At 30.6% G+C, this 230,686-nt stretch carries 205 protein-coding genes, 3 tRNA genes and 1 riboswitch (2 of these 209 cut by a window edge); of the genes, 123 read left to right on the top strand and 85 right to left on the bottom strand.

The features are described 5' to 3' along the window. The 12 genes from secY to BTO06_RS11235 all read left to right on the top strand — a co-directional run. Positions 1 to 1,033: the 3' portion of a preprotein translocase subunit SecY gene (gene secY / locus BTO06_RS11290; RefSeq protein ID WP_100925407.1), read on the top strand. The gene continues 290 nt to the left of window position 1, outside the view; 1,033 of the gene's 1,323 nt are visible here — the last part of the coding sequence; its start codon lies off the left edge, out of view; the stop codon is at positions 1,031 to 1,033. A gap of 1 nt (position 1,034) precedes the next feature. Next, positions 1,035 to 1,250, top strand: coding sequence for a translation initiation factor IF-1 (infA, locus tag BTO06_RS11285; protein WP_068206835.1), 216 nt, complete (start codon positions 1,035 to 1,037; stop codon positions 1,248 to 1,250). Between the two features lie 11 nt (positions 1,251 to 1,261). Then, a complete protein-coding gene (gene ykgO, locus BTO06_RS11280; protein ID WP_010181906.1) occupies positions 1,262 to 1,378 on the top strand; it encodes a type B 50S ribosomal protein L36 in 117 nt (38 codons plus the stop codon). A gap of 2 nt (positions 1,379 to 1,380) precedes the next feature. Next, positions 1,381 to 1,746, top strand: coding sequence for a 30S ribosomal protein S13 (gene rpsM, locus BTO06_RS11275; RefSeq protein WP_100925406.1), 366 nt, complete (start codon positions 1,381 to 1,383; stop codon positions 1,744 to 1,746). Between the two features lie 33 nt (positions 1,747 to 1,779). Continuing rightward, positions 1,780 to 2,166, top strand: coding sequence for a 30S ribosomal protein S11 (rpsK, locus tag BTO06_RS11270; RefSeq protein WP_100925405.1), 387 nt, complete (start codon positions 1,780 to 1,782; stop codon positions 2,164 to 2,166). 81 nt (positions 2,167 to 2,247) lie between these two features. Next, complete coding sequence (gene rpsD, locus BTO06_RS11265) at positions 2,248 to 2,853, top strand: 30S ribosomal protein S4 (RefSeq protein ID WP_100925404.1); 606 nt, start codon at positions 2,248 to 2,250, stop codon at positions 2,851 to 2,853. A gap of 101 nt (positions 2,854 to 2,954) precedes the next feature. Next, complete coding sequence (locus BTO06_RS11260) at positions 2,955 to 3,947, top strand: DNA-directed RNA polymerase subunit alpha (RefSeq protein WP_100925403.1); 993 nt, start codon at positions 2,955 to 2,957, stop codon at positions 3,945 to 3,947. Positions 3,948 to 4,022: 75 nt separating this feature from the next. After that, the gene (gene rplQ, locus BTO06_RS11255) at positions 4,023 to 4,520 is read left to right on the top strand and encodes a 50S ribosomal protein L17 (RefSeq protein WP_100925402.1); all 498 of its coding nucleotides are present in this window, start codon (positions 4,023 to 4,025) and stop codon (positions 4,518 to 4,520) included. A gap of 174 nt (positions 4,521 to 4,694) precedes the next feature. After that, positions 4,695 to 5,801 (top strand): glutamine-hydrolyzing carbamoyl-phosphate synthase small subunit, encoded by a 1,107-nt coding sequence (carA, locus tag BTO06_RS11250; protein ID WP_100925401.1) that lies wholly within the window; start codon positions 4,695 to 4,697, stop codon positions 5,799 to 5,801. Positions 5,802 to 5,901: 100 nt separating this feature from the next. Continuing rightward, a complete protein-coding gene (eno, locus tag BTO06_RS11245) occupies positions 5,902 to 7,191 on the top strand; it encodes a phosphopyruvate hydratase (protein WP_100925400.1) in 1,290 nt (429 codons plus the stop codon). 198 nt (positions 7,192 to 7,389) lie between these two features. Next, positions 7,390 to 8,676: a citrate synthase gene (locus BTO06_RS11240; RefSeq protein WP_100925399.1), complete on the top strand. Its 1,287-nt coding sequence runs from the start codon at positions 7,390 to 7,392 to the stop codon at positions 8,674 to 8,676. A 63-nt stretch (positions 8,677 to 8,739) separates the two neighbouring features. Then, positions 8,740 to 9,654: a dimethylarginine dimethylaminohydrolase family protein gene (locus tag BTO06_RS11235; RefSeq protein ID WP_100925398.1), complete on the top strand. Its 915-nt coding sequence runs from the start codon at positions 8,740 to 8,742 to the stop codon at positions 9,652 to 9,654. 80 nt (positions 9,655 to 9,734) lie between these two features. Here BTO06_RS11235 and BTO06_RS11230 read toward each other — a convergent pair whose 3' ends face one another. Then, the gene (locus tag BTO06_RS11230; RefSeq protein ID WP_100925397.1) at positions 9,735 to 10,028 is read right to left on the bottom strand and encodes a hypothetical protein; all 294 of its coding nucleotides are present in this window, start codon (positions 10,026 to 10,028) and stop codon (positions 9,735 to 9,737) included. A gap of 96 nt (positions 10,029 to 10,124) precedes the next feature. Further along, positions 10,125 to 10,451, bottom strand: a complete 327-nt coding sequence (locus tag BTO06_RS11225; protein WP_198517071.1) for a hypothetical protein — start codon at positions 10,449 to 10,451, stop codon at positions 10,125 to 10,127. Between the two features lie 303 nt (positions 10,452 to 10,754). On the opposite strand from BTO06_RS11225, the gene BTO06_RS11220 reads away from it, so the two are divergent. The 10 genes from BTO06_RS11220 (at position 10,755) to moeB (ending at position 23,400) form a co-directional block, all read left to right on the top strand. After that, a complete protein-coding gene (locus tag BTO06_RS11220; RefSeq protein ID WP_100925396.1) occupies positions 10,755 to 14,654 on the top strand; it encodes a T9SS type A sorting domain-containing protein in 3,900 nt (1,299 codons plus the stop codon). Between the two features lie 45 nt (positions 14,655 to 14,699). Then, positions 14,700 to 14,794, top strand: a riboswitch (TPP riboswitch). Positions 14,795 to 14,862: 68 nt separating this feature from the next. Further along, positions 14,863 to 15,066, top strand: coding sequence for a sulfur carrier protein ThiS (thiS, locus tag BTO06_RS11215; protein ID WP_100925395.1), 204 nt, complete (start codon positions 14,863 to 14,865; stop codon positions 15,064 to 15,066). Between the two features lie 101 nt (positions 15,067 to 15,167). Next, the gene (gene thiC / locus BTO06_RS11210; RefSeq protein ID WP_100925394.1) at positions 15,168 to 17,027 is read left to right on the top strand and encodes a phosphomethylpyrimidine synthase ThiC; all 1,860 of its coding nucleotides are present in this window, start codon (positions 15,168 to 15,170) and stop codon (positions 17,025 to 17,027) included. A 36-nt stretch (positions 17,028 to 17,063) separates the two neighbouring features. Next, the gene (locus tag BTO06_RS18955; protein WP_100925393.1) at positions 17,064 to 18,107 is read left to right on the top strand and encodes a thiamine phosphate synthase; all 1,044 of its coding nucleotides are present in this window, start codon (positions 17,064 to 17,066) and stop codon (positions 18,105 to 18,107) included. After that, positions 18,097 to 18,846, top strand: coding sequence for a hydroxymethylpyrimidine/phosphomethylpyrimidine kinase (locus tag BTO06_RS11200; RefSeq protein WP_100925392.1), 750 nt, complete (start codon positions 18,097 to 18,099; stop codon positions 18,844 to 18,846). The genes BTO06_RS18955 and BTO06_RS11200 overlap by 11 nt, the downstream gene beginning before the upstream one ends. After that, on the top strand, positions 18,839 to 19,447 hold the full coding sequence (locus tag BTO06_RS11195) for a thiamine phosphate synthase (protein WP_100925391.1): 609 nt from the start codon (positions 18,839 to 18,841) through the stop codon (positions 19,445 to 19,447). The genes BTO06_RS11200 and BTO06_RS11195 overlap by 8 nt, the downstream gene beginning before the upstream one ends. A 10-nt stretch (positions 19,448 to 19,457) precedes the next feature. Next, positions 19,458 to 20,222, top strand: coding sequence for a thiazole synthase (locus BTO06_RS11190; RefSeq protein ID WP_100925390.1), 765 nt, complete (start codon positions 19,458 to 19,460; stop codon positions 20,220 to 20,222). A gap of 114 nt (positions 20,223 to 20,336) precedes the next feature. Beyond that, positions 20,337 to 21,455, top strand: coding sequence for a 2-iminoacetate synthase ThiH (thiH, locus tag BTO06_RS11185; RefSeq protein ID WP_100925389.1), 1,119 nt, complete (start codon positions 20,337 to 20,339; stop codon positions 21,453 to 21,455). A gap of 11 nt (positions 21,456 to 21,466) precedes the next feature. Then, a complete protein-coding gene (locus BTO06_RS11180) occupies positions 21,467 to 22,348 on the top strand; it encodes an alpha/beta hydrolase fold domain-containing protein (protein ID WP_100925388.1) in 882 nt (293 codons plus the stop codon). Beyond that, entirely contained in the window at positions 22,345 to 23,400 is a 1,056-nt protein-coding gene (gene moeB / locus BTO06_RS11175) for a molybdopterin-synthase adenylyltransferase MoeB (RefSeq protein ID WP_100925387.1), read from the top strand. The genes BTO06_RS11180 and moeB overlap by 4 nt, the downstream gene beginning before the upstream one ends. A 1-nt stretch (position 23,401) precedes the next feature. Here the strand turns inward: moeB and BTO06_RS11170 are convergent, their stop codons facing one another. After that, positions 23,402 to 23,761, bottom strand: a complete 360-nt coding sequence (locus BTO06_RS11170; RefSeq protein WP_100925386.1) for a hypothetical protein — start codon at positions 23,759 to 23,761, stop codon at positions 23,402 to 23,404. Positions 23,762 to 23,964: 203 nt separating this feature from the next. Between BTO06_RS11170 and ctlX the strand changes: the two genes are divergently transcribed. Together ctlX and BTO06_RS11160 are read left to right on the top strand one after the other, a co-directional pair. Next, the gene (gene ctlX, locus BTO06_RS11165) at positions 23,965 to 24,903 is read left to right on the top strand and encodes a citrulline utilization hydrolase CtlX (RefSeq protein WP_100925385.1); all 939 of its coding nucleotides are present in this window, start codon (positions 23,965 to 23,967) and stop codon (positions 24,901 to 24,903) included. A gap of 667 nt (positions 24,904 to 25,570) precedes the next feature. Then, positions 25,571 to 25,933, top strand: coding sequence for a hypothetical protein (locus BTO06_RS11160; protein WP_100925384.1), 363 nt, complete (start codon positions 25,571 to 25,573; stop codon positions 25,931 to 25,933). Positions 25,934 to 26,449: 516 nt separating this feature from the next. On the opposite strand, the gene pafA is transcribed toward BTO06_RS11160, so the two are convergent. After that, on the bottom strand, positions 26,450 to 28,102 hold the full coding sequence (pafA, locus tag BTO06_RS11155) for an alkaline phosphatase PafA (protein ID WP_100925383.1): 1,653 nt from the start codon (positions 28,100 to 28,102) through the stop codon (positions 26,450 to 26,452). 143 nt (positions 28,103 to 28,245) lie between these two features. Between pafA and BTO06_RS11150 the strand changes: the two genes are divergently transcribed. The 4 genes from BTO06_RS11150 (at position 28,246) to BTO06_RS11135 (ending at position 30,065) form a co-directional block, all read left to right on the top strand. Continuing rightward, positions 28,246 to 28,986 carry an MlaE family ABC transporter permease gene (locus BTO06_RS11150; RefSeq protein ID WP_100925382.1) on the top strand — a complete coding sequence of 247 codons (741 nt, stop codon included), beginning with the start codon at positions 28,246 to 28,248 and terminating at the stop codon, positions 28,984 to 28,986. A 1-nt stretch (position 28,987) separates the two neighbouring features. Further along, positions 28,988 to 29,749, top strand: coding sequence for an ABC transporter ATP-binding protein (locus tag BTO06_RS11145; RefSeq protein ID WP_100925381.1), 762 nt, complete (start codon positions 28,988 to 28,990; stop codon positions 29,747 to 29,749). Between the two features lie 116 nt (positions 29,750 to 29,865). Then, positions 29,866 to 29,938: transfer RNA gene (locus tag BTO06_RS11140), tRNA-Lys, on the top strand. Positions 29,939 to 29,982: 44 nt separating this feature from the next. After that, positions 29,983 to 30,065, top strand: a tRNA-Tyr gene (locus tag BTO06_RS11135). A gap of 157 nt (positions 30,066 to 30,222) precedes the next feature. On the opposite strand, the gene BTO06_RS11130 is transcribed toward BTO06_RS11135, so the two are convergent. Next, entirely contained in the window at positions 30,223 to 31,425 is a 1,203-nt protein-coding gene (locus BTO06_RS11130; RefSeq protein WP_100925380.1) for a sensor histidine kinase, read from the bottom strand. A gap of 133 nt (positions 31,426 to 31,558) precedes the next feature. Further along, on the bottom strand, positions 31,559 to 31,960 hold the full coding sequence (locus tag BTO06_RS11125) for a response regulator (protein WP_100925379.1): 402 nt from the start codon (positions 31,958 to 31,960) through the stop codon (positions 31,559 to 31,561). A gap of 169 nt (positions 31,961 to 32,129) precedes the next feature. On the opposite strand from BTO06_RS11125, the gene BTO06_RS11120 reads away from it, so the two are divergent. After that, complete coding sequence (locus tag BTO06_RS11120) at positions 32,130 to 33,560, top strand: DUF389 domain-containing protein (RefSeq protein ID WP_100925378.1); 1,431 nt, start codon at positions 32,130 to 32,132, stop codon at positions 33,558 to 33,560. A 37-nt stretch (positions 33,561 to 33,597) separates the two neighbouring features. Here BTO06_RS11120 and BTO06_RS11115 read toward each other — a convergent pair whose 3' ends face one another. The 4 genes from BTO06_RS11115 to BTO06_RS11100 form a co-directional block, all read right to left on the bottom strand. After that, entirely contained in the window at positions 33,598 to 34,221 is a 624-nt protein-coding gene (locus BTO06_RS11115; RefSeq protein WP_100925377.1) for a tetratricopeptide repeat protein, read from the bottom strand. A gap of 18 nt (positions 34,222 to 34,239) precedes the next feature. Further along, entirely contained in the window at positions 34,240 to 34,662 is a 423-nt protein-coding gene (locus BTO06_RS11110) for a DUF2141 domain-containing protein (RefSeq protein WP_100925376.1), read from the bottom strand. A 120-nt stretch (positions 34,663 to 34,782) separates the two neighbouring features. Next, complete coding sequence (locus BTO06_RS11105) at positions 34,783 to 36,942, bottom strand: TonB-dependent receptor (protein ID WP_100925375.1); 2,160 nt, start codon at positions 36,940 to 36,942, stop codon at positions 34,783 to 34,785. Positions 36,943 to 37,034: 92 nt separating this feature from the next. Continuing rightward, positions 37,035 to 37,958 (bottom strand): AraC family transcriptional regulator, encoded by a 924-nt coding sequence (locus BTO06_RS11100; RefSeq protein WP_100925374.1) that lies wholly within the window; start codon positions 37,956 to 37,958, stop codon positions 37,035 to 37,037. 71 nt (positions 37,959 to 38,029) lie between these two features. Between BTO06_RS11100 and pdxH the strand changes: the two genes are divergently transcribed. The 3 genes from pdxH to BTO06_RS11085 are packed head-to-tail and all read left to right on the top strand — an operon-like array spanning position 38,030 to position 40,103. Further along, positions 38,030 to 38,677 (top strand): pyridoxamine 5'-phosphate oxidase, encoded by a 648-nt coding sequence (gene pdxH, locus BTO06_RS11095; RefSeq protein ID WP_100926778.1) that lies wholly within the window; start codon positions 38,030 to 38,032, stop codon positions 38,675 to 38,677. Positions 38,678 to 38,707: 30 nt separating this feature from the next. Beyond that, positions 38,708 to 39,196, top strand: coding sequence for a SixA phosphatase family protein (locus tag BTO06_RS11090; RefSeq protein ID WP_100925373.1), 489 nt, complete (start codon positions 38,708 to 38,710; stop codon positions 39,194 to 39,196). A 13-nt stretch (positions 39,197 to 39,209) separates the two neighbouring features. Next, positions 39,210 to 40,103, top strand: a complete 894-nt coding sequence (locus tag BTO06_RS11085; protein WP_100925372.1) for a Ppx/GppA phosphatase family protein — start codon at positions 39,210 to 39,212, stop codon at positions 40,101 to 40,103. Here the strand turns inward: BTO06_RS11085 and BTO06_RS11080 are convergent. The 4 genes from BTO06_RS11080 to BTO06_RS11065 form a co-directional block, all read right to left on the bottom strand. Continuing rightward, entirely contained in the window at positions 40,100 to 41,197 is a 1,098-nt protein-coding gene (locus BTO06_RS11080) for a ParA family protein (protein WP_100925371.1), read from the bottom strand. The two genes, BTO06_RS11085 and BTO06_RS11080, sit on opposite strands and share 4 nt — an antisense overlap. Before the next feature lie 234 nt (positions 41,198 to 41,431). Beyond that, positions 41,432 to 42,649: an MFS transporter gene (locus BTO06_RS11075; protein ID WP_157811816.1), complete on the bottom strand. Its 1,218-nt coding sequence runs from the start codon at positions 42,647 to 42,649 to the stop codon at positions 41,432 to 41,434. A 481-nt stretch (positions 42,650 to 43,130) separates the two neighbouring features. Then, complete coding sequence (locus BTO06_RS11070; protein WP_100925369.1) at positions 43,131 to 43,373, bottom strand: hypothetical protein; 243 nt, start codon at positions 43,371 to 43,373, stop codon at positions 43,131 to 43,133. A 439-nt stretch (positions 43,374 to 43,812) separates the two neighbouring features. Beyond that, positions 43,813 to 43,897, bottom strand: a tRNA-Ser gene (locus BTO06_RS11065). 283 nt (positions 43,898 to 44,180) lie between these two features. On the opposite strand from BTO06_RS11065, the gene aroC reads away from it, so the two are divergent. From aroC to BTO06_RS11045, 4 genes are all read left to right on the top strand, one after another. Beyond that, complete coding sequence (gene aroC, locus BTO06_RS11060) at positions 44,181 to 45,242, top strand: chorismate synthase (RefSeq protein ID WP_100925368.1); 1,062 nt, start codon at positions 44,181 to 44,183, stop codon at positions 45,240 to 45,242. A 378-nt stretch (positions 45,243 to 45,620) separates the two neighbouring features. After that, complete coding sequence (locus BTO06_RS11055) at positions 45,621 to 46,661, top strand: helix-turn-helix domain-containing protein (protein WP_100925367.1); 1,041 nt, start codon at positions 45,621 to 45,623, stop codon at positions 46,659 to 46,661. 94 nt (positions 46,662 to 46,755) lie between these two features. Continuing rightward, positions 46,756 to 47,181 (top strand): nuclear transport factor 2 family protein, encoded by a 426-nt coding sequence (locus BTO06_RS11050; RefSeq protein ID WP_100925366.1) that lies wholly within the window; start codon positions 46,756 to 46,758, stop codon positions 47,179 to 47,181. Position 47,182: 1 nt separating this feature from the next. Continuing rightward, a complete protein-coding gene (locus BTO06_RS11045; protein WP_100925365.1) occupies positions 47,183 to 49,336 on the top strand; it encodes a DUF5916 domain-containing protein in 2,154 nt (717 codons plus the stop codon). A gap of 63 nt (positions 49,337 to 49,399) precedes the next feature. Here BTO06_RS11045 and BTO06_RS11040 read toward each other — a convergent pair whose 3' ends face one another. From BTO06_RS11040 to BTO06_RS11000, 9 genes are all read right to left on the bottom strand, one after another. Next, positions 49,400 to 51,046, bottom strand: a complete 1,647-nt coding sequence (locus BTO06_RS11040; RefSeq protein ID WP_100925364.1) for a pyruvate dehydrogenase complex dihydrolipoamide acetyltransferase — start codon at positions 51,044 to 51,046, stop codon at positions 49,400 to 49,402. A 23-nt stretch (positions 51,047 to 51,069) separates the two neighbouring features. Further along, positions 51,070 to 52,059 (bottom strand): pyruvate dehydrogenase (acetyl-transferring) E1 component subunit alpha, encoded by a 990-nt coding sequence (gene pdhA, locus BTO06_RS11035; RefSeq protein ID WP_100925363.1) that lies wholly within the window; start codon positions 52,057 to 52,059, stop codon positions 51,070 to 51,072. 112 nt (positions 52,060 to 52,171) lie between these two features. Continuing rightward, positions 52,172 to 52,843, bottom strand: a complete 672-nt coding sequence (locus BTO06_RS11030) for a hypothetical protein (RefSeq protein ID WP_232731447.1) — start codon at positions 52,841 to 52,843, stop codon at positions 52,172 to 52,174. A 62-nt stretch (positions 52,844 to 52,905) separates the two neighbouring features. Next, positions 52,906 to 53,577, bottom strand: coding sequence for a M15 family metallopeptidase (locus BTO06_RS11025; RefSeq protein WP_100925361.1), 672 nt, complete (start codon positions 53,575 to 53,577; stop codon positions 52,906 to 52,908). A 30-nt stretch (positions 53,578 to 53,607) separates the two neighbouring features. Further along, on the bottom strand, positions 53,608 to 54,669 hold the full coding sequence (locus BTO06_RS11020; RefSeq protein WP_100926777.1) for a bestrophin family protein: 1,062 nt from the start codon (positions 54,667 to 54,669) through the stop codon (positions 53,608 to 53,610). A 118-nt stretch (positions 54,670 to 54,787) separates the two neighbouring features. Further along, positions 54,788 to 55,318, bottom strand: a complete 531-nt coding sequence (locus BTO06_RS11015) for a nuclear transport factor 2 family protein (protein ID WP_100925360.1) — start codon at positions 55,316 to 55,318, stop codon at positions 54,788 to 54,790. Between the two features lie 40 nt (positions 55,319 to 55,358). Continuing rightward, entirely contained in the window at positions 55,359 to 57,374 is a 2,016-nt protein-coding gene (locus BTO06_RS11010; RefSeq protein WP_100925359.1) for a PspC domain-containing protein, read from the bottom strand. Continuing rightward, complete coding sequence (locus BTO06_RS11005) at positions 57,367 to 57,711, bottom strand: PadR family transcriptional regulator (protein WP_100925358.1); 345 nt, start codon at positions 57,709 to 57,711, stop codon at positions 57,367 to 57,369. The genes BTO06_RS11010 and BTO06_RS11005 overlap by 8 nt, the downstream gene beginning before the upstream one ends. 13 nt (positions 57,712 to 57,724) lie before the next feature. Then, positions 57,725 to 58,159 (bottom strand): DUF4870 domain-containing protein, encoded by a 435-nt coding sequence (locus BTO06_RS11000; protein ID WP_100925357.1) that lies wholly within the window; start codon positions 58,157 to 58,159, stop codon positions 57,725 to 57,727. 166 nt (positions 58,160 to 58,325) lie between these two features. On the opposite strand from BTO06_RS11000, the gene BTO06_RS10995 reads away from it, so the two are divergent. Both BTO06_RS10995 and BTO06_RS10990 read left to right on the top strand, forming a co-directional pair. Beyond that, positions 58,326 to 58,781, top strand: coding sequence for a DUF4442 domain-containing protein (locus tag BTO06_RS10995; protein ID WP_100925356.1), 456 nt, complete (start codon positions 58,326 to 58,328; stop codon positions 58,779 to 58,781). A 43-nt stretch (positions 58,782 to 58,824) separates the two neighbouring features. Beyond that, the gene (locus BTO06_RS10990) at positions 58,825 to 59,634 is read left to right on the top strand and encodes a TIGR00266 family protein (RefSeq protein WP_100925355.1); all 810 of its coding nucleotides are present in this window, start codon (positions 58,825 to 58,827) and stop codon (positions 59,632 to 59,634) included. 76 nt (positions 59,635 to 59,710) lie between these two features. On the opposite strand, the gene BTO06_RS10985 is transcribed toward BTO06_RS10990, so the two are convergent. Then, the gene (locus BTO06_RS10985; protein WP_100925354.1) at positions 59,711 to 61,105 is read right to left on the bottom strand and encodes a TlpA family protein disulfide reductase; all 1,395 of its coding nucleotides are present in this window, start codon (positions 61,103 to 61,105) and stop codon (positions 59,711 to 59,713) included. A 218-nt stretch (positions 61,106 to 61,323) separates the two neighbouring features. Between BTO06_RS10985 and BTO06_RS10980 the strand changes: the two genes are divergently transcribed. Beyond that, positions 61,324 to 62,127, top strand: coding sequence for an SDR family oxidoreductase (locus tag BTO06_RS10980; RefSeq protein WP_100925353.1), 804 nt, complete (start codon positions 61,324 to 61,326; stop codon positions 62,125 to 62,127). Positions 62,128 to 62,133: 6 nt separating this feature from the next. Here the strand turns inward: BTO06_RS10980 and BTO06_RS10975 are convergent, their stop codons facing one another. Beyond that, positions 62,134 to 62,943 carry an HAD family hydrolase gene (locus BTO06_RS10975; RefSeq protein WP_100925352.1) on the bottom strand — a complete coding sequence of 270 codons (810 nt, stop codon included), beginning with the start codon at positions 62,941 to 62,943 and terminating at the stop codon, positions 62,134 to 62,136. 362 nt (positions 62,944 to 63,305) lie between these two features. On the opposite strand from BTO06_RS10975, the gene fsa reads away from it, so the two are divergent. From fsa to BTO06_RS10960, 3 genes are all read left to right on the top strand, one after another. Beyond that, positions 63,306 to 63,959, top strand: a complete 654-nt coding sequence (gene fsa, locus BTO06_RS10970) for a fructose-6-phosphate aldolase (RefSeq protein WP_100925351.1) — start codon at positions 63,306 to 63,308, stop codon at positions 63,957 to 63,959. Positions 63,960 to 64,037: 78 nt separating this feature from the next. Continuing rightward, positions 64,038 to 65,690, top strand: coding sequence for a 2-succinyl-5-enolpyruvyl-6-hydroxy-3-cyclohexene-1-carboxylic-acid synthase (menD, locus tag BTO06_RS10965; RefSeq protein WP_100925350.1), 1,653 nt, complete (start codon positions 64,038 to 64,040; stop codon positions 65,688 to 65,690). A 3-nt stretch (positions 65,691 to 65,693) separates the two neighbouring features. Further along, positions 65,694 to 66,107 (top strand): DNA-binding protein, encoded by a 414-nt coding sequence (locus BTO06_RS10960; protein ID WP_100925349.1) that lies wholly within the window; start codon positions 65,694 to 65,696, stop codon positions 66,105 to 66,107. Positions 66,108 to 66,109: 2 nt separating this feature from the next. Here BTO06_RS10960 and BTO06_RS10955 read toward each other — a convergent pair whose 3' ends face one another. Beyond that, positions 66,110 to 67,381: an alpha/beta hydrolase gene (locus BTO06_RS10955; RefSeq protein WP_100925348.1), complete on the bottom strand. Its 1,272-nt coding sequence runs from the start codon at positions 67,379 to 67,381 to the stop codon at positions 66,110 to 66,112. A 93-nt stretch (positions 67,382 to 67,474) separates the two neighbouring features. Here BTO06_RS10955 and BTO06_RS10950 point away from each other — a divergent pair, with 93 nt between their 5' ends. From BTO06_RS10950 to ftsY, 11 genes are all read left to right on the top strand, one after another. Beyond that, positions 67,475 to 68,314 (top strand): 1,4-dihydroxy-2-naphthoyl-CoA synthase, encoded by an 840-nt coding sequence (locus tag BTO06_RS10950; protein ID WP_100925347.1) that lies wholly within the window; start codon positions 67,475 to 67,477, stop codon positions 68,312 to 68,314. A gap of 48 nt (positions 68,315 to 68,362) precedes the next feature. Further along, the gene (gene purU, locus BTO06_RS10945) at positions 68,363 to 69,232 is read left to right on the top strand and encodes a formyltetrahydrofolate deformylase (RefSeq protein ID WP_100925346.1); all 870 of its coding nucleotides are present in this window, start codon (positions 68,363 to 68,365) and stop codon (positions 69,230 to 69,232) included. Positions 69,233 to 69,270: 38 nt separating this feature from the next. Next, entirely contained in the window at positions 69,271 to 69,879 is a 609-nt protein-coding gene (locus tag BTO06_RS10940; protein WP_100925345.1) for a fumarylacetoacetate hydrolase family protein, read from the top strand. Continuing rightward, the gene (locus BTO06_RS10935) at positions 69,876 to 70,202 is read left to right on the top strand and encodes a hypothetical protein (RefSeq protein ID WP_100925344.1); all 327 of its coding nucleotides are present in this window, start codon (positions 69,876 to 69,878) and stop codon (positions 70,200 to 70,202) included. The genes BTO06_RS10940 and BTO06_RS10935 overlap by 4 nt, the downstream gene beginning before the upstream one ends. 6 nt (positions 70,203 to 70,208) lie before the next feature. Further along, positions 70,209 to 70,517 carry a hypothetical protein gene (locus BTO06_RS10930; protein ID WP_100925343.1) on the top strand — a complete coding sequence of 103 codons (309 nt, stop codon included), beginning with the start codon at positions 70,209 to 70,211 and terminating at the stop codon, positions 70,515 to 70,517. 10 nt (positions 70,518 to 70,527) lie between these two features. Then, positions 70,528 to 70,854 carry a hypothetical protein gene (locus BTO06_RS10925; RefSeq protein ID WP_100925342.1) on the top strand — a complete coding sequence of 109 codons (327 nt, stop codon included), beginning with the start codon at positions 70,528 to 70,530 and terminating at the stop codon, positions 70,852 to 70,854. A 7-nt stretch (positions 70,855 to 70,861) separates the two neighbouring features. Beyond that, the gene (locus tag BTO06_RS10920; RefSeq protein ID WP_100925341.1) at positions 70,862 to 72,109 is read left to right on the top strand and encodes a competence/damage-inducible protein A; all 1,248 of its coding nucleotides are present in this window, start codon (positions 70,862 to 70,864) and stop codon (positions 72,107 to 72,109) included. An 82-nt stretch (positions 72,110 to 72,191) separates the two neighbouring features. Beyond that, positions 72,192 to 72,431, top strand: coding sequence for a 50S ribosomal protein L28 (gene rpmB / locus BTO06_RS10915; protein ID WP_100925340.1), 240 nt, complete (start codon positions 72,192 to 72,194; stop codon positions 72,429 to 72,431). Between the two features lie 26 nt (positions 72,432 to 72,457). Next, entirely contained in the window at positions 72,458 to 72,640 is a 183-nt protein-coding gene (rpmG, locus tag BTO06_RS10910; protein ID WP_013070733.1) for a 50S ribosomal protein L33, read from the top strand. A 10-nt stretch (positions 72,641 to 72,650) separates the two neighbouring features. Further along, complete coding sequence (locus BTO06_RS10905; RefSeq protein WP_086030136.1) at positions 72,651 to 72,803, top strand: DUF4295 domain-containing protein; 153 nt, start codon at positions 72,651 to 72,653, stop codon at positions 72,801 to 72,803. 181 nt (positions 72,804 to 72,984) lie between these two features. Then, positions 72,985 to 73,938 carry a signal recognition particle-docking protein FtsY gene (gene ftsY / locus BTO06_RS10900; RefSeq protein WP_100925339.1) on the top strand — a complete coding sequence of 318 codons (954 nt, stop codon included), beginning with the start codon at positions 72,985 to 72,987 and terminating at the stop codon, positions 73,936 to 73,938. 56 nt (positions 73,939 to 73,994) lie between these two features. Here ftsY and BTO06_RS10895 read toward each other — a convergent pair whose 3' ends face one another. Together BTO06_RS10895 and BTO06_RS10890 are read right to left on the bottom strand one after the other, a co-directional pair. Next, a complete protein-coding gene (locus tag BTO06_RS10895) occupies positions 73,995 to 75,383 on the bottom strand; it encodes a serine hydrolase domain-containing protein (RefSeq protein WP_100925338.1) in 1,389 nt (462 codons plus the stop codon). A gap of 122 nt (positions 75,384 to 75,505) precedes the next feature. Continuing rightward, positions 75,506 to 76,282, bottom strand: coding sequence for a LytTR family DNA-binding domain-containing protein (locus BTO06_RS10890; protein WP_100925337.1), 777 nt, complete (start codon positions 76,280 to 76,282; stop codon positions 75,506 to 75,508). A 126-nt stretch (positions 76,283 to 76,408) separates the two neighbouring features. Between BTO06_RS10890 and BTO06_RS10885 the strand changes: the two genes are divergently transcribed. The 5 genes from BTO06_RS10885 (at position 76,409) to BTO06_RS10865 (ending at position 82,316) form a co-directional block, all read left to right on the top strand. Beyond that, the gene (locus BTO06_RS10885; RefSeq protein ID WP_232731446.1) at positions 76,409 to 78,040 is read left to right on the top strand and encodes an amidase family protein; all 1,632 of its coding nucleotides are present in this window, start codon (positions 76,409 to 76,411) and stop codon (positions 78,038 to 78,040) included. A 46-nt stretch (positions 78,041 to 78,086) separates the two neighbouring features. After that, positions 78,087 to 79,439 carry a 30S ribosomal protein S12 methylthiotransferase RimO gene (rimO, locus tag BTO06_RS10880; protein ID WP_100925336.1) on the top strand — a complete coding sequence of 451 codons (1,353 nt, stop codon included), beginning with the start codon at positions 78,087 to 78,089 and terminating at the stop codon, positions 79,437 to 79,439. 67 nt (positions 79,440 to 79,506) lie between these two features. Then, a complete protein-coding gene (locus BTO06_RS10875; protein ID WP_100925335.1) occupies positions 79,507 to 80,157 on the top strand; it encodes a DUF4386 domain-containing protein in 651 nt (216 codons plus the stop codon). 93 nt (positions 80,158 to 80,250) lie between these two features. Next, positions 80,251 to 80,559 carry a hypothetical protein gene (locus BTO06_RS10870; protein WP_100925334.1) on the top strand — a complete coding sequence of 103 codons (309 nt, stop codon included), beginning with the start codon at positions 80,251 to 80,253 and terminating at the stop codon, positions 80,557 to 80,559. A gap of 98 nt (positions 80,560 to 80,657) precedes the next feature. After that, positions 80,658 to 82,316: a hypothetical protein gene (locus BTO06_RS10865; protein WP_100925333.1), complete on the top strand. Its 1,659-nt coding sequence runs from the start codon at positions 80,658 to 80,660 to the stop codon at positions 82,314 to 82,316. 67 nt (positions 82,317 to 82,383) lie between these two features. Here the strand turns inward: BTO06_RS10865 and BTO06_RS10860 are convergent, their stop codons facing one another. The 8 genes from BTO06_RS10860 to BTO06_RS10825 all read right to left on the bottom strand — a co-directional run bounded on the left by BTO06_RS10860 (position 82,384) and on the right by BTO06_RS10825 (position 92,353). Then, positions 82,384 to 82,932 (bottom strand): PAS domain-containing protein, encoded by a 549-nt coding sequence (locus BTO06_RS10860; protein WP_157811814.1) that lies wholly within the window; start codon positions 82,930 to 82,932, stop codon positions 82,384 to 82,386. A gap of 71 nt (positions 82,933 to 83,003) precedes the next feature. Then, on the bottom strand, positions 83,004 to 85,472 hold the full coding sequence (locus tag BTO06_RS10855) for a M14 metallopeptidase family protein (RefSeq protein WP_100925331.1): 2,469 nt from the start codon (positions 85,470 to 85,472) through the stop codon (positions 83,004 to 83,006). A gap of 46 nt (positions 85,473 to 85,518) precedes the next feature. Further along, the gene (locus tag BTO06_RS10850) at positions 85,519 to 86,280 is read right to left on the bottom strand and encodes a TIGR02757 family protein (RefSeq protein WP_100925330.1); all 762 of its coding nucleotides are present in this window, start codon (positions 86,278 to 86,280) and stop codon (positions 85,519 to 85,521) included. 3 nt (positions 86,281 to 86,283) lie between these two features. Next, the gene (locus BTO06_RS10845) at positions 86,284 to 86,835 is read right to left on the bottom strand and encodes a CPBP family intramembrane glutamic endopeptidase (RefSeq protein ID WP_100925329.1); all 552 of its coding nucleotides are present in this window, start codon (positions 86,833 to 86,835) and stop codon (positions 86,284 to 86,286) included. 54 nt (positions 86,836 to 86,889) lie between these two features. Continuing rightward, positions 86,890 to 88,374: a S10 family peptidase gene (locus tag BTO06_RS10840; RefSeq protein ID WP_100925328.1), complete on the bottom strand. Its 1,485-nt coding sequence runs from the start codon at positions 88,372 to 88,374 to the stop codon at positions 86,890 to 86,892. Positions 88,375 to 88,379: 5 nt separating this feature from the next. After that, positions 88,380 to 89,096 (bottom strand): DUF3667 domain-containing protein, encoded by a 717-nt coding sequence (locus BTO06_RS10835; protein ID WP_100925327.1) that lies wholly within the window; start codon positions 89,094 to 89,096, stop codon positions 88,380 to 88,382. A gap of 57 nt (positions 89,097 to 89,153) precedes the next feature. Continuing rightward, complete coding sequence (locus tag BTO06_RS10830; RefSeq protein ID WP_100925326.1) at positions 89,154 to 89,816, bottom strand: ABC transporter ATP-binding protein; 663 nt, start codon at positions 89,814 to 89,816, stop codon at positions 89,154 to 89,156. Between the two features lie 86 nt (positions 89,817 to 89,902). Next, positions 89,903 to 92,353, bottom strand: coding sequence for a DUF5916 domain-containing protein (locus tag BTO06_RS10825; RefSeq protein WP_100925325.1), 2,451 nt, complete (start codon positions 92,351 to 92,353; stop codon positions 89,903 to 89,905). A gap of 303 nt (positions 92,354 to 92,656) precedes the next feature. On the opposite strand from BTO06_RS10825, the gene sucC reads away from it, so the two are divergent. The 3 genes from sucC to BTO06_RS10810 all read left to right on the top strand — a co-directional run bounded on the left by sucC (position 92,657) and on the right by BTO06_RS10810 (position 95,446). Continuing rightward, positions 92,657 to 93,853, top strand: a complete 1,197-nt coding sequence (gene sucC / locus BTO06_RS10820) for an ADP-forming succinate--CoA ligase subunit beta (RefSeq protein ID WP_100925324.1) — start codon at positions 92,657 to 92,659, stop codon at positions 93,851 to 93,853. Between the two features lie 365 nt (positions 93,854 to 94,218). Further along, positions 94,219 to 94,560: a hypothetical protein gene (locus tag BTO06_RS10815; protein ID WP_100925323.1), complete on the top strand. Its 342-nt coding sequence runs from the start codon at positions 94,219 to 94,221 to the stop codon at positions 94,558 to 94,560. 529 nt (positions 94,561 to 95,089) lie between these two features. Then, positions 95,090 to 95,446 carry a hypothetical protein gene (locus BTO06_RS10810; protein WP_100925322.1) on the top strand — a complete coding sequence of 119 codons (357 nt, stop codon included), beginning with the start codon at positions 95,090 to 95,092 and terminating at the stop codon, positions 95,444 to 95,446. Positions 95,447 to 95,512: 66 nt separating this feature from the next. Here BTO06_RS10810 and BTO06_RS10805 read toward each other — a convergent pair whose 3' ends face one another. The 8 genes from BTO06_RS10805 to BTO06_RS10770 form a co-directional block, all read right to left on the bottom strand. After that, positions 95,513 to 96,760, bottom strand: a complete 1,248-nt coding sequence (locus BTO06_RS10805) for a hypothetical protein (RefSeq protein ID WP_100925321.1) — start codon at positions 96,758 to 96,760, stop codon at positions 95,513 to 95,515. A 268-nt stretch (positions 96,761 to 97,028) separates the two neighbouring features. Beyond that, positions 97,029 to 98,231 carry a hypothetical protein gene (locus BTO06_RS10800; protein ID WP_100925320.1) on the bottom strand — a complete coding sequence of 401 codons (1,203 nt, stop codon included), beginning with the start codon at positions 98,229 to 98,231 and terminating at the stop codon, positions 97,029 to 97,031. A gap of 39 nt (positions 98,232 to 98,270) precedes the next feature. Then, positions 98,271 to 100,259: an excinuclease ABC subunit UvrB gene (gene uvrB / locus BTO06_RS10795; protein WP_100925319.1), complete on the bottom strand. Its 1,989-nt coding sequence runs from the start codon at positions 100,257 to 100,259 to the stop codon at positions 98,271 to 98,273. Positions 100,260 to 100,282: 23 nt separating this feature from the next. Then, entirely contained in the window at positions 100,283 to 103,792 is a 3,510-nt protein-coding gene (locus BTO06_RS10790; protein WP_100925318.1) for a T9SS type B sorting domain-containing protein, read from the bottom strand. 52 nt (positions 103,793 to 103,844) lie between these two features. Continuing rightward, on the bottom strand, positions 103,845 to 106,931 hold the full coding sequence (locus tag BTO06_RS10785; protein ID WP_100925317.1) for a choice-of-anchor L domain-containing protein: 3,087 nt from the start codon (positions 106,929 to 106,931) through the stop codon (positions 103,845 to 103,847). 148 nt (positions 106,932 to 107,079) lie between these two features. Then, positions 107,080 to 107,928, bottom strand: a complete 849-nt coding sequence (locus BTO06_RS10780) for an ABC transporter permease (RefSeq protein WP_100925316.1) — start codon at positions 107,926 to 107,928, stop codon at positions 107,080 to 107,082. 13 nt (positions 107,929 to 107,941) lie between these two features. Further along, complete coding sequence (locus tag BTO06_RS10775) at positions 107,942 to 108,838, bottom strand: ABC transporter ATP-binding protein (protein WP_100925315.1); 897 nt, start codon at positions 108,836 to 108,838, stop codon at positions 107,942 to 107,944. Positions 108,839 to 108,934: 96 nt separating this feature from the next. Continuing rightward, positions 108,935 to 109,435, bottom strand: a complete 501-nt coding sequence (locus BTO06_RS10770; RefSeq protein WP_100925314.1) for an IS1096 element passenger TnpR family protein — start codon at positions 109,433 to 109,435, stop codon at positions 108,935 to 108,937. Positions 109,436 to 109,509: 74 nt separating this feature from the next. On the opposite strand from BTO06_RS10770, the gene BTO06_RS10765 reads away from it, so the two are divergent. From BTO06_RS10765 to BTO06_RS10755, 3 genes are read left to right on the top strand one after another with little or no spacing between them, the layout of a single operon-like run. Beyond that, a complete protein-coding gene (locus BTO06_RS10765) occupies positions 109,510 to 109,926 on the top strand; it encodes a PaaI family thioesterase (protein WP_100925313.1) in 417 nt (138 codons plus the stop codon). A gap of 6 nt (positions 109,927 to 109,932) precedes the next feature. Then, positions 109,933 to 110,778: an alpha/beta fold hydrolase gene (locus tag BTO06_RS10760; protein ID WP_100925312.1), complete on the top strand. Its 846-nt coding sequence runs from the start codon at positions 109,933 to 109,935 to the stop codon at positions 110,776 to 110,778. After that, positions 110,775 to 111,827, top strand: coding sequence for a chorismate-binding protein (locus BTO06_RS10755; RefSeq protein WP_100925311.1), 1,053 nt, complete (start codon positions 110,775 to 110,777; stop codon positions 111,825 to 111,827). The genes BTO06_RS10760 and BTO06_RS10755 overlap by 4 nt, the downstream gene beginning before the upstream one ends. Before the next feature lie 80 nt (positions 111,828 to 111,907). Here BTO06_RS10755 and BTO06_RS10750 read toward each other — a convergent pair whose 3' ends face one another. Continuing rightward, entirely contained in the window at positions 111,908 to 112,270 is a 363-nt protein-coding gene (locus BTO06_RS10750) for a PUR family DNA/RNA-binding protein (RefSeq protein ID WP_100925310.1), read from the bottom strand. 83 nt (positions 112,271 to 112,353) lie between these two features. Then, positions 112,354 to 114,108: an ABC transporter ATP-binding protein gene (locus BTO06_RS10745; protein WP_100925309.1), complete on the bottom strand. Its 1,755-nt coding sequence runs from the start codon at positions 114,106 to 114,108 to the stop codon at positions 112,354 to 112,356. Positions 114,109 to 114,277: 169 nt separating this feature from the next. Here BTO06_RS10745 and BTO06_RS10740 point away from each other — a divergent pair, with 169 nt between their 5' ends. From BTO06_RS10740 to BTO06_RS10685, 12 genes are all read left to right on the top strand, one after another. Beyond that, positions 114,278 to 115,378, top strand: coding sequence for a Glu/Leu/Phe/Val family dehydrogenase (locus BTO06_RS10740; protein WP_100925308.1), 1,101 nt, complete (start codon positions 114,278 to 114,280; stop codon positions 115,376 to 115,378). Between the two features lie 75 nt (positions 115,379 to 115,453). After that, complete coding sequence (gene nusB / locus BTO06_RS10735; RefSeq protein WP_100925307.1) at positions 115,454 to 116,392, top strand: transcription antitermination factor NusB; 939 nt, start codon at positions 115,454 to 115,456, stop codon at positions 116,390 to 116,392. Between the two features lie 40 nt (positions 116,393 to 116,432). Beyond that, positions 116,433 to 116,897 carry a DUF1573 domain-containing protein gene (locus BTO06_RS10730; RefSeq protein ID WP_100925306.1) on the top strand — a complete coding sequence of 155 codons (465 nt, stop codon included), beginning with the start codon at positions 116,433 to 116,435 and terminating at the stop codon, positions 116,895 to 116,897. Further along, positions 116,897 to 117,205 carry a preprotein translocase subunit YajC gene (gene yajC, locus BTO06_RS10725; protein ID WP_100925305.1) on the top strand — a complete coding sequence of 103 codons (309 nt, stop codon included), beginning with the start codon at positions 116,897 to 116,899 and terminating at the stop codon, positions 117,203 to 117,205. Before BTO06_RS10730 ends, yajC begins: the two co-directional genes overlap by 1 nt. A gap of 79 nt (positions 117,206 to 117,284) precedes the next feature. Then, positions 117,285 to 118,217: a CdaR family protein gene (locus tag BTO06_RS10720; protein WP_157811813.1), complete on the top strand. Its 933-nt coding sequence runs from the start codon at positions 117,285 to 117,287 to the stop codon at positions 118,215 to 118,217. 10 nt (positions 118,218 to 118,227) lie between these two features. Continuing rightward, positions 118,228 to 118,812, top strand: a complete 585-nt coding sequence (gene coaE / locus BTO06_RS10715) for a dephospho-CoA kinase (RefSeq protein WP_100925303.1) — start codon at positions 118,228 to 118,230, stop codon at positions 118,810 to 118,812. 112 nt (positions 118,813 to 118,924) lie between these two features. Beyond that, the gene (locus BTO06_RS10710) at positions 118,925 to 120,496 is read left to right on the top strand and encodes a sensor histidine kinase (RefSeq protein WP_335755672.1); all 1,572 of its coding nucleotides are present in this window, start codon (positions 118,925 to 118,927) and stop codon (positions 120,494 to 120,496) included. A gap of 18 nt (positions 120,497 to 120,514) precedes the next feature. After that, complete coding sequence (locus BTO06_RS10705) at positions 120,515 to 121,216, top strand: response regulator transcription factor (RefSeq protein WP_100925301.1); 702 nt, start codon at positions 120,515 to 120,517, stop codon at positions 121,214 to 121,216. 75 nt (positions 121,217 to 121,291) lie between these two features. Further along, complete coding sequence (locus BTO06_RS10700; protein ID WP_100925300.1) at positions 121,292 to 121,912, top strand: L-threonylcarbamoyladenylate synthase; 621 nt, start codon at positions 121,292 to 121,294, stop codon at positions 121,910 to 121,912. Then, a complete protein-coding gene (locus BTO06_RS10695) occupies positions 121,902 to 122,603 on the top strand; it encodes a ceramidase domain-containing protein (protein ID WP_100925299.1) in 702 nt (233 codons plus the stop codon). Before BTO06_RS10700 ends, BTO06_RS10695 begins: the two co-directional genes overlap by 11 nt. Further along, the gene (locus tag BTO06_RS10690; RefSeq protein WP_100925298.1) at positions 122,593 to 123,315 is read left to right on the top strand and encodes a helix-turn-helix transcriptional regulator; all 723 of its coding nucleotides are present in this window, start codon (positions 122,593 to 122,595) and stop codon (positions 123,313 to 123,315) included. The genes BTO06_RS10695 and BTO06_RS10690 overlap by 11 nt, the downstream gene beginning before the upstream one ends. Positions 123,316 to 123,355: 40 nt before the next feature. Next, on the top strand, positions 123,356 to 123,814 hold the full coding sequence (locus tag BTO06_RS10685; RefSeq protein ID WP_100925297.1) for a GyrI-like domain-containing protein: 459 nt from the start codon (positions 123,356 to 123,358) through the stop codon (positions 123,812 to 123,814). A 32-nt stretch (positions 123,815 to 123,846) separates the two neighbouring features. On the opposite strand, the gene BTO06_RS10680 is transcribed toward BTO06_RS10685, so the two are convergent. Both BTO06_RS10680 and BTO06_RS10675 read right to left on the bottom strand, forming a co-directional pair. Further along, positions 123,847 to 124,845 carry a glycosyltransferase family 2 protein gene (locus BTO06_RS10680; RefSeq protein WP_100925296.1) on the bottom strand — a complete coding sequence of 333 codons (999 nt, stop codon included), beginning with the start codon at positions 124,843 to 124,845 and terminating at the stop codon, positions 123,847 to 123,849. Between the two features lie 47 nt (positions 124,846 to 124,892). Then, positions 124,893 to 125,339: a type I restriction enzyme HsdR N-terminal domain-containing protein gene (locus BTO06_RS10675; protein WP_100925295.1), complete on the bottom strand. Its 447-nt coding sequence runs from the start codon at positions 125,337 to 125,339 to the stop codon at positions 124,893 to 124,895. Between the two features lie 43 nt (positions 125,340 to 125,382). On the opposite strand from BTO06_RS10675, the gene holA reads away from it, so the two are divergent. Then, positions 125,383 to 126,384: a DNA polymerase III subunit delta gene (gene holA / locus BTO06_RS10670; protein ID WP_100925294.1), complete on the top strand. Its 1,002-nt coding sequence runs from the start codon at positions 125,383 to 125,385 to the stop codon at positions 126,382 to 126,384. A 497-nt stretch (positions 126,385 to 126,881) separates the two neighbouring features. Here holA and BTO06_RS10665 read toward each other — a convergent pair whose 3' ends face one another. The 7 genes from BTO06_RS10665 to BTO06_RS10635 form a co-directional block, all read right to left on the bottom strand. Then, a complete protein-coding gene (locus BTO06_RS10665) occupies positions 126,882 to 127,247 on the bottom strand; it encodes a DUF1304 domain-containing protein (RefSeq protein ID WP_100925293.1) in 366 nt (121 codons plus the stop codon). A gap of 72 nt (positions 127,248 to 127,319) precedes the next feature. Next, positions 127,320 to 128,354: a M28 family metallopeptidase gene (locus BTO06_RS10660; RefSeq protein WP_100925292.1), complete on the bottom strand. Its 1,035-nt coding sequence runs from the start codon at positions 128,352 to 128,354 to the stop codon at positions 127,320 to 127,322. Between the two features lie 69 nt (positions 128,355 to 128,423). Continuing rightward, positions 128,424 to 129,098, bottom strand: coding sequence for an ABC transporter ATP-binding protein (locus BTO06_RS10655; protein WP_443081491.1), 675 nt, complete (start codon positions 129,096 to 129,098; stop codon positions 128,424 to 128,426). A 136-nt stretch (positions 129,099 to 129,234) separates the two neighbouring features. Further along, on the bottom strand, positions 129,235 to 130,266 hold the full coding sequence (locus BTO06_RS10650; RefSeq protein WP_100925290.1) for a FecCD family ABC transporter permease: 1,032 nt from the start codon (positions 130,264 to 130,266) through the stop codon (positions 129,235 to 129,237). 27 nt (positions 130,267 to 130,293) lie between these two features. Then, positions 130,294 to 130,869 (bottom strand): non-canonical purine NTP diphosphatase, encoded by a 576-nt coding sequence (locus BTO06_RS10645; protein ID WP_100925289.1) that lies wholly within the window; start codon positions 130,867 to 130,869, stop codon positions 130,294 to 130,296. 101 nt (positions 130,870 to 130,970) lie between these two features. After that, the gene (locus BTO06_RS10640; protein WP_157811812.1) at positions 130,971 to 134,426 is read right to left on the bottom strand and encodes a VIT domain-containing protein; all 3,456 of its coding nucleotides are present in this window, start codon (positions 134,424 to 134,426) and stop codon (positions 130,971 to 130,973) included. A gap of 121 nt (positions 134,427 to 134,547) precedes the next feature. After that, complete coding sequence (locus BTO06_RS10635) at positions 134,548 to 135,318, bottom strand: XRE family transcriptional regulator (protein WP_100925287.1); 771 nt, start codon at positions 135,316 to 135,318, stop codon at positions 134,548 to 134,550. Positions 135,319 to 135,369: 51 nt separating this feature from the next. On the opposite strand from BTO06_RS10635, the gene BTO06_RS10630 reads away from it, so the two are divergent. Both BTO06_RS10630 and dinB read left to right on the top strand, forming a co-directional pair. Continuing rightward, complete coding sequence (locus BTO06_RS10630; RefSeq protein WP_100925286.1) at positions 135,370 to 138,360, top strand: DNA polymerase III subunit alpha; 2,991 nt, start codon at positions 135,370 to 135,372, stop codon at positions 138,358 to 138,360. Next, a complete protein-coding gene (dinB, locus tag BTO06_RS10625) occupies positions 138,360 to 139,577 on the top strand; it encodes a DNA polymerase IV (protein WP_100925285.1) in 1,218 nt (405 codons plus the stop codon). Before BTO06_RS10630 ends, dinB begins: the two co-directional genes overlap by 1 nt. A gap of 71 nt (positions 139,578 to 139,648) precedes the next feature. Here the strand turns inward: dinB and BTO06_RS10620 are convergent, their stop codons facing one another. The 4 genes from BTO06_RS10620 to BTO06_RS10605 are packed head-to-tail and all read right to left on the bottom strand — an operon-like array spanning position 139,649 to position 142,106. Continuing rightward, the gene (locus BTO06_RS10620) at positions 139,649 to 140,284 is read right to left on the bottom strand and encodes a hypothetical protein (RefSeq protein WP_100925284.1); all 636 of its coding nucleotides are present in this window, start codon (positions 140,282 to 140,284) and stop codon (positions 139,649 to 139,651) included. 46 nt (positions 140,285 to 140,330) lie between these two features. Then, entirely contained in the window at positions 140,331 to 140,744 is a 414-nt protein-coding gene (locus BTO06_RS10615; RefSeq protein WP_100925283.1) for a hypothetical protein, read from the bottom strand. A gap of 35 nt (positions 140,745 to 140,779) precedes the next feature. Then, positions 140,780 to 141,364, bottom strand: coding sequence for a hypothetical protein (locus BTO06_RS10610; protein WP_157811811.1), 585 nt, complete (start codon positions 141,362 to 141,364; stop codon positions 140,780 to 140,782). Positions 141,365 to 141,404: 40 nt separating this feature from the next. Beyond that, the gene (locus BTO06_RS10605; RefSeq protein WP_100925281.1) at positions 141,405 to 142,106 is read right to left on the bottom strand and encodes a hypothetical protein; all 702 of its coding nucleotides are present in this window, start codon (positions 142,104 to 142,106) and stop codon (positions 141,405 to 141,407) included. Between the two features lie 124 nt (positions 142,107 to 142,230). On the opposite strand from BTO06_RS10605, the gene BTO06_RS10600 reads away from it, so the two are divergent. Continuing rightward, positions 142,231 to 142,995: an SOS response-associated peptidase gene (locus BTO06_RS10600; RefSeq protein WP_100925280.1), complete on the top strand. Its 765-nt coding sequence runs from the start codon at positions 142,231 to 142,233 to the stop codon at positions 142,993 to 142,995. Positions 142,996 to 143,036: 41 nt separating this feature from the next. On the opposite strand, the gene BTO06_RS10595 is transcribed toward BTO06_RS10600, so the two are convergent. The 4 genes from BTO06_RS10595 to rlmH form a co-directional block, all read right to left on the bottom strand. Further along, the gene (locus BTO06_RS10595) at positions 143,037 to 143,798 is read right to left on the bottom strand and encodes a hypothetical protein (protein ID WP_157811810.1); all 762 of its coding nucleotides are present in this window, start codon (positions 143,796 to 143,798) and stop codon (positions 143,037 to 143,039) included. A gap of 123 nt (positions 143,799 to 143,921) precedes the next feature. Continuing rightward, on the bottom strand, positions 143,922 to 144,416 hold the full coding sequence (locus tag BTO06_RS10590) for a hypothetical protein (RefSeq protein ID WP_157811809.1): 495 nt from the start codon (positions 144,414 to 144,416) through the stop codon (positions 143,922 to 143,924). A 281-nt stretch (positions 144,417 to 144,697) separates the two neighbouring features. Then, a complete protein-coding gene (locus BTO06_RS10585; RefSeq protein WP_100925277.1) occupies positions 144,698 to 151,255 on the bottom strand; it encodes an MG2 domain-containing protein in 6,558 nt (2,185 codons plus the stop codon). 91 nt (positions 151,256 to 151,346) lie between these two features. Beyond that, entirely contained in the window at positions 151,347 to 151,820 is a 474-nt protein-coding gene (rlmH, locus tag BTO06_RS10580; protein WP_100925276.1) for a 23S rRNA (pseudouridine(1915)-N(3))-methyltransferase RlmH, read from the bottom strand. A 121-nt stretch (positions 151,821 to 151,941) separates the two neighbouring features. On the opposite strand from rlmH, the gene nadC reads away from it, so the two are divergent. From nadC to folE, 7 genes are all read left to right on the top strand, one after another. Beyond that, positions 151,942 to 152,802: a carboxylating nicotinate-nucleotide diphosphorylase gene (gene nadC / locus BTO06_RS10575; protein ID WP_100925275.1), complete on the top strand. Its 861-nt coding sequence runs from the start codon at positions 151,942 to 151,944 to the stop codon at positions 152,800 to 152,802. Positions 152,803 to 152,805: 3 nt separating this feature from the next. Beyond that, positions 152,806 to 153,426 (top strand): CatB-related O-acetyltransferase, encoded by a 621-nt coding sequence (locus BTO06_RS10570; RefSeq protein ID WP_100925274.1) that lies wholly within the window; start codon positions 152,806 to 152,808, stop codon positions 153,424 to 153,426. A 12-nt stretch (positions 153,427 to 153,438) separates the two neighbouring features. Then, positions 153,439 to 155,541 carry a M3 family metallopeptidase gene (locus BTO06_RS10565; RefSeq protein ID WP_100925273.1) on the top strand — a complete coding sequence of 701 codons (2,103 nt, stop codon included), beginning with the start codon at positions 153,439 to 153,441 and terminating at the stop codon, positions 155,539 to 155,541. Between the two features lie 270 nt (positions 155,542 to 155,811). After that, complete coding sequence (locus tag BTO06_RS10560) at positions 155,812 to 156,384, top strand: pentapeptide repeat-containing protein (RefSeq protein ID WP_100925272.1); 573 nt, start codon at positions 155,812 to 155,814, stop codon at positions 156,382 to 156,384. A 576-nt stretch (positions 156,385 to 156,960) separates the two neighbouring features. Then, positions 156,961 to 157,890: a YihY/virulence factor BrkB family protein gene (locus BTO06_RS10555; protein WP_100925271.1), complete on the top strand. Its 930-nt coding sequence runs from the start codon at positions 156,961 to 156,963 to the stop codon at positions 157,888 to 157,890. Between the two features lie 69 nt (positions 157,891 to 157,959). Continuing rightward, positions 157,960 to 159,324 (top strand): histidine--tRNA ligase, encoded by a 1,365-nt coding sequence (gene hisS / locus BTO06_RS10550; RefSeq protein ID WP_100925270.1) that lies wholly within the window; start codon positions 157,960 to 157,962, stop codon positions 159,322 to 159,324. A 69-nt stretch (positions 159,325 to 159,393) separates the two neighbouring features. Beyond that, a complete protein-coding gene (folE, locus tag BTO06_RS10545; protein WP_100925269.1) occupies positions 159,394 to 160,062 on the top strand; it encodes a GTP cyclohydrolase I FolE in 669 nt (222 codons plus the stop codon). Between the two features lie 52 nt (positions 160,063 to 160,114). On the opposite strand, the gene BTO06_RS18790 is transcribed toward folE, so the two are convergent. The 3 genes from BTO06_RS18790 to BTO06_RS10525 all read right to left on the bottom strand — a co-directional run bounded on the left by BTO06_RS18790 (position 160,115) and on the right by BTO06_RS10525 (position 165,037). Further along, positions 160,115 to 162,985 (bottom strand): FAD-dependent oxidoreductase, encoded by a 2,871-nt coding sequence (locus BTO06_RS18790; protein ID WP_232731445.1) that lies wholly within the window; start codon positions 162,983 to 162,985, stop codon positions 160,115 to 160,117. Positions 162,986 to 163,165: 180 nt separating this feature from the next. Then, positions 163,166 to 163,936, bottom strand: coding sequence for a zinc ribbon domain-containing protein (locus tag BTO06_RS10530; protein ID WP_100925268.1), 771 nt, complete (start codon positions 163,934 to 163,936; stop codon positions 163,166 to 163,168). A 6-nt stretch (positions 163,937 to 163,942) separates the two neighbouring features. After that, the gene (locus BTO06_RS10525) at positions 163,943 to 165,037 is read right to left on the bottom strand and encodes a Nif3-like dinuclear metal center hexameric protein (RefSeq protein WP_100925267.1); all 1,095 of its coding nucleotides are present in this window, start codon (positions 165,035 to 165,037) and stop codon (positions 163,943 to 163,945) included. A gap of 173 nt (positions 165,038 to 165,210) precedes the next feature. Here BTO06_RS10525 and lpxK point away from each other — a divergent pair, with 173 nt between their 5' ends. Further along, a complete protein-coding gene (gene lpxK, locus BTO06_RS10520; RefSeq protein ID WP_100925266.1) occupies positions 165,211 to 166,236 on the top strand; it encodes a tetraacyldisaccharide 4'-kinase in 1,026 nt (341 codons plus the stop codon). A 2-nt stretch (positions 166,237 to 166,238) separates the two neighbouring features. Here lpxK and BTO06_RS10515 read toward each other — a convergent pair whose 3' ends face one another. From BTO06_RS10515 to BTO06_RS10485, 7 genes are all read right to left on the bottom strand, one after another. After that, a complete protein-coding gene (locus BTO06_RS10515; RefSeq protein WP_100925265.1) occupies positions 166,239 to 168,110 on the bottom strand; it encodes a hypothetical protein in 1,872 nt (623 codons plus the stop codon). A 296-nt stretch (positions 168,111 to 168,406) separates the two neighbouring features. Continuing rightward, entirely contained in the window at positions 168,407 to 169,033 is a 627-nt protein-coding gene (locus tag BTO06_RS18685; RefSeq protein ID WP_198517070.1) for a hypothetical protein, read from the bottom strand. 386 nt (positions 169,034 to 169,419) lie between these two features. Beyond that, positions 169,420 to 170,049: a hypothetical protein gene (locus BTO06_RS10505; protein ID WP_100925264.1), complete on the bottom strand. Its 630-nt coding sequence runs from the start codon at positions 170,047 to 170,049 to the stop codon at positions 169,420 to 169,422. Between the two features lie 57 nt (positions 170,050 to 170,106). Further along, positions 170,107 to 171,183: a mannose-1-phosphate guanylyltransferase gene (locus BTO06_RS10500; RefSeq protein WP_100925263.1), complete on the bottom strand. Its 1,077-nt coding sequence runs from the start codon at positions 171,181 to 171,183 to the stop codon at positions 170,107 to 170,109. A gap of 16 nt (positions 171,184 to 171,199) precedes the next feature. Further along, positions 171,200 to 171,793: a SprT-like domain-containing protein gene (locus BTO06_RS10495; protein ID WP_100925262.1), complete on the bottom strand. Its 594-nt coding sequence runs from the start codon at positions 171,791 to 171,793 to the stop codon at positions 171,200 to 171,202. 5 nt (positions 171,794 to 171,798) lie between these two features. Then, a complete protein-coding gene (locus BTO06_RS10490; RefSeq protein ID WP_100925261.1) occupies positions 171,799 to 172,482 on the bottom strand; it encodes an SDR family NAD(P)-dependent oxidoreductase in 684 nt (227 codons plus the stop codon). 11 nt (positions 172,483 to 172,493) lie between these two features. After that, a complete protein-coding gene (locus tag BTO06_RS10485) occupies positions 172,494 to 173,465 on the bottom strand; it encodes a YjgN family protein (RefSeq protein WP_100925260.1) in 972 nt (323 codons plus the stop codon). Between the two features lie 248 nt (positions 173,466 to 173,713). Between BTO06_RS10485 and BTO06_RS10480 the strand changes: the two genes are divergently transcribed. Further along, complete coding sequence (locus BTO06_RS10480; RefSeq protein WP_100925259.1) at positions 173,714 to 174,709, top strand: hypothetical protein; 996 nt, start codon at positions 173,714 to 173,716, stop codon at positions 174,707 to 174,709. Between the two features lie 195 nt (positions 174,710 to 174,904). On the opposite strand, the gene BTO06_RS10475 is transcribed toward BTO06_RS10480, so the two are convergent. Both BTO06_RS10475 and BTO06_RS10470 read right to left on the bottom strand, forming a co-directional pair. Then, positions 174,905 to 176,416, bottom strand: coding sequence for a hypothetical protein (locus tag BTO06_RS10475; protein WP_100925258.1), 1,512 nt, complete (start codon positions 176,414 to 176,416; stop codon positions 174,905 to 174,907). Between the two features lie 9 nt (positions 176,417 to 176,425). Then, the gene (locus BTO06_RS10470) at positions 176,426 to 177,469 is read right to left on the bottom strand and encodes a glutaminyl-peptide cyclotransferase (RefSeq protein ID WP_100925257.1); all 1,044 of its coding nucleotides are present in this window, start codon (positions 177,467 to 177,469) and stop codon (positions 176,426 to 176,428) included. A gap of 186 nt (positions 177,470 to 177,655) precedes the next feature. On the opposite strand from BTO06_RS10470, the gene BTO06_RS10465 reads away from it, so the two are divergent. The 3 genes from BTO06_RS10465 to BTO06_RS10455 all read left to right on the top strand — a co-directional run bounded on the left by BTO06_RS10465 (position 177,656) and on the right by BTO06_RS10455 (position 180,632). Next, positions 177,656 to 177,907 (top strand): type B 50S ribosomal protein L31, encoded by a 252-nt coding sequence (locus BTO06_RS10465; protein ID WP_100925256.1) that lies wholly within the window; start codon positions 177,656 to 177,658, stop codon positions 177,905 to 177,907. A gap of 98 nt (positions 177,908 to 178,005) precedes the next feature. Next, positions 178,006 to 179,517, top strand: coding sequence for an FMN-binding glutamate synthase family protein (locus BTO06_RS10460; protein ID WP_100925255.1), 1,512 nt, complete (start codon positions 178,006 to 178,008; stop codon positions 179,515 to 179,517). 23 nt (positions 179,518 to 179,540) lie between these two features. Then, positions 179,541 to 180,632 (top strand): class I SAM-dependent methyltransferase, encoded by a 1,092-nt coding sequence (locus BTO06_RS10455; RefSeq protein ID WP_100925254.1) that lies wholly within the window; start codon positions 179,541 to 179,543, stop codon positions 180,630 to 180,632. A 1,113-nt stretch (positions 180,633 to 181,745) separates the two neighbouring features. Here the strand turns inward: BTO06_RS10455 and gcvP are convergent. After that, positions 181,746 to 184,601: an aminomethyl-transferring glycine dehydrogenase gene (gene gcvP, locus BTO06_RS10450; RefSeq protein WP_100925253.1), complete on the bottom strand. Its 2,856-nt coding sequence runs from the start codon at positions 184,599 to 184,601 to the stop codon at positions 181,746 to 181,748. Between the two features lie 120 nt (positions 184,602 to 184,721). On the opposite strand from gcvP, the gene BTO06_RS10445 reads away from it, so the two are divergent. Continuing rightward, complete coding sequence (locus tag BTO06_RS10445; RefSeq protein ID WP_198517069.1) at positions 184,722 to 185,537, top strand: hypothetical protein; 816 nt, start codon at positions 184,722 to 184,724, stop codon at positions 185,535 to 185,537. Positions 185,538 to 186,995: 1,458 nt separating this feature from the next. Continuing rightward, positions 186,996 to 187,754, top strand: coding sequence for a peroxide stress protein YaaA (gene yaaA / locus BTO06_RS10435; RefSeq protein ID WP_100925251.1), 759 nt, complete (start codon positions 186,996 to 186,998; stop codon positions 187,752 to 187,754). Positions 187,755 to 187,762: 8 nt separating this feature from the next. On the opposite strand, the gene BTO06_RS10430 is transcribed toward yaaA, so the two are convergent. Together BTO06_RS10430 and BTO06_RS10425 are read right to left on the bottom strand one after the other, a co-directional pair. Further along, positions 187,763 to 189,190: an L-serine ammonia-lyase gene (locus BTO06_RS10430; RefSeq protein ID WP_100925250.1), complete on the bottom strand. Its 1,428-nt coding sequence runs from the start codon at positions 189,188 to 189,190 to the stop codon at positions 187,763 to 187,765. Between the two features lie 89 nt (positions 189,191 to 189,279). Continuing rightward, positions 189,280 to 189,621, bottom strand: coding sequence for a DUF2853 family protein (locus tag BTO06_RS10425; RefSeq protein ID WP_100925249.1), 342 nt, complete (start codon positions 189,619 to 189,621; stop codon positions 189,280 to 189,282). Between the two features lie 216 nt (positions 189,622 to 189,837). Between BTO06_RS10425 and BTO06_RS10420 the strand changes: the two genes are divergently transcribed. Further along, complete coding sequence (locus tag BTO06_RS10420; RefSeq protein WP_100925248.1) at positions 189,838 to 191,202, top strand: tetratricopeptide repeat protein; 1,365 nt, start codon at positions 189,838 to 189,840, stop codon at positions 191,200 to 191,202. A 16-nt stretch (positions 191,203 to 191,218) separates the two neighbouring features. Here BTO06_RS10420 and BTO06_RS10415 read toward each other — a convergent pair whose 3' ends face one another. After that, positions 191,219 to 192,952 carry a sodium:solute symporter family protein gene (locus tag BTO06_RS10415; protein WP_100925247.1) on the bottom strand — a complete coding sequence of 578 codons (1,734 nt, stop codon included), beginning with the start codon at positions 192,950 to 192,952 and terminating at the stop codon, positions 191,219 to 191,221. A gap of 128 nt (positions 192,953 to 193,080) precedes the next feature. On the opposite strand from BTO06_RS10415, the gene pfkA reads away from it, so the two are divergent. Both pfkA and gap read left to right on the top strand, forming a co-directional pair. Beyond that, on the top strand, positions 193,081 to 194,067 hold the full coding sequence (pfkA, locus tag BTO06_RS10410; protein ID WP_100925246.1) for a 6-phosphofructokinase: 987 nt from the start codon (positions 193,081 to 193,083) through the stop codon (positions 194,065 to 194,067). Between the two features lie 32 nt (positions 194,068 to 194,099). After that, positions 194,100 to 195,092 carry a type I glyceraldehyde-3-phosphate dehydrogenase gene (gene gap / locus BTO06_RS10405; RefSeq protein ID WP_100925245.1) on the top strand — a complete coding sequence of 331 codons (993 nt, stop codon included), beginning with the start codon at positions 194,100 to 194,102 and terminating at the stop codon, positions 195,090 to 195,092. A gap of 193 nt (positions 195,093 to 195,285) precedes the next feature. On the opposite strand, the gene BTO06_RS10400 is transcribed toward gap, so the two are convergent. The 6 genes from BTO06_RS10400 to BTO06_RS10375 all read right to left on the bottom strand — a co-directional run bounded on the left by BTO06_RS10400 (position 195,286) and on the right by BTO06_RS10375 (position 203,607). Then, complete coding sequence (locus tag BTO06_RS10400; RefSeq protein ID WP_100925244.1) at positions 195,286 to 195,999, bottom strand: hypothetical protein; 714 nt, start codon at positions 195,997 to 195,999, stop codon at positions 195,286 to 195,288. 30 nt (positions 196,000 to 196,029) lie between these two features. Next, positions 196,030 to 196,500: an outer membrane beta-barrel protein gene (locus tag BTO06_RS10395; RefSeq protein ID WP_100925243.1), complete on the bottom strand. Its 471-nt coding sequence runs from the start codon at positions 196,498 to 196,500 to the stop codon at positions 196,030 to 196,032. Positions 196,501 to 196,925: 425 nt separating this feature from the next. After that, the gene (locus tag BTO06_RS10390; RefSeq protein WP_100925242.1) at positions 196,926 to 199,718 is read right to left on the bottom strand and encodes a CHAT domain-containing protein; all 2,793 of its coding nucleotides are present in this window, start codon (positions 199,716 to 199,718) and stop codon (positions 196,926 to 196,928) included. A 56-nt stretch (positions 199,719 to 199,774) separates the two neighbouring features. Beyond that, the gene (locus tag BTO06_RS10385) at positions 199,775 to 200,425 is read right to left on the bottom strand and encodes a hypothetical protein (RefSeq protein WP_157811808.1); all 651 of its coding nucleotides are present in this window, start codon (positions 200,423 to 200,425) and stop codon (positions 199,775 to 199,777) included. Positions 200,426 to 200,497: 72 nt separating this feature from the next. After that, positions 200,498 to 200,881 carry a RidA family protein gene (locus tag BTO06_RS10380; protein ID WP_100925240.1) on the bottom strand — a complete coding sequence of 128 codons (384 nt, stop codon included), beginning with the start codon at positions 200,879 to 200,881 and terminating at the stop codon, positions 200,498 to 200,500. Between the two features lie 11 nt (positions 200,882 to 200,892). Next, positions 200,893 to 203,607: a putative LPS assembly protein LptD gene (locus BTO06_RS10375; protein ID WP_100925239.1), complete on the bottom strand. Its 2,715-nt coding sequence runs from the start codon at positions 203,605 to 203,607 to the stop codon at positions 200,893 to 200,895. 91 nt (positions 203,608 to 203,698) lie between these two features. Here BTO06_RS10375 and BTO06_RS18950 point away from each other — a divergent pair, with 91 nt between their 5' ends. The 26 genes from BTO06_RS18950 to BTO06_RS10250 form a co-directional block, all read left to right on the top strand. Continuing rightward, a complete protein-coding gene (locus BTO06_RS18950) occupies positions 203,699 to 205,093 on the top strand; it encodes an N-acetylmuramoyl-L-alanine amidase family protein (protein ID WP_100925238.1) in 1,395 nt (464 codons plus the stop codon). 66 nt (positions 205,094 to 205,159) lie between these two features. Next, positions 205,160 to 206,125: an MlaD family protein gene (locus BTO06_RS10365; RefSeq protein WP_100925237.1), complete on the top strand. Its 966-nt coding sequence runs from the start codon at positions 205,160 to 205,162 to the stop codon at positions 206,123 to 206,125. Positions 206,126 to 206,216: 91 nt separating this feature from the next. Then, entirely contained in the window at positions 206,217 to 207,533 is a 1,317-nt protein-coding gene (locus BTO06_RS10360) for a (Fe-S)-binding protein (protein ID WP_232731444.1), read from the top strand. Between the two features lie 70 nt (positions 207,534 to 207,603). Continuing rightward, a complete protein-coding gene (locus BTO06_RS10355) occupies positions 207,604 to 208,383 on the top strand; it encodes a (Fe-S)-binding protein (protein ID WP_100925236.1) in 780 nt (259 codons plus the stop codon). A gap of 11 nt (positions 208,384 to 208,394) precedes the next feature. Next, entirely contained in the window at positions 208,395 to 209,012 is a 618-nt protein-coding gene (locus BTO06_RS10350; RefSeq protein ID WP_100925235.1) for a hypothetical protein, read from the top strand. A 7-nt stretch (positions 209,013 to 209,019) separates the two neighbouring features. Next, positions 209,020 to 209,970: a 1,4-dihydroxy-2-naphthoate octaprenyltransferase gene (gene menA, locus BTO06_RS10345; protein ID WP_100925234.1), complete on the top strand. Its 951-nt coding sequence runs from the start codon at positions 209,020 to 209,022 to the stop codon at positions 209,968 to 209,970. 36 nt (positions 209,971 to 210,006) lie between these two features. Beyond that, the gene (locus tag BTO06_RS10340; protein ID WP_100925233.1) at positions 210,007 to 210,684 is read left to right on the top strand and encodes a metal-dependent hydrolase; all 678 of its coding nucleotides are present in this window, start codon (positions 210,007 to 210,009) and stop codon (positions 210,682 to 210,684) included. A gap of 2 nt (positions 210,685 to 210,686) precedes the next feature. Beyond that, a complete protein-coding gene (locus tag BTO06_RS10335) occupies positions 210,687 to 211,205 on the top strand; it encodes an SRPBCC family protein (RefSeq protein ID WP_100925232.1) in 519 nt (172 codons plus the stop codon). A gap of 4 nt (positions 211,206 to 211,209) precedes the next feature. Next, the gene (locus tag BTO06_RS10330; RefSeq protein WP_100925231.1) at positions 211,210 to 212,250 is read left to right on the top strand and encodes an o-succinylbenzoate synthase; all 1,041 of its coding nucleotides are present in this window, start codon (positions 211,210 to 211,212) and stop codon (positions 212,248 to 212,250) included. 6 nt (positions 212,251 to 212,256) lie between these two features. Next, the gene (locus tag BTO06_RS10325; protein ID WP_100925230.1) at positions 212,257 to 213,192 is read left to right on the top strand and encodes a CPBP family intramembrane glutamic endopeptidase; all 936 of its coding nucleotides are present in this window, start codon (positions 212,257 to 212,259) and stop codon (positions 213,190 to 213,192) included. 9 nt (positions 213,193 to 213,201) lie between these two features. Beyond that, positions 213,202 to 214,275, top strand: coding sequence for an AMP-binding protein (locus tag BTO06_RS10320; RefSeq protein ID WP_100925229.1), 1,074 nt, complete (start codon positions 213,202 to 213,204; stop codon positions 214,273 to 214,275). A 526-nt stretch (positions 214,276 to 214,801) separates the two neighbouring features. Beyond that, a complete protein-coding gene (locus BTO06_RS10315; RefSeq protein ID WP_443081468.1) occupies positions 214,802 to 216,820 on the top strand; it encodes a YfbK domain-containing protein in 2,019 nt (672 codons plus the stop codon). A 507-nt stretch (positions 216,821 to 217,327) separates the two neighbouring features. After that, positions 217,328 to 218,407 (top strand): hypothetical protein, encoded by a 1,080-nt coding sequence (locus BTO06_RS10310; RefSeq protein WP_232731443.1) that lies wholly within the window; start codon positions 217,328 to 217,330, stop codon positions 218,405 to 218,407. Between the two features lie 185 nt (positions 218,408 to 218,592). After that, positions 218,593 to 220,260, top strand: a complete 1,668-nt coding sequence (locus BTO06_RS10305) for a MutS-related protein (protein ID WP_100925228.1) — start codon at positions 218,593 to 218,595, stop codon at positions 220,258 to 220,260. 139 nt (positions 220,261 to 220,399) lie between these two features. Next, on the top strand, positions 220,400 to 220,816 hold the full coding sequence (locus BTO06_RS10300; protein WP_100925227.1) for a DUF6090 family protein: 417 nt from the start codon (positions 220,400 to 220,402) through the stop codon (positions 220,814 to 220,816). Positions 220,817 to 220,859: 43 nt separating this feature from the next. Further along, entirely contained in the window at positions 220,860 to 221,333 is a 474-nt protein-coding gene (locus BTO06_RS10295) for a GNAT family N-acetyltransferase (protein WP_100925226.1), read from the top strand. Positions 221,334 to 222,096: 763 nt separating this feature from the next. Next, positions 222,097 to 223,374, top strand: a complete 1,278-nt coding sequence (locus BTO06_RS10290) for an APC family permease (RefSeq protein WP_100925225.1) — start codon at positions 222,097 to 222,099, stop codon at positions 223,372 to 223,374. A 160-nt stretch (positions 223,375 to 223,534) separates the two neighbouring features. Continuing rightward, positions 223,535 to 224,293, top strand: coding sequence for a hypothetical protein (locus tag BTO06_RS10285; RefSeq protein WP_157811807.1), 759 nt, complete (start codon positions 223,535 to 223,537; stop codon positions 224,291 to 224,293). Between the two features lie 346 nt (positions 224,294 to 224,639). Then, positions 224,640 to 225,023, top strand: coding sequence for a hypothetical protein (locus BTO06_RS10280; protein ID WP_157811806.1), 384 nt, complete (start codon positions 224,640 to 224,642; stop codon positions 225,021 to 225,023). A 70-nt stretch (positions 225,024 to 225,093) separates the two neighbouring features. After that, a complete protein-coding gene (locus BTO06_RS10275) occupies positions 225,094 to 226,005 on the top strand; it encodes a hypothetical protein (protein WP_100925222.1) in 912 nt (303 codons plus the stop codon). Between the two features lie 194 nt (positions 226,006 to 226,199). Continuing rightward, on the top strand, positions 226,200 to 227,042 hold the full coding sequence (locus tag BTO06_RS10270; RefSeq protein ID WP_100925221.1) for a hypothetical protein: 843 nt from the start codon (positions 226,200 to 226,202) through the stop codon (positions 227,040 to 227,042). Positions 227,043 to 227,121: 79 nt separating this feature from the next. Beyond that, positions 227,122 to 227,868 carry a hypothetical protein gene (locus BTO06_RS10265; RefSeq protein ID WP_100925220.1) on the top strand — a complete coding sequence of 249 codons (747 nt, stop codon included), beginning with the start codon at positions 227,122 to 227,124 and terminating at the stop codon, positions 227,866 to 227,868. A 183-nt stretch (positions 227,869 to 228,051) separates the two neighbouring features. Continuing rightward, entirely contained in the window at positions 228,052 to 228,477 is a 426-nt protein-coding gene (locus tag BTO06_RS10260) for a hypothetical protein (RefSeq protein ID WP_100925219.1), read from the top strand. 490 nt (positions 228,478 to 228,967) lie between these two features. Further along, the gene (locus BTO06_RS18490) at positions 228,968 to 229,111 is read left to right on the top strand and encodes a hypothetical protein (protein ID WP_157811805.1); all 144 of its coding nucleotides are present in this window, start codon (positions 228,968 to 228,970) and stop codon (positions 229,109 to 229,111) included. Between the two features lie 104 nt (positions 229,112 to 229,215). Next, entirely contained in the window at positions 229,216 to 229,797 is a 582-nt protein-coding gene (locus tag BTO06_RS10255; RefSeq protein WP_100925218.1) for an HXXEE domain-containing protein, read from the top strand. Positions 229,798 to 230,399: 602 nt separating this feature from the next. Then, on the top strand, positions 230,400 to 230,686 hold the 5' portion of the coding sequence (locus tag BTO06_RS10250) for a TlpA family protein disulfide reductase (protein ID WP_100925217.1). Its footprint extends 751 nt past the window's final position; only the first 287 of its 1,038 coding nucleotides appear in the window; its start codon is at positions 230,400 to 230,402; its stop codon lies off the right edge, out of view.

Below are 230,686 nucleotides of genomic sequence, written 5' to 3'. Positions count from 1 at the left end.
TTATTTGCAGAAACTTCAAAAAGATGGAGAGAGTGGACGTAAGAAAATTACACAAATCACACGTTGGCTAACGATCTTAATTACATTAGTTCAAGGACCAACTTATATCACAGCAATTAAAACTCAATTCGGTTTACCAGAATCTGCTTTCTTAGTAGGTGGTGCTACGTTTTGGGTTTCATCAATGATTTTACTTACTGCAGGAACAATTTTTGCAATGTGGTTAGGAGAAAGAATTACTGACAAAGGAGTTGGTAATGGTATTTCTTTATTAATTACAGTAGGTATCATCGCTAATTTCCCAGCTGCGTTTTTGCAAGAGTTTATTGCAAAAACTACAAACGCTGGTGGTGGTGGAATAATGATGATTTTAATTGAAGTTTTAGTATGGTTTGTTGTAATATTATTAACAGTGTTACTAGTAACTGCTGTTCGTAAAGTAGCAGTTCAATATGCTAGAAGAACAGCAATTTCAAACATTAAAGATGTTGAAGGAGCAAGACAATACATTCCGTTAAAATTAAATGCTGCTGGTGTAATGCCAATCATTTTTGCTCAGGCAATCATGTTCGTGCCAATGACTTTAGGTCAGAAGTTTCCGGCATTAGTTAAATTAACAGATATTAATGGATTATGGTACAACTTGATATTTGCAGTTTTAATTATCATTTTTAGTTATTTCTATACTGCAATTACAATTCCTACAAATAAAATGGCGGAAGACCTTAAAAGAAGTAATGGCTTTGTACCAGGTTACAAGCCGGGTGAAGAAACTGCAAATCACTTAGATTCAGTTTTATCTAAAATTACTTTCCCAGGATCTCTATTTTTAGCTGCGTTATCTATTTTACCAGCAATTATCGTTCAGTTTGGAGTAACTCAAAGTTGGGCATTGTTCTACGGAGGTACTTCATTAATTATTATGGTAGGTGTAGCAATTGACACTATTCAACAAATTAATTCGTATTTATTAAACAGTCGTTATGATGGTTTAATGAAAACAGGTAACACTAATAGAAAATCATTAAAATAATATGGCTAAGCAACCAGCAATTCAACAAGATGGAACTATAACAGAAGCATTATCAAATGCAATGTTTCGTGTAGAATTAGAAAATGGACATATTGTTACGGCGCACATTTCGGGAAAAATGCGTATGCACTATATCAAACTTTTACCTGGAGATAAGGTAAAGTTAGAAATGAGCCCATATGATTTGACTAAAGCAAGAATTACTTACAGATATTAAAAAACACACTGATGAAAGTAAGAGCATCATTAAAGAAAAGAAGTGCCGACTGTAAAATTGTACGCAGAAAAGGCAGACTATATGTTATAAATAAAAAGAATCCTAGATTTAAACAAAGACAAGGTTAGTTATGGCAAGAATCGCAGGTATAGATATTCCAAAGAATAAGAGAGGCGTAATCGCTTTAACATACATCTTTGGTATAGGAAGAAGCAGAGCTAAAGATATTTTAGCAGAAGCTAAAATCGACGAGAACATTAAAGTTCAAGATTGGAACGATGATCAAATCGCAGCAATTCGTGAGCAAGTTGGTACGTACACTATTGAGGGTGAATTACGTTCTGAGGTTCAATTAAACATTAAGCGTTTAATGGATATCGGTTGTCAAAGAGGAATCCGTCACAGACTTGGATTACCTTTAAGAGGACAAAGAACTAAAAACAATTCTCGTACGAGAAAAGGTAAGAGAAAAACTGTAGCTAACAAGAAAAAATAATCGTTAGATTATTTTTACTAATAGTAAAGAATCATGGCAAAATCGAAAGTAACAAAAAAACGTAAAGTTGTAATCGAGTCTACAGGTGAGGCTCATATTACAGCATCGTTCAATAACATCATCATCTCCTTAACTAACAAAAAAGGAGACGTAATTTCTTGGTCATCTGCCGGTAAAATGGGATTCAGAGGATCTAAGAAAAATACTCCTTACGCTGCTCAATTAGCAGCAGAAAACTGTGCTTCAGTTGCAAAAGAAGCTGGTTTACGAAAAGTAAAGGTATATGTTAAAGGACCAGGTAACGGTAGAGAATCTGCTATCAGATCAATCCATAACTCAGGAATCGAAGTAACAGAAATCATCGACGTTACGCCAATTCCACACAATGGATGTCGTCCACCTAAAAGAAGAAGAGTATAATAATTAATTTTTAACCAAGTAGGATAAAAGATTGTCGAAGGAGTTAGCCTTAATTCACGATCCCTACTTAAATTTATAGAAATGGCAAGATATACAGGACCAAAAACTAAGATTGCTCGTAAATTTGGCGAGGCAATTTTCGGAGATGATAAGAACTTCGAAAAAAGAAATTACCCTCCAGGACAACACGGAGTTGGTAAGAGAAGAGGTAAGAAATCTGAATACGCAGTTCAGTTAATGGAAAAGCAAAAGGCCAAGTATACCTATGGTATTTTAGAACGTCAATTCCGTAACCTATTTAAAAAAGCGCAAGCTTCAGGTGGAATTACTGGTGAGGTTTTATTACAATTATGTGAATCTCGTTTAGATAATACAGTATTCCGTTTAGGAATTGCTACTTCTCGTAGAGCAGGTCGTCAATTAGTTTCTCACCGTCACATCACTGTAAACGGAGAGATTGTAAACATTCCATCATACAGATTAAAAGCTGGAGATGTAATAGCAGTTAGAGAGAAGTCTAAATCATTAGACGCTATCGAGAATGCATTAGCTTCTAATAGCAATGTTTACGAATGGTTAACTTGGAATGCTGAGCAAAAGTCAGGTACTTTTGTAAAGGCTCCAGAAAGATTACAGATTCCTGAGAACATTAAGGAGCAGTTAATCGTAGAATTATATTCTAAATAATAAATTAATCACATTGGTATTTGGCCAAAGGGTTTGTTCGTACTTCTTCAAACTTATTAACCGCGCAACCAAATAACAATTAAAACGAAGAAATAAAACATATGGCGATTTTAAATTTTCAAAAGCCCGATAAAGTTATTATGATCGAATCTACTGATTTCAAAGGTAGATTCGAATTTAGACCGTTGGAACCAGGTTTTGGTTTAACTGTTGGTAATGCTTTACGTAGAGTATTATTATCATCTTTAGAAGGATTTGCAATTACTTCTTTAAGAATTGATGGTGTTGATCATGAATTCTCAACTATGACTGGTGTTGTAGAAGATGTAACTGAGATGATCTTGAACTTAAAGCAAGTTCGTTTCAAGAAGCAAATCGAAGAGTCTGATAGAGAAACAGTAACTATTGCAATTTCAGGTCAAGAGCAATTAACTGCAGGAGACTTACAAAAGTTCATTTCTGGATTCCAAGTTTTAAATCCAGATTTAGTTATCTGTAATATGGATAAATCTGTCAAGATAAATGCAGAGATTACCATAGAAAAAGGTAGAGGGTTTGTACCAGCTGAAGAAAATAAAAAATCAGGTGCACCGTTAGGAACGATTTTTACTGATTCAATCTTTACACCAATTAAAAATGTAAAGTATGCAGTAGAGAACTTCCGTGTTGAGCAAAAGACTGACTATGAAAAGTTAGTTTTTGATATTGACACTGATGGTTCAATCAATCCTAAAGATGCATTAACCGAAGCAGCTAAGATTTTAATTCACCACTTCATGTTATTCTCAGATGAGAGAATTACTTTGGAGGCTGATGAAATCGCTCAGACTGAATCATATGATGAAGAATCATTACATATGAGACAGTTATTAAAGACGAAATTAGTTGATATGGATTTATCAGTTCGTGCTTTAAATTGTTTAAAAGCTGCAGAAGTAGATACGTTAGGAGACTTAGTTTCTTTTAACAAAGGAGATTTAATGAAGTTTAGAAACTTTGGTAAAAAATCATTGACTGAATTAGAAGAGTTAGTGAACAATAAAGGCTTAAGTTTCGGAATGGACTTAACAAAGTACAAATTAGATAGAGATTAATATTTTAACTAGGTTATCATAGTTTTGCTCCTCAAGAGTGGGTAGAGCAAGATGATAGTCTAAAACTTAAACGTCATGAGACACGGTAAAAAAGTAAACCATTTAGGTAGAAAAACAGCACATAGAAAGTCTATGTTAGCTAACATGGCTTGTTCTTTAATCGAGCACAAGCGTATTAACACTACAGAAGCTAAAGCGAAAGCTTTACGTAAGTTTGTAGAGCCGTTAATTACAAAAGCTAAAGCTGAGAATAACACTACAGAAGAGAAAAACATGCATAACCGTCGTGTAGTATTCAGTTACTTACGCAACAAATATGCAGTTTCTGAGTTATTCAAAGAAATTTCTGTAAAGATTGCTGACAGACCAGGTGGTTACGTTCGTATCATCAAATTAGGAAATCGTCAAGGAGATAACGCTCCAATGGCAATGGTTGAATTAGTTGACTACAACGAATTATACAATCCAAATGGAAAGAAGGCTAAGAAGAATACTCGTCGAAGCCGTCGTGGTGGAGCTAAGAAAGCCGCTGCACCTGTAACTGATGTTGAAGCTTCACAAGAAGAAGAATAGATGACAGTTCGTTAAAATATAAAAAAGGATAAACAATTTAGTTTATCCTTTTTTTTTAAACTATTTTTGACAAATTTTTTAAAACACGATGAGTGCTATATTATAATTTTTGCTTTAAGGTTTTGATTTATAGTAGTCTTATCAGTTTCAATTCAACAAATACACAACAAACTAATGAAATACACAACACGAAAAAAAGCACTAGTTTTACTTGCAGACGGTACGGTTTTCTATGGTAAATCTGTTGGAATAGAAGGTACTGTTACAGGAGAGATTTGCTTCAATACTGGGATGACTGGTTATCAAGAGATTTTTACCGATCCTTCATATTATGGTCAGTTAATGGTTGCAACTAACGCACATATTGGTAATTACGGAGTGAATAACGAGGAAGTTGAATCTGAAGGAATTAAGATTTCAGGTTTAATTTGTAGAAATTTTAGCTTCGAACACTCTCGTGTTGATTCAGATGGTAATTTAAAAGACTGGTTTGAAAAGCATAATTTAGTCGCTATTTCAGATGTTGATACAAGAGCTCTGGTATCTTACATTAGAGAAAATGGAGCAATGAATGCAATCATAACAACAGAAACAGATAATGTAGAAGAATTAAAGAAGCAATTAGCAGATGTTCCAAACATGGAAGGTTTGGAGTTGGCTTCACAAGTTTCTACTAAAGAACCGTATTTTGTGGGAAATGAAAATGCAACATATAAAATTGCAGCTTTGGATATTGGAATCAAGAAAAATATCTTGAGAAATCTTGCAAAAAGAGATGCTTATATCAAAGTATATCCATTTAATTCTAAGTTTGAGGATTTGGAATCTTGGGAACCTGATGGTTATTTTATCTCTAATGGACCTGGAGATCCGGAACCTTTAACTGAAGCTCAGGAATTAGCTAAAGAGATTATAAAAAGAGATTTACCTTTATTTGGAATTTGTTTAGGTCATCAAGTTATTGCCTTGGCTAATGGAATTTCTACTTACAAAATGCACAATGGGCACAGAGGAATAAATCACCCAGTAAAAAACCTAGTTACAGGTAAAGGTGAGATTACTTCTCAAAATCATGGTTTTGCAATAAATAGAGAAGAAACAGAAGCACATGGTGATGTTGAAATTACACATGTACATTTAAATGATAACACAGTAGCAGGGATTAAAATGAAGAGAAAAAATGTGTTTTCAGTGCAGTATCACCCCGAAGCGAGTCCTGGACCACATGACTCTGAGTACTTGTTCGATCAATTTATTGAGAACATTAAGGCTACAAAATAGTATTCATAAGTTGAAAACGATTTCGTAGAAATTATCTAAAAATCTAACTTTAAAACAGTAGCATTTGTAAATTAGCTACAACCAAATTAAAAAATAGAAGATGAGTATTATAATTAACATCCATGCACGTCAAATTTTTGATTCAAGAGGTAATCCAACTGTAGAAGTAGATGTAACTACTGAGAATGGAATTCAAGGTAGAGCAGCCGTCCCATCAGGAGCTTCTACTGGAGAGCACGAAGCGGTTGAATTACGTGACGGAGGTGATGCTTATATGGGTAAAGGAGTTACTAAAGCTGTTGATAATGTGAATACAATTATCGCACAAGAATTGTTAGGAACTTCTGTATTTGAGCAAAATTTAATTGATCAAATGATGATTGACTTAGATGGAACTCCAAATAAATCTAAGTTAGGAGCAAATGCAATTTTAGGCGTTTCTTTAGCCGTAGCAAAGGCTGCAGCTAACGAATTAGGAATGCCATTATATAGATATGTTGGAGGAGTAAGCGCAAATACTTTACCTGTTCCAATGATGAATATTATTAATGGTGGTTCTCATTCAGATGCACCGATTGCTTTTCAAGAGTTTATGATTATGCCGGTAAAGGCAAAGAATTTCTCAGAAGCTATGCAAATGGGTTCTGAAGTTTTCCATAACTTAAAGAAAGTATTACATGATAGAAATTTATCAACTGCTGTAGGAGATGAAGGAGGTTTTGCACCAACTTTAGATGGTACTGAAGATGCTTTAGATACCATTGCTTTAGCTGTTAAAAATGCAGGATATAGTTTAGGTGATGACATTATGATTGCTTTAGATTGTGCTTCAGCTGAATTCTATATAGATGGAAAGTACGATTATACTAAATTTGAAGGAGATACTGGAAAAGTAAGAACAAGTAAGGAGCAAGCTGATTATTTAGCGGAACTTTCTGAAAAATATCCTATTATTTCTATTGAAGACGGAATGGATGAGAACGACTGGGAAGGTTGGAAATATTTAACTGAAAAAATTGGCGATAAAGTTCAATTAGTAGGTGATGATTTATTTGTAACAAATGTAGAGCGTTTATCAAGAGGAATAGAAAATAATACAGCAAATTCTATTTTAATCAAAGTGAATCAAATCGGTACACTTACAGAAACAATTGCTGCTGTAAATATGGCTCATAATGCTGGATATACATCTGTAATGAGTCACCGTTCTGGTGAAACAGAAGACAATACAATTGCTGATTTAGCAGTTGCTTTAAACACTGGTCAAATCAAAACAGGATCGGCTTCAAGATCAGATCGTATGGCAAAGTATAACCAGCTTCTAAGAATTGAAGAAGAATTAGGAGATGTAGGTTATTTCCCTCAACAAAATGCTTTTAAAGTAAAATAACTTTTATAGACATAACTATTAAAAATCCCGGTCATCCGGGATTTTTTTATGGATTGAGTGTGACTCTTTAAATCCAGTAAGAAACGTCATGAAATATTGTGTTTTTTTAATACAAATCTGTTAAACAACATTTTCAAAATCTTTTAAAAAATGGTATCTTCGTGCATCATTTAAATTTCACAAAAAACAAATTAAATAATGTCAGAGATAGCGAAACTACAAATTGGCGAAAATACGTATGAGTTTCCTTTAGTAAAAGGAACAGAAAATGAAGTTGCAATAGATGTTAAAACGTTAAGAGGAGCAACAGGAGGTGTTATTACGATAGACCCAGGATTTAAAAACACCGGTTCTTGCCAAAGTGCTATTACATTTTTAAATGGAGAAGAAGGAGTGCTACGCTACCGTGGTTATTCTATAGAGGAGTTAGCTGAAAAAGCAGATTTCCTTGAAGTTGCTTACTTGTTAATTTTTGGTGAATTACCAACTCAAGAGCAATTAGATAAGTTTTATAATGATATTTTGGATAACGCAATTGTTGATGATGATATTAAGAAGATAATTGATGCATTCCCTAAAAACGCACATCCAATGGGAGTTTTATCTTCTTTAACTTCTGCACTAACTGCATTCAACCCTGGTTCGGTTAACATCGATTCAGAGGAAGATATGTACAATGCTATCGTTAAAATAATGGGTAAATTTCCTGTTTTAGTAGCTTGGACAATGCGTAAAAAGCAAGGTTTACCTCTGGATTATGGTTCTAGAAAATTAGGTTATGTGGAAAATGTTTTACACATGATGTTTAAAAAACCAAATGAGGAATACGAGCAAAATCCAATTTTAGTTAATGCATTAGATAAGTTATTAATCTTACATGCTGATCACGAACAAAATTGTTCTACATCTACAGTTAGAATCGTAGGTTCTTCTCATGCTGGTTTGTTCCCATCTCTTTCTGCTGGTATTTCGGCACTTTGGGGACCTTTACATGGTGGAGCAAATCAGGCAGTATTAGAAATGTTAGAAGCTATCAAAGAAGATGGAGGAGATACTAAAAAATATATGGGTAAAGCAAAGGATAAGGAAGATCCATTCCGTTTAATGGGATTCGGTCATAGAGTTTACAAAAACTTTGATCCTCGTGCGAAAATAATTAAAGTTGCTGCTGATGAAGTTTTAAATGACTTAGGGGTAAATGATCCAATTTTAGACGTTGCTAAAGGTTTAGAGCAAGAAGCTTTAAGTGACGATTACTTCGTGAAAAGAAAATTATATCCAAACGTAGATTTCTATTCGGGAATTATATATAGAGCAATGGGTATTCCAGTTGAAATGTTTACAGTAATGTTTGCATTAGGTCGTTTACCAGGATGGATTTCTCAATGGAGAGAAATGCGTTTACGTAAAGAACCAATTGGTCGCCCACGTCAAGTTTATACAGGTGAAAATTATCGCCCTTTCGTGGAAATTAGCAAAAGATAAACAAATTTTAAATTATACAATGTCATTCTGATACTCGTTTCAGAATGACATTTTTTTTGATATATGTTACAACTCAATGTAAAAAACGAAACTTCAAGATTAAGAGCAGTAGTTTTAGGAACGGCTGTAAGTAATGGTCCAATACCAAATGCAGAGGATTGTTACGACCCAAAAAGTAAGCAACATGTAATTGCTGGAACATATCCGACAGAGGAAGATATGATTTCAGAGATGGAAGCTGTGGCAGGAGTTTTCAAAAAGTACGATGTTCAGGTTTTCAGACCTGAAGTTATCGAAGATTATAATCAAATATTTTCAAGAGATATAGCTTTCGTGATTGATGACAAGTTAGTCAAAGCGAATATCCTACCAGATAGAAATAGAGAATATGAAGCAATAAGACATGTCGTTTCTCAAATTAATCCTGATAACGTAATTGAGTTACCAGAGATTTGTCATGTAGAAGGAGGAGATGTAATGCCTTGGAATGATTATATTTTTATCGGTACTTATTCTGGTAGTGATTATCCTGATTATATTACAGCAAGAACAAATACTGACGCGGTAATCGCTTTGCAAGAATTATTTCCTGAGAAAACGGTCAAGAGTTTCGAACTACGAAAGTCAAATGAAGATCCTAAAGACAATGCCCTTCATTTAGATTGTTGTTTTCAACCTATTGGTAAAAACATGGCTATTTTGCACAAGAATGGTTTCTTAGTAGAAAAGGAGTATTATTGGTTAGTTGACTATTTTGGAGAGGATAATATTTTTGAAATTTCTAAAGACGAAATGTACAATATGAACAGTAATGTTTTTTCAATTTCAGAAGATGTAATTATTTCTGAAAGAAACTTTACCAGATTAAATACTTGGCTACGTGAAAAGGGATTTACTGTTGAGGAAGTTCCGTATGCTGAAATAGCAAAACAAGAAGGATTATTGCGTTGTTCTACATTACCACTAATTAGAGATTAAATTACAGCGTTTAATAAAGTAAAAAACCCTGAAATTCTAAATAATTTTAGGGTTTTTTTGGGTATAATCTGAATTAGATTCTATAATCTTTGGATTCCAGTTACGTGTAAACTTCCTTCAAGAGATTTGTAAATCTCAACAATTGCTTTAAATTGAATTGGTTGTGGAGCGACAGGTTTTGCTGTACATAAAAAACGATAGTTCATTCCAGCGACAACTTGAGTTGAAACTTCTTCTGGAGTATAGTCCACGCCTAAAATTTGACCATTTTTGGTAGCTTCGTCGAATACAATTCGATCTGAAGTTGTTAATGGACCATAAGCAGTCCATCCTCCTACAATAGTGTTTTGTTTTGATACAGTTTCGTTTGACATGATAATAAGGTTTAAGTTAAGTTTTGCCTACTCGTAAGGCTTTTCGGCTTATCGCCTCTATAATTAACTCTATAGAAAAGCTATTTTTATGAATAATTAGGCTTTTACCCAATTAGCTCCATTCCACTTAAACTCTTTGCCATTAGCTGGTTCAGGTTGATTTGAACGAAATGCACCGGCATGAATATGAGTACAGCCTTGAGCTGTTAAGTAGGCCGTGATATCTACTGTGAATTGGTTTGCTTGCTGATGATTATGATTGTCTTGTTTACCATAACAAACACTGTCTCCAGGTCCATCATAAGTGAAATTTTGAACATTGTAAGCCATAATTTTATTTTTGGGTGGTTGGTTATTAGACATTAAAATTAATTCAATAAATAATTGATATTTAAGTAAATGTAACGAGAGCGCTAAAAACATACTTAAGTGTTTTTTTTTGAGTCAAGAGCGGAAATTTATTTATTTCTTCTAGGAATATTTCTAAACTTAAATTTCACTAGTTTTCATTGAGTTATGGTAGTGCTTTAAATAATGGAATAGCAAATAGAAAAAGCGGATTTATATATAGGAAATTAATTGTTTATTTACCTTAAACGTATATATTTGCAATGAAAAGAAAAGTGAAAAATGCTATGTTTTTTTCCTTTTAAATATTGTTTAAAAAAGACTTTAGTGTAAACTTTTTTACATATAAAGTTATTATTAATTTAATTTATAATCTATATGAAAAGAAAAATACTCTTTTTATTATTAATGCATGTATTCTTTATGCACGCACAAACCACTGTTAGTGGTACTTTAACGTCTAACACAATTTGGACGAAAGCAGGTTCTCCCTATAATTTAACAGGTACATTGGGAGTCTTTGATGGTGTTACTTTAACAGTAGAATCTGGAGTGGAAGTTTCAGGGAATTTTGATTTACTTATAAAAGGTATAATTAAAATTGAAGGGAAAAGTAATGAGAAAGTTGTTTTTAAGAATACAAGATTGATATTTAAAGATTCTAACTTAAGTAATTCAACATTAGATAACGTTGTTTTCTCAGATGGTTCTGGCATTCAATTGGCTGATGAAGGTGAACACAATCAAGATCCAATAAAGAATTCAGGAACCTTATTAGTGAATTCATCAGATTTTAATAGTGGTACCTATGCCCGAACTAAGGGATATTCCACATCAGCTAAACTGAGATTGTCAAACTGTAATATTTTAAATGCAACAATAAAAGGGTTTTATCCAAGAAGTGAGGAAATTGAAATAAATCAGTGTAACATAAAAGGAGGTGTGCTAAATTCTGATTCTTATAATGATGGAATATTTTTGACTAATTCAAAAGTTGAAGAAGCTAATTTTAGAATTGGATGTTGTGGAGCAAACTTTAATATTGATTCTTGTGAAATAGTTAATTCTAATTTTGAAGATTACAATAATTATTATTCTGTTACAATTAATAATTCATTGGTTTCAAAAACATCATTTAATCTGCAATCTGGAGAATTAGTTGTTAGTAATTCACTTTTAGAAAGTCCTAATCAACTTCAGGATTATCACATAAAATCAAGAAATGTTAATTTTTCGAATGTTATATTTAAAGGAAATAACTCGGGAAAAGCACTAAAAATTTTAAATAAGGATTTTACAAGTAGTATTCAAAATTGTACGTTTAGTAATTATAATACGGGAATCGTATTAAACAGTAGTTTTGATTACACTTCACCTAAAGCAGACAAGATTAACAAGAAAAACACTTATAATTTCACATTTAAAAATAATAATCTTATTGGTATACAAGAGAGTAATTTTCAAAATAATTTTAACGCCAATATCGATGCAACCCAGAATTATTGGGGAACTGATAATGAATCAGTAATTGCAGATAAAATTACCGATGGATTAGATAATATAAATTATGGTATAGTTAATTATTCAAATTTTTTAATATCTCCAACTAGTTCTGCTCCAGTAGAAGCTCCAAATAATGTATTTAAAGGTTTAACAAATGGAGGAGTTTTAGTTTCATGGGATGCAAGCATGTCTAATAATGTAGCTGGCTACAAAGTTTATTATAAAACAAATACAACTGAAGATTTTCAGTTGCTAGCAGATGTAAGTGACGTATCTACCTATTTAACAGACGAAATTTCAATTAATTCAATAATTGTTGTTAAGTCTTACTCAACAGAAGCAGATGGTTCAAATGACTATATAGAAGGTAATGAAAGTGTTTTTAGTGAAAATGCTCAGAGAGTTATAGACTCTGTTGTATTAAGTTCTGCAGAAATTTGTCATGGTGATAATTTAAATTTAAGTTTTAGTTCTAATTACGAATTCATAAACAATGAATTTGTTTTACAAATGTCTGATGTTAACGGATCTTTTGATATGCCATTGGAATTAGCAAGAATTACCTCGGCTAATGAAGGTTTTTCTGTGCCTGTTAATGATACTATTGAATTCAATAAAACTTATTTTATTAGAATTATATCTACTGAAAATAATTATTTGAGTGAAAATCTAGAAGTTATTTTTATGGATGAAATTAATGCGCAGTTTTCAATAAGTACTGCTTCTATATGCGCAAGGAATACGGTAAATATTGAGTATCTTGGAGAAGAGAGTACTGAAAATACATTGAATTGGAATTTTAATGGAGCCACAGTTGTATCAGGAGAAGGAACTGGTCCTTATGAATTGTTTTGGAATCATTCTGGTGAAAAGGAAATAACTCTTGAGGTTGTTTCAGGTGGCTGTTCTTCAGTTTCTACTAAAACCATAGAAATTATTAATAAACCTTTAGCGGATTTTTCAGTGAGTGAAAATGTATGCCAAGGTGAGTCTGCTATGATTACATATAATGGAAATGCTACTGAATCTGCCAATTTTAGTTGGAATTTTGATGGAGCTTCAATAGTTTCTGGAACCGGTATTGGACCATATGAGGTTACATGGAATGAATCTTACGGAGAAAAAAATATATCACTTATAGTATCTGAAAATGGTTGTACTTCTGAAGAAACTATAAGGACAATTTATCATAATCCGAATCCAACAGGTTCAATAAAATTAATAGAACAAGTTTGTGTAGGAGATACTACGACGATTACCTATGAAGGTGATGCGCAGAATGATGCAATATATAATTGGAATTTTAATGGAGGATATGTTATTTCTGGTTCAGGTGCCGGACCTTATGAAATACAATGGTATAATCAAGGGGAAAAGAATGTTAGTTTAGAGGTAACTCAAAATGGATGTTCTGTAAACATGGATAGGACGCTTACAGTGACTCAAACACCAAATTCATATTTTTATCTAAGTAATAACAGTATTTGTGGTGAAGGAACAATAAATGTTTATTATTATGGTAATGGAGATGATGGTTCAACTTTTAATTGGGATTTTGACGGAGCGGAAGTTATATCGGGAGAAGGAAAAGGACCATATGAAATTACTTGGAATGATAATTTCGGACAAAAGGTAATTTCTTTAAATGTTTCAAAGAATGGATGTACCTCGCAAACTTATACTCAAATTCTTCAATTCAATCAATTACCATCACTTAGTATTGAAGGAGAGAGTACAGTTTGTAAAGGTGAATTGTATAACATAGAATATACAGGTGAAAATTATACAAATATTTATTGGTCGTTTGATGGTGCCGAGGTAATTTCAGGTTCTGATGCAGGTCCATATATTTTAAGATGGAATACTTCAGGAAATAAAAATATCAGTTACACAGTTTATAATAACAGTTGTTCAAGAGGAGAGGTTTTTGATGTAAATGTTAAAGAGAGTATCAATTCACCAGAGATATGTGTTGTAACAGTTGATGAAGATTCTTTTAAAAATAAAATAATGTGGGATTATTACACTGAAAATTTGAGTCAATTTGCAGTTTATAAGGAAACGGTAGTTGCAGGGCAATATCAGCTTTTGTCTTATGTTAATGCCGATATAAATTATTATATTGACGAAAGTTCATCTCCCGCGCAAAGTGCTAGTTTATATAAAATATCCGCAATTGATAATTGTGGAGGAGAAACAGAGCTAGGTGCACATCACAAAACTATCCATTTAGTTCTTACACCAGGAATAGGTACTTCTTGGAATATGATTTGGAATGATTATGAAGGATTTGAATTTTATACATATCGAATCCACAGAAGTATTAACGGAGGTGAGTTTGAATTATTAACGGAAGTTTCAAGTAATTTAAATTCATATACAGACTTAAATGTAAGTTCACAGGATGTTGCATATTATATAGAAGTGGTAAGCAATACCTCATGTGGAGGAGTTTTTAATAAGAGAAATCAAAGTTCAAGTTATATTTCATCTAAGTCAAATGTAGCTACTACGTCTGAAACATTAAGTGTAAGTGATGTTCTTTTAAAAGAATTAAAAATTGGCCCTAATCCGGTAAAAGATATTTTAGTAATATCAACCAGCAGTGTAGAGTTGCAAGAATTTGAACTATATACAACTCTAGGTCAAAAACTCAAATCAAATAAGTTTGATTCTGAACATAGAATTGACTTAAGAGATCTTCCAAAAGGAACCTATTTTTTAAGATTGATAACTAATCGTGGAGCAGTTGCCAAAAAAATTATTAAGAAATAAATAATAAGAGTCTACATAGTAGGCTCTTTTTTTTATCTTTGATATATAAAACTTTAGGAGTAGCTAGGTAACTAGTTTGAGAAATATCCTTAGAACCTGATTTGGTTAAAACCAACGTAGGGAAAAGTAATTTTCGAATATTTTGTGCAATTACGTACATCATGTTTTTTATATTTTCTTCTAAAGTTTACTTTAAATCTTATTGATAATGATAACAATACAAGTAAACGACAAAACACAAACTTTTTTAGAAAATCTTACGGTTTATCAACTCATAGGACAGCTCAATATTCAAACGAATGGAATTGCAGTTGCCGTTAATAACGATGTTATAAGCAAACCAAACTGGGAAACACGTGAACTGGTCGATCAAGACAATATCTTGATCATTAAATCTACACAGGGGGGATAAATCATTTAGTTTTCTATCCAAACTTAATTCAAAAATTAAATAGTATAAATACGTAAGTATAGTCTTGCGTATAACCATTTTATAAACGAACCTTCAGTAAAATGAAAAAAAAAGATACCGCACCTAAACAAGACGGAATTACAAGAAAACCTTTTCCAAGCTCAAAGAAAATTTACGTTCAAGGAAAGTTACATCCACAAATTAATGTAGCAATGCGAGAAATTACATTGAATGATACAGTCGATTCAATGACAAAAAAGCGTACATCAAATGAACCAGTTACTGTGTATGATACTTCTGGACCATACACTGATCCAAGTAAAGATATTAATATTCATAATGGATTAGAACGTATTCGAGAAAAATGGATTTTAGATAGAGATAATGTTGAGAAATTAGAACAATTTAGTTCAGAATATTGTAATGAAAGATTAAATAATGAAAGTTTAAATCATTTAAGATTTAATCATTTAAATAAACCTTACAGGGCTAAGAAAGGTGAGAATGTAACTCAATTACATTACGCAAAAAAGGGAATGATCACACCAGAAATGGAGTATGTAGCTATTCGTGAAAATCAACGTATCGACGAAATGACTCGTTTATCAAAGCAACATCCAGGTCAAGATTTTGGAGCGAGTATTCCGGAGAAAATTACACCAGAATTTGTAAGAGAAGAAGTAGCTAGAGGTCGTGCTGTAATTCCTTCAAATATTAATCATCCAGAAGCTGAACCTATGATTTTAGGTAGAAACTTCTTAGTGAAAATTAATGCCAATATTGGGAATTCGGCAACAACATCTTCAATCGAAGAAGAAGTTGAAAAGGCTGTTTGGGCCTGTCGTTGGGGTGCCGATAATATCATGGATTTATCTACAGGGAAAAATATTCACGAAACTAGAGAGTGGATTATCCGTAATTCTCCAGTACCCATTGGAACAGTTCCTATTTATCAGGCTCTTGAAAAAGTCAATGGTGTTGCAGAAGATCTTACTTGGGAAATATTTAGGGATACTTTAATTGAACAAGCAGAACAAGGAGTAGATTATTTTACTATTCACGCGGGAGTTCGTTTGGCATATGTTCCGATGACAGCAAAACGTATAACAGGAATTGTATCTAGAGGAGGTTCCATTATGGCAAAATGGTGTTTAGCGCACCATAAAGAAAGTTTCCTATATACGCATTTCGAAGAAATTTGTGAAATTATGAAGGCCTATGATGTTGCATTTTCGTTAGGAGATGGATTACGTCCAGGTTGCATTGCGGATGCAAATGATCAAGCTCAATTCGCAGAGTTAGAAACTTTAGGAGAATTAACGAAAATCGCATGGAAACACGAAGTGCAATGTTTTATAGAAGGTCCAGGTCACGTTCCTATGCATATGATTAAAGCCAATATGGATAAACAATTGGAAGCTTGTGGAGAAGCTCCTTTTTATACACTAGGACCTTTAACCACTGATATCGCTCCAGGTTATGATCATATCACTTCTGGTATTGGTGCGGCAATGATTGGTTGGTATGGCACAGCGATGCTGTGTTATGTAACGCCAAAAGAACACTTAGGTTTACCAAATAAAGACGATGTAAGAACTGGAGTAGTAACGTATAAGTTAGCAGCTCATGCTGCCGATTTAGCAAAAGGACATCCTGGAGCACAACATAGAGATGATGCATTAAGTAAAGCGCGTTTCGAATTCCGTTGGGAAGATCAGTTTAATTTAAGTTTAGATCCTGAATTAGCAAGAGAATATCACGATGAAACCTTACCAGCCGAGGGAGCGAAAATTGCTCATTTCTGTTCTATGTGTGGACCAAAGTTTTGCTCAATGAAAATTACACAAGAAGTAAGAGATTACGCAGCAAAAAAAGAACTACAGGAGGGGAAAGCGCTTGAAGAAGGAATGAAAGAAAAATCTGAAGAATTTAAAGAAAAAGGATCTGAAGTTTATTTATAGTATTTGAACTAAACCTCAATAAATCAAAAAAATCGCATGTTAATAGTAATTACATCAGAACAAGAATTAGAAAATGAATCAACACTTTTAAATCAACTTTTTTCGAAAGGTTTAGAAGTGTTGCATTTAAGAAAGCCTTCTTTTAATATTGAACAATACCGGGTTTTATTGAAAGATATAAATCCAAAGTTTTATAATCGAATTATGATTCATGAAAATCATGAATTATGTAAAGAGTTTAATTTGAGAGGAATTCATCTTCAAGAACAACCTAGAATTGATCTTGGAGATAATCTTAAAAATTTTACTGATTCGTATAAGAAAATTGGATTTAAAGTAAGTAGCTCTTTTCATGACCCTGAAGTCTTAAATGCAAGTGAAATTCATTTTGATTATCATTTATTAAGTCCAGTTTTTTCTTCGATTTCTAAAAAAGGATATAAAGGAAAAGGATTTGATGTAAATCATATTAGGAAAACGATTATTGGAATGGGAGGAGTAAATGCTGAAACTGTTCAAAAAGTTTATGAACTAGGATATTCTGGAGTAGGTGTTCTAGGTGGCATTTGGAATTCTGAAGATATTATAGAAAGTTTTAAAGTAATTTCTAAGGAATGTAATAAAGTTCGAGACTTTAATTTAGAACTTTTTTCTGGTGATGGAGAGTTAACGAAACTAAAGGAAATGTTATCTGATAGGTATACTCAGCTTGATATAGATCATGCCTTAATCAATGCAGTGGCTTATGGCAAAAAAGAAGTTGCCGACTATCTAATTTCTTTAGGTGCAGATATTTCATATGGTGATTATGAAGGTGTTTATTATGCCGTTCATAACAACGAGTTGGAAGGCCTAAAATATGCAATTTCAAAAGGAGTTGATATTAATGTAAATGATGGAATGATTATTAATGCCGCGATTTATACTACTATTCAAAAGAAGTGCACAAAATTACTTAATTGGATTGTTGATAATAAAGCCTCAAAAGAATTATTAACTCAAGATTCTAAGGATTTATTACAAAAATACGGAACAAAAAAACAGCAAGAGTTAATCAGTAGCTTATACATTGAAAACTAGACCTTACATATTAACAATTGCAGGATTTGATCCATCAAATGGAGCGGGTCTTACGGCAGACATAAAAACCTTTGAGGCTTTAAAATGTTATGGATTGGCAGTTTGTACAGCCAATACCATCCAAAACGATATTGAGTTTAAAGATTGTCATTGGATTTCGAAATCCATTATAAAAAAACAGATTGAAGTTTTATTTACAAAGTTCAAAATTGATGTTGTAAAAATTGGAATTGTGGAAAACTGGAAGATTTTATCTGAGATTATTGATTTTTTGGTGCAATTCAATCCAGCTGCAAAAATCATTTTAGATCCAGTTTTAAACACTTCTTCAGGATTTACTTTTCACAAAGATTTTACAGAAGAAGATTTCGAAGAGGTACTTTCTAAAATTTATTTATTGACACCAAATTATAAGGAAATACAAAGTTTGTATCCAAATAAAACAGTTGAAGAAACATTATCCCACATACAGACTAAAACGAATGTTTTCTTAAAAGGCGGACATAACGAAGAAAGATTGGGAGTTGACTTTTTGTTTTCGAAAGAAGGTAAAGAATTTTCATTCAATCCAAAGAAAGGAAAGTATCATGAAAAACATGGAAGTGGTTGTGTATTATCTTCAGCAATTGCAAGTTATATTACGTTAAAATATCCTTTGATGAAATCCTGTTTTAAAGGAAAACGTTATGTGGAAAAAGTATTGAGTTCAAATAAAATATTATTAGGTTATCATGGATAATATCTATTATATATCTCAAGGAAATTCTCCTAAAGAACATTTAGAGAATATTAAAAATGTACTTGAATCTGGAGTAAAGCTTGTTCAATTACGAATGAAAGATATAGAACAAGAAATATTTCTCGAAACAGCCGTTGATGCAAAAAGAATATGTGATTCGAATAATGCACAACTTATAATAAATGATAATGTTGAAGTAGCTAAAACAGTCAATTCTTTTGGACTACATATTGGAAAAGAAGATATGAAACCTTTGGATGCTAGAGCTATTTTAAGTGAAGAAACCATAATTGGCGGAACCGCAAACACAATTGAAGATTGTAGGTTCTTAGCTACTCAAAAGGTAAACTATATTGGTTTAGGTCCTTTTAGATTTACAAACACAAAGAAAAAATTAAGTCCAATTTTAGGGTTAGAAGGATATCAACAGATTATTTCTCAATTACGAAAGGAAGGAATTGAATTACCGGTTTATGCAATTGGAGGAATAACGAAGAATGATTTTCAAGAATTATATAAAACTGGTGTCAATGGAATTGCGATTTCTGGAATTTTATCGAATAAACCAGTGGAAGAAATTAAAGAATTAATAGCTAGTTAAAACGAATAAAATGAGTTTAAAAATAGCAGACAAAACATTTTCATCACGCTTATTTACAGGAACAGGAAAGTTTAGTTCTTCTGAATTAATGCGAGATGCAATATTGGAAAGCGAAAGTGAATTAGTAACTGTTGCTTTAAAAAGAGTAGATGTAGAAAATGAAGATGATGATATATTAACACATTTAAATCATGATCGAATCAATTTACTCCCAAATACTTCTGGGGTTAGAAATGCAAAAGAAGCAGTTTTTGCAGCCGAACTTTCAAGACAAGCACTAGAAACAAATTGGGTAAAATTAGAAATCCACCCTGATCCAAAGTACTTATTGCCTGATCCCATTGAAACACTGAAAGCAGCGGAGGAATTAGTGAAAAAAGGATTTGTTGTAATGCCATATATTCATGCAGATCCAGTGTTGTGCAAAAGACTAGAAGAAGTAGGAACGCAATGTGTAATGCCGTTAGGAGCTCCAATTGGAAGTAATAAAGGTTTAAAAACATTAGAGTTTTTAGAAATTATTATCGAACAATCAAATGTCCCAGTTATTGTAGATGCAGGAATCGGTGCTCCATCTCATGCCGCACATGCTATTGAGTTAGGTGCGGATGCAGTTTTGGTTAATACTGCCATTGCTGTTTCACAAAATCCAATAGCAATGGCGAAAGCTTTTAAAATGGCAGTGGAAGCAGGTAGAATTGCTTATGAAGCGAAATTAGCTCCTATAAAGAGAAATGCTGAAGCAAGTAGTCCATTAACTTCATTTTTAAATTAGGATGTCGTCATTACGAGACTTGTCTTAGAATAATTTTTATACAAGACGAAGTAATCTTTGAAATTAATAGATTGCTTCACTTTATTCGCAATGACACATTTAAAATAATAACATATGTTGACAAATAGTAGCTTCAAAAATATATTTGAGCGGTATAATTGGGACGAGGTTTTACAAAGTATTTTGTCCAAAACAACTCTAGACGTCAAGCGAGCAATAGCTTCAGAGAAGCGAACTTTTGAAGATTTTAAAGCACTAATTTCTCCAGCGGCAAAACCGTATTTGGAAGAAATGGCTCAGATTAGTAATCAAGTTACTAAGAAGAGGTTTGGTAATACCATTCAAATGTATGCTCCAATGTATTTAAGTAACGAATGTCAAAATATTTGTACCTATTGTGGTTTTAGTTTTACTAATAAAATTCCAAGAAGAACCCTAACGGATACTGAAATTTTAAAGGAAGTTGAGTTTCTAAAAAATAAGGGTTATGATCATATTCTATTAGTTACTGGAGAGGCAAATAGAACAGTTGGTGTTGATTATATTAAAAATGCTATTCAGTTGATTAAATCACATTTTGCAAACATTACTATTGAGGTTCAACCTTTAGATCAAAATGAGTATGAATTATTAAAAGAGAATGGATTGTATGCTGTTTTAGTGTATCAAGAGACTTATCATAAAGAAGAATATAAAAAACACCATCCTAAAGGTAAAAAGTCAAACTTTGATTATCGCTTGGAAACTCCTGACAGATTGGGAAAAGCGGGAGTTCATAAAATCGGATTAGGAGCTTTGTTTGGGCTGGAAGATTGGAGAGCTGATAGTTTTTTTACAGCATTACATTTAAAATATCTACAAAAGACATATTGGAAAACAAAGTACTCAATATCTTTTCCAAGACTACGCCCACATTCTGGTGGTTTAGAGCCGAAGGTAGAAATGACTGATTCAGATTTAGTCCAATTAATTTGTGCTTACCGAATGTTTGATGAAGATGTAGAATTGTCTATTTCAACAAGAGAAAGTGAAATTTTTAGAAATCACATTGTACACCTGGGAATTACATCAATTAGCGCAGAGTCTAAGACTAATCCAGGTGGTTATGCTGTGGAACCTCAGTCTTTAGAACAGTTTGAAATTTCAGATGAACGAACTACAGAGGAAGTAGCTGAAATGTTAAAAAATCAAGGTTTAGAAGTAGTTTGGAAGGATTGGGAACATTTTAATTAAATTTGATTTCAATGTTAAGAAAGCTTACATTTTTTATTTTAAGAGCTATGGGAATAAAAAAAATATTCTCTGAATCTCCTATTAATTATAAGAAGCTGAGAAAAACTGATAGAAAAAAGCTACCAAAAAGTTTCTATAAAAAGTTCAATGTAGGTGAGTTGGATATTGAAGAAACTAAAATTTATAAAATTGAAAATAAGGGTGAAACTGCTAAGGAATTAGTGATTTTTATTCATGGTGGAGCTTTTATTTCTGGACCTGCTGAACATCATTGGAAAGCTGTAGAGAAAATAGTTAAATATTCAGGTAAGAATGTTTGGTTATTAGATTATCCTAAGGCACCAGAATACACAATAAAACAGATCTGTGATAATATAGATGCTGTATTTGAGTTTGCTATTCAAACTGCAGCTTTGTCAAAGGATATAGTTCTTATTGGCGATTCTGTTGGAGGAAATCTTATAATGTCTCTTACACAACGTCTCATTCAAAAGAAAAAGGAAATACCAGGTAAGTTAATTTTAATTACGCCAGTTTTCGATGCAAGTTTGACTAACAAGGATATAAATGCAATTGAACCAAAAGATCCAATGCTAGGACTAAAAGGTGTTTTGTCTGCAAAAAAAATAGCAGCAGGAAATTTTGATTTAAAAGATGAAATAATCTCTCCGATATATGGAAGTTTTGATGGGTTTCCAAAAACAGATATTTACATAGGAGAGTATGATATTATGTATCCAGATGCTAAAATTGGTGCTAATAAAATGAAGAAAGAAGGGGTGGAGGTTCAGTTGATGGATGGCGCAAAAATGCCCCACATTTTTCCGTTATTACCAATTTTACCTGAAGCAAAAATAGCTTTGAATCAAATTATTAAAAGTTTAAAAGAATAATGCTAAATAAAGAGGAGCAAATACAATATAATCGTCATCTTATTCTGGATAAAATAGGAGAAACTGGACAATTAAAATTGAAGAAATCTAAAGTTTTGGTTATCGGAGCAGGTGGTTTAGGTTGTCCAATTTTACAGTATTTAACGGCTGCAGGTGTGGGAAATATTGGAATTATTGATGATGATGTTGTCGATCAAAGTAATCTGCAACGTCAAATACTTTATACTATTGATGATGTTGGCGTGTCCAAGGCGGAGACGGCTGTAAAGAGGTTATCAAGATTAAATCCTTTTATTCAATTTGATGTTTACAACGAAAAACTTTCAAAAGATAATGCAGTAGCATTATTTGAAAAATACGATATTATTGTTGACGGGAGTGATAATTTTCAAACAAGGTATTTATCAAATGATGCTGCTGTTTTAGTAAATAAGCCACTCGTTTACGGATCAATTTTTAAGTTTGAAGGTCAAGTAAGTGTTTTTAACTATAAACAAAGTGCTACTTACCGTTGCATATATCCAACACCACCAAATCCTGGATCTATTCCTAATTGTTCTGAAATAGGAGTTGTTGGAGTTTTACCTGGAATTATAGGAAGTTTACAAGCCAATGAGGTAATTAAGATTATTTGTGGAGTAGGAGAAGTATTAGCTAATAAATTAATGATTTTTGATGTGCTTTCAATGCGTCAGATGATTTTGAATTTTAATAGAACTTCGAATGCAGATATTCAAAACTTAGAGGCGAATTATGATTTTTTCTGTGGAATTACTTCAGCTAAAACTGAAATAACTTTTCAAGAATTACAACAAAAATTAGAAAAGTACAACTTATTAGATGTTCGTGAAGATTGGGAAAGGTCACAACATCATATCGGAGGACAACACATTCCTTTAGGTCAAATATCAGAACGTTTTACAGAAATTTTAAATGATAAACCATTAGTTGTTTATTGTAAATCAGGAATTAGAAGTAAATTTGCTATTGAATTTTTAGAAGAACAGCCAGTCTCGTATGAATTGATAAATTTAAAAGGAGGCTTGTCTTAATTTAGTGAGTCAGAGTTACATCTTTTTTAATTCTGAAACAGCGTTCTGTTCCTAGAAATTTGGGATCACCATGTTCCTCAGACCAAAATCCATCAAGAATATCTTTTGTTAAACATCGGTAAACTACTACTCCATGAAATACTTCGCCGTTTTCTCCTAGATATTGAAAGTTGATAACTAAAATATTATCTTTAAAGAATCCTGTGCCAATTTGTTCTTGTTCATGTTGAATCAACCATTTTGCTATAAATCTGTCGTTTTTATCCAATTCTAAAGTTAGAACTCCGCGATAATTAATATCACTTTCATTTTGATTTGAACCGATAATTGAAAATTCTCCTTCTAATTCTCTTGCAGTCATATTTCTTAATATATCATCTCAAAGATACTCTTTTAGCTCCAGCTACAAATAATGGTAATGTCATTCAGCCACTAATATAACTTTTAAGAGAAAAAAACATATAGCAACTTCGATTTTAAGTTGAATTAATCGATCTATTATGAAGCAATGTTTTTTGTGTTTTTTACATTTAATTACTCATCAAAATAAGTACTTTTGTCAATATGAAACAAACAACGAATACGATATTGATGATTCGTCCTGTCGGTTTTAGGATGAATGAACAAACAGCTGTAAATAATTATTATCAAAAAGTTTTGGAGAATGTTTTACCTGCAACTGTAAATGCAAAAGCACAAGAAGAATTTGATAATTATGTTGAAAAATTAAGAGGTTTTGGAGTGAATGTAATTGTGGTGTCTGATACAACTGAAACAGATACTCCAGATTCTATTTTTCCTAATAACTGGATTTCTTTCCATGAAAATGGAACGGTTGGATTATACCCAATGTTTGCTGAAAATAGAAGATTAGAAAGAAGAGAAGATATTTTAGATATACTTGAGGAACAGGGATTTATTATAGATGGTGTTATCGATTATACTTCGGGAGAAGAGGAAAATGTATTTTTAGAAGGAACTGGAAGCTTGCTATTAGATAGAGTTAATAGAAAAGCATATTGTGCGTTGTCTCCTAGAGCAGATGAAGCTTTGTTTATCGAGTTCTGCGAAGATTTTGAATATACTCCAGTTGTATTTACAGCTTATCAAACAGTTAACAGAGAGCGAAAGGCTATATATCATACAAATGTAATGATGTGTTTAGCGGAAACTTTTGCAGTTATCTGTTTAGCTTCAATAGATGATAAAAAAGAACGAAAAAATGTTGTCAAGAATTTAAAAGATGATGGAAAAGAAGTGATTGATATTACAGAAGCACAAGTGAATAATTTTGCTGGTAATATGTTGCAGGTTAGAGGAGCAAGTGATGAACGCTTTTTGGTAATGAGCCAAGCGGCTTACGATTGCTTAACTAAAGATCAAATTAATAAAATTGAAAACCATTGTAGGATTATTTCTAGTTCTTTAGATATCATTGAAGGATGCGGTGGTGGAAGTGCTCGCTGTATGATGGCAGAGGTTTTTCTTCCTAGAAAAATTTAATACAAAAATAAATATTCATAACAAAAGCTCACATTATTGTGGGCTTTTGTTATTCGGAGTGCATAGAACTTGATTTTTGTTTGATGAATGGAATGTTTATCCAATAATTGAAGCAAGTTTGTAGCTCAAGGATTTTTAGGCTTATACAATTAGTATTCTGAATAATTTTACATTGTAATCAATTAAAATCGAGTAGCAAGAAATCTAAAATTCAAATAGTAATTTTGTTATTTATCATCATTTTCGTGTGTGTAAATGCTATACTACAGAAAGTTTTATCGAAAAAAGAAGAGAAAAGTGTCCAAGCGATTAATGCTAAGTCATATTTGTTGCAAGAAGTACATTATGCAATGACAGTTAGGAATAAAAAACTTTTAAAATAATAAAAAAGTTGTTTCTTCTGTCACTAACGAAAAAAACGAATCAGTTTTACAGAAAGCATAAAGAAAATATTTGAAGAATAGTAATTCAAAAGATAAGGTTTTAAGATTGAGAAAAAGAAGGAAAAAGATACATCGCATAGAAAGGGAGAATTAACGTTTAGCGATTTTTTATGAAGATTAGGAGACTCCATTCGTCGACAATACTTTGCTATTGAGCGAAGTTTAGTAGGAATTAACGGAAAAAATTCTTATATTAGTGAGACATTTGTCAAAATCCCCTAATTATGAATGCTAGAATTAAAATAATAGCATCCTTTTTAATTTTATACTTTTGTATCCAAGATATAGTTGCTCAAAAAGTAATAGCTAAGGAAGGAAACAAAATAGAGTACAAAGACGATGAAATAGAATTAGATGATATGAACAGCATTTCAGCCCCATCTAATACAGTTGTAATTTCAGGTTCGTCAAAAAATAAAACTAAAAAGAAAGCTACAAATAAAAAAATAGCATCAGTTAAGAAAGTTGAAAAACTGATGAAACAAAAGAAACGTTTGAGATTTAGAAGTAAGAGAACTTTGGAATCTAAAAAGTGTTTCAAAACTGCAAAAAAACCTTGTGATACCAAAAAACAAAATAAAAATTAAAGACTGCATAAAGCAGTCTTTTTTTGTTTCTTGATTTATCTATCTAACTCTTTTTATCTTTTTTTAATACCGTAAAAATATCAATGACTTAAGCTCGGGATACTGCAGTTTACAATTGGTAAGAATCCATTAAAATTTTAAGTTATATAATCTACCAAATTATTATTTTTCTTCTGTTGTTAGTTTATGATGTAACTATTATGACAGCTATAGTATTATCTAATAAGATAAATTTATAATGGAACTTGAACAATCTAAATTCAATGAAAGTTTTACTTACATTAAAAGCTTTTAAAAGAAAGTGCTTTCAAAGTGATTGAATGTCAATAGATTAACAAGTTTAGTCCATTAAATAAATAAAAAATAGAAAACACTAATGTATCAGAAATAAAAGAAATCAAAATTCAGGTAAATGTTGTAAAAAAATGTTAGTGGCCCTAAGAGGTAAGAATAAGTCATACTGAATATAAAAAGAGCACATTAAGCGCTCTTTATTATATTTATATTGGTCTTAATTTATTTTAAAGCTTCCTCTATAACTTTTCCAGTTGAACCATTCGGAAATTCAACTTTTAACATTGTTGCAATTGTAGGAGCAATATCAATGATTTCATATTTCTTAGCAGTTTTGCCAAACTTAATTCCATTACCATAGAAAATTATTGGGATGTGTGTATCATATGAATATCCAGAACCATGTGTTGACCCTTTTTTCGGATAGATAATAGTTGAGGGATTAGGAATTAATAAAACATCTCCCGAGAGTTTTTGATTATATCCTTTTTGTAAAGAACTCATAATTCCATATTCAAAATAGTTTTCTTGCATTGCTTTCGCTGTAACAGCTTTATAAATTCCATCGAAATTAATGACTTCTTCAACGATATAATTTGAAACTCCATTTGCAGACAGTCTTGCTTTTTTGATTTCTTCTTTATTTAAGAATACTTGAAAGTTAGAAACATTTTCAATTAAGTTGTCATTATTAAATTTTTCTTTTGTCTTTGTTTTAATAAAATTTGTTAGTTTTTTTCCAGCCAAATAATTCGCTGGAATCTTTACAGAATTTAAATATGCTGGAACTTGTACAGCAGCATGATCAGCTGTTAAGAATATAGTATAATTATTTTTACCAACATTTGTATCTAAAAAAGTAAACAAACGTTCTAAGTCTTTATCCAACCTTAAATAAGTGTCTTGAATTTCTTTTGAATCTACTCCGAATTGGTGTCCAACATAATCTGTGGAAGAGTAGCTTAAAGTTAAAAAGTCAGTATAATCATTTTGTCCTAATTTTTCTCCTTCAATGGCAGCAATTGCAAAATCTGTAGTTATAGAATTTCCAGCAGGAATAGCTTTTATAATACTATAATTGTTGTTTTTATCTCTCAAACTAGGAATATCATGCGGGAAAACAGGTTTTTCTTCACCTTTAAAAGTCTCTTCAAAATTATTATCATCAGCAATACTTTCTGTATAAGTTGAAATGTCATAAAGTGTATTCCAGGGCTTACTTAAATATTCATCGGCCTTACCTAATGAATTAAACTTGTTAACCCAGTTAGGTAAATTATTCATATAAAATGAAGAGCTAATCCAATGTCCTACACTACCTCCGTCAAACCAATAGGCAGCATCGGCTGTATGGCCAGCTGGTAAAATAGCAGAACGATCTTTTATACCGATACCAATAGTCTTACCTTTCATGTTTTGAGCAAGTTTCAACTGATCTGAAATAGTAGTGGTAAACATTCTATATGGAGACTTTTTTCCTCCTTTACCATCATTTCCAACTGTGGTATGTCTATCGTCATCAACACAGTAAATGGATTTTTTTAAATATTTATCGTACCAGTAATTACCTATTATACCGTGATTATCAGGTGTTGTGCCTGTGAAAATAGAAGCATGTCCAACAGCGGTGTAAGTTGGAATGTAGTTGTAATGTGCATTTTCTAATGAGAACCCTTGATTTAATAATCTCTTGAAACCACCCTCGCCGTATTTTGAATTAAATCGCTGTAAATAGTCATAACGCATTTGATCTACAACAATACCAATAACTAATTTCGGAGTAGATGTTCTTGTTGTAGTTTCTTTTTCCTTAGAAACACAATTAAAAAGAGAGACTGTAAAAAAATACAGTAATAGTTTATTTTGAATTTTCATAAAAAAGTATTGAATCTTCAAAATTAAGTAAAACGATACAATCAAAAGTTAAATTATGGGATGTTAATGATATTTTAATCTTGAAAATCTATATAAAGAAGTACATATTCTTTTAGTACTTTAGCAAAACAAAAAGAAGGCAGATGAATTATATCGAGCATGTTGGAAAATACTTTGCGATGCTTGGTCAGGTTTTTAAAACACCACAAAAGTTTCGAGTTTTTTGGGAAGCACTATTTCGTGAGATTGAGCAATTAGGTTTAAAATCTATTGGAATAATTGCGTTCATATCATTTTTTATTGGTGGCGTTATTGCACTCCAAACAGCACTGAATATTAGTGATCCTTTAATTCCTAAAATGTTGATTGGTTTTGCTACTAAAAGATCTATTATACTTGAGTTTGCACCAACTTTTTGTTCAATTATTTTAGCAGGAAAAGTAGGTTCTTATATAACTTCTAGTATTGGGAGTATGAGAGTTACAGAGCAAATTGATGCCTTGGAAATTATGGGAGTTAATTCTTTGAATTATTTAGTTCTTCCGAAAATTATAGCAACAGTATTATTTTATCCATTCTTAATTATTCTGGGAATGTTTTTAGGAATCTTTGGAGGTTGGGTCGCAGGGCTAGCAACAGGTATGTTTTTTGAGGCCGATTACATTTACGGTATTCAGTTTGATTTTGATGCTTACTTAGTATTTTATGCACTTGTAAAAACTGTGGTTTTTGCCTTTATCATTGCCACTGTACCTTCTTATCATGGGTACTATGTAAGGGGAGGTTCTTTGGGAGTTGGTAAAGCTAGTACACAATCGGTTGTATGGACAATAGTTGTTATTGTAATCGCTAATTATTTCTTAACTCAAATGTTATTAACGTAGTATGATTCAGGTAAATGAAATATATAAAAGTTTTGGAGAAGCTCATGTTTTAAACGGGATTTCTACATCATTTGAAGAAGGAAAAACAAGTTTGATTATAGGGCAAAGCGGAGCTGGAAAAACTGTTTTTTTGAAGAGTTTGTTGGGATTACACGAACCAGAGAAAGGTACAATTGTATATAATGGGAAGATCAATAAAGAAATGACTATTGAGGAGAAGCGTGATTTTAGACAAGAGTTAGGTATGGTATTTCAAGGTAGTGCTTTGTTTGATTCCTTAAATGTAGAAGAGAATGTAACGTTTCCATTAAAGATGTTTACCATACAGTCAAAAGAAGAAATGCTTGATAGAGCTAATTTTGTATTGAAAAGAGTAAACCTTGAAAATTCTAATAAAAAACTCCCTGCTGAATTATCGGGTGGAATGCAGAAAAGGGTGGCAATTGCAAGAGCAATTGTAATGAATCCGAAGTATCTTTTTTGCGATGAGCCAAATTCTGGTTTAGATCCAAGTACATCAATTTTAATAGATAACTTAATTAAAGAGATTACAGAGGAATATAAGATGACTACTGTAATTAATACACATGATATGAATTCTGTGATGGAGATAGGAGATAAGATTGTTTTCTTGAAAAATGGAGTGAAAGCATGGGAGGGAAGTAGTAAAGAAATATTCAAAACCGATAATAAAGCAGTTGTTGATTTTGTGTATTCTTCTAATTTATTCAAAAAAGTAAGAGAAGCGTATTTAAAAGAGTAAAATTTAATTAACTGATAATCATTAGAGTATTTTTAATTTAAGAAATAATTTAAAAATTATGGTAATTTTATTTGGCGAAACTGTGTAAACTTTCTATATTTGCACTCGCAAAACAAGACCGGGTAGCTCAGTTGGTAGAGCATCTCCCTTTTAAGGAGAGGGTCCTGGGTTCGAGCCCCAGCCCGGTCACAATAAGAGCTTCTCGCTTGAGAGGCTTTTTATTTGAAAAAATCGGGGAGATTCCAGAGCGGCCAAATGGGACGGACTGTAACTCCGTTGTCTTTCGACTTCGCAGGTTCGAATCCTGCTCTCCCCACTTTTCAAAAAAAAATATAATTAGGGAAAATAAAGACGTTTGGCAGACAGAAAATGTGGGTTGGGCGTTTTTTTAGTTATAGATGTTTTTTATTTTTTATCAAGCTTTTTGAATAGTTATTATTTGAAAACTTCTAGATTTTTACTGAATTAAAATCTTATTTTGATAAAGGTAAAGTAAAATGAAAAGTAGCTCCTTCACCTTCAATTGAGGTAACCCAAATGGTACCTTCAAATAAATCAATTATTTTCTTAACTATAGATAATCCAATACCAGTTGAGTTTTGGTGATCTTCAAGTGTTTCGAATATTCCAAATACTTTTTTATGATATTTTTCGGGAATACCTTTACCATTATCACTAATTTGGAATTCCCAATGATCTTGTTTTGTATTGTAGGTAATATTTACTAATCCATCGCTATCTTTAGCATACTTTACCGCATTACTGATTAGGTTCTGAAATAATTGATGAAGTCTAAATTTATCTCCTTCTACAATAGGAAGTCTTTTAGGAATAACTATGTTTACATATTTTGGAACATGAATAGTTTCTATAATTGCCTCGACAATTTCTTGCAAATCGATATCTTTTCTAGGATGTTGAATTTTATCAATACTTGCGTATTTCAAAATTCCATTGATAAGATGATCCATCTTATCAATTTTTTTTAAAAGTAAATCAAAATTATTCTTTATCTCTTCGTTGTAAGTGAGCTCTAAGCAATCTTCTTTTAGCCAGCTAACCAATGCGTTTAAACTTCTCAAAGGAGCTTTTAAATCGTGGGAAACAACGTGAGCAAAGTCATTTAATTCCTGATTACTTTTTTTTAAGTTTTTTAAAAGCTGTTCTCTTTCTTTTTGATCGTTTAGTCTTTCTGTAATATCTCTTACAACTCCCTGAGCAAAAGTGGCTTCTCCGTTTGCATCATATACAATACTTGAATTTATTTCGATCCAGCGAACTTCTTTATTTTTGTTATAAACTCTAGCTTTAAAATTTTTATAAACTCCTTTTTCAAGTAGTTCATAATAGCATATCATTGCATAATCTAAATCTTCAGGGTATAGAGTTGAGGTGATATTGAACACTTTTTCTTCTATACTATAACCGAAAAAATCGGCAGCAGCATCGTTCATTTTAACAACATTACCGTATAAATCCATTAGGATATACGGATCGACAATTGTTTTAAATAAACTTTTGAGTTGAATATCTTTTTCGTTGATTACTTTAATTACGTTCTGATTAGCTTCTTGAAGTTCTAAGTTTTTTTCTTCTAGAATCTTTTCAGCATTAATTCGTGCTTTTTTTTCTTGTTTTAACGCTTGTTGTAATGCTTCGATGTTATTAGTAATCACAGTATATAAATCTAAGTTATCAGAGTGTACGTCTGTTCAATTTTAGTGTAGAAAATTTACTCTCTGTGTCATAGTTCGGGGTTCTTTGTAAAAGTAATAGAAAAAAGGTTAGTGTAAAATTAGGTTAAGGTTATTAATTCAATAATTCATTATTTGTCCAATAGTCTAACATGGTAGTGATATTTCTTGTGTAATCTTCTAAACGTAAGGGTTTAATTATGTATCCTGCAATCCCTAACTCGTAACATGTTTTTAAATCGTTATAATTATCCGAACTCGATAGTATAATAGTTGGTATGATTCGTAAGTTTTTATCTGCTTTAAGTATCTTTAAAAACTCAATACCATTCATTTTAGGCATATTTAAGTCTAAAAAAATGATATCAGAAGAGGGGTTTTCTAATTTAGAAAGAGCATCCTCACCATTTATGGCTTCAATAACTGTTGGTTTGTAGTTACTTCTGCTACAAACTCTTGAAAATTTCATTCGTTCTACTTCATCATCATCTATAAACAAAATGTTTAATCTCTTCATTTTTATTACTTACTCTTATATTAATACCGGTCGGAAAATATAAAAAATTACCACTGATTCAATTTTAATTATATTATCCGAAGTGGACCTTAGATTAATGGTCGGAATCTATAGATGAACGATTTTAGTGATCTTTTCGTATATTTCGTATCAAAAGAGAATTTATTACATGGAAGAAATTAAAAAGGAAGAAATTGATAAATCTAAAGAAGCTGTAAAAGAAGGAGCGAAAGGCTTATGGGAAAGCATTAAAAGCTTCATGAACGAGCTTTTAGACTTTAGAGATGATACTGATCAGGAAGCTACAATAGAGGCGATAAAAAATGATATTCCATTTAAAGGGGCGACAGCATGGATTTTAATATTTGCAGTTTTTATAGCATCTATTGGATTAAATGTTAGTTCGACAGCTGTAGTTATTGGAGCCATGTTAATTTCTCCTCTTATGGGACCTATTTTAGGAATAGGGATGTCTCTTGCGATAAATGATATTGATACCTTAAAAAGCTCATTTGTTAACTTGTTGGTGATGGTTTTTTTAAGTGTTGCAACAGCCTACTTGTATTTTTTATTATCACCATTAACAGAATTGACACCTGAATTAGAAGCAAGAACTCAGCCTAACATACTTGATGTATTGGTTGCAATATTTGGAGGTTTAGCATTAATTGTTGCTCGTACGAAAAAAGGAACAATTGCCTCTGTTATTTTTGGTGTAGCAATTGCAACAGCATTAATGCCGCCTTTGTGTACGGCGGGTTATGGATTAGCAGTAGGAAATATTAATTTTTTCCTAGGAGCAATGTATTTGTTTATAATTAATACAACCTTTATTGCTTTATCCACGTTTTTAGTTTTAAAAGTTTTAGGATTTACGATGATTCGTTATGTAAATTCTAAAAAAAGAAAGAGAATTGCTCAGTTAGCTACTTTCTTTGGTTTGGTAGCAATGGTTCCTGCTGTGTGGACTTTTTTAAATGTATTGGAACAAAGTAGGTTTAATAGAGATGTAAATGACTATATTAAGAATGAGATTGATGTAAATGACAAACTTTGGTTTCAAAAAGAAAAAATAAATAAAGAGGAAAAGCAATTTGTTCTTTTCTTCAATGGAAAAGTTCCAGAGGCAACAGTTTCTGATTTAGAGAACGAATTAAAAGAATATGAAAAGTTAAAAGATTATAAGTTGATTGTAAATGCTAATGAATCTAGAAGTGCAGATGACATTTCAAAGTCATTAACTAGAGCGTTTTCTGATTTAGATGAAAAGAATTCAATTATTAGTGGTTTACATAAAGAGATTAAAGATTTAAAATCTCAAATTTCAAACTTAAATTCTACTATTGAGAAAACAGATAAAAGCAATATTCCGTTTAGTGTAATTGCGCGTGATGCTAAAATTCGATTTAATGATTTGAAAGAAATTCGTTTTTCTAAAGTGTTAGCAACAAAAGATTTTATCAAAGTAGATACAATTCCTGAGGCAAAAGTCGTTTGGAATAGTAAATTGAAAGAATCATATATTAAGAAAAAGCAAGCTGAGTTGCATAAGTGGCTTCAGAATGAAATGAAGTTAGATACTTTATATTTAAAAAAATAGAAATAAAAAATCCCGCTAAATTTAGCGGGATTTTTTATTAACTCTTTTTACATTGTTTTAAAACTTCTTTGGCTCTGTCTTTTCCGTATTTCGGATAGAATTTCGGTAGCTCTTCAATTTCAAATAACTCGATAGATTTTTTTACATCTTTACAAAAAGGTTCTATAGGTTGATTGAAATATTTAGCGGCTCCCATGTCCCATTCTGCTTTTCCTAAAACAACTCGCGGGTTTTTCGGTGCTATTTTAAGAGCTTCTGTATAAATCATAGAATTCTTTCCTGATAATGTCATCCCGTATTTTTGCCCATCAAATGCTATGTAAGCCGTATTCAATAACGCTTGATTTATCATTATTTCAGGGTTGTTTGGTGATAAACTTTTAGCTAAGTCCAAAAACTCTTGAGCTTTGGTTAGCTTACTATTCAGTTTAGCTTCGTCTTTAATACCGAAACTTCCTAAAATTTCTAATGTTGCAACGTAATAAGGCGGTAACCAGTTTTCAGGTTCAGCTTTTGTAATTCTTTCAAATAACTGACAAGCTTCATTGGTTTTTTGTTGTCCCCATAATTCAAAAGCTTTTGTCATTCCTTTTTCATATTTGGATTGGGCAACAATATTGGTAGATATTAAAACTATTATTAGTAAGGCTATTTTTTTCATGATTTTATCTTTAGTTGTTTAGTTCATTTTAATTTTCAGAGACACATCTCCTTTTACGGCAAATTTTGCATCTTTATATTTTGGAGGTCCCATAAATCCTTTTGCATCGTTAGACATTCCAATTGGTTCTTTAGGGATTCCAAATATTTTAGTGTCCATTTTTTTATTATCGTTTTCATCATGAAAAGCAGAAATGGCATATTCTCCTTCAGGAATGTTTTTAAATACAGCAGTAGCTTTTTTGTCTGTTATTTTTACAATTTCTCCTTTGATTGATTTTTTCAAGAAATCTTTCTCTTTGTCATAAAGTGCTACGTATAAGTTTCCTTTATCAGATTCCATTCCGTTAAACTCAACAGTAATGGTGTGTGTTTCTTGCGCAGTAACTTTTTGTATAAAACTGAAAAGAAATAGGCTTGCTAATAAAATGATTCGTTGCATAATTTTTAATTTTTATATGTTCAAATATCTATTGTTTTCAACTGATAACCTCAAAATTCTTACCGAATTGTCGTTTTTCATAACTGAATTGTTGTTGAAAGTATCAATTAAATTTTGTTTCTATAGATTATCTAACTGATTACTTTTATTATCATCACTAATCGACCAGAAAAATCCTACGAAAAAGAATTGATCTGCATTTGGTCGTAATGCTTGTCTTTCGGAAACTCCATTAGTATTCGGCGTGTTTTTATAATCATAACCAAAAACGTTTTGAGTTGCTAAAACATTGTTCACTGAGAAATACAATATTTTTTGTTGACTAATTAAGTAAGCTGCATTTATACTTACAGAATTATAGTTTTTAGTTTTCTGATTAAGAAACCCTGTTGAATTAGGATTGGTGTAAGTTCTACCTGTAGCGAAACGATAAGAAATTCCTAATTGAGTTTTCCAAGAATCTACCCAGTATTTCCCAACAACCGATAAGTTGTGTTTTGAAGCGAAATTTGGAGTCGCATCAGTTGGGTAATTTCTGAAGTCACGTTCGGTATCTAAATATGAATAAGAAACCCAATAATCTAAGCTTTTTATGGTTTTTCCATCTCTCCAAAACAAATCAATTCCTTTCGCGTATCCGTCACCAGTATTTGTAAAGTTGGAAACGGCTGTAGCAATCTCACTATCAAATTTAACCAGATTATTATATTTTTTATAATAACTTTCAATTCTAAATTGTTGACGATCTTTTATATATTGATAGTTGGCGATATAATGAGTTGCTTTTTCAGATGTTAAATTGTCAGCAAATTTTAAGTATTCGTTTCTCGGGTTTTGATAAAATTCTCCATAAGCTAACGAGAATTGATCATTTTTCCCGGCTTTGTATGCTAATGAAATTCTTGGAGAAAATGTAAATTCATTAGAGAATTCATTGTTTTCTAGTCGAACTCCAATTTTGGTAGCTAATTCTTTTGAAAAGAAAATGTCTGCTTCTGTAAATACACCAAAAATATTATTGTCAAAATTCAGGTTAAAACTATCTGAAGTTGAGCTTTGAATGAAATCTTCATTAAAGTCAGTAATAAAATATTCTGCACCAAAATTAAACTTTAATCTACTTGAATATCTTTTTTGAGCTTTCATTTTAAAATGAGCAGAATTTTCTGCATTGTTCACATTATCGCTTTCTAAGTTGATATCAGAAGAGTCATTTGTATAACCAATTCCTCCAGAAACTTTCCATCCATTTCCAAGTCTTTGTTTGTAAGACCCGTTGAAATATAGATTAGTGTTTTGTAAACCAAACCTGAATCCATTGTCAAAGTTTATGTTTTCTTGAATTAAATCGAAATTGCTGTAACTAAAAGCACCATATAGTTTTAATAACCCATCTTCGTTTGGTTGGTATCTATAAACCATTTCTCCACTTGCTCCTTCGTAAGGTTCGTTCCATTGGTTTCTATCTGGAAATGCATATTGATATGGAGCTAAATTTATATAAGAAGTGTTAATACTGAATGAATTCTTATCCCAAATTTGAGTGTTTCCAACTCCAACACCAACAGTCATAAATTGAATATCAGTTTTTTCTTGTGTTGGTTGATCGATCGTGTTTAAGGCTAAAACACCAGAAAGTGCTTGTCCGAATTCTGCAGAATATCCACCTGTAGAAAATGATATTCCTTTAAAAAGAAAAGGAGAAAATCGACCTCTTGTTGGAATATTATTTCCCGTTGGTATAAATGGATTAAATACACGGATTCCATCAATGAAAATTTGTGTTTCTTCAGCGTCTCCACCACGAACAAATAATCTTCCGTCTTCATCATTAGCCGAGGTTCCTGGTAATGTTTGAAATGCCCCAATAACATCCCCTAACGCACTTGCTGTAGTTACAATATCCATGGGTTTTAATGCCACAGCTCTGGCTTTTTCACCTGCGTCAAAAGTTCCAGCGTTAATAACTACGGCGTCTAATGTGTTTACATCTTCTTTAAGTTTTACTGAAATGTTTCTCAAGTTTTCAACTGTATCAGTTTTTATGAAGGTTTCAAATGAAACAAAAGAAATTACTAAAGTTTGCATGTTTTCTTCTGTTGTAGTAAAAGAAAAGTTTCCGTTCTTATCAGAAGAAGTTCCATCATAAGTTCCTTCAAGATAAGCATTTGCTCCCTCAATAGGATTTCCTTTTGAGTCAATTACTTTTCCAGAAATGCTGTGTTGAGAAAACGAGTAAAAAGTACTAATCAATACTAATAAAGAAATAAGTGGTTTCATTTTAATTGTTGTTTTATGCAACAAAAATGAATCAGATCTCTACCTTATCATAAAAAGAGATACCGAACTGTGAAAAAATTAAGACGAATTGTTTATTGAACAGGAATATAAATAGTGACATTACATAATTTTTGCGGATGCTCATTAAAGTTATTGTGATATTCATCAAAAGGATCTCGTGTATCATCAAGTTTAAATCCTTTATCAAAAACCCAAACAAATAAGGCTTCGTATGTTTTTTTGAACTCATGTAAGCCTAATGAAAATTCTGCACTCACATATTTTCCTCCTGTAATAGTTCTTGTATTTATTTCGGAAGTATCAATGGTAGCTTTTTCTAAACCAATACAGGCGCTCATTTTTAATTTAGCTTCCTTTGTTACTTTTGGACTATCGTGATAAATGGACATTATTTTAGGTTGCTCATTCATTAAACCTCTCGGGTAAGCCCATTTTAGTAATTTTTCAAAAGCAATTCCAACATTATCGAATGCACCAATATGCGGTACGTAGGCTACAGAGATATCATTTATTTTAATCACCTCTAAATTAGCAGCTTTTTCGTCAATATATTTTACAAATTTTTTCATGTTGTAAATGTATTCCTCGAGCTCTGTATTTACTTTCCCATTCTTGCTTTTTGTTTTACTAATCTTGCTAAATCTACTATTTCGTTTGTCTTTAAATTCAGTTGGATTTATCCCGTAAAACTTTTTAAATGTTCTGGAAAATAATGAAAGACTTGAGAAACCGGTTAAATCGGTAATTTCTGATATACTTTTATCTTCAGTGTGCAAGAGAAAGTTAGCAGCTTTTTCTATCCTTTTCCTACTAACAAAATTATTAAAGGTTTCTCCTGTAATGGTTTTAAAGATTCTGTGAAAATGATAAGGAGAAAGAAATGCCTTTTGTGCTACATCTTCTAATAAAAGTTTGGTGTCATTGTGTTCTTCAATATATTGAATCGCGTTATGCATTCTTACCGATAAGTGGTTGTTCTTTTTATTAATTTCCATGGTAACAAATGTATCAGATTAAAAACGAAATCGTATATAAATTGTATTTTTACAGAACAAAATTTGTACATATGTCGCAAGATTTAAGTGATTTTAGAAAGTCATACGAAAAAGGGGAACTGTTAGAGCAGAACTGTCCTGAAAACCCAATAGAGCTATTTAGTGATTGGTTTTTGCAGGCAGATGATTCGGATACGGTTGATGAAGCCAATGCAATGAGTATTTCTTCAATAGGTTTTGATGGATTCCCGAAAACTAGAGTTGTGCTACTAAAAAAGTATACACATGAAGGATTTATTTTTTACACGAATTACAACTCTGAAAAAGGAAAGGCCATTCTAGCAAATAGCAGCGTTTGTTTGTCTTTTTTTTGGGCTGGGTTAGAGCGTCAAATCATCATTAAAGGAAAAGCTGAAAAAATCACCGAGAATTTGTCAGATGGATATTTTGAATCTCGACCAGATGGAAGTAAACTAGGTGCTTGGGCTTCAAATCAAAGTGAGGTAGTAGAGAATAAACAAGTGCTTTTAGATTCTTTGCGGAAGTTTGAAAATCAGTTTAAAGGTAAAGATATTCCGAGACCAAAACACTGGGGAGGTTTTATTGTAAAACCTGTAAGTATTGAGTTTTGGCAGGGCAGACCAAATCGATTACACGATAGAATTCGATATACTTTGTTAAAAGATTTTTTATGGAAGCTTGAACGATTAGCTCCTTAGTGCTATATTTGAGAATCTTTTTTATATTGAATGAAAACCATTTATATAGTTCGTCACGCTAAATCTTCATGGAAGTATGTTAGTGTTAAAGATCATGATCGTCCTCTTAAAGAAAGAGGTATAAACGACGCACATTTGATATCAAAATATTTGGCAAAGAATATTACTCGTCCTGATGTTTTTATATCCAGTAGTGCTAATAGAGCATTACATACTGGGATTATATTTTGCGAAAACTTTGGATATCCTATGGCAAATCTTAAAATTAGTAAGCAGTTGTATAGTTTTAGTGATGGTTATTTGGTAAAAACAGTGAAAGCTTTAGATGATAATTTTGATAGTGCAATAATTTTCAGTCACGATCACGGGATAAATACTTTTGTAAATAAATTTGGAAGCCAACCTATTGCTCATGTATCTACTTGTGGTGTAGTAGGCATAAAATTTAAAGAGAAACACTGGAAAGATATTAAAAAGGGAACAACAGTTTTAGTTGAGTTTCCCAAACACCATAAATAAAAATTAGTTTCTTTTGGAAATAAAAAAATATGGAGCCATTGACATAGGTTCGAATGCAGTACGACTTTTAATAGCAAATGTAATTGAAGAAAAGGGAAAGGAGACTAAATTTAAAAAGTCTTCTTTGGTACGAGTTCCAATTCGTTTGGGAGCAGACGCATTTGTTTCTGGAGAAATTTCTGAGAATAATATAAATAGAATGGTTGATGCTATGAAGGCTTTCAGTTTGCTAATGAATGTTCATGGTGTAGAGCGATACAAAGCGTGCGCTACTTCTGCCATGCGCGAAGCTGAAAATGGAGAAAGTATAGTAAGTAAGATTTACGATGAATCTGGTATTGAGATAGATATTATAAATGGAGCGAAGGAAGCTTCTATCATTTCTTCGACAGACTTAAAGTATTTAATTAATTCTGATGAGACTTACTTGTATGTTGATGTTGGCGGAGGTAGTACGGAGTTTACTTTATTTTCAAGAGGGAAATTAATCAAATCAAAATCGTTTAAAATCGGAACGGTTCGTTTAATTAATAATTCTAAAGAAAAGAATAAAAAGATATTTTCTAAAGTTCAAGAATGGATTTCAAAAAACACCAAAGATTACAAAAGAGTATCTTTAATTGGTTCTGGAGGAAATATTAACAAAATATTTAAAATGTCTGGCTTGGATTTAGGTCGTCCAATTTCTTATGTGTATTTAAATGCGCAATTAGAGTTCTTGAAAAAGATGACTTATGAAGAACGTATATCTGAGCTAAGTTTAAACCCAGATAGAGCTGATGTAATCGTTCCTGCGACGAAAATATATTTATCTGCAATGAAGTGGAGTGGAGCAAGAAGGATTTATGTTCCAAAAATAGGATTATCCGATGGAATTGTTAAAAGTTTATATTATAACATCATTTAACTAAACCATTTGGTGCTGTAGTGCGAAACACTATCATTTTTAAAGTAAATATGTAAAAATTTCTTTTTGAATAATTTGCTCTTATTTATTTTGTACACCCAAACTTTTCCTAGGTGATTTTTATAACAAGTTCCTAGTTTATTTTTTACGTATGCCTTTTGTCTATTAATTAAGGAGTCAAAGTTTTTAGGCAAAGTATTGAATTTTTCTTCTATCGAAGTTGTAGCTTGTAATACCTTTTGAAAGATAGAGTCATCCGTGACTTCGTCATGAGTAGTTTTAGAAAGTTGCTTGTTATTAAACATGCTTTCTTTCTCTTCTGGAATCATTGGGGTTTCTAACTTAACAGATTCCTTCGATATAATTTCACTAGCTAAAAGCAGGTAGCACTGCGCTCCGTCACTATTGATATCAAATTCTAAAACACTTTGTCCATAACCTGGGGCTTGCGTAATTTTGGAACTTCTCATAATAATACTATCAAAGACTAAATCATTGAAATACTCACGCATGTAATGCGCTACCTGATTAGAGAGTTTTAATCGCTTGTTATACATGGTCAACAAAAAACCTTCTATGTGTAAGTCTGGATTTAAGTTTTTTTTAGTGAAACGAATGGTCTTTAAAAATTTATGCAATCCTTCCAAAGCATAGTAATCGCATTGTACAGGAATAATAACCGAATTCGAACAGGTTAAAATGTCTAAATTCTTTGCTTTGAAAAAAGGAACACAATCTATAATTACAAAGTCATAGGATTTGTGAATTGATTGTATTGCTTTATTGAATTTTGAAACTTCTGATGTACGTTTAAAAAGGTTTAAATCTTCTATAAAAGGAAGCAAGTCAACATTAGGAGATTTTGTTAATATAATATTATTTCTAATAACCGAAGTGAGGTCCATGTGTTGTAAAGATGGATTGTTCAATTTTTTAGAAGAGAATCCAAAAGATGTTGAAGCATTTGCTAAAGGATCAGTATCAATCACAAGAACTTTCTTTTCAAGAATTCCTAAAGCAGCAGATAGATTAACGCAGGTAGTAGTTTTACCAACGCCTCCTTTTTGATTACAAATAGAGATTATTTTGCCCATCTTAATTGGAGATAATTAAACGACATTTACAAACTATATTCGTAAAAATAGTAAAATAATTGAAAATGAGTGAGTTCTGTGATTTTGATTTCCCTAGTTACATGAAAAATATCATAAATCTAACTATTATTTGAAGTTGCAAGCTTCAGTTTTTTGTACTTATTAGCTTTTATTATCAATTATACTAGTGTTATATTAACCGCTGAACAACAAAGTATTTTTGTATTATATGTTCTAATGACTTTTTTTAGTCTTTTTATTTATCAATAGACTATAAGAGATAAGGCTAAGAGTTATTATAGCAATTCCAATAAAACTAACATTGAAACTTACATCCGTTGAACCTGTTAATTCTTCTTCAAAAGGGATTACTAATAACGAAAATAGTCTAACAGGTACGCTAATAAAACTCATTAAAATAGCTAAGTACTTTGGATTCCCATATTTTACTAATGTGGTTTGAACTACTGGAGCAATGAGTATTTCTGAGAAGCAGAATAATAGTAAAGAGGAGATATAGATATAGACATGTGTTTCTTTAGGAATTTCTGGGATTAAGTACAGTAATCCTAACGATATAAAGGCGAATAAAAGACCAAAAGTTAACTTGTACGTTTGTTTGATATAAAAGAAAGTCCATACTAATATTGCAACAATACTAATTGGAAGTATGAACATTGCGCTCAATGAATTCCATAGATAGCTGGAGATATTCAGTGCAGAAATTTCGCGGAATTGAAATATTAACTCTGAATTTCGAGACGAAGATAGTTGGTATAAAGACCAAAATAATCCAATAATACTAAATGTCAATAAAATTACCTTTAAACGTCTTTTAAATGAGATTTGATTTATATTAAGATTATGGGGGTTTGAACCTTCTTTAATAAACAAAATTGGTACAATTGATAAAAGAGTTAAGAAACCAATTACCAAAAAACCGTTGTTGTATCCATAATTTTCGCCAAAAGAGCCTAGTAAAAGTATTCCGAAAAAGGAACCTAAGTTGGCTGATAAATACATAATAGTAAATCCAGCATCAGATAATTGAAGTTTTTCTACATAAAGTTTTCCGAAATTCGAATGTAAGTTTGTGGTGAAAAATCCAGAACCAAGACTTACTAAAAATATAGCAATATATAAACTATTGATTGAAGAATTATAAAGACAAAATGCTCCTAAAGCTTGCAAGAGAGCGCCTGCAATAATAGCTTTTTTATTTCCAATAACTAAATCTCCTAATAGAGCACCAAGAATTTTTGAAAATAAAATAGACGTAAAAAATATACCATAAACCTCTAAAGCTTTATTGTGCTCCATTTTTAACGTTTCTCCTATCATGTACAATACTAGTAAAGCTCGAAGTCCGTAGAAAGATGCTCTTTCTAATGTGTTCATTAAAACATATAGAAAAGTCTCTTTTGAGTGTTTTTGGTCTTGGATTTTTTGCATTTTAATTAGGGTTATTCTTTGGTTTAATATTCTAGTCAAGAAATAAAAGCGGCATATAAAACAACCGTTAAGATCATAATGATTTTAGAAGTGTTTTTAGCCAGTTTCTGGTAGTGCTCGGTTATAAAGTATTTGATGCAAATATCAATTATTATAGCGGTTAAAAAACCGTATAAGTAAACATAGTGATTCATTTTTATGGAAGGTTGTTGGTTAATCGTTTATATAAGTGATTGCTATGGCAATTACACAAGCCGAAGCTAAATAAATAAAAGAGTGACTGATTGTAAAAGTAAGCAGTAATGATGCTAATAATAGCAACATTAAAAAATTGCGGAAGAAATGTTTTCCGTTCATAATAATTTTTTGGTTGTAAAACTAAGAAAATTAAGCGTGTAAACATAATCTTTTTAAAACTGAATACGCAAGTAGGATATGATATAATTGGGCAGTCAGTAGGTAGTAGAAAAGGTTGATTGTGTTAGGAGAGCCATAACCAGAAAGGTAGTTTTAAAGTTGAAAAACCAATAATCATTTGTATGATTGGAGTAATTAGGTTTTTCAATTTTTCTTTCAGAAATAAGGAAGTCAAAGCAAAAATCAAAGCCAAAACAAATGAAGCGATGGCATAAGGTAGAATAGAATGATTTAAATGTTTTAATCCATATAGAGCTTTTGTTTTTCCTGTAGCTTTCATAAAGCCGATGTATAAATCAATTTGCATGATTATGCCAAGAAAAATGGTTATACTGAAAAAAATAATAGAGGCTTTACTGGATTTTTTCATTAAAGTGTTCATTAATTCTTGTCAATCAAAAATATGTCAAATAAAATTAATGAATTTGCCACAGTATTCCTAAAAGTAATAGTATAGGAAGTAAAAGTGAAACTAAAAATGCAACAAGATTTAAGGCGAATTTAGTATATAGCTTATTTTTCAAAGCGATGATCAAATTTATGGTTGTTACTATAATGAATATTATATTTAAAAATGTAACGAGATGTTGATGATAATAGACATAAAGATTGAATTTTGGAATGTCTAAAAGTAAAATAGTAATAATCGCAACAACAATTATTGAAAGTGGAGTAAGGGTAAGGAAATACTTTTTCACAGTAATAGTATAAAACAAAAAAGCTTCAAGGAAACTTGAAGCTTTTCGCGGTGAAAGAGGGATTCGAACCCCCGGACCTGTTACAGTCAATGGTTTTCAAGACCACCGCATTCGACCACTCTGCCATTTCACCAGTCTGCTCACGATTTCTCGTTTGCGGATGCAAAGATAGGAACCTTTTTGAATTGACGAAAAGAAAAACAGTTTTTTTTGAAACTTTTTTTGAGACTGTACTCTAAATAGTTAATAGTCAAATCCTAAGTTTTTAAATATTCAATTGAATTTTATGAGATACTTCCTGTTTTTAAACTGAATTTATTTTTCTTGAAGAATAGTGGTATTTTCTAAAATGAAAAGACTTTAATTTTCTAGTAAATACTTACCTTCGTTTCTTTTAAATTTTAAAAGCTGAGTTTATGTTTAATTCTTTCGGAAATTTACTAAGATTAACTTCTTTTGGAGAATCACACGGAGTGGCAATTGGTGGCGTAATTGACGGTTTTCCTGCTGGTATTGAAATCGATTTTGAGGCTGTTCAGAAAGAATTAGATCGACGTAAACCTGGGCAGTCAAAAATTGTTACACAACGAAAAGAACCAGATACAGTTGAGTTTTTATCAGGTGTTTTTGAAGGAAAATCTACGGGGCAACCAATAGGATTTGTTATAAAAAACACCAATCAAAAAAGTAAAGATTACAATCACAATACAAATGTATATCGCCCTTCACATGCGGATTATACATATGATAAAAAATATGGTATTCGTGATTATAGAGGAGGAGGCAGAACTTCGGCTAGAGAGACAGCAAATTGGGTTGTAGCCGGTGCTTTAGCAAAACAGTTTTTAAGCCAAATTAGCATTAACGCTTTTACTTCGTCTGTCGGTGAAATCTTTATGAACAAACCATATCAAGATTTGGATTTTTCCAAAACGGAAAGTAATATTGTTCGTTGTCCTGATGAAAGAACAGCGAAAGAAATGATAACTAAAATTAAAGAAATCAGAAAGGCCGGAGATACTATTGGAGGAACTATAACTTGTGTTGTACAAAATGTACCAGTAGGTTTAGGTGAACCAATTTTTCATAAGTTACATGCCGAGTTAGGTAAGGCGATGCTTTCTATAAATGCTGTAAAAGGATTTGAATTTGGAAGTGGATTTTGTGGCGCAAAAATGAAAGGATCGGAACATAATGATATCTTTAATCCAGATGGAACTACACGTTCTAATTTATCTGGGGGAATTCAAGGTGGAGTTTCTAACGGAATGGATATTTATTTCAGAGTTGCTTTTAAGCCTGTAGCGACTATTATGCAAAATCAAGATACAATTAATTCAGAAGGTGAAGCTACTGAAATTACAGGTAAAGGTCGTCATGATCCTTGTGTAGTTCCGCGAGCAGTACCCATTGTTGAAGCTTTAACGGCTTTAGTTTTAGCTGATTTTTTATTGTTAAATAGAACTAGGAAGGCCTAAATTTAATTTTTAATTAGTACAACTCAATTAAATGTAGATTTTTGTTGAAAAATTTGATCTTATAATCTATCAAGATAAGCAATTCAATCTTCTTTTTTTACTGCTGTTTTAAAGGTCTTCATATTTAAAATACACGATTTTCATGAAGTCAGATTAATGATTGCAATGGAGGTTATTCAGATGATTCTTGATTCGGAACCAGAATAGGAGGATAGAATAATTTTATTGAATAAGCTATACAATTCAAGTTGAAGATAAATTAGTATTTTAAAAATTGAATTATCCCATCTCTAGATTAATGTTGGTCCGATAAAAATCAATCAAATCAAATGACTTTGTTTTAATCATTTTTTATTTTAGTCGAAATTTTATTGCTACATGTCTGACAATCCTATACTATTTTTTATTTGTGCTTTAGGAGTTTTTAATGGTTTCTTGGTAGCTCTTTATTTTTTATTCTTTAATAGAAAAGGAAGAGTTCAAAACTTATTATTTGGACTTTTAGTTCTGTTTCTTAGTATGAGAATTGGTAAATCTCTCTATGTCATATTTACACCTAGAGAAGAAAGGAATATAGCATTAATACAAATTGGTTTATCAGCCTGTTTTTTAATAGGAGCTAGTTTGTATTATTATTTACGCTCGTCACTGGAGCAAACCAAAGTTTTTCCTAAAAATTGGAAAGCAGCCTTTATAATTCTCTCTGTATTTATTATTGGAGTTGGAGTTGTTTTTCCATACCAAACAAATGGTTCTTTTTGGAATACGTTTTTTGTGTATTTCATTTATGCAGTTTGGGGAATATATTTGTTACTATCAGCATATGTTTTAAAAGATGTGTTTCCAAAGTTAATTGCAAAAAAAGCTACTACTTTTGACCTTTGGTTGATTGGAGTTTTTATATCGAATCTGTTAATTTTTACAGCCTATATTGTTGGGTTATTTTACTTATATTTTATTGGAACAATAACATTTTCAATTGTTTTTTACGCTTTGTTAATTTTCTTTTTATCAAAGAAAAAAAGAGAAGATATTTTTGAAGATATTCCTGAGAAATATGCAGAAAAGAAAATAGCTGCTTCAGAAGCGGATAGTTTATTAATAGAATTAAAGAAACTTATCGAAAAGAACGATTTATATAAGAATACAAGTATTAAAATATCTGATATAGCTAAAGAAATTGATATAACTCCTCATAAATTATCACAATTATTAAACGATAATTTGGGTAAAAGTTTTGCCGCTTACATGAATTCATATCGAATTGAAGAAGCAAAGAGAATGTTAAAGGAAAATCAAGAATTTACATTAGAAGCAATTGGTTTTGAATCTGGATTCTCTTCTAAATCAAATTTTTACGCAACATTTAAAAAAGAAGTTGGTCAAACTCCTTCACAATTTCAAAAGCAATTTTTATAGTCCAGTTTTATAATTTAGGACACCTGAATTATAAATTATCATTTTGATACATACTAGTTTTATGAGTTTTGAATAAAATTTAAATTCAAAATTCATGAAACAGACCGTATTGTTATGCACGTTATTTTTTGCTCAAATTTTATTAGGACAATCTGAGATAGATCAGGTAAAACTAACATTACAAAATTATATTGATGGTAGTTCTTATAATTGGAAGGAACAACTTAAAAATGCATTCACGATTGATGCGACACTTTATTTAACTACAAAAAATGGTTTCAAACGATATTCGCCTGATGAATATGCTGATTTTTTTAAGGGTAAAAAAGAAGGTGAGTTCAATGGTAGACAAGGGCGAGTTTTAGCAGTAGATATCATTAAAGATATAGCTACAGCAAAGGTTGAAATCGCAGGTTCAGACAGAAAATGGGTTTACATTGATTTATTCTTATTGAAAAAGAAAGGTGAAAAATGGAGTATTATTAGTAAAACGGCAACAAGAGTAGATGAGAATAAGTAGCATGAAGAATATCCTATTAATCTTGTTTTCGTTATTAAATGTTGTCACTTATTCTCAAGATTCATGGATACATTTTAGAGATGTAAACATTGAAATTGATGGGAGTTTAAACGAATTGGTTTGGAAGTCAATTCCTATTCATACAAATTTTCATAATCTATTACCAACGGATGAAGGATTGGCTGAAAATCAAACAGAGGTTAAGATTTTTCATAATGGGGAATACCTATTTGTAGGTGCAGTTTATCACGATACAACAGCGAAACAACAAGTGAGTTCCTTAAAAAGAGATGTTTCAATTGGTATAAGTGACGCTTTTGTAATGGTTTTAGATACTCAGCATCAACAACAAAATGGAAACTTATTCGCTGTAAATACGTACGGAACACAAGTTGATGCTTTAGTAGAACGAAATGAGATGGGATACGGCTTAAATTTTAGTTGGAATGCCGTTTGGAAGACAAAAACAACAGTTGTTGGTAATAATAAGGTGTATGAAATTGCTATTCCGTTTAAAGCATTAAATTTTGACAAAGAAAATACCACCTTTGGTATGCAATTTTATGTAAGAGATATTAAAAATAACTCATGGACGATACTTACTGATTTAAGCAGAAATTATCCAACATTTGATTTACGATTTACTAGAAGTTTTAATTTAGAGAAAATTCCAGAAACTGTTCAATCTAAGTTTGCAGTCTCACCTTCGGTTACTTTAAATTATCAGAATGTAGATAGTAATGATGAAACTACTTTTAGGCCGAGTTTAGATGTTCAATACAATTTGTCTTCTTCCTTAAAGTTGGATGCGACAATTAATCCTGATTTTTCTCAGATAGATGTCGATCAACAGGTAACTAATTTGTCTCGCTTTTCTATTTTCTTTCCAGAACGAAGAAATTTCTTTTTAGAAAATGCAGATTTATTTGCAAACTTAGGAACGTCTGATGTAAATCCGTTTTATTCAAGAAAAATTGGAACGGAGAATGAAATTCAATTCGGCTTAAAACTATCGGGGAATGTAGCTCAAAAAACTAGAATAGGAGTAATGAATGTTCAAACCAACAAAAATGAAAATATGAACGCTCAAAATTATTCCGTTGTAGTTGGAGAGCAGCAGTTAACGAAACAGCTTACTACTACTGCGTTTATGATTAATAGACAAGAAACAGATGGTTTTAGTTTTATTGATAATTATAATAGAGTTGCTGGTGTAAACTTAAATTTTAAATCTGGAAATAACAAATGGATTGGTTTAGCGAATACCGCAATGAGTTTTAATCCAGAAAGTTCAGGAAGTAATAAATTCTTAAATCTTGGAATAGACTATAACGATCGTGGTTTACAAGGAGGCTTTTCCGTTAAAAAAGTAGAAGAAAATTATATTACAGATGTTGGTTTTACTCCAAGATTATTTACCTATGATGCGGTTAATGATGTTGTAGTTAGAGAAGGTTATTATCAAAGTTCAAGTTATTTACAGTATACAAAGTTTTATAATAGTTCGAGAAAATTGAATTCAATTCGATATTTGAATTATAGTAATAATACTTATTTTGATGATGATGGAAGTGTAAATCAAATGAGTCATTTTTTAAATTCTGCTGTTTTCTTTAAAGATTTATCTGCAGTTTATTATGCGCTTAATTATGATGATATTGATTTAAAATATGGATTTGATGTATTGGGAAATGGTAAGGCCTTATTACTGAAAAGATATCAAAATTGGAATGTAAAAGTTGGGTATAACTCTGCAAATAATCAACAATTACGTTATCGTGTAAATTTTCAAAAAGGAAGGTTTTATGAAGGTGAAAAGATTTCTGGAGGATTATATGTTAATTATCAATTATTGCCTTTTGCTAATTTGGAATTATCCCATGATTTGAATTCTATTGATTTGAATGAATTAGGAAAAGAAATATTTCACTTAAGTAGGTTTACGGGGCAAATATTTTTTAATAATAGATTGAACTGGACAACATATGTTCAATACAACAATCAACGAAATAACTTTAATGTGAATAGTCGATTACAATGGGAATACAAGCCTTTAAGCTATGTCTATTTCGTAGTGACTAATAATTTTGATAAAAACTTTAATAGAACAAATTGGGGAGTTGCTTTTAAAATGAATTATCGATTTGATTTTTGATATGGATGGAAATAAAAAAACTCGGAGTTCTCACTCCGAGTTTTTTTAAAATATTGAATCAAGTTACACTAACATGGTAACTGGGTTTTCGATAAACGTTTTTAATGTTTGTAAGAACTGAGCTCCAACAGCACCATCAACAGTTCTGTGGTCACAAGCTAATGTTAACATCATTGTGTTTCCAACAACAATTTGTCCGTCTTTAACTACAGGTTTTTGAACAATAGCACCAACAGATAAAATTGCTGAATTTGGTTGGTTTATAATTGAAGTAAAACTTTCAATTCCAAACATTCCAAGGTTAGAAACTGTAAAAGTACTTCCTTGCATTTCGTCTGGTTTAATTTTCTTACTTCTTGCTTTACCAGCTAAATCTTTAACAGATGCTCCAATTTGAGTTAAGGTCATAGCATCAGTATGTTTAACTACAGGGACAACTAATCCTTCATCAACAGCTACAGCAACACCAACATGAATATGACTATGGTATTTAGTAGTATTATCTGTCCAAGAAGTATTTACTTGTGGATGCTTTCTTAATGCCATTGCACAAGCTTTCACAACCATATCGTTAAAAGAAACTTTAACATCAGGTATAGCATTGATAGTTTTACGAGAAGCAATTGCATTATCCATGTCTACTTCAATGTTTAAGTAGAAGTGGGGCGCAGAGAATTTAGAATTACCTAAACTTCTTGCGATTGCTTTACGCATTTGAGAATTTTTAACATCTTCAGTTCTCTCTTCTCCTGCAACAGCAAAATTAGTTAGAGCAGTAGTTGGTGCACTTGTACTTTGAGAAACAGGAGCAGAAGCTTCCATTTTCGCAGCTGGAGTATAGTTTTCTACGTCTTTCTTAACGATTCTTCCATTCTCACCAGAACCCTTAACATCTGCTAAATTAATACCTTTGTCTTTAGCAATTTTCTTAGCTAAAGGTGAAGCAAAAATTCTTCCTCCAGAATTAGAAGTAGTAGTGTTTGTTACAGTTTCTTGAGCAGCAGGAGTAGCTTTTTCAGTAGGCTTTGATTCTGTTGTTTTTTCTTCACTGGGAGTTGTTGTAGTTAAACCACCGTTTTTTTGAGCTTCAATTACAGCAGAAACATCAGTTCCTTCAGCTCCAATAATAGCTAATAAACTATCAACTGGTGCACTTTCTCCTTCGTTAATTCCAATATATAAAAGAGTTCCCTCGTAAAAAGATTCGAACTCCATTGTAGCTTTATCAGTTTCAATTTCAGCTAAAATATCTCCTTCCTCAACTTTGTCTCCAACACTTTTTAACCAAGAAGCTACAGTACCTTCAGCCATAGTATCACTAAGTCTAGGCATTGTTACAACTTGAACTCCATCCGGAATAGAAATAGAAGTGTTACTTGAAGTATTTTTTTCTTTTTTTGATTCTTCTTTAGACTCTTCACTTTTTGATGCTTCAGAAGAACTTTGATTTAATAGTGCCGAAAAATCTTCGCCTTCATCACCAATAATAGCTAATAAAGTATCTACAGGAGCCCCTTCACCTTCATTTACACCGATATGTAATAAAGTTCCTTCATGAAAAGATTCGAATTCCATTGTAGCTTTATCAGTTTCAATTTCAGCTAAAATATCTCCTTCCTCAACTTTATCACCAACCTTTTTTAACCAAGAAGCTACTACTCCTTCTTCCATCGTGTCGCTTAAGCGAGGCATATTAATTACTGTTGCCATTTTTACTTAGTTTTCGTGGTTATTTATTTGATAAAAGGATAATCTTTTTGTTCGTAAACAACGTCGTGAAGAACATTTAATTCTGGAAATGGAGAATCTTCCGCAAATTTCTCACATTCTTTCACCATGGCTTTTACTTCTTTATTAATAGTATCAATTTCCTCATCAGACGCGTATTTTTTATCCTTAATAATATTTAATACTTGAGTAATTGGATCTATTTTTTTGTATTCCTCAACTTCTTCTTTCGTACGGTAATGTTGTGCATCAGACATTGAATGTCCTCTGTATCGGTAAGTTTTCATTTCTAAGAAAGTTGGACCGTCACCTTTTCTTGCTCTTTGAATTGCTTCATCAACAGCCTCAGCAACTTTTACTGGATTCATTCCATCTACAGGTCCACATGGCATTTCATACCCTAAACCTAATTTCCAAATATCTTCATGATTTGCAGTTCTTTCAACAGAAGTTCCCATTGCATAACCGTTATTTTCACAAATAAAAATGACAGGTAATTTCCAGTTCATTGCCATGTTAAAAGTTTCGTGTAAAGAACCTTGACGAGCTGCACCATCACCAAAGTAACATAAAGTAACTGCATCACTATTATGGTATTTATCACCAAAAGCAATTCCTGCTCCTAAGGGAATCTGACCACCTACAATTCCATGACCTCCGTAAAAACGAAATTCTTTTGAGAAGATGTGCATAGAACCTCCAAGACCTTGAGAAGTTCCTGTTGCTTTTCCATACAATTCTGCCATAACTCTTTTCGGATCTACACCCATTCCGATAGGCTGTACATGATTACGATAAGCTGTAATCATCTTGTCTTTTGTAAGATCCATAGCATGTAAGGCACCTGCTAATACTGCTTCTTGACCGTTATATAAATGCAAGAAACCTCTTACTTTTTGTTGTATATAAACTGCGGCAAGTTTGTCTTCAAACTTTCTCCAAAAAAGCATATCTCTATACCAGTTGATATAAGTTTCTTTAGTGACTTTTTTCATTCTGAATTGTTGTTTGTTTTTTTGCTTACTAAAAATGCAGCAACAAAAATAACGGTTTTTTATAGAATAAAAAACGCATTATCTATGATTTATCTCAAACGTTTGCGTGAAGTTATTTATTCTTGGCTACAATAAGTGTGGCTTTAGCTCCTGTAGCTAAATTCCATTCATTTGAGGAAAGGAGCATTCCTGCATCATTGTATACTTTAAAAGCTGCTGTGTTTGGACCAGAAGTGCCTTGATTTAAAGCTACTATTTTTATGCGATTAACTCCTTCTTCTAAAGGTATATTGAACGATTGATAGCGTTGTTTTAGTGTTAGGTTTGTTACAACAGGAATATCATTTACGTAAATGGTTACTCTATCTCCATCAGGATATTGGAAATCTCTACATATAATATTCACACTTTTAGAATCTGTACTAATACTACCGAGGTCTTGGTCAATAACTGGATAATCGTACATCCCATTTATTTTACGGAAGTTTTTCAAGTATCGTTCTTCAGCTACTTTTGCTTTGGTAAGTATTCCTTTATTTTTTAAATCTTCTTCTGCTTTCTTTTGTTTTTGTTTTTTTTCTAAATCTTTATTGGCAGTTTTAAAACCATTGTCATTACCGAAATTTAGAGATTTAGGTTTCTTAATCTCTTTTGCAGGAGCTTTAAAAGTTCCAATCGTTTTACCTTTAATAGATCCTCCAGAAGAATTATCCACTTGACTAATTCCATTCATACTAGAATAAAGAAAGCTTATCAATAATATTTTAAAAAGGTACTTCATCATAAATCTTACTAGAACAAATATAGTGCCGTTTAAATTTTTATGTCGATATAAAATGTTAATTCTTACTTAACAGGAAAATCAAAGTAGGTTTTAGGAAATGGTTCATTATTCAGTGTAAAATGCCACCATTCATTTTTATAAGGTCTGAAACCATTTGCCATCATTACTTTTCTAAGTAAATATCGATTGGCTTTTTGCTCTTTTGTCAGATTTTTATATTGTGCGTGTGAAATTGTTCCGAAGAAGTCGTAAGGGCTTCCCATATCTAATTCCGTATCTGTAGCAATATGTACGATAGTTAAATCTACAGAACTTCCTCTTGAATGACCAGATTTGGTAGCAATGTAACCTAGTTTAAAAAGGTTTCGTTTATTTAAGCCAGGGTAGTATTGTTTTTTAGTAAGTGTGTCATTCGGAATTCTGGCCCATCGGACAAAATGATTAACAGCAGTTTGAGGACGATAACCGTCAAATACTTTTAAACTCAATCCTTTCTTTAATAATAGTTCTTGAATCTTAGCTAAGGCTTTAGCTGTTTTAGTAGAGGTTATCAAAATAGGTTCTTCATATCCGTCAACAGGAACTCCCATAAAGTTGTTGTGGGTACAATATCTTAGTTCCATTTGTATTGTAGGTGCAAAATCTTTTACATAAGAAAAACCTTTGGGTAATTCTTGTGAACTTACAAATAGTGAAAAGGCAAAGGTGATAATTGAAAACATCCATTTCTTCATGACTGTAAAAATAAAGAAATGGATTGGATATTACATTTGTGTATTATGAATAATTGGAAATTGATTGGGTATTTCATCATCTTTTTCTCCTAAATTCTGTCTTAAATCAATTTCAATTCCTCTTGCAATAGTCGAAATAGGAACATCGTTTGCAGAACCTTCAAATGGATTTTCTCCAGTTCGACCGATCCTTTCCATTGTATGAAAAATCCATGCAACAATTACATAGAAGGGAACTGAAAGCCACATAAATAATTTTCCGATAGAAGGTAATGTTTTACTGATTTCTTCGCCGATTTCAGAAAACTGAGGAACTAGTGCTATTGGTAATAATAAAACGAATAACCACATGAAATAATGATTAAGAGTGGCGAAATGACGAGGATAAGGGAAGTTTTTAATTCTTTCAGATTTTCCTTGTAGCGTAAATAGCTCTTCTAATACATTTTCTAATTCTAAAAAAGAAAACTCCCATATCTTCCCTTGATCTTTCAGGTTTTTTAAATGATGAGATTGTAAATACAATAAGGCAGTTTGTTTATTGTTTTTAGATAAGGTATAGGCTAAGTCTTCTTTATTTAAATAAGGTTTTAAATCATTTTCTAGAGTAGAATTCCATTCTGGCGGAGCTACAATTTGTGTCCACTCCTTGTTGGATTTTTCATCGAGTACAGTTTCCCAACTTTTTCGTGTTCTCATGGAATGTCGTAAAGCTGTCATCCAAGCAATATGTCGATAAGTGAGTGTTTTTATATCGTTTTGAATGTCTTCTTCGGATGATTTACTTTTGGAATGTTTAGTATCAACCATGTCTTGAACGAACATACCAAAAGTTCTTGATGTATTAACAATCCCACCCCATATTTTTCTTGCTTCCCATATTCTTCCATATGCTGAATTGTTTTGAAAACCGATTACGAAAGAAACAGCGGTGCCGATTAAGGCAAGTGGAGTCCAAGGAATTTTGAACCAAGTGATATTGAAAAAATAGTATAAACCTACAATTATCATAATAAAAATGAAGAAAAAAAGTGTTTCAAATCGAGTCCACTTTAACATGTCTTTTGCTCTAAAAACTTTTTTGGTATACATGTGAATTGGATTTTTGTCACTCAATTTAATTAAAATGAATAGAATAAAAAAAGCCAAAGCTCAAGGAGCTTTGGCTAAGTAAACCAAGTATTAGTCTAGAAGTTTGTTAACTAGTAAACTAATTTTGTAGCGGAAGATGATTGTAGCTTAAAACTCGTTTCAACTTCCATGAGTTATTTTTTTTAATCCATAAGTGGGTGAATAAAGCAGAACCAGTTGGTGATAATTTTCCATTTTCTTTTATGAAAAATAAATGTTTACCTTTTTGAATTGCGGCATATAATTTTCCATTATTCTTTAAAGGAAAAACTTCTAAAGATTCGTCAACTAACTTACGAATTGGTTTTTTATTTGGATTAGAACAAATGTTATTTTTTAGAGATAAGATAAATTTTTCTCTTGATTCTTCGCCAGCAACATCATGATAAAATTCAAAATCATCGTTAATAATTTTGTCTAATTTATCCAATTCACAACGATTAAATGTTCTTTCAAACATTATACTGTCGTTATTTTTTAAAGTTTTATAGAGCTCTGAGCTTTCGCTAATTTGTGCGTTAGTAAATAGAGACGTAAGTAAAGACCATAATAATAGTACAATTTTCCAAAATAGGTTTCCTTCAAAAAAGAAGTCGGTAAGTGGTTTCATAGTTTTTCAATTTGCTTTCAATTAGTTTTCATTTTTGTTATTACCAGATTTTAAAAGCAAGAGTTTTGTCCTCTTCATCATATAATCTTCTAAATCCGGTAGGTATGCCTTCTAGTGTATTATTAGAAATTTTGAGTTTACCTTTGTAGCCATCGTTGCAATCAATGTCTAAAAGTATTTTTTCAATCCTTTTATTTTTAAAACTTGATTTAACGATAGTTATGTCAATATTTTTTCTTTTCTTAAACCATTTAATAAGTTTTTCTAATTCTGTTTTTGTAGTTTGTTTAGAGATGATAAACTCTGCTTTTAAGTTATTAATTGTACTATCAAATAAGAAAGATACATCAGAATTGTTATCATTGTTATTGTTGTTATCGTTAGTATTATCATAGTTCCAATCAGAATTAGCTTTTCGTTCATCTTCTGATTCTTTATTGTTCTCACAATCTATACATTCGAAACCTTTGGATGTCATTTTAAAATGATGATTCGCCATGTTTCTATCATAAATGTCTTCCGTATTTTCTATATTATATAAAAATCTCTTAGAAGAATTTTCAAAATATATTATTGTTCCTTCTGGTATGTAAAGAGTTAAATAAACTTCTTCGTCTTTCCAGATATTTTTAAATTCGCTTAAAAAAAAGGCATCGAATATAATTTTATTCTTATGTAAGTTGAACTTATATTTTATTTTCTCAGCGTTATTTAATGCATCTTTACGTTTCCTTCCTTCTGATTCTTTTTTGATTTCTATAAAAGCTTCGTTACTATCACTTTTAGCAACATCTATTTTAATATCATTTGAGTATTTTGCTTTTTTATCGTCTATGTAAACTTCTATCGAGTTATCTCTTCTACGCAGATTGTGCTGATAATATATTTCATCATCATTTTTTACTCCGATTTTAAGAGGTTCTTCTGGATTAAATAAAATCGATTTCTTACTAACTTTAACGGCACGTTGCGCTTTTGAGGTTGCAAATTCAATCCCTGAAAATCCTATGAAGAATAATGAAACAAGCCAAATTCCAAATAATGACAAAGATGTTGTTGTAGATACTCTTTTTAAATTAGGAGATAGTATACGTAACCCTAGAATTAATAGTGCTAAAATTGGAACAGCAACTAACAACATTCCAAATAGTGTTAATAACCAATTCGGTAGAACAGAATCATAAAACAACGGAGGGTAGTGAATAAAGTCTCCATCAAACCCGAGTATTTCTAAACTACTGATGGAAAACATTGCAAAGATCAGTGATATCAACACTATACCTGCAATAAATACAAGTAAAATTCCCATAAACTTTCCAAAGACCTTAAAAAGCGCTGATAGTATTTTACCTACAGTATCTATAAAATCTTGAAAGCCAGATTTAGTTTGGTTACGCAATTTTTCATAATCTGCACTAGAGATTTTTTCGGTTATTTCACTAGCCCCGTCTTTTAACTTTGTGGAGAGATATTCAAACTCGTTACGAATTTTTTTTTCAATGTTTCCGATATTCACATCCTCACCTTCCATCTGTAGTTTCTCCGCCGTTGTTTTAGCCTCAGGTAATAATACCCATAATATAATATAGATTAAAAATCCAAAACCAGTTGTTACCGCAGTTAAAATGAAGAACAATCGAACCCAAATAGTATCAATATTAGTGTAGTGAGCTAATCCTGAAGCAACACCACCTAAAAATTTGTCTTCGCGATCTCTGAATAACTTCTTATTCGAAGATTTAGATCTTTTACCGTAATTATAGCTTGAGTCGTCACTATATGTTTCTTCTGCCTCTGTGTAATCTTCTGGTTGTCCCATGATGGTAATAATTTCATCAATATCACCTTCATTTACAACTTGACGAGCGTCTGTTATTCTTTCAGAAAGTAACTCACTAATACGAGCTTCGATATCTGAAATGATTTCATTTTTTCCTTGTGGGTCATCACTTAATGAACGAGCGATGGCGTCTAAGTATCGTTTTAACTTTTGATACGCGTTTTCATCTATATGGAAGAAAAATCCGCCTAAATTTATATTTATTGTCTTATTCATTTGATGTTGATTTTGTACTTGTTACTTGATTTACTGCATTTACTAAATTATTCCAAGTTTTGTCTAATTCTTTTAAAAACATGGTTCCATTTTCTGTGATTACGTAATATTTACGTGGTGGTCCTGAGGTCGATTCTTCCCATCTATATGATAGTAAGCCTGCATTTTTTAAGCGGGTTAATAATGGATATATGGTACCTTCAACCACAATCATCTCTGCGCTTTTTAATGTGTTAAGGATTTCAGAAGTGTATGCATCGCCCTTTTGTAGTATTGACAAGATACAATACTCTAAAACGCCTTTACGCATTTGAGCTTTTGTATTTTCTATCTTCATTCAGTGTGGTTTTTTATTTAATAAATTTTATTGTAAACGGATATTTATAATGTTCTCCGTTGTTGGCTTTCATTGATGCAATTATGATTAAAGCAATTTTAATCAAGGTTACAACGCCTACCAAAGATGCAATTCCAAAGAAGCCGAATAAGTCGCCACTAAAAGAAACACTATGTCCGAAGTCTAAATGGTCGATTCTGTTAAGTACTCTAAATATATCTCCAAAGAAAAATGATACAAATGATGCACTCAATATGAAGATGTAAAGAGAGAAACTTACATTAAAGTTTACGGCTTCTTTTCCATGTTCGTCTAAAAAAGAGCTTCTATCTTTTTGTGTTTGCCATAATATTAAAGGAGTGATAATACTTCCGAAAGGGAAGAAGTATCCTGCGAAAGAGGAAATATGTATTAAGAATGCGTTGGTATTTTCGTTATTATTTCTCATAGTATAATGATTTATATAATACTTGACTATGCAAATATATGTTTAAAAAAAGGTATTATGCAATACATAGTACTAAAATTTAACAAATTTTAACAAAAAAGAATCCTTAATAATTTGTTGTTTCCCCTTAATAAAAACTTTAAATTGCCCATAAATACTGGATTTTATGAAATTTACACCCTCAAAAATTAACTTCTTTTTATTATTTAAGTTACCATCCGCTTTTTTTACAGGAATTCGTGTGAAGTCAATTTCAAGAAAGCAAACAGTTGTAAAAGTAAAACATCGTTGGATTAATCAGAATCCATTTAATTCAATGTTTTGGGCAGTGCAGGGAATGGCTGCTGAATTTGCAACAGGAATTCTAGTGATGCAGTCAATAGATGTTTCAGGAAGGAAAATCTCGATGCTTGTTACAAATATGGACGCAACTTTTACTAAAAAGGCAACAGGTAAGATTCATTTTGAATGTAATCAAGGAGAAGAAATTGATAGAGCAATTGAAGATGCTATTAAAACTGGGGAGGGACAGACGGTACTATTAACTTCAGAAGGGATTAATGAAGATGGAATTTCAGTTTCAAAGTTTCAATTTGAATGGAGTTTGAAAGTTAAAACGTAACAAATAGCAAGAACTTTAGTCTAATGAAATAAAAACTAAAATTATGTTTCTAGAACAAAGAGCAAACGAAATTGACTATCGAATTTACGGTGAGGAGATGCAATATGTAGAAATTGAGTTGGACCCTCAGGAAGGCGTAGTAGCAGAAAGTGGGAGTTTTATGATGATGGAGCCAGATGTACAGATGAATACTATTTTTGGGGATGGATCAAATCAGGAAAAAGGTTTGTTAGGAAAGATATTTTCCGCTGGTAAAAGAATTTTAACTGGTGAAAGCTTATTCATGACTGTATTTACTAATGTAGGATATGGAAAAAAGCAAGTTTCTTTTGCTTCTCCTTATCCTGGTAAAATTATACCTATTGATTTAACAGAGTTTGGAGGAAAGTTTATTTGTCAAAAAGATGCTTTTTTATGCGCGGCAAAAGGAGTTTCTATTGGGATTGAGTTTTCACGAAAACTCGGAAGAGGTCTGTTCGGTGGAGAAGGTTTTATTATGCAAAAGATGGAAGGTGATGGATTAGGTTTTATCCATGCTGGTGGAACTATGGCAAAAAAAGTTTTAAAACCTGGTGAGATTTTAAAAGTAGATACGGGTTGTATTGTTGGATTTACTCAAGATATAGATTATGATATCGAGTTTGTAGGTGGAATAAAGAATACCATCTTTGGAGGTGAAGGATTGTTCTTTGCAAAACTTCAAGGACCAGGAACTGTATTCATTCAATCATTACCGTTTAGCCGATTAGCAGGAAGAGTTTTATCTTCAATACCGAGTGGAGGTAAAAGTAAAGGTGAAGGAAGTATTTTAGGCGGTTTAGGAGATTTATTGGATGGAGATAATAGATTTTAGAAATTAAATACTATTTCACAAATTAAAAAAAGCTCAGTTTACAAACTGAGCTTTTTTTATATTTCTTAATTTTCTTTTAAATGTCCAATAGTTCATCAAAAATATTTTGAAGAGCATCTCCTTCGCTTGGTCTTGGAGCATTTGCATTGACTATATTTCCATCAGGATCAATTAAAATAAACCTTGGTAATCCTTTAATCAAATAGTCTTTGGTAAATTGCAGTTCCGTTTCTGATTTACCTGCAAATAATTGAACTCCTGTCATCTCTCTATCAATAATCGTTTGTCTCCATTTTTCCTTTAAACTAGCTTTATCCACACTGATACTAACGAACTCAATGTTTTTATCATGATATTTTTGTTCTAGTCTTTTTAAAAGTGGGATCTCTTTTTTACAGAATCCGCACCATGTCGCCCAAACATCTATGTAAACATATTTACCTTTACCAATTAAGTCATCTAATGAAGTTTTACCACCAGTGTAATTTTCTAAATCAGTAAATTTAGGTGAAGGTTGACCTTGTGCAGTTAATTTCAATTTATCATATAAACTTTTAATCTCAGCTTTGTTTTCCTTGTTAGTTGAGTATCCCATGTACTTTTTATAATACTCTTTAAGGTTTGTAGTAGTTGTGATTTGTTTTTTAGCAGCCGAATGTATCAAATCATTTTTAATTAAAGTATCTACTACTTCAGTATGTACAGTTTGTAGATACGTTAAATCAAAATCTCCATCTTTTGGTTTCCTCTTATTTGCTATCTTATCTAAATATTCTTTCAGTAGTTTTCTGTATGATACAGAATGTAAAAAATCCGCTGGATTGTTAAAGTCTATATCCTCCATTATGTCTTTAGGAAACGTTTCCGATACAACAAACTCTTCGTCACCATACAATAGTCTATGGTATGGCTGGTAATTATTTATATTTCTAACAAATTCGTAATTTATATTCCTTTTTTCTTTCTCTAAATAATCAGCTGGTAATTGCGATGCATCTGCTAAATCTTCTAAACTAGATTTATACTCATCCATTTTACTTAAGAACTCTGCTTCTTCTAAAGAGAATAACTTATTCGCGTTACCTAAAATTAGACCATGTTTTTTATATCTTTCTGTTAGATAAATGTTGATGTTTTTGTTTGGTCCTTCGAAAATTGGATCTTCTGTCCTTTTTTTTGCATCAACCATAACCTTTAAATCTTCAATTGATGATAAATAGACATTCACAGGTCTTTTATTGAATTTTAAAATGTAATGACCAGGTGTTATATCTCTAAGTGTATCAGAAAAAGTTTTCGTTTTTCTATCAAACTTTATTTTCTTTTCAAAATTATAACCTATTAACGTTATGTTTCGTTTTCTAAAATTTTGGGCTTCACCAGAAATTACCGCATAATCTTTCGGTTTAGGCTTATCACCACAGGCCGTCAATACTAATAAACTTACAGCTAACAGAAACAATCTTTTCATGATTTTCTATATTTTGGGGTAGAATAAATTATGTTTACAAGTCTCGAAATTAGCTTATTTTTAAATGACCTCAAAATCTTTAACTAAAAAATTTGGAAAAAATGCTTTGTTTATAGACTTTTGACTCTGATATTTGATCGGTTTTTGAGTTTTGAACTAAACCATTCAATTATATGGAAATTCATCCAAAGTAATCAACCTGATAAATCAATCTAAAAATGTCTAAAGTAATAGTGATTACCGGAGCTTCTTCTGGTATTGGAAAAGCAATTGCAGAACATTTATATTCAAATAATTACATTGTTTATGGTACAAGTCGAAATCCTGATAAAGTAATAGGTGTTGATTTTACTATGATCGCCCTAGACGTATTAGACGTAGAGTCAATCGATAGAGCTGTTACCAAAGTTATCAATAAAGAAGGTCGTATTGATGTACTGATAAATAATGCAGGAAGGGGTTTAATGGGAGCCATGGAAGATATTCCAATGAGTGAGTTAAAAGAAGGTTTTAATACAAATTTTTTTGGACCGATAGATGTTATGAAGAAGGTTATACCTCATATGAGAAATCAAAAAAGTGGCTTAATTATTAATATAACTTCACTTGCTGCTTATTCAGGTTTACCATATAGAAGTGCATATTCGGCCAGTAAAGGTGCTTTTGAATTACTAACAGAGTCGTTAAGTATGGAAGTGAAAAGTTTTGGAGTTAATGTAACCAGTATTGCTCCAGGAAGTTTTGCTACAAGTATATCTACCGGGAGATATTACACGCCAGTTTTTGAAGATTCTGCGTATAAGGAATCTTACAGTAAAAATTTACAAGTATCGGATGATTATGTTGACGACGGAATGAATCCGATTGTAATTGCGAAGTTAGTTCTTAAAATAATCAATACTAAAAAGCCTAAATTGCACTACAAAGTTGGTGCATTCATGGAGCGCTTTTCTGTTGTTCTAAAAAGAGTATTACCAGATAGAGTTTATGAAAGATTGATTATGAATCATTACAAATTGTAATTTTTCTTAAGAACTTTCTTTTTCCTTTATTAATAACTCAAGGATTTTCTCAACTCCAAAATTATCATTACTTCGAGTTGAGTAATTTGCGGTCTCCTTTACTAAGGGATGGGCGTTTTCCATGGCATAACTAAAATGTGCTTTTTTTAGCATTTCAATGTCATTATTATAATCGCCAAATACCATTGTTTCTTCTGGAGAAATATTATATATGTTTTGAATAAGCTCTACAGCATAACCTTTATTGGCATTGTTTTCTGAAATATCAACCCAATGATTGGCGCTTACTTTAACTTTAAACTCACTTTCTAAATGATGTAAGTGCGGATATAAATATTTTTCAGAACTGATTTCATGAAACAAAGCAATTTTATAAATTGGAGCAGTTATGCTCTCGGGAGAATCTACGACTTCGTGATTTTTATAGTATTCCGATAAAAGTTCAAGTAACTTTCCTGATGGATTAGTTGTGTAAGCTTTGTCTTTTGTGCAATAAACTGCGTTTACGTTCTCTATTGTATTCAAAGTTTCATTAATCTTTTTTACATTTTCCTTTTGAATTTCCGTAGATAGTAAAACTTCATCATTCTTAAGTACTAACCCTCCATTTTCAGCAACAATAAGAATATCATTTTTTATAGGAGATAATTTATCTAGAATTCCATATAATGGTCTTCCACTTGCAGCACAAAAAAGAATATTATTTTCTTTTAACTTACTAAATAAATTGAAAAATTGATCACTCACTTCATGATTGGAATTTAAGAGCGTTCCATCCATATCAGTAATTACAAGTTTTACATTTGAAAGTGTCATAGTACAATAGTTAAAAATGTAAAAGTAGGTTTTTCTATCGGTTTAATTTACATCCGTACTATTAAGTAATTCCTGCGTTTGAATAGAGTGATGAGGTTTGGATATAGAGATTTGATATTTCGTTTTCCTCCTCAGGACTCCATAGTTAACAACTAAAAAGTTTTCCTGTAGTTTTTAAAAAATAGTTTTCTAGACTTTTGATATTATAGTTTCTTAAACGTTTTTAGTATTTTTAGAATTCTTTTAAACGTCTTTCGAATTTATTCATGAAAAATTTCAAACATTTTTTTTATAAGCTCAAATATAAACTAGTTATAAAACACTAGTTTTGCAAAATAACACAACAGTAAAACAAAAATTAGATGAAGTTTTTTATTGATACAGCCAATTTAGATCAGATTCGTGAAGCACAAGCTTTAGGAATTTTAGACGGAGTAACTACAAATCCATCTTTAATGGCAAAAGAAGGAATTACAGGAGAAGACAACATTAAAAATCATTATAAGGCAATTTGCGAAATAGTTGATGGAGATGTTTCGGCAGAAGTAATTTCTACTGATTTTGAAGGAATGGTGAAAGAAGGAGAAGAATTAGCAGCTTTACATCCTCAAATTGTTGTGAAATTACCAATGATTGGCGATGGTGTTAAAGCCTGTAAGTACTTTTCTGACAAAGGAATTAAAACGAATGTAACCTTAGTGTTTTCAGCTGGTCAAGCTTTATTAGCAGCAAAGGCTGGTGCAACTTATGTTTCTCCATTTATTGGTCGTTTAGATGATATTTCAACAGATGGCTTAAATTTAATTTCTGAGATTCGTCATATCTATGATAACTACATGTTCGAAACTGAAATTTTAGCAGCCTCTGTACGTCACACAATGCACGTAATTGATTGCGCTAAAATTGGAGCCGATGTAATGACAGGCCCTTTATCTGCGATCACTGGTTTATTGAAGCACCCATTAACTGATATAGGTTTAGAGAAGTTTTTAGCTGATTATAAAAAAGGAAATTAAAATATAATCAATACAAATATGTAAGAAGTCCACACGTATAGTGTGGATTTTCTTTTTTAGTGATATTTTTGCAGACTGATGTATCCAAAAAAACAACTTGCACAATTAGTCATTTCTGCTTGTCAGTATTATAATATTGATAAGGTTGTGATTTCTCCAGGTTCTAGAAACGCGCCTTTAACCATCGGTTTTTCTAATGTAAATCAAATTGAGACTTTTAGTATAGTTGATGAAAGAGCAGCGGCATTTTTTGCTTTAGGAATTGCACAACAAACCAAAAAACCAGTAGCTATTATTTGTACTTCAGGTTCTGCATTATTGAACTATTATCCAGCAATAGCAGAAGCTTTTTATAGTAAAATACCATTGCTAGTTATTTCAGCAGATAGGCCAAAATACTTAATCGATATTGGCGATGGTCAAACAATACGCCAAGAAAATGTATTTGAGAATCATATTTTGTATTCAGCAAATTTAGTTGAGGACGAGAAAGAACTAATAACAAATAAAAAGGAGGTTGTTAAGGCTTTAGAAACTTGTATTCATAATTCTGGACCAGTACATATCAACGTTCCTTTTAATGAGCCGATTTATGAGACTGTTGATGAAATGGACTCTTTCCAATTTAGTGAAGAATATATTCAAGAAAATAGAAAGAAAATTGATTTTAGATCTCTTTCGAAAATTTGGAATAATACAAAAAGAAAGTTAGTTTTAGTTGGAGTACATCGTAAATGTGAGAAAACTCAAAAGCTCATAGATAAACTGAATGAAGATCCATCTGTTTTAGTAATGACTGAAACAACTTCTAATCTTGATTACGGAAAAACGATTAATTCTATTGATAAACTGATTTCGAAATTAGATGAATCAGATTTTAAAGAATTACAGCCAGAATTATTAGTAACTTTTGGGGGAATGATTGTTTCGAAAAGAATCAAACAATTTTTAAGAAAGTATCAACCAAGTCATCATTGGCATATTGATGGGATAAAAGAAATGAATACTTATTTCTGTCTATCAGAGTTTATTCAGGAAAACCCAGTACGTTTTTTTGAAAACTTTATGAAACAAGTAGAGAAAACAGCCTCAAATTATAAGGAGTATTGGTTGTCCGAAAAAAGGTCAAGAAATATAAAGCATAAGGACTTTTTGGCAACTGCTGAATATTCAGATTTAAAAGTGGTTGAATCTGTTTTGAATAAAATTCCTGAAGGCTCTCAAATTCAAGTTAGTAATAGTTCTTTGATTCGTTATCTTCAGTTATTCGATATAAATTCGAGTTACAGTGTTTTTTGTAACAGAGGAACAAGTGGAATTGATGGTAGTACATCCACTGCGATTGGAGCTGCTTGCTCGGTAGAAGAGTCAACAACCTTATTGACTGGTGATTTGAGTTTTTTTTACGATAGTAATGCACTTTGGAATTCTTATATCCCAAATAACTTCAGGATAATCATAATTAATAATTCAGGTGGTGGAATTTTCAAAATCATTCCAGGGCCTAAATCTACAAATGCGCTTCAATATTTTGAAACGCCACATCAATTAACGGCAAATTATTTAGCCAAGATGTTTGGTTTTGATTATCTTCATGCAAATTCACTCAATGAACTAAATTATAATTTAGTGCAATTTTATAACGATAGTGAGAAACCAAAAATTTTAGAGGTTTTCACACCATCAGAAATTAACGATCAAATTTTAACAGCATATTTTAAAAGTTTATAACAAATGCAATTTAAAGAGGGAGATAAAGTAGAGTTAATTATTGGAGTTCAAACAGCTCTTGGGTATACTGTTTTAATTGAAGAAACTTATGAGGGTTTACTTTATGCTAATGAGGTTTTTACGGAATTAGAAGAAGGTATGCGAATTGATGGATTTATTAAGAAAATTAGAGAAGATGAAAAAATTGATGTTTCTTTGAGGCCACAAGGTTTTAGAAACGTTATTGATGAAGATGTGGATAAGGTTCTCCAAAAATTGAATGAAAAAGGTTTTTTGTTATTAACAGACAAAAGCTCTCCTGAATCTATTAAATTTCACTTACAATTAAGTAAAAAAGCATTTAAAAGAGCTATTGGTACTTTATACAAAAAGAAGAAAATAATTCTTAAATCAGATAGAATAGAGCTAGTTAAATAATACTAGCTTTTGTATTTGCCCTCTTTTTCTTCTTCATCCTCTTCAGGATTCTCATCATTGTTTTCTTCGTCTTCAAAAGGAAGTTCATCTAAAGGCTGTTCTTTAGGTTCATTTTGAATTGCATTTTCGATTCGAATAATGTTCTCATAAAAAAGTTCAGTGTTAGAATCTGAAAGCTCCATTTTTCCATAAGCCTCTTTATAATAGAATAATGCTTGTTCATAATTTTTACCTAATTCATGATACATTCCTACGTAATATTCACCTAAGTGAGATTCAGGATGCTTAATCATAACAAAATCCCCAAGAACTCTTAGGTAATCTCCATCTTGACGATCAATTACAATTCCTTCAATGGCGTAAATATCTTGAAAACGAACATTCAAATTTGTTCCGTATAAATATTCAATTTCAATGTATTTCGATTCTAAATATTTAATAGCTTCGAGTGGATCGAGGTCTTTAATCTTTTCGTCATACTCTTTTTTAGAAATTCTTGGATACAGTTCGAAAATAGTACTAAAAATATCCGTTGGAGCTTTTACAATTGCCGCAGGTTTATTTGGAACGTCTTTATAGTCTTTAAAAGCTAAATGCAAATTTTTTATCGCAAGTGATTCTAAACCTTTCTTAGCTTGTTCAAAATAATCTTTTCGCTCCTCCTTTTCAAAGGCGTTAGAACTCATGTATAAGTAAAACTGATTATCTAATTCATCCAATCGTTTTAAATTATAAGTAGTTAATAAACGTATACTTTGATTCGTAAGCATAGGTGATATACACACATATGCATTGAAGATTGGTTTTTTTTCTTTTAAGAAATGAAGTAAGAAATTTGCAGCTTCTCCATCTCCAACAATTGTTAAATAAGGAGATGTTTTGTAATTCGCTTCTAAATAAGGAATAAGTTCCTCCTTAATATAGTTGTAAAACTTTTTACTCTGATCTGTTAATCCTCCACTTTTTCCAACTGTTGAAACATCTTTATTTCTCCTAAAGTCTACATCTAATCCAACAACAATTTGTTTTGGAGTTAAATCTGCTGCTGCATAAATTTTAGAATTTCCTAAATAAATATCGAATAAGTAATCGTTATTCAAAACTATGGCAACAGGATATTTTCTAATAGTGTCAGTTTCATGTCCCTCAGGTAAATATAATTTAATGTCACGGTCTGCATTAAATTGAACAGAGCTTACTTTCTTATTATATATTTTTTGAGCAAACGCAACTGAACTTAAAAGTAAAAAGGTCGCTAAAATTAAATTTCTCATCGATAATTTTATGTTTGGGGTATACCTTATAATAATGCTAAGGTATAATATAGTATTTTTGTTTTTTCTAAATAACGATATTTTTTTCAAATTATGATGAACATAGACTGGAAAACTGCAAAAGAGTATACAGACATTACGTACAAGAAGTCACAAGGTGTAGCTAGAATAGCTTTTAACAGGCCAAACGTTAGGAATGCATTTCGTCCTCACACGACTAGTGAATTATTGGATGCATTTCAAGATGCACATGAAGATACCTCGATTGGAGTAGTTTTATTGTCTGCGGAAGGTCCATCAACTAAAGATGGAATTTGGAGCTTTTGCTCAGGTGGAGATCAAAAAGCTAGAGGACATCAAGGTTATGTCGGTCAAGATGGTTATCACAGACTAAATATTTTAGAAGTTCAACGTTTAATTCGTTTTATGCCAAAGGCAGTAATTGCTGTGGTTCCAGGTTGGGCAGTTGGTGGAGGTCACAGTCTACACGTGACTTGCGATTTAACTTTAGCGAGTAAAGAAAACGCTATTTTTAAACAAACAGATGCCGATGTAACTTCATTTGATGGAGGATATGGTTCTGCTTATTTGGCAAAAATGGTTGGACAGAAAAAAGCAAGAGAAATATTTTTCTTAGGTAGAAATTATTCTGCTCAAGAAGCGTATGAAATGGGAATGGTAAATGCCGTTATTCCTCATGACGAGTTAGAGGATACAGCTTTTCAATGGGCACAAGAAATTTTAGCAAAATCTCCAACTTCTATAAAAATGTTGAAGTTTGCCATGAACTTAACAGATGATGGAATGGTTGGACAGCAAGTTTTTGCTGGAGAGGCAACTCGTTTGGCTTACATGACTGATGAAGCTAAAGAAGGAAGAGATGCTTTCTTAGAAAAGAGAAAACCAAATTTTGATAAAAAATGGATTCCATAGAGAGGTTTCCTTTTTGCTAAGTAAAGTAATAACCACCCAAAAATTCTAATGCAATCACAAGTAGTTACTTTTTTAATTAAATGCCCTGATCAGAAAGGTTTAGTTGCCAAGTTTACAACGTTTTTCTATGAACAAGGCTTTAACATTTTAAGTTGTCAGCAATATGTAAACGCCATTGCAGATCGTTATTATATGCGTATTCGTTTAGATGCAGAAGATGCTAATATTACTAAAAACGATTTAGAAACTGAGTTTTTAAATTTAGCCGATTCTCTAAGTTGTACTTGGTCGGTTCATTACGAAAAAGAAAAACAAAATGTGGCGATTATGGTTTCGCACACGAGTCATTGCTTATATGATTTGTTGGAAAGACAAAGAGAAGGAACTATTGATTGTAATATAAGTTTAATAATTAGTAATCATGATAAGTTGAAATCCATCGCTAACATGTTCGATATTCCTTATTATCATTTACCAATAACAAAGGAAACAAAGAAAGAACAAGAAGCTCAGGTTGTAGAATTATTAACTAAATATAATATTGATTTAATTGTAATGGCTCGTTACATGCAAATCCTTTCTGAAGATTTTATAAATAAGTATCCTCAAAAAATTATTAATATTCATCATTCGTTTTTACCAGCATTTCAAGGAGCAAATCCGTATCAAAGAGCTTATGAGAGAGGAGTAAAGTTAATTGGAGCAACAGCACATTATGCGACTGTCGATTTAGACGAAGGTCCAATAATCGAGCAAGATGTTGAAAGGATTTCACACGAAAGTACACCAAAAACATTGAAAGGAATTGGGGCAGATATTGAAAGGTTAGTCCTAGCAAAAGCTGTAAAATCTCATTTACAACATCAAATAATTGTTTCTGATAATAGAGCAATTGTATTTCCTGAGTCGGGAGAATAAATAGTAAGATATTTGATTTATTCAAAGATATAATCAACATGAAAATAATTTGTATCGGGCGTAATTACGCAAAACATATAGAAGAATTAGCAAATGAAAGACCAAGTAATCCGGTTGTTTTCATGAAACCTGATTCTGCAATCTTACCAAAAAGAAATCCATTTTTTATACCACCATTTTCTAATGATGTTCACTATGAAGTAGAGGTTTTGGTCAAAATTAATAAAGTAGGAAAGCATATTTCAACCAAATTTGCTCATAAATATTATGACGCCATAGGTTTAGGAATTGATTTTACTGCTCGTGATGTTCAAGCAGAATGTAAAGCTAAAGGATTGCCCTGGGAAAAAGCGAAAGCTTTTGACGGTAGTGCTATTATCGGCGAGTTTTATCCTAAGAAGGAGTTTGATTTAGAAAATTTGTCTTTTCAATTACATAAAAATGGAGAAGTAGTTCAAGATGGCAATACAAAAGCTATGCTTTGGAAAGTGGATGAATTGGTGAGTTATGTATCTCAGTTTTTCACCTTAAAAAAAGGAGATATAATTTTTACAGGTACACCTGCAGGTGTCGGAAAAGTCGTAGAAAATGATTTGTTAACTGGAGTTATTGAAGGTAAAAAGGCATTCGAAATAAAAGTAAAATGAATCTAACTTCTGTTTTATTAATTATTATTCTTATTACTATAGCATGGTCTTATTATAATTTAGCTAATAAATATAACAGAAGTAGAATAGGATATATGTTGTTGGGTTTAGGAATTTACATTGTAGTTGTTTTCCTGAACGCATTGACCTACACATTTCTTGGTGTCATATCAAATAATATTGGTAGGTCAACACATCGATTATTGTCTTTTTTAATAGGTGTATTAGTAGTAATTCTGGTTCATTTTTGGTTGGAGAAAAAATGGTTGAAAAAAGTGAATGTTGATGCTAATAAAGCTATAGATGAAATAGGAAAAGAATAAGAATAAATGGATTTAATAATTGTATTAGGAGTAATATTTACAGGATATCAATTTCTTAAACTTTCACAGAAATATAAGAGAAACCCAATTCTATACTTGATTATTGGAGTAGTCGTTTTTTTAGTAACATATTATGCGGGCACAGTTTTTATGATGATATTTCTAAATATAGGTTTAAAATTCCCTTATTCTAACCCGACTATTATAAGTTGCTTTTCTATTCCTTTAGCAATATTTGTTACAGGAATTTCATATAAAGTAACGGAAAGTAAGATTAAAAGAGAGAATGACATTAACGGAAAAGGAATAAATTAAAAAATCACGTATGATCGGAATAATTATTTTAGTAATAATAGGAAAGAAATTTTATGAGTTGGCCGGAGAATATGAAAAGAGTAAATGGGGAATTACAGTTTTAGGAATTGTTTCTTACTATTCAGGAGTATTTGTTTTTGGAATTATTTTGGCAGCTATTTTAATAGCAATGGAATCGAACTGGATGGAAACTACAGATAGATTGAGTTTGGCATTAATAGAACTCCCTTCTGGTGGTCTAAGTTCCTACTTATTATTTATGTTTTTGCAAAAAAAATGGGAAAAGGAAAAACCTCAGTTAGACAATGTTATTAATCAAATAGGAAACAAGGAGTAGTAAGTTTATGAATGCAGAAATTATAACCATTGGAGATGAAATTCTAATTGGTCAGATTGTAGATACGAATTCGCAATGGATTGGTAAGGAATTAAATAAGATAGGTGTATCGGTGTATCAAATCACATCGATTCAAGATGAAAGACAACATATATTAAACGCATTAAAGGAGGCTGAAAATAGAGCTGATGTTGTAATAATTACAGGAGGATTAGGTCCAACGAAAGACGATATTACCAAAAAAACAATAGCTGAATACTTTAAAGATGAAAAGGTGATAACGTATCCTGAGGTTATCGATAATATTAAGTTTCTATTTAAGAAGTTTAATCACCCATTTAACGAAGTTCAAAAATATCAGGCGGAATTACCCTCAAAAGCTACTTTATTAATGAATCATTTAGGAACCGCTCCTGGCATGTGGTTCAATGAAAATAATACTGTTTTTGTTTCTCTCCCAGGTGTACCTTACGAAATGAGAGGTTTAATGACTTATGAAGTATTACCAAAATTACAAGAAGAGTTTGATTTACCTTACATTCTACACAAAACAATACTTACCTACGGACAGGGAGAAAGTGTTATAGCAAGTAGAATTGAGGATTTTGAAAATAGTTTACCTAAGAATATAAAACTAGCTTACTTGCCTTCTTTTGGAAGAGTAAGGCTAAGGTTAAGTGCTAAAGGAGATAATTTAGAGGATTTAAAGGAAGCTTTATCTGATAAAGTAATTAAATTATCAGCATTGGTAGATGATATTTTCGTAGGGTACGAAGATGAAGGTTCTATAGAGAGTCAAGTAGGGAAAATTTTAAAATCAAAAGAGCTAACAATTTGTACAGCAGAAAGCATGACTGGAGGAAAAATTGCTTCAACCTTAGTTTCAGTTCCAGGTTCTTCGGCGTATTTTAAAGGAGGCTTTGTCGTTTATAATTCTCAAATGAAAGAACAATTACTAGATGTGCCAATGTCTTTAATAAAGGAAAATACTGTTGTCAGTAAAGAAGTTGCCGAGTTAATGGCAATTAATGCTAGAAAAAAAGTGCATACTGATTTAGCAATATCTATTACGGGAAATGCAGGGCCAACTACCGATCATAATGATAAAGATGTTGGTTTGGTATATATTGGTATTGCTGATGAAAATGGGGCAGAGGTACACGAGTACAATTTTGGTAATCCAAGAGAAAAAGTCATTAATAAAACTGTTAATAAAGCTTTAGAGTTGATTTTGAGAATGAATATGAAAAATTAACGTAAATATATTTTGTTTGTTTTAGTTAAAAATACGTATATTTGCACCTCGTTTAGAAATAACACCAAAAACTGTCAAGAAGATGTCTAGAGTTTGTGAATTAACAGGAAAAAAAGCGATGGTAGGTAACAATGTATCTCACGCTTTAAATAGAACAAAAAGAAAATTCAACGCTAATTTAATGACAAAGCGTTTTTATATTCCAGAAGAGGATAATTGGATTACATTAAAAGTATCTGCTTCTGCATTAAAAAATATTAACAAGAAAGGAATTACAGCTGTAATCAAAGAAGCAAGAGAAAAAGGTTTCTTAACAAAGTAATTACTACTAGATAAAGTTATACAGAGATGGCAAAAAAAGGAAATAGAGTTCAGGTTATTTTAGAGTGTACTGAGCACAAGGCATCTGGTCAACCAGGAACTTCTCGTTACATTACAACTAAGAATAAGAAGAATACTCCAGATAGAATGGAATTAAAGAAATTTAATCCAATCTTGAAGAAGATGACAGTTCATAAAGAAATTAAATAATAGGTAGGTCATGGCAAAAAAATCAGTAGCAACGTTACAAACAGGTTCTAAAAGATTAACTAAAGCTATCAAAATGGTAAAGTCTCCAAAGTCTGGTGCTTACACATTCGTTGAAGCTATTATGGATCCTACGCAAGTAAACGACTTTTTGGCAAAAAAGTAATTCTTGTATACAGTTTAAAGAAAAGCTACTTTCATTCATGAAAGTAGCTTTTTTTATACGTGAAAATACTGTAATTTTGGTTGTTAATGTTATTCATTCTATTTCTTAATGACATTTTGGCTGTCAACGCTGAGATGGTATGATTTTTAACAACTAACTAATCAGATATTAATCGCTTATTATGAGTTTTTTTAAAAAAATATTTTCCAAAGAGAAAAAAGAGACATTAGATAAAGGATTAGAAAAGTCTAAGGAAAGTTTTTTCTCAAAACTATCTAAAGCAGTCGCAGGGAAATCTAAAGTAGATGATGATGTTTTAGATAATTTGGAAGAGGTTTTAGTATCATCTGACGTTGGAGTAGATACGACATTGAAAATTATCGATAGAATTGAAGAACGTGTCGCACGTGACAAATATCTAGGAACGGAAGAGTTGAATCAGATTCTTCGTGATGAAATCGCGGGTTTATTATCAGAAACAAACGTTGGTAATGAAACTGAGTTTACCATTCCTGAGAATAAAAAGCCATATGTTTTAATGGTTGTTGGAGTAAATGGAGTTGGAAAAACTACTACAATTGGAAAATTGGCATCTCAATTCAAAAAGAGAGGTTTAAAAGTAGTATTAGGAGCGGCAGATACTTTTAGGGCAGCGGCAATTGATCAGCTTCAAGTTTGGGCTGATAGAGTTGACGTTCCAATTATTCGTCAAGAAATGGGTTCAGATCCAGCATCGGTTGCGTTTGATACTTTGCAATCTGGAGTGAATCAAGATGCAGATGTCATCATCATTGATACTGCAGGCCGTTTACACAATAAGGTCAATTTGATGAACGAGCTTTCTAAAATTAAAAGAGTAATGCAAAAAGTTGTCGGAGATGCTCCCCACGATGTATTGTTAGTTTTAGATGGTTCTACTGGACAGAATGCTTTTGAGCAAGCAAAACAGTTTACAAAAGCTACTGAAGTTACTTCTTTAGCGGTAACGAAATTAGATGGAACCGCAAAAGGTGGAGTTGTTATTGGTATTTCTGATCAGTTTCAAATTCCAGTAAAATATATTGGTGTTGGAGAAGGAATCGATGACTTACAGGTTTTTAACAAATATGAATTCGTAGATAGTTTCTTTAAATAAAAGGAACTAATTTTGATAGAATAAAAGCTCCTTTTTAAAGGAGCTTTTTTATGTTTTTACTTCTTTAGTATAAGATTCGCATTAATATAAATTAAAATGGAGTTAGTGATTATCAACAATGAAGTTAAAACAATACTATATCCACTAGTAGGGTCAAATTCTGTTGCTGTTTTTAAGGAAACACCATTAAGTTTTGGAATATAAATAAAAATACAAGATCCAATTACTACACCAATAAGAAGTAGAAGATTTGGTAGAATCTTTTTAGTCAGTGAAATATGGAAATTTCTTTTTTGCCATTTTATGAATTGAGAAATAAAGCAAATACATAGCAGTAAAACAAGAATAGGAAAATGTCTGTAGTAAGCAAATGACGATTTATCATAGTATCCTTTTCCACTTAATATTCCGTAGATTCCATTGATAATTTCAACATCCGGAGCTTGATTTGAATTTATTAATACTACAATTGCTTTTTTTAATGAAGGTAAAATGTACATATGAGATTCAAAACTTTTGTTTGTACCACCATGATAGAGCCCTGTTGAATCGTTATTTATTTTCCAACCTAATCCGTAATTTGACTTACTCCTCTCATTCTTGGTAAATAACTGTTTTACTAAATGATTGGATAATTTAGTATTTGGATGATTGTTATAAGCATTCATAATATGACGTAGGTAAGTTGCCATGTTGTCTATGGAGCTTGAAATTAATCCTGAAGCGGCTTCGTCAGGGTGTAAATTTGTTTCAAATGGAATTATTGGATAATATAAAAAGTATTGATAGCTGTTAATTAGTTTAGTTTTTATATCTGCTGATGTATTTACTAATCCTAAGGGCGTGGTTATATAAGAGTTTAAACAATCTTTAAATGTGCGATTAGTCACTTCCTCTATAATATATGCAAGAATTCTGTAATTAGCATTAGAATAGTTGTATCGTCTTTCAGAGATATCCTCTAGATCGATACTTTTTATTTTCGAAGTATAAAAATCAATATAATTAAAAGTTGGGTCGGTTTTAAAGGTTCTTCCCAATTCAGTTGAAAGTCCAGATGTATGACGTAGTAAATCTTCAATGGTTATTTGATCTGAAATTACTTTATTCTTAAACTTAAACCAAGGTAAGTATTTTATGACGGGATCATGAATATTTAGTTTTCCCTCTTCCTGCAACTTTAATATTAGTAATGCAGTGAATGATTTAGAATTAGAGCCAATTAAGTATTTATCTCCTTTTTTGGCGTCACCAAAATGTTTCAAATATATGGTTTTTGTTTCATCAGTAATGGCAACAGCAATACTTGGTGAGTTATAAAAATCTTTTTTATTTTGAATAAACTCGGTTATTTCATTAATCGTTTTTTCTGATATTTCTGAGTTGGTTTGAGCGTTAGAAAGAATAAGAATAAAAAGAAATGTAAGGGTAAAAATAGTTCGCATATAGTCTTGCAATTTTTAGGTTGTTTTTAATGATAATTTTTTGAGTAAATTTATTATTACAACCATAAGACTCTTGGTTTTACGAACAATTAGTTGCGAAACTATTAGTTTTAGGTGCGAATTTATAGCAAACCAATGTTCTCTTTATAAGTTTTTGAAACAGGTATTTCAATTTGAGTAAGTGAAAGAGTATTATTATTTTTCCAGGACTTAAAATGAGTTGGGTTTATAAGATGAGAGCGATGAACTTGAACTAGAAAACTGAATTCATCATGAATTTTCTTTAAAGAGGATCTAATTAGTTTTGAGTTCAAATGGTTGTTTTCTGTAAAATAAACTTCAACGTAATTTTGAGATTTAGAAACACACACAAGTTCTGACTTTTTAATTTTTAAAATGTCTAGTTTATATTCTCCTTTAATAATAATATCAACATCGATATTTTCATTATCTGATTTTTCGAGATTCTTTGTTTCAATTTGTGGTGAAAATCTAAGTGTTAAACTTCTTCCGAAAATGATTACAGGAGTAAAAATAATAGCGGATTTCAAAATGCCAGAAGCATATTCATTTAAATTCCAAATTCCATTTAAAAATGGACTTTTGTAATACATGTAACTCAGAAAGAAATTCAATAAATGAAAAATGAGGATTGATAATATTTCTAGGTAAATATTCCATAAATCTATTTTTTTATAAATAGAATCTTGTATCATGCTTACGATAAAATAACTCATAAATGCTATAATGGCAAAACCGATGCCTAAAAATTCCCACCAAAAGAAACTAAAGTTTTTTCCATCAAAAGGACGTATATAATATGTAAAAATAAAAATCCAAAGAGCTATGAAAATTCCCACAAAAGTATGGTGTTTTATAGATGGATTTAATGTGTTCATTTCTTTTTTAAACAGTTTTCAATAGGATGTCAACAAATATAGATGAATAATTCAATTCACTTGTGCTTGTGTCTTTTTAATAATCTTTATCTTTGATAATCAAGGAATCAAATAAATCTACTTATCGTGAATAAAGTTACAATTATACTTATTGCTATAATACTTTCAGGTTGTAATAAAGAAGTAAAAGAGAAAAATTATTTTAAAAATTATGATGAAACAGCTGAATTAATCACTCAGCAAGAGCATCAAAATCCGAGGATGAAATACAAATTGATTCAGTCTAAATATTTAGATATGAATGAAGTTTTCAAACCATTTCAAAAGGAATTGTCAACGTTTACAGAAGAAGAGTATTCAAAATTAAAACCTTTAATTATTGAGCAATCTATTCCTTCAATACAATTTTCAATTAGGAGTGGAAAGTTGTCTTATGAGAAACTTTCTTTGTTTTATTTATATCGAATTAGAAAATTTGAAAGTGACTCTACGAAATATTTAAATGCAATTATTAGCTTAAATCCAGAAGTACTTAAGAATGCAAGAAAAAAAGATAGTATTGCAAAAACAAATAATATTGATAATGCCTCAGTATTTGGTATGCCTATTTTATTGAAAGATAATATCAATACAACAGGAATGAATACTACTGCCGGAGCGGAAGTTCTAGCGAATAATAACCCAGAAGATGCTTTTATTGTAAGTAAACTTAAAGAGAATGGAGCGCTAATTTTAGGGAAAGTTAATTTAAGTGAATGGGCATACTACTTTTGTTCAGGTTGTCCTTTAGGATACAGTGCAGTTGGTGGACAAACTTTAAACCCTTACGGTCGTAAAGTTTTTGAAACTGGTGGTTCAAGTTCTGGTAGTGGTGTAGCCACGGCCGCAAATTATGCTATAGCAGCCATTGGAACAGAAACAGCTGGTTCTATTACATCACCATCTAGTCAAAATTCAGTAGTAGGATTGAAACCGACAATTGGTTTATTAAGTAGAGATGGTATTGTTCCAATTTCAAGTACTTTGGATACTCCTGGTCCGATGACAAAGAATGTAATGGATAGTTATATTTTATTAAAAGCCTTATTAGGAAAAGATTCAAATGATAAAAAGTCATTTGCGTTGGAGGACGATCAGCAGCTTTTTAAAACTAGTCAATTAAAAGATAAGAATATTGGAGTATTAACTTCTTTATTAAATGATTCAATCTATAAAAGTACTATTGAAAAAATTAGAAATGCAGGAGCTAATATTATTGAGATTTCTCCTGAACAAACAAGTTTGTCAGGTTTCTTAACCTTACTTAATATCGATATGAAACATGATTTGCCAAGTTATTTAAAAGGTAAAAAAATGCCGGTATCTTCAGTTCAAAATGTAATAGAGTATAATTTGAAAGATTCTATTATGAGAGCACCATATGGTCAGCAATTATTTGAAGGTATTGTGAACGATACCACTACTATTGCTCAATTAGAAGTTGTAAAGCAAAACTTAAAGAATGAAGGATTGACATATTTCAAGTATTTTGATGAGAAAAATTTAGATGCAATTCTTTCTATAAATAATTATCATGCAGCGTATTCTGCTGTTGCTGAATATCCAAATCTTACTGTTCCAATGGGATATAAAGATTCAGGTGAACCGATAAGTTTAACATTCATAGGAAAGCCAAAAACAGAGTTTACATTACTGGAATTAGGTTTAGCCTTTGAAAACTTAACTCAAGTAAGAAAATTACCTAAAGACTATGAGTAATTTATGACGAATAAATCATAATTTTGCACTCCTTAAATTCAGATAGATGCGTACAAAATCTACAAAGCAAAATAAAATCAATGTAGTAACATTAGGTTGTTCAAAAAACGTTTACGATAGTGAAGTGTTAATGGGACAATTAAAAGCCAATGGTAAAAATGTAGTTCATGAAGATCCAGAGGATGATGGTAATATCGTGGTAATAAATACTTGTGGTTTTATTGGTAAAGCAAAAGAAGAAAGCGTAGATACCATTTTGCATTATGCACAACGGAAAGAAGCTGGTGAAGTTGATAAGGTTTTTGTTACGGGTTGTTTAAGTGAGCGTTATAAGCCAGATTTAGAAAGTGAAATTACTAATGTAGATCAATACTTCGGAACTCATGATTTACCAAACTTATTAAAGGTTTTAGAAGCAGATTATAAGCATGAATTAATTGGCGAGCGTTTAACAACAACTCCGCAGCATTATGCCTATTTGAAAATTGCTGAGGGATGTGATCGTCCATGTTCGTTTTGTGCAATTCCGTTAATGAGAGGTAAACACAAATCTACTCCAATTGAAGAGTTGGTTATCGAAGCTACCAAATTAGCAGAATCTGGTATTAAGGAGATCATGTTAATTGCTCAAGATCTAACGTATTATGGTCTGGATATCTACAAGAAAAGAGCTTTAGCAGATTTATTAAAGGAGTTAGTTAAAGTAGACGGAATTGAATGGATTCGTTTACATTACGCATTTCCAAGTGGGTTTCCAATGGATGTGTTAGATGTTATGAGAGATGAGTCAAAGGTTTGTAATTATTTAGATATTCCTTTACAACATATCAATACAGAGATTTTAAAGTCGATGAAACGCGGTACTACTCATGAAAAAACTACAAACTTAATTCATAAGTTTAGAGAGTACGTTCCAAATATGGCAATTCGTACAACGTTAATTGTTGGTTATCCTGGAGAAACTGAGGAGCAATTTCAAGAATTAAAGGATTGGGTAGAAGAAATGCGATTTGAACGTTTAGGTGCTTTTGAATATTCACATGAAGAAAATACCGGAGCTTATGTCTTAGAAGATGATGTTCCTACTGATGTAAAATTCCGCAGAGTGAATGAAATCATGGAAGTTCAAAGCCAAATTTCTTGGGAGTTGAATCAAGAAAAAATTGGAAAAACATTCCGTTGTCTATTTGATAGAAAAGATGGAGAATACTATTACGGAAGAACTGAGTTTGATTCTCCTGATGTTGATAATGATGTAATTGTTGATGCGAGAGAACACTACATTAAATTAGGTGAATTCATCGATATTAAAATTTACGATGCTGGTGATTTTGATTTACATGGAACTCCAACAGTAAAACAAGAACGTCCTATTCCTTTAAACAAAAGAAAAACGTAAACCTTATTTTTTTTGTAACATTTTGATTTTTAGTTCGTCTTCTGGTTAATTAACCAAAAGAACAACTATGAATTCTAACTTTAAAATTCCAAGAATAGTTGGTGTTTTATTCCTTTTAATTTTTGTTTCTGGAGTAACTGTTTACCAAATTTTACAAGCACCATTATTTTCAGATGACTTTTTAAAAGAAACTGTAACTCATCAAAATCAACTTATAGCTTCCACTTTGCTAAATATGTTTAGTGGAATACTTTCTATCAGTATAGCAGTTCTATTATTTCCTGTATTTACAAAGTATAATACAAGTTTGGCTAGGCTTTATTTTGCTTTTACATTATTGAATTTTATAGCCATTGTTATTGATAATGGAAGTGTTTTTTCATTATTAGAATTTAGTAAGGTTTCTTCCGAAATTAAAAATATAGATACTTTAGAGGCTCTTCAAAAAGTATTTTCGGAAAAACACTGGTGGACGCATTATATGTCATTATTAACATCTTGTTTTCCTGTTTTCGTATTGTATTACACCTTGTTTGCAACAAAGTTAGTTCCTAGGTTAATTTCAGTTGTTGGGATTACAGCTTCAGTACTAATGTTTACGGAAATGTTGTCTTCTATCTTCGGTTATGGTATAAGTATGAATTTAATGCTTCCAATGGCGTTTGTTCAATTATTAATGCCAATTTGGTTAATCGTTAAAGGGTTTTCTAGTGATTAAAACACAGATTTTAAATTACTTATTACTAGGTATTCTATTCATTGATGATTTAAAATAGTTTTGACATGTAGTTAATCATTAAACTTTTTAATCATGAAAAAAGCTATTTACTTTTTAAGTTTTTTATTAGTAAGCTCATTTTTTATTATGTCTTGTGAGACAGATTCAGATGAGGAAAATTTAGATTCGGGATCGGGGAATTGTAATGCATCACGAATAGAGCAATTATCTGTTGATGTTTCGGATACAAGTGTAGCCTATGCAGGAAATCAAACAGTTGCAAATTGTATTGCTTATAATAACGCTCTAACCGCTTTTATTAATGAAGCCGAAAACTGTCCAGAAGTACAAGCACAAGTCAATCAATTAAGAGAATTACAAGCGTTATTGTCTTGTAACTAATATGTTATGTTTGAATTAAAAATCATAAACCCTGCCTTGAACAGGGTTTATATTTTTATATATACCTCAAAATAATTAACTTAGTTTAAAATGAAATTATGAAAACTTTAATAAATCTAACCATTTGTTTTCTGACTTATTTTCAAGTTTTAGGAATCCAAAGCCAAACCTTTAATACAAAACTAGAAGAATTATCTAATTCGTTAGAGAAAGTAATAACGAGTAAATCAACATTTGATTTATCTATTACCTCGGATTTACCTGGTGTTGCAAATTTCACTCAAACAGAAACAACTACAAAAGGAAAAGTTACAGAGATCACTTATGAGTTTAATTTTGCCGATATTGATATAAATACAGTTCGTTATGAAACATCTAAGGACTTAATAAAAGTTCAGTTGATAGCTAAACAAAATCAGAAAATGATCAAATCAATAATTAATAGTGATAAAGTTAGTTACACGAAAGCGTTTTACATATTAGCTTCAAATGTAGATAATGCTAGGAAAATTGTTGATGACATAAAAAATCTTATTCCTGTAGCAAAAAAAATCACAGAAAATAGATTATCTCTAAATGGGTACGAGGATCGTTTAGCTTGGTTGACCAAGAATATTTTTACAGTAGAGTCGGGAAAGAGTAAAGTAGAACAAGGTTTAGAAGTATTGGATAGCTATCCAGCAAGTGTTCGATTTATAAACGCTAAGTCTACTAGTAAATCGGTTTTAAAAACATCTTACGAATTTAATCTTTCAAATATGAATGAAAGGGGAGTGCTCTTTAAAAATAAAGGAAGCGATTTTGTGGTTATTATTCCAGCGAAGAGAAACTTAAAGGCTATAAAAGTTATTAATAATGGAGTGGTTAAATCTTATGTATCTAAATTTGAAATTATTTGTAAAAGTGTAGAGAATGCTAGAGAGTTACAAAAAGTTCTTCAAGATATTATTCCATTGGCTGAAAAACGCTTTAAAGCCGTTCTTCCCGGGCAATTGACAACCAATACTGGAATAGATTTAATAAATAATAAAATAGAAAAGTTGGTTTCAAGTAAAGAAACCATTATTCAAAAGTTAGAAGGAGATTGTATTGTTAAGATCTTTAGAGAGATTGAAACTTCAAAAAAGAAGGATAGTCATAGTTATGAATTGAATTTAATAGATATAAATAAGGAAGACGTTGAGATATCAATAAAAGGAAAAAAAGTACATTTATCTATTAATACTATTGGAAAAAATAAGTTTATTAAACATACTAAAAATGATATACAACAGAAGTATGTAAGTAAAATAGATTTAATCTGCAATGGAATAGAAGATGCCACAGTTTGTAGAGAAGCGATAAGGATATTAGTTGGAAATTGTACTCAGAGAAAACTCGAAACTCCTCAAACATTAACAGCTTTATCAGGTGAGTTGAAAAAAGTATCACTTGGTAAATTAACACAAGATCAAAGATTAGAAAGTTCTGAGGATGGAGGGATAAAATTTACAGCTATCCAATCTTCAACGAAAGAATCTGTTGAAAACATTCAGGAGTTTAAATTAGAAGATTTAAATCCAAAATCGATTGCAATGAAAGTTACGGGTAAAAAGGTTATTGTAGAAATCACAACCAATTACCAAGAGAAAATAATTAAAACGTATAAAGACGGAGAAATTAAAAACTACACAAACAAAGTACAGTTGTATTGTGATTCTATAGAAAATGGAAGAAATATTTCCAATATTTTAAGAAAAATTACAGGTAAGAATTAATTGACAGTAATGTAATTAAAAAAGCCGCATTTTTAGCGGCTTTTTTTATGTGTATTTGTTTCGATTTTTATGCTATTTGTTTCTCTAATGCTAAGAAATGCGTTGTTTTGTTATTGTTCATTAAAGGGAAAATATGTAACTCACACTTATATGTGGTATTATCTTTTCTGTGATTAATAATAACTTCTTTGAAAGGTTTATTTCTTTGTAATTTTTCTCTGATTCGTTTTCGTGTTTCCTCAGAAGTTTTTCTTCCTTGTAAAAATTGTGGTGCTTTTTGTAAAGCATAGCTCCTAGGATATCCAGTCATTTTAGTAAAACCATCATTAACCCATAAAATACTTCTATTTATGTCAGTGAGTATTAATGCCTCAAAAGGATTTTTTGTAAGAATAGATTCGATAGATTTTATCCAAGCTTCTTTCTTAGCAATGTGTTCTAAAGCTTGTATATCGTTCTGAATTGACTTTTTTTTTAATATCGCACTAAGATTTTGTACGTGAAAATCAAAACTTAATAGGTTTATCGAATGGTTTTCTTCTTCTTTTAAATACCCTTTAAACTCTTGATATTTCTCAAAACATAAAGAGTTTAAAAAAAGGTCTAAACTCTTCATAAGACGAAGTGAATTTTTCATAATTGTTTGTTTCAAGTACTAAAAATAACTAAAAAAACTAAACTTTAAGATTATTTAACCATAAATAATGCATTTGCAAAGAAAAGTTTACCATTATTCCAAAAACCTCTAAATAATGGATTATCAATTAGATAAACTATTTTTCCGCTTCCCATGTTTTCAGTTCCAAAAATTAAAGATCTTTTCTGATTAGCTAAAGTTTTACTCCCAGCAAATCCAGATACAATGGTATTGTCATCTAGAGTTACTACATTATAACCTCTTTTTAAGAAATCATATGAATTAGTTCCAAGTTTTAGAGTAAAATAATCTTTTTCATATCCAAATCCTAAAGGATGTGTGTTATCGACATCTGTCTTAAAAATCGCTCCAGTAATCAAACTTTTAATTTGCTCTCTTTCAGCATCTGCATAACTTCTCTTTTTTACTATAGTCTTAGTAGTGTCTTTCTTCTTTTTGCTTGTTTTTGTAGTCAGACCAAAATCTTTACTACTGGCAAAAACTTGATTCGCGTTACTAATAGAAATAACCTTTCCCCCTTTGCGAATCCAAGCTTTTAATATTTTTAATGTTTTTGTATTTAATATAGAAGAATAACTTCCATTTGGTAAAATTAGAACATTGAATTTTGAAAGAGATCTTTCTGATAAATCATTTATTTTAATTGCACTGTATGTGTAATTCAAGTCCTGCTCGAGGAAATAGCGAACTTCACCATAACTTAGAGTAGAAATTCCTTTTCCTCCTAAAACAGCAATTTTGGTGTTTTTAATTTCAGTAACGCTGTAAGAGCCAAGATCTGGTCCTTTTTCTGATAAACCTGTTGTGATATGATTATTTTTTTTACGGTGTTTTTTACTTATTTCAAAAATAAGTTTATCAAAGTTTGAAAGATGTTTATTATCTCTTTTCGTCACTATTAGAGATCCTGGTGATAAGTTTTGACTACTGTTTTTAATTTCTTTTGAAGTTGTTCTTACTCTAACTTTATTCTTTAATAAATCAGATAATAATGCTGCATCAGAAATATGATTCCAATCAAATGTGTAAGCGTATACATTATTTTTTAGAGAAGGTTTTTCAGTATTTACCTGGTTGCTTTTATCTAGAATATTCTTTTTCGTTGCTACAGCATCTAATCCATATGCATAAGGTAAAGACCACGATGTGATATCGTAGGTTAACGAATCTTTGATAACTGTTTTAGGTTCAAATAATACCTCAACTAGTTTCCCTTTAGGCTGATTGGTTGTAATACTTAAATTATTACTAGTAATTTTAAGTTTTCCGGTACTATTTTTTTTGTAAACAAATCCTGTTACTTCTTTGCTCGAAGTTGAATTATATTTAATTTCATGACGATCTAAAAGTCTTTTTAATGCATTAAGTTTATCAGAATTTCCTTGTAAAACGTACGATTTATATTTAAATGTTCTATTGTTAAAATACTTCTTAAACTCTGAATTTAATTTTTGTGTGTTTTTAGAAGCAACTTCAACTGTTGATAATCCTGTGGTTGTATGGTGTATGAGTCGATCTTTTAGTGTTAAAATCTCACCTTCTTTTGTTTTAATTCCTAAACCAGCTTTACCATGTCCTGCTTGTTCATAAGTCATCCCAATAGCTCCATTAAATGTTGGATAAGTATCTCCATAACTTGGATACAATAAATCGAAGCTTTCCTTAGTGAAATATAACCATCCGTTTTCATCAAAATAACGAGCATGATTTTTTCCTATTTCATTTTGGAAATCTCTTTGGAATTTGGTGATGATTTCGTGAAATGGCTCAGCGGCAGGTGCAAAGTAATAAGGATTATTATAAAATTGTTCATGAAAATCGACATGAATATGTGGCATCCATTTATTATATACTTTAAGTCTTTGTTGCGATTCAACTTGAGTAGTCCATGCCCAATCTCGATTTAAGTCGAATAAATAGTGATTAGGTCTTCCTTGAATCCAAGATTCATTATGTTCAAGCGCAAGCGGATTAGGATTTATATTTCTGTTTTTAACTTGATTGAACCAATTTACATATCGATCTCTACCATCAGGATTTAAACATGGATCGATTATAACAATTGTATTTTCGAGCCATTCTTTTTTTTCAGTGATTAATTTATATGCTGTGAGTATCGATGCTTCTGTTGCTGAAGCCTCATTACCATGCACATTATAACTTAACCAAACAATCGCTTTATCCTGAAGGGAAGTGGTGTTTTCTAATTGAGCATTTGTCAGATGCTGTTTCCTAATAGATTCAATATTATCTAAGTTACTTTTACTTGAAATATAAGCAATTTGTAGAACTCTTCTTTCATTAGTTTTACCATACTTTTCAAGTTTCAAATTATCCGAATTCTCTGCTAAATGTTCAAAGTAATCTACCACTTCATGATGTCTTGTAAATTCAGAACCGAAAGGATATCCTAAAAATTCAGACGGAGATTGAATGTTTTGAGAGAAAATACTAAAACAGCTAATTAAAAATGTAGCCAATATAATTTGAAAACGCATGAAACTTAAATTTGATTGATTTCCAAATGTAAGCAATTAATTTGAGCTAAAACTTCTCAAAAACGCCTAAACCGAATAAAGCAAAATCATATTTAACTGGATCGTTTTTATCAAACTTTCGTAAGATCAAATCTAATTCTTGAATTGCTTTCCAGTCATTTTGTTTTCTTTTTAAAATTTTAAGTTTTCTTGCAATATTTCCAGTATGAACATCTAAAGGACAATGAAGATCTGAAGCATTGTGAGTTTTCCAAATTCCGAAGTCTACACCTTTTTTTGAATCTCTAACCATCCAACGTAAAAACATATTTATCCGTTTCGCAGCCGATCCTTTAATTGGGTCAGAAATATGTTTTTGTGTCCTCGGTAAATGAAGAATTTCAAAGAAAACTTGTTTAAAATTATGAATGGCTAATTGGTAATTATCAGACGCTTTATTTTGTAAAACGGTTTCTAATCCTCTATGATTAGTGTAAATATTTTTTAAGGATTTGATGAAGAACTTGAAATCTTCGGCATTAAAAGTACGATGTACAAAACCATCAAACTTTTCTAGGTTATCTTCAGAATGATTCATAACAAAATCAAATGGAGAATTTCCCATTAAATCCATCATTCTTGAAGCATTATTAATTATCATTTTTCGATTACCCCAAGCTATAATTGCCGACAAAAACGCAGCAATTTCAATATCTTCTTTGATCGAAAATTGATGAGGTATTTGTATAGGATCGCTGTCTATAAAATCGATGTTTTCATAGAGTTCAGCTTTTTCGTCTAAAAATTCTTTGAGTTCTTTTTTGGTCACAGTTTAAACTAAATCGGAGGCAAAACTAATGAAAATAAAGAATCCGTTATAACAAGCATGTAAAAGCATGCTCCAACCTAAACCAAATCGTACTCGGATAAATCCTAAATAACCACCTAAAATAGTTTGTGGTAACACTAATATTGGAGCTAATAGTAAAACATTCGTAGTTATTTTAAAATTAGTGATATGAATCAGACCAAAAACCACAGCGAATATGTAAAAAGCAGGTTTGAAATAACTTGGGTCATGGAATAACGTCAGTGGTGCTCTAAAAATCAATTCCTCAAACAATGGAGCTAAAATTACGACGAGAAAAATTATTACTGCTTTTGGAAATTGTTGCATTAAATCTTCCATTGCATGATCATTCATATTGACCAAACCCAACGTCTCGACTAATGTAAATAAGGGCATAATCGCAGCACTGGTGATTATACAAATAATTAGTGTGTAAAAAAATTTCTTTAATCTATAATTAAGATCAGCATTTTGATCTTTTTCTAATACCGGGTTTTTTAAATAAGTAATTAGTTCCAAAAATGTTTCTCTCATAAAAAGTATTTGATGTATTGGTATTAAATGTTTAGGAAATGTTACAAAGAACAATTAGTATTTTGCCGCACCAACATTTTTTGAGCTTTTCATGATAAATTCACGTAAATCTTGATTAGCTTTTTCTAAATCTTCTTTTCTTAAATACATCATATGACCACTTCTGTAGCCTTTAAAGCTCATTCTATCTTTTAATTTTCCACTTGGGTCGATTTTTCTCATAGTATATTTCGCAGCAGAATATGTAGTTGCTCCATCATAATACCCTGATTGGACTAAAAGTTGTAAGTAAGGGTTTTGCGCCATAGATTTTCTTAGATTTTCTCTTGAATTATCATTAGAAAAATCCCAAGGATGTACAGGACCAAACATATTATATTTTACATCTGTCTTAAATTGCAATACATTCTGAATGTAATAATTAATGGCAGGTGTAAATGAGTGCAGCCAAGAAACTAATTCAGGACTATAATCAGGACTTGTTCCTGTTCCTTTTCCATCTAAACCTAAATATCTACTGTCTAATCTTCCAATTGTTTTTCCGCTTGTATTTCTTAATAGTTCTTTCCAGAAATATGCTTTTGGTAATTCTAAATTGTGTTTCAAAATCACTTCTTTTTTAATTCCTGAATATAAAGCCATTTTAGTAGCAATGTTATTTTTTTCAGTTTCTCCGATAAAACCACCTTTGGCTAATGCAGGAAGTAATTTGTTAATCGCGAAGTTTTCAGATTCTGGAAGAATATCCAAAAGATCTTTCTGTTGTAATTCATTTGGAAGTTGTTTATGATACCAAGCAGCAGCAGTGTAATAAGGAAAATTTATTGCATAATCTTCAGAAGCTCCTGTTCTGATTAATTTATAATCAGCAGGAGAAACCATAATCACTCCATTTAAATACATCCATTGTCGGCTTTGTAATTCGTAAGCTAGTTGCATTACACGAGTTCCTCCATAACTTTCTCCAATAATATATTTAGGAGAATTCCATCGGTTGTTTCTTGTAATAAATGTGTTTAGCCAATCTGCTAAATATTTAGCATCTGCATTCACTCCGAAAAAGTATTTTTTATCAACTTTTTCATCTTTTTTAATAATAGGTCTCGAATATGCCGTATTAACTGGATTCACGAAAACAATATCCGCAACATCTAAAACAGAATATGGATTATCTTTAATTCCGTAAGGTTGGATAGGGTTTCCTTCATCATCAATTTTTAAGGTTTTCGGTCCTGTATAAGCAATATGCATCCATACCGAGGCAGAACCTGGCCCGCCATTAAACGACATTATGATTGGTCGTTCTTCTCTTCTTTTAATATCTGTTCTGTAATAATAAGTGTAAAATAAAGTAGCCTTAATGTTTCCATTTTCATCAAAAACTGGTTGAGTTCCTGTTTGTGCTTTATAGGTAACTTTCTTCCCGTTAATTGTTGCTGAATATGAAGTTACTACAGTTGTGTCAACCGGTACTCTCTTATCCTGAGAAAATAATGTTGTTGTAACAGTAAGAATGAGTAGTAGAAGGATTTTTTTCATTTTATTTAGTTAAGAGTTGTTTGTTTTGTAAAGTATACGAGAGCCACCATAATCATGATTAAAGAAAAAGCGTAGAAAAACATTGATGTCAATACAAGTATTATCGATTCAGTTTTATTCTTTTTGTTATGGAAAACACTGTAGTTTAAAATTAATAGAGTTATGTATACGAGAGGATTAAAAATTAAAGCGGTTTTATAAAACAAAGATATAATTAATCCAACTAAAGTTGCTTGACCGAATAAAAATGCCGCAATTGTTAAATGTTCCCAGAAGTTATATTTTTTAAAAAATAGTTTATTGAAAAAAGCGAATGGGAAAATACAGAGTACCCAGAAGAATTTTAAATATTTTCTAATCAATCCACCAATTCTATAACTGATATCATAGAGTTTCGGATCATGAACAATTGATGGAGTTTTAATATCTCCTTTACTTTTCAAATAGGAATCTATAATAATATAAAAGGTAGTTGTTAAGATGAGATAAGATAAAGGATTAAAAATTCCTTTTCTTCTACCTTTAATATATTCTATTATCATTTTTCTTGGAGAAAGGAATAATTCTTTTACGTTCAGTAAAAATCCTCTATCCATATCAATTATTCCTGAAATAGAAGTTTTAAGTAGTGATTGAAAGGTAATTTTTTTAGTATCTCGTTTTTCGCCACAATTAGGGCAAAACTTCTCGTTATGTTCATAACTGCACGAAATACAAATCATTTGTTTTTAGTTTTGTTGATAAAAGATAACCAAAATAATATAATTTAGTGTAATGAGTTACTCTACAATTATTCCATCTTTCATTTTTAATGTTCGATCTGCCATCTCAGCTAATTCTTTGTTGTGAGTTACTAGTACAAATGTTTGTCCAAATTCATTTCTAAGTTTAAAGAAAAGTTCATGTAAATTCTTTGCAGAGGTTGAATCTAAATTACCAGAAGGTTCATCTGCAAAAATTACTGAAGGATTATTAATTAGTGCCCTTGCAACGGCAACTCGTTGTTGTTCTCCTCCTGAAAGTTCACTCGGTTTATGATTCATTCTGTTAGATAATCCTAAAAACTCTAATAATTCTTTGGCGCGTTTTTCAACTTCTACTTTTGGCTTTTTTGCAATAAATGCTGGAATACAAACATTTTCTACTGCAGTAAATTCAGGTAATAATTGATGAAATTGAAATATGAATCCAATATGTTGATTACGGAAAATAGATATTTCTTTGTCCTTTAATCCTTTGATTACTATATTGTTTATGGAAAGTTCATATGGAATATCATCTTCAGGTTTATCCAAAGTTCCCAGAATTTGAAGTAAAGTAGTTTTACCAGCACCAGACGGACCAACGATGGCAACTATTTCTCCCTTTTTTATGTGTAAATCTACACCTTTTAAAACTTGAACTTCTCCGTATTGTTTGTGTATATTTTTACCAGTAATCATAGTTGATATTAAGAAGTACGAATGTAAAAAAAAGAAACCAGACAAGTGACACTTATCTGATTTCTCAACGCATAACTAATGTTTATCTAAAATAAAATATTCTTGATATCATTATAATCTAAAAAGTATACGAATCTTAATGAGCAAGTGTGCCTCATAGATGCATCGAATAATCGGTCGATATTGTCAGCGAAACTAATATCGGCAGGAGCAAAGGTTGCACTTGGATTAATCGAATTACGATAGAATGCGATTAATTGACTTCCCGGAGCAAATTGCCAGAAATAATTTAAATCTAAATTCCAACTATTAAAATTTCGGTCATAATCACCTGTGAAAGTTGTAGGAGCTAATTGACCATTACTTGTATCGAGACTGAATAACTGATCTTTGTAAGGAACTTTACTCCAATTATGCCTAAAAGAAAGTGATAAGGAAGAGTTAGTATTGAAACTATATTTTCCAGAAACAGTATTCTCATAAGTTGTTATATCTCTTTCACCAAAAATAATATCATCATTATTACTATCAATATAACCTAAATCATTATCAACTTGATTGTATCTGAAGGAATAATTTAGTGATAATCGATTGTTAAATCGATAGCGTGGTCCAAATCTGAATCCGTATGAGTTTTTTGGTATTCCTTTAAAGAATGTATAATACCAGTTATAATCAATAGCTAGTTTTTTTCTGTAATCTGTCGATCCCCAGTGATTAATATTTAATCGCATTGGCCTTTCAAAATACACTCCGGAAGTACTTCCTTGTCTTGGTTCAAAAAAGTCTTTTGATATGGTTCTGAAGTTTATGTTTCCACCAAAATTGAAACGGTTTCTAGTTTCTGACCAAAATGAAATCCCAGTATTAGTTCCTGTATAAACACCTGATTTGTGTAAAAAGTTTACATTGTACCACCAGTTGATTCCGAAGTTATTAAAAATCCCAACAGGTTTTAATTGTCTGTATCCAGTAAAACCATAAATAGTTTGTTCGTTATTACTGAATAAAATTCCCATATCGTTTGGGTTGAAATCTTTATTCTCGAAGTTATAACCAATTTCCCAGCGCCATTTTCCTGACTGTCTTCCTACACTGGTATCAAAACTGTAACCTGGAGTAGTCTCTGTAGGATCATCACTTATATGTGTAGCTCTAATACTACCATCAATATTAAAGGTGCTTGATTTATCTTCCACGTGCCATAGTAATCCTGTAGCATTTGCATCTCTATATCTTCCGTCTCGGGTAACATTTGTATTTATTAAAGTAACAGAAGAATTCTGATTGAATTGTTTATCCAATACCATAATATTATAGTTTGCAAATGGTTCTGTAGTAACTTTATATTGATTTTTAGTTGTCACTACATCGTCCCCAACTTGAATTTGTTCTGTCCGTTCAACAGTGGCTTCTGTTTTTTCTGTAATAGCATTGAAGAAACCAATTCCTAACCCATCTTTCGTTCTACCCGAAATTTTGATTGCGTTCAACATTTGAACTTTTCCAGGGTAATCAACTATTTCTTCGTTAACTTTTTTTCCATTAATAAAATTATCATCATCTCGTAAATTTTCTTCAACATCGAACTGATCTGTTGGAGAACCACCAATTCTTCGCGAGTAAAATAATCGTCCTTTCGTAAATAATTCAGTTCCTTCTGTGAAAAATTGACGCTGCTCAGTGAATTGTTGTTCAAACGGACCTAAATTCAATTGTACATCGTCAAACCCCACCTGACTAAAATCTGGAATTAATGTAGCATCTAATGTAAAATTCTCAGACAGACCATATTTAACATCCATTCCAACACTCCAATCTGCAATTGTATGATTTTCTTTAGTGGTGCTAATTACAGAAGCATATGGATAAAGGTTTAAACGGGTAGGAGGAGAGATGTTTGTGAAGTTTTCTATCAATCCATCATATTGTGTCCATCTTCCTACTTCATTATCTATATGATTCCATGAATATCGCGTATTTATGTTTCTTACTTCTCTATGGAAATTCATTCCCCAAGATTGAACATTGTTATTGGCGAAACGCAAGGCTCGATAAGGAATTTTCATTTCAACTGCCCATCCATAATCTGTAATTTTAAAATCACTATCCCAAACGGCACTCCAGTTATAATCTTCGTTATTTCCATTAGAAACTTTAGAGTCAATTTGAACTCCAGAAGCGGTAACAATAAACATTACAGGATTTTGTCCATCATCAATAGGATTGATCATAACCATAAAAAAGTCAGAATTCCCGAAGTTATCTCTGTTTGTAAATTCTGCAGGAATTTTAGCGGGATTTGGATCTAACATTTTGGCTGAAATATAAACTGCGTTATCATCATATACCAATTTTACTTCTGTTTTATAATCTTTTAATTCAGCAACACCATTATCAGGCCTAAATTGAATAAAATTGTTTGCAACTGGAACATTTTTCCAAGTATTATCATTTAAATCTCCATCAATTTTAGGGGGAATAGGTGTTCTTGTGGCAGCTAATTTTTTTCTGTTTTGATTTACCTGACCTCTCATAGATATAAAACTAATACAAGTGAAAAGCAGGAGTAGGCGATAGTTTTTCATTGAATTTTTATGATATGTAATCTAAATAGTTTTTCATTGAACAATAGTATAGATGTTTGATTATCTATAGTTGTAAATTCTTGTTAATTACAGTAAGGACTTGTTAAAATTTAGAGTGTTACATTTTAGAAGAGAAAGGTTTCTTAAAAAAGCGTTAAAAAAACAAACAACATGACAATTTTTTAATGTAATTATCCATCTGTAGTTTCGTTTGAATTTGTATTTTTGTTGGACTTTAAAAATTCATATCGAATGAACTTACACGAATATCAAGGTAAAGAAATATTAAGTAGTTTTGGCGTTCGCACACAACGCGGTATAGTTGCTAGCACTCCGGAGGAAGCAGTTGATGCAGCAAAAAAATTAACTGAAGAAACAGGAACTGGTTGGCACGTAATTAAAGCTCAGATTCACGCAGGTGGTCGTGGAAAAGGAGGTGGAGTTAAGTTAGCTAAAAACTTAGATGAAGTAAAAAGTATATCTGACGATATCATCGGAATGATGTTAATTACTCCCCAAACTCCTGCTGAAGGTAAATTGGTAAATCAAGTTTTAGTCGCTGAAGATGTTTACTATCCTGGAGACAGTGAGCCAAATGAATTTTATATGTCGGTTTTATTGAACCGTTCAACAGGTAGAAACATGATTATGTATTCTACAGAAGGCGGCATGGATATTGAGGCTGTTGCTGAAGAAACTCCTCATTTAATCTTTACAGAAGAAATTGATCCAGGAACTGGATTATTACCTTTTCAAGCTCGTAAGATTGCTTTTAATTTAGGTTTAAGCGGTGGAGCAATGAAAGAAATGATCAAATTCGTTACTGCATTATATACAGCATACGTAAAGTCTGATTCAGCTTTATTTGAAATTAACCCAGTATTGAAAACATCTGACGATAAGATTTTAGCTGTAGATGCTAAAGTTACTTTAGATGAAAATGCTTTATTCCGCCACAAAGATTATGCAGCGATGCGTGATGAGCGTGAAGAGAATCCAATCGAGGTTGAAGCTAAAGCAGCTGGATTAAACTATGTTGATTTAGATGGTAACGTTGGATGTATGGTAAATGGAGCTGGTTTAGCAATGGGAACTATGGATTTAATTAAGCAAGCTGGTGGAGATCCTGCAAACTTCTTAGATGTTGGCGGAACTGCTGATGCTAAACGTGTTGAAACCGCTTTCGGAATTATTTTAAAAGACCCTAATGTAAAGGCTATTTTAGTTAACATTTTTGGAGGAATCGTTCGTTGTGATCGTGTTGCTCAAGGAGTTGTTGATGCATACAAAAACATGGGAGACAGAATCAATGTTCCAATTATTTGTCGTTTACAAGGAACAAATGCGAAAGAAGCAAAAGAATTAATTGATAACAGCGGTATGGAAATTATCTCAGCAACTGAGTTCCAAGAAGCAGCTGACAAAGTTGGTGAAGTATTAGGAGCCTAATTCTTAGCCATGTAAATTAATTCTTAAGTTATATTGAAAACCCTACTTTATAAAAAGTAGGGTTTTTTCTGCCTCAATTTTAGGGAAAAGTCAATTATATTATAGTTTTTTCATAGTCTGAAATTATATGTTATTGATTTTATGATTCAGAAATATTGCTTAGATAGTTGATTTTTAATTGATTGTTAATTTTTTTTGATATTAAAACATTCAATAAACATTAAGATAACTATTGTTTGAAAGTTTGGTAAGTATGTGGTAACATATTGAGTTGAGATAAAAGATACCTTTGTAATGGTTTGCAAACCAAGTTAATAATCAAAAAAAGTAAAATTATTATTTAATCTCTCGAAAAAACAAACACAATGAAATCAATCAAATTATTATTAGTTGCTGTAACATTAGTATTTAGTAACATTGTTGCGGCCGAAACAAATTCATTTGATGACAAGGCAAAAATGGCAATTATTTCAAGGGAAATATCATCGTTATTACAAAACCCAAGCTTTCCTGTAGAAAGAAACGCTTCTGTGACTGTTAAATTCGCTGTAAATAGGAATAATGAATTAGTTGTACTTTCCGTAGAAGCAGAGTACAATAAAGATATTATTGAAGAGTTTATAAAAACTAGATTGAACTATAGAAAACTGTCTAGTAATATAAAAGCACAAGTTTATACATTACCTGTAAAGATGGTTTCGTTATAAATTAATATGTAAATAGTTAAGAAGGCTCACATTATGTGAGCTTTTTTTATTGAAATATATTCAGTAAAAACTATGTAAATGAATATTTTTTATTGTGTAAGCTGTTTTATAGCTGTTTTTATTGGAATATATTCAGTGTTTTGGTGTTTCGACAACGTTTTCGATAATTTTAATAGTTAAAAAATAGTTTTTTAAATGTAAATTTAATGTAAATTTTTTAAGATTGGATTTTGTTCCAAAACATGGTTTTCGATAAAAAATGAACTCATTATTTAATAATTTCTAGCTGTAGCTTTACTTTTTTAATAGATTACTAATTACTGTTTTTTTGCATAAAATTTTATATAAAAAAAGACGTAACTATTGCGTTTTCGTTAGTAATGACGATAGTTTTTGTTAATTTTTAGATAACACATAAGTTATTTATCGCTTGTAATTTTACATCGTCTTGCAAGACTATTAGGATCATTATAAACGTAATGTTGTTTAAAATAAATAGTAACATATAAACAATAAAAAAGCGATCACTATGAAATCAATTAAAATTTTATTAGTAGCTGTATTAATCGCGTTCAGTAACACGGTTTCAGCAAAGGAGACGACACCAGGAAATGATAGAGTTAACGTATCTGTAATATCAAAGCAGATTCAGAAATTATTAGAAAATCCAAATTTTCCAGTAGAGCAAAACTTTATGGTTAAGATTAGGCTTACTGTGAATAATGAGAATGAAATTGTTGTATTATCAGTTGATACAAGAGGAGATAAGGAAACTATTGGAGCTTTCGTAAAATCTCGATTAAACTATAAAAAATTAGTAGGTAATACTGTTAAGAAAGTGTATATAGTTCCTGTAAAAATAATTTCTTTACAAGAACTATTTTAAAAGAATAAGAAAGTGTAAAAAAAAAAAACTCACCTTAATAGGTGAGTTTTTTTATTGTTAGAAGTATTATTTACTATTTAAGATAGTGTATGCAAGCATCAGTGCTATACTACTGTTATTTACTTCAACATTTGTAAAAGTTCCTAACAAGTCTTGTTCTGGAATATATCGAGCTTCTAGGTAAAAGTCTTTAAATTTATAGCCAACTCCCGCAGTAAATAACCCTGAAGATGGAATATTGGTAAACTCTTGTAAGGCTTTTGTTTTATTACTCAATATAGTGTAACTAGAGCTGAATGGAAAGTTAAAATTTACACCTAAATCAATAAAAATTTTGGATGTTCTATTTAAAGAAAAATATTTTCTGAAAACAAAGGTAGTTTGTATTGATTGATAATCTAATTCATAAACAAAATCTCCGATTAGAGGTTCTTTATCGTTCGCGAGCGTAACTTTTTCCCTTAAACTTTGATAATTTGGATTGATAAGCACTGACCAGTTATGATTATTAAAAGGAAGGAAATATTCTAGTTCTGCACCAAACTTTAAACCAATTTTATTAAATTCTCCAACAATTGTAGGGTTTAATTTGGTGTCATCTTTAATTGTATTTGTAAATAAGTTAACTCCAGCTTTAATTTTAAATTCTATAAAGCTTTTAATTTCATTTATAGAATAATCTAATGTTTCTTCTTCTTTGACATTTGTTGACTTAATTCCACACTTGTTATAATTTATGAAATATTCAATTAGACTTTTTTTTGTGTAATTAACTTTTTTAGAATTAAGCTCTGGGCAAGGTAAAAGTTTCCTTAATTGAAATTTGTACAATTCGTTTACTTTAATGTCCGTAGTTACTGGTGTGTATCTTTTGTAAACTAATGGTACGATTTTTTCTGTTCCTTTTGAAAAAAAGAACTTAGTTAAATTAGTAGTACTATATGAGTATAATTTTGTTTCAGCTTCAACTAATACCTTTAAGAAAACTTCTGTTTCTTCGTATTCTGGAACTCTCACTTTACTCAATCGATAATCCAAATCACTCGATTTGTCAATTTTAGTTAAGTGTTTTTCAAATTTGAAACTATTCGGAATGCTAAATTCTATAACATTATTTAAATTATTTAGTTTCACTTTAGAATCATGAGATAATTTATATTTAAAATTTGAAGGTGTATTTTTCCAATTTTCGTTTTTAATCAAACATTCAACTTTATTTCTGTTTTTATTTATAAAATAACCTTTTTCATAGTTTTGTTGACTAAATAAAGAGTGAGTTATAATAATTGTTACACATGCAATTAATTTTTTCATTTGGTTGATTGTAAAAATATTAAAGGAATTTTTTGCTAATTTAAGAAGATTTTAGCCAAAATTATTCATTAATCCTTTACTTCGTTTAATAAAAAAGAGTTTTTCTTCAGTATTAGACAAATAGTCGGCAGAGATCAGGTTTTTCAAGATAATCAAGATAAGTTATTTATCAAATTTAAATAAAATCGTATTAAGCACAGATTATATTAAAATAAAAAAGTTCACCAAATTTAGGTGAACTTTTGTTATATCATTTGTGATTTCGTTTCTAAAGGAAATTGTACCCTAATTTAAAAGAGAAATTTGTGTAATCACTGGTAGAACTACCTCTCTCATTAATTGAACTGATGGTACGAGGAGTATTAAATCTGAATTCTATAGAGTATCGTTTATTAATTTCATATCCAAAACCTAAAAAATAATTAACAGTTGTAGAAATAGGAAGTAAATCATTTGGATTTGTAATCAAATAATCTGTTAAGGCCCAATCAACGATAAAACCACCGTTAGCAAAAAGTTTGTTGTTATCATTTAAGTAAAAATAGTGTCTTGCTCCAAAAGGTAATTCAATAGATTTATATGATACTTCACCATCATAATATCTAGGTACTGAGTAAACTCCTCCAGAAACACCTATAAATGTAATACTTCCGATAGTTATCCCTTCATTATTACTATAACTTTGAAAAGTTGGTTCAAAGAAAACAGACCATTTAGAGTTATTAAATGGAAGTACATATTCAATCTCTGATCCAATTTTATATACAAATTGATATTGATTATTTTTAAATTTAGATTTCCCTAAACTAATTTTCCCCCTAATATTGAACTTTCCTTTTTTTATTTCTTGACTGTAAACTTCTGTAGAGGAATCAGAGCAAGAATTATAATCTATAAAGTAATTTACTAGTGATTTCTCTTTGTATTTTATGTTGGATTTTAGGTTTTTATTAGAACAATTTAGTTTGTCCTTTAAGATTTTTTGATAATTTAAATTTCTACCTAAATAACCTTTAGATGTCTTATATAATTTGTATTCAAGAGAATTGATATTTGAATTTAATTCGTAAAAGAAATATTGTACTCCTTTGAAATCATATTTTAATAGTTTAGCTTTTCCATCAGCTATAACTTTTAGAAGTAAACTTTCTTTTTTAGGTTTAATTAATCTACTAATACTTAGTTCATCTAAATTTTTCGAATAGCGTTCAATTAATACCTCATGTCTTTCAAGTAAAATTTTATCTACAATGTGAACTTTAGTTAAATTTTCTTTTCCCATTGAATTAACCTTAGAGTTTACGTCTAATTTATATTCAATTCTATCAGGAATACCTATCCAGTCTTCATTTTTAATAAGGCACTCTACTTTATTTCCTTTTGTCGTTATAAAGTAGCCTTTTTCAAATTTAGTTTGCCCAAATAATACACAAGAAGTACAAAGCACATATAGAGCTATTAACTTTTTCATAATCTTTAATTTTTTAATTTGCGTGCAAATATAGAAAAATTATAACTGCTTCTTTAATACTTCAATTTCATCTCTAAATTGAGCTGCGGCCATAAAGTCTAAACTTTTTGCAGCCACTTCCATTTGTTTTCTTTTATCTCGGATACGTTTTTCAATTTCAGATTTTGGCAAGAATTCTAAATCCTGTTCTGCAGCTTTTTTCGTTGCGTTGTCGTAATGATAAGAAGCAATATTATTCTTAGCCAACGTATTGTCAATTTTCTTATTGATTTGCTTTGGTGTGATATTGAACTTAGTGTTGTAATTCACTTGTTTTTCTCTTCTTCTTGTTGTTTCGTCAATGGTCATTTGCATGCTGTTTGTAATTTTATCGGCATACATAATAGCTTTACCATTCACATTTCTAGCAGCTCGACCAACAGTCTGGGTTAATGATCTGTGTGAACGTAAAAAACCTTCCTTATCAGTATCTAAAATTGCCACTAAGGATACTTCAGGTAAATCTAATCCTTCTCTAAGTAAATTCACTCCAATTAGAACATCAAATAACCCTTTACGCAGATCCTGCATAATTTCTACTCGTTCCAACGTGTCAACATCAGAATGGATATATCGACATCTAATTTGAATTCTAGTTAGGTACTTAGCTAATTCTTCAGCCATTCTTTTAGTTAAAGTTGTGACTAAAGTTCTTTCGTCTTTTTCAACTCTAATTTGTATTTCTTCTATTAAATCGTCAATCTGATTTAAACTTGGACGAACTTCTATTTCAGGATCTAGTAATCCTGTTGGTCGAATAACCTGTTCTACGAAAACTCCTTCCGTTTTCTGTAATTCATAGTCAGCAGGAGTAGCTGAAACATAAATTACTTGGTTTTGTAAAGCTTCAAATTCTTCAAATTTCAATGGTCTATTATCCATTGCAGCAGGCAATCTAAAGCCGTATTCGACTAAGTTTTCTTTTCGACTTCTATCACCACCATACATCGCATGCACCTGAGGAACTGTGACATGACTTTCATCAATTACCATTAAATAATCATCAGGAAAATAATCTAGTAAGCAGAATGGTCTTGTCCCAGCCTGTCGACCATCAAGGTAGCGTGAATAATTTTCAATTCCTGAGCAATATCCAAGTTCACGAATCATTTCTAAATCGAACTCAGTGCGTTCTTTAAGTCTTTTTGATTCTAAATGTTTTCCTATTTCAGAGAAGTAATCACATTGTTTCACCAAGTCATCTTGTATTTGATGAATTGCATTTTGTAAAACATCTGGAGAAGTAACGAAAAGATTGGCAGGATAGATATTTAATTGTTCAAATTCCTCTACAATTTGATTACTTTCTAGGTCGAAAGATTCGATTTCTTCAATTTCATCACCAAAAAAATGAACTTTATATCCGTTTTCTCCATAAGAGGGATAAATGGTAACAACGTCTCCTTTTACTTTAAAAGTTCCGCTTTTAATTTCAACTTCAGTTCTTGAGTATAAGCTCGTTACTAATTGATGTAAAAACTTGGTTCTTGAAATTTGTTGACCAGCTTCTATTTGTATTACGTTCTTTTTAAACTCTATTGGATTCCCGATACCATATAAACAAGAGACTGAAGCGACAACTAAAACATCTCGTCGCCCAGATAATAACGAAGATGAAGTACTAATTCTTAAGCGCTCAATCTCATCATTTATAGATAGGTCTTTTTCAATATAAGTCCCAGTAACAGGAATGTAGGCCTCCGGCTGATAATAGTCATAATAAGAAACAAAGTATTCAACTGCATTATTAGGAAAGAATTGTTTAAATTCTGAGTACAACTGCGCTGCTAAGGTTTTGTTATGAGCAAGAACTAAAGTTGGTCTTTTAACTTCCGCAACAACATTAGCTATACTAAAAGTTTTACCAGATCCAGTGACGCCTAAAAGTGTTTGATATTTCTCATTTGCAATGATACCATCAGCTAGTTGCTTAATTGCTTGTGGCTGATCACCAGTAGGTTTAAACTCTGAAACTAATTTAAAATCCATTAAATAAAAATAAGCATACTAATTTACTTTCTAAGTAGCGAGAAGTGTCCTTTTCTACTTATTTTTTTTCCACTTCTGTCTGTCAATTCTATATTAAACCAATAGTCATTTGACGGTAAAAGTTTACCATTATATAAACCGTTCCAGCCTTGTCCATCAATTTCGATTTGAGTAATGGGATTTCCAAAACGATCAAAAATATGAACACTGCTTTCAGGGTAAAAACTTGTGCTAGCTCCTCGTACTACCCAAACATCATTAACGCCATCGTTATTTGGAGTAAAATATTTTGGGAATTCAAGAACTGAAACATCCAATTGAGCAACACCACAAGCGTTTTTATCTCGAACTAGAATGGTGTAAACACCACCATTTAAGTTTTCAAACATTGGTGTGTCTTGAAAATCTCTAATGATTGTGTTGTTTTCATCTTGCAAGGCAAATTCATAATCACCAATCCCTAGATTATTATTACTATTATTAATAGTTATGGAATTATTAGCGGAATCATCTACGATAGTTACATCATTTTGGGTTAATGTAGCAATGATAGATTCGTTCACTGTAATTCGTTGTGTTCTTCTACAATTTGTTGTTGTGTTTATCGCTGTAACCTGGTAAGTTCCTCCTTGTGATATGTTTAATGTTTCACTCGTCGATGATGCGTCTAAAATACCATTCCTACTCCATTCGTATGTATAGTTTCCGTCAGGTAATTCCGCTTCAATAAATGATGGATTATTTAAACAAACTATTTGTGGACTTGTAACTGAAAAATCTGGTAATGGTAAAACACGAATAAAAAACTCTCCTAAACCAGTACAATCATTATTAATCTTATTAATTATTTTTACATAAATCGATTGTTGTGTGCTAGCTGGGATATTTGTATTTCTATAGTTTGCAGGATCAGGAATTTGATTGATAACAGCATCTCTGTCAGCAATCGTTTCAAAAAATAAAACGTCTAAATCATTTCTAATTGCAGGATCAAATAATTGTTTGATATCATCAATAGCAGAGCTGATATCAAAATTTGCGATTCCATCACGGTCATCATTATTGATACTGTTATTTCCCTCTGCATCTAGAAAATCATCACAAGTGGTGAATTCTTCATTGTAATTTACATCACTAGCAAATGAAATCGTAATATCAAGTCTTGAAATTCTATAACATCCCTCTGTCGATATTGTTCTTACCCAAATCGAATCTCCATCAGAAGCTGTGTAATTTATCTGGTCAGTTATTTCATTTGTATCTGCGACTGCATCTGGTTGAGTTGGGTAATATTTAAAAGTCTCATTCATATAATTTGAAGAGATTGATATTTCCGCTTGAGTTAAATTTATATTAGTTGAAAGGTCACTATCAGTGTCACATTGATTTATAATAGCTGGATTAATAGCAATAACCGGTAATGGATTTACAATTAAACGGAATGGAAGAAAATTTCCAGAAGTATTATCCGAAGCAGCAAAACATCCAGAATTGAAAATATTTTCTACTCGAACATATATTAATTGTTCATTGATATTGATATTTCTATAAGGATTGTTCTTATTAATAGCATCAGTCGTTGAGTCTGTTTGCGCTCCTGATAAAGTTGTATGATAAGAGACACTATAAACAGTTGGATCCAATGTTCCTAATATTTCACTGTCTTTCGTAGATAAGATAAAATCATTAAAAAATCCATCAGTGTCACCTCCATTTACAGCGTCGTCACATACTTCGTAATTTGTAGGTTGAGTAGGAGTGGGTATTGCTGAAATTGATAAAGTAAATTGTGTTGTGGCAAAACATGCATCCGATGCGTCTTTGTTATGTACTCTCACAAAAATATCTTGATTATTCGGAAAAGGAGTAGTATTAGTATATGGTAATGAAATTGCATTTGCAGTATTATTGTTATCGGAGTCGGCTTGATTAAGAAAATAATAAATTTCAAATTGATTAGGATCTAAACCACCTAAAGCGATAGGAGACAAGTCATTTTCAAAATCAAACGTATTAAATCCATCTCCATCGAGGTCGCAAAAATTTATATTATTTAAGGCATTAACACTTGCAGGCTCAAAAACTTCTATGTTAAAAGTGCCTTCTAAATTAATTGCATTGTTACAATCGTCAATTAAGGTAACAACCAATGAATATGTCCCATTATTATTTATGTCTAAATTATTTAAAGTGAGATTTGGCTGATTAGATATAATTGTTTGATTTGTTCCATCGTTAAAAGTCCATTCATACTGAATGTTAGTTCCTGTTACAGGAGCTGAATTAATCTGAATAGACTCTCCAATACAATATTTTATGTCTTGATTGTTTAATACTTGAAAGGTTGTGTTGTCTCGAATTTGAATTGGCAACAGTAAAGATGAAATAAATGGTGGTAAACCTTGTGCGGTTTGTCTTCCTTCAAGGAAAATAGCATCATTTATATAATTAATATCGTTCGCGTCATCATTAGGGTTATCGATTACATCAAGATAGTCGCTACCAGGAACAGATGCGTATATTTTTCCATCTGGTCCTAACTGAAGACTTCCTCTAAATCCCTGTTTTAAATTTATTAAACTTCTAGTAGAAGGTATATCAGAATCGTTCAAGTCAAATTGATAAACTGCGTTTGAACCATTGTAAGAAGAGACATATAGTTTATTAGATTGTTGAGAAAAGGCAACTCCATAAGGAGATTCATTTTCTCCAAAGTCAATTAAAGTGGTTGGATTAGGAGATATAACTCCTGTTTCATTATTAAATCTAAAAAGTTGTGCACTACCGGTTATGACTTGTTGAGCAGCTCTATAATCTGCAAATGCTATGTAACGTCCGTCGGGAGAAACTTGCAAATATCCTCTTTTATCAGTAGTAGTGAAATTAACTGGGCTCACAACAACGCCTGACACATCTACTCCATTTATATCAACTTTATAAGAGTAAAAATTTCCCTGAGCGAAAGAAATGACCCAAAAGGTGTCACAATCTTTACCTTTTACAGCAGTAACTTTTTCTGACCAAACAGTGCTAATATCAAGAGTACTAACAGGATCGATCGCTAGGTTTACGGGGCCATTGATAATTTGGCCTAGTCCGCTATCCTGAGACATGTCAATTGTGTAGAAATTGAATCCAGGATTACTGCTAATTCCCGGAGGAACAAAATCAGTACCAACTGTAAATAAATAGTATATGGTATCAGAACCGGGTTTGGGAATAATCATGCCTGATTGTGTACTAGACGGGTTTCCACCTAGATTATCTGCAGGTGTTCCATCAGTAAAAGTCATCAAAGTATGATTTTTATTAAATATCCTGATTCCATCAGAATAGAATAATAAGTTACCGTCCTTATCAGAAAAAGATGAACATCCTTCAGTTGTGTTTAATTGTCCATTAGTTAATGCAGTTGGAGGTGTTGTAGAAAAATCAATTCCTGCATTTAGTCCAAAATACCAAACATTAGCTTGTTTTTGACTATAGGTTGTAATTGAAATTAACCCCGTTAAAAGTATAATTAATCGCTTCATTCATCCCCGAATTAAAATGCTAAATTAATTATAATTAATGGAAATAAAATATTTACTTTCTTAGAAGTGAAAAATGACCTTTTCTACTGATTCTATTTCCGTTTCTATCTGTTAATTCAATATTGAACCAATAATCATTAGAAGGTAATAACTTTCCATTATATAAACCGTCCCAACCTTGACCATCTATAGCTAATTCGGCAACAGGATTTCCATATCTATCAAAAATATGAAGGCTACTTTCAGGGTAAAAATTAGTGTTAGCTCCTCGAACAGTCCAAACATCATTAAATCCATCGTTATTTGGAGTGAAGTATTTAGGGAATTCTAAAACAGAGACTTCGAGTTCAACAACTCCACATCCGTTTTTATCTTTTACTAAAATAGTATAAACTCCTCCATTTAAATTTTCGAAAACTGGAGTATCTTGAAAATCTCTTACAATTCCATTAGCTTCATTTTGAAGAGCAAATTCATAATCACCTATTCCTAAATTGTTATTAATGTTGTTAATAGTAATAGAATTGTTCGAAGAATCATCTATGATGGTAACGTCATTTTCTGATAGAGTAGCGATTATAGATTCATTAACAATTATTATTTGAGTTCTTCTACAGTTTGTTGTTGTATTTATAGCAGTTACCTCATAAGTTCCTCCTTGCGTAATATTTAAGGTAGAGCTATTAGATGAAGTGTCTAATGTCCCATTTCTAGTCCATTCATATGTGTAATTCCCATCAGGCGTTTCTGCTTCGATGAAAGACGGATTATTCAAACATACAATTTGTGGACTTGTAACGTTAAATTCAGGTAAAGGAAGAACGTGAATGAAAAACTCACCAAGTCCAGTACAATCGTTATTGATTCTATTTATGATTTTAACATAAATAGATTGTTGAGTTGTTGCTGGTACATTTGCATTTCTATAGTTTGAAGGATCTGGGATTTGATTTATAACAGCATCTCTATCCTCAATAGTTTCAAAGAAAAGAACATCCAAATCGTTTCTAATTGTAGGATCAAAAAGTTCCTTTATATCATTGATGGCCGGACTAATATCAAATGTAGCAATTCCATCTCTATCATCATTATTAATAGTGTTATTTCCGTCAGCATCAAGAAAATCGTCACAAGTTGTAAATTCTTCGTTATATGCAACATCACCAGCGAAAGAAATTGTTAAATCAAGTCTTGAAATTCTATAACATCCTTCAGTAGAAATAGTTCTAACCCAAATAGAATCACCATCAGAAGCTATGTGATTTAAAGGGTTGGTAATTTCGTTTGAGTCAACGACTGCATCAGACTGTGTAGTGTAATACTTAAAGCTTTCATTTGTATGGTTTGCAGAAATTGAAAGCTCGGCTTGTGTCAGGTTGATGTTTGTTGAAAGATCGCTATCTGTGTCACATTGATTTATTTGAGCAGGATTATTGGCAATAACAGGTAAAGGGTGCACAATTAACCGGAAAGGTAAAAAAGTTCCTGAAGCGGGATCCGAGGCGGTAAAACAACTCGTGTTAGCGATATTTTCAACCCTTACATATATTAATTGTTCATTAATTGTAATATTTCTGTAAGGATTATTTTTATCTATTACATCTGTTGTTGAGTTGGTTTGAGCTCCGCTTAATGTTGTATGATAAGAAACATTATATTGAGCTGGATCTAAAGTTCCTAAAATTTCACTGTCTTTTATAGATAATAAGTAATCATTGAAAAAACCGTCAGTATCTCCACCATTAGCTGCATCATCACAAGCTTCATAATTTGTAGCTGTTTGTCCTACAGGATTATCAAAACTTAAAATCCTGAAAGATCCTTCTGTAAAACAATTAGTCGCACTAATGTTTCTTTTTCTGACGTAAATTGTTTCATTAACACTTGGACTGGAAAAGTTTGTAATAGAAGTGATTTGATTGAGATAAGTGGAATCTGAAAAAAATAACACTTCAAAAGAAGTAGGATCTTGACCATCTAATATTTCTGATGTTCTTGCCGTTAAATCGAAAACAGTACTTTCACAATTTGATAAATCTAGAATTGCAGGGATAGCAGTCGGTGCTTCTGAAAATTCTAAAATAATATCATCACTATCGGTACAACCTCCATCATCAATTTCACAAGTGTATGTTCCATTTCCTAAATTTGCAAGATATGATTGTTCTGTTTCTCCAATTATTTCTACCCCGTCTTTATACCATTTATAGGAATTAGCAACAACATTAGCAGTTAATAATTTCGAATCTCCACAAACTGAATTAGAACCTGCAACTGTTAAATCTTCCCCAATATTTAAACCTAAATTGAAACTCCCTTTCTCTAAAAAAACTGCTGTATCTACAATACGATCACTAAAATCAGCAACGACTAGTTTAATATGATAAGTTACATTTGGAGTAACTTCAGCTTCTGCGGTTAGTACTACAGTTCTTCCTTCGAAACCAGTTTCTGCAGCATCATTTCCTGCAAAAAAGCTCTCATTTGCCGCGGGACAACCAGGAGCATCCCCTACTGTAGGAATTTCGTTATGAACATTGGTTACACTTACTGGTGTCGCAGTCCCAGGTAATACAGCAAGGTTTGTATAACTTGCTGCACCAGTACGTTGAAGTAAAAAAGCGAAACTATCAGCAAAATTACAGGGGAAGTTTCCTTGATATTCTTGTGACGCCATTAGATATCTAAAACTAATTCTATTGGATTTTGGTATAAAGTCAAACTCTATAACAGCTGCATCGGAAATTTGTGATGGATCAACTCCTAAAGTAGCGGCTAAATCAATATCAGTTATTCCTGTTGTAGGAGTGCTTAAATTACCTGGAGATGCCCCTGCTTGTATTCTATTAGCAATTCCAGTAGTTAGAACTATTCCCTCCTCAAAAGGAAAAGAGCTTCCTGCTTGTCTCTTAAAAAAACCATAGTTTTTAGTCGTTTGGTCTGTTGGAGTTCCACTAACAACAGACGATACGTTTGAAACAGTATTACAGTTTCCTTCTATTAATACATCTGATATTAATTGTTCTGGATTAAAACCAGATTCGGTTTCTGTTACATTGTTTACTCGTACTTGAGCGTTTAATAGCCCAGCAAGAGAAAATAAAAAAAGAAATAAAAAGGTAGCCTTAATTTTGTTCATATCATTCTGTAAAATGGGTTGGCAATGTAATAAAAAAAACACCAATAAAGGTGTTGATTTAATGTATTAACAACTTATGATATAACAAATAAACAACGTAAAACCCTACCTGCTCATGGTGTTATTTTAGATAATATGACGTTTAAAATTATAAATCTCTTTTCTTAAGTAAATAATATGAAAGGTATATGAAAATAGCTGTCCAGATTAAAACAATAAAAATATCCGTAATTTGTACAGAGTAATCTTTTACAAAATTCTCACCAATCTGTTTTGCTACTGATTTTACAGCTCCTAAACGTGATAAAGGCTCTTTGATTAGGTTCGACATGGCTTCTAAGGGAAAGAATTGCATGGCTTCGTTGGCTTTAACTAGAGCTCCGTCTTTGAAATCTTTAAATATCCATAAGAAATATAGTTTTACAAGACCTTCAATTATTGACCAAACAATCATTCCTGCTACAGCAAAGGCCGATCTTTTTATTAAAATTCCTAAGAATAATCCGAAAGAGAAAAAACCAATTAGTTTAATAAAAAAAGCAAATAAGTATTCTAAATCCGAAAATATGATAGAAAATTCATTGAAATCGGAATAAATAAACCCTAAAATTAGTGAAACTAAAAACACAAATAAAACCGAAACTCCTGCAAATAAAATAACAGTATAAAATTTGGATAAAATGAATTCTTTTTTGCTCAATCCATCGATGAGGTTTTGTTTCAATGTTTTATAGCTGTACTCATTAGCCATCATGGAAACAATAACCAAGAGTAAAAAGAACTTAAACATTGCGGCTACATATGTGTTGAAATGCCAGATATATGGGAAATTAAAAATTCCTTGCTCAGCTAAGTGAAATTTAATAGGTCCAATATCAAACTTAATCGCAGCAATTAAAGCAATTGAAGTTAATAAACCGAAATATATTATGGAAAGAACTCTACTGGCTCTATTGTGTTTTAATTTGTGAAATTCAATATTTAAAAGACGTAGCATAGTTGTAATTTTTTTAGTTATTAGTTAAGTTCAAGAATTGCTCTTCTAAACTTGGTTTGCGCATAACTAAGTGTGAAACAATGATTCCTTTTTCAAATAAGTATCTATTTATTTCTGATGCAGTAGTTTCGTTTTCTAAATGCGCAATGATTAAATCATCCTCGACATTAACTGTCGCAATGTCATAATAATTCTTAAGAGTATTAACTAAAAGTTCTTGGTCGCCGTCGGTTTTAACTTCAATAATTCCGTTTGACGCAACCATATTTTCAACTCTACCACTATATAATTTTACACCATTTCTTATTACTACTACGTGGGAACATACTTTTTCAACTTCATCTAAAAGGTGAGAGGCTAATAAAATGGTTGTTCCGTTTTTAGCAATTTCTTTAATGATTTGTCTAATTTCATGAATACCTTGAGGATCTAATCCATTTGTAGGTTCGTCTAGAATTAAAATTTCAGGATTATTTAACAGAGCGGAAGCAATTGCTAGTCTTTGTTTCATCCCTAATGAATATGTTTTAAACTTACTGTTTCTTCTTTCATAAAGATTTACAGTTTTAAGTTTTTCATCAATATTTTCTAAAGGAACTCCTTTAATTTTACAGATGAGTTCAAGGTTTTGAACCGCTGTCATATATGGATAAAAGTTTGGGCGTTCAATAATTGCTCCAACTTTTCTCAATGCATGATGTGTTGAAATTGTTCCGCCAAACCATGAAAATTCGCCAGAGGTTTTATTAACTACGTTTAAGATTATTCCCAAAGTGGTTGATTTTCCACTTCCGTTAGGTCCTAAAATTCCATAAACATTTCCTTTTTCAATATCAAAAGACAAGTTTTTTACAGCGTGAACACGACCATATTTTTTGTCAAGGTTCTTAATAGATAAAATGGTATCCAATAGTATATAGTTTTATCAGTTTTCTATTCGACGAACAAGATACCAAATTGTTACTAAATTTTTTAAAAGTAAATTTTATAGTTGGGAAAGTTAGAGTTAATAATTATCTAAATCTAAGTTATCTAAGTCTTCAAAATCATTAAATAAATCATGGTTTTCATTATCAAATTCATTCATGATTTTATCAGATTCAAAAACTCTATCAGGAGCATCTTTTGGCATTTTCCCTACATTTAGAATTATTTTTGTATCAGACACTTCTTCCGCTGAAGAATCAATTAACTCAATATAAAAAGTCCACATTTGAAGAAAATCATAAACGTAAATTAATTTATCGTTTTGTCTTTCTAGGATGTCTTTTGTTACGCAGGAAGTCATCGATAGCTCTTCGCCAGCTTCAGCCATATTAAATAAAGGAATCTCTAAACCTTGATTCCATTCATCATCACTTTTGTAAAATGAAGCCATTTCACTACCGTCAAAACCAAATGCTTTCGCAATGTCAAAATGCAATTTTTCTAAAGATAAATTTTCATTAAATACAATTGTTCTGATCACATCTTCATCAACATCTAAAATAGCACGAATTTTATACATTTCTTAATTTTTAATAGACTACAAAAATACGTATTTTTACTCCTCATTTAAGTATTTGAACATTTTATTGGTAAATGAACAAAGAAGAAATTTTAAAACGACTTAACTCTTTTAATATTAACACATTAATGGAAACTCTAGAAATTGAGTTTGTTGATGTAGGTGAGGATTATGTTACGGCGAAAATGCCAGTAAATTCAAGGGTGCATCAACCTTATGGAATTTTACATGGAGGTGCAACAGCTGCTCTAGCTGAAACTGTTGGAAGTTTGGCTTCCGCTTATTTTTTAAAAGATAAGAATAAGATTGTAAAAGGAATTGATTTAAACATAAATCATTTGAAAAGTAAGAAAGAGGGTTTTGTGTTTGGTACGGCTAGACCTGTCCATAAAGGAAGGACAACTCATTTATGGGAAATTAAAATAGTTGATGAAGATGAAAATCTTATTTCTATTTGTAAGCTCACGAATATCATTTTAGATAAAAAATAGTTACTCGTGTTTAAAAAAATACTGAAAATTCTATTCATAACCATTATCATATTACTAGTCGGATTATATACAGTTTTTACTGTTTTTACAGCTCCTAAGTCAGACAAGAAAGTTTTAGAAGTTTACGATAGTAGTATTGTAAAACCTTTATTAACTATTGAAAAATATAAGGATTTTTCCTTTAGAAAAATTTCAATTCAAAAAGATCCAATATTGCCAACTTTGGTATTTGTTCATGGAACAATAGGTTCTTTAAATGATTTTTCAAAATATATGTCTGATAGTTTATTGCAAAGTAAATTTAATATGATAGCTTATGATAGAATCGGCTATAATTATAAAGATAAGAATTCAGTACAAGAGAGTATTGCTTTTGAGAGAGACATGTTGCTTGATATTATTAAACAATTAGATAAGGAAAAAGTTATTCTAGTTGGATATTCTTATGGAGGTCCAATTGTGTTGTCTGTTAAGGAAAAAATTAAGAAAATTCTATTGCTGGCGCCGGCTGTTCAAAGTGAAGTAGAGCCAATGCCTTGGATATTGAATTTTTACAAATGGAAAGCTACAAGATGGTTAGTTCCATCTGTTTGGAAACAGGCGTCAAAAGAAAAGCTATCTCATCGAGATGATTTAAAGAAATTTGAAAAAGAATGGCATCTCACAACAAATAGTATCGTGAGTATTCATGGTACAAGTGATTGGATTGTGCCATATCAAAATTCTATCATGTTAAAAGAACAATTCAACCCAGAGCAATTTACTTTGTTAGATTTGGAGAAAGGGAATCATGGTTTGGTTTGGTCAAATTTTGATTTTATAAAGGAACAACTGCTAAAATACGTGTATTGAAAATATTTGATAAAGTTAAAAACTCCCTAGTTAATAAGTTACCTTTTGTAGTTTATAAAACCCCTAATTCTAAGTTTTTACAGGGTTTTTTTCAGGGAAACGATTCATTAAATTTTGTAGAGGATTTTAGTGATTCCAAAGGATTTGTTTTCGCTCCTTTTAACAGAAATCAATCTTCAGTTTTATTTCCAGAGGAGGATTCATGTTTAGAAAAAGAAAGTATAGATGTTGATGTTGATTTTTCTGACAACGAAATTTTCATAAATGATTCACAACGTGATTTTCATATTCAGTTAGTAGAAAAAGGAGTTGATGCAATTGAAAGAAATGTGTTCCGCAAGGTTGTCCTATCAAGAAAAGAGAAAGTTGTATTAAGTTCAGACTTGAATCAATTGGAAGTATTTTCAAGGTTGTTGATGAAATACCCTTCGGCTTTTGTGTATTTCTGGTATCATCCAAAAGTAGGTAAATGGATGGGAGCGACACCGGAAACATTACTTTCTGTAGAAGGAAAGCTTTTCAAAACAATGTCATTAGCGGGAACGCAAGTTTATCAGAAAGAGTTAGCGCCAAATTGGAGTTCAAAGGAAATTGAAGAGCAGTATATTGTAACAGATTATATAAAAGGAAAGTTACAACCTATTTGCGGAGAACTTTCGGTAGGAGAATTAGAAACTGTTAGAATTGGTAACTTATTGCATTTAAGGACTCTAATTACGGGTAAGATAGATGGTGATATTGGACGATTGATTAAAGAGCTGCATCCAACCCCTGCAGTCTGTGGTTTACCAAAAAAAATCACGAAAAAGTTTATAATAAATGAAGAAGGTTATGATCGGGAATTTTACACTGGATTTCTGGGAGAACTAAACAGGGAGAAACATGGTAAGACTATTTCAAAACTATTTGTGAATCTAAGATGTATGAAGATTAATTCGGAAAGAGATATAAATATTTATGTTGGAGGAGGAATTACATTAGATAGTGAACCGATGAAAGAATGGTTAGAGACGGTTGCTAAATCTGGAGCAATGAAAAGTGTTTTATGAAAAAGAAAAACCACTAAAAAGTTTCTTAGCGACTTATATAGTGGCTTTTGCTTTGTGTAAATTGAATTTGAATTAAAATTTTATATGTCGTCAAACGAAACATCAGTGAAGCTTTCTGTAGTTTGCTCAACATAACTATTTTCATCTTGTTTTTTAAAGTCTTTTTGGTGGCGCTCACTAATAACTTCACTCCCTTTATTTTCTATAATAAAATCAGTAGCTTTATTTAGCATTTCTTTAAAATCACTGAAGTCTTCTTTATAAAGGTAAATTTTATGTTTTTGATAGTGGAAAGATCCATCGTCGTGAGTAAATTTTTTACTTTCCGTAACTGTTAAGTAGTAGTCGTCTGCTTTAGTAGCTCTTACGTCAAAAAAATATGTTCTTCTTCCAGCTCTTAGTACTTGTGAAAAGATTTCTTCTTGTTCTACTCTCTCGCTCATAATTCGAAGTCTTAAAATCGTAGTTATTTTCGTTTTTTATGTAAACAAATCTAACAAAATATTTTACTTGAACATACAATTCTCTAAATTTCTTTTTCTAAAAGTTGCTGGTCGTACATGTTTTTATAGGTTCCTTCTTTTGTTATTAGTTGATTGTGAGTTCCTTGTTCGATTATTTTTCCGTCTTCTAAAATGATGATCTTGTCTGCGTTTTTAACAGATGATACTCTGTGGCTTATTATGAAGGTTGTTTTATTTTTAGACACTTTTTCTAAGTTTGTTAATATTTTCTCTTCTGTTTCAGTGTCTACAGCTGATAAACAATCGTCGAATATTAAAATCTTTGGATCTTTAATAATGGCACGTGCAATGGAGGTTCTTTGTTTTTGTCCTCCAGATAAAGTAACACCTCTTTCCCCAAGAACTGTTTTATACCCATCATTAAAACTAATGATATTATCGTGAATTACAGCATTTTTAGCTGCTGTAATAATCTCATCTTCGGTGGCGTCATCTTTTCCAAATTTAATGTTGTTTTCAATTGTATCTGAAAATAAAAAAGGATCTTGTGGAACGAATCCAATTTGATCACGAATATCATCAAGATTTAGTTCTTTTATCGGTTTATCATCAATGAGTACTGTACCTTCTGTGGCGTCATACATTCGAGCAACCAGATTCACTATTGTCGATTTTCCACTTCCTGTTTTTCCCATAATAGCAAGCGTTTCGCCCTGATTTAAAGAGAAGCTAACATTCTTTAAAGCTGTAATATTAGTGTCGTCATAAGTTATTGAAACATTATTAAAGCTTACTTTACCTAGAATGTTAGTGCTTTCTTCTGAATTATTCTGAATTTCTGGAACTTGTTCTAGAAATTCATTAATTCTTGTTTGCGAAGCTTCAGCTTGTTGGATTATAGAGGTAACCCAACCAACGATTGCAACTGGCCAGGTAAGAATATTTACGTATAAAATAAATTCAGCAATAATTCCAATTTTAATATCGCCGGCGATATATTGTTTTCCTCCTATATATAAAACCAAAATATTACTGATTCCAATAAGTAAAATCATTAATGGAAAAAATAAAGCCTGTACTTTTGATAATTCAATGTTTTTCTGCTTGGCTTCATTTGCTAATTGATTAAAATTTGAAAATACGGAGCTCTCTATGGCATAAGATTTAACCACATTGATTCCTGAAAAGAATTCCTGATTAAATGTTGTTAATTTAGACAGGTATTGTTGAACTATCGTTGTTTTCTTGTTAATTTCCTTACTTAACCAAAATATTGAAATCGATAAAATGGGGAATGGTAATAAGGTATACAAGGTTAATTCATAATCTGTATTGAGCATTTTTGTGATACCGATGGCGAAGAGTACAATCATATTTAAAGAGTACATAATCGCTGGTCCAAAGTACATTCTAACTTTTGAAACGTCTTCTGATATGCGGTTCATTAAATCACCCGTTCTGTTTTTCTTGTAGAAGTTTACTGATAGATTCTGGTATTGCTTGTAAATTTCATTTTTTAAGTCGAATTCTATTAAGCGACTAACCACAATAATAGTTTGTCTCATCAAAAAAGTAAAAAAGCCTGCTAAAAGTGTTACTCCGATTATAATTAAAATATTTATCAACAATTCATTTTTTACAGCTTCTAAGTCAGTTTCCTTTCCTCTTACGTAATCTTCAACAATGTTTAATGAGTTTTTTATAATTTCAGGAATCTTAAGTGCGAGAAGTTTTGATAAAATTGTGATAATGATACCTATAAAGAGTCTCCACTTATATTTAATAAAGTATTTGTTAAGATATTGTAATGCTTTCAATTTTTTAATATTTGTATAGTAAATATGGTAATATGATAAAATCTGGACGAGGTGTTTAGGGAATTCTTAATTTCAGAAGTCAATATTGCTTGGTAATTATGAAATTCCTATTTTTGTTTCCTTAAAATTTGAAGAATCATAATTTTCTTCATTTAAAAACAAACACAATATGATGTCTGAAATTATTGATACTAAAGACCTTAAAAACGATCCTGTTTTTGGTCAACTATCTTTCGATGGTCACGAGCAAATCGTTTTTTGCAACGACGAAGATACAGGATTAAAAGCAATTATTGGTATTCACAATACAACTTTAGGACCTGCATTAGGAGGTACTAGAATGTGGCAGTACAAAACAGAGTGGGAGGCATTAAATGATGTTTTACGTTTGTCTCGTGGAATGACTTATAAATCAGCAATTACTGGATTAAACCTTGGAGGAGGTAAGGCCGTAATTATTGGTGACGCAAAGACACAGAAAAATGATGCGTTAATGAGAAAGTTTGGTGAATTTGTTAATTCACTAGGCGGAAAGTACATCACAGCAGAAGATGTGGGTATGGAAACTCGAGATATGGATATTATTAGAGAAGTTACTCCTCATGTAACTGGAGTTTCTGAGGCCATTGGAGGGTCAGGAAACCCTTCTCCTGTAACTGCATATGGAGTTTATATGGGAATGAAGGCTGCAGCAAAATATAAATTCGGATCTGATAACTTAGAAGGTAAAAAAGTTTTAGTTCAAGGAGTAGGTCATGTTGGTGAAACTTTAGTGAAACACATTACTGACGAAGGAGCTCAGGTTATTTTAAATGATATTAACGAAGCTCGTTTAGAAGAATTAAGTAAAAAGTATAATGCAAATGTTGTTTTAGGAAACGACATTTACGGATTAGACCTTGATATTTATGCTCCTTGTGCTTTAGGAGCGACCGTTAATGATGCAAGTATCGCTCAATTAAACGCATCTGTGATTGCGGGAGCTGCAAACAACCAGTTAGCTAATGAGTTAAAGCATGGTAAAATGTTAAGAGAAAAAGGAATAGCGTATGCTCCAGATTTCTTAATTAACGCAGGTGGAATTATTAATGTTTATGCTGAGGTTGAAGGTTATGATAAGGCTGAAAGTATCAAGCGAACTGAAAATATCTATAATACAACATTGGAGATTTTTGAGTTAGCAGATAAAGAGAATATCACAACTCATCAAGCTGCTTTCAATATTGCGCAAGGGAGAATTGATCAGCGTAAAAAAGAGCAAAATAGCTAGAACAAATCAATAAATATTATATTTTTGCGGGGCGGTAGAAACATTTCTATCGCCTTTTTTAAAGTTCCTCATTTAATGATAAATAGAAGACATATCCGTTTAAAGGTAATGCAGTCAGTGTATGCAATGCATCAATCAAATACTACAGACTTAGTTAAGGAAGAAAAGTTTTTGAAGTATAGCATCCAAAAAATGTACGACTTGTACGTCTTAAACCTCCAACTTTTGGTTGAAGTTCAAAAGTTAGCTTCAAAGAAAATTGAGCTTTCTAAAAAGAAAATTTTAGCTACAAAAGAAGATTTGAATCCCAACATCAAGTTTATTGACAATAGAGTATTAAATCAAATTAAAGATAGTGTTAGCTTAGAAGGTTATGTAGAGTTGAATAGACTGAAAAACTGGGATATCGAAGAAGAGTATGTTAAAATTGTTTGGGAAAATTTAAAGTCAAACAAAATCTACGAAGAGTATATGAACTCATCGGAAAATTCATATCACGAAGATAAAAACTTTGTGGTGAGCTTTTTCAAAGAAATTATTGCTCCTGAGGAAAAACTAGCAGACTATTTTGAAGATACTATGATATCTTGGGTGGATGATATTCCTTTTGTAAATACTTGGATTGTTAAAACTTTGAATAAACAACGGAAAGATAACCCTTTTGTATTAGGTCAATTGTATAAAGATGATGATGATAAAAGGTTTGTATCAGATTTATTCACCAAAGTGATGTTAAATCAACATAAATATGAAAATGACATCAAAGAGAAAACTCCAAATTGGGAAGCTGAAAGGATTGCAGATATAGATATGATTTTGATAAAAATGGCAATCACAGAGTTTTTACATTTCTCATCAATTCCAAGTAGAGTAACAATTAACGAATATATTGAGTTAGCAAAAGATTATTCTACGAACAAAAGTGGTTACTTTATTAATGGTGTATTAGATAAAATAGCCAAAGATTATACCGAGAATAACAAGATGGTTAAAATCGGTCGAGGTTTATTATAAAAAAATAAATATTTTTGTTAAAGTTAAAAACCAAATAATAATGAAAAAAATAATCGGAATTTTAGCGTTGGTAGTTTTTGTTAGTTCAATGGTTTCTTGTAAAAAAGGAAATGCAGCGGCTAAGGTGAAACAAGAAAACGTTACACAAGCGAATCAAAGAGATAAAGAAATTAGTCAGGGTGCACCAGAAATCAAATTTGATAGAGAAGTACACGATTTTGGAAATGTTGATGAAGGGTTTATTGTTGAAACTTCATTTCAAGTTACAAATACAGGAAAGTCTGATTTAGTTATTACCGATGCTAAGGCTACTTGTGGTTGTACAGTTCCTACTTGGCCAAAAGAGCCAATAGCGCCAGGAGCTTCTGCTGAAATTAAGGTTAAGTTTAATACTTCAGGTAAACCAAACAAGCAAAGTAAAACAGTAACATTAACAACAAATACGGTTAAAGGGCAGGAGCAAATTAAAATAACAGGAATGGTAACACCTAAAAGTCAAGTTTAATGTTACAAATGATTTTTTTACAAGCTGATAGTAACGGTTTAATGAGTATGTTGCCTTTCGTAGCAATGTTGGGTGTGTTGTATTTTTTTATGATAAGACCACAGATGACTCGTCAGAAAAAGGAGAAGCAATTTAGATCTGAAATTAAAAAAGGAGCTAAAGTTGTTACAACTAGTGGAATTCATGGAAGGGTTGCAGAGGTAAATGATAATAATAATACTGTAGTTATTGAAACAGGAGCGGGTAAAATTCGTTTTGAAAGAGCTGCTATTTCAATGGAACTAACACAAAAACAAATCGAAAAATAAATTTTTGACAAAAATAAATTGATAAAGTGAGCTTTTGCTCACTTTTTTCTTTTTGACTAGATTGCAATAAAAAATATTTTTGAATACATTAAAAAACATACCTAGAATCTTCTTGGGATTTTTACTTGCCTCATTTTTGATGTGGTTTTTAATTAATTTATCGAAAGAGTATAAAACAGAAGTAATATTTAATCTAGAATATGAAAATTTACCTCAGAACAAAGTTTTTCGAGAACCACCGGTAAATCAGTTAAAAATGCTGATTAAAGGAAATGGTTTTAAACTATTTACTACAAATATCTTCAGTAAAAAAGTAACATTGTCTTTACATAAATATAAAAGAAAAAACCTTAAATATTATCTTTTAGCCGAAGATCAAAAATCTGAATTGCAGTCTCAACTAAAATCAGGTTTAGAATTATTGGATGTTTTGGATGATACAATTCATTTGAATTTAGGAACATTTCGGAAAAAAAAGGTGCCAGTAACATTTACAAACAATATAAAATTTAAACCTGGGTACGGTTTGTCTAATGTGGAAATTACTCCTGATTCAGTTTTTATTTCAGGTCCCGATGATGAAATTAATACTATTAACATTATTCAAACAAAGAATTTTCAGTTGAAAGATGTAACTGAAGATGTAACTATTAAAATTCCGATTAGTCTTCCAGAAAATACAAAGAATATTAAATTGAGTGATACGGAAGTCGAAGCACGAGTAATTGTTGATAAATACACAGAGGGAACTTTTGAACTTCCAATAAATATTATCAATCTACCACCAGATGTAGATTTAAAAATTTATCCTAAAAAAGTAATGGTAACTTATAAGGTAGGCTTGAAAAATTATAGTAAAATAACGGAAGAATCATTTGAGGTGATTTGTGATTATAATGCTTCAGTAGATAAAAATTTAACTTATTTAGTGCCTTCTTTTAGAAAAAAGTCAAACTTGGTTTCTTCAGTTAGAATTACACCACAGAAAATAGATTATTTAATTCAAAAATAAAAGATAGAAAATGCTCGTAGGATTAACTGGTGGAATCGGAAGTGGAAAATCAACAGTGGCTAAAATGCTTGCAGAGTTTGATGATGTAGTCGTTTATTTTGCTGATGAAGAAGCAAAAAGCTTAATGAATACCTCACAGGAAATTAGAACTCAGTTAATAGCTGAGTTTACTGATGAGGTTTACAAAGATGGACTGCTAAATCGACCTTTTCTTGCAGGGATTGTATTTAGAAATGAGAAAAAATTAAAAAAGTTAAATACAATAGTACATCCAATTGTTCATAAGCATCTTCAAGACTTTATAAAAACACATGAAAATAAGGATTATATCTTGTATGAAAACGCTATTCTTTTCGAAAATGGTAGCAATAGATTTTGTGATAAAATTATCACGGTAACAGCTCCAGAAATGTTAAGAATTCAAAGAGTGATTGAGAGGGATAATTCCACTTTTGAAGAGGTGAAAAATCGTATTAATAATCAATGGTCAGAAGAAAAAAAAGTGCTCCAATCAAACTATGTAATTCATAATGTGGACCTTACTGTTGTTAAAGCAGTGCTAGGTAAAATTCATAATAAATTAACAAAAAGTTAGTCTTCAGTTATAGATATTTTAATATAAATCTTAAATTTTTCTTAAAAACATATTATCTTTGTTAATCTAAGTTAAAAGAATTTTACGCCTTAGCTTAATAAAGTACATTTGAATGATGGGAAGGAGAATTTTTATTCTGATTGTAGTTTTAATGAGTATTTCGTTGATCGGAATAATTGCTGTTCAGCTGTATTGGGTTAATGATGCTGTAAAGAGTAAACAATTGGAATTTGAAACGAATGTGACTATTGCTCTAGCCAAAACTTCTGAAAGAATAAAGGAAAGAGAGTACGAACAATTTAGAGAAAAACATAGGTCGTTCTTTGAAAATAATAAAGCCAGAACAAATGCTGAATTAAAAAATTATCTTTTTCAGCAAATTGATACGGTGAGTAAGCAAAAATTTACTTTCGGTGCTACAATTCTTGAGGAAAATTTTAAAATACCTGTTGATTTTGTTGAAAGTGACACAGTTATTTTCAAACGCTTTACAGGAAAAGAGGATTTTCTGTATACCAAAACTTTTGGTTCTCAGGATAGTAACTATGAAACTTACACTGATGAAAATAGATTTTCAAGATATATGACATATCCTAGTTTTGAGAAGAAACAATTTGAATATTTTTTCGGTCAGAGTAAGAAATTTACACCAATTCATAAGAGAATTAGTAGTAGAGAGTTAAATAATACTTTAAAAGATGAATTAGCTAAGAAGAATATTCGACAAAAGTTCAAATTTGGAGTATATGAAGGAGGTCTTGCAACACCTATTAAGTCGGGATATTTCAAAATTAATGAGGAAGATAATTATTTTTATCCCTTATTTGAAGATGATAATGGAAATAGTAAATATAAACTATACGTTTCATTTCCTGACGAGAAACAGAGTCTTTTATCAGGAATGATTAAAGCCTTATTGTTGTCATTATTGTTTATTGGAATAATTATTGCTGCGTTTTCAACATCGTTGTATCAGTTAATTCGTCAGAAGAAAATATCTGAAATTAAAACTGATTTTATCAATAATATGACGCATGAATTTAAAACTCCAATTGCAACGATAAATTTAGCACTTGACGCGATCAAGAATCCGAAAATCATTGGCGATGAGGAAAAGGTTAAACGATATGTTCAGATGATTAGAGATGAGAACAAACGTATGCATGGTCAGGTTGAAAATGTTCTGAGGATATCAAAATTAGAAAAAAATCAGATTGATATCAGTAAGGAAGCTGTAGAAGCTAACGAGATAATAGAGGAGGCTATTGATCATGTTAGTTTGTTGGTTTCGGATAAACAAGGTACAATTGATGTCGAGTTTAATGCTATATCATCCGAAGTTTTAGGAAATAAATTTCATTTAACAAACGTAATTGTTAATATATTAGAAAACGCTATTAAGTATTCTGATGAAGCTCCTAAAATAAATGTGTATACAGAGAATACAAACAAATTCTTCATTTTTAAAGTGAAAGATGAAGGGATAGGAATGAGTAAAAATGCTCAAAAATATGTTTTCGATAAGTTTTATCGTGAGCATAAAGGAAACATTCACAATGTTAAAGGTCATGGACTTGGTCTTGCATACGTGAAGGAAATTGTAGACAACCACCACGGAACCGTTTACGTGGAAAGCGAAAAAGGGAAAGGAAGTACGTTTACAGTAAAATTACCATTAATATAAATTTGAAGGGTACATAAAATGGGAACTAGAAAAATTCTATTAGTTGAAGACGATCCAAACTTTGGAACAGTCTTAAAAGACTATCTAGCGTTAAACGATTACAACGTTACACACGCAAAAGATGGTATTGAAGGATTAATTATGTTTAAAAATTCAGAGTATGATCTTTGTATTTTAGATGTAATGATGCCTCGAAAAGATGGTTTTTCTTTAGCGGAAGACATTAGGTCGACCAACAAAGAAGTACCAATTATATTTTTAACTGCAAAAACATTAAAAGAAGATGTTTTAAAAGGTTACCAAGTAGGAGCAGACGACTACTTAAACAAACCTTTTGATTCTGAAGTGTTATTGCATAAAATCAAAGCAATTCTTCAGCGTAAAGAAACTGAAAAATCAAAAGATGATGATCAGTTTGAATTTACAATTGGAAAATTTGCATTTAACTCTAAATTAAGACACCTTTCATTTAATGGAGATGATCCCCAAAAGCTATCTCCTAAAGAAAGTAAGTTGTTAAGAATGTTAGCAATTCACAAAAATGATTTAATGCCAAGAGAATTAGCATTAACTAAAATTTGGAGAGACGATAATTATTTTACGTCAAGAAGTATGGACGTTTATATCGCCAAGCTAAGAAAGTATTTAAAGTTAGACGAACAAGTTGAAATTTTAAACATTCACGGAGAAGGCTTCAGACTTATAGAGAACGAAGCATAACTTCCAGAAAATATTACTAAAACTTCCAACATTTTTGTTGGAAGTTTTTTATTTTTAAAATGTATAAAACAGGAAATGGCAAGGTTTATTAAGATTTATGATGAGAATCCTAACCTTATAGAAATAGATAAGGTTGTAAAAGTTTTACAGTCAGGAGGGTTAGTTATTTATCCAACAGATACTGTTTATGGATTAGGATGTGATATTACAAACACAAAAGCACTTGAGAAGGTTGCAAAAATTAAAGGAGTTAAGCTTGAAAAAGCAAATTTCTCATTTGTTTGTAACGATTTGAGTCATCTTTCAGATTATGTAAAACAAATCGCTACTCCTGTATACAAAATTTTAAGAAGAGCATTGCCTGGACCATATACTTTTATATTGCCAGGAAGTACAAACCTTCCGAAAGCTTTTAAAAAAAGAAAAACTGTAGGTATTCGAATTCCTGATAATAATATTGCAAGAACAATAGTTGAACAGTTGGGAAATCCTATCGTGTCTACTTCAATTCACGATGAAGATGAAGTAATTGAGTATACAACTGATCCAGAGTTGATTTTTGAAAAATGGCAGCATCTTGTAGATATTGTGATTGATGGAGGTTATGGAGATAATCAAGCCTCAACAGTTATCGATTTAACAGATGATATACCAGAGGTTATTAGAGAAGGAAAAGGTAGTTTAGATGTTATTTAGATTGTTATTAAAATTTCCAAATGATAGTGGTCCTATTTACCAAGAAACTATTGAAGGTAGATTTCCAGTTGAACCATTTAATACTTTTAGTAATCTGATTTTTATAATCATGCTCATTTATTTTGGGAGAAAAATTTATAAAAATCCGAAACAGCATCCTTTTTTCTTATTTGCAATACCAGTAATTTTTATCAGTTGGATAGGTGGAACAATGTTTCATGGCACTAGGAGTCATGAATTTTGGTTGGTTTTAGATTGGTTACCAATAATGATAGTTTGCTTTGCAGGAATTGTTTATTTCATAGGTAAGATAGAGAAGGTTTGGTGGAAAAGAATCTTATTGGTTTTTGCAATTTTAGGACTTTCAATTGTACCTAGAATGTTGCCAATCCCAAATACATATCGAATTTCTTTTGGTTATTGTATTACCGCTTTAACAGTAGTTGGTCCGTTTATTTGGTATGCCTACAAAACACATTGGAAAAATGTCAAATTCATTTTGTATGGATTCTTAATTTTTGCTTTGGCTGTCACTTTTAGGACCTTAGATAATTTGGTTGTAAAAGGAAGTTTAGATCCTGTTTTACCAATGGGAACGCATTGGTTGTGGCATACTTTCGGCGGAGTTGCGGTATTCTTTTTGCTTAATTATATCTACAAAGATAGAGAGCTTATTATTAATGAACAGTAAACCTAGAATATCAAGATTAACCGCAATTCTTACGTATTTACAATCAAAAAAAATAGTAACAGCTACAGAATTAGCAACCAAATATAAAGTTAGTGTAAGAACAATTTACAGAGATATTCGAACTTTAGAGGCATCAGGAATTCCTGTTTTTACAGAAGAAGGAAAAGGATATTCTTTAATGGAAGGTTATCATTTACCTCCTGTTATGTTTTCTGAAGAGGAGGCAAATGCCTTAATTACGGCGGAACATCTTATTAAAAAGAATAAAGATAAATCCTTAGTAGATAATTATCAAAATGCAATTACGAAACTGAAATCTGTTTTTAAGTCATCTCAAAAAGAGAAAGCAGATTTATTATCTGATAGAATCGCATTTAGATATAATCCCAAAAATGAGATTACAAGCTCTAATTTAGCTAAAATTCAATCTGCTATTACAAATTATCAGTTAACTGAGATACATTACAATTCCATTGAAGGAAATTTTACTAAAAGAATAATAGAACCATTTGCCTTATATAGTACTAATGAAAATTGGTTATTGGTTGCTTTGTGTAGATTAAGAAAAGAGTTCCGTGTATTTCGATTAGATCATATAGAGCAAATTGTATTACTATTTGAACAGTTTTCTCCGCATGAAATGACCTTACAAGATTATTTCGAAAGATATATTTTAAATGTAAAAACTACCCCTGACAAACCTATGGCATAGAGCTCTTATAAATTTGTGTTAAATTAAAAAAGAAATTATAATGAAAACAACACGAATAAACTCTTTTAACGTTATTGGAATCAAAGTAAGAACCACTAATGAAAATATGCAGTCAACCATTGATATTCCTGCGCTTTGGGAACAATTTATGTCAGAAAATGTCCAAGAAAAAATTCCTAATAAAGAAACAAATGATGTCTATGTAATTTATACAAATTACGAAAGTGATTATACTGAGGCCTATGACATGATCATTGGATGCAAATCATATTCTTTAGATGAAGTTCCAGAAAATATGGTTGCTATAGAAATTCCTGAAAAGTTATATGAAGAGTTTAAAGCGGAGGGAAAATTGAATGACAATATTGTTTATAATAAATGGGTTGAGATTTGGAATACAGATTTGAATAGAGATTATAAAATAGATTTTGAAGTATATCCAGAAAATGTTACACCATCAGAAACTACAGAAGTACCTATTTACATTTCAATAAAATAAGTATTATAATTACCCAGTTTTTACTGGGTTTTTTATCGTAAATCCTTAAACTTGGTTCTACCTAATACAAAATGTTGCCAAACAACTGAAGTGTGAATACTGTAATTCGACTTTCGTTGAATTTGTCTTCTTTTTTTGATGAATTTTCTTAGATTTTTATAAAAACTTAAGTGAGCTTTTAAAACAGACCAAGTATGAACGGGTCTTAATTCAAAGGCAAATTTTAATCCAGCAATACCATCTAAAATTAATCGGATAAAAATTACCTGATATACATTCTTTCTCGGTACGTTTTTTAGAATTGTAAAAAGACTATTTCTAAAGTTTAAAAATGTTTTATTAGGGTTTGATTCTTGCAAAGTAGCACCACCAACGTGATAAACTGTTGAAGTTCCTACATATTTAACGTTAAAACCTTCATTTTGTGCTCTCCAACATAAATCAATTTCTTCTTGATGTGCGAAATAATGTTCGTCAAAACCTCCAAGTTTGTGAAACACGCTACTTCTTATAAAAAAGCAAGCTCCTGAAGCCCAAAAAATTTCTGCAACATCGTTGAATTGATGATGATCTTCTTCTAAATAATTGAAAACTCTTCCTCTGCAATATGGATAGCCAAAGTAATCTACAAACCCTCCACCAGCTCCGGCGTATTCAAACTTTTCTTTGTTTTTATAATCTAAAAGTTTAGGTTGAATAATAGCTGTGTTTTCTTCTTGTGTAAAAACATCAATTACAGGTGAAAGCCAATTTTGAGTAACTTCAATGTCTGAATTGATTAGACAATAAATATCTGCATCAATATATTGTAAAGCATCGTTATATCCTTTAGCATATCCGCCATTATCTTTGTTTATAACAATTTTTACCGAAGGGAAATTCGCTTTTACAAAAGCAATTGAATCATCGGTGGAAGCGTTGTCAGCGACATAAACGTCTGTATCTCCTTCATTATGTTTAACAATCGAAGGTAGAAACTGCTCTAGTAATTGCTTACCATTCCAATTTAATATGACTACTGCTGTTTTCAAGTTGGCAAACTTACACTATTAATCTGATTTTAAAATGTAAAGAAGTATTAAAATTTATACTCTGGAAGTTCTGGAAGAAAAATGTATGTTTCATTTTGCGCATCTAGTTTACAATAGTAGTGTTCTAAGCCATTTGTCACTACCAAATAATTCGCGTTTAATTTTAAATTATAACGAGCAATTTGATCAAAAGTATCCTGTGTTATTTTAACTTTTGGTGCCTTACATTCTACTATAATATCTGGTGTTCCTGAAGAAGAGAATATGAGAATATCACTTCGTTTTTTTAAATTATTTACGGTAAATTGTTTTTCGACTGCAATTAACGATATCGGATATTTTTTTTCTTTCAGTAAAAAATGAATGTAATGTTGACGTACCCATTCTTCTGGAGTTAAAACAATATACTTTTTTCGAATTTCATCAAAAATTAGATAGTGTTTTTCGCTATTTTTGATTTTTAAAGGATATGAGGGTAAATTCAGTTTTTCCATCAGTCAAAAGTAACAATCTTTTAAATACGCTTCTTAAAAATTAATGAACGACGTTAAGCTAATTGTTGACGATATAAAACAAGGTAAATTAAAACCAATTTATTTCTTAATGGGCGAAGAGCCTTATTATATAGATAAGATCTCAGATTTTATTCAAGAAACCGTACTAGATGAATCTGAAAAAGGATTTAATCAAATTGTCATGTATAGTAGAGATGTTTCTGTTGATGAGATTGTTTCTTCAGCAAAACGATTTCCAATGATGGCTGAACATCAAGTTATAATTGTAAAAGAAGCACAGGATTTAACTCGTACTATTGATAAATTAGAAGTATATGCAACAAACCCTCAACCTTCAACGATTTTAGTTTTTAATTATAAGTATAAAAAGCTAGATAAACGTAAAAAGGTATATAAAGCAATAGCGAAGAACGGATTGATTTTCGAGAGTAAAAAGCTATACGAAAATCAAGTTGGTGATTGGATTACCAAAGTTTTAAGAGGAAAAAAATATTCCATAGAACCGAAGGCAAGTCAAATGCTAGTTGAGTTTTTAGGTACTGATTTAAGTAAAATCAGTAATGAACTGGATAAGTTAACTTCTGTTTTGAAAGAAGGAACGATCATTTCACCAAATCATATTGAAGAGAATATTGGAATTTCAAAAGACTTCAACAACTTTGAGTTAAGAAAAGCTGTTGGAAATAAAGATGTGGTAAAGGCAAATAGAATTATTAATTACTTCAGTCAAAATCCTAAAAATAATCCTTTAGTAATGACAATTTCTTTGTTGAATAGTTTCTTTACACAATTATTAATGTATCATGGTTTGAAAGATAAATCGAAGGCTTCTGTAGCTCGTACGTTAGGTATAAATCCATATTTTGTTGATGATTACGTGAGTGCAGCTCGTAATTATCCTATGAGAAAAGTTTCTCAGGTGATTGGTTTTTTAAGAGATGCTGATGTTAGAAGCAAAGGAGTAGGAGCCAATCAATCACAAGCAGATATTTTAAAGGAATTAATATTTAAGATTTTACATTAATTAAAGAATTTATTTCTGTTATTTTCTTTTTAAAAAGTATTAAATATGAATTAAAAAATTTCTTAAAACGTGATAAAAATTAGACTTTTGGTTATGCCTAAACTGAATGTTTCTAAAAGTATTACTGTTAGTATTTCTCAACAAGATGCTGTAGTTTTATGACAGGTTTTTATAAATGAAAAATAGGTTTTGTCCTATAATTTGTAAGTTATAAGCCTATGTAAATGCGATTATTTGTCAATAAAATTAGTTTAGGTTTAGATTAATAAAATTCCTGATTTTAGTAAAAATCTAGAAAAATGTTTTAATCATTTAGATCCTTTAAAGTCTGATGAATAAAATTATGTTAGAGATGCAGGAGCTAACTGGTCAAATGGTTTGAGTAAATCAAAGCTAAAATGGGTACAATCTGTTTGCAGTCGTTGAGAAATATAATTGAAGACTAAAGAAAGGTCTCATTTAATGAAAAAGATTGCGAACAATCAATAAAAAACAAATCATTTACTGATTAAAACTAATAGTAAGGCAATTATAGCCGGTAAACCTTGAATGAAAAAGATTTTTTTACTGGCAGAGATTGCTCCATAAATTCCAGCGATAGCGACACAACTTAAAAAGAAAACACTCACATTTGTTTTCCATTCAATATTTTCAATAAAGAAAGTCCAAATTAAACCAGCTGCAAGAAATCCATTATATAAGCCTTGGTTTGCTGCTAGTATCTTAGTTTTCGGAAATAATTCAGCAGGGAAATGTTTAAAAACTTTACGTCCTCGTGTTTCCCAAGCAAACATTTCAAACCATAAAATGTATAAGTGAAAAATTGCGATTATAGTGATAAGAACGGTAATTAGTATCTCCATGAGTTCATTAGTTTAGGCTAAAAATAAAAAAACTCGCAATAAAGCGAGTTTTCAATATGAGTTTATGTCAGATTATGGAGTTTTATCAACAACCAAGCGGTTTTTTCTGTTCGCAACTTCCCAAGCTGTATGGAATACCAAGCGAGTTCTGTTCTCTAATAAATTATAATTAATTCTGTCAGGAGTATCAGTTGGGCGGTGATAATCTGCGTGTGTTCCGTTGAAATAGAAAATAACAGGAATATTATGTTTAGCAAAGTTGTAATGATCAGATCTATAATAAAAACGATTCGGATCATTTTCATCATTGTATTTGTAATCTAAATCGATGTTCATGTATTTTTTATTTACATTTTCAGATAACTCATGTAATTCAGAACTTAATTTATCTGATCCAATTAAATATACATAATTTGGTTTTCCTTTATGACGATCATCAATTCTACCAATCATATCAATATTTAAATCAGTAACAGTGTTTTCTAAAGGAAAAATTGGATTCTCAGTGTAATATTTAGATCCTAATAATCCTTTTTCTTCACCTGTTACGTGTAAAAATAATATCGAACGTTTTGGTCCGTGTCCATTATCGGCTGCTTTCTTAAAAGCCTGAGCAATTTCTAATACAGCAACAGTACCTGATCCATCATCGTCCGCACCATTACAAACTTCTTCATCCATAAAACCAATATGGTCTAAATGTGCAGAAATTACGACAATTTCGTCTGGTTTTTCTGTTCCTTTTATAAATGCCAATACATTTTCAGAATCTTTTAATTTCATTCCCATTCTTCTTTTCTTAAAGAAAGAAGCAGGAACTTTTTGAAAGTAATTATCTCCTCCCATAGGAGATGCAATTCCTTCATTTACGTAAAAATCTTTTAAATATTTTACTGCTTTTTTTTGTCCAGGTTCCCCTGTATTTCGTCCTTCAAATTCATCTGAAGCATAAACGAAAAGATGATTTCCTAAATCTTTAGCAGTGATCGTTTCCGCATAATAAGCTGGATCGTTTGTAGCTTTTTTCTTGTTCTTTTTAGTTGCTTTTTGACCAAAAGCACAACCAATTACTGTGAACATCAGTGACGTGTAGATTATTTTTTTCATAAAATAGGGCTTAAAGTGCGAAGATAATTAATGTTATCCTAATAAACTGCTAAATAAAAGTTTCCATAGCTAGTTTTTATCAATGATAAATTGTTGTAAATCTTTATTGAAAGAAATAAGTTCTTTTGGAAATAATGAAGAAAACGCATTTTTATCCATAAGTTCTTGTGAATTACCACTGTGTACTTTTTCATTTGTAATAAGAACAAAAGAATTAGCGAGTTTTAATGCTAAATTTACCTCATGAGTTGAGATGATAATAGTTTTCTTTGTTGATTTTACGAGTTCTTTTAATAAAGAAAATATTTTATAGGTATGATGAATATCTAAATGAGCAGTTGGTTCATCAAGAATTATCACTTCTGTGTCTTGTGCTAATGCTCGAGCGATTAAAACACGTTGCAATTGACCATCACTTAATTTATAAAAAGGTCTATTTTTTAAATGAGCAACGTTTGTTAATTCCAATGCATTAAGAACTTTTCTAATATCTTCTTTAGAAAGTTTATCTAGCCAGTTTGTATATGGTTGCCTTCCTAGAGCTACAATTTCAAAAACAGTTAATTGGCTTTCGGGCAAACGTTCAGTTAAGACAACGCTCATCATTTTAGCCAGTTCGTGTTGAGAATAGGCTTCAAGATTTTTTTGATTAATCTCAATATTACCAGAAAGTTTATCTTGGACTTTACTTAAGGTTCTTAGTAGTGTCGATTTTCCTGAACCATTTTTACCAAGTAAAGCAATGAATTCCCCTTTTGTAATATTTAAATCAATTGAATCTAAAAGAACTTTTTTAGATTTTTTAGAAGAATATCCGATAGATAATTTTTCAGTTTTTAAAATGATATGTGATGAATCCTTATGAATGTTTGCTAAATTTTTAAACGTATATCTTCTTTTTTCTAACTAATAACCAGATTACAACCGGTGCACCAAATAAAGACGTTATTGCGTTTATTGGTAAGGTAAATTCACTATGTGGTAGTTGCGCAATACTATCGCAAATTAATAAAATGATTCCACCTAGTAATGAAACTGAAGGAATTAATATTTTATGATTGGAAGTTTTAAAAATCAATTTTGTTATGTGGGGAACGGCTAAACCAATAAAAGCTATTGGGCCGCAGAAAGCAGTGATAACTCCAGTTAATAAACTGGTGACAATTAGAATAATATTTCTGCTTTTTTTAGTGTTAATTCCTAGGCTTTTTGCATAGTTTTCACCAAGTAAAAAACTATTTAATGGTTTTATAGAAAAGAATATACCAACAGCAGAAATTACAAATACACCGAAGAATATTAGAATTTCATTCCATGTCAAGTTTCCTAAACTTCCAAATCCCCAGAATACAAATTGTTTTATTTGTTCTGCCTCACTGAAATAAGAAAGAATACTGATTAAAGCAGAAGCTAAAGATCCAAACATTAATCCTATAATTAAGATAGACATTGTATTTCTTACTTTGTTAGCAGCAATTATAACTGCTAATAAAACAAGAAATGCTCCTACACTTGATGCAAAAGGCAAACCCCAATTTAAAAAAGCAGAGAAACTAAAAATACCACCTAGTAAACCTGTACCGAGAAGAAAAATTGCAACACCTAAACTTGCTCCAGAAGAAATTCCCAAAACAAAAGGTCCTGCTAATGGATTTCTAAATAGTGTTTGCATTAACAAACCACTAACTGAAAGTCCCGATCCAACTAAAATTGCTGTAATTGTTTTTGGTAATCTGTAGTTTATAATAATAGTTTCCCAACTAGATTTTGAAGGTGTTTGACCAAATAAAGTTTTAAATATTTCTGGTATAGGAATATCAACAGAACCAATACTAATATTAAATAATCCCATTGAAATCAAAGTGATTCCTAGAAATATAAAATGTCTAGTATAGCTGTTTTGCTTTTCCATTTTTACCAGTTTAATGGTATAGTTCGATTAGTAGTTTTTTAAAAAATCGATTAACTTTTCGATTGCCAAGCCTCTATGGCTGATTTTATTTTTTTCCACAGAACTCATTTGAGCAAAAGAATTTTCATAACCTTCTGGTTGAAAAATAGGGTCGTAACCAAATCCTTTTTCGCCTCTTCTTTTAGTTAAAATTTGGCCTTTACAAATTCCATCAAATAAAAATTGTTTATCATCTAGATTGAGGCAAATAGAGGTTCTAAATTGTGCTTCTCTGTTGCTAGTTTCCTTTAAATTATCAAGTAGTTTTTGCATGTTGTTTTCAGCATTTGCTGGTTCACCTGCATAACGTGCCGAGTACACTCCGGGTTCTCCATTTAGTGCTTTAACTTCTAAACCAGTATCGTCAGCAAAACAATTGTATTGATAATTTTTAGTTATATGATTTGCTTTTATTTTAGCGTTTCCTTCTAATGAGGTAGCAGTTTCTTCAATATCTTCAAAACAACCAATATCTTTTAAGGACAATAACTCTATTGATTTAGGAAGCATTTCTTGTACTTCTTTCAATTTATTTAGGTTGTTTGTAGCAAATACGAGTTTCATAATAATAGTAAAGCAACAAATGTAGTGTATTGTTTGATAAAACAAAAAGATGTACCGAAGTACATCTTTTCTCACGTCAAATATTAAGAACTTTATAAAAGTTACTTAAATACTAAATTACCAACATCAATTACATCTTCCTCTTTATCTAACTTTACAATAGCAGTTTTCTTTTCTTCATTTTTCTTTCCATAATTAGTGAACATGTTAATTCTTAAAATTGTTGGGCCCGAGATTTTTTGAATATTATCTGCAAAGTAATCGATCATGATTTTATAATTCCCCTTGATAGCTTTCTTCAGAATGAATTCTTCTGGACCATAACCTTGTGTCATATCATTTGACATTCTTCCACCAATTTTGGTCTCTTGATTTTTGTAATAAGCTTTTTCATTGTTCGGATCTAATACCCATAAATCAATATCAGTATCATTATGATTCCAGTCAACTACAATTCTAACATCAAGCGGTAACGGATTGAAAAATTTCTTTTGATGTTCTTCCAATTTTAATTTATTTCCATGTTTGTTTACCAATCTTGTTAATTCTACAAAAGCAATAGATTCTATACCATTAAAGCGTTCACCAATATCTTTAATTAGTAGCTCTCCGTTATAAATTTTATATAGTAAATCAAAACTCTTTTGGTATTCTCCGGCCATTTTGTAAGCCAGCGCTATATCTCTATATGACTGTGGTTCTTCCGGTCTTAATTCTAAAACTTTTTCATACATTTTTTTAGCTAAATCATATTGCTTAAAATATTCCAATTTATAAGCGAGTACTTTAATTAACTCGTAGTTGTCTAAATCAATTTCAATTAAGTTTGTTAAAACTCTAATAGCTAATTTTTTTGATCCTTGACGATCGAAAAAGTCAGCAATATCAACGAAAAACATCGGGCTATTAGAATACGTATCTCTTATTTTTAGATATTTTTCATACGCTTTTGTAATTGTTTTTTCCTTGTTTAAAATATCTAAATATGGAGAATTTGAATCCCAAGCTTTGAGTTCTATTTTTTCTTTAATTAGCTTTTCTAGTTGTTCAATTTCCTTTTGATTTGTATCAATTCCTTTTTTTGAAGTAATTATTACAATACCATTATTTCCTCTACTGCCGTATAATTTTGTTGCATCTGCTGATTTTAGAACTTGAATATTGTGAATTTCAGAACTATTTAATTTTTGGGTTGGATTATGATTAACTACTTCGCCATCTAAAATGTATAAGGGTTGACTGTTAGAAATACTACTTATACCTTTTATTGTAATTGGACTTTTATTAGAATCAGTATTCTGGAGAGTAACACCCTCAACTTCACCAATTAGGTTTTGAGCCACTGATGCACTTGTTACACTTCTTCGAGTAGTTGTACCGTATCCAACAACTACAACTTCTTCAAGTAGGTTATCACCTTCCAGTTGCGTATTGATATTATTAGATGCACCAACTGTTTTTTCCTGAGTTTTTAATCCCACAAAAGAGTAAATAAGAACATCACCAGATTTTGCATTGATCGTATATCTGCCATCAAAGTCAGTTTCTGTTCCTTGTGTAGTTCCTTTTACTAAAACGCTAACACCAGGCAGTGGCCCATTTTCATCACTTATTGTACCTGAAATAACTCTTTGAGAATAATCAATATTTGAGTTAGTCGTGTTTTCACTTATGGTGGTTTGTGTATTCGAATTCGTGTTTTGAGAATTTGTTGTGTTATTATCTGTAGAGGTTCTTGTATTTCTTCTTTCAGTATTTATTTGTCTATCTAGAATTCTATTAGTTACTTCCTCACCTGTATTTTTATGATTTTTCTTTTTGTAAGTAAAACGAGTATTATACCATTCGATAATATCTTCATATTCTTCAAAAATTTCTTCTTTTCTATCTAAGATATTTTGGTTTTCAGCTTTTTCATTTCGTAATCGTTCAGCTAAAAGTTCTTTGTATTCAGACCTTAATTCCTTTGGAGGGTCAATTTTATAACGTACATAATCCTCAATTCTATCTAAGATTAACATAGAAGTGTAGTCTGTAATTAAATGATATTGTTTTGCTAAAGCAATGATTTGTTCTTTATTATTTTCTTTCTGAATGTTAAGATGATTCAATTTTTCCTTTGCCCATAATCGTTTTGTTTGCTTAGATATTTTTGTGTTTTTTAAATCTACTTGAACAGTTTTGGTAACTTTTCCTTGAAATCCGAATAGCAAATCAATTTTAGTAGCTGTATTGAATCTTCCAGTAATTATAAAGTCATTAGAAATGTTAACTGGTCCTTTAGGATATACTTCATTAATTTGATCATTAGCCTTATATCCTAAAAATTGTAATCTTTCTTGTTTCAACAAATCCAAAGCTTTTGAGTCTGGAGTTTTTCTAAGATTAATATAAATACCTCCATTTTTAGTAGCCATATTGTTCAATGAGAAATGATTGGCAGATGTTAAAGAATTAATCGTATAAATTGTTTTTTGCTTCAGTTTATTAATAGAACCTAAATTTGCCAATCCGTCTGAAAATAATAGTACTTCTTTAGCTGTTAATTTCACTTCTTCCAGTGCTTTTATATTTGTTCCCCCGTCATATGTAAGTGACGATATTACATTTTCTAGCTTTTCAGAATTTCCATCTTGAATTTTAAATAGCTCTTTTTTTTCAACTGAACTATTAAAAGTGATTAGTTCTACTTCTACTTCATTTAAGTACTTTATGTAATTTTTTAAAAGAAGGAGTTCAGTAGCTATGTTTTTATGTTGCATTGAGTACGATACATCCCAAATAACACTAATTCTTTTTGGTTTCTTTTTTGTCCTAATTTCACTTTTTAAAGCAAGATTGCTGTAGAAGTAATCGCTATAAGAAAATGTGTTGTTAGTGTTGTTTTTTCCAGATAAACTTAATTTCACAGGGTTTTTAGGTTTGAAATTTCGTTGATTTGTTGAAATATTTGTGGTGCCGTCAATTACATTAATATTAAATTTTGAAATGGATTTACATGTAATATTAGGAGTGAAATTACTATCTGTTATTAAGAAATCAAGTGAAAAGTTATTTATTCTATTTGTAATACCTAAAGGCAATTCATAAATTAAATTATTATCTGAATAAGAGAGTTTTTCTTCGTAGGTTAAAACAACTCTTTTATGACTTTTTGGAAAAATTGGGTAAACTCTTGCTTTATAATTATTTCCTGCTGTTTTTTCTAAAAGTACAGGATCAATATTTTGTCTTACAGTTGTTTCATAAGCAACACGAGCTAATTCTTTTTCAACAATTACAGCTTCTCGAAGTGAACCATTTAAGTCCATGGCAAGTTTATAAACCGATTGTCCTTGTCCAAGTGGAAATGCTAACTCACCTTCTAATGTTCGATTATGACTATTATAAAAAGTCATATCGTATGTAGTAATAGCAGAATTACCAGTGATATTTACGTTTATTTTTAAATCAGATAGTTTTAAATCTTTATCATCTTCAATAGTGATTTTAGGAACATTTTGAGAAAATGCACTAAAAGTCAAAGACAAAAGAATTAGGAGTAGTGTTTTATTCATAACAAATGTTTTTAAGTTTGATGTAAAACTCAAGATTTATTACAAAATATAAAACGACTAATGAGTGAGTTACTCTTTTTGTTGAGTTAAAACTAAATCCGAATATAGTGAAGGTTAAAACTTATTTCAATTCAGCTAACGATTTTAGTTCAACTCCTAACTGTGTAAGCATAGTAGCAATACTACTAATCTTCAAATCTTTTTCGTCATATTCTTGAGTGTTAATACTACAAGTAAACTCCCAAAGTTCAATAACTTCTGATACAGGAACGTTGTAAGATGCATAATTCTTATTATCAGGTACAAGTAATAAAGAATTGCTTTCCTCTATTTCGTTATACACACGTTTGTAGGTCATACCATCGTTTTTGGTTACAATAATGTACGATGTACCATTTCTTACATCAAGAATATCTTCCACAAAACTAGCAACTACGTAAGAACCATCTTTCATTGGATGCATAGAATCTCCTTTAATAGGAAAAGCTCTGTGTTTTCCCGTAGGTAAAAAAGGAAGTTTTATTTTTTGTAATTGCTCAATATATTCTGGATCATCATAACCTAATAAATATCCAGCAGAAGCTTCTGTAGGAACAACTTCAATCATATTATCATTAGTGCTATCTACAGCTATTGGAAATAAGACACGTTGATTTCCAATTTCAATAAAAGAGGTATCGGTAGCATAAGTTAAATCATTTTTAACCAAGATATCAATAGGTAAATTGAAGTAGCTAGAAAAATTTATTAATGCTTCTATAGGAGGCTCAGAACGACCTTCTTCATAAGAAGAAACTCTTGATCTTGTAATTAATAAATCTTCAGCAAATTGCTCTTGAGTTAATCTTTTTAACTTACGTAAGTGACGGATATTTTTTGCGATATTTTTCATTTGCTACAAATATAAGCAATCTTTGCTACAATTTGTGCTTAATTTTGTAGCGTGTTTATAAATTGCCATACATATTATAGTTTACGTTACGGCTCAATAGCTACAGAAGAGCTTTTACAGCTTGCTGAAAGTTGGCATATCAAGTCGTTAGTATTGACGGATATTAATTCGACATCTGCTTGTTTAGAATTTTTACGAACTGCAGAAAAGTATAATGTAAAACCTTTAATCGGTGTTGATTTTCGAAACGGAGCAAAGCAAGAATTTGTACTTATTGCGAAAAATAATACAGGCTTTGAAAACATAAATGCATATTTATCTGAGTTTTTACATCAGGATACATATCAGATTCCACAGCGTTCTAAATTAATGCAAGATGTTTATGTGGTTTACCCTTTTCAGAAGAACGTCGATTTTGAGTTATTACCGAATGAATTTATTGGCATTTCGTATCAAGAATTAGCAAAACTTCCTTTTTCTAAATGGAAAAATAAGTTAGACAAATTGGTTGTATTACACACCGTAAGTTTTCAGAATAAAAAAGGATTTAATACACATAGATTATTAAGAGCGATTGATAATAATGAATTATTAAGTCGGTTACATGAATCTGAACAGGGTGAACTATGGCATCAATTTGTTTCAGAAGAAACGATAGAAAAATACTTTGAACATTATCCAGATATAATTTCGAACACTAAAGATCTAATGAGTAGTTGTAATGTGGTGTTTGATTTTTCTGGAGAAGTACCCAATAATCAAAAATCATATACAGCCAATGAAGCTTTGGATTATAAACTTCTTGAAAAGTTAAGCTATCGAGGTTTAGAGTATCGCTATCCTAAAGCTGACGAAAAAGTGTATGTACGAATTAAAAAAGAATTGGAGATTATTAAGGAGAAAGGATTTGTTTCATACTTTTTAATTAATTGGAAGATTTTAAAATACGCTCGATCTAAAGGATATTTTTATGTGGGAAGAGGAAGTGGAGCCAATAGTATTATCGCCTATTTACTTCGAATTACAGATGTAGATCCTATAGAATTGGACTTGTATTTTGAACGTTTTATAAATCTCTACAGAAAGAATCCACCTGATTTTGATATTGATTTCTCATGGCAAGACCGTGATGATATTACCAATTTTATTTTCAAAAGATTTCCGAACACTGCTTTAATTACCGTGTATAATACATTTAAATATAGAGCAGCGATAAGAGAATTAGGAAAAGTGTTTGGTTTGCCCAAAAGTGAAATAGATGTATTGTCATCTGGAAGTTATAATTATCAAACGTTAGATAAGTTATCTCAGCTTGTTGTTATTTATAGTAAATTCATTCAAGGCTTTCCGAACTATTTAGGAATTCATGCAGGAGGAATTTTAATTTCCGAAAAACCAATTCATCATTATTGCGCAACTTTTATGCCTCCAAAAGGATTTGCTACCACGCAATTTGATATGGTAATTGCCGAAGATGTAGGTTTATACAAGTTCGATATTTTAAGTCAGCGAGGTTTAGGAAAAATAAAAGATGCCGTTGGAATTGTTGCGAAAAACCATGCAAATTTACCTCCAATTGATATTCATAACATCGCTAAGTTTAAGCAAGATGCTAGAATTAAATATCTTTTAAAAAACGCAAAAGCTATAGGTTGTTTTTATGTAGAATCTCCAGCCATGCGAATGTTGTTAAAAAAATTACAAGTAGACAACTATTTGGGTTTAGTAGCAGCGAGTTCTGTAATTCGACCAGGAGTTGCACAATCAGGAATGATGCGAGAATATATTTTACGTTTCCGTTATCCTGAAAGAAGAAAAGACGCACATCCTGTATTGTTAGATATTATGCCAGAAACTTATGGAGTTATGGTGTATCAGGAAGATGTGATTAAAGTAGCACATTATTTTGGCGGATTAACTTTAGGTGAAGCCGATATGCTTAGGCGAGGAATGTCAGGTAAATTTAGATCGAGAGATGAGTTTTTAAAAGTAAAAGAACAATTTTTTTCAAATTGTAGAAACACAGGTAAGGATGCAAATTTTACACAAGAAGTTTGGAGACAAATAGAAAGTTTTGCTGGTTATGCTTTTGCTAAAGGACACTCAGCATCATATGCTGTTGAAAGTTATCAGAGTTTATACTTGAAGGCTTATTTTCCGTTGGAGTATATGGTGGCAACGATTAATAATTCTGGTGGTTTTTATAGTGTAGAATTATATGTTCATGAAGCGCGTTTACATGGTGGGAATATTTTAGCTCCCTGTATTAATAATAGTAACTATTTGGCGATTATAAAAGGGAAAGACATTTTCTTAGGCTTTATGTTTTTACAATCTTTTGAAACAAAAACAGCTGTAAAAATTATAGAAGAGAGAAGTAAAAATGGTAGCTTTTTATCCTTGGATGACTTTATAGAACGTGTTCCTATATCTATTGAGCAAATTACGATTTTGATTAAAATTGATGCGTTTCGTTTTTCAGGAAAGCATAAAAAAGAGTTGTTGTGGGAGGCTCATATGAAAATCAATAAAGTCACTTTAGATGAATTTAATACATCACTTTTTCGAGTAGAACGTTCTTCTTATGAAATTCCAAAATTAACATCAACTCAACAAGAAAATGCCTTCGATGAAATTGAATTGTTAGGTTTTCCATTATCTAATCCTTTTAATCTTTTAGTAAATAGAAAACTGAGTGGTTTTCGAGTACAAAACTTAAACGCTTATATAGGAAAAATAGTAGCTATTGAAGGTTATTTGGTTACTGTTAAAAAGACAAAAACATCTAAAGGAAAGCAAATGTTTTTCGGAACATTTTTAGATGTAGATGGCGGTTTTATAGATACTGTACATTTTCCTCCAGTGGCTCAAAAATATCCTTTTAGAGGAAAAGGTATTTATAGAGTTACAGGTAAAGTTATGGAGGAGTTTGATTGTATTACTATTGAAACTCAAACAATGGAAAGACTTGCTATTATTGAAGATCCTCGATATGCCGATAGTAGAAAAGCACAAAGACCCAAACCCAAAAAAAGAGTGTAATGAATACAAATAGATCAATTGTACACATGGACTTAGATACTTTCTTTGTTTCGTGTGAACGGTTATTGGATAGTAAGTTGAACGGAAAACCCGTATTAATTGGTGGAACTTCCGATAGAGGAGTAGTGGCATCTTGTAGTTATGAAGCAAGAACGTTTGGAATTCATTCTGCAATGCCAATGAGAATGGCAAAACAATTATGTCCAGAAGCTATTGTAATTAGAGGAAATTCTCATGTATATTCGAAATATTCTGATTTAGTAACAGAGGTGATTAAAGATTCAGTTCCGTTATATGAGAAAACTTCGGTAGATGAATTTTATATTGATTTGACAGGAATGGATAAGTTTTTCGGTTGTCATACCTTAGCTTCTGAATTAAGACAAAAAATTATTAGAGAAACAGGATTGCCTATTTCTTTTGGACATTCCGTTAATAAAACAGTTTCTAAAATTGCTACAGGAGAAGCAAAACCTAACAATCAAATTCGAATAGAAAAAGGAACAGAAAAACCTTTCTTATCTCCACTTTCTGTGAAGAAAATACCAATGGTAGGAGAGGTGACATATAAATCGTTATGTGATTTAGGAATTAAAAAAATTAGAACTATTCAGGAAATGCCATTAGAAATGATGGCGAAAGTATTTGGTAAAAACGGGGTTTCTATCTGGAAAAAAGCCAACGGAATAGACAACAGTCCGGTGGTTCAATATTATGAAAGAAAATCTATTTCTACCGAACGAACTTTTGATAGAGATACTACAGATGTTCAGAAACTAGAAAGTATTATTGTCGCTATTGCAGAAAATTTAGCATTTCAATTACGAAGGGGAAATAAGCTGACTTCTTGTATTACTTTTAAAATTCGTTATTCAGATTTTCAAACTTATACGCAACAACAACGAATTCCGTATAGTGCCGCCGATCATAAAATAATTCCTGTTGTGAAAGAATTATATAAGAAACTATACAAACGAAGAATGTTAGTTCGTTTAATTGGAGTTCGGTTTTCACATTTGGTGGAAGGCGGACATCAAATCGATTTGTTTGATGATGACGAGAAGATTCTAAATTTATATACAGCGATGGATAAATTAAGAGAACGTTATGGAGATAGAGCTGTAATGCGAGCAAAAGGAATGGAAGCAAAAAGTATTGCGAGATGGAATCCTTTTAATGGAAATCCGCCGCCGTTATTAGCAAATAGAAGAAGATGAAGTATTAGGAAAATAAAAAATCTCGGAAAATTACTTTCCGAGATTTTTGTAATATATTTTTAGTTTTAAAACTATTCTTCAGGCATTTTGATAATGTTCATTCCTTTTGGAAGTTCAAAAATAGCGTCATCTAATTCTTTAGTTTCTACTTTTACAGCTTCAATAGTAAGTTTTAATTCTTCAGTATCCATAATAAGTTTTACAGGTAAAGAACCATTAGCTTTATCCAAACAGTAGTACCATAATCCATATTTATGATTTTTATAGTCTTCGCTATTTACTTTAAAATCAGAAGTAAAGTAATATTGAGTTGTTCCTTCATTAGTTTTAATATCTAATAAATCACAATTCTTACCCATAATTTTAGCGGCAGATTTTTTCTCTTTCATTGAAAGAACTTCTTCTTTTTGCTCGTCTGATTTTAAATACATTAAATTATTTCCAGTTGCCATTCTAGTATAAATAGAATCTTTCCCAGTATAATATTGGCTCATACTTAACATTCCATTCATTACAGATTTGTACTTATTTCCTTTAATGTAATAAACTTGTTCTGATCCCATAAATTGAGCAGCTTCTTCATCTGACATTTCACCAGTTTTATCATGAAAGCTTAATTTATACGTAATTACTCCTTCAAAGCTTTTTTGTGCGACTATACTATTTACGACTAATAAAAGTATAAATGATAAAAATTTAATTTTCATAATGTGTTTTTAATATTGAATGCAAATATAGGATTCTAGTTTTAACTTATTTCAACAGTTTCATAATGAGGTATGCTCCATATATAAGTACTATTATGCTTATTGAAAACATGAAACCAGAAGCTCTATTTCTTCCTTGAATATCGAATAACGAGATTATTTTGTTTTTTGATGAAAAGTGATAAAGAGGAATTTGATTTCCTGTGCTCAATTTTCGATATTGATTTGAACTAATATCTATAGTGTATTTTTCATTCTTATAGTTTATAGTTAAGGAATGCCCTTTATTCATACTTTTACCAGAAGGTCTACTTGTTTTTCTAGTTTCAATAATAGTATATGAAATAGGTTCTTGGCTTTCGATTATTTTTTGATATTCCTTAATTTGAGTTTGTAAGTTCCAAGTATAATAGAAATAAGCTAAACAGATTAGAAGGCAAATAATAATTTTAATTTTCATGATTAGATAAATTTTAAAATTCCTGCTATTTATAGTTATTTAGTTCTAACTTCATAAAAATCAGTAATCTTACTCTTATTTATTATTGTAACAATTGGTTTTGAATATCTAAAATAATCATCTCCAATTGTTTCGTCTTTCTTAATTCGTTGTTCTGAAGGATTAATTCCTTCAATAATCTGACTATATAAATTAAAAATATCTAGATAATCCTTTTTAAAGGTATCTAAATCATTATATAGATTCGAAGAACTATTATAGCTTACAAAAACAGTATTCTCTTTTTTGTTAAAAAGAAATGAATTATATTTAAAAATACCGCCAGCATAACGTTCGATCAAAATATATTTAAAAGATAGATTAAAATCATTTCTTTTTATCATTAAGTCTCTGTCTTCAATAAACATGTTTTCTAATCTATTAAAGTAATCTCGATGCTCATTAATTTCTTCCTTTGTTTTAGCTCTACTTATAATAATACTGTCGTGTTTTTTATGTAAATAAGAAGCAATTATACTATTTGACTCTTCTTTAAATTTTTTATAAGACTTACAAGAAGAAACAAACACCAAAAAACATAAAGTGAAACTGTAAAAATTAATTCTTTTGACTTTATGCATATATTCTATAAATTTATTTCGGTTAAACATAAACTTTGGATTAAATAGCTAGAAAGAATTTTATTAGTATTTCATTTTCTCTCTTCCATCGTACCCAACCTTCTCTAGTTAAACCTAGTTCTTTATAGCTTTTTTCTCCAGGAGAAGTATCGGGATTTAGTTTAATCTTTATCCAATCGTCATTAACTTCAATAACTCTGTAATCATAATTTAAATAATCTTCTATTTCATTTGAAGATTCAGATCTTTCTTTTCTAAGTGGACTTTGAGTTGTTAGTCCGATAGGGAATTTCTTTAAAAAACTATTAATACTATAAAATTGGATGTTCGAATTTTCAATGAATTTATCGCCGCTTTTAGACCTAACAGTAAACTTAATATCCCTTTTTTTAGCGAGCACATACCAAGCCAAGTATTCGGGATAAAAAATTATAGAGTGAATAGGATTTTCATAAGTACTTTCGTCTATTTCCATTAAATTCAAATCGGAATTATTAAAGGAATATTTTCCTCCTTTTAAAGTAGAATGAATAGTACCATCTTCATTTAAAATTTGGATTTCATCAGTCTTGTTTTCATATAAAAACTCACTTAGAGAGATAACAACGATTGATTCTTTGGATTTACGGACTTCAGTTGATTTTGTATTTTCCACTGACGGCTTAGAATCAGATTTTTCAGTTTTGTTTTGACATGAAACGAATAAAAAGAAGCAGCAAACTATTGATATAAATCTTATCATATTACATTTTTACTTCAATAAAAGAAATAAATTATGATAAATCAAATTACGTAGTTTATTTGTTATTTGTAAAAATAGTGTTTAGTCATAAATATGTATCTTGTTGTAATTCAATTTGGTATTTATGTGTTATGATGTAAAAGTTAGTTTAGAAGCTCAATTAAAGAGAGCAAAACGTTTTGGAGATTGGGCAGCAGTTGAGGAAATTATGGAAAGATTAGCTCCAATGACTGATTTACCAATTCACCATTCATCTGGGTTTAATCATCCAGAAATGCTGATATATACTGATGAAGATCCACGGTTTCCAGTAGTTGCGACTTGGGGATTGGTTCCTCATTGGGTAAGTGATGAGGAGCAAATGAAAAAAACTTGGAATAATACATTAAATGCTCGAGGTGAAACTATTTTTGAAAAACCATCGTTCAGAGAATCGGCTAGACATCAAAGATGTTTAATTTATATAGACGGTTTTTATGAACATCATCATTATAACAAAAATACTTATCCATTTTATATTTATAGAAAAGACAAAGAACCAATTGTGCTCGCAGGACTTTGGAATGAGTGGAAGAATCCTGATAAAGGATCGTTTACTTCCTTTTCAATTGTTACTACATCGGCCAATGAGTTATTGACTAAAATTCATAATAATCCAAAATTAAAAGCTCCTCGAATGCCTTTAATTTTAACTGATGAAACTGAAGAAAAATGGTTAAATCCAATTTCGAATGATTCAGAAATACAACAAATTGAAAGTATTATTCAGTCATATCCTAACGATTTATTGAATTATCATACCGTAAAAAGACTTCGAGGAAAAGAATATATGGGTAATGTGCCAGAAATTTCAGATGAGGTTGTTTATGAAGAATTGGTTTTTGAGTAGTTGTATAATTAAGACCTTTAATCTTAATGAACGATGGATATTTAATTAGTTGAGATATCTGCTTTACATACGAAGTTTTCAATGTTATATCCGATGTATTTAATTAAGTAAGATTCGTCATCCTTGAATAAATTAGTTCTGTGTTTTAAATACATCTTTATTGCTTTGATGGTTTCTTCTGAAATATTATTTGAAGTATAGTTCTGTTTAATTATCCCTTTTTTTATTTCAAAAGTAATGAAATACATTGATGCTTCATTTATTCGATCAATTGCCTGTAATTCTTTACATCCTTTAGAATTTAAATAAATATCAATTAAGTCTAATTTATCTATTTCTGTAATAGTATCATTTACTACTTTATAAATAGTATTAATCTTCTTTTTAAATTCATAATCATAAATAGATAATTTTAAATCTCCTTTTTTTATAAAGGAATTCCAAAAACTAATTCCTGATGGATTATATGACTGTTTCAATGAATCATTATTATTGTCAAATCCCTTTAAATAAATAACTCCTGTATTATTTTCTGGTAATTGTAAATACTGCATGTCAATGTCTTTAATTTGTTGATAAAAAGAGAGATTTCTTTCTTTAATAAAGAGTTTAAAGTCATCGATACTTTTAAGGGGGGCTATTTGAGTAATGTTGTATAACCTTACATATTTACTTAATGAAGAATGATTTAGGAATAGATATTCTTCTTTAATCTTTTTAAAAATTAGAAATTTTATAATGATAAAACCAATAACTATTATTGTTACTACACTGTAAAAAAAAGTTGTATTTCTATGTTTCATATTATTTCTTTTTAGCATTTTCTTTTTCTAGTTCTTGCTAATTTACAAGGATTAATTTTGGGTTATCTTCTAAGTTTACAGTGATTATAAATTAGTATTTGAGAAGGTGAAATCATATCTGAATCACTCCACAGATTTAACTGTAAGCATGTCTTGACGCCAGTAGTATAAATAACTAACTTCTGACGTGTTTTTAACGTTTTCGTTATAATTAAAACATGCTATCCATTTACTTGGTAAATAAATTACTTTAGCCCAACCATCAATATTAATTATTTCTGCTTTAGGATTTATTTTCATAATATCCTCATAAGTTGAACCAATTTTTATATTCTCCGATGTGCTATACTTCTTGTCTTTAACAAAGATATAGTCAATTTTCTTTTCTGATTTTGTGTTGTAACAAATTAAAAACTCAATACCATTATGTTCAATAATATCACAGTTTTTAGTTTGTGAAGGATTTACCAGAATAGATTGTTTTCCTTTTGAGGTATTATAATTAAGATGAATTAATTCATCAGGTGTTCCTTTTGATTTTTTAGTACAACTAATCAAAAGACTTAAGAATATAAAAAGGATGTTTTTTTTCATAACTTCAATAAATATAGATTTCATTTCATAAGTATGATATTATCAATTTTTCTTAATCATATTTGTTACTAGTTATAAACTAGTGTGAGATGGGGGTAAATACATCTATCAATATATAGTTGCAAAACTAACAAAGTATAATTCTACCTTATTATGAAATTTATAATTTCGACTCATAGCTATACTAAAATAAAAAAACCACACTATCTAAACAAATAACGTGGTTGTATCCTAAGTTAATTATTCTTCTAATTTAAATTACTGCTAGTTTTGAATTAGCAGGAGACTTAGTATTTGAATGGTTTTTATTGGATTTTTACTCTAGTACTTTTAGAATGACTTATGAACTCAGGAGCATACATGCTTTGAATGGTTGTAATCCCGTTTGAAAAATTACCGGAATTGCTCGCTCTTAATTGATATTCAATAATATATTTTCCTTTCGGTAAATCATCAAAAAAGAAATGTGTTGCGGTATCTTTCGTACTTTGATAATAATCAATGTCGTCAAACCATTTGTATTGTGAAATTATATCTACAGGCTCAAATCCAGAAGCTCTCATATCTTTTAAATGGACAAACTCCATGTCATTTTTCGAAATAATTTCTAGTCTTACTGTTATTAAGTCTCCAACTTTAATAACTGAATTAGGAGAAATTCGAATTAATTTTTTGTTATCATCAACTCCGTCTTTCAGAAAAAGCTTTTTCTTTATTTGTAAAGGTGTTGTTGTAGTTGTATTAATTTTATCAATATCTTCTAAATATTGCCAATATACTCCTCCGTATCCTAAATTCTCACTATCATTTTCAATTTTAACAGTTCCCATTTGCGGAGTAATTTGCGAGGCCTTCCAATTGATCTTAACATAACCAGTTTCTTCCTCTTTTTTTATGTTTTTTATTTCATTTGTATTCATTTTTCTACTCTCAAAAGATATAGTAGTTTGATTTGAAATTGATTTTAAATCATTTTGATCTATTAATAATGCCTGAATCGCTTCAGTAGTTGCTTTCGTTGTTCCCCATTGTTTAAGCTTTTTATTTTTAATTAGCCATTGTTTTAATTGAGTTACTTTTTTCTTGTCTTTTTGTATCTCACTAAATGCTTCAATTAGTAAAGCATGGGTTTCAATTTGAGATTCATTCCATCTCCAACTCGAGTTGTTTTCTTTCCAATACCAACCATCACTTTTGCTTTTTACGGTTTGTTCTTCTAATGCTTGAATTATTTTTAAGGCGTCTTTTTTGAAATTCAATCGATTTAAGACCAAAGCAATCATTCCTTTTTCATACAGTGATTTCGTTAACCATGACGATTTACATTTTTCAATATATAAATTAAAAATAGGTTTAATTTTTTCTGGAATTGGATGACTTTTAATGAAAAAGCTTCTGGCGTATAAATAATGAATATTATTATAATCTGGGATGATTTTAGTTGAATCAACTTTGTGTTGAATTTTAAAATGATACTCCGAGGCAAACTGTTCATCCAAGAATGGAATACCTTTTTTTAGAATAGGTTCTAGTAAGTGGTGATTATTAATTCCAATTTTGTTTAAATGACCAATTCCTGAAATAATGTGTCTCGTAATAAAATTATTTTCCCTTCCACCGGTAAACCAAGGAAATCCTCCTGTTGATAATTGCAATTCTTTAAGTTTGGCAGTAGTTTGTAAAAGATTATCTTTTAATTGTTGACTTTTAAATAATTGAGCAAATTTAGATTTGTTTTCTTTATCACTTTTCAAATCTCTGACCCAAGGAGATTCTGTAATGAGTATTGATTTCAGTTTTTCATTTTCTTCTAACGGAGACTTAATTTCCTGTTTTGAAACCCAACTTTCAATAATATTTTTAATTTCAAGATTAGAATCTAAAAGATGTTCAGCAATTACATTTGCATAAAATCTTGAAAATGTTTGTTCAGCACACTCATATGGAAATTCCATTAAATATGGTAGCGATTTTAAAGCTAACCATGTTTCATTAGTTGAATATTCAATTGTGTAATTATGGTTTTCCAATGTTTTTGAAGATGATTCTTTTAAGGTTTTAAAAGTAAATTCTTGTTTTTTTCCTTTAGGTAGCCATATAGGTCTTGCTTCTGTAACAAGCGTTTTGTTATTTAATATTGGTAATATGTTTTTTTCTCCATCTCTATGAGAGTCTGATTTTGCAATTATTTTATATTCAAGAGCGGGAATTCCTTTAGGAACTACTATTTTCCATGATATAGAAGTGTTTCCTTGAGGAGAAATAGAAAATTCTTGAACTTGTTTTGTTTCAATAATTGCATTACTAATAGCTGAAGAAGTAGTTGGATCTGTTAAATAAAGTATAGCGTTTCCATTAGTCTTTTTTGAAGTTAAGTTACTAATCTTAGTATTAAAAACTATAGTGTCATTTTCTCTTAGGAATCTAGGAGGATTTGGAATAACATTAAGTTGTTTTTGAGTTAATACTGATTTTTCAAGTGTTCCTACTTCAAAAGATTTATTATGCGCTAATAACATAAGTTTCCACTTAGTTAATGCTTGTGGTGAGTTAAAATTGAAAATAGCTTCTCCCTTTTTATTCGTTTTTATATGCGGATAAAAAAATGCGGTTTCTCTTAAATCATCGCGAGTTTCTACTTGATTAAGTTTTGCTATTTCTTGTTTTGTTGTGATAATTACGACTCCATTTTTACCTTTTGTTCCGTATTTTTTGATCGCTTGTTCAGCCTTTAGGATGGTGATGTCTTCAATATCGTTTAATGCTAATTCTATATCGATTACATCCAAAGTTACACCGTCAATTATAAATAATGTTTTCTCTGAGTTATTCTCTTTTATAATGATGCTTTTCTTTTGTTCTGGAGTATTAAAGGATTCCTGAATTGTTACTCCAGAAATTGAACCACTAAGTTGTTCTTTTAAATGATTGATAAAATTACCACCAGATATAAGCACGCTGGCAGATAAACTAGCTCTTTTAGTAGTGGTACCATAACCAACCACAACAACTTCTTCTAGAAGGTTGTCTGTTTCTAGCGCAATATTATATGTTCCCGGTTTTTTAATTATTGCTGATTTAGTTTCGTATCCAACAAATCGAAATTCTAATTCAGAGTTTAAAGGAGCATTAATGGTATAGAAACCATCAAAATCTGTCTCAGTACTAATGTTGGTTCCTTTAACTATAACATTAGCACCGGGTAAAGGGTAACCAATATCATCAAAAATAATCCCTTGAATATTTCCACTTTTATGATTTTTAGGCGTTAGTTTATTTTTAAGAGTAGATAAATATAGTTTGTTTTCAGAACTTATATTCCCAAAATTTAACCCAGACCATTCAAATTTCTGGTAGTTTTTTACAGATGGTGAAAAGTATAAAGTATTCGGAATCTTAATGAATTTAAATTGAGCATTTCTAAATGAAAAATTATTTTCTATGTATGGAGTAGTATAATTGGAAGAACCATAAATATTAAAATCGTTTTCCCAGTAATGGTCTTTTAATTTATCTAAAGATTGATCATACATGGAGGCTAAGACTTCTGCATTAGTTTTTTTATCTTTGATGTTTAAGACTTTAAAACTCCAAGACTCTTTTTCTCCAGGTTTAATTTTATTTCTAAAACTAATTGTTTCAAATTTTAACACATCATTGAAACTGGATAGGTCTACAGAAAATTCTGAACTGTAAGAACTGTTAAATTTTACATAGTATATTTTTATGTCTATTGCATCTCTGTATTTTTTCTTTACTGGAATTTTAATGGATTGATGTCCATTTTTAATGGAACTTAGTTTATCCAATATTAGCTTACCTTTATAATAAGCTTCAATATTTACGTTTAAGTCTTTGCAGATGGTGCTTAGAATAAGGTTTATATAACCGTCTCTTTTAAAAGAAGAGTTTGTTATTTTATGAGAAAGGAGATTTTCTCCATTTGTTTTACTTTGATTAGATTGAAATAATTCTATTTGTTTGGTTTTAAACAAAGTGTCTTTAAACTGATCAATTGCTTTTATTTCAATTTTATATGATCCAGGTTCCCAGTTCTTTGTGTTATTAATTGTGAGAATTGTTTTTCCACTATTTTTCTGTTTCCCAGAAAATTTGAGATCTCCTTTTAACCAGTTTTCTTGAAGGTCAAATTTATCATATATTTCATTTGGGAAAAGCTTAATGAATTTTTCTCTAGATAAATAATGTTTTTCAACTACTGGCCAAGGTTTTTCTCTTAAGATTCTATTTGAACTTTTGAGTTTATAAATAGCATAATGTAAATCAGTAGTAATATATTTATTGTTAAGGTTTTTAGTTTCTACAGTAATCTTTTGAGATGTATTACCTAACCATTTTTTTTCTGTATTTATATTTAGTGTAGAATGATGATAACCAAGTTTTATTGATTTTATACCAGTTCTTGTTTCTCCATTGATGTCAGTAACATTAACTTTTATATTATAAATAAATATTGGCTTAGTAGATTTTTGAATTAAAGAGTCGGGAGTAGCTTTGAAAGAAATATTAAATTCTCCGTTTTGATTTGAATGTAATATCCCTTTTTTGAGAATTTTATTTCGATAATTGTAATTATATCTATTCTGATTATTTGATAAAAGTGATCGAGTAACTGAATAATTTACTTTAGCATTTGAAATTTTACTTCCTAAAAATGCTTCTGCAAATCCTTTAATTGTTACTTCTTCATTTAATTTACTATCAGATTTAATGGAGTCAAAAACTATTTCAAATTTTGGACGCTTATATTCTTCTACAGAAAAGTAAACTTCAGCGTTTTCAAAATTGTCTATTTTATCAAAATAACTATCTTCATCTTCATCATCAGTTCCGTAATCCTCATCCATGAGGATGCTAAATTCTCCAGTTAAAACGTTTTTGGGTAATTTGAATTCGCCACTAACTGAACCGAATTTATTTGTTTTTAATCGATATTTTTTTAATACCTGATAGTTTGAGTTTTGAATTGTTATGTTAACATGAGTTTTAGGAACAATTTTCGATTTATTTTTTGATTTTTCGGTTAATATTCCTTTGAAGTATACTGTTTGACTAGGTCGATAAATGCTTCTGTCAAGAAACAAAAACATTTTTACTGATTTATTGATGTCTTCATTTTTATCGTCATAGTATAATTGACCGATATAATTATTGTCAGTAGCCAATGTATCTCCTTTAAAAGAGGTTAAAATTTCTACTGATTTATAATGTTTTTTATCTTTTTTAATTATGAATTTACCTGAAGAATTTGTTGTTCCACTACCAAGTTTATTCGTAGAGTTTCTATATAATATTTTGGCTTTATGGACTGGGTGGCCGTTTTGTCTATCAAGAATTTTTATGACAATTTTTTTATCATCTTTAATTTTAGTCAGTGATAAATCGGTTGAAGTAATTACACAGTGACTTAAAATGTTTTTGAAAGATGGACTGTTTTTTTCTGAGGAAGTGACTATTAAATAAGACCCTTTTGATAGTGCAGGTAAATCAATTTCAGTTGTATATGAGAAGTAATCATTCTTTTCTTGTAAACAATATAACTTAGTTTTAACTGGTTTTTGTGTTTTTACAATCTGAAAAGTAATACTATCTTTTCTTTGAATAAAGGGATTTTGAAATTTATTAAATGGGATTTTATATATAGTCAAATGTAAACTGTCAATATTTTTAAAATTAATCTTCGCTAAAAATGGTTTTCCAGGAACAACATATCTTTCAGTTTGTATGTTAACACTTTTATCTTCAATTTTATTCTTAAGAAGAGTACATAAAATCCCACCATCTGAATGAGGGAATTTTTTGATGGCGATATCACATAAAGTTTTAGCTTTTACTCTATAATTCTTTAGTGTTTCATGATTTTTAGCATTTTCTTTTTTACTCGCATTAAAGTAAAATTCTGCCATTTTGTGAATTATTGTTGCTTGAACTTCATGATTTTGATATTTCTTCGAAAGAAAGTTTAGTGTACTTAGGAAAATGTCATCAGCTCTAACTAAATTAGATTTGTTTTTGCAAAACTTTAATCTTAGCAAAACGTTATCTATATAGGCAGTAGTATCTTTGTTGAAATGAAAATTTTCGAGTTCTTGAAATATCTCTAATGGATTATTTATACTAACGACTTTATCCTGTTGAAGATTAGGTTTGTTTTTCAGAAATACTTCAGTAGGTTTTAGGGTAAATTCTTCATTTGTCGAGAAATCGTTTTTAAATAATCTCATTTTCCATCTATCGGTAGAATAAAATGATAATGCTTCATGTGCTAGAAAATCAAATAGTGTAGGTCGGTATTTAAAAGAGGTTTTACTATTTGTTAGGAATGGAGTGAACTTTTTAATAGACAGTTTTTGAAGTCTATTCGATAGAGAAAGGGATTTTTTGTAGTGTTTGGAAATTTGAGTAAAAAACGTATGTGTGTCCCAATGTTCTAAGTCTTTTGAATTTTTTTGAATTTCGTCAGTTTTACTACGTTTTTTAATCTTAAATCTATACTTTAAAAGATATTGATGTAAATAATTAGCATAAACGGATTCTAATATTGCATCCGTAGGGAAATTAGATGCTTTTATTAATTCTTCTAATTCTTCAATAACTTTTACATGCGCATCCTCCTCAAGAAGTAAAACAAACTTAGTTTTATAAATAAAGGCTTTTATAATTTGATTTGTAGTATTTAAGTTTCTAGCTAAACTTAAAACCTCATTGGTTTTCTTTTGCGCGCTTTTAAACTTACCCTCGAGTTCGAAGTTTTCAACCTCTCTCCAGAGTTTATCGTATTTAGTTTGAGTAAAAGCATTAAAAGTAAAAAGTAAAAGGACTAATAGTAGATTTTTTTTCATAACAAAAGTTTGATAGCTTTAACAAAACTCGCCTTTTATTACAAAATATAAAATTTAGAATGAGTAAATGATACTTTTTATTGAGTTAAAATTACTCATGATGATAAGGCTCATTCCTCAAAATAGTAAATCCGCGATAAATTTGCTCTACAATAAATAGTCGAATCATTTGGTGAGAAAAAGTCATTTTAGATAAAGATAATTTTCCGCTGGCTTTTTTATAAACCGCTTCTGAAAAACCATAAGGTCCGCCAATTACCAAAACCAATTGCTTAATTCCAGAATTCATTTTCTTTTGAAGAAAAGAAGAAAACTCAATAGAAGTATATTGTTTTCCTTTGTCGTCCAGTAATATTAGTTGATCAGTATTTTGAAGTTTTGAAAGAATCAAATCACCTTCTTTTTCTTTCTGTTGTGCTTCAGATAAGTTTTTAGCATTCTTAATATCAGGTATAATTTCTATGTCAAACTTGACATAATGCTTGAGTCTGTTTTGATATAATTCAATTAACTGATTTAAATTTTTATCATCAGTTTTTCCTACAGCAAGTAATTTGATTTTCATATGTCAAAATTACGAATGTTGAATTAGGTATTAATATTTTACACAATAAATTAATTCATAATTATCAATTGTTAACTCGTAATTGTAAAAATGCTATTTTTACATCTATAACGAGAAAAGAATGATATCTAAAGAACAATTTAATAAAGAACTAGATTTAATTATATCAAATGCAATTCGTGAAGATATAGGTGATGGAGATCATACATCATTATCTTGTATTCCTGATGACGCTACCGGAAAAGCCAAGTTATTAGTAAAAGATGAAGGGATTATTGCAGGTGTTGAATTTGCAAAAATGGTATTTGCTTATGTTGATGCAGATCTTGAAATTGAAACGCTTATTAATGATGGTGAAAAAGTAAAATATGGCGATATCGTATTTTATGTTTCCGGTAAATCTCAATCTATTTTACAGGCAGAACGATTAGTATTGAATGCAATGCAAAGAATGAGTGCCATTGCAACTAAAACACGTTTCTTTATGGATTTATTAGAAGGGACAAAAACAAAAGTTTTAGATACTCGTAAAACTACCCCGGGAATTAGAGCTTTAGAAAAATGGGCTGTTAAAATTGGAGGAGGAGAGAACCATCGTTTTGCATTATATGATATGGTGATGATTAAAGATAATCACATTGATTTTGCAGGAGGAATAACACAAGCAATTACTAAAACAAAAGCATACTTAGCTGAGAAAGAGTTAGACATTAAAATTATTGTTGAAGCTAGAGACTTGGATGAAATAAAGGAGATTTTATCAAATGAAGGAGTGTATAGAATTTTAATTGATAACTTTAATTATGAAGATACGCGAAAAGCTGTTGAGTTAATTGGAGATCAGTGTTTAACAGAAAGTTCTGGTGGGATTAACGAAGAAACTATTAGAAAATATGCAGAATGTGGTGTTGATTTTATTTCTTCTGGAGCTTTAACTCATTCAGTGTATAATTTAGATTTAAGTTTAAAAGCTGTCGATTAATAAATGTTCGGACCCGATACAAAAACAAAATTTCCACTAGCAAATTACGATAGACTTTGCTTTTTGAAAAACGTTATAAAAAATCCGAATATTATAGTAGGAGACTATACATATTACGACGATTTTGAGAATGTGGAAAACTTCGAGAAAAATGTGAAATATCACTTCGATTTTACGGGAGACAAATTAGTCATTGGTAAATTTTGCATGATTGCTTCGGGAGCTAGTTTTATTATGAATGGAGCTAATCATTTAACGGATGCAATTTCAACATATCCTTTCGCAATTTTTGGAAATGGATGGGAAAACGCCATGGAAGGTAAAACATATCCGAATAAAGGAGATATCATAATTGGTAATGATGTTTGGATTGGTCATAATGCAACTATCATGTCTGGCGTAACTATTGGAGATGGAGCTATCATTGCTACAAATAGTACAATCGTAAAAGATGTTGCTCCGTATTCTATCGTAGGTGGAAATCCAGGTGTAGAAATAAAAAAACGTTTTAATCAAGAAACAATAAAAAAATTATTAGAGTTAAAATGGTGGGATTGGCCTATTGAAAAAATAACGGCTAACCTTCAAAACTTAACAGATAACAAAGTCGAAAAGCTTACTTAATAAACCAAAATAATGAAGAAATATATTTTTCTTGCAACCATTGCTTTAGCAGTTAGTTGTAATACCAATGAAACCAAAAAAGAAGAAAAGGATATGAGTACTTCTGAAAACCCATTATTACTAAAAAGTACTTTAGATTACGGTGCGCCAGATTTTACTAAAATTAAAAACGAACATTTTATGCCAGCAATTTTAAAAGGTATGGAAGTTCAAAACGAAGAGATTGCAAAAATAGTAGCAAATACCGATGTACCTACTTTTGAAAATACCATATTAGCTTTAGAAGAGAGTAGTAAAACATTAGACAACGTAACTGCTGTATTTTATGCATTAGCAGGAGCGCATACAAATGAAGTGATTAAAGAAAATCAAAAGGAATTAGCACCAAAGTTTTCAAACCATCGAGATGAGATTTTTTTAAATACAAAATTGTTTGAAAAAATTAAAACAGTGCATAGCAACGTAGAAGCTCTTGATCTTGACGATGAATCTAAACATTTAGTACAGGAAACATTTAAAAGCTTTGCAAAAGCTGGTGCAAATTTATCTGAAGAAGATAAAGCGAAGCTAAAAGATATCAATGCAAAGCTCGCAAGTTTATCAAATGACTTTGGTAAGAAATTATTAGATGCGAGCAAGAAAGGTGGAGTTATAGTTGATAATAAAGATAAATTAAAAGGGTTTTCTGAAGAAAAAATCAAATCACTAGAGAAAGATGGGAAGTATGAAATCCAATTGATTAATACAACACAACAACCATCTTTACAAACTTTAGATAATAGAGAAGTTAGAAAAGAGTTATTCAATAAATCAATTCATAGAACAGATGCAGGAGAATATAACACTTCAGAGTTAGTGAAAGAGATGGTGATTTTGCGTGCTCAAAAAGCTAAAATTCTTGGATTTGATAATTATGCTAGCTGGAGTTTACAAGGAACAATGGCTTCAACACCGGATAAAGTTTTTGATATGTTCAATAACTTAATTCCAGGTTCTTTAGAAAAAGCGGCTTCAGAAGTAAAAGAAATTCAAGCTGAAATTAAAAAGAACGGAGGAGATTTTAAATTAACTCCATACGACTGGAATTTTTACGCTGAGAAAGTTCGTAAGTCAAAATACAGTTTAGATGAAAATGAAGTAAAACAATACTTTGAAATCAATAATGTGTTGGAAAAAGGAGTTTTCTTCGCTGCTACGAAATTATACGGATTAACATTTAAAAAGCGTACAGATATTCCTGTGTACCACCCGGATGTTGTAGTGTATGAAATCTTTGAAGAAGATGGAAGTAAATTAGGATTATTTTATGGCGATTACTTTGCTAGAGATAGTAAAAGAGGTGGAGCTTGGATGAGCGCTTTTGTAAAACAATCGAAGCTACGTAATCAAAAGCCAGTAATTTACAATGTATGTAATTCTCCGAAACCTGCTGATGGAGAACCAGCTTTAATTAGTTTTGACGAAGTGGAAACGATGTTCCATGAATTTGGTCATGCATTACACGGATTGTTTGGTGATCAACAATATGCTTCAATTTCAGGAACCAGTACGGCAAGAGATTTTGTTGAGTTTCCTTCTCAGGTAAACGAAAATTGGGCAACACATCCAGATGTTTTAAATAACTATGCTTTACATTATAAAACAGGAGAAGTTATTCCAAATACTTTATTGAAGAAAATTAAAGATGCTGGAACTTTTAATCAAGGATATTCAATCATAGAAAACTTATGTTCTTCTAGTTTAGATATGCAATGGCACACGATTAGTTTGGATACAAATGTTGATGACGTTGCAAAATTTGAGAAAGAAGCTTTAGCGAAAATGAAATTAAATGTAGATGAAATACCACCAAGATATCGTTCTACATATTTTGCACACATTTTTAGCGGGGGGTACGCAGCTGGTTACTATTCTTACTTATGGACAGAAATGTTGAGTCATGATGCATACGATTGGTTTAAGAATAACGGATTGTTAACTAGAGAAAATGGGGATAAATTCCGAAAAGAAGTATTGTCAAGAGGAAGCACAATGGATTATGCAGAAATGTATAAAACATTTGCAGGAAGAGATCCACAAGCAGAACCAATGTTAAAAGCAAGAGGATTAAAATAAAAATTCATATTTATTTATAGACTACTTAAGAGTGACTTATTTTTTCGATTATCAGAATGAAACTATTCAAAATATTGTTTCATAAATAAAAGCTGAAACCTTAACTGATAAATAGAAAGCGCTTCGTATTTATGAAATATGTGGATGATTGCGGGCATTTTGGAGATATTCCAATAGTGTTTATAATAAATAACAAAAAGGAATAGTATCCACATATTTTGATGTGGATGATTCGATTACTAAGTTTAAGTTGCAATAACGAAAGGGGATATGAACGATTACTTCGATAATGAAACCTATACCAAAGTCAGTTTTACTAGTGAAAAACTTAGTAGAACTGATTTTGATTCTTGTACCTTTAAGAATTGTGATTTTTCGGAGTTACATATAAACGGTTCTGACTTTTTAGAATGTGAGTTTATTGATTGTAATTTCAGTAACGCGAGACTCAAAGATTCTAGTTTTAAGGATGTGCATTTTTTTAATTGTAAATTATTAGGAGTCAAGTTTTATGAAGTAGATTCGTTTTTATTAAAAATGAATTTTACAGCATGTCAGCTTGATTATGCATCATTTTATCAGTTAAAAATCCAGAATTTTAAGTTTATCGATTGTAGTATTAAAGAGGTTGATTTTTCTGAGGCAGATTTACAATTTTCATTTTTTGATAATTGCGATTTGACTTCTGCTATTTTTGAAGAAACTGATTTGCGCTGCGCAAATTTTAAAACTTCACGTAACTTTTCCATAGATTTAGAAACGAATAAAGTTGAAAAAGCAGTTTTCTCAACACATAACTTGATAAATTTATTGAAGAAGTATAAAATCAGGATAGAGGAATAGTTTTTTAGCCAAAGAGTCAACGAATTATAAATTAATATTTTTGAACTTTTAGTCCTCAATATAAAAAGAGTATTGAGTAAATATAGTTTTCTTTAACTGGATAAAGTTAGTAGATAAAGTGAAAAAAAGCCTCTAACAATATTTAGAGAACTAATTTCTTGGAAAAAACTATGATTTTTGTTAACGAAATTTGTAGAAAACACTAGTTTTTCTCTAAAGACTAAAAGTATGTAATAATATCCTAGAATCAAAAGAAATGCTATAACAATCCCTAGTAGTATTGCTGATGGGTATGAAAGCCGGGTTAGATGATTGTTTAAGATTTTTGAATAATTTATATGGCTTCACTGTTTTAGCTTCAAACTCAACATGAGATGTTTTTCAAATTAAACTACAGAAATAGAATCAAGTTTTCAAAGCTATTTGAGTAATCAAAAGAAATTTTGAGAATGTTGTTTAGTTTTATTTGAGAACTCAAAAGATATATGATAATTATTTATTTAAAAGAATTGGTTTATAAACTGAAAAGCTTTGTAACTTTGAGTTGAAGAGACGCTGAATCTTAGTAACAAAAAAATGTCAGAAGAAATAGAACAAAGTCTAGAAAAAATACCTGTAATAAACTGGTTAGTTAAATTTGGAAAACAAATTAAAATTCCACGTCTCGAGGGACTTTCGCTTTATGATGTAGTTGAAATGTATGTTATAGGTATCGTTAAAGGAGCATTAACTACTCGCGCAGGAGGAATTGCATTTAGTTTTTTCATGGCGATTTTTCCATTTTTACTATTTATACTTACACTTATCCCATATTTACCAATTGAAGGATTTCAAGATGGTTTATTCGACTTAATTAGAGAAGCTTTACCACCAAAAACATTCGATGCTGTAAACGGCGTTATTCGAGATATTTTAAATAATCAGTATGGAGGTTTACTATCTTTTGGTTTTATAGCTTCTATCTTTTTAATGACTAATGGAGTGAATGCAATTTTTGGAGGATTTGAATATTCATATCACGTTAAAGAATTTAGAAACGTATTTAGAACATATGTGGTTTCTTTAGGTGTGTCGTTATTAATGTCATTTTTTTTAATTATTACAGTTTCAATAATTATTTTGTACCAAATCGCATTATCAAAAATAGATGATATTGGTTGGTTCGATACGGGAGAAATGAACTTATTTTACCTCGGTAGGGGATTATTATTTTTGATAATGATTTACACAATTGTCTCAATATTGTTTCGATATGGTACAAAACAAGGAAAACAAATTAAATTCTTTTCTGCTGGGGCTTTATTAACCACGGTTGTTTCGTTGTTTACGTTTTATCTTTTTGGAATCTACGTTGTAAAATTTGCTAAGTACAATCAGTTGTATGGTTCTATCGGAACTTTATTAATTTTAATGTTATTCATTTGGTTAAATGCAATTATTCTATTACTTGGTTTTGAATTAAATGCATCTATCTATCAGTTAAAACGTAGAAATAAAACTTCATAATCTACCAATAAATTCGGATATTTGCAGGCTTAAATAAATATTATTTAGTTTTTAATCGAATTATAATTTATGAAACCAGGAATTCCTAAAGGAACCAGAGACTTTTCATCTATTCAAGTAGCAAGAAGAAACTTTATATTCAGTACAATAAAGCATTCTTTTGAATTGTTCGGTTTCCAGCCTATTGAAACACCAAGTTTTGAGAACTCTTCAACTTTGATGGGTAAATATGGAGAGGAGGGAGATCGATTAATTTTTAAGATTTTAAATTCAGGTCCTTATTTATCAAAAGTGAGTGATGAGGTTTTAGCGGAAAAGGATAGTGGTAAGTTAACGAAACAAATTTCAGAAAAAGCTTTACGTTACGATTTAACAGTTCCATTTGCTCGTTATGTAGTACAACACCAAAATGAAATTACATTTCCGTTTAAACGTTATCAAATTCAACCAGTATGGAGGGCAGATAAGCCGCAAAAAGGTAGGTATAGAGAATTTTATCAGTGTGATGCAGATGTAGTAGGAAGTCAGTCTTTATGGCAAGAGGTTGAGTTTGTACAACTATACGATGCAGTTTTTAGTAAGTTAAAAATTCAAGGAACGACCATTAAAATCAACAATCGAAAAATCTTGTCGGGAATTGCGGAGGTGATTGGTGCTAAGGATAAACTAATCGATTTTACGGTTGCCTTAGATAAGTTAGATAAAATTGGAAAAGATGGAGTTGTCGCTGAGATGATTTCGAAAGGAATCTCTGAAGAAGCAATAAAGAAAGTTCAACCGTTATTCGATTTCACTGGCAGTAATGATGATAAACTTAATTCTTTGGCAGAAATGTTAGTTGCATCAGAAGAAGGAACGAAAGGAGTTGAAGAGCTACGTTTTGTAATCAAGAATATAAAAGGTTTGGGATTACAAACAGCAAGTTTAGATCTTGATGTCACTTTGGCAAGAGGATTGAATTATTATACAGGAGCAATTTTTGAAGTTTCTGCTCCAAAAGAAGTAAAAATCGGTTCTATCGGTGGAGGTGGAAGATATGACGATCTTACAGGTATTTTTGGTTTAAAAGATGTCAGTGGTGTCGGAATTTCATTCGGTTTAGACCGAATTTACTTAGTTATGGAAGAATTAGGACTATTTAATGAAGTAGAATTACCAAAACCAAAAGTTTTATTCTTAAATTTCGATGAGAATGAGTCATTGGCTAAAATAAAAGCAATTAATGAGTTACGAGCCAATGGTGTAAAAGCTGAGTTATATCCTGATGTTGCCACAACTAATAATCAACAAAAGAAGCAGTGGAAATATGTTGACAAAAGAGGCATAGAGTTTGTTATAACTACTGTTGAAGATGAGCAATTTAAGTTAAAAAACACACAAACAAGAGAAGAAAAACTCCTTAAAATCAAGGAAATAATTAAAATAGTACAATAAAAAGAACTTTTTGTTTTATCTTTACAAAAAAACATTAAACAAAAAGTTATGTTCGAGACCCACAACAATATGATAGACGATAGAATAGACGAAATTGGTGAAAACCACATCGGAACATCGGCAAATACACCATTAAGGGCTGATGCTTTTGATATTTCGGACGAAGAAAAGATTGCAAAAATCGAAGAAAGCGTTAAAGATATCCTTGAAACTTTGGGTATGGATTTAACGGACGATAGTTTGTATGGTACTCCAAGAAGAGTTGCAAAAGCGTATGTGAATGAATTATTTATGGGATTAAATCCTAAAAATAAACCGAAGGCATCTACTTTTGATAATAATTATAATTATGGTGAGATGTTGGTAGAAAAAAATATTGTTGTTTATTCGACCTGCGAGCATCACTTGTTACCAATTGTTGGTAGAGCACATGTTGCATACATCTCAAATGGTAAAGTAATTGGTTTATCAAAAATGAATCGATTAGTAGAGTATTATGCAAAAAGACCTCAAGTACAAGAGCGTTTAACAATGCAAGTTGTGCAAGCCATGCAAGAAGCATTAGGAACAGATGATGTAGCTTGTGTGATTGATGCGAAACATTTATGTGTAAACTCTAGAGGAATTAAAGATATAGAAAGTTCAACTGTTACAGCTGAATTTGGCGGTAAGTTCAAAGAGAAAGAGACTAAAAGAGAGTTTTTAGATTATATAAAATTGGGCACATCCTTCGATTAATTTCAATAAGAAAAAAAACAAAAAAGAGTAACTTTTAGTTACTCTTTTTTTGTTACCATCCTAGGTAATAATCATCATCAAGCCAACTTGGACATTCTAATGCGTATTTTTCTCTCATAATATGTTCAGTTACACAGAACGCTCCTTCAACCCAACCTTGTTGATCTGAATATGCTTCGCCGGCAATAAAAATTCGTTCCTCTTCGAAAGGTTGTCGAATGTATGGCATTACATCCCAAACTTTATATTCGTTTTTCCAGGCATGATATCCACCTCCGTAAGGATCTTTGGTCCAGTCTTTATAAGCAGAGGTGTATGGTGGTGGAACTTCAACATTTGGACCATGTAATTCTCGTACTTGATTCATGACCTCCCCAACCATCATTTTACTAGCGTGTTCGTAGTCTGCGTAAATACTATTTTTTGCTCGTACTAATTTGGTTTCTCGAGTTTGGAATTTCTCTCCAGCTTCTAATGCTTGCCAGAAAGTTACTGTTCTCATGTCGTTATAACTAGCTAAAAATAAAGAGTGAGAATTCACGGGATCAACTCCGAAATAGTAACATTGTCGCATTGGTAAATCTGTAATAGATTCTCCTGCCATTGCGCCTAAGCTAGCTTCCCACCAAGGTTCTTCAAAACCAAGCAATATTTTTACCGATGGTTCTGGAATAACAGAATTTAGGTTATTATGTAGTTTATGGTTTTTTTCTGGATTGAAGAAGAAATTGTCCTGATCTAGTAGTTCTAAAGATCGTTTTGGCATTCCTAGAATCATGTCTTTTGCTTCAACTTCATAATATTCTTCTTTTTTTAAATTATAAAAAGTTAGAATGTATTTATATTCACTCGAAATGTCTTTATTTTTTTTGAATGTTTTCAGTTTATTCTTTGTGTAAATTGTACCACCTTGTTGAATAAAATCATCTCCTAAACAAGTCAGTATTTGATCATATCCACCTTCGATAGTTTTGTATTTTACAGAGTCACTTGCAAAATCTCCAACCATATAAGGAAATGCCTCTGCTGCATTCCAGTTGATTGTGTTTGAATAGTATCCACCAGCTTGTGATAAGAATTCATAGCATTCTTGAGAAGATCGATCTTTTAATAAGTTCCAGAAACCAATTTTATAAACCTTAATTCCCTTATAAGGTCCATCAAATTGATATACTAAGTCTTGTTTAACACGATTCCATTCTTCTCGTGGATTTGGGTTTTCTTGAATTTGTTTTAAAGAATATCCATCAGCTTCTAAAACTTCACTAATAATTTCTGTGAAAATATCGTCAGAACTCATTCCTTCAAATCGTTCTTGAACAAAATATCTTGTCTTAAACTTCTCACCAGTTATTTGAGACTGAGAAAATCTATTTGCAAAGAAGCGTTGTTTTCTTAAATAATATAAATGATGATTAGCATCACCCATTGGAAAGTCGATTGGATTTAATCCATATTGAGTAGAGAATACATCTTCAATTAATGCGGTTACAATTTTCTGTTCCGTCATATATCGCATTCCCCCAAGTTCTCCAACTACATTTATTCCTGGAAGTTTTACAGATTCTAATCTTCCTCCAATGCGATCACTCATTTCGAAAATAGCTACATCTAAATCCAGTTTTTCTCCTTTTTTATTAGTTCCGTTTAATAATCTATATCCAGAGTATAAACCTGATGCTCCAGCTCCAACAATAGCAACATCTAATCGCTGTCTTTTTGCTTCTTTAGTTACAAATCGATTACTAATTTCACCTCGTACAACTGGCCATTGAATTTTAAAATGTGAAATATCAAACTTTGTTTTTCCTTTAACAGCTAGGTCAGAGAGAATTTTTCCTAATAAAGGAATGAATTTAGCGGCCCAACCACCAGTATATACAATAATATTTTTATGATTATGAACCCAATTAGGCAGTGTATCTAACATTAACTCCTTATTGTTATTGTTTAAAGTGATTAAACAAGTAGAGGTGAATTCTGGATTATCATCCAAGCCAATCATATGATCTCTAACCCAAGCTGAGTTTAGCGCAGAACTTTCTTCACTTGGAATTCCGGTTCTATCTGAAGGATCTTTAAGAATACGATCTGGTATATCTGGAGCTACGCGAATATATCCTGGATTTGCCCAATTCTCCTCTGGGAAACCGTAGAATAAATTGGTGTTTTGTGGTTCTTGGAATACAAACCAAGTTGGTAAAGTAATGTCTTTTGTTTTCTTGTAATAGGCAGATGACATTTCCCAGATATCGACATTTACCGATAATCCAAAATGTTTTAGAATATCGTTTACAAATGCTCCAGGAGTAATAACTAATTTTTCTGTCGTGTAAAGATGTTCAGAGGTTTCTACATTGATTATTCCTGTGTTTAAAGATTGAATATTTGTAACAGGAGCAAACTCTATTAAATCTATATTTCCGGCATCATTAGCAATATTGAATAAAGCTTTTAAAGTTGCCTTTAGATCAATTATTCCACCGTCTTTTTGAAGGAATCCATTATAATCTTCAGGTAAGTCTTTAAAAGGATATTGTGCTTCAATTTGTTTAGCGTTAAGTGGAGTGTATGGAATATGAAGTTTGTCCATAACATTCATTGCAGCTTGAATTCCTCCTTCTTGTGAGCTAATATTTGGATCACCAAACCATAATGAACCCACTTTATCAATTAGTTGTTCGTCAGTTGTTTTTTGAAGCTTATCCCAATAAGGAATTGATTCTAAGGCAAGTTCTGACATATATTCTTGTGCATATTGAACTCTAAATTGACGTGAAAGTCCTGCAGAACTTCCTTTATCATTAAAAAATCCAAATTGCTCTAGAACAAGTACCTTTTTATTGGTATTTGCTAATTCCGCAGCAGTTGCTAATCCCATGGCACCACCACCAATGATAATAATATCATATTCAGTTTTCATGATTTATTTTAATTTAGGTTAGTAAGTAAATTTTAGTAAGGTTAAATTACTGACTTATTACAACCGTTTTAAAGATTAAACCATAACTGCAACATATTAAGGTATAAGTGAAACGAGAAAAGTACTACAAATAAAAAAAGCGACTTAAAAAGTCGCTTAGAAATTATGTAGAATCTCTAATTATGAGATTAAGTTTTCAATTTTTTGTTTCTCCTCAGCAGCAAGAGCAGCATCCACTAAAATACGCCCACTGTGCTCATCGATAGTAATTTTCTTTCTGTTTGCAATTTCTAATTGAACCTGTGGTGGAATAGTAAAGAAAGATCCTCCAGCAGCTCCTCGTTCAATAGATACAACAGCTAAACCGTTTTTAACTTTGTTACGAATCCTTTTATATGCAGTTAATAAGTGCGCATCAATTGAATTAGAAAATTCTTCTGACTTCTGGATTAATAACTTTTCTTCTTTCTCAGTTTCCTTAAGGATTGCATCTAATTCAGACTTCTTCGCGTTTAAGTGCCCTTCTTGTAAGGTTAACTTTTCTTTTGTTGAATCTACAACTTGTTTTTTTTGCGAAATCTTGGCTTTAAATTCTTTAATTCTTTTTTCTGCTAATTGAATTTCTAATTCTTGATATTCAACTTCTTTAGTTAAAGAATCGAATTCACGATTGTTACGTACATTTTTTTGTTGCTCTGTATATTTCTTAATTAAAGTTTTTGATTCTTCAATAGCCAATTTTTTGTTACTAATATCAGTATTTAAATTGTCAATATCTTGAGCTAAGTTCGATAGTCTTGTATTTAATCCGGCAACATCATCTTCTAAATCTTCTACTTCTAAAGGTAATTCACCACGAACGCTTCTAATTTCATCAATTCTAGAGTCAATTAATTGTAAGTCGTATAGCGCTCTTAATTTTTGTTCTACCGTTACTTCTTTTTTTGCCATTGTCTATTAAATATAATGTATTGGATTTGTACTCTTTTCGCTTAAACGAATCGCAAAATTAGTGAATTTTTTTGTAAGATAGTCAACTAAAAGGTTTTTTGTAAACTGTTCACTTTCATAATGTCCAACATCGGCCAATAAAATACAATTTTCCGCCTTAAAAAATTCGTGATATTTAAAGTCAGCACTAATATAAGCATCCGCTTTTTCTCGTATTGCGTTTGAAATAGCAAAACTGCCTGCACCCCCTAATACTGCAACTTTTTTGATTGATTTCCCTAGTCGTTTTGAATGACGAACACAGTCTGTTTTAAAGGTAGATTTTACAAACTCTAAGAATTCATTTTCGTTCATAGGATTTTCTAACTCACCTATCATTCCCATACCAACATTTTGATGTTTATTGTTTAAAGTTATAACTTCATATGCAACTTCTTCATATTGATGATATTTGAAAAGTGTACTTAAAATTTTACTTTCAAGATAACTTTCAAAAGTAACTGTAATACAAGTTTCTTCTTCATATTGCAGTTCACCTTTCTTGCCAACAGTTGGATTGGAATGTTCGTTTCCTCTATAACTACCCTTCCCTTCTACATTGAAAGAACAGTTGTCATAATTACCGATAGATCCCGCACCAGCTTCGAAAAGTTTATTTCTCAAATAATCAGCATCACCGAAAGGAACATAGGTTGTGAGTTTTTTAATAATTCCTTTTTTAGGAATTAATATTTTATTGTTTCGAAGATTCAATACTTCACACATTTTCGCAGAAACACCAACTTTTGAATTATCTAAAGCCGTGTGCGTCGCATAAATAGCAATGTTATTTTTAATTGCTTTTAAAACAACTCTTTCTACATAACTGTTTCCATTTAACTTTTTTAAACCTCCAAAAATTATGGGATGGAAACTTACAATTAAGTTACAGTTATTGGCTATTGCTTCATCAACAGTTTCTTCTAATGTATCTAAAGTAACAAGGACTCCTGATACTTCTGAATTGTAATTTCCAACAAGTAGTCCAACATTATCGAAATCTTCAGCAAAGGAAAGTGGAGCAATTTTTTCTATATAATTTGTTATTTCTCTAATTATCATTGTCTAGTTTTATTAACTTCAAAGTTAAGATTTTTAATGTATTTTCGTTCTGATTAAATGAACATGAATTTTATTTATTTCAGGGATTTATTGAACTAATAATTTAAGTTTATGTGAGTTACTGAATATGGTGGAAGTTTCTTAAGTGTTCAGGTGTTTAAAAAATCAAATAGATGAAAATATTCCGCTTTTTACTATATCCTTTTGCTATTATATATAATGTAATTACAAAAGTGCGAAATGTTTTATTTGATTTAAATATGTTAAAATCAACATCTTTTAATATTCCTGTAATTGCTGTAGGAAATTTAACGGTGGGTGGAACAGGAAAAACTCCACAGATTGAATATTTAATCAGACTATTAAATTCTGAATATAAACTTGCTGTTTTGAGTAGAGGTTATAAACGTAAAACAGAAGGCTTTCAATTGCTTAATAAAAGTCATTCAGCCGAAGATGTAGGAGATGAACCTTTACAGTTTTTTTCGAAATTTAATGGAATTAATGTTGCCGTAGATGCAAATCGTACCAATGGAATAACTCAATTATTATGGTTGGTTCAACCAAATGTAGTTTTGCTAGATGATGCATATCAACATAGAAAAGTAAAGGCAGGTTTTTACGTTTTATTAACCAAGTTTGATGATTTGTATTGTCATGATTTTTTACTACCAACAGGTAATTTAAGAGAAAGTAGGAGTGGAGCAAAAAGAGCGGATATTGTTGTTGTAACAAAATGTCCAAATCAGTTAACTGATTTCGAAATGAAATCTATTGAGAAAAAACTTAGATTATTACCAAATCAGAAACTTTTTTTTTCAAAAATAGAATACAATGAAAATTTATTAGGCGGTGAGGAGTTAATTCCACTTTTACAGTTAAATGAAGAATTTATTTTAGTCACAGGAATTGCTAAACCTACGAGTTTGATAAAATATTTGAAAGAAAGAGAGTTGAAATTTAGACATTTACAGTTTCCGGATCATCACCATTTTTCAGAGCAAGATCTTTCTAGAATAGAAGCATCTCGTAAAAGTCTCCAATCAAAAAATAAAATTGTTTTAACTACTGAAAAAGATTTTGTTCGATTAAAAGGTAAAATAGATAGTTTGTATTACATTGAAATACACAATTCATTTTTATCAAATCAAAACGACTTCGATTCTTCGATAAAAGAATTTATTAAAAACTCTAAGTAATACTATTTACTACAGTTTTCACAGTGAGTAGCTCTTAAAAAGTCATCCTCGAGTAACTGAAAGGTAACCCCTTTTTTCAAAGCTGAATTATATAAGCTGCAAAAACGTTTTTTGTTCATGTTAATCGCGTTTAACATAACAGTTCTATACGCTTCGGTTTGTGTTAACTCCTCTTTTGTAATGGTTAAATTTAAATAGTAGAATAGTAAATCCTCATCAACAGTAATGTTGTTTACTTTTTTTTCAATTGTGTGAATTGCATCGTAAATAGTCGAGTTATAAGTAAAAAACTGAGCTATACTTAAATAGTCAAAATCAGAAAGAATTAAATTTTGATATGATTTTAAAACATAATTGACAGAAGAATCTTTGCCTTTATGATTGTTTTTTCTCGCATCTTCTTCAGCTTTTACAATATGATAATTCACAATCATTTTGTCAATAAGATCTTTTGAAATTCCGTATTCTTTAAGATTGATAATTTCTTTTTTAAACTCTTCTCTATTTATTTCACGAGCACGGTGTTTCCAAATAATAAATTTTAAAACGGCTAAATTATATTTTAAGCGTTTATCATTTGGTTCAAGTTTTTCTAGTTGTAAAAGTTCTTTTTCAACATTTAAAGTTTGTTTTAAGTCAACAAAATATTTGAAAATACAATTCTTAGTTAGTAATCGTAAATACTTCTTACTCTTCGGGATTTTCATGTTTTTCAAAACTTGTGGTTTGAATTTGTCACGAAGTCGATCTAAAATTGAATTTTGAATTGCACAAGCTTCTTCTAGTTTATCAGCGCGAACAGCTTTATTGAAAAGTGTTACTAACTGATCAACATGCAATTTCTCGAATTCATCCTTTTTCTCAAGAGATAAAACAACAACTGCTTTTCTGTGATTTCTTAAAACCGGTTCTAAATTGGCCGCATATTCATTTATTAGTTTTGCTTTCACATTTTTCTTTGGAAGCTTTACTAATTTTTTATGTTTCGTTTTCTTGATATCATTGAAAAATTCTACCCAGTTTTCTGATGTTGAAATTTTAGTAATTATACTAGGCTCTTGAAATGATTGTAGGGAACCTGCAATACTTCTAGCACGTTGATTTTGTAATTCGATATTTCTTTGAGCACTACCTTCAACTGATGCATAAGCATTAATGTTGATTTTTTTGATATTGTAATCTGTTAGCTTTAAAGAATCGTACAAAGGTTTAATGTCTTCTGGTTTGTACTCTGATTTATCTTTTTCAAATGGTATTGAAAATGTTAATTTTTTATAATTTGTTATAATATGATTTTTGTTGGAGGTAATCTTTTTGTTTTTATATGTAATGTCATCTAAATACACTCCCATATCCAATAAATCTCTTGGATACTTCTCTAGGTTATAGATAGTATAGTATTTACAAAAAGCTTTATTATGAAGAAATAGAAGATTAAATTCAATTTCTTCTTTTTGTAAGTTAGGAGGTACTTTACCAATGTAAACTCTATATCTGTTTCTGCTTATGCTTTTTAATTTTCCTGGTTTATTAATTCCATAAACGGGAGGTAAAAGAACACCTCTAATTTGTGAAGGCTTAACTTCTTTGTCACAAGAATATCTACTTCTACGAACAATATCAACGGCAATTCCATCACCTTGCTCCTTAAACAAGGCATTATACCAGTTTCTGTTATTAACTTCAAAATATAACTTATTGTCTTCTAATCGAACACCAAAACGTACGTAGTTTGGTTTTTGTTTAAAAACCTTGGTGAACGTGTTACATTTATTTTCTCTGTCCCCATCAGGAAAATAAATACCGTAGGTATATTGTTGTGCGTTTGCTATTGAATAAATAGTAAATGCTAGTAGTAAAAGTTTATTTTTCATTTTTCCCCGAGCCAAAGATCAACGACCTTAGACTTAAATAATTTATTCGGTATTACTTAATGAATTGAAGCCCCATTCAATTCAAAAAAGAAAACGCCAAAATTAGTCCAAAATTGTTTAAGCTATTGGTTTTGTTAAAGTTTGTCAGAAAAATTGTGTAATTTGACTGTTTTGAGTTATAGAACTCTATATTTTATCTAATTTCGGTAATGTGGATTTTATATTGTAGGAAGTTGATTAGTTAATTTTGGTTGTTTTTGTTTAACGAAACTAAGAACATGAATTTCATAATTATGCTATTGAGAGTCTCCAAAATGCTTCTTGCTTTTTACTTTTGATAATTGATTTTCAATATTATTGATAATTTCTGGTGTAAAATTATTCGTGTTTTCAAATATTAAATTAATGGACTTTGAAGTTTCATATTGGGGTGTGTAAAAAGTATTGGCTTGCGATTTTTCTTTAAAGAATTGCTCCATCATTTTCATTCTTTTAAAATGTGTAAATTCAAAGTATAATTTTTCTAATTCAATTACTTTTTGAATTTCTAACTTTCCCCAATTAGCTTCAAAAGATTTAATTATTATTGCAGTAAAGTTTAAGTTTTTACTTTCCAAATCAACACCTGTTAAATCATCAATATGTAAATCGAAATTAAAAGCAGGTAGATATTTAGAAGCACTATAGTTTTCATTTCTTAAAACAGAACTATTATCTTTTTGGTTGATGATTTTATCAACCTTGATACCATAATACTCGAAGGTTTTTCTGATTTGATGTTTATTTCTAAATGAAGCGGTGTAGATATTGATTGAATGTCCTTTGTTTTGAAGAAGAAGTATTAAATCTCTAGATCCTTTTCTTATTTTTCTATACCTAAAATCTTCTATTAAATCCTCTTTTTTCGGCTTCGAATTCCTCATTATAAGGTATTAATGTTCCATCAAGATCAAAACTTATATTCAATTTATTTTTAAATAATAGACTTAGGTTTATTGATAATTCTTTAAACTCCGTTAAAGTTTAAAAAAGGGAACAATGTGAAAAGAATCAATATAATAATGAACAATTCTAGTTTATCTTTTGCAGAATGAGAAATTTTGTAAATGAAAATAGAGGTAAGAAACAGGTAGATCGAAGAACGCAAAAAATTGGTTTTCAATACCAATCATATGTCCATGTATCATTGATAAAACAATATTAATACTTACATATGATGCGTTTATTCGGTAATAAAAAATGCTCAAAAAGTGAGAACATTAATGAGTAAAAATATAGTAGCAAATATGAAAGGCCTATGTCTTATATATTACCAATCTATATGTAAAATGCTTTTTCCTTTGATGTAGGAGTTCAAAAAGTGTTTTTGAATATTTCCTTCTTGATACATATGGTTATTTGGATGATTGAAATCTAAAAGTTTTTGAAAATTTTCTAATTGACAATAAAAACTTTCGTTCTCGTAAAAATTGTAAAATGTTGAATCCATTCCTTTTCTTTGATAACCAATTTCTTTAAAGTAAGCAACTTCTTTCATAAGTTCACCTTCGTAGGAGATACTCTTATAAGGAATTTGCAATTTTCTATCTACAGTAAACTTATCATTAAAGATATGTTTATTAAAGCTATTCAGTTGGTTATAATCTTCAAAATTTACAATTAATTTTTTCAATTCAGGATTAGTTTCTGTTGCGAATAGTTTAAAATCAGTAAATCCATCTTTCTTATTTAAAAGAATTGATTTTCCCAATTGTAGTTCTTCATCATTTCGAAAAACAGCAACATATTCCCAAATACCTTTTGTAAAAGCTCTTGAAAAAATATTCTCAGACAGAAGATTTACATCTTTCAATGAAGATTTGATTTCCTCTTTTAGTAATGTAAAAGAGTCAAATTCTTTGTTAGGTACAACTTGTAAATGTGTAATATCTAATCCCAACTTAATGGATAATTTTTTTTAAATAAGGGTTTTAAAGAATTGAGTTATTCCTAAAGATTAAACGAATTTTTTACCGAAAGAATCACGAGCTTCTGCCATGATTTTTTTGATATCTTGGTCATCCTTTCTTGGACAAATCATTATAATATCTTTCTTTTCAACCACAATAAAATCTTCCAATCCTTGAATAACAACACGTTTTCCGTTTTCAGTACGAATCATGTTTCCTCTAGCATCTCTAAATATAACATTGGCTCCTACAACTGCATTATCGTCTTCGTCTTTCTTTAGTTTACCATATAAAGATCCCCAGGTCCCTAAATCATTCCAGCCGAAATCTACAGGTAGTACATGAACATTTTCTGCACGTTCCATGATTCCAAAGTCAATAGAAATATTCTCACAATCTTTGTAGTTGTTTTTAATGAAATCGTCTTCAAAGTCTGTATTGTAAACATTATTTCCATCGTCAAGAACAGCTACCATTTCAGGCAAATAAGCTTTAAATGCTTTCAGAATACTTTTAGCAGACCAAACAAAAATTCCTGCATTCCAAAGGTAGTCACCACTTTCAAGAAATGATTCAGCAGTTGCTAAGTCAGGTTTTTCAGTAAAGTTTTTTACTTTTTTTATTTCAGAATCAGCGTTTTCATATTGAATGTAACCATAACCAGTATTCGGATGATCAGGTTGAATTCCTAAAGTCATTAGAATATCCTTGTTAGCACAAGCTTCAAATGACGTTTTTATGTTTCTTAAAAATTCACTTTCATCTTTGATCCAATGATCAGATGGCGCAACAAGAATAACAGCCTCTGGGTTTTGATTATAAATTTTTAATGCCGAATATAAAATACAAGGCGCAGTATTTCTCATTTCTGGCTCAAGTAATAACTGTTTCGTGTTTAACTGAGGAATTTGTTGAAGTACTAATTTCTCGTAGTTTTCATTTGTAGCAATCATAATATTGCTTGTTGGAACCAATTCATTAATACGTTCAAACGTTCGTTGAATTAAAGATTGTCCAGTTCCTAACATGTCATGAAATTGCTTTGGAAACTTTTGTGTACTAACTGGCCAGAATCTAGATCCGACTCCACCAGCCATAATTACGGCATAAAAATTATTCTTCATAGTGAGTTCTTATGGGTTATTGATTTACGGGTAAAACTTCTACATTCTGATTAAACAGATAAACGCGTTTGTTCGATAAATTAATGCACTCATAGCGTGTTCTTCTCTTATTTCCGCGTCTGTAAAGCGTGTTTTTGTATTGAAATACACTTTCCATAGGAATATCAAATATAAAACTCTTTCCCGGTTTTGCCATACCTTCTCTTAATACTAATGATAATTTTACATCTGCATCAGTACTGGCTTTCGGATTTTTCATGTGATTCGCCAGATAAGGAAGAATGTGTGGAGGGTAAATATCTGGTTGTATAAAAGGTAACATTAAATGCTGAAAAACAGTTTTCCATTCTTTACCATGTGGTTGAACTCGTCCAAATTTTTTATAGGTTACATGATGAGCGATTTCATGGATTAAGGTTAACAAGAATTGATGCTTATTCAAATTATTGTTTACAGTAATTTGAGTTTTACCATTTTGTAAAGCTCTAAAATCACCATGTTTTGTTTGTCTTTCGTTTACAATTTTCAGATTTACTTTGTGTTCATTAATTAAGTAAACTACTAGAGGAATTGATTTTTTAGCTATGTATTTTTGTAGGATATTTTCCAATTAAATTACGGTGTTGAACTCGAAACTTGTAATACCTTTCCATTGTAAATTTTGTTTCCTGATAAAGCAAAATTGAAAATGTAATCTGCCATTTCTTTTGCTGTAATTGGCGCTTGATATCCTGGGAAAGCTTCTTCTAACATTTCTGTTTGTACTGCACCAAGGGCTAAAACATTAAACGCTACTTCTTTTTCTTTATATTCTTCTGCTAATAATTCAGATAACGTAATGACGGCTCCTTTGGCAGAGCTATAAGCAGCTAATCCTGGAAACTTCATGCTTCCTTGAATTCCACCCATACTACTTATTGTTACAACATGGCTTCCACTTTTCATACTAGGAATTAGTTTCTGCGTAAGTTGTGCAACAGCGAAAACATTTACTTGATAAACTTTCAAGAAATCTTCAGAAGTTAATTCTTCAAAAGGTTTGTTAACTAACATTCCAGCATTGTTAATTAGAATATCAACATAACCAAATTTTTCCAGAATTATTGAAGCTGATTTTTCTAATGAATTTGTATTCATTAAATCTGTTGATATAGCAAGTATATTATTGTGATTTATTTTTTCTAATGGCTTGCTATTACGAGAAAGCGCAATAACTTGATGACCAGCTAGTGCGAATTGTTGTGCTAATTCAAAACCAATTCCTCTGCTGGTACCTGTAATAACTATTTTTTTCTTCATTAATTGGGCTATTATAAAAGATCAAGATCTAAGAAATCTAAAAAACTATCTCCTGATGCATCTGTATAATTATCGTAATTTATTTTTTGAATAGAGCCTGTGTTTAGTCCTTCTTCAATTTCTAAAAACCTGAAAATAAAAGTTTGTGTCCTTATTATAATCCAAGGAGTTGCGATACCTAAAGTTGCCACTGCTAATAAAAAATTAACAATTAAAAGCTCAAAAACATCTCCTGGTTTTGCATTGAAACGAAAATTAACTTCTCTTCCATTCTGCGTAATGGTTGTGTTCTCGGCATAGTAAGAAAATAATTCTTTTATATACCAAATAGAGTAAATTCCTAAGGTAAGGATAGATAAGAAAAAGAATTTCAGGTTGATTAAAAAAAATGTGCTTCCTTCACCTTTAAAGTCAAATGATAAATTTCCAAAACGCAAGTGACTGAAAATATATTTTCTTAAATCGATGCTAAACCAAGCGCCATATATTCCTAAAGTTAAAATTGTAATTAATGTTCCAATAAGAAATTTCCAGAACAATTCCATTTTGTCTCCAAGATATGAAAAATGAATTCCTTTCCAAGAACTCCTTGAAGCTCTATATCGAATAGCACCGTGAATAGCGAAAGGAATTAACAGAAGGAAGAATAAGTAAAAAACTCCTAAAGTAATTCCCATAAATTTAGGGCTTTCTATACTAACTCCATATCCCAGAAGTAAATAAAAAATAAATACAATCGCATAAACTTTCAAAAATCCAAAAAATACTTCTTTTGCTGTTCCATTAAATACAAATGAATTTTTATCAATTTCTGTTGATTGATAATGATACTTTAAAATTTCAACTTTAGCCCAAGGATAATAAATTCCGAGAGTTATAATAGTTAAGAGAATGTTCTTGAAAAGGATAAGCGCAAATTCACTCCCTTTTCCAAAATAATTAAATCCCTTTTTATCAGAAAAAAGCCCTGAAAAACCTTCCATAAAATAGTTTGCTAATTAATAAATCAAAATTGCGATTTTATTTTTTGTTATACAACTTTTGATTTTTTATTGTGAAATTAGTTTTTTAGTTCTCTTTTAAACTTAATTTTTTATTAAAACTTTTTTAAAGTCTATCAAAAAAGAATCACTTTTTTTTAGAATTTATTATGTGAAAAAAGTTAGAATTAATTTTATTTTCATGTAACAAAACAAGAATTAGTGATACTAATAATAATAATTGTTTGATTATGTTAACATTATATAAACATTGCAGCAGGTTTAATTTTATAATTATTCCTGCTTTTCTTCTTTTAAGTTTAGTTCTTCTTTTAAAGTCAAGTTTTTATAATAACAGTTACGCTAATTACATTATAATTGACTTTTTAGTAACGATTCCTTTCATCTACTTTCTTCTTATAAGAACAAAAGAAGTTCCGAAAATTACGGTCATATCTGTATTTATACTATCAACTTTTTTAGCAAGTTTTTCACTTCCAAAATCAGATCAGGATTTATTGGTCTTGATTAAAGATTTTATTATTCCTGTTGTTGAGCTAGGGATATTTGGTTTTATTTTTTATAAAGCAAGATTGTTGTTCAAAACATTTAAGCAAAATTCCAAATCTGTTGATTTTTTTGATACGATTCAAATGGCAACTACCGAAGTGTTTTCAAAGAAAATAGCCCACTTTTTAGCAACTGAAATATCTGTTTTTTATTACTTGTTTTTTGATTGGAAAAAAGCTCCATCCAAAGAAAATTCATATAGTTATCATAAAGAAGGAACTTACAATGGAGTGTTTCTGGGGATTATTTTAGTTATGTTAATCGAAACCTTTGTATTACACCTACTACTAGAAAAATGGAGCATTATAATTGCATGGATTTTAACTCTTTTAAGCGTTTATGCTTTATTGCAATTTCTAGCATTGTTTAGGTCAATGAAGAAAAGACCAATTCTTCTTGATACGGAAAATGATTGTTTAATTTTAAGATTTGGATTTGCTGGTTATGCTAATATTCCTTTAGAAAATATAGACAAAATAGAGTTAAGTTCTAAGGATTTTGAAGATGACAATATAAAGTACTTTTCATTTTTAGGGAAGTTGTGTGGGCATAATACAATTATACATTTTAAAGAAATAGTTGAGTTTGAAACTATTTATGGAATTAAGAATAAAGCAAAATATTTGGCTTTAATTTTAGATGATAAGCAAGAATTTTTCAACTTAATCTCAAAGTAAGATTAGTGAAAATTGTATAAATAGAAAGGACTACTCGTTATCCTTAACAAATAGTCCTTTACAAACCAAATTAACTACTATAAATAATTATAATGAAACAAACTTTACTACAAATATAATGCAGAATTTCAATGTTTTAAATAAAATTCGATAAAAGGTAGGAAGTGTTTAGTTAAATGAATAACATCACTTAAATTACTCGGGAATAATATGTTGATAAGCACCTATATCTGGAGAACCAGATCTATTAATTCCTAATAAGTCAATTGAGAAAATAGTTGCCTTTGCTTTATTTATAGCATCACTTTGGTCACCAATTCTGAAGTCTTCGTCAAATCTTCCAATAAAATCAGGATTTCCGTTAATAATATTATTCAAGTAGTGAGAAGTATTGCTAAAATTTAATTCGTTATTGTTAGCGAAATTATTATTGAAATCATCAAATTCAATTAAACAATTTTCAATGAAATAATTAAACAATCCACCACCATCTACTCTGTCGATAACAAATTCAATATTGTTACTACCATTGATGATACAATTTGTAAAGTTAGCGGCAATTAAGTTTCTTGTATCTGTAATTTCTTGTCCTTGTTCATTTTCAAAGACGAAGAAATTATTCACTAGTACAGCAGGTAGGGAGCGCAGACTATTGTTCCAATAATTTGCAAAAGTGGAATGTGTAAATTTATATGATCCTCCTACAGTAGCAGCCAATGATACTTGTCCTGCGTCACCAATGACCACATTATTTCCTTCAATTTGAGCTTCTCTTCCTAAAATTCCAAAGCTAGATTGATTGTAGATTTCAGAGTTTTCAATTTTTAAAGTTGGTACTCCAGCAGTTCCTAGACTATCGACTAAAACTCCGATAACTCCATTTTTGATAATTGCATGATTAAGTTCATTATCTTTACTTCCTGCGCGCATCCAAATAGTTCCCCATTGACCAGAAACTTTATCGAAAAAAGGTTCAAGACGATCGCCTTCAAAGGTAACTTTTTCACTTAATGTTCCGTTTACTTTTAAAGTTCCTAATTCGTCTACAATTAAACCAGAGTTGTCATGGAAATGAATTCTAGCTCCTGCTTCAATTGTCATGGTTTTATTGGGTGGAACGGCCGCATATCCGTAAATAACATATGGCTTTTCTTTAGTGAAAGTAAGTTCGCTGTCTTCCAAATAACGACCTCTAATAGTCGTAGGTTGTCCATTCAAAGTAAGTTGATCGATTTCCATTGTAATTGGATCTCTTTCTGGGAAAATAAATGTTGCGTCTTGAACTAAAGTAACAAGATCAACATCTTGTTGATTATCTCCAGTATCAAATAAAATTTTATCTAAATATAACGGATCTGGAAGAGCAGAGAAGTCTATTGTTGTTTCGACAAAAACAAAAAGGCTATCATTAGCTAATATTTCAATATCCTGAAATACTTTGCCTGAAATCCCATCAACATTTAAACGATAGTTAGAAGTAATTCCATTTTCTAATCGAATTTGCGGAATACTTATGGCGTTGCTACTTCTATTATACACTTTTAAGTTGTAGGTAGAGGAACCAATATTGGTGAAAATTGTGTCTAAAAATACAGTGTCCTTAGAGAACTCTAGATTACCAGAGCTTGCAACTGCACTAAAATCTTTTCTACAAGAACTAATAGCCACAATAATTGCAAGAATAAGCACAGTCTGTATATATTTCATAATATTTAGTTATTTCTTAATAATTTCGATTTCGAATAATTTCCCCCAATTTTTACCCGTAACAAATAATCTATTGTTTTCTTTGTCAAAAGCAATTCCGTTTAATACATCATCACCATCAACTATTTTTTGTGTTTTCTTAATTTCAGTTACTAAACCTTTTAGCTCAACAACACCATCAACAACACCATTGTTTGGGTTAATGATAGCGATAAACGGTTTTTGCCAGTAATTCGCATAAATCTTTCCGTTAATATATTCTAATTCATTCAATTTTTCTAATGTAATCTTATCAGTATATACTTGAACACTTCGTTCTTCTTTATGATTTTGAGGGTTTAAAAACCAAATTTTATTTGTTCCATCAGACTTTATTAATTCGTTGTCTGAATGCGTCAATCCCCAGCCCTCTATACTTTCTTGGTATTTAAATTCTTTAACTATTTTGAAAGTATCTATGTCAAAAATAAATCCTTTTCCTGCTTTCCATGTCAACCAAAAAATTTGATTTCCAACGATGGTCATTCCTTCACCAAAATATTTATCGCTTAAATCATACTGTTGAAGTACTTTTCCCGTTTCTAGCTCAATCTTTCTTAGCCAAGATTGTCCGTTTCGTCCTGTAGTTTCATATAGGAAGCCATTATGAAATTCTAATCCTTGAGTAAATGCTTTAGGATCATGTGGAAATACATTTACAATCTTGTAAGTATAACTTTCATATTTTTTGTTGGAAAATACTTCAATCGAATTATTAATTCTTTTAACCTTTCCAGGCATAAAAGCCAACGTTTTAATGAGGTGTTTTCCTACGCCAAGATCATTTGTGTTTAATGAAGCAGCATTATTTTTAGCAATTAATTTTCTTGAGCCTGCAAATATCTGAATACTATCAATCTTTTTTCCTTCTAATTGTTCAAACTTAATACTAATTGTTTCTCCAAGAGTTGTCTTACTTGGTGTATTCACTTTGAACCTATAACTTGCTTCACCACAAGAATTTAGCATTATAAGTAGTAAACTAAAGATAGAAGCTTGCTTTATTAATTTCATATTACTTTGGTTGCGGATTTTTTTGATGTAATTTTATACAAATAAACTAATTTATTTGTTTGGAATTTAAAAAAAAGGGTTAAATTTGCCAGCTCAAAAAGCCATTGCAGGTTTTTGTTTTTTCTGAAGGCGTTTAAAACCTTACCAATTTTAAACAAATTCGCATTAAATTAAAAGTTTATTAAGATGAAAAAAGGTATACACCCAGAAAATTATAGAATGGTAGCGTTCAAAGATATGTCTAACGGAGATGTATTTTTAACTAGATCAACTGCAAATACAAAAGAAACATTAGAAGTTGAAGGAGTTGAGTATCCATTAGTAAAATTAGAAATTTCTAGAACTTCTCACCCTTTTTATACTGGTAAGTCTAAGCTAGTTGATACTGCTGGACGTATCGATAAGTTCAAAAATAAATATGCAAAGTTCAAGAAGTAATTGGAACTTAAAAATATATCGAAAAGCTCTAACTAATTTGTTAGAGCTTTTTTTGTGCAAGAAATCTTGTATTTTTAACTAAAATAAACAGTAAGAAAATGAGAGATACCATTTTATCAATTGTGGTTGTTATTAATATTTTGTGTGGTCTGTTAGTTTGGTTTATACCAGATTTAGGAAACTACATACTTTTTACAATCACGTCGGCTTTTACACTTTTAGGAATTTATGATGCTTTTATTCAAAAGAAACATTCATTATTGAGATCTTTTCCTATTATTGCGAGACTGAGATGGTTTTTCGAAGAAGAAAGGGAAAAAATACAGCAATACTTTATTGAAGATGATTTAAATGGAACTCCCATTAATAGAGAAAAAAGGAGTATTGTATATCAAAGAGCAAAAAAGGAAATAGAAACTGTTCCTTTTGGTACGCAACATAACTTATATGAAAAAGGATACGAGTTTGTAAAACATTCTTTGTTTCCAACAGATCATAATAATGTTAGTGGAGAGAATGTTGTTTTCGGATCAGATAAATGTTCCCAGAAATATGAAGGTTCCATCATAAATATTTCAGCAATGTCATTTGGTTCCTTAAGTAAAAATGCTATTATGGCATTAAATCAAGGGGCAAAAATGGGTGGTTTTGCTCATAATACTGGAGAAGGAGGAGTTTCACCATATCATTTACAAGGAGGAGATTTAATTTTTCAAGTTGGAACTGGGTATTTTGGTGCAGGAAAAACAATTGAAGGAAAACGCTACTTTGATGATGATGTTTTTAAAGAAAATGCAATAAGACCTGAGGTGAAAATGATAGAGATTAAATTATCTCAGGGAGCAAAACCTGGTCATGGTGGAATTTTACCAGCTAAAAAAAATACACATGAAATTTCTAATATTAGATCTGTTGAGCCTTTTACAAGAGTAGACTCTCCACCAGGCCATTCATCATTTTCTAATTTTCAAGAAATGATTTCTTTTCTTCAGAAGGTAAGAGATTTAAGTAATGGTAAGCCGGTTGGCATTAAATTTTGTGTAGGGAATAATGAAGAAATTGAAGAAATGATTAAAACATTTTCGATTGCAGAAAATTATCCTGATTTTATTTCAGTTGATGGAGGAGAAGGAGGAACAGGATCTGCACCACTTGAATTTACAAACTATGTTGGTACTCCTTTGTTAGACGGACTTTCTTTCGTAAACAAAACGCTAATCAAATATAATTTAAAGAACCAGATTAAAATTATTGCTAGTGGTAAAGCGATTGATGCGTTTGATATTATTAAATTAAAGGCAATGGGTGCGGATGCAGTTGCAATGGCTAGAAGCTTTATGTTGAGTCTCGGATGTATTCAAGCGCGCGAGTGTAATCTTGACTCATGTCCTGTTGGTGTGGCAACTCAAAATGAAGACTTGGTAAAGGCATTGGTTGTCGCTGATAAGAATGTAAGAGTTAAAAATTTTCATGAAAAAACAATAGCTGCTGTAAAAGAAGTAGTTTCTGCGATGGGGAAAAACTCAATTGATGAAGTTACTTCCAAAGATGTCTTTAGAAGAAATAAAGAAGGCGATATTACTTCTTTAGAAAATATTTATTTTAATTAAAGTTCAAAAGCACTTCAATTTTTTTGGAAAATAAATTACTACACAACTCCAATGAGTTTATTTTAAATCGTTATCCTGAAACAAATGATAATACTTTAAGGGCTTGGAGTAATGCTGAGCTTTTGGTGTTAAATTATTTAAAAAATTTAGAACATCAGAATGTACATGTTTTTAATGATCGTTTTGGTGTTTGGAATTGTACTTTACATCATAAGAATGTACGTACTATTTGGACGTATGCAAGTCAAAAGAAAGCTGTTTTAAATAATCTAAGTAGTAATAATTTATCTACAAATATTATTTTTAATTCTCCGCTGGAAGATATCGGAGAAGTACAGTTAGCACTAATTAAAATCCCAAAGTCGTTAGAACTATTTGAGTTGTTTTTAAAACAGATTAGCAAATATTCGGTTGAAAATACTCAAGTAGTATGTGGTTTTATGACAAAGTATTTTTCTAAATCTTATCTCACAATTGCAGAGAAATATTTTGAAAACGTAGAACAATCAAAAGCTTGGAAAAAAGCTAGATTATTAGTTTTAAGATCTCCCAAAAAAGTATTGAAAATTGAAATAGAAAATATAATAAATACAATTAATTGGAAAGAGAATCGTCTGAAACAATATTTAGGTGTTTTTTCTTCGGATAAAATAGATATTGGAACACAATTTCTATTGTCACATTTAAAAGTGAAGAAACATGAGCTTACAGTTTTAGATGTTGCTTCTGGAAATGGAATTATCTCATACGAGGTGCTTCAACAACTATCAAATGCAAAAGTAACTTTAGTTGATGATTTCAATTTAGCGATTGAATCATCTAAATTAAATATTGAAAATGCTAGATTCATTTGTACCGATACAATCGAGGGTGTTACAGAAAATGAGTTTGATTTGATTCTTTCAAATCCTCCGTTTCATTTTGAACATGAAAACAACATTGATATCACACTATATTTATTTCGAAGAATTAAAAAATGTTTAAAAGTCGAAGGAAGATTTTTAATGGTTGCCAATGCACATTTAAATTATAAAACACATCTAGTAAAACTGTTTTCTTCTGTACAAATTATAGCTAAGAATACGAAGTTTATTATCTACGAGTGCAAATGTTAGTTGATTATTAACAAATGATTTATTTTTTACGGTAAAATCATGCATTTAGTTATATCGAACATATCGTGTTAGTAAATCACTGTAAACTTGACGCTTTTATTATTAAATAATAAATTAGAAGTATTTATTACTATAAAAGTTCAGACAATTTAAAATGAGGAAATGATGTTCTTAATATTCTCTAAAAGTGAAATTTTACGAAAGACGAAAGACCGATTCACTCCCTTATTCGAGTTACAAATAGCACTTATTTTATGAAATATTGAACGATAAAAAGTGAAAACATTTTTTTGCTAATAATGATGGTTACAAAAAAGTAGAAACTAATATTTACGGTGTTACAGATTCCTCAGTAATTTTAAAATAGGCAACTCTAATACCATTACAGGGAATAGTGAGTGTTGTTTAATCTCTAAATTCTCTATTATAATAGTAAACTTTTCAAACTATATATAATTGGAGAGTTTTTTGATTCTAAAAGTTGAGTGAAATTCCAAAAGCTATATTTTTTCAGCGAAAATAAATTGACTAGAATGTAGGTTTTGATGTACGCTAAATCTATTACAATTCAAGTTGTTATTTTCTAGGGTGAGCATTCATTGAATTCTATTAAAAGTATAAATGGTCATTTTTTATCTAGTATTGACTTAAATAATCTTAAAGATTGTCTTTTAATATAAGTTTTAACTTTTAATAGTTGTTGACAAGGTTGGGAGTGAGAGTATCTAATTTAAAAGGATTGATTAAAAAATAATTCTATTAGTTTTATTTCTTGTGATAGAATTAACAAATAGTTTGTGTATTATAAAAATAAAAAAACTATATTAGCAACAGCTATGAAACCTATTGCTATGTTTTCATAATTGATTTTATTAATTGTTAGGTTTCACAAATCATTTGGGCGTGATTGTGATGTAGTGTTTTTTCATGTATGAGTTGGAAAAGCACAAAACAGTATTAGTACTAGTTACAAAGTAGGGGTTACACTAGTATTAATTTTTCTCATACATTAGTTTTTGACCGTAATTATTTAAATGATAATTACGGTTTTTTTAAAAAACCGTTACAATTAAAATCATAACGGTTTCTTATTATTATAAAATGAGATAGTTTCTAAACTTCAGCTTCCATGTAATCTTCAATTGGATTACAAGAACAAATTAAATTTCTGTCTCCATAGGCGTCGTCAACCCTTCTTACAGAAGGCCAGAATTTGTTTTCAGAGAGATATTCTAAAGGGAAAGCAGCTTCTTTTCTTGAATATGGTAAATCCCAAGAGTCTGAAGTGAGCATTTCCTGCGTGTGAGGTGCATTTTTAAGCACGTTATTTGGATTTTCTTTAGTTGCATCTTCTATTTCTTTACGAATAGAGATTAATGCATCACAAAAGCGATCTAATTCAACGATACTTTCACTTTCAGTTGGTTCAACCATAATTGTTCCCGCAACTGGGAAAGATACTGTAGGAGCATGGAATCCATAGTCCATTAATCTTTTTGCGATATCAACAACCTCAATTCCTTTTTGTTTGAACTCTCGACAGTCCAAAATCATTTCGTGAGCTGCTCGACCCATTTCTCCAGTATAAAGTGTACTAAAGTGACCTTGTAAACGCTCTTTCATATAATTGGCATTTAAAATAGCTACTTTAGTTGAATCTGTTAAGCCTTTTGAGCCTAACATAGTTATATAACCGTAAGAAATTAGGCATGCTAGAGCAGATCCCCAAGGAGCCGCAGAAATAGATGTAATTGGATTGTCTCCTCCGGTTGAAATTAATGGGTTTGTAGGTAAAAATGGAACAAGTTGTGGAGCAACACAAATTGGTCCAACACCTGGTCCACCACCTCCGTGAGGAATAGCGAATGTTTTATGTAAATTTAAGTGACAAACATCAGCTCCAATTGTTGCAGGATTTGTTAATCCAACTTGAGCGTTCATATTTGCACCATCCATATATACTTGCCCTCCATTATCATGGATAACTTGCGTGATTTCCTGAATTGCTTTTTCAAATACTCCGTGTGTAGAAGGGTAAGTTACCATTAAAGCAGCTAAATTATCTTTATGTAATTCAGCTTTTGCTTTTAAGTCCTCTACATCAATGTTACCTTTTTCATCAGTTTTAGTAACTACTACTTTCATACCAGCCATTACTGCTGATGCAGGGTTCGTTCCGTGTGCAGAAGATGGAATTAAACAGATGTTTCTATGAGAATCTCCGTTTGCTAAGTGATATGCTCTAATTACCATTAATCCTGCAAATTCACCTTGTGCTCCCGAGTTTGGTTGTAAAGACGTTGCAGCGAAACCTGTAACAACATTTAATTGGTGCTCAAGATTTTTTAATACAGTTTGGTAGCCTTCAGCTTGATTTAACGGTACAAATGGGTGAATATTTCCCCATTGTGGGTTACTTAAAGGAAGCATTTCAGATGCAGCATTTAATTTCATTGTACAAGATCCTAAAGAAATCATAGAATGATTTAACGCTAAATCTTTGCGCTCTAATTTTTTGATATAACGCATCATATCAGTTTCTGAATGATATGAATTGAATATTTTATTATCTAAAAAAGATGTATTTCTTTTTACATTTTCGTCAATTACTTCTGAGTTGGTAAACTCAGTAATAGTAATATCTTGAATGTTAAAAGCTTGTTCGAAACAATCAACAATTGCGTTTATTTCTTTTAATCCAACAGTTTCATTTAAAGAAATTGATACATGGTTTTTATCAACATAATTGAAGTTTATTCCATTTCCTTCGGCAACAGTTTTTAACTTTTCTGCTTCAACTTCCACTAATATTGTATCAAAAAACGAAGTGTTTTTCTGTTTGAATCCTAGTCTTTCAAGAGCTGCTGCTAAAGTAGTTGCAGCTATATGAACTCTATTTGCGATATATTGAATTCCCTCTTTACCGTGATAAACAGCATACATACCAGCCATAACAGCCAATAAAACTTGAGCCGTACAAATATTAGAGGTAGCTCTTTCTCTTTTAATATGTTGCTCACGTGTTTGTAGAGCCATTCGTAATGCTCTTTTCTCGTTAGCATCTTTCGTCACTCCAATGATTCTTCCAGGAATACTTCTTTTATAAGCCTCTTTTGTTGCGAAATAACCAGCGTGAGGTCCTCCATATCCTAATGGAATACCGAAACGTTGTGTCGTTCCAACAACTACATCTACACCAAATTCTCCAGGTGCTTTTAAAAGAGCAAGAGATAAGATATCGGCAGCAACAGCTACTTTAATGTTTTTTTCATTGGCATTCGCAACGAAATTTGAATAATCATAAACTTGCCCATGTTTACCTGGATATTGTAAAATAGCTCCAAAGTAATCATCAGCAAAATCAAATTTCCTGTGATCTCCAATTACTAATTCGATACCAATTGGAATTGCACGAGTTTGTAAAACCGATAAAGTTTGAGGTAAAATTTCTTCAGAAACGAAAAACTTATTTGCTCCCGCTTTCTTTTTTGCACGCTCTCTTACATCAAATAATAAAGCCATTGCTTCTGCAGCAGCAGTACCTTCATCAAGCAATGAAGCATTTGCTAACTCCATTCCCGTTAAATCACAAATCATCGTTTGGTAGTTTAACAAAGCCTCTAAACGCCCTTGGGCAATTTCAGCTTGATAAGGTGTGTAAGCAGTATACCATCCTGGATTTTCTAAAATATTTCTTTGAATTACACTAGGAAGAATTGCTTCATGATATCCTAAACCAATGTAACTTTTGAAGACTTTATTTTTTGCTCCTAATTCGTTAATGTGATTTAAATATTCATACTCACTTAAAGCTTCTGGTAAATCAAGTGATTCCTTCAAACGAATATCGTCTGGAATTGTCTCGTAAATTAATTGGTCTAAACTGTCTACTCCAACAGTTTCTAACATTGTTTCTTGTTCTTTAGTTCTTGGACCAATATGACGTAGTTGAAACGAATTTGTGTTCATTAATTGTGTTGTTGTATTTAAAATGCAAAAATAACTAAAACTTAAGGATTTTGTAACAAGGAGATTCCTAAATTATTAACTGTTTATAATGGTTATAAACAATTCAATTACCTTTGCCTTGTGGAAAGTTTAAAATCTATTTTAGAGTTTTATATTAATTCAAGTATCCATGTTGCAATGGCGGTTTATTCTTTAGTTAGAATTACTGAAATGTATTTTGGATTACCCTATAATGAATCGTTAAATTATTTTATCTTTTATGGAACAATTACGGGGTATAATTTTGTAAAATATGCAGGAATAGCAAAATTACACCATAGGAGTTTAACAAAGAACTTAAGACTAATACAAATTTTTTCTCTTTTTGCTTTCGTTCTAATGATTTATTATGCGGTTAAGTTACCTGTTAAAATATTGCTTTTTTTTACTCCTTTTTCATTATTGACTTTGTTCTATGCAGTTCCTGTTTTTAGAAGGTTTTCAATTAATTTAAGAAGCGTCGCAACCTTAAAAATTATTGTAATTGCTTTAGTTTGGACGGGAGTTACGTATGTTATCCCAATTAATGCTGTAAATGAGCTGGAAAATACTAAAGTAATAGTTGGTTTTTTTCAACGTTTTTTATTTGTAGTAGTTCTGACATTACCTTTTGACATCCGAGATTTGCGCTATGATTTGAAGTATTTACAAACCATACCTCAGTTAATAGGAATAGAAAGAACTAAAAAAGTCGGTTTTGTGTTATTGGCTTTTACGATGGTTATTGAGTTTTTTATTACTCCAAACCATCATTTTAAGTTCGTTTACTTGTGTGTATTTGTAATGTTGTTGTTTTTTCTTCAAAGAGCAAAAAGAAACCAAACAAAGTACTATGCATCATTTTGGGTAGAAGGATTACCCATTATTTGGTGGTTAATTTTACAGTTTAGGGTATAAAAATCGATCTTTTTTAAAGGTCTTTCTTTATTTTAGTTTTAAAATTAGTTGGAGGCTTTACTCTTTTTAAGACTGCCGCTATTTTAATTATGAATTTTGGCTTACAAAATATAGAGTAAGTATTTTTGTTGTATGAAAAAGTCTTAGCTCCATTCCAAGATATATTAGTTTTATTTCCTCCATTTATACATTTCTCTTTATTTCTTTTAAATCTCAACAACCTTATTCATTCAAGGTGATATCTTCGAAATTCCGATACATAGTTTGTGCTATTCAAGGATCTACCTTATTTCCTTTGAAATGAAACTTAAAATATTGTTTGCCCTTGGGTTAAATTTTTAATAGAACCAAATGTTTTATCATTACCTACAGGATTAATACTAAAAACTGCTTTTACCTTTTCAACGATATTTATTGTTGTAGATAAGTTTTTTTAAGAGTAGTGTAGTTAAAAAAAGTAAAGTTAGAGAGGCAACAAAAATTAACTTTTTTTATTTTATGTAATAAATGTCACTTAATAATAAAAACGATAGTTTTTCAAATGAAAAAATTAGAATCGAAGAAAATAATCGATGACACCTGTTTTTTCTTAGAAATTATTAAATTGTGTCAAATAGGTTAACATCTACGCCATTACCTTACAAATTGATTAAAGTTGCTAGGTATTTTGTTGTTCTCAATCTATATCCTTTCCTTATGTTAAAAAATAGTATTATTATCGATAATATTGTGATAATTTTGATTCAGTAATACATTTTGTCTCTTTCAAATCAGTTATAGAAATTGTGTCTATGGAATTCTGAATTCATGATGTTCTGTGACTTTTCCTAAATGGAAATTTCGTGTATTTAGGATATAGTATTATGGGATAATGTTCTTTTCTGCTTAAATAAGTTTGTTTTTCAAAGGTTCGAACATCTATTAGTTTTGTTGGTAACAATTATATTATTGTCGTCAAGTAAAAATAATAATATGAGCTTTATAACTTCAGTTAATGATTAAGTCAATTCTGATTTAAATGGTAGCTTTTTTGGTTTTAGTAACTTTTTAGTGCAAAGTTTTTCTTTTCTGTTGATAGTTGTAGTTTAATTTCAGTAATGATGTCTTAAAGTTATAATGGATTATCTTCATTCAAGATTAGTTTTCGTTGTTCAATAATTGTTTCTTCAGAGTTAATTATTGATGCTAATTATAAGTTTGATTATTAGTTTTCGATAAGAATAGAGTTTCATCATTATTACACTTCAAAATTGATCAAATTAAAGTGTTCTTAAAAAATGAAATATTCGGATGTAATGTATAATTTGAATTAATTTTTAATAAAACAGGGAAGTTGTCAGACTATCTTTTTGTTAGAATTAAACTCTTTTGATTTTAAGAACTTTATATTTAATTATTAGTTGTTTTTTAATATTTTACAGAACTATCGTAATTTTGCAAAGTAAATATTAAGCTTCAATGAAAATAATTATCTCTCCTGCAAAATCATTAGATTTTGAAACACCAGCAAACGTAAAGGAATTTACACAACCAAGATTTTTAGAACAGGCTGAAAAGTTAAATAAAAAATTGAAAACAATTTCTAGAAAGAATCTTTCGGTGTTAATGAAAATTTCAGATGATTTAGCATCGCTAAATTATGAAAGAAACCAACAGTGGAGTTTGCCTTTTGATACAGCAAACGCCAAGCAAGCCATTTATAGTTTTACTGGTGAAGTTTTCAGAGGAATTGATGTTACCACTTTAGATGAGAGTAAAGTTCCAGTTTTACAAAAAAAATTAAGGATTTTATCGGGGTTATATGGTTTGTTAAAACCTTTGGATTTAATTCAACCATACCGCCTGGAAATGGGGACAAGATTAAAAGTTGGTCGCAAAGACAATTTGTATCAGTTTTGGGGAAATGATTTAGCTGATTCGCTAAATTCTGAGTTAGAAGATAATGAATTACTAATTAATTTGGCGAGTACTGAATACTTCAAGGCATTACCCAAAAAAACTTTGAAAGTACAAATGGTTACTCCTGTTTTTAAAGATTTAAAAAACGGACAGTATAAAACTATTATGACCTTTGCGAAAAAGGCAAGAGGATTAATGGTTCGGTATATTATTGAAAATGATATAGAGAGTTTAGAACAATTAAAAGGTTTCGATACTGATGGATACAGATTTACAGAGGAATTGTCATCAGATTATGAATTAGTCTTTACAAGATAATCTGTGGATTAACAATCTGCCAATCCAACAGTTATTGCTAATCCACCTTCCGATGTTTCTTTATAGTTTCTATTCATGTCTTTAGCTGTTTCCCACATGGTTTCTATAACTTTGTCAAGAGGAACAACTGCATCTTCTGGATTTCTTTCTAAAGCTAATTCAGCTGCGTTAATTGCCTTGATAGCGCCCATTGCATTTCTTTCAATACAAGGAATTTGAACTAAACCACCAATTGGGTCACAAGTTAAACCAAGATGATGTTCCATGGCAATTTCAGAAGCTTCTAAACATTGTGCTGGAGTTCCTCCAAGTAATTCTGTTAATGCTGCTGCAGCCATCGCAGAGGAAACTCCGATTTCAGCTTGGCAGCCTCCCATTGCTGCAGAAATTGTAGCATTTTTCTTGAATAAACTTCCAATTTCACCAGCGGTTAATAAAAATTTTCTAACATGATCGATAGTAGCTTCATGATTTTCAATTACCATGTAGTACATTAAAACTGCGGGAATTACACCAGCACTTCCGTTTGTTGGAGCTGTTACAACTCTACCCAAGGAAGCATTAACCTCGTTTACTGAAAGAGCGAAACAACTTACCCATTTTAGAATTTCCCTAAATTTTACTTCTGTTTTTCGAATACCTTTTATCCAATCCGTAACACCATTGTATTCCGTATCTTTTATGAGTTTTTTATGAGTGGAAAAAGCACGTCTTCTAACATTTAAACCACCAGGTAAAATTCCTTCTGTATGACACCCAATATACATGCATTCTAGCATGGTATTCCAGATATTATCTAACTTTTTGTAGATTACTTCCTCTTTAGCTAAAATCATTTCGTTGGCAAGTACAATATCAGAAATATTTTCACCTTTTTCTTTACAGTATTTATCTAAATCTATGGCTTTGTTTACAGGATATGGAAATGTAATTTTATTTTCTACATTTTCTATTAAATTTTCTACACCTTCTTGAATTACAAAACCACCTCCGATAGAGTAATATGTTTCAGTTGAGATCTCATCATTGTTAGTGTTGAATCCTCTAAAGGTTAATCCGTTTGCGTGAAATTGTAAAAACTCTCTATTAAAAACAATTTGATCCATTGAAAAATCAATTTCTCTAATTGCATTAAAGTGTAATTTATTTCGAAGCTTTATGTTTTCAATATGAGTATTAATTTCGTTTATTGGTATGAATTCAGGATCTGTTCCACTTAATCCTAAAGCTACTGCTAAATCTGTAGCATGTCCTTTACCCGTTAGTGATAAAGATCCATATAAATCGACTTTTATTGAAGCTACATTTTCTAATAGATTTTTAGACTCTAAATTTAGAATCCAGTTTTGAGCAGCTCTCCATGGTCCTAATGTGTGAGAACTTGACGGACCAACCCCAATCTTTAACATGTCAAAGACACTAATAAATTGATGCATAAAGTAATTTAACGATGTTTGTTAAAACAAAAATATAAAACCTGTATTGAAAACAATACAGGTTTTATAAAATTTATTTCAGTCAGAAATTACATTCCGTAAACAGATTCTTTACCGAACTTTTTAGTTAAAAGATAGTAAACAGCAGCACGATACTTATTTCTTTCAGATTTGCCGATTTGTTCAATTACCTCAGCGATACCTTCATCTAAGTTTGGACCATCTTCTAAACCTAACTTTTTAATTAAGAAGTTTTTCTTAACCGTTTCAAGTTCTTTTGGATCTGTGCCTGAAACCGTTTCAGCATCTTTTTTGTAAATCGAAGGTCCTAAGCCTTTAGTCACTGCAGCTAATAAATCTGCATCAAAACTTAAACCTTTATCGTTCATAAATTTTGTATACAGCTCTACTTTTTCGTCGAATTTGCTCATAATTTTTATTATTTGGTTAATTTGTATTTCAACTCATTCAAATATAAAAAAATAATATAGCATATCAAATTGAATGACAACAAATGCTTCTGAATGATTTAGTTAGGTATAAATGTTTTTTTTTTGTTAATTAAATTGTTGAAAACTAAACGGCTTTCATGTGTAAAACCGTCCTTCTTGTAGTAGATTTATGTAAGTAATTCAAAATTGCATCTTATGTCTTTATCAAGATTTGAATCAATGTTAAAAACTAATGATGTGTATTTTTTTGATGCTACGGAATTTGAGGAGATTGTTCAGCATTATTTAAATATAGGGAAACATACATTAGCTAAGAAAGCTATTCATTTAGGATTAGACCAACATCCACATTCAATTGCTCTTAAATTATTAAAAGTTGAAGTATTTATTTTTGATGATAATTTTGAGGACGCAGTTAAATTGATAAATCAGATAGAGGCAGTAGAACCTCATAACGACGAAGTTTTTTTTCAAAAAGCAGTTATCTTATCAAAATATAAAAAGCATCAAGAAGCTATTGATGTTTTAAAACAATCGTTAGATTATGTGGAGGATCCTATCGATGTGTGGGCGATGATTGGAATGGAGTACTTGTATTTAGACGATTTTGATAATGCAAGACTAAATTTCGTAAAATGTATAGAGGTAGACTTTGAGGATTATTCTTCTCTTTACAACATTGTTTATTGTTATGAAATGCAAGAAGATTTTGAGCAGTCCATTACGTTTTTAAGAAAATATATAGATAAGAATCCCTACAGCGAAGTTGCCTGGCATCAATTAGGAAAACAATATTTTGAACTTGAAGATTATGAAAATGCCTTAAAAGCTTTTGATTATGCTGTAATTATAGATGAAACTTTTATTGGCGGATATCTTGAAAAAGCAAAATCACTTGAACAATTAGGTCATTTTGAAAAAGCAATTGAAAATTATCTTATTACACTAGAGTTAGATGATCCGACTGCATTTGCTTATGTTAGAATAGGTGAGTGTTATGAAAATCTAGAAGCTCCTGGAACTGCTATTGAATTTTATAAAAAAGCGGTATATGAGGATCCATTATTAGATAAGGCTTGGTTATTACTTATCAATTTATATTGTGAAGCAGACAATTATAATAAGGCTTTATATTATATAAACAAGGCTTTGCAAATTGATGATTCAAACATAATATATTGGAGAAAGTATGCCGAAATAAATAGTAAGCTCAATTTTTTTGACGAAACTGTAAAAGCGTTTCAAACGTGCATTGAACTCGGAGATGTTGATATTGAAGTTTATTTAGCCTTAGCTGATGTACTAATTTATTTAGGTGAATTTAAAAACTCGATAAAAGTTTTAATAAAAGCTAAAAATACATACAAAGAGTTTGCTGAATTGGAGTATCGACTTTTCGGTTTATTTATGATTCAAGGGGAAGAACAATATGCTTTCATCCACTTAAAAAATGCATTATGTATAGATTGTGAAGGATTATCTTTGATTGAAGATTTATTTCCTTCAGTTACTGAAAATGAAAAAGTACAAAGAATTATTTCTCAGTTTTTATGTAATTAAGCAAACTATTATCATATTATTCTAAAAGTTTTCTTTTCCAAAGTTGTTGAATTATAATAATTGAAACTATCGCTAAAATAGAAAATATTATTCCTTTTGATGTTTCTCCATAAATCCAATTTCCTGTTGCGAATAAAACACAGTAAATTCCAATTGTTCCTACTAAAAAAGCGATTATTTTACTACCAATGTTTTTGAATTTGTTTTCTGATTCAAAAATTAATCTATTGAAGTTATCCAAAGTTTCCTGATCTGACGACTTAGTTAATAAAGTGACCATAATCCATCCTACAGTTGTAATTACAACTCCAGTAATCAATTGTACGGAACTAGAAACTGTAACTAAAGGTTCATCCATTTTTCCATTTAAGAAAAAGAAAAGAGCAATTAAAAATGAAATCAACATCGCAGCAATTTCACTAAATGGATTAATTCTATACCAAAACCATCTAAGTATAAAAAGTAAACCAGTTCCTGCTCCAATTTGTAAAAGTAAATCGAAAACTCCTTTTGCGGATTGTAAGTAAAAAGAGAATAAAGCAGCAGCTAACATTAGCAATACTGTAGTGATTCTTCCGACTATTACTTTTTGTTTTTCTGACGCGTTTGTATTAATAAACCTAGCATAAAAATCATTTACTACATATGAACTTCCCCAGTTTAGTTGTGTACTGATGGTGCTCATAAAGGCTGCTATCAAAGAAGTAAGTACAATTCCTAATAAACCAGCAGGAAGATAAGTCATCATGGCTGCGTAAGCAACATCTTCTCCTTGCATTTCACTAGTTAAATTAGGAAAAGTTTGATTGATACTTTCTACATCTGGAAATAAAACCAATGATGCTAAACCAACAATAATCCATGGCCACGGGCGTAAGGCATAGTGAGCAAAATTGAAGAATAATGTTGCCCATGTTGCATTTTTTTCATCTTTTGCTGCCAGCATTCGTTGAGCAATATATCCACCGCCGCCAGGTTCTGCTCCTGGATACCAAGTACTCCACCATTGAACAGCGAAAGGAATAATAAATAAAGTGATTAGACTCTCAGTATTTGAAAAGTCGGGTAAAATGTCAAGTTTTGTTGCTACAGATGATTGTGATAATAGAGTATTCATCCCGCCAATTTCTGGTAAATTAACTATATAAATTGTTGCCCATACAGATCCAATCATTGCAATTATAAATTGAACAAAATCTGTAAGTAAAACACCTTTTAATCCTCCAAGAGAAGAATAAATGACAACAATGATAGATGAATATATGAGCATTTCAGCCTGAGAAATCCCTAATAATATAGCTGCAATTTTAGCTCCTGCCAAACACACACCAGCCATTGTAATTATATTGAAGATAACTCCAAGGTAAATGGCTCTGAATCCCCTTAAAAAACCAGCTGTTTTTCCTGAGTATCGTATCTCATAAAATTCTAAGTCGGTACTTATTCCCGATTTTCGCCATAATTTTGCATAAAAGAAAACTGTGAGCATTCCAGTAAGTAACATTGCCCACCAAACCCAGTTTCCTGAAACTCCATTTTTTCTAACAAGTTCCGTAACTAATCCAGGTGTATCGGCAGCAAAAGTTGTTGCTACCATTGAAACACCTAATAACCACCAAGGCATATTTCTTCCTGATAAAAAAAACTCAGAGCTGTTTTTTCCTGCGGATTTTGAAGCTCTAATTCCAATTAATAGAGAGATTATGAAAAAGATAACAATAATGGTGTAATCAAGTAAGGTAAGTTTCATATTTTAGGTTTAAATGCTAATGTAAATAAATAATTTAAAAAGGCTTTAAAAACGGTAAAAATCGAAAACGATTTCGCATTTTTATCAGTGAATATTGTAAATAAGTAAGTAAATTTGAAATCGAACATATGGGAAATAAAATAAAAAAAATAGCGGTTATGACGTCAGGAGGGGATTCTCCTGGAATGAATGCAGCCATTAGATCTGTTGTTAGAGCATGTGCTTATTATCGAACAGAATGTATAGGAATTTACAGAGGTTATCAAGGAATGATTGAAGGTGATTTTGTTACGTTGTCAGCAAGAAGCGTAAACAATATCATTCACAAAGGAGGTACGATTCTAAAATCAGCGAGATCAAAAGAATTCATGACTAAAGAGGGTAGACAAAAAGCTTACGAAAACTTAAAAGAACATGAAATTGATGGACTAGTTGTTATTGGTGGAGATGGATCTTTTACTGGAGGAGTTGTTTTTAATGGAGAGTATGATTTTCCTGTGATTGGAATTCCTGGTACTATTGATAATGATATCTACGGAACTTCTCATACACTAGGTTATGACACTGCTTTAAACACGGCAATGGAAGCAATCGATAAAATTAGAGATACAGCTTCTTCGCATAATAGACTATTCTTTGTAGAAGTTATGGGAAGAGACGCAGGTTTTATAGCTTTGAATGTAGGAGTTGGAGCTGGTGCCGAAGAGATTTTAGTGCCAGAGGAAGACTTAGGATTGGAAAGAATGTTAGAGTCTTTAAAGAAAAGTAGACGTTCAGGTAAATCTTCGAGTATTGTTGTCGTAGCTGAAGGTGATAAATCTGGTAAGAATGTGTACGAATTGGCAGATTATGTTGAAGAGAATATGCCAGAATATGAAGTGCGCGTATCAGTTTTGGGACATATGCAACGTGGAGGATCTCCATCATGTTTTGATAGAGTGCTGGCTTCAAGGTTGGGAGTGAAAGCAGTCGAGTTTTTAATAGATGGACAATCAAATTTAATGGTTGGTTTACGGGATAATAAAGTAGTAGCAACGGATTTAGAAAAAGCAATAAAGGGACAGAATTCTATTGATAAAGAATTACTGAGAGTGTCAGATATAATGACAACATAAACAGATTAGATATATAAACAAACAAATTAGAAATGATAAAAATTGGAATTAACGGTTTTGGAAGAATTGGACGTTTAGCTTTTCGTTCTGCAATCCAAAGAGATAATGTACAGGTAGTAGCTATAAATGATTTATTAGATGTAGATTATTTAGCTTATTTGCTAAAATATGATTCTGTTCATGGTCGCTTTAACGGAACTGTTGAGGTGAAAGATGGGAACTTAATTGTAAACGGTCAAACAATTAGAATAACAGCCGATAGAAATCCAGCGAACTTAAAATGGGATGAAGTTGGAGCTGAATATGTAATTGAGTCAACTGGATTCTTCTTAACAAAAGAAAAAGCAGGATTACATATTAAAGGAGGAGCTAAAAAAGTAATTATTTCAGCTCCATCAAAAGATGCTAATATGTATGTAATGGGAGTTAATCATGAAGAATTATCTGCCGATGAGGCGATTTTCTCAAATGCTTCTTGTACAACAAACTGTTTAGCGCCTTTAGCAAAAGTAGTACATGATAATTTTGGTTTAGTTGAAGGATTAATGACTACAATTCACTCTGCAACTTCAGGACAAGATGCAGTTGATAGTCCAAATTCTAAGTGGAGAAGAGGACGTTCTGTATTAAGAAATATGATTCCTACTTCTACTGGAGCTGCAGTAGCGGTAACAAAAGTAATTCCTGAGTTAAAGGGTAAATTAACAGGTATGGCTGTTCGTGTTCCTACTGCAGATGTATCATTAGTAGATTTAACTTTTAGAACGGAAAAGGAAACTACTTTAGAAGAAATTTTAGCTAAATTAAAGGAGGCTTCTGAAGGTTCGTTTAAAAATATTATTGGGTATACTGATGATGAAGTAGTGTCACAAGATTTTGTTTCTGATATTAGAACATCAATTATTGATGCAGGTGCAAGTATTGAATTAAATGGTAATTTCTTTAAAATTATCTCTTGGTATGATAATGAGTATGGATACGCAACTAAAATTGTAGATTTATTGGAGCACTCGGCTTCTATGTAAATATTTGTTAAGTTTAAATGATGAAAAAAACCACATAACAGATATGTGGTTTTTTGTTTTTAAGAACTAATTAATATTTTGACAAACAAAATTAATTCAAAATATTGGCCAAATAGGGAAACAAAAGACTCATTTAAAGTTAAATTTAGATGAGTCTCTATTAATTCAAAAAATTGAAATGAAAACGATTGGGTTACCAAGAGAATGTTTCCCCAGTTTCATAGTTTATTAAAGTTCCATTTCCACTGGCATTCCAAGTACATTTTACAGTAAGCGTATTATCTTCGATTATCTCTAGTATACCAGAATTATCGCTATTTACAATCAAAATATATTGAGATCCATTACTATCTTTAAGATCTAAAGTCGCGGTTCCGTTAATGTAAGTCCATTTCATTGTTAAGGAAGTTCCGCCCATATCATACATATTTAGTTCAGCAAGACTTTCATCTTTTAAGCTAAATCCATCCATTACTTTACCTGAATAACTTGGACTTTCGATGGTATAACTAAACGTGTAACGATCAACTAACTCAGTAACTGTATAGTTAATTGTAGATTGTCCGTCTGACCAAGTATAGGTTTGAGAATTACTAGTTGTTGATTTTTTAGAAATTTGATTTGATTTTTGAGCTGTTGCATCGGTTGGAACGTTAAAAAAAGCTGAGAAGACCAACCCGTAATTTTTAACTAGATTAATATATGTTGCCGTTGTTTGAGCATTGGTATCTGAACTATTTGCCAGACCATTAGGGATTTCTATATTATTAATTTTTTCTTGAAATCCTTGCATTACTTCAGACAAATCTTTGTCTTCAATGTTATCAATATTTTTCTCATCGTTATTACTGCAAGCAGACAATGCAAATACACCGATAATTATTAGTAAGTTTTTTAAAATTTTCATAAGTTTCTATTTTAAATTATTGTGATTTTATTACAAATGGTAAAGTACTCCTACACTAAAAGTTGCTTGATCAAACGTGCTTAAGACGTATTTAGTTTCGAAAATCCCTGTGAGTGATGATGATAGTTCGTAGTTTAAACCACCACCTAAATTAAATCCAATTTCTGTTGTTGAAATACTGTTCCCTAAGACGGTTGCACTTGATCGAGTTAAGTTGATACCAGCCAGAGGATATAAGGATAAACCATTATTTTTTGAAATAATATAATGAGCATCAGCATTTATTCCTAACACTGAAGTACTAGCTCCTTGCACACTTTCCCCAAAGAAGTAATTTATAGATGGTGAAGCTAAGAATTTTTCTGATATTTCAATTGTGGCTTTTGCACCTATACCAAAGTCTGTATCTGTTCCATAAATTGCTTGAATTCCAATTTTAGTTTGAGAATACATGATAGTAGTTGCTACTAAAAATAAAAAAGTAAATGTTATTTTTTTCATCTTATTTAATGTTTATACTTGTTAGTGATGAAAAAAGCTCAAAGGTTAACACTTTTTTTATTTTTATTTAGTTGAGGTAAGTCTGTCTTAGTTATACTGGGCTTTTCGTAGACTAGAAAAAACTTATTTTTTAAGTAAATGGTTTAGAATTAAAGAAAAGTTAATTCAAATTAAAAAATATTTATCTTGAGTTTTTTTTAATGAAAAGCGTAAAATGTTAAGCTTTAATTGAAATTTTATCTTTTCTAGTTTCAAATAGATTTATTTCTTTAGTTATATGATTCAATATTTAATGATATAGGGATTGAAATAATAAATATTGGTGATCATTACTAGCTTTTTAATTCAACGAGAATTAGAAAGCTTTTTTGTAAAGAATCATCTGTTTCTTTCTCAGATGATATAAGTATAGAGACTCCAGTTTTTTAGCGTTTTAGTTGGTAGTTTCTTATCAGTACAAATAGTCCAACGGCAAATAAAACAACTATAATCCAACTATATTTGGTTGATGAAATTATAGGTTTTGTATCACCATTAATTACAAATCCTGCCCAATAAAATGGATGTTTTAGTTTCTCAATGGTCGTGTTTAAATATTCCCTTTTAGCTCTTTGTAATGCAGTTTTTTTATTTTCTCCTCTTTTCAATTCTTTATAAAAAAAACTCATAATTTCCGATGAAGAACGATCATTTACTTTCCACAAACTTTTAACTAAAGATTTAGCACCAGCATAAGAAAAAGCTCTTGCCAGACTAATATTACCCTCGCCATTTTCCAATCTTCCAATTCCTGTTTGACATGCGCTTAAAGCAACTAAATCTGCATTAAGCTTGGTATTATAAATATCTTTAACATACCAAAGATTACTTTCTTTTTGTGTTGGTGAAAAGGCTAAATAAGAAAAGTCAGGATATTCATCGTTTGCAGAAGCATGGGTTGCAAAATGTAAAACCTGATAATCTTTGAGTCGATTTTTGATTTTATTTAAAGTAGCGTTTTTACCAATTATTGTATCCGTATTAAATATTGTCGCGATATTATGTACCTCCTTGGTGTTAAAAACTAGAGGACTAAAATTAGCTCTTGTTTCCTTACTTGTCATATTGTAAAACTCAGGTGCTATTGCAAGAATTTTTTTCTTTGTTGATTTTTCAGATTGAATTTTATCTATTTCAGCTAATAGAGTGAAAGAATTACCATAACTAATGGCGGTAGAATTTAATAAGTAATTGGTTTCGGAAGAAGAAATTGATAATGCTTCAAAAGGAATATAATATAAGAGTCCATCAGGTAATATAGTAATGTCAGATTTACCTTTTAATATGTTAGGGATTAATTTATTAAAAAGAGAGAATACCTTAGCAGTATCGTATTTACTTTTGAAATTGGAAACCACTTCATAAAAATTTGAAAGTTCTTTTTGAAACTCTTGACTATTCTCAAATCTTAATAGATCAACTTTATCATTGGTGATTATAAATTGATAAATATAATCCTTGCCGTAAAGGAATGATAATTTACCTTCATCCTTTTTTAGTCCTTCTTTAACAGTATCTAAAGAAACTACTTCGTAATTGTATTTTAGATTGTGATATTTGGGTTGATTTTGTTTGATAGAATCTAGAAAATTATTGTGTAACTCTCTCGCTTTAATTAATTCTTTTTGTTTATTTCTTGAAGTTTTAGAAATATAAATATCAGTTTCTAACTTAGAAATATTTGCTTGAAGTTGCTGTTCTCTATCAATAATTTTTTGAGGAATATTATCGAATTTTAAAGCTTTCGTAAGGTTTAACGCTTCCAGTAATTGGGTAGATTTACTTTTCTCTAAAATGTTAAATGCATCATTTAAATACTTTTTTGCTCGGGTTGAGTTGTACAATAAAAAACATTGATTTAAAGCTGTTTCATAAATTGGATAAATGTCATTTATTAAAAATTGTTTGTCATTTTTATTTTCTAACCTAGGTTTAATTACATTTAAAACATCCAGTGCAAATTTACTCACGTCCAAGGCTTTATCTAAGTCTTCTATATTTGATGTTTTTTCAAAAACTTTGGTGATGATTTTTGATTTTAAATGTAAAATTTCGATGGTATTATCATTGATTAATATATCGCTTACAGAAGAGATTGAAGAAGACTTTTTTTGTAAACTAAGGTTCTGTAGGGATTTATTAATGTAAGTTAAAGCTTGATTAAAATCATTGGCTAAATAATAGGTGTGGGCTATTTTCTTTAGAATTAGAGCAATATCGATATGTCTTTCATTGTTTCTATATGATTTGTAATGTTTTAGAGATTGTTGGTAGTAATTTAATGAGTTAGTATATTGCTCTTTTCTTGCGTAAACATCTCCGTATAATTCTAAGAGAATTTTATAAAATGGATCTTCCTGTCTATATAGATTTTTAGATTTTGATAAAAGTTCAATTGCTTTATCAGTTTTATCTATAGTTATATAACAGTTAATTAAGGCTTGATAAGACGCGATTAAAGAGTTCGTGTAAGATTTATTTTCATAAAAACTGACAATTTCCTGCAAAAGAACAGTACCATTTTTATATTCTTTTCTAGCATTGTAAATATTTGCGAGATACCCTTTAAGTAGCATTTTTCTAGATTCAACATCTTGGAAATATTTCGGATATTGATCTAATAAAATGGCTGCTTTTTCATTAAAATTTTCTGCAAGATTATACTTTCCTTCACTAATGTAAATATTAGTTAGAAAGGAATAAATACTGGCTAGATTTGTAATGCTCTCATGAGTTTTCTGAGATTTCAACGAATCATATAACTCAAGAAAAAGTGGTTTTGCTCTTTTGTAATCTCTTAATTTATAATAATAATTTCCTTTATTTAATTGGAATAAGGCAAGAGTTTCGGAGTAGGAAGTTGAACTTAAAGAATCTTTAAAATTAACCAATAATGACTCAAGTTCGTTTAAGTTTTTCTTTAAAACGGGTAAATTATAATGATAGTCACTAACATAAATAATATATGATAAAAGATTGGCTTGATATTCGTACCACTGTTGGTGTTTGCTAATTTTTAATGCATTATTAAAGTAATGATAGGCACTATCCTGATTTGAATATAAGAATTGATAAGCCTTATTTGTATAAACTTTAAAATTTACATCATTGATAGAATCGTTTTGAGAATAAGAATAATAGAATAGTGGGAGGAATAAAAAAAGTAGTTTAGCTTTCATAATCCATATAATATGGAAGCTAAACTACTAATTTTTTAATCAATAGAACTAAAATTCTATTCGATATAAATGTTTAAACTGTATGATATTTTCTTCTCCTGGTCTACATCATATTTATCGATACTTAATATAGCATTTCCTCTATAATCTTTTTTATCTAATTTTACCGCTGGAAATCCTTCGAAATTTTCTGCAGCAAATAATTGACTATTTTCGCTTATTTCTTCTCCTTCTTCCGTTACAAGTTTGATCGAAACTTCTTTGATATTATTATGAAATAATATAAAATCAATATGTTCAAATGATATTCTACAACTAATAGTTTTTTTAGGACATGGAACTGGAGGAGGAGGAAGTTTTGGCATAACAGGACGAATTCGGACATATTTAAGAATCCTTTCGTTTTCCTCGATTTGTTTTTGTAAAAGCTCTAATTTTTCAATATAGTCTTCATCTCCCTGCTCTATTTTGAGTAAATATGCTTCTTTAAGAACATATAATTCGGTAATCGTAGATTCTAAATAATAGGCATACAAGTGCTCTTCATAATAAGTATTTTCGAGATTTGCTTCTTCCTCTAAAGATTTTTGAGCTACTTTAAGTTCTGAACTTTGTTTTTCGTTTTCCAGTACTTCAGTGTCCGTATTATTAGAGCACGAAAAAATTAACAAGGGGGTAACGAGTAGTTTTAGTATTGAAATTTTCATTTTTTTATTTTAAATGTTCCTATCCTTTTGTGTAAGTAATACTTCAAAGGTTAACAGTTAAATAAAAAAACTTTAACTTTTAATTGCAATCATGCTGATTTCTACATTTACAAATTTCGGTAGGTTAGCAACTTCAACAGTTTCTCTCGCGGGTGCGTTCTCATCATTAAAATAAGAACCATAAACTTCGTTTATTTCAGAAAAGTTATTCATGTCTGAAATAAAAATAGAAGTTTTGATAACATTTTCAAAAGTCATTTCCCCAGCTTGTAAAACGGCTTTCATATTTTCCATAACTTGCTTAGTTTCTGTTTTAATATCATCTAAAACTAATTCTCCAGTTTTTGGGTTAATGGCAATCTGACCTGAGGTATATAATGTGTTTCCTGATAAAACTGCTTGATTATATGGACCGATAGGAGCTGGTGCTTTTGTTGTATTGATTATTTTTTTCATAAATTATTCGTTTAAAATAAGCGTCTGTCTGGCGGTTGATTTTTATCCCATTTTAAGTCGCTTAACATTGATGATTTTATTCCGATAAAGAAATAGTAAGATGTAAATCTACCGAAAGGAGTCCAGTTGAAATTAAACCTCCAGCTATCTAAATCTCTACTAAAATTAAATGTCGCATTTGTAAAGGCTCCATCTGTAAAACTATACCCAGAATTTACTCCGAGTTTCCATTTTGGAGTAAGATCTATACTACCATTGAACGAAGTAACATGGTTTCGAATTCCAGAGAAATTATAGCCATTATTGTTATATATTATACTATAATTAAAACTCAAATTCCAAGGCATTTTATTCCGATAGAGATCTGCTGTTTTCTCTTCTTGCTTGCCTTGGTTTCCCGAAGAAGCTCGATTTGCAAAGCCTCTATTTGGGTTTATATTTGATCCTAAAACGTCAGGTAAATTATTACCATCGTTATTTTTATCATCTTTTTTTTCCGAATCGTCCTTCTTTTCAAAATCTTTACTTGAAAAAGCGTATCCAGTTGTTAATGCTAAATTTTCAAGTCTGAAAATTGCTTTGTTAAACTTATCAATTTCAACACCATTTTCTGTTACTTGATATGGGTTTAAAGTACCTGTAAAGTTTAGAACCATTTTGTTCTTAAAAAACGGAATTCCCATATTGAAATTTACATTACTCCAACGGAGGGAGTCTCCAGCAATATTATAACTAGTGTTAAAATTTAAGTTGTTAATAAGTGTAACTTTTCTATCTTTTTCATCGCTATCTTCATCTTTTGGACTAATCTTGGCTTCAAGTTTATTGTTAACAGCAAATGTCAACCTATTTTGTATTCCTCCAGTTGGTTGTCCAAAAATTCCACCTTCAAATTGTGTGTAAGTAAGAAAATCATCAGGCTCATCACTTCTAGGAACCGTTAATTGATATTTAGAAGCAAGATCAGGAGTATAGTTCCACGTAATCGTCGGTGTTATGGTGTGTCTTAAAGCTTTTAAGCGTCCTTTACTAAATTCAAAGTTTCCGTAAATAACAGTACTTAAGGATGTTCCAAAATTATAACTATTGAATCTATTAAATCCACTAATGGTATCATTCACAACAGTTCCTTGATTTTCATTAGCTTCATCTGGAATTGAAGTGTCATATCTCTTATTAATTTTACTAAAATACCAAACGTCTCTGTAGTTAAAAACAGGTGTTAAAGTAAAATATTTAAAAGCTTTCATATTGGTGGTAGCACTGATTGCGTGTTCAATCCCAGATTTTGATCCTTCAAACATTTTTGAAGTTAAAAAATCATCTTCGGTAGTATTTACATCCAATCTACCTTTTACATTGTATGTGGTACCTATTCTCTGAATCGCATTTTTCTTCACTCCTCCTTTTCCTGCAAATGGATAAATTCTATCCATGTTTATTTGGACCGAAGGCAATGTCATAGTTACAGTTTCGTTATTCGAATTTTGTTGGTGACTTAGGGTAATGGTTGTATTAAAAGGAGTACCAACAAATTTTTTGTAATAACTAATAGAGGAGTTAAAACTATTATTGAATTGCTGGTTTTGATCAATTTGATTTAAAGATTGTCGGAAGAATTGGCTGCTACTGCTAATATTAACCTGCGCAGATAAGTTTGAGTTCGGACTTGTCTTCGGATCTTGTCTGTGATTCCAAGAAATGTTGTAATTGGCGGATTTTGAAAAATCACTAAAACCTTTAATCCCATTGGTCAAGTTTTGATATCTAAAACTAAGTCTCCCAGAATATTTATATCTCTTTTTGTATGCAGAATTAGAATTGATTGCCCAACTTCCATTAGAATATATATCCCCAGTAAGTTCAAGATCGAAATAATCGTTTAATGCAAAATAATACCCACCGTTCTGTAAGAAAAATCCTTGCTGATTGTTTTCTCCCCAAGTAGGAATTATAAATCCAGATGTCCTTCCTTGTGTTAACGGAAAGTATGCAAAAGGCAAGTATAGAGGTGTAGGCACGTCGGCCAAAACTAAATTACTTCCTCCAACAATTATCTTTTTTCCTGGTACCAATTTCGCTTTATTTGTTGAAATATAGTAGTCAGGAATTTTCTTTTTTGAAGTAGTAAATCTTAATTTACTCATATAAACCGTAGAGTCATTAATTCTTTTGGTTTTTTCACCGTAAGTAATCATTTCTCCTTGTACAGTTTTAATACCATAAATTAAGGCTTTTTCACTTTTGAAATTATATAAAATAGAATCTTGTTCTGACTCTTGATTTCCTTGTTTGAAAATAGGGCGTTGTACATAACCTGTGCTATCTTTAATTCCCGTGGCGTAAACAGTATTGTTTTTGTAATCAATGATTATTTTTCCAGCTTTTAAATTGATGTCACCATAATCAACTTCTGCTTCGTTATATAATGTGATGGTTTTGTTTTTTGCGTTTTGTATGGTATAATCTTGAGCGTTGTGAAGAATGTCGTATTGAATCGCTTCTTTTGGTTTTATGATAGAATCTGTTTTAGTTGAATCTACTTCAATTTCAGTTTTTACTCCTTTTTTTAAGTCGATTTGAGTTTTTTTACTGATTGTTTTCACAGAATCTTTTTTGATCACATTCTGTTTTGGAATATCTTTTTTTCCAATCTCCTGAGCTAAACCTTTTTGAAAACAAAAGAAGGAGAAAACTAAAAGTATGTACAATGAATTTGCTTTCAATCCGATAAATGCTATTTTTGTGTCACATAAAAGTATGGCTCAATCTTTGGAGCACCAAATTTCAGAAGCCAAAAATAGTTAAATTTTATTGATGCAATTCTTAAAATTCAGCAAATATAAAACCAACACTTCAGCATTGTGTTTTCTTTTGTTTTTGATACTTTTTATTTCGAACAATACGAGAGTTGATGCACAGAAGAAATATATCGTCGTGCTAGATGCCGGTCATGGAGGGAAAGATCCAGGTAATTTAGGAAATGGGTATAGAGAAAAGAAGATTGCCCTGAAGGTAGTTTTGGAGGTTGGTAAAATTCTTAAGAAAAATAAAAATCTTAAAGTAATTTACACACGAGATAAAGATGTCTTTATTGAATTACATAATCGTGCGAAAATAGCAAATGATAATAAAGCTGATTTGTTTGTTTCGGTTCATTGTGATTCATACACAAACCCAAAAGCACATGGAGCAGGTACTTTTGTACTAGGATTAAGTGGTAATAAGCAAAATTTAGAAATTGCGAAAAGAGAAAACGCAGTAATTCTTTTAGAAGATAATTACAAACAGAATTATGATTACGATCCAAATTCTCCCGAATCTGTAATAAGTTTATCAATGTTACAGGAAGAGAATTTAGATGAAAGTTTAGCATTTGCAGAACTTGTTCAAGGTAATTTTAGAAGAGCTAAAAGATTCGGTAGAAGCGTAAAGCAGAATAACTTTTTGGTACTAAGAGAAACTGTAATGCCAAGCGTTCTTATAGAATTAGGGTTTCTTACAAATAAGGCAGAAGGAAAATTTTTAAATTCGGGTGCAGGTCAGTTAAGGATGGCCAGTGCAATTGCAAAAGGGATTGAAAAGTATATTGACCGTATTAAACTGAATACTGTAGAGGACCAAAAAGTTATTAGAAAGAAAATACCTGAATCGAAAAGTGATATTATAAGCAATAAAACAAAAAGGACTGACAAGCCGAATAGTTTAGTTAAAATAGGATCAGATAAAAAGGAGTTTTCAGTAGTAGTAACACCACCAAAAAAAGTAAAAGTAAAAGAAACTCCAAAGAAGGAAGTGGTTAAAGTTGTCCCAATAAAAAAAGATATTACTAGTTCCGATACAGTTGTTGCTGTTAGGAATAGTCAGAAAAAATTGATTGAGAAAGTTAAAGAGAATAAACCAACAATTGCTTCAAATACTGAGAAGCCTAAGGTAATCGAGAATAAAATTGATAAAATTGAATTCAAAGTTCAGATAGCAGCATCCAAAAGATACCTTTCTCAAGATAACTTTAATTTTCAAGGATTAGAAAACGTAGAGGTGCTTGTGATTGATGAATATTACAAATATTATTATGGTTCTTCAGAAAGTTTTACAAAAGTAAAGATAGCGTTAAAAGAAGCTAAAAAAGCTGGGCATAAAGATGCATTTATTGTGGCTTTTTTAAATGGGACTAAAATATCCCTTAGAGAAGCGCTAAAAAAACCATAATTTAGAAAAAATCTAATCTGTTCTCAAGAAAATTATTAGTAATTTCGTGGCTAGCAAACTTTGCTTATGTCAAAAGAACTTAAAACAGGAATCATAGCATTATTAATTATAGCTCTAGGTGTTTGGGGGTATAATTTTATGAAGAGACAGGACTTATTTAGTCCAAACTCACGGCATTTTTATGTTGAATATGATAATATAAATGGATTAAACGAGGCGAGTGTTGTCACTATTAATGGACTTCAAGTAGGAAAAGTTGATGCCATTAACTTTAATCCAAAACTTGATAAACGAGGTAGCTTATTAGTGCGCTTGTCATTAGAAGATGATTTTCAGTTTTCTAAAGCTAGTATTGCGAAAATATATTCAGCTGGATTAATGGGAGGTCAAAATTTAGCGATTATTCCAAATTATGAAGGAGAAATGGCAGTTTCTGGTGATTATTTAAAAGGAGAAATTGAGTCTGATTTATTCTCATCTGTTGGTGAAAAGTTGAATCCAATTCAGGCGAAGCTTGAAAATGTTTTAGTTGAAGCTGATTCACTTCTTATAGGTTTAAATCAAGTACTTGATAAAAAGGCTCGTGAAAGTTTAAATCGTAGTGTCATTGGTATCGAAAATACAGTTTCTAGTTTGAATAACACAATGGTTTCATTTAATGACATACTCGAATCAAACAAAGAAAAGATAAGTGTAACTTTTGATAACACGAAAAAGATTACAGATGATTTTTCTAAAGTTTCCGGTGATTTAGCAAAATCTGATCTTGGTGCGACTGTAAAGAAATTGGAATCGACACTTTCTAACGTTAACAACTTAATTAAAGGTATTGAAAGCGGTAAAGGAACGGTAGGGAAATTAATGTCTGATGAACAACTTTACACAAATCTTACAAACGCAACTAAAGAAATGGAAGAGTTGCTAAGAGAGATGAAACTAAATCCTAAGCGTTTCGTGCATTTTTCTTTATTTGGTAAAAAACCAAAGCCTTATAACGAGGATAAGAATAATGAAAATGTAAGTAACGAATAAGGAATTACTGAAAATAAGAAAAAAACAAACATCATAACAAACAACTATACAGTAGTTTTAATTATTTAAATTTTTATAATCAATTTTTTACATGGAAAAAATCATACCAAACATCTTTTTTGCATTTATTTTAATTGCAGGTATAGGGTATTTTGTGATGAATGTTCGAAAACTGATTCGCAACATTAAATTAGGGAAGGATATTGATCGAACTGATCGAAAACCTGAGCGTTGGAAGAATATGGCAAAAATTGCATTAGGGCAATACAAAATGGTACGCCGTCCTGTTTCTGGAGTTTTACATATTGTAGTTTATGTTGGTTTCATATTAATTAATATCGAATTACTTGAAATAGTTATTGATGGGTTATTCGGAACACATCGTGTATTTCAACCTTTAATAGGAAACGGTTTATATGGATTCTTAATTGGTTCTTTTGAAATCTTAGCATTATTAGTTCTTGTGGCTGTAATTATTTTCTGGTTTAGAAGAAATATTGAAAGAATTAAACGTTTTATGAGTGCGGAAATGGAAGGATGGCCTAAAAACGATGGAAATATTATTTTATATTTCGAAATTGTTTTAATGACATTATTTTTAGTAATGAATGCTACTGATACACCATTTCAAGAAGCCGGTGCAGGTAATGTTATTTCTCAATTTATTGCACCTTGGTTTGAAGGGGTTTCAGATAATGCACTTCATACCATTGAAAAATCAGCTTGGTGGTTACATATTGTTGGGATTTTGATTTTCCTTAACTATTTATATTATTCTAAGCATTTACACATTTTATTAGCATTCCCAAATACATTCTTTGCGAATTTAGATGCTAAAGGACAGTTTAATAATTTAGAGTCAGTTACGAATGAGGTCAAAATGATGATGGATCCAGATGCAGATCCATACGCCATGCCCGAAGAAGGTGCTGAAGATGAGGTTCCAGAAAAGTTCGGAGCTTCTGATGTTACAGATTTGAATTGGGTTCAGTTAATGAATGCTTACACCTGTACTGAATGTGGACGTTGTACATCATCTTGTCCAGCAAATTTAACAGGGAAAAAGTTATCTCCTCGTAAGATTATGATGGATACTCGTGATCGTTTAGAGGAAGTAGGAAAAAATATCGATGCCAACGAAGGTCAGTTTAATCCTGATGGTAAACAATTATTAGATGATTACATTACGAGAGAGGAGCTTTGGGCTTGTACTAGTTGTAACGCTTGTGTTCAAGAATGTCCTGTAAATATCGATCCATTATCTATTATTATGGATATGAGAAGGTATTTAGTAATGGAAGAGTCTGCTGCGCCGCAAGAGTTGAATATGATGATGACAAATATAGAAAACAATGGAGCGCCATGGCAGTATAGTCAAATGGATAGATTAAACTGGAAAGACGAATAGTAATTTCTAAGTTAATTTCAATCACTAATTTTTATTTAAATAGAAAAGTCAACTTAAACGATAAAAGATTATGAACGTACCAACAATGGCAGATATGATGGCTCAAGGAAAACAACCAGAGGTGTTGTTTTGGGTGGGAGCTGCTGGAAGTTACGACGATAGAGCGAAAAAAATAACAAAATCTTTTGTGAAGATTTTACAGCAAGCAAATGTTGATTTTGCGGTTTTAGGAACTGAAGAAAGTTCTACCGGTGATGCTGCTAAAAGAGCTGGTAACGAGTTTTTATTTCAAATGCAAGCAATGACAAATATTGAAATTTTGAATGCCTATGAAGTAAAAACAATTGTAACTTGCGATCCACATTCTTTTAATACATTAAAAAACGAATATCCTAGTTTAGGCGGGAAATATAAGGTTTATCATCATACGCAATATATCAATAAATTAATTGCTGATGGAAGATTTAGTATTGAAGGTGAAAACTTAAAAGGTAAACGTCTTACCTATCACGATCCTTGTTACTTAGGACGTGCAAACGATATTTATGAAACTCCACGAGATTTAATTCGTCGTTTAGGGGTTAAATCAACTGAAATGAAGCGTCATAAATCTACAGCTTTGTGCTGTGGTGCAGGAGGTGCGCAAATGTTCAAAGAACCCGAAAAGGGAGATATGGACATTAATATCTTACGAACAAAGGATGCCTTAGAAACGAATCCTGAAATTATTGCAACAGGTTGTCCTTATTGTAATACAATGATGACAGACGGTGTTAAATTTAATTTGAAGGAAGATCAGATCGTCGTAAAAGATATTGCAGAGTTAATTGCAGAAGCTAATAATTTATAATAAAAACAAATATGTCAAAGAAAATTTCAATCCTATTAATTGCATTATTGTCATTTGGAAAGATTGTTGCACAAGATTCAGCTTTGGATAAAATGGCAATGGAAATTTGTGAATATTTCAATAAGAATGAAAAGGAATTTAAAGATATGTCTACTTCTGATTTGACCGCTAAATTAGGAGTGCAAATGGTGCAAACTTATTTAAAGTACAAAGATGAATTAGCCAAAGAAGGAATCAATTATGATTTAACGAAAGGAAGAGCAGAAGGAGAGAAAATGGGTGCTAAAGTAGGTGTTAGTATGATTAAGTTTTGTCCTGATATATTAATGGCTATCGCAGGAGATGAAGTCTACGAAGATGAAAATGAAGTTGTTGAATCTTATTTAGAAGGTACCTTGAAAAAAGTAAGTGGACAAGATCTATATGTTGTGGAAATAAAAGATACAGACGGAAAGACTCAGAAATTCGTTTGGTTAACAAATTTTGAAGGCTCAGATCGTTTGATAAATCTAGGAAACGATGTAACAGGAACTAAGGTCGGTGTATCATACACTAATCTTGAGTATTTTTCACCAAAATTAAAAGAGTATATCGTGAGAAAGAAAATCACACGATTAGAATTTTTATAAAATTTACATGTTTAAAAACTATATTAAAGCGGCTAGGTTAAGAACCTTGCCGCTTTCTGTTTCAGGAATTATTGTTGGAGCTTATTTAGGTTCTTTTGATAGTTTTTTGCCAATATATGAGAAAATGAGAGATACGACCATTTGTATTGCAAGGGTTCCGTCATATCAATCTTCAATCTTTTGGTTGGCAATCTTAACTACAATAGGTTTTCAAGTGTTGTCCAATTTTGCTAATGACTATGGTGATGGTGTTAAAGGAACAGATAAAAACAGAGAAGGAGAAGCAAGGATGGTAGCTTCTGGTGTGATAACTCCAAAACAAATGAAAAAAGCAATGATAATGACTGCAATTTTTACCTTGGTAGTTGCAATTGGTTTAATTTATGTAGCTTTTGGAAAAGATAACTTTGGTTTCTCATTATTGTTTTTCGGTTTAGGGATTGCCTCAATTGTTGCTGCAATTAAATATACAGTGGGAAATTCTGCATATGGTTATAGTGGTTTCGGCGATTTATTTGTTTTCTTGTTCTTTGGTTTGCTTGCAGTGGTAGGAACGTATTTCTTGTACACTAAAACTCTTTCTTTTACAATTTTTTTGCCAGCATTTACCATCGGAGCTTTGAGTACAGCTGTTCTTAACTTAAATAATATGAGAGATAGAGTGAATGATGCCAAGGTTGGAAAAAATACATTAGTCGTTAAAATAGGAAGTGAATTTGCAAAGTATTATCACTATTACTTAATAGGATCGTCATTCTTGTTTGCATTTCTGTACGTTGGAATTCACTATCGAACTCCATTTCAATTTTTATTTTTGATAGCGTATATACCATTAATAAAACATTTACTTTTCGTTCATAATAATAAAGAAGAATCCCTATTAGATGGAGAGCTTAAAAAAGTAGCATTAAGTACTTTTTTATTTGCGATTCTTTTTGGGCTAGGAAACGTTTTGTAAATTTACTAATAACTTCAAACAACATTAATTCTACTTATGAAAATAACATTTTATGGTCATGCCTGTTTTGGTATTGAACTTAATAATACACATATTTTAATTGATCCTTTTATTACAGGAAATCCGGCAGCCTCACATGTAGATATTGATCAAATTAAAGCTGATTATATTTTAGTAACCCATGCGCATCAAGATCATATTCTTGATGTCGAAGCTATTGCAAAAAATACAGGAGCAACAATTGTTTCGAATTATGAAATATACATGTACTACACAGCTAAAGATTTAAAAGCACATCCTTTAAATCATGGAGGTACTTTTAAAACAGATTCGTTCTCAGCGAAATATGTAAATGCAGTACACACATCATCTTTTCCGGATGGGAGCTATGGAGGTCAGCCAGGAGGTTTTGTCATTACTTCTGAAGAAAAATCATTATACGTTGCAGGAGATACGGCAGTTACAATGGATATGAAGTTAATTCCAATGACAACTCAATTAACTGCTTCTATTTTACCGATTGGAGACAATTTTACGATGGGAGTTGATGATGCCATTATAACTACTGATTTGGTGGCTTGTGATAAAGTCATTGGATGTCATTTTAATACTTTTCCTCCAATTGAAATTAATGTGGAGGATGCAAAGAAGAAATTTGAAAGAGCAGGTAAGGAGCTTATTATTGTCGAAATTGGTGAATCTATTGAATTATAAAAATGAGGAGAATAAAAATTATTTTAGGAATCATAATTACAATTGCAATTATATTCTTATCAACAGGATTAATTTTTAAAGAAACAGCTTACATAACTGAGGTGAAAGTGAATAAGCCAATCGATGAAGTTTTTACTTTGTTCAATGATAGTTCACAAATTAATAATTGGATTACTGATTTAAAATCGATTGATCCAATTGACGTAAAACCTGAAAAGACCGGAAGTACCTATAAAATGGTAGTTGAAAATAAAAATGGAGAGGAAATAACCTTACAGGAAAAGATTATGGCTTATGTACCTAATGAAAAAGTAACGTTGTTTTTTATGGCGGATACGATGTTGAAAACAGATGATTATACTTTTACATTTGAAAATGGAGTAACAACCATTAGTAACAGTTCCATTTGTAGAGGAAATTCATATTTATTAAGTTGTTTATTTCCTTACTTTAAAGCTGTTTTCAAGAAACAAGACCAAGAATATTTAAATAATTTTAAGTCGTTTATCGAGAAAAAATAGAGATTTGATTCAAGCTGAATTTTACAAGTATATTTTAGAGTTCAAAACTCCTAGTGGAACTTCAAGAGGTGTCTTAAGAACTAAAGAGACTTTTTTTTTAATTTTAAGTAAAGATGGAAAAGAAGGAATTGGAGAATGCGGCTTATTTCGTGGTTTAAGTATTGATGATAGACCCGATTATGAGGAGAAATTGCAATGGGTTTGTGATCATATTAATTTAGGTTTACAAGAACTTTTAAAATCAACCATCGAATTTCCATCAATTCAATTTGGATTAGAACAAGCTTTTTTATCTCTAAACAGTTCGAATAAATTCCATTTATTTCCTTCAGATTTTGTTGCTTATGAATCTCCAATTTCAATTAATGGCTTAGTATGGATGGGAGATAAAAAATTCATGAAAGACCAAATTCAAGAAAAATTAGAACAAGGGTTTTCATGTATTAAAATGAAAATAGGAGCTATTGACTTTGATGAAGAATTACGATTATTAAATTATATTCGTGAACAGTTTTCAGAGAAAGAAATTGAATTAAGAGTCGATGCAAATGGGGCTTTTTCTCCAATGGAAGCACTTCAGAAATTAGAAAAATTATCCCAATTTAAATTACATTCAATTGAGCAACCGATAAAGCAAGGTCAATACGAAGCGATGGCAAAACTTTGTAAGGAAACACCGTTACCTATTGCTTTAGACGAAGAATTAATAGGTGTGTTTTTGAACAAGGATAAAAAGGAATTACTAGAGTATATTAAACCACAATACATTATTTTGAAACCTAGTTTGGTTGGTGGTTTCGTTGGAAGTAAAGAATGGATAGATATCTCTGAAAGTAATAATATCGGATGGTGGATAACTTCAGCACTCGAAAGTAACATTGGTTTGAATGCAATAGCTCAATGGACATATACTTTAAAGAATCATATGCCACAGGGTTTGGGAACTGGAGGTTTATTTACAAATAATTTTGATAGCCCTCTTTTTGTTAATCAAGGAAGTTTGCAATACAGTTCTCAAGATAAATGGAACTTTAATTTAAGTTAATACAGCATGAATTACATACAACAAGCATACAAAGGTGATATAGGATTTTGGAAATATTTGATAATTCCAGTAATATTTATTGGGATCGTAATTTTAAATATGATCACCATTGATATGTTTGATATTGATCAAGCTGAAATCATTCGTAATGACATAGCAGAAAAAGGAGAGAACAGAGTACTTATTGAATCATTAGCTACTTTCGTTGTGTTCCTAGCGGCGCTTTTGTTATGGGTAAAATATGTACATCGTCAGTCGATAACTTCATTAACGACCTCAAGGAAAAAGATAGATTGGAAACGAGTATTTTTTGCTTTTTCTGTTTGGGGTTTTATGACAGTTGTATTTGTTATTTATGGTTATTATACCGATCCGGCATCATTACAATGGAATTTTGAACCTAATAAATTCTTGGGATTGTTAGTAATTGGAATCCTAATGATTCCTTTACAGACAAGTTTTGAAGAGTATTTATTCAGAGGCTACTTACTACAAGGTATCGGTGCGAAATTTAAAAGTAGATTAATACCGTTAATTATTACTTCAGTAATTTTTGGATTACTGCATATTGCGAATCCAGAAGTTGGTAAATTAGGGAATATCGTTATGATTTATTATATAGGAACAGGTTTCTTCTTAGGAATGATAACATTATTAGATGAAGGACTTGAACTTGCTTTAGGCTTTCACGCCGCAAATAATCTTATTGGAGCTCTTTTGATAACTGCAGATTGGACTGCTTTTCAAACAAATTCTATATTTAAAGATCTTTCTGAACCAGATGTCTATTTCGATATTATTATTCCTGTAGTTGTTTTTTATCCACTATTATTATTGTTTTTCGCTAAAAAGTATAATTGGAGTAATTGGAAAGAAAAGCTTACAGGTAGCATTGAAAAACCTGTAAATAATCAAGAAAATCAAATTGAAGGTTTAGCTTAAATTTTTTATATGGATTTTAGTCAGATTCATTCAAGTTTTAAATTAAACGGAATTAGATTCAATTCCAAGGCCGATTTAATTGAGTATGTTAAAACGTCATTTTCTTCTACCCATGACTTTTTTGTGAATTGGTTCAATGATGAAGATTATTTGATAGTACAAACATCAGGTTCTACGGGAAAACCAAAACCAATTAAATTACTAAAAGAGCAGATGATAAATTCTGCTTTAGCTACAGGAGCGTTTTTTGAAATTAAGGAAAACACGACAGCTTTACTTTGTATGTCTGTAGATTATATTGCGGGTAAAATGATGTTAGTAAGAGCTATGGTTTTAGGCTGGGATTTAGATATATTTAATGCAGTTTCGAATCCACTATCACTTACGGATAAGAATTATCACTTTTCAGCAATGGTTCCGCTACAATTAGAAAAATCTTTAGACCAAATAGAAAGAATTGATAAATTGATAGTTGGTGGAGGAGTAGTTTCAGAAAGTTTAAAAAGCAAGATTTTAAAAGTTAAAACCGAGATTTTTGCGACCTATGGAATGACGGAAACAATTACTCATATTGCTGTAAAAAAGTTAAATCAATTAAAGGAAAGGCCTTCATTTTATAAAGTTCTACCAAATGTAAAAATATATATCGATCAAAGAAATTGTTTAATGATTAATGCTCCTTTGGTTGCAAATGAAATTGTTCTGACGAATGATGTTGTTCAATTAGTTTCTGAAAATGAATTTGAATGGCTTGGAAGGTATGATAATGTCATAAATTCAGGCGGAATTAAACTCCACCCTGAAAAAATAGAGCATAAGCTTTCTAAACTAATTCAAAACAGATTTTTTACTGTTGGTATTAAAGATGAAAGGTTAGGAGAGAAGTTAGTTTTAGTTATTGAAAATAATGCGACTGAAATTAACTCAGAAGAAGTTATTAAGAGAATCAATGAATTTCCCGAAATCAAAAAATATGAAGTTCCGAAAGAGATATATTTTGTGAAAAGTTTCATAGAAACTGAAACAAAAAAAGTCCAACGTAGAAAAACCATGGATTTAGTATTGAATACTTCGAAGAAGTAATTATCTATCTTCATCAAAAAATTATTTTGTTTCAAATCTAGTTCGATATTTTGTTAATAAAATTCCATAAACTTCTTTCATATAGTTAGAAGTTTTTACATTTCTGTTTATATTATTATAGTTCATTTGTAATTACTATCTATTTCTTAGCATTCCAAAACAATTTTACGATAATTGTATTTTAAAAGCTTTTTTTGTTCAAAGGAAGAGAGTAATCTTTTACAAAGTAGTATCAATTCCGAAGATATTTGCCGAATATGAAATTTCCTATTTAAATCGTTTGTAGTCAGAATCAATAACTCTTTCGATTTTCGGTTTTTGGGTCTTGAGTTCTTAATATTCATGATTGATGGACTTTAATTAAACTCCTTTTTCTAAATTTCTAAAAGAACAATTCAATTTTAAATTATGGTATTTAAACTCACTAGAGTTATGCGTTAACTCGGATAAAAGGCTTGTTTACTAATTCAAAAGTAAGTTGATAGGGTAATTTTTGTAGTTTTATGGAAACTAAAATGTAAATACTATGATGAAAAGAGAAATATTACTTTTTTTCCTTTGTTGTTTATCAATTCTTCAGGCACAACAAAAAAAAGTTACAGGTACAGTTTCGGATAAACATTTCCCAATTCCAGGAGTAAGTGTATACATAAAAGGAACAAATATTGGAACTAGTACAAATATGGAAGGAAAATATTCGATAAAGGCTTCAGCTAATGATGTATTGATTTTTTCTTTAATTGGTATGAAAACAAAGCAAGAAAAAGTAGGTAAAAGAACCGTAATTAACGTTCTTTTAGAGGAAAGCGATGCAACTTTAGATGAAGTAGTAATTTCAACAGCTTCAAATTTAAGATCTCGTAAAAATAAAGTTTATGCAAGTATTGCTAGTCAAATGGCTATGGGTAATACTATGAGTTATGATTCGGATCAAAAACAAATTAGAGACAAAAAGACGTCTCCTTTATTTATCGTTGATGGTATTCCTGTGAAAGCTAATTCTCAGGTAATATTAAATAAGTTAGATCCGAAAGAGATAAAGGCTGTAGAAGTTTTGAAGGGTAATAATGCAATTGAACTTTATGGACCCAAAGGAAAAAATGGGTGTGTAATTATTACTACAAAAAAAGGAAACTTTCAAATAGAAGAGAATGACTCTTATGCTAAAATAACCGAGAATCCTTTTAAAAATGTGGTTGCTTCTCCATTGTCTACTTTCTCAATAGATGTAGATAAAGCTTCTTATAGTAATATAAGAAGAATGATAAATAATGGTGAGGTCGTAAAAGAAGATGCTGTGAAAATTGAAGAAATGATTAATTATTTCGATTATAATTATCCACAACCTCAAGGGAAACATCCTTTTTCTATAACTACAGAGTTTATTAAAACACCATGGAATACTGAAACGAAACTTTTAAAAATCGGATTACAAGGAAAAACATATGAGAATAAAGATTTACCTCCATCAAACCTTACTTTTCTAATCGATGTTTCTGGATCAATGGGAGAACCTAATAAATTACCATTATTAAAGAAGGCTTTTAAGTTATTAGTGAATCAATTAAGAGAAGAAGATAGGGTTTCAATTGTTGTTTATGCAGGGGCAGCAGGTGTTGTATTAGAGCCAACTTCGGGAAGAAATAAAGAAAAAATTTTCACGGCCTTGAATAATTTAAATTCGGGAGGTTCCACAGCAGGTGGAGAAGGAATTGAATTAGCGTACAAATTAGCAGAAAAGAACTTTAAAAAGAGAGGTAATAATAGAGTTATTTTGGCTACAGATGGAGATTTTAATGTAGGAAGAAGTTCGAATAAAGCTATGGAAGAATTGATTGAGCAAAAGAGAAAATCAGGAGTTTTCTTGTCTGTTTTAGGTTTTGCTTACGGAAATTACAAGGATGATAAGCTTGAAATTTTAGCAGATAAAGGAAATGGAAATCATGCCTACATTGACACAATGCAAGAAGCTCAAAAAGTTTTTGGAAAAGAGTTCGGTGGAACTTTATATACTATTGCAAAGGATGTTAAAATTCAAGTTGAGTTTAATCCGAATAAGGCAAAAGCCTATCGATTAATTGGGTATGAAAACAGATTGTTGAATGATGAAGATTTTATTGATGATACCAAAGATGCTGGTGAGTTAGGAAGTGGTCACTCTGTAACAGCTTTATATGAAGTAATTCCCGTTGGTGTAGATAGTAAGTATTTAAATAAAATTCATGATTTAAAGTATACGAATAATAAGGACAATTCTTATCAAGACGAATTACTTACTGTAAAGTTTAGGTATAAAAAACCTGATGGTAAAAAAAGTATTGAGATGGAAAGAGTAGTAAAAGATAAAACAGTAAAGCCAACTTCTGACATGAATTTTGCTTCGTCTGTTGCATTATTCGGAATGTACTTAAGGAAATCTCAATTTATGAACGATGCGAATTTGGAGGATGTAATTAAACTTGCCGCAAAAGGTAAAGGCCAAGACGAGTATGGTTATAGAAGTGAGTTTATACGACTCGTTAAAACCTACAGCGATTTTAAATAGATCAAAAAGCACTAAGAAATTGGTGCTTTTTTATTTTTAATGATTTATTTTTTAATTCCTTTAGAATTTATTGAGGTCTTTTTATGATTACTTTTTATATTTAATTCAGAAAGTTTTTTAATTATTGAATACTTATTTGTAATTATCATAAACCTATTATTAGTAATGAATGTATGCGCCTTAGATGGATCAAATTAATAGATACTTGAAAGTCTGTAATTCTTTCTCTGATTTTTTTTAAAGCTTATTACGAGGTTACTTTTCTTAGTACTTCCGTTGAATTCGGTCATTGGAAGGGGCGAAAACGTTTAATTTATTTTAAAGTTCTTTTGAATATTTTTCAGAGTATATCAAGGAGAATTGAATCACTGCAATTGGTATTTCTTAGATCCTCTAGAAAATTATAGTAGCTAAAAAAAAGTGATGGTTTTGCTGAAGAAATTTTTAATAATTAAACCTTTATATAAAAGTAAAGTCTAAATAGAAAACTAATTAATTAAGTTAGAAATGAGTAAAGTAACGGGTTTTAAAATTTTCATGATATCAATATTATCTACTGTATTATTTACTGCTTGTAGTAATAATGAACTAATTTCAGATGATAATGGAATACCTGAAGTAAAATCTGAACCCTCATATGCGGTTTTAAAAGAAGATAATATTGTTTATGCTAATGGACTTAGCCATGATAATACAAGCAATTCATCTTTTACAATTCCTTTAAAATTAGATTTGTACTATCCCGACAATAATACTAGCAACAGACCTTTTTTTATGTTTATTCATGGAGGTGGATTTAAGGGTGGAACAAAAACTAAGCCCGAAATTGTAGAGATGGCGAATTACTACGCTTCTAGAGGATGGGTTTTTGCTTCTATAGATTATAGAACTGTAGAAGAATTGGGTATAATTAAAGGAATGACTCAAGAAGAATTATTAACCTATTATAAAGGAATTGCACCTCGAGAATGGATAGAAAATGCTTTACAAGGATCTCAGAGTCCTGACGAAGTTCAGCAAGCTACTGCTATGTATATTGCCCAAAGGGATTCAAAAGCCGCACTTCGTTGGATTATGGCAAACGCAAGTACATACAACATAAATAAAGATTTTATTACAGTTGGAGGAGCATCAGCTGGAGCGATAACGACAATCGCATTAGGTATTTCAAATCAAGAAGATTTTAGAGACGAAATTACTGTAAATGACGATCCAACACTTTCTTCTACTAACTTAAATGAGTTTTATGAAGTTAAAAGTATGGTTTATTTCTGGGGTTCAAATATAAAACTAGATGTATTTGAATCAGTTTATAAATTAAACAAGTACGACAGATATGACGATAGTGACCCTGAATTATTTATGGGGCATGGTACCGCACAAGATCTTGTCACTCCTTATGAAGAAGCTCTTGAATTGCAAGAAATTTATAACTCTTTAGGAATTTATAATAAACTAGCAACCCTTGTACAACCAAATGGAGATCCAGCTGGACATGGCGCTTGGAATGGAGAAGTAGGAGGAAAGGGCTTGTTTGAATTAACTTTCGATTTTTTAACTGAAAGACAAAATTTAAAAGTAAAATAGCATCAACAAAGAAGACAATTAATTATGGCTACTTGTTAAATCTAAAGCTTACTACTTTTAATGATCGTACTAACCATAGTCGAGATGTTGCCAGTAATAGAAAAACAATTCGTTAAAGTTCACGAGATAAATAACAAACTGTAAATTTTTGTAACATTAAATAGAAGTTATATACTAATTGTTTAATGATTAAAGACATAATATTTCCAATTAAACAAACTTTTTCTAATCTAAAATTAAATAGAAATAAAGAGATAAATCAAAGGTTAAAAGAATCTTTTGGAAGGTTGAAAGATAGTAGTTTTGATTTTGAGAGTATTGAAAAATACTTCAGAAAAAAAGACAATTCAAAAGTACATCAAGTATTATCAGACAAGACATGTAATGACTTGGATTTTGATGACTTATTTATGTTTCTTGACAGAACTAATTCAAAAGTTGGTCAACAATACTTTTATAATAATCTTCGGACAATAAAAGTAAATGAAAAGCAAACCAAGTTGAACGAAGAAATAATAACTGAATTATCAGAAAATCCTGAATTACGAATTTCAATTCAAAAAAAGCTTGAAAAGCTAAAACATCAAGATGCATATTATATATGCTCTTTATTTCAAGAAGAACATCTAAATCCACCAAATTGGTTTATAGTACTAAAACTATTGTCATTTGCTAGTTTAGCATCACTCATTTTGAGCTTTTTAAACCCTATATTTTTCATAGTTCTATTAGGTGTATTTTGCGTGAATTTTGTACTTCATTATTGGAATAAAAATAACTTATTTCAATATGTAGGTTCAATTCCTCAGCTTCTAAAACTTAATAATGTTGCATCACATTTATTTACCAACCCATTATTTAAAAAATTGGATCCTGACTTAACAAAGTCAATAAAGCTAATAAATGAAGTTAAGAATAGGATGTCTTTTTTCTCACTAGAAGCCAAACTTCAAGGAGAATTTGAAATCATAGCTTGGTTTATATTTGAAATTTTTAAAACAATGTTTTTGCTTGAGCCTTTATTATTGTTTGGTATTTTAAAAAGGCTGAATTCGAAAAGAGAAGAAATAGAAAGCGTTTTCAGGTTTGTTGGGCATATTGATATGCTAATTTCCATAGCATCTTTAAGAAGCGGACTTGAAGTATTCTGCTTACCAATTATTACAAATGGAGATAATATAATTGCTAAAGATATAAGTCATCCTTTAATTTTTAAATGCACAACGAACAATATAAATATTGGTGAAAAATCCATACTTCTAACAGGCTCAAATATGTCTGGAAAAACATCTTTTATTCGCGCAATTGGACTGAATGTAATAACAGGATTTACAATTAATACTTGTTTTGCAAAATCAATGACTTTTCCATTGTTAAAGGTGTTTTCGGCTATAAGAATAAGTGATGACTTAATGAACGATAAAAGTTACTATTTTGAAGAAGTCTTAACCATTAAGGAGATGCTTAAAGAGAGTTTAAGTGGAAATAAAAATTTATTCCTTTTAGATGAATTATTTAAAGGAACCAATACAGTAGAACGAATTTCCGCTGGAAAATCAGTATTATCTGCTCTAACAAAAGAAAAGAGTAAAATATTGGTTTCAACTCACGACATAGAACTAACGGATATGCTTTCAGATGAATTTGAACTATACCATTTTAGCGAAACAGTAAATGACAATAATGTAGGTTTTGATTATAAACTGAAAACAGGAAAATTAAAAAATAGAAATGCCATTAGAATACTGGAAATTAATGATTATCCAAAAGAAGTTGTTAAAGAAGCAATCGAAATTGCCAATGATTTAGATAAAACATATTTTATAAAAAACAATACTGGCAACACCATATAAACCTATTTGCTAGTTTTAGATTACTTAGGAAAGTATTCGCAGGCTTTTTATTTGTGATTTATTTGCTAATTTAAGGCTTAAATAACACAACTAATCTTACACAGCAATTTTGTGCTTCATTACTACAAAATGCTAAAAAATGATAAAACCTTTTAGAAATATTAGACAAAACTTGCTTTCGGAAGGAAAAACTATAAAATATTTGAAATATGCAGTCGGTGAAATTATACTTGTCGTTATTGGGATTTTAATTGCACTCCAAGTAAATAATTGGAATCAAAATGAACAGTTGAAAAAAGATGAATTAAGGATTTTAAAAAGCATGCAAAAGTCAATAAAAATTAATATTGATGAGTTTGATCAAACTCTCAATAATCAAATTCAACGAAATGGAAGTCTACAAGAAGTTAAGAATATGTACATATTGCTTCTTAACAAGATGGGTAATGTTATAGCAAAAGGTAAGAGTTTAAAATCAGAATATCATAGTTTAGTTACAGATTTGGAGAATGAAATAGAAAATAACGAAGGCACAACACCATCTAAACTGCTTTAAAACGCATCTTAGCCAAAATATAGGAATTAAAATAATCTCTAAAATGGAATTCATCCAACGTACAGCACTATTGGAACCTGAAAAGCTTGAGGTTTTTGATTTATGGAACAACGAATATCCTGATAAGCTATCTTTTAATTCAATTAAAGAATTTGATGCATACCTCAATGAACTGAATGAACAAAGTCATCTACTTTTAATTAATCAAGAACGGAAAGTTAAGGGTTGGTATTTTGACTTTAAGCGAGATAACGAAAAATGGTTTGCAATTATTTTAGACTCAAAGCTTCACGGAAAAGGATTTGGAACTAAAATTCTTGAACTCGCAAAACAGAAAGAAAATGAATTAAATGGTTGGGTAATTGATCATAATAAAAACAAAAAGAAAAATGGTGAATTATATATTTCACCATTGAATTTTTATCTAAAAAATGGATTTCGAAAATTGACGGCAAATAGATTAGAGTTAGACAAAATTTCTGCTGTAAAAGTAAAATGGAAGAATGTAAATAGCTAGTGCAACACCTAATTGCATTAAAACGCAACTTACAGGAAATGTCATCTACAATTATAAAACTCCTTTTTATTATAATAACCTTGCCTCCTAGTAAGTAATTTTATAGTTATGCGAAGTGACTTATATCAAGTGGTTTATTTTTAAGAAAAAGTCAATTTAGAACTGATGATAAATTATTCTGATTGTAAACCTTTTCTTTATAAAATGTAGTATTTGAGAATTGGAAAATTGACACAAAATAATCCAAATAGAGTATTACGAATAAGATATCTTTTGTCAAGAAGTTTATTTTAAACTTTACGGAAATTCATATATGTAAAACAAACAGAAAATTACAATACAAAAAATAGTTTTTCGGAAATGATATGGAATTTCGAATTCTTTTTTGAAAATATAAAATTGATAATCAAGATTTCATCAGAACATGAAAAATCCTGAAAGTACAAATAGAATATACAAATAGCAATGGAATTTGAATGAGAAAATTATAAACAAGTTTGGATTTAAAAATGTAGGAATGAAAGATGAATTAATCAGAACAAAAGGTGGCACAACTGAATAAGAACACCTGATAACAATTGTTATAAGTAGCACGAGATAAATTTCATAAACATAACTTTTGATTTGTTTTCCGCTTGCAATTTGTATCTTTATTAAAGATAATAATAAACATAAAAATAGCTCACTAAGGTTAGTGTTTGATTGAATCAAAAAGACTTACTACTTATTAATAGAATAGTTGAGCATTACCAAGGTACTGTAAATGGATAAAAAAATAGGTTTAAAAGAAGCAATATCTATTGGTATTGGTGGAATGGTTGGTGGTGGAATTTTCGCAGTACTAGGTCTTGCTGTATCTCTTGCGAAAGGAGGAACGCCATTAGCCTTCTTATTTGCTGGTATTTTAGCATTGATAACTTCTTACAGTTACGTCAATCTTTCATTAAAATATCCTGACAGAGGTGGAACTGTTAAATTCATCAACCAAGGTTTTGGTAAAACAATATTTAGTGGCGGAATTAATAATTTGTTATGGATAAGTTATATCATAATGCTATCATTGTACGCCTCTGCATTCGGGTCTTATGCACCAAACTTATTTGAGCTAACTCAAGACAAAACAATTGATTCACATATTTATGCAAGTTCTATTGTTGTGTTAGCTACAGCAATTAATTATTATAGTATCACTGTCGTTGGAAAAATAGAATCGTTAGCTGTAATTATTAAATTAGTAATTTTAGTCTCATTTATTTTCATTGGTGTTTATGGTTTAATTGGGAATCCAAATATTGCTCAATTATCAATCACAAATTGGGAAAAACCAATAAATTTATTTGCTGGTGGTATGGTTATTTTTGTGGCTTATGAAGGTTTTGAACTTATCGCAAATGCAGCACCCGATATCGAAAATCCTAAAAAGAATATTCCACGAGCTTATTACTATTCTGTAATTTTTGTAATAATCTTATATATTATTATAGCACTAGTAACAGTGGGGTCACTTCCGTTCGCAAAAATAGCTGCAGCAGAAGATTATGTTCTTGCAGAAGCCGCAGAACCAATGTTAGGAAAAGTTGGATTTTCCATTATTACCGTTGCAGCTTTAATTTCAACTTTTTCTGCAATTAATGCATCTCTTTATGGCGGCAGTAAAGTAAATTATGAGATTGCAGAAGATGATGAATTACCACATCATTTTTTAGCAAAAATTTGGAATCAGCCAATTGGTTTAATGGTCACAGCAGCAGCAACTTTAATTCTAGTTAATATACTTAACTTACAAAGTATATCAACAGCGGGAAGTGTTGGTTTCTTAATCATTTTTGGCATGGTTAACCTAGTTGGATATCGATTATCCAAAGAAATCAATAGCAATAAAACAATATCTTTAATAGGTTTTATTTTATGTATAATTGCTACAGTAGTATTAATTATTCAACAATATACTTCAAATACTGTAGGTGTAATAATTGCAATTGTTCTTACTAGTTTTTGTTTTTTAATGGAGTGGCTGTATAAAAAAACAGAAAAGAAATAAAACTATGTCCTACAAAACCTGTAATTAATTGCGGCTGAATTTCCGAAGTATAAATTCAATTTGATTAATTATCTTCCCTCAACAATGGAAAAAGAGGTGTATTATTTTTCCGTAAAAAAATTAAACACGAATACCTTGACTTCAATAAGAACTAGAATCTATGAAAAAAATATTAATCGGAATTATAATACTCTGTTCTCTTCAAATGTTTGGTCAGAAAGACACTTTAAATTACACAAAAGAAATATTAAAAAAGGATATTTCTAATCTTCTTACATTAACTGAATTTAATTATGGAGTCAGTGAAGAAATTATTAAAAGAGCAAAACCTATAGGTTATATTGGAAATAATTATCAAAGATTTCAAATACAAATTATTTCTGTAATTAAAAATCAGGATATTCCGTCAAAGTACTTCGTTTATGGTAAAACTAAAGTGAAAAATAATATTTGTGAATTTCAAGGAAACATCATTATTGAAAATGTGAAAATTTTTTCCGACTTAGAATTTCCTGAGGTGAATCAAGGAATAATCAAAGGAAAGTATAAATTCTTTGAAAACATTAATCAAAAAGGTAGTGGAGTGTTTAATGGAGTTTTTGAAACAAATTTTTATATAGACAAGAATGGATTAATTCAATACAATGCTTTAATGTTTAGTGCGGACGGATTTTATAATAATATGTTTCAAGGAACTTGGATTAGCTATAAAAACGGAAAATCTAAAAAGTGCAACTGGGGAGATTATAGAATTCCAGATAGTGGAAAATTAGACATTGGAGTTGCAGAATTTGGACCTAATCCTGATTATAATCAATTTGGTTGGGAGAATTATAAAAACGCTCACTTTAGTAATGGAGATAAAGGTGAAAATGCTAAAGAAATCGAAAATAGAAAATGGTGGATTGGAGAAAAATAGAGATATACTAACAACGCTTAACACCAATTATGGCGAATTCGATTACCTCCGAATTCATTCGAAATATTTAACAGACAGCTATTTTAATGGGTGAAAACGTAATCAAGTTAATCAATAGAAAGTGGTATACCAGTTTTGAGTACTGAAAAAAACAGAAAATAAATTTATATAGTTATTTAATTTCATAAAATATTAAATTAAGAAATGTTATAGTTTATAAGGATAAAGGTTATTCGTTTAGATTAAATTTTGAAAAACCAAAAGGTCAATTCTTTTAATTAATTTTATAACAAACAAATCGAAAATAAGACAGCATAAAATATTGGAAAATTACGGATATTCAAAAATGACCAAAAAAGAAATCAACAATATTCTGAAGACAGAATCTGGAATTATACTATTGGAAAAGGAGTCAGAACAATCTTTCTTGGAAGTGATTTTAAGTAATTGGATTTCTATTTTTTCCGCTATGTTTTTTTTGACAAGAAGAAAATTAGACATTCTACTTTTAATTGAAAAAAGAATAACTCTGATAGTACAAAATAAAGTTTATGCTGAACGTAATTTTATCAGAATTAAATCGATCCATTATAATGGGATTAAATCCATTCTTGAGGTGACTGACCAAAATCATCAATTTTCATTTCCTTTAAATAAATTCATAATTAGCTACGAAGAGTCAAGGCTGATTAAACAAAAGTTGGTAGAATTTATAAATCAGAAAAAGTAACCAAACTGTTTACAAAACTTAAAATAGATATAAACGTGGCTTTACAAGCAAAAAAAATTAAACAATAGATATGAAAAAAAGAATATTAATAGTAATAATTGGAATTGTAATAATCATAATTACTTATTTGGGAATTGAAATGCTTGAGTTTGGAAAAGGAGTTCAAGATGATATTCATAAAAATGAAATTGAACGAGAGGAAAAGCCAACTGTGAAATTAACGAAATTTAAAAACGGACGTTGGTTAAGTACAGCAGACTCTCTTTCTGGGATTGAAATTAAAAATGGTAAATGGATAATGTTTTATAAAGGAGTGAAAACCGAATCTTCTGATATGTATGATTATACTATACGAAAAGAAGATAGAAAAGAGTTAGGAAATGAGTACAAATATTCAGAGTTTCTAATACTATCAAATGATTCTGACACATTAGAATATAAAATACTTGGATATAGTGATGATTTTATGAGTTTAATATATACTCCTAGAGGAAATACACTCATTTATGTACCTGAGAAAAAAGGAATTCAGACTTCTCCAAACACAAATATTAATCAACCTAAAACTGATGGAAATTCCGAAAATATAGTTTTAGCTACCAAACATTGCTTGATAAATAAAATAGTAATAGAAAACGGAAAGAAATATGTTGTAGCAGATTATGTTGACTTTTTAATTGGTGATAAGGCAATTGAAAAAGCTAAAGAAAATGGTGATGCTGACTATGATATTAGTGAAAAAGGAGATACTTTATATTTTGTAAATAACGACTATTACGTGTCTAATGTGAATCCAAAACTTAGAACACTTGAATTAGATGATAATGTGAAAATTGAAATTTGGGATTATTTTAAAAGTAATGGAGTTTTCAAAATAGTAAATATTAATGAACTCCAAAAGTATCTTTCAACCAAGCCAATAATGATTTTGAAAATTAGAAACGGAATTGTAATGGAAATGAGAGAACAGTTTGTACCATAATTGAACCTTAATACAGACTAATAATTAACTAATTGTTATCCAATACCTTTTATCAATATGTTTGAGTTAGGGAGTTTATTTTCAATTATGGCATGATTTTGGCTCATGAGAAAATCAATTTTATGATGTTAGTTTTATTTATTATACAGAACAACATTTTCAATAAATCTTTAGTATTTATCCTATCTTAATCAATGAACAATACAACCATTCAGAATATAAGATTAACAACTTTATTATGGGTGATTAGTTGTAATGAAAAATCAACTTTAGTAACATTTCAAAGCATAATCGATAAAAGTGAAACAATAAATATTGAAGTTTTACAAGATTTAGTACAACTTTTCCCAGAATTATTTACGTATCAAGTAACTACAATAACTCTTGAAGAGTGGAAAAGAAAAATGCTAAATAATGGAAGCAGTCCTCATGAGTTTGATAAAATATCAACCAATGATGTTTATGGTAATCAATTTGTAAATTCAAGTGGTAGTAATAGTATTAACGATTCAATAATCAAATGGGGAATAAATCATATTTCTGAATATTTTGTGGAGAAAGAACGGAGAAGAAAACTCAAACCTTCATTTATTCCATCAATTTTTTTGATGTTAATTTTTGCCTTATTTCTATTTATGGTCTTAAAAAAGAGTACTTATGAACTTCAATTTGCCGAAACAAAATCTGAGATTAAAACAATAGAACTCAACTCAAATATAATTTATCCGAGTTATAAAGGCTTCGTTGATAGATTAGGCAAAACATTGATATTCGATCTCTATTATAATAATACGATAAGAAACAATGAACTATATTATTGTCGCATTGAATTATATAAACTAATGCCATTTATTGATAAAAAGGATTTTGATGCTATTGATTTAATGCTTAAAAACTATCAAAAGTTAATTACAAAGTATAATGCTGGGCAAGATTTATCTGAGCATCAGAAGGATGAAATTATTAATAAATATTCAATGTTGATAAAAAACTCGTGGGAAGCTATTCTGAATCAACAATTAAAAATTAGTAACTAAAAACTATGATTATTAGTTGATAGTTTCGAAGAAATAAATCTCTTTTAACCTAGTGTTTATATTAAAAAAGACAATAACTATGAGAATTCTAAATGTACTTATTCTAATCATTCCATCATTATTAATGTGTCAGGAGTTTAGTTTCGATGTTAATACCAATGAAGGTTTTATCGAAAGTGTTTATATACTCGATGGAAATAGGGTTATAAAAATATCCGAAAGTATTGATGAAATCTATCAGTTTAAGTCAAGTTCAAGAGCTAAAGATTTTTTACAAAATCGAGATTATAGTAGCATCCCTAAGAATAAATATCAAGTGGGGGAGACAACAATATTTATGAATTCTGTATCTTCTGTAGAATATTATACGAGTAATACAAGTTCAGGGTTGTCCGGACAAATTAAATCCATCAATAATTTAACATTTACATATGCACCTGATAATAGCTGGAATAAAAACTCCGGAGTAGTTGGTAAGCTTACCAAAATTGGAAATGTCTCTATCACCTATTGGACCTCTGCTGGGTATACCGAAAGAGGCAGGTATAGAGGAAAAATTAAATCATTGGGAGGAAGACAGTTTCAATACGAAGGTTGGTCAAATTGGGGTGAAAAAGCAAGAATAGTTGGGAAACTTACTTCCATTGGTAAATTAAAAATAAATTACTACGAGACAGATTATGATAGAGGTTACAAAGGCAAACTTAAATCTATTGGAAAGGTTAAATTTGTGTATTATGGTGAGACTAGAACCAATAGTAAAGCTAATATTGTTGGAAAATTTAAACAGCGATTAGGAAAAGATCTGCGACTTACGATTCATTAATAGTATCATATTGAGAAGAAAAAAGTAGTAATACTCAAAAGGTGTAAAATCAAGTATGGTAAGAAATGGTTAAATTTTACACTATTTAATAGATGTACATAATCTTCGTTGCAACCCAATAAAAAATACAACTTTGTATCGAAAAAAGTAAAATATTAAAATTTAAGAGTTCAAAATTATCACATGAAATTTACCATTCAAAATTTTACGATTGATTCATCTTTTTTTATTTTACCTGAAATGAGTTTAAGTTCATCTCGTAGTACTATGAAAAAAATGAATTTTAGTTTTCAGATTTCTAAAGAGAAGTTAATATACCTTTCATTAGAAGAATATAACAAAATGCGATATGAACTTGAAGAAGATCAGAAATTAACTGGTAAAGTTGAAGATCTCCTTGGTGAATTCGGATATCCGAATATACAAGATGTTTTTCAGAATGACGCTTTAACTCACGAAGTTTTTGGCTGTTATTTATTAGATATTTGGTTAAGTAAGTGCTTAACCTACAATGCTAATAATCATCATAACTATTATTGGATAGATCGAATTGAAAAAGCTGTAAACAGAGGTGAAGACATAATTTTCACAGGGATATGTTATAAATAGAAAGGCATTTATACAAATATAGTTTTGCGTTCTGATATTGGTTTGTTTTAAAATAATACAGATTTCTAAATTTATCAACAATACAAAATCTATATCCATGCGAAATATCAAGTGATTCATTTTTAAATAAAAAATGCAACAGAACAGAACAATTCAATATATATAGTATAGTAAAAACATTTTCCTCAAACAGTTAGAAAAACAAACAATCAACTGTTTTATTCTTTGCTCGGTTTATTTGTTTTCTTTTTACCTACTATCTGGTTTAGTAGATATCTTTTCAGATAAGAGACAAAATTTTTTGAGATTCTATATCAAAACACAAAAAGAGAATTTGCACCAAAATCGATTGATGAATTGTATCATAAATAACTTTTACGATTGGTTTGAAGGTGGAGTTGTTTCGACTAATAGATATTGACCAAGCTTTACTAAATCGTAGTACACTTTAAAACTAATTAGTGAACAATCATTGAAATTGATAATTAGTTTGAAATTAGCTACTAAGCAAGACAATAAGTATGGTTTAGGAATTTATAATGGAAAATACAATAGAAATACTTATTTTCAATATTATGGATTATATAAAACTTATGTTGGTTACTCATTAAAAGCCTCAGGATTTATCCTATAAGGCAAGCAACACCAAATATTAATGTTTATGAATTTATAAATGAAATTCTTAAATTCATTTCATAAAAAATATAAATTCAGAGGAACACAATTAAATAATATTATATGAAATGGCTCTACGAAAATTGGTTTAAATCAACAATATTTTTAGCGATTTATGTTTTAATATTCTTATTTCTTTTTTTATTTCAAACAAATTTCTCCTTGTTTCTGATTTGGCTGCAATTCGTAATCTATCTCGTACATCAGTTTGAAGAATATGTATTGCCAGGAGGATTTCTAGAATTTTTAAATAAAGAATTATTAGGCTCTGCAGAAAGTGATTTTCCCGCTGATAAAAAATTTTCTTTTTGGATTAATATTCCAATAATATTTGTTGGATATCCTGTTTCTGCAATTTTATCGGGTTATATTGATTTGTCTATAGGAATTTGGACAGCATATTTTTCAATAATAAATGCTATGTCTCATGTTGGGATGTTTTTAAAACATAAATATAATCCTGGATTTTTTATTAGTCTATTTCTAAATATTCCAGTAGGAATTTATACTATATATTATTTTGTCTCTCAAAATCTAATCTCATTAAATTCTCATATCATAGGACTTATAATAGGATTGTTAGTTCAAGGTTTTGTAATGATGCTAGGATTTAAAGTGTTAAAACCAACAATTAAGGACAATTAATGGAATAACAGATCAAATTAAAACATAATATATTCCAAGTAAAAGGATATTAGTCTTTGGAGATAATCAACTTCCTCTAGTTAATTTGAATTTAAATGACTGAAATTTACTTACTGTTTTAACTTAAAGTTGATTTAAAAGTTCACTATTTTAAGTAGCGCTGTTTCGCATAAACAAATAACATTTTAAGTTTTATTGAACATCCAATTATAAAATAATAAAAATAGTTCCAACTGTTAATTGTATCTCAAAATAAGGGTTGCAAAGATGATGTGTTTTTTCTTACTAAATTTGAGTAATCACAAATAGAAATTGAAAATATAGACCTAAGTTTTAGGTATACAAAACAAAAATTTTATCACCTATTACTTATGGAAAGGAAATATGTCTAGATAGTTTCTTATGACAGTTGATTACTCTAAAATTGATGCAGTTATATATAATATCAAAATACTATCCTTTACCGGAAAACCATTAGCCTATAAACTATTTCTATATAATTGATAAAACAAAAAATTATAACTAATTTTAAATTGTGTAACAAATGAAAAAATCAATTGCAGGACTAATCGCAATTTAAATACATTAATAAGCCACAAATCATGACATATAAATTCTTAAAACTATCTGTAATAATAATTCTGCTTTCTAATCTGATTTTAAGTTGTGAAGATAAAAAAGAAAATACCTTTTCTGTTTTACAAGTTAGTATTAAAAATCATAAACAATTAGACAGTCTGATTATATATGACAAAGAAAACTCTTGGGAAATAAAGTCTACAATTAGGTTCAAACAATCAAATAGTGTTACGGATACTTTAAATATTTCTGAAACTAAACGATATGAAATTTATTCATTTATTGATGGAAAACAAGGTAGTTTAGGAGA

It is taken from the genome of Tenacibaculum sp. SZ-18 (assembly GCF_002813915.1).
Lineage (GTDB): Bacteria > Bacteroidota > Bacteroidia > Flavobacteriales > Flavobacteriaceae > Polaribacter.
This window is presented reverse-complemented; position numbering and strand designations above follow the sequence as displayed.

What these genes read in the sequence shown, in the direction of transcription:
- BTO06_RS10875 (WP_100925335.1), top strand. Translation starts at nt 79,507, where the DNA reads ATGAATTCTAACTTTAAAATTCCAAGAATAGTTGGTGTTTTATTCCTT.
- BTO06_RS11220 (WP_100925396.1), top strand. Translation starts at nt 10,755, where the DNA reads ATGAAAAGAAAAATACTCTTTTTATTATTAATGCATGTATTCTTTATG.
- holA (WP_100925294.1), top strand. Translation starts at nt 125,383, where the DNA reads ATGAACGACGTTAAGCTAATTGTTGACGATATAAAACAAGGTAAATTA.
- BTO06_RS10590 (WP_157811809.1), bottom strand. Translation starts at nt 144,416, where the DNA reads ATGAAATCTATATTTATTGAAGTTATGAAAAAAAACATCCTTTTTATA.
- BTO06_RS11105 (WP_100925375.1), bottom strand. Translation starts at nt 36,942, where the DNA reads ATGAAACCACTTATTTCTTTATTAGTATTGATTAGTACTTTTTACTCG.
- BTO06_RS10265 (WP_100925220.1), top strand. Translation starts at nt 227,122, where the DNA reads ATGAGAATTCTAAATGTACTTATTCTAATCATTCCATCATTATTAATG.
- BTO06_RS10380 (WP_100925240.1), bottom strand. Translation starts at nt 200,881, where the DNA reads ATGAAAAAAATAATCAATACAACAAAAGCACCAGCTCCTATCGGTCCA.
- BTO06_RS11120 (WP_100925378.1), top strand. Translation starts at nt 32,130, where the DNA reads ATGGAAGAAATTAAAAAGGAAGAAATTGATAAATCTAAAGAAGCTGTA.
- lpxK (WP_100925266.1), top strand. Translation starts at nt 165,211, where the DNA reads ATGAAAATATTCCGCTTTTTACTATATCCTTTTGCTATTATATATAAT.
- BTO06_RS10340 (WP_100925233.1), top strand. Translation starts at nt 210,007, where the DNA reads ATGAAAATAACATTTTATGGTCATGCCTGTTTTGGTATTGAACTTAAT.
- rpsK (WP_100925405.1), top strand. Translation starts at nt 1,780, where the DNA reads ATGGCAAAATCGAAAGTAACAAAAAAACGTAAAGTTGTAATCGAGTCT.
- BTO06_RS10905 (WP_086030136.1), top strand. Translation starts at nt 72,651, where the DNA reads ATGGCAAAAAAATCAGTAGCAACGTTACAAACAGGTTCTAAAAGATTA.
- rpmG (WP_013070733.1), top strand. Translation starts at nt 72,458, where the DNA reads ATGGCAAAAAAAGGAAATAGAGTTCAGGTTATTTTAGAGTGTACTGAG.
- BTO06_RS10270 (WP_100925221.1), top strand. Translation starts at nt 226,200, where the DNA reads ATGAACAATACAACCATTCAGAATATAAGATTAACAACTTTATTATGG.
- BTO06_RS10475 (WP_100925258.1), bottom strand. Translation starts at nt 176,416, where the DNA reads ATGAAATATATACAGACTGTGCTTATTCTTGCAATTATTGTGGCTATT.
- BTO06_RS10415 (WP_100925247.1), bottom strand. Translation starts at nt 192,952, where the DNA reads ATGAAACTTACCTTACTTGATTACACCATTATTGTTATCTTTTTCATA.
- rpmB (WP_100925340.1), top strand. Translation starts at nt 72,192, where the DNA reads ATGTCTAGAGTTTGTGAATTAACAGGAAAAAAAGCGATGGTAGGTAAC.
- BTO06_RS10685 (WP_100925297.1), top strand. Translation starts at nt 123,356, where the DNA reads ATGAAAACAACACGAATAAACTCTTTTAACGTTATTGGAATCAAAGTA.
- BTO06_RS10585 (WP_100925277.1), bottom strand. Translation starts at nt 151,255, where the DNA reads ATGAAAAAAAATCTACTATTAGTCCTTTTACTTTTTACTTTTAATGCT.
- BTO06_RS18790 (WP_232731445.1), bottom strand. Translation starts at nt 162,985, where the DNA reads ATGAAAACTGAATATGATATTATTATCATTGGTGGTGGTGCCATGGGA.
- BTO06_RS10870 (WP_100925334.1), top strand. Translation starts at nt 80,251, where the DNA reads ATGAAAAAAGCTATTTACTTTTTAAGTTTTTTATTAGTAAGCTCATTT.
- BTO06_RS11230 (WP_100925397.1), bottom strand. Translation starts at nt 10,028, where the DNA reads ATGTCAAACGAAACTGTATCAAAACAAAACACTATTGTAGGAGGATGG.
- fsa (WP_100925351.1), top strand. Translation starts at nt 63,306, where the DNA reads ATGAAGTTTTTTATTGATACAGCCAATTTAGATCAGATTCGTGAAGCA.
- BTO06_RS11010 (WP_100925359.1), bottom strand. Translation starts at nt 57,374, where the DNA reads ATGAATAAGACAATAAATATAAATTTAGGCGGATTTTTCTTCCATATA.
- BTO06_RS10335 (WP_100925232.1), top strand. Translation starts at nt 210,687, where the DNA reads ATGAGGAGAATAAAAATTATTTTAGGAATCATAATTACAATTGCAATT.
- BTO06_RS10300 (WP_100925227.1), top strand. Translation starts at nt 220,400, where the DNA reads ATGATAAAACCTTTTAGAAATATTAGACAAAACTTGCTTTCGGAAGGA.
- carA (WP_100925401.1), top strand. Translation starts at nt 4,695, where the DNA reads ATGAAATACACAACACGAAAAAAAGCACTAGTTTTACTTGCAGACGGT.
- dinB (WP_100925285.1), top strand. Translation starts at nt 138,360, where the DNA reads ATGAATACAAATAGATCAATTGTACACATGGACTTAGATACTTTCTTT.
- BTO06_RS10770 (WP_100925314.1), bottom strand. Translation starts at nt 109,435, where the DNA reads ATGTATAAAATTCGTGCTATTTTAGATGTTGATGAAGATGTGATCAGA.
- BTO06_RS10500 (WP_100925263.1), bottom strand. Translation starts at nt 171,183, where the DNA reads ATGAAGAATAATTTTTATGCCGTAATTATGGCTGGTGGAGTCGGATCT.
- BTO06_RS11195 (WP_100925391.1), top strand. Translation starts at nt 18,839, where the DNA reads ATGGATAATATCTATTATATATCTCAAGGAAATTCTCCTAAAGAACAT.
- BTO06_RS10810 (WP_100925322.1), top strand. Translation starts at nt 95,090, where the DNA reads ATGAAATCAATTAAAATTTTATTAGTAGCTGTATTAATCGCGTTCAGT.
- BTO06_RS18955 (WP_100925393.1), top strand. Translation starts at nt 17,064, where the DNA reads ATGTTAATAGTAATTACATCAGAACAAGAATTAGAAAATGAATCAACA.
- rpsM (WP_100925406.1), top strand. Translation starts at nt 1,381, where the DNA reads ATGGCAAGAATCGCAGGTATAGATATTCCAAAGAATAAGAGAGGCGTA.
- BTO06_RS10555 (WP_100925271.1), top strand. Translation starts at nt 156,961, where the DNA reads ATGTCAGAAGAAATAGAACAAAGTCTAGAAAAAATACCTGTAATAAAC.
- BTO06_RS10465 (WP_100925256.1), top strand. Translation starts at nt 177,656, where the DNA reads ATGAAAAAAGGTATACACCCAGAAAATTATAGAATGGTAGCGTTCAAA.
- BTO06_RS10615 (WP_100925283.1), bottom strand. Translation starts at nt 140,744, where the DNA reads ATGAAAATTAAAATTATTATTTGCCTTCTAATCTGTTTAGCTTATTTC.
- BTO06_RS11055 (WP_100925367.1), top strand. Translation starts at nt 45,621, where the DNA reads ATGTCTGACAATCCTATACTATTTTTTATTTGTGCTTTAGGAGTTTTT.
- BTO06_RS10430 (WP_100925250.1), bottom strand. Translation starts at nt 189,190, where the DNA reads ATGCATCAATTTATTAGTGTCTTTGACATGTTAAAGATTGGGGTTGGT.
- ykgO (WP_010181906.1), top strand. Translation starts at nt 1,262, where the DNA reads ATGAAAGTAAGAGCATCATTAAAGAAAAGAAGTGCCGACTGTAAAATT.
- hisS (WP_100925270.1), top strand. Translation starts at nt 157,960, where the DNA reads ATGAAACCAGGAATTCCTAAAGGAACCAGAGACTTTTCATCTATTCAA.
- BTO06_RS11025 (WP_100925361.1), bottom strand. Translation starts at nt 53,577, where the DNA reads ATGAAGAAATGGATGTTTTCAATTATCACCTTTGCCTTTTCACTATTT.
- BTO06_RS10480 (WP_100925259.1), top strand. Translation starts at nt 173,714, where the DNA reads ATGTTAACATTATATAAACATTGCAGCAGGTTTAATTTTATAATTATT.
- BTO06_RS10365 (WP_100925237.1), top strand. Translation starts at nt 205,160, where the DNA reads ATGTCAAAAGAACTTAAAACAGGAATCATAGCATTATTAATTATAGCT.
- BTO06_RS11045 (WP_100925365.1), top strand. Translation starts at nt 47,183, where the DNA reads ATGAAGAATATCCTATTAATCTTGTTTTCGTTATTAAATGTTGTCACT.
- BTO06_RS11115 (WP_100925377.1), bottom strand. Translation starts at nt 34,221, where the DNA reads ATGAAAAAAATAGCCTTACTAATAATAGTTTTAATATCTACCAATATT.
- infA (WP_068206835.1), top strand. Translation starts at nt 1,035, where the DNA reads ATGGCTAAGCAACCAGCAATTCAACAAGATGGAACTATAACAGAAGCA.
- BTO06_RS10710 (WP_335755672.1), top strand. Translation starts at nt 118,925, where the DNA reads ATGATGGGAAGGAGAATTTTTATTCTGATTGTAGTTTTAATGAGTATT.
- BTO06_RS10925 (WP_100925342.1), top strand. Translation starts at nt 70,528, where the DNA reads ATGATCGGAATAATTATTTTAGTAATAATAGGAAAGAAATTTTATGAG.
- BTO06_RS10920 (WP_100925341.1), top strand. Translation starts at nt 70,862, where the DNA reads ATGAATGCAGAAATTATAACCATTGGAGATGAAATTCTAATTGGTCAG.
- BTO06_RS10895 (WP_100925338.1), bottom strand. Translation starts at nt 75,383, where the DNA reads ATGCGAACTATTTTTACCCTTACATTTCTTTTTATTCTTATTCTTTCT.
- pafA (WP_100925383.1), bottom strand. Translation starts at nt 28,102, where the DNA reads ATGAAAATTCAAAATAAACTATTACTGTATTTTTTTACAGTCTCTCTT.
- BTO06_RS10675 (WP_100925295.1), bottom strand. Translation starts at nt 125,339, where the DNA reads ATGGAAAAACTGAATTTACCCTCATATCCTTTAAAAATCAAAAATAGC.
- BTO06_RS10600 (WP_100925280.1), top strand. Translation starts at nt 142,231, where the DNA reads ATGTGTTATGATGTAAAAGTTAGTTTAGAAGCTCAATTAAAGAGAGCA.
- rpsD (WP_100925404.1), top strand. Translation starts at nt 2,248, where the DNA reads ATGGCAAGATATACAGGACCAAAAACTAAGATTGCTCGTAAATTTGGC.
- BTO06_RS10825 (WP_100925325.1), bottom strand. Translation starts at nt 92,353, where the DNA reads ATGAGAGGTCAGGTAAATCAAAACAGAAAAAAATTAGCTGCCACAAGA.
- BTO06_RS10830 (WP_100925326.1), bottom strand. Translation starts at nt 89,816, where the DNA reads ATGATTACTGGTAAAAATATACACAAACAATACGGAGAAGTTCAAGTT.
- BTO06_RS18950 (WP_100925238.1), top strand. Translation starts at nt 203,699, where the DNA reads ATGCAATTCTTAAAATTCAGCAAATATAAAACCAACACTTCAGCATTG.
- BTO06_RS10425 (WP_100925249.1), bottom strand. Translation starts at nt 189,621, where the DNA reads ATGAGCAAATTCGACGAAAAAGTAGAGCTGTATACAAAATTTATGAAC.
- purU (WP_100925346.1), top strand. Translation starts at nt 68,363, where the DNA reads ATGCAATCACAAGTAGTTACTTTTTTAATTAAATGCCCTGATCAGAAA.
- BTO06_RS11050 (WP_100925366.1), top strand. Translation starts at nt 46,756, where the DNA reads ATGAAACAGACCGTATTGTTATGCACGTTATTTTTTGCTCAAATTTTA.
- BTO06_RS10310 (WP_232731443.1), top strand. Translation starts at nt 217,328, where the DNA reads ATGAGTAAAGTAACGGGTTTTAAAATTTTCATGATATCAATATTATCT.
- ftsY (WP_100925339.1), top strand. Translation starts at nt 72,985, where the DNA reads ATGAGTTTTTTTAAAAAAATATTTTCCAAAGAGAAAAAAGAGACATTA.
- BTO06_RS10355 (WP_100925236.1), top strand. Translation starts at nt 207,604, where the DNA reads ATGAACGTACCAACAATGGCAGATATGATGGCTCAAGGAAAACAACCA.
- BTO06_RS10975 (WP_100925352.1), bottom strand. Translation starts at nt 62,943, where the DNA reads ATGACACTTTCAAATGTAAAACTTGTAATTACTGATATGGATGGAACG.
- menD (WP_100925350.1), top strand. Translation starts at nt 64,038, where the DNA reads ATGTATCCAAAAAAACAACTTGCACAATTAGTCATTTCTGCTTGTCAG.
- BTO06_RS11030 (WP_232731447.1), bottom strand. Translation starts at nt 52,843, where the DNA reads ATGATGAAGTACCTTTTTAAAATATTATTGATAAGCTTTCTTTATTCT.
- yaaA (WP_100925251.1), top strand. Translation starts at nt 186,996, where the DNA reads ATGAAAATAATTATCTCTCCTGCAAAATCATTAGATTTTGAAACACCA.
- BTO06_RS10705 (WP_100925301.1), top strand. Translation starts at nt 120,515, where the DNA reads ATGGGAACTAGAAAAATTCTATTAGTTGAAGACGATCCAAACTTTGGA.
- sucC (WP_100925324.1), top strand. Translation starts at nt 92,657, where the DNA reads ATGAACTTACACGAATATCAAGGTAAAGAAATATTAAGTAGTTTTGGC.
- BTO06_RS10740 (WP_100925308.1), top strand. Translation starts at nt 114,278, where the DNA reads ATGATGTCTGAAATTATTGATACTAAAGACCTTAAAAACGATCCTGTT.
- BTO06_RS10290 (WP_100925225.1), top strand. Translation starts at nt 222,097, where the DNA reads ATGGATAAAAAAATAGGTTTAAAAGAAGCAATATCTATTGGTATTGGT.
- BTO06_RS10605 (WP_100925281.1), bottom strand. Translation starts at nt 142,106, where the DNA reads ATGATAAGATTTATATCAATAGTTTGCTGCTTCTTTTTATTCGTTTCA.
- eno (WP_100925400.1), top strand. Translation starts at nt 5,902, where the DNA reads ATGAGTATTATAATTAACATCCATGCACGTCAAATTTTTGATTCAAGA.
- pdhA (WP_100925363.1), bottom strand. Translation starts at nt 52,059, where the DNA reads ATGAAAAAAGTCACTAAAGAAACTTATATCAACTGGTATAGAGATATG.
- BTO06_RS10325 (WP_100925230.1), top strand. Translation starts at nt 212,257, where the DNA reads ATGAATTACATACAACAAGCATACAAAGGTGATATAGGATTTTGGAAA.
- menA (WP_100925234.1), top strand. Translation starts at nt 209,020, where the DNA reads ATGTTTAAAAACTATATTAAAGCGGCTAGGTTAAGAACCTTGCCGCTT.
- gap (WP_100925245.1), top strand. Translation starts at nt 194,100, where the DNA reads ATGATAAAAATTGGAATTAACGGTTTTGGAAGAATTGGACGTTTAGCT.
- BTO06_RS10525 (WP_100925267.1), bottom strand. Translation starts at nt 165,037, where the DNA reads ATGATAATTAGAGAAATAACAAATTATATAGAAAAAATTGCTCCACTT.
- BTO06_RS10645 (WP_100925289.1), bottom strand. Translation starts at nt 130,869, where the DNA reads ATGAAACTCGTATTTGCTACAAACAACCTAAATAAATTGAAAGAAGTA.
- BTO06_RS11020 (WP_100926777.1), bottom strand. Translation starts at nt 54,669, where the DNA reads ATGTATACCAAAAAAGTTTTTAGAGCAAAAGACATGTTAAAGTGGACT.
- BTO06_RS11150 (WP_100925382.1), top strand. Translation starts at nt 28,246, where the DNA reads ATGAATTATATCGAGCATGTTGGAAAATACTTTGCGATGCTTGGTCAG.
- BTO06_RS10650 (WP_100925290.1), bottom strand. Translation starts at nt 130,266, where the DNA reads ATGGAAAAGCAAAACAGCTATACTAGACATTTTATATTTCTAGGAATC.
- BTO06_RS10665 (WP_100925293.1), bottom strand. Translation starts at nt 127,247, where the DNA reads ATGGAGATACTAATTACCGTTCTTATCACTATAATCGCAATTTTTCAC.
- BTO06_RS18685 (WP_198517070.1), bottom strand. Translation starts at nt 169,033, where the DNA reads ATGAGGAATTCGAAGCCGAAAAAAGAGGATTTAATAGAAGATTTTAGG.
- BTO06_RS10485 (WP_100925260.1), bottom strand. Translation starts at nt 173,465, where the DNA reads ATGGAAGGTTTTTCAGGGCTTTTTTCTGATAAAAAGGGATTTAATTAT.
- nadC (WP_100925275.1), top strand. Translation starts at nt 151,942, where the DNA reads ATGATATCTAAAGAACAATTTAATAAAGAACTAGATTTAATTATATCA.
- BTO06_RS10640 (WP_157811812.1), bottom strand. Translation starts at nt 134,426, where the DNA reads ATGAATAAAACACTACTCCTAATTCTTTTGTCTTTGACTTTTAGTGCA.
- BTO06_RS10490 (WP_100925261.1), bottom strand. Translation starts at nt 172,482, where the DNA reads ATGAAGAAAAAAATAGTTATTACAGGTACCAGCAGAGGAATTGGTTTT.
- BTO06_RS10990 (WP_100925355.1), top strand. Translation starts at nt 58,825, where the DNA reads ATGTTTCTAGAACAAAGAGCAAACGAAATTGACTATCGAATTTACGGT.
- BTO06_RS10620 (WP_100925284.1), bottom strand. Translation starts at nt 140,284, where the DNA reads ATGAAAATTAAATTTTTATCATTTATACTTTTATTAGTCGTAAATAGT.
- BTO06_RS10295 (WP_100925226.1), top strand. Translation starts at nt 220,860, where the DNA reads ATGGAATTCATCCAACGTACAGCACTATTGGAACCTGAAAAGCTTGAG.
- BTO06_RS10800 (WP_100925320.1), bottom strand. Translation starts at nt 98,231, where the DNA reads ATGAAAAAGTTAATAGCTCTATATGTGCTTTGTACTTCTTGTGTATTA.
- BTO06_RS10360 (WP_232731444.1), top strand. Translation starts at nt 206,217, where the DNA reads ATGGAAAAAATCATACCAAACATCTTTTTTGCATTTATTTTAATTGCA.
- BTO06_RS10815 (WP_100925323.1), top strand. Translation starts at nt 94,219, where the DNA reads ATGAAATCAATCAAATTATTATTAGTTGCTGTAACATTAGTATTTAGT.
- nusB (WP_100925307.1), top strand. Translation starts at nt 115,454, where the DNA reads ATGATAAATAGAAGACATATCCGTTTAAAGGTAATGCAGTCAGTGTAT.
- BTO06_RS10420 (WP_100925248.1), top strand. Translation starts at nt 189,838, where the DNA reads ATGTCTTTATCAAGATTTGAATCAATGTTAAAAACTAATGATGTGTAT.
- thiS (WP_100925395.1), top strand. Translation starts at nt 14,863, where the DNA reads ATGATAACAATACAAGTAAACGACAAAACACAAACTTTTTTAGAAAAT.
- BTO06_RS11225 (WP_198517071.1), bottom strand. Translation starts at nt 10,451, where the DNA reads ATGTTTTTAGCGCTCTCGTTACATTTACTTAAATATCAATTATTTATT.
- BTO06_RS10570 (WP_100925274.1), top strand. Translation starts at nt 152,806, where the DNA reads ATGTTCGGACCCGATACAAAAACAAAATTTCCACTAGCAAATTACGAT.
- BTO06_RS10280 (WP_157811806.1), top strand. Translation starts at nt 224,640, where the DNA reads ATGACCAAAAAAGAAATCAACAATATTCTGAAGACAGAATCTGGAATT.
- rimO (WP_100925336.1), top strand. Translation starts at nt 78,087, where the DNA reads ATGCGTACAAAATCTACAAAGCAAAATAAAATCAATGTAGTAACATTA.
- BTO06_RS10930 (WP_100925343.1), top strand. Translation starts at nt 70,209, where the DNA reads ATGGATTTAATAATTGTATTAGGAGTAATATTTACAGGATATCAATTT.
- BTO06_RS11180 (WP_100925388.1), top strand. Translation starts at nt 21,467, where the DNA reads ATGTTAAGAAAGCTTACATTTTTTATTTTAAGAGCTATGGGAATAAAA.
- BTO06_RS10845 (WP_100925329.1), bottom strand. Translation starts at nt 86,835, where the DNA reads ATGAGAGAAACATTTTTGGAACTAATTACTTATTTAAAAAACCCGGTA.
- yajC (WP_100925305.1), top strand. Translation starts at nt 116,897, where the DNA reads ATGTTACAAATGATTTTTTTACAAGCTGATAGTAACGGTTTAATGAGT.
- BTO06_RS10515 (WP_100925265.1), bottom strand. Translation starts at nt 168,110, where the DNA reads ATGAAAAATAAACTTTTACTACTAGCATTTACTATTTATTCAATAGCA.
- BTO06_RS10285 (WP_157811807.1), top strand. Translation starts at nt 223,535, where the DNA reads ATGAAAAAAATATTAATCGGAATTATAATACTCTGTTCTCTTCAAATG.
- thiH (WP_100925389.1), top strand. Translation starts at nt 20,337, where the DNA reads ATGTTGACAAATAGTAGCTTCAAAAATATATTTGAGCGGTATAATTGG.
- BTO06_RS10855 (WP_100925331.1), bottom strand. Translation starts at nt 85,472, where the DNA reads ATGCGTTTTCAAATTATATTGGCTACATTTTTAATTAGCTGTTTTAGT.
- BTO06_RS11240 (WP_100925399.1), top strand. Translation starts at nt 7,390, where the DNA reads ATGTCAGAGATAGCGAAACTACAAATTGGCGAAAATACGTATGAGTTT.
- BTO06_RS10790 (WP_100925318.1), bottom strand. Translation starts at nt 103,792, where the DNA reads ATGAAGCGATTAATTATACTTTTAACGGGGTTAATTTCAATTACAACC.
- gcvP (WP_100925253.1), bottom strand. Translation starts at nt 184,601, where the DNA reads ATGAACACAAATTCGTTTCAACTACGTCATATTGGTCCAAGAACTAAA.
- rlmH (WP_100925276.1), bottom strand. Translation starts at nt 151,820, where the DNA reads ATGAAAATCAAATTACTTGCTGTAGGAAAAACTGATGATAAAAATTTA.
- BTO06_RS10785 (WP_100925317.1), bottom strand. Translation starts at nt 106,931, where the DNA reads ATGAACAAAATTAAGGCTACCTTTTTATTTCTTTTTTTATTTTCTCTT.
- BTO06_RS10395 (WP_100925243.1), bottom strand. Translation starts at nt 196,500, where the DNA reads ATGAAAAAAATAACATTTACTTTTTTATTTTTAGTAGCAACTACTATC.
- BTO06_RS11090 (WP_100925373.1), top strand. Translation starts at nt 38,708, where the DNA reads ATGAAAACCATTTATATAGTTCGTCACGCTAAATCTTCATGGAAGTAT.
- BTO06_RS10305 (WP_100925228.1), top strand. Translation starts at nt 218,593, where the DNA reads ATGATTAAAGACATAATATTTCCAATTAAACAAACTTTTTCTAATCTA.
- BTO06_RS11110 (WP_100925376.1), bottom strand. Translation starts at nt 34,662, where the DNA reads ATGCAACGAATCATTTTATTAGCAAGCCTATTTCTTTTCAGTTTTATA.
- BTO06_RS10595 (WP_157811810.1), bottom strand. Translation starts at nt 143,798, where the DNA reads ATGAAACATAGAAATACAACTTTTTTTTACAGTGTAGTAACAATAATA.
- pfkA (WP_100925246.1), top strand. Translation starts at nt 193,081, where the DNA reads ATGGGAAATAAAATAAAAAAAATAGCGGTTATGACGTCAGGAGGGGAT.
- BTO06_RS10805 (WP_100925321.1), bottom strand. Translation starts at nt 96,760, where the DNA reads ATGAAAAAATTAATTGCATGTGTAACAATTATTATAACTCACTCTTTA.
- BTO06_RS11100 (WP_100925374.1), bottom strand. Translation starts at nt 37,958, where the DNA reads ATGGAAATTAATAAAAAGAACAACCACTTATCGGTAAGAATGCATAAC.
- BTO06_RS10400 (WP_100925244.1), bottom strand. Translation starts at nt 195,999, where the DNA reads ATGAAAATTTTAAAAAACTTACTAATAATTATCGGTGTATTTGCATTG.
- BTO06_RS11005 (WP_100925358.1), bottom strand. Translation starts at nt 57,711, where the DNA reads ATGAAGATAGAAAATACAAAAGCTCAAATGCGTAAAGGCGTTTTAGAG.
- BTO06_RS10940 (WP_100925345.1), top strand. Translation starts at nt 69,271, where the DNA reads ATGAAAATAATTTGTATCGGGCGTAATTACGCAAAACATATAGAAGAA.
- folE (WP_100925269.1), top strand. Translation starts at nt 159,394, where the DNA reads ATGATAGACGATAGAATAGACGAAATTGGTGAAAACCACATCGGAACA.
- BTO06_RS10950 (WP_100925347.1), top strand. Translation starts at nt 67,475, where the DNA reads ATGATGAACATAGACTGGAAAACTGCAAAAGAGTATACAGACATTACG.
- BTO06_RS10960 (WP_100925349.1), top strand. Translation starts at nt 65,694, where the DNA reads ATGCAATTTAAAGAGGGAGATAAAGTAGAGTTAATTATTGGAGTTCAA.
- aroC (WP_100925368.1), top strand. Translation starts at nt 44,181, where the DNA reads ATGTTTAATTCTTTCGGAAATTTACTAAGATTAACTTCTTTTGGAGAA.
- BTO06_RS10320 (WP_100925229.1), top strand. Translation starts at nt 213,202, where the DNA reads ATGGATTTTAGTCAGATTCATTCAAGTTTTAAATTAAACGGAATTAGA.
- BTO06_RS10730 (WP_100925306.1), top strand. Translation starts at nt 116,433, where the DNA reads ATGAAAAAAATAATCGGAATTTTAGCGTTGGTAGTTTTTGTTAGTTCA.
- BTO06_RS10660 (WP_100925292.1), bottom strand. Translation starts at nt 128,354, where the DNA reads ATGAAAAAAATAATCTACACGTCACTGATGTTCACAGTAATTGGTTGT.
- BTO06_RS11190 (WP_100925390.1), top strand. Translation starts at nt 19,458, where the DNA reads ATGAGTTTAAAAATAGCAGACAAAACATTTTCATCACGCTTATTTACA.
- uvrB (WP_100925319.1), bottom strand. Translation starts at nt 100,259, where the DNA reads ATGGATTTTAAATTAGTTTCAGAGTTTAAACCTACTGGTGATCAGCCA.
- BTO06_RS11145 (WP_100925381.1), top strand. Translation starts at nt 28,988, where the DNA reads ATGATTCAGGTAAATGAAATATATAAAAGTTTTGGAGAAGCTCATGTT.
- BTO06_RS10460 (WP_100925255.1), top strand. Translation starts at nt 178,006, where the DNA reads ATGAGAGATACCATTTTATCAATTGTGGTTGTTATTAATATTTTGTGT.
- BTO06_RS10275 (WP_100925222.1), top strand. Translation starts at nt 225,094, where the DNA reads ATGAAAAAAAGAATATTAATAGTAATAATTGGAATTGTAATAATCATA.
- pdxH (WP_100926778.1), top strand. Translation starts at nt 38,030, where the DNA reads ATGTCGCAAGATTTAAGTGATTTTAGAAAGTCATACGAAAAAGGGGAA.
- BTO06_RS10260 (WP_100925219.1), top strand. Translation starts at nt 228,052, where the DNA reads ATGAAATTTACCATTCAAAATTTTACGATTGATTCATCTTTTTTTATT.
- BTO06_RS11070 (WP_100925369.1), bottom strand. Translation starts at nt 43,373, where the DNA reads ATGCAAATTGATTTATACATCGGCTTTATGAAAGCTACAGGAAAAACA.
- BTO06_RS11160 (WP_100925384.1), top strand. Translation starts at nt 25,571, where the DNA reads ATGAATGCTAGAATTAAAATAATAGCATCCTTTTTAATTTTATACTTT.
- BTO06_RS10780 (WP_100925316.1), bottom strand. Translation starts at nt 107,928, where the DNA reads ATGCTACGTCTTTTAAATATTGAATTTCACAAATTAAAACACAATAGA.
- BTO06_RS10700 (WP_100925300.1), top strand. Translation starts at nt 121,292, where the DNA reads ATGGCAAGGTTTATTAAGATTTATGATGAGAATCCTAACCTTATAGAA.
- BTO06_RS10765 (WP_100925313.1), top strand. Translation starts at nt 109,510, where the DNA reads ATGAACAAAGAAGAAATTTTAAAACGACTTAACTCTTTTAATATTAAC.
- BTO06_RS10565 (WP_100925273.1), top strand. Translation starts at nt 153,439, where the DNA reads ATGAAGAAATATATTTTTCTTGCAACCATTGCTTTAGCAGTTAGTTGT.
- BTO06_RS11125 (WP_100925379.1), bottom strand. Translation starts at nt 31,960, where the DNA reads ATGAAGAGATTAAACATTTTGTTTATAGATGATGATGAAGTAGAACGA.
- BTO06_RS10690 (WP_100925298.1), top strand. Translation starts at nt 122,593, where the DNA reads ATGAACAGTAAACCTAGAATATCAAGATTAACCGCAATTCTTACGTAT.
- BTO06_RS10610 (WP_157811811.1), bottom strand. Translation starts at nt 141,364, where the DNA reads ATGCATAAAGTCAAAAGAATTAATTTTTACAGTTTCACTTTATGTTTT.
- BTO06_RS10750 (WP_100925310.1), bottom strand. Translation starts at nt 112,270, where the DNA reads ATGAGCGAGAGAGTAGAACAAGAAGAAATCTTTTCACAAGTACTAAGA.
- BTO06_RS10255 (WP_100925218.1), top strand. Translation starts at nt 229,216, where the DNA reads ATGAAATGGCTCTACGAAAATTGGTTTAAATCAACAATATTTTTAGCG.
- ctlX (WP_100925385.1), top strand. Translation starts at nt 23,965, where the DNA reads ATGAAACAAACAACGAATACGATATTGATGATTCGTCCTGTCGGTTTT.
- BTO06_RS11015 (WP_100925360.1), bottom strand. Translation starts at nt 55,318, where the DNA reads ATGAAACCACTTACCGACTTCTTTTTTGAAGGAAACCTATTTTGGAAA.
- BTO06_RS10635 (WP_100925287.1), bottom strand. Translation starts at nt 135,318, where the DNA reads ATGAAAAATATCGCAAAAAATATCCGTCACTTACGTAAGTTAAAAAGA.
- BTO06_RS11080 (WP_100925371.1), bottom strand. Translation starts at nt 41,197, where the DNA reads ATGGGCAAAATAATCTCTATTTGTAATCAAAAAGGAGGCGTTGGTAAA.
- coaE (WP_100925303.1), top strand. Translation starts at nt 118,228, where the DNA reads ATGCTCGTAGGATTAACTGGTGGAATCGGAAGTGGAAAATCAACAGTG.
- BTO06_RS10865 (WP_100925333.1), top strand. Translation starts at nt 80,658, where the DNA reads ATGAAAACTTTAATAAATCTAACCATTTGTTTTCTGACTTATTTTCAA.
- BTO06_RS11075 (WP_157811816.1), bottom strand. Translation starts at nt 42,649, where the DNA reads ATGCAAAAAATCCAAGACCAAAAACACTCAAAAGAGACTTTTCTATAT.
- BTO06_RS10890 (WP_100925337.1), bottom strand. Translation starts at nt 76,282, where the DNA reads ATGAACACATTAAATCCATCTATAAAACACCATACTTTTGTGGGAATT.
- BTO06_RS11170 (WP_100925386.1), bottom strand. Translation starts at nt 23,761, where the DNA reads ATGACTGCAAGAGAATTAGAAGGAGAATTTTCAATTATCGGTTCAAAT.
- BTO06_RS11235 (WP_100925398.1), top strand. Translation starts at nt 8,740, where the DNA reads ATGTTACAACTCAATGTAAAAAACGAAACTTCAAGATTAAGAGCAGTA.
- BTO06_RS10315 (WP_443081468.1), top strand. Translation starts at nt 214,802, where the DNA reads ATGATGAAAAGAGAAATATTACTTTTTTTCCTTTGTTGTTTATCAATT.
- BTO06_RS10955 (WP_100925348.1), bottom strand. Translation starts at nt 67,381, where the DNA reads ATGAGAAATTTAATTTTAGCGACCTTTTTACTTTTAAGTTCAGTTGCG.
- BTO06_RS10385 (WP_157811808.1), bottom strand. Translation starts at nt 200,425, where the DNA reads ATGAAAATTTCAATACTAAAACTACTCGTTACCCCCTTGTTAATTTTT.
- thiC (WP_100925394.1), top strand. Translation starts at nt 15,168, where the DNA reads ATGAAAAAAAAAGATACCGCACCTAAACAAGACGGAATTACAAGAAAA.
- BTO06_RS10935 (WP_100925344.1), top strand. Translation starts at nt 69,876, where the DNA reads ATGAATCTAACTTCTGTTTTATTAATTATTATTCTTATTACTATAGCA.
- BTO06_RS11040 (WP_100925364.1), bottom strand. Translation starts at nt 51,046, where the DNA reads ATGGCAACAGTAATTAATATGCCTCGCTTAAGCGACACGATGGAAGAA.
- BTO06_RS11000 (WP_100925357.1), bottom strand. Translation starts at nt 58,159, where the DNA reads ATGAGAAATAATAACGAAAATACCAACGCATTCTTAATACATATTTCC.
- BTO06_RS10530 (WP_100925268.1), bottom strand. Translation starts at nt 163,936, where the DNA reads ATGGCAAAAAAAGAAGTAACGGTAGAACAAAAATTAAGAGCGCTATAC.
- BTO06_RS10470 (WP_100925257.1), bottom strand. Translation starts at nt 177,469, where the DNA reads ATGAAATTAATAAAGCAAGCTTCTATCTTTAGTTTACTACTTATAATG.
- BTO06_RS10835 (WP_100925327.1), bottom strand. Translation starts at nt 89,096, where the DNA reads ATGATTTGTATTTCGTGCAGTTATGAACATAACGAGAAGTTTTGCCCT.
- BTO06_RS10995 (WP_100925356.1), top strand. Translation starts at nt 58,326, where the DNA reads ATGAAATTTACACCCTCAAAAATTAACTTCTTTTTATTATTTAAGTTA.
- BTO06_RS11260 (WP_100925403.1), top strand. Translation starts at nt 2,955, where the DNA reads ATGGCGATTTTAAATTTTCAAAAGCCCGATAAAGTTATTATGATCGAA.
- BTO06_RS10840 (WP_100925328.1), bottom strand. Translation starts at nt 88,374, where the DNA reads ATGAAAAAAATCCTTCTACTACTCATTCTTACTGTTACAACAACATTA.
- BTO06_RS10560 (WP_100925272.1), top strand. Translation starts at nt 155,812, where the DNA reads ATGAACGATTACTTCGATAATGAAACCTATACCAAAGTCAGTTTTACT.
- BTO06_RS10980 (WP_100925353.1), top strand. Translation starts at nt 61,324, where the DNA reads ATGTCTAAAGTAATAGTGATTACCGGAGCTTCTTCTGGTATTGGAAAA.
- BTO06_RS10695 (WP_100925299.1), top strand. Translation starts at nt 121,902, where the DNA reads ATGTTATTTAGATTGTTATTAAAATTTCCAAATGATAGTGGTCCTATT.
- BTO06_RS10390 (WP_100925242.1), bottom strand. Translation starts at nt 199,718, where the DNA reads ATGAAAGCTAAACTACTTTTTTTATTCCTCCCACTATTCTATTATTCT.
- BTO06_RS10350 (WP_100925235.1), top strand. Translation starts at nt 208,395, where the DNA reads ATGTCAAAGAAAATTTCAATCCTATTAATTGCATTATTGTCATTTGGA.
- BTO06_RS10860 (WP_157811814.1), bottom strand. Translation starts at nt 82,932, where the DNA reads ATGAAGAGTTTAGACCTTTTTTTAAACTCTTTATGTTTTGAGAAATAT.
- rplQ (WP_100925402.1), top strand. Translation starts at nt 4,023, where the DNA reads ATGAGACACGGTAAAAAAGTAAACCATTTAGGTAGAAAAACAGCACAT.
- BTO06_RS10985 (WP_100925354.1), bottom strand. Translation starts at nt 61,105, where the DNA reads ATGAAAAGATTGTTTCTGTTAGCTGTAAGTTTATTAGTATTGACGGCC.